The sequence below is a fragment of the Paenibacillus lutimineralis genome, assembly GCF_003991425.1.
GTDB classification, from domain to species: domain Bacteria; phylum Bacillota; class Bacilli; order Paenibacillales; family Paenibacillaceae; genus Fontibacillus; species Fontibacillus lutimineralis.
The window spans coordinates 6,218,872-6,449,557 of sequence record NZ_CP034346.1; the positions used below are offsets into that span (position 1 = coordinate 6,218,872).

Annotated in this window: 205 protein-coding genes, 6 pseudogenes and 2 riboswitches (2 of these 213 running past the window's edge); of the genes and pseudogenes, 51 read left to right on the forward strand and 160 right to left on the reverse strand. The window is 45.7% G+C overall.

Annotated elements, in window-relative coordinates; genetic code table 11:
- The 4 genes from EI981_RS27635 to EI981_RS27650 form a co-directional block, all read right to left on the reverse strand.
- A protein-coding gene (locus EI981_RS27635; protein ID WP_127003764.1) for a carbohydrate ABC transporter permease crosses the window boundary here: on the reverse strand, positions 1-372 show its beginning. It extends 507 nt beyond the left edge of the window; only the first 372 of its 879 coding nucleotides appear in the window; the start codon lies at positions 370-372; its stop codon lies off the left edge, out of view.
- Positions 372-1,316, reverse strand: coding sequence for an ABC transporter permease (locus EI981_RS27640; protein WP_418789027.1), 945 nt, complete (start codon positions 1,314-1,316; stop codon positions 372-374). The genes EI981_RS27635 and EI981_RS27640 overlap by 1 nt, the downstream gene beginning before the upstream one ends.
- A gap of 24 nt (positions 1,317-1,340) precedes the next feature.
- Positions 1,341-3,317: a ligand-binding sensor domain-containing protein gene (locus tag EI981_RS27645; protein WP_127003766.1), complete on the reverse strand. Its 1,977-nt coding sequence runs from the start codon at positions 3,315-3,317 to the stop codon at positions 1,341-1,343.
- A 623-nt stretch (positions 3,318-3,940) separates the two neighbouring features.
- Complete coding sequence (locus EI981_RS27650) at positions 3,941-4,618, reverse strand: O-methyltransferase (protein WP_127005076.1); 678 nt, start codon at positions 4,616-4,618, stop codon at positions 3,941-3,943.
- Between the two features lie 119 nt (positions 4,619-4,737).
- Between EI981_RS27650 and EI981_RS27655 the strand changes: the two genes are divergently transcribed.
- A complete protein-coding gene (locus EI981_RS27655) occupies positions 4,738-5,625 on the forward strand; it encodes a LysR family transcriptional regulator (RefSeq protein WP_127003768.1) in 888 nt (295 codons plus the stop codon).
- 99 nt (positions 5,626-5,724) lie between these two features.
- On the opposite strand, the gene EI981_RS27660 is transcribed toward EI981_RS27655, so the two are convergent.
- On the reverse strand, positions 5,725-7,197 hold the full coding sequence (locus EI981_RS27660; RefSeq protein ID WP_127003770.1) for a protein adenylyltransferase SelO: 1,473 nt from the start codon (positions 7,195-7,197) through the stop codon (positions 5,725-5,727).
- Positions 7,198-7,448: 251 nt separating this feature from the next.
- Here EI981_RS27660 and EI981_RS27665 point away from each other — a divergent pair, with 251 nt between their 5' ends.
- The 3 genes from EI981_RS27665 to EI981_RS27675 are packed head-to-tail and all read left to right on the forward strand — an operon-like array spanning position 7,449 to position 9,900.
- Positions 7,449-8,240, forward strand: a complete 792-nt coding sequence (locus tag EI981_RS27665) for a MerR family transcriptional regulator (RefSeq protein WP_127003772.1) — start codon at positions 7,449-7,451, stop codon at positions 8,238-8,240.
- Positions 8,237-8,896 (forward strand): GNAT family N-acetyltransferase, encoded by a 660-nt coding sequence (locus EI981_RS27670; RefSeq protein WP_127003774.1) that lies wholly within the window; start codon positions 8,237-8,239, stop codon positions 8,894-8,896. Before EI981_RS27665 ends, EI981_RS27670 begins: the two co-directional genes overlap by 4 nt.
- The gene (locus EI981_RS27675; RefSeq protein WP_127003776.1) at positions 8,893-9,900 is read left to right on the forward strand and encodes an alpha/beta hydrolase family protein; all 1,008 of its coding nucleotides are present in this window, start codon (positions 8,893-8,895) and stop codon (positions 9,898-9,900) included. Before EI981_RS27670 ends, EI981_RS27675 begins: the two co-directional genes overlap by 4 nt.
- A 272-nt stretch (positions 9,901-10,172) precedes the next feature.
- Here EI981_RS27675 and EI981_RS27680 read toward each other — a convergent pair whose 3' ends face one another.
- From EI981_RS27680 to EI981_RS27695, 4 genes are all read right to left on the reverse strand, one after another.
- Positions 10,173-10,892 (reverse strand): ABC transporter permease, encoded by a 720-nt coding sequence (locus EI981_RS27680; protein WP_227011612.1) that lies wholly within the window; start codon positions 10,890-10,892, stop codon positions 10,173-10,175.
- A complete protein-coding gene (locus EI981_RS27685; protein ID WP_127003781.1) occupies positions 10,876-11,799 on the reverse strand; it encodes an ABC transporter ATP-binding protein in 924 nt (307 codons plus the stop codon). The genes EI981_RS27680 and EI981_RS27685 overlap by 17 nt, the downstream gene beginning before the upstream one ends.
- 85 nt (positions 11,800-11,884) lie before the next feature.
- Entirely contained in the window at positions 11,885-12,826 is a 942-nt protein-coding gene (locus tag EI981_RS27690; protein ID WP_127003783.1) for a sensor histidine kinase, read from the reverse strand.
- Position 12,827: 1 nt separating this feature from the next.
- Positions 12,828-13,544 (reverse strand): response regulator transcription factor, encoded by a 717-nt coding sequence (locus tag EI981_RS27695; RefSeq protein WP_127003785.1) that lies wholly within the window; start codon positions 13,542-13,544, stop codon positions 12,828-12,830.
- A gap of 168 nt (positions 13,545-13,712) precedes the next feature.
- On the opposite strand from EI981_RS27695, the gene EI981_RS27700 reads away from it, so the two are divergent.
- Positions 13,713-14,720, forward strand: a complete 1,008-nt coding sequence (locus EI981_RS27700; protein ID WP_127003787.1) for a phosphotransferase — start codon at positions 13,713-13,715, stop codon at positions 14,718-14,720.
- Between the two features lie 92 nt (positions 14,721-14,812).
- Here EI981_RS27700 and EI981_RS27705 read toward each other — a convergent pair whose 3' ends face one another.
- Positions 14,813-16,042 carry a CynX/NimT family MFS transporter gene (locus EI981_RS27705; RefSeq protein WP_127003789.1) on the reverse strand — a complete coding sequence of 410 codons (1,230 nt, stop codon included), beginning with the start codon at positions 16,040-16,042 and terminating at the stop codon, positions 14,813-14,815.
- A gap of 196 nt (positions 16,043-16,238) precedes the next feature.
- On the opposite strand from EI981_RS27705, the gene EI981_RS27710 reads away from it, so the two are divergent.
- Positions 16,239-16,802, forward strand: a complete 564-nt coding sequence (locus EI981_RS27710) for a helix-turn-helix domain-containing protein (protein WP_127003791.1) — start codon at positions 16,239-16,241, stop codon at positions 16,800-16,802.
- Positions 16,803-16,905: 103 nt separating this feature from the next.
- Here EI981_RS27710 and EI981_RS27715 read toward each other — a convergent pair whose 3' ends face one another.
- Genes EI981_RS27715 through EI981_RS27735 form a run of 5 tightly spaced genes read right to left on the reverse strand, consistent with a single transcriptional unit; the run spans position 16,906 to position 26,276 of the window.
- On the reverse strand, positions 16,906-20,712 hold the full coding sequence (locus EI981_RS27715; RefSeq protein ID WP_227011613.1) for a discoidin domain-containing protein: 3,807 nt from the start codon (positions 20,710-20,712) through the stop codon (positions 16,906-16,908).
- 54 nt (positions 20,713-20,766) lie between these two features.
- Entirely contained in the window at positions 20,767-22,722 is a 1,956-nt protein-coding gene (locus EI981_RS27720; RefSeq protein WP_127003795.1) for an alginate lyase family protein, read from the reverse strand.
- Between the two features lie 57 nt (positions 22,723-22,779).
- Positions 22,780-24,378, reverse strand: a complete 1,599-nt coding sequence (locus tag EI981_RS27725) for a type 2 periplasmic-binding domain-containing protein (RefSeq protein WP_127003797.1) — start codon at positions 24,376-24,378, stop codon at positions 22,780-22,782.
- Between the two features lie 29 nt (positions 24,379-24,407).
- Complete coding sequence (locus EI981_RS27730) at positions 24,408-25,280, reverse strand: carbohydrate ABC transporter permease (RefSeq protein WP_127003799.1); 873 nt, start codon at positions 25,278-25,280, stop codon at positions 24,408-24,410.
- A 9-nt stretch (positions 25,281-25,289) separates the two neighbouring features.
- Positions 25,290-26,276: an ABC transporter permease gene (locus EI981_RS27735; RefSeq protein ID WP_227011946.1), complete on the reverse strand. Its 987-nt coding sequence runs from the start codon at positions 26,274-26,276 to the stop codon at positions 25,290-25,292.
- A 320-nt stretch (positions 26,277-26,596) separates the two neighbouring features.
- Between EI981_RS27735 and EI981_RS27740 the strand changes: the two genes are divergently transcribed.
- Both EI981_RS27740 and EI981_RS27745 read left to right on the forward strand, forming a co-directional pair.
- A complete protein-coding gene (locus tag EI981_RS27740; protein ID WP_127003801.1) occupies positions 26,597-28,855 on the forward strand; it encodes a helix-turn-helix transcriptional regulator in 2,259 nt (752 codons plus the stop codon).
- Positions 28,856-28,989: 134 nt separating this feature from the next.
- Positions 28,990-30,111 carry a glycoside hydrolase family 88 protein gene (locus tag EI981_RS27745; protein WP_127003804.1) on the forward strand — a complete coding sequence of 374 codons (1,122 nt, stop codon included), beginning with the start codon at positions 28,990-28,992 and terminating at the stop codon, positions 30,109-30,111.
- Between the two features lie 69 nt (positions 30,112-30,180).
- On the opposite strand, the gene EI981_RS27750 is transcribed toward EI981_RS27745, so the two are convergent.
- The 8 genes from EI981_RS27750 to pdxR all read right to left on the reverse strand — a co-directional run bounded on the left by EI981_RS27750 (position 30,181) and on the right by pdxR (position 40,958).
- Complete coding sequence (locus EI981_RS27750; RefSeq protein ID WP_127003806.1) at positions 30,181-31,980, reverse strand: glycoside hydrolase family 2 protein; 1,800 nt, start codon at positions 31,978-31,980, stop codon at positions 30,181-30,183.
- Between the two features lie 246 nt (positions 31,981-32,226).
- A complete protein-coding gene (locus tag EI981_RS27755; protein ID WP_127003808.1) occupies positions 32,227-33,237 on the reverse strand; it encodes an acyltransferase family protein in 1,011 nt (336 codons plus the stop codon).
- The gene (locus EI981_RS27760) at positions 33,234-34,040 is read right to left on the reverse strand and encodes a carbohydrate ABC transporter permease (RefSeq protein WP_127003810.1); all 807 of its coding nucleotides are present in this window, start codon (positions 34,038-34,040) and stop codon (positions 33,234-33,236) included. Before EI981_RS27760 ends, EI981_RS27755 begins: the two co-directional genes overlap by 4 nt.
- 3 nt (positions 34,041-34,043) lie before the next feature.
- Entirely contained in the window at positions 34,044-34,931 is an 888-nt protein-coding gene (locus EI981_RS27765; protein ID WP_127003812.1) for a carbohydrate ABC transporter permease, read from the reverse strand.
- An 18-nt stretch (positions 34,932-34,949) separates the two neighbouring features.
- Positions 34,950-36,236 (reverse strand): ABC transporter substrate-binding protein, encoded by a 1,287-nt coding sequence (locus EI981_RS27770; protein WP_127003814.1) that lies wholly within the window; start codon positions 36,234-36,236, stop codon positions 34,950-34,952.
- 210 nt (positions 36,237-36,446) lie between these two features.
- A complete protein-coding gene (locus EI981_RS27775) occupies positions 36,447-37,379 on the reverse strand; it encodes an ArsR/SmtB family transcription factor (RefSeq protein ID WP_127003816.1) in 933 nt (310 codons plus the stop codon).
- A gap of 216 nt (positions 37,380-37,595) precedes the next feature.
- Positions 37,596-39,302 (reverse strand): endo-1,4-beta-xylanase, encoded by a 1,707-nt coding sequence (locus EI981_RS30345; protein ID WP_127003818.1) that lies wholly within the window; start codon positions 39,300-39,302, stop codon positions 37,596-37,598.
- A gap of 225 nt (positions 39,303-39,527) precedes the next feature.
- Positions 39,528-40,958: a MocR-like pyridoxine biosynthesis transcription factor PdxR gene (gene pdxR, locus EI981_RS27785; protein ID WP_127003820.1), complete on the reverse strand. Its 1,431-nt coding sequence runs from the start codon at positions 40,956-40,958 to the stop codon at positions 39,528-39,530.
- Positions 40,959-41,065: 107 nt separating this feature from the next.
- Here pdxR and EI981_RS27790 point away from each other — a divergent pair, with 107 nt between their 5' ends.
- Positions 41,066-41,629 (forward strand): GNAT family N-acetyltransferase, encoded by a 564-nt coding sequence (locus tag EI981_RS27790; protein ID WP_418789028.1) that lies wholly within the window; start codon positions 41,066-41,068, stop codon positions 41,627-41,629.
- Here EI981_RS27790 and EI981_RS27795 read toward each other — a convergent pair.
- The 18 genes from EI981_RS27795 to EI981_RS27880 form a co-directional block, all read right to left on the reverse strand.
- Positions 41,613-42,386, reverse strand: a complete 774-nt coding sequence (locus EI981_RS27795) for an SMI1/KNR4 family protein (RefSeq protein ID WP_227011614.1) — start codon at positions 42,384-42,386, stop codon at positions 41,613-41,615. The genes EI981_RS27790 and EI981_RS27795 overlap by 17 nt on opposite strands.
- Positions 42,387-42,521: 135 nt before the next feature.
- Positions 42,522-44,021 (reverse strand): malate:quinone oxidoreductase, encoded by a 1,500-nt coding sequence (locus EI981_RS27800; protein ID WP_127003824.1) that lies wholly within the window; start codon positions 44,019-44,021, stop codon positions 42,522-42,524.
- Between the two features lie 306 nt (positions 44,022-44,327).
- The gene (pstA, locus tag EI981_RS27805) at positions 44,328-45,209 is read right to left on the reverse strand and encodes a phosphate ABC transporter permease PstA (protein ID WP_127003826.1); all 882 of its coding nucleotides are present in this window, start codon (positions 45,207-45,209) and stop codon (positions 44,328-44,330) included.
- Positions 45,210-45,212: 3 nt separating this feature from the next.
- Complete coding sequence (gene pstC / locus EI981_RS27810) at positions 45,213-46,160, reverse strand: phosphate ABC transporter permease subunit PstC (protein WP_227011615.1); 948 nt, start codon at positions 46,158-46,160, stop codon at positions 45,213-45,215.
- A 68-nt stretch (positions 46,161-46,228) separates the two neighbouring features.
- On the reverse strand, positions 46,229-47,089 hold the full coding sequence (locus EI981_RS27815) for a phosphate ABC transporter substrate-binding protein (RefSeq protein ID WP_127003830.1): 861 nt from the start codon (positions 47,087-47,089) through the stop codon (positions 46,229-46,231).
- A 32-nt stretch (positions 47,090-47,121) separates the two neighbouring features.
- On the reverse strand, positions 47,122-48,546 hold the full coding sequence (locus EI981_RS27820; RefSeq protein ID WP_127003832.1) for a hypothetical protein: 1,425 nt from the start codon (positions 48,544-48,546) through the stop codon (positions 47,122-47,124).
- 291 nt (positions 48,547-48,837) lie between these two features.
- The gene (locus tag EI981_RS27825) at positions 48,838-49,377 is read right to left on the reverse strand and encodes a GNAT family N-acetyltransferase (protein ID WP_127003834.1); all 540 of its coding nucleotides are present in this window, start codon (positions 49,375-49,377) and stop codon (positions 48,838-48,840) included.
- Position 49,378: 1 nt separating this feature from the next.
- Positions 49,379-50,581, reverse strand: coding sequence for a Gfo/Idh/MocA family protein (locus tag EI981_RS27830; protein WP_127003836.1), 1,203 nt, complete (start codon positions 50,579-50,581; stop codon positions 49,379-49,381).
- On the reverse strand, positions 50,578-51,435 hold the full coding sequence (locus EI981_RS27835) for a metallophosphoesterase family protein (RefSeq protein WP_127003838.1): 858 nt from the start codon (positions 51,433-51,435) through the stop codon (positions 50,578-50,580). The genes EI981_RS27830 and EI981_RS27835 overlap by 4 nt, the downstream gene beginning before the upstream one ends.
- Before the next feature lie 14 nt (positions 51,436-51,449).
- On the reverse strand, positions 51,450-52,229 hold the full coding sequence (locus EI981_RS27840) for a carbohydrate ABC transporter permease (protein WP_227011947.1): 780 nt from the start codon (positions 52,227-52,229) through the stop codon (positions 51,450-51,452).
- A gap of 149 nt (positions 52,230-52,378) precedes the next feature.
- Positions 52,379-53,269, reverse strand: a complete 891-nt coding sequence (locus EI981_RS27845) for a carbohydrate ABC transporter permease (RefSeq protein WP_127003842.1) — start codon at positions 53,267-53,269, stop codon at positions 52,379-52,381.
- 86 nt (positions 53,270-53,355) lie between these two features.
- Complete coding sequence (locus EI981_RS27850; RefSeq protein ID WP_127003844.1) at positions 53,356-54,729, reverse strand: ABC transporter substrate-binding protein; 1,374 nt, start codon at positions 54,727-54,729, stop codon at positions 53,356-53,358.
- A gap of 47 nt (positions 54,730-54,776) precedes the next feature.
- A complete protein-coding gene (locus EI981_RS27855) occupies positions 54,777-55,640 on the reverse strand; it encodes a YncE family protein (protein WP_127003846.1) in 864 nt (287 codons plus the stop codon).
- A gap of 136 nt (positions 55,641-55,776) precedes the next feature.
- The gene (locus tag EI981_RS27860; RefSeq protein ID WP_127003848.1) at positions 55,777-56,619 is read right to left on the reverse strand and encodes a helix-turn-helix domain-containing protein; all 843 of its coding nucleotides are present in this window, start codon (positions 56,617-56,619) and stop codon (positions 55,777-55,779) included.
- A 194-nt stretch (positions 56,620-56,813) separates the two neighbouring features.
- Complete coding sequence (trpB, locus tag EI981_RS27865) at positions 56,814-57,977, reverse strand: tryptophan synthase subunit beta (protein WP_127005084.1); 1,164 nt, start codon at positions 57,975-57,977, stop codon at positions 56,814-56,816.
- Between the two features lie 65 nt (positions 57,978-58,042).
- Positions 58,043-58,762 carry a DNA/RNA nuclease SfsA gene (gene sfsA / locus EI981_RS27870; protein WP_127003850.1) on the reverse strand — a complete coding sequence of 240 codons (720 nt, stop codon included), beginning with the start codon at positions 58,760-58,762 and terminating at the stop codon, positions 58,043-58,045.
- A gap of 46 nt (positions 58,763-58,808) precedes the next feature.
- On the reverse strand, positions 58,809-59,726 hold the full coding sequence (hprK, locus tag EI981_RS27875; protein WP_127003852.1) for an HPr(Ser) kinase/phosphatase: 918 nt from the start codon (positions 59,724-59,726) through the stop codon (positions 58,809-58,811).
- Positions 59,727-59,939: 213 nt separating this feature from the next.
- A complete protein-coding gene (locus EI981_RS27880; RefSeq protein ID WP_127003854.1) occupies positions 59,940-60,440 on the reverse strand; it encodes a CarD family transcriptional regulator in 501 nt (166 codons plus the stop codon).
- 131 nt (positions 60,441-60,571) lie between these two features.
- Between EI981_RS27880 and EI981_RS27885 the strand changes: the two genes are divergently transcribed.
- From EI981_RS27885 to EI981_RS27895, 3 genes are all read left to right on the forward strand, one after another.
- Complete coding sequence (locus EI981_RS27885; RefSeq protein ID WP_127003856.1) at positions 60,572-61,069, forward strand: MarR family winged helix-turn-helix transcriptional regulator; 498 nt, start codon at positions 60,572-60,574, stop codon at positions 61,067-61,069.
- Positions 61,047-61,358: an ArsR/SmtB family transcription factor gene (locus EI981_RS27890; protein ID WP_127005087.1), complete on the forward strand. Its 312-nt coding sequence runs from the start codon at positions 61,047-61,049 to the stop codon at positions 61,356-61,358. Before EI981_RS27885 ends, EI981_RS27890 begins: the two co-directional genes overlap by 23 nt.
- A 75-nt stretch (positions 61,359-61,433) precedes the next feature.
- Positions 61,434-62,597 (forward strand): MFS transporter, encoded by a 1,164-nt coding sequence (locus tag EI981_RS27895; protein ID WP_127003858.1) that lies wholly within the window; start codon positions 61,434-61,436, stop codon positions 62,595-62,597.
- A gap of 75 nt (positions 62,598-62,672) precedes the next feature.
- Here the strand turns inward: EI981_RS27895 and EI981_RS27900 are convergent, their stop codons facing one another.
- Together EI981_RS27900 and EI981_RS27905 are read right to left on the reverse strand one after the other, a co-directional pair.
- Positions 62,673-64,721, reverse strand: coding sequence for a methyl-accepting chemotaxis protein (locus EI981_RS27900; RefSeq protein ID WP_127005089.1), 2,049 nt, complete (start codon positions 64,719-64,721; stop codon positions 62,673-62,675).
- Positions 64,722-65,254: 533 nt separating this feature from the next.
- Positions 65,255-66,646, reverse strand: coding sequence for an MATE family efflux transporter (locus tag EI981_RS27905; RefSeq protein WP_127003860.1), 1,392 nt, complete (start codon positions 66,644-66,646; stop codon positions 65,255-65,257).
- A 215-nt stretch (positions 66,647-66,861) separates the two neighbouring features.
- Here EI981_RS27905 and EI981_RS27910 point away from each other — a divergent pair, with 215 nt between their 5' ends.
- Positions 66,862-67,440, forward strand: a complete 579-nt coding sequence (locus EI981_RS27910) for a DUF4062 domain-containing protein (protein ID WP_127003862.1) — start codon at positions 66,862-66,864, stop codon at positions 67,438-67,440.
- Positions 67,441-67,560: 120 nt separating this feature from the next.
- On the opposite strand, the gene EI981_RS27915 is transcribed toward EI981_RS27910, so the two are convergent.
- The 8 genes from EI981_RS27915 to EI981_RS27945 all read right to left on the reverse strand — a co-directional run bounded on the left by EI981_RS27915 (position 67,561) and on the right by EI981_RS27945 (position 72,958).
- Positions 67,561-68,925 (reverse strand): FAD-binding oxidoreductase, encoded by a 1,365-nt coding sequence (locus tag EI981_RS27915; RefSeq protein ID WP_127003864.1) that lies wholly within the window; start codon positions 68,923-68,925, stop codon positions 67,561-67,563.
- A gap of 165 nt (positions 68,926-69,090) precedes the next feature.
- Positions 69,091-69,555, reverse strand: a complete 465-nt coding sequence (locus tag EI981_RS27920) for an SMI1/KNR4 family protein (protein WP_127003866.1) — start codon at positions 69,553-69,555, stop codon at positions 69,091-69,093.
- A 45-nt stretch (positions 69,556-69,600) separates the two neighbouring features.
- Positions 69,601-69,999 (reverse strand): hypothetical protein, encoded by a 399-nt coding sequence (locus EI981_RS27925; RefSeq protein ID WP_227011616.1) that lies wholly within the window; start codon positions 69,997-69,999, stop codon positions 69,601-69,603.
- 6 nt (positions 70,000-70,005) lie between these two features.
- The gene (locus EI981_RS29845) at positions 70,006-70,173 is read right to left on the reverse strand and encodes a hypothetical protein (protein WP_227011617.1); all 168 of its coding nucleotides are present in this window, start codon (positions 70,171-70,173) and stop codon (positions 70,006-70,008) included.
- A 46-nt stretch (positions 70,174-70,219) separates the two neighbouring features.
- Positions 70,220-70,582 (reverse strand): hypothetical protein, encoded by a 363-nt coding sequence (locus EI981_RS27930; protein ID WP_127003868.1) that lies wholly within the window; start codon positions 70,580-70,582, stop codon positions 70,220-70,222.
- A gap of 122 nt (positions 70,583-70,704) precedes the next feature.
- A complete protein-coding gene (locus EI981_RS27935; RefSeq protein WP_335926282.1) occupies positions 70,705-71,637 on the reverse strand; it encodes a methyl-accepting chemotaxis protein in 933 nt (310 codons plus the stop codon).
- Positions 71,638-71,969: 332 nt separating this feature from the next.
- The gene (locus tag EI981_RS27940) at positions 71,970-72,434 is read right to left on the reverse strand and encodes a phage tail protein (RefSeq protein ID WP_127003870.1); all 465 of its coding nucleotides are present in this window, start codon (positions 72,432-72,434) and stop codon (positions 71,970-71,972) included.
- Positions 72,435-72,478: 44 nt separating this feature from the next.
- A complete protein-coding gene (locus EI981_RS27945; protein WP_127003872.1) occupies positions 72,479-72,958 on the reverse strand; it encodes a GyrI-like domain-containing protein in 480 nt (159 codons plus the stop codon).
- A 108-nt stretch (positions 72,959-73,066) separates the two neighbouring features.
- Between EI981_RS27945 and EI981_RS27950 the strand changes: the two genes are divergently transcribed.
- Positions 73,067-74,032, forward strand: coding sequence for a helix-turn-helix transcriptional regulator (locus tag EI981_RS27950; RefSeq protein WP_127003874.1), 966 nt, complete (start codon positions 73,067-73,069; stop codon positions 74,030-74,032).
- A gap of 70 nt (positions 74,033-74,102) precedes the next feature.
- Here EI981_RS27950 and EI981_RS27955 read toward each other — a convergent pair whose 3' ends face one another.
- The 3 genes from EI981_RS27955 to EI981_RS27965 all read right to left on the reverse strand — a co-directional run bounded on the left by EI981_RS27955 (position 74,103) and on the right by EI981_RS27965 (position 79,431).
- Positions 74,103-77,039 carry a glycosyl hydrolase 115 family protein gene (locus tag EI981_RS27955; protein WP_127003876.1) on the reverse strand — a complete coding sequence of 979 codons (2,937 nt, stop codon included), beginning with the start codon at positions 77,037-77,039 and terminating at the stop codon, positions 74,103-74,105.
- A 287-nt stretch (positions 77,040-77,326) separates the two neighbouring features.
- Positions 77,327-77,863 carry a hypothetical protein gene (locus EI981_RS27960; protein ID WP_127003878.1) on the reverse strand — a complete coding sequence of 179 codons (537 nt, stop codon included), beginning with the start codon at positions 77,861-77,863 and terminating at the stop codon, positions 77,327-77,329.
- A 191-nt stretch (positions 77,864-78,054) separates the two neighbouring features.
- On the reverse strand, positions 78,055-79,431 hold the full coding sequence (locus tag EI981_RS27965) for an FAD-dependent oxidoreductase (protein ID WP_127003880.1): 1,377 nt from the start codon (positions 79,429-79,431) through the stop codon (positions 78,055-78,057).
- A gap of 157 nt (positions 79,432-79,588) precedes the next feature.
- On the opposite strand from EI981_RS27965, the gene EI981_RS27970 reads away from it, so the two are divergent.
- A complete protein-coding gene (locus EI981_RS27970) occupies positions 79,589-80,110 on the forward strand; it encodes a cupin domain-containing protein (RefSeq protein WP_127003882.1) in 522 nt (173 codons plus the stop codon).
- 106 nt (positions 80,111-80,216) lie between these two features.
- Here EI981_RS27970 and EI981_RS27975 read toward each other — a convergent pair whose 3' ends face one another.
- The gene (locus EI981_RS27975) at positions 80,217-81,089 is read right to left on the reverse strand and encodes an AraC family transcriptional regulator (RefSeq protein ID WP_127003884.1); all 873 of its coding nucleotides are present in this window, start codon (positions 81,087-81,089) and stop codon (positions 80,217-80,219) included.
- A gap of 238 nt (positions 81,090-81,327) precedes the next feature.
- Here EI981_RS27975 and EI981_RS27980 point away from each other — a divergent pair.
- Both EI981_RS27980 and EI981_RS27985 read left to right on the forward strand, forming a co-directional pair.
- Positions 81,328-82,205: pseudogene (locus EI981_RS27980) on the forward strand (aminoglycoside phosphotransferase family protein).
- A gap of 233 nt (positions 82,206-82,438) precedes the next feature.
- Positions 82,439-83,485, forward strand: coding sequence for a bifunctional transcriptional activator/DNA repair enzyme AdaA (locus EI981_RS27985; RefSeq protein WP_127003886.1), 1,047 nt, complete (start codon positions 82,439-82,441; stop codon positions 83,483-83,485).
- A 28-nt stretch (positions 83,486-83,513) separates the two neighbouring features.
- On the opposite strand, the gene EI981_RS27990 is transcribed toward EI981_RS27985, so the two are convergent.
- The 12 genes from EI981_RS27990 to EI981_RS28045 form a co-directional block, all read right to left on the reverse strand.
- A complete protein-coding gene (locus EI981_RS27990; RefSeq protein ID WP_127003888.1) occupies positions 83,514-86,105 on the reverse strand; it encodes an ABC transporter permease in 2,592 nt (863 codons plus the stop codon).
- A complete protein-coding gene (locus EI981_RS27995; RefSeq protein ID WP_127003890.1) occupies positions 86,102-86,785 on the reverse strand; it encodes an ABC transporter ATP-binding protein in 684 nt (227 codons plus the stop codon). The genes EI981_RS27990 and EI981_RS27995 overlap by 4 nt, the downstream gene beginning before the upstream one ends.
- Positions 86,786-86,809: 24 nt before the next feature.
- The gene (locus tag EI981_RS28000) at positions 86,810-87,748 is read right to left on the reverse strand and encodes a VanZ family protein (protein WP_127003892.1); all 939 of its coding nucleotides are present in this window, start codon (positions 87,746-87,748) and stop codon (positions 86,810-86,812) included.
- A 93-nt stretch (positions 87,749-87,841) separates the two neighbouring features.
- On the reverse strand, positions 87,842-88,843 hold the full coding sequence (locus EI981_RS28005; RefSeq protein ID WP_127003894.1) for a sensor histidine kinase: 1,002 nt from the start codon (positions 88,841-88,843) through the stop codon (positions 87,842-87,844).
- Complete coding sequence (locus EI981_RS28010; RefSeq protein ID WP_127003896.1) at positions 88,844-89,527, reverse strand: response regulator transcription factor; 684 nt, start codon at positions 89,525-89,527, stop codon at positions 88,844-88,846.
- Positions 89,528-89,620: 93 nt separating this feature from the next.
- The gene (locus EI981_RS28015; RefSeq protein WP_127003898.1) at positions 89,621-90,700 is read right to left on the reverse strand and encodes an ankyrin repeat domain-containing protein; all 1,080 of its coding nucleotides are present in this window, start codon (positions 90,698-90,700) and stop codon (positions 89,621-89,623) included.
- 61 nt (positions 90,701-90,761) lie between these two features.
- On the reverse strand, positions 90,762-91,499 hold the full coding sequence (locus tag EI981_RS28020; RefSeq protein ID WP_127003900.1) for a hypothetical protein: 738 nt from the start codon (positions 91,497-91,499) through the stop codon (positions 90,762-90,764).
- 9 nt (positions 91,500-91,508) lie between these two features.
- Positions 91,509-91,952: an SMI1/KNR4 family protein gene (locus EI981_RS28025; protein ID WP_127003902.1), complete on the reverse strand. Its 444-nt coding sequence runs from the start codon at positions 91,950-91,952 to the stop codon at positions 91,509-91,511.
- A 210-nt stretch (positions 91,953-92,162) separates the two neighbouring features.
- Complete coding sequence (locus EI981_RS28030) at positions 92,163-93,077, reverse strand: dihydrodipicolinate synthase family protein (protein ID WP_127003904.1); 915 nt, start codon at positions 93,075-93,077, stop codon at positions 92,163-92,165.
- 28 nt (positions 93,078-93,105) lie between these two features.
- Positions 93,106-93,945 carry a carbohydrate ABC transporter permease gene (locus tag EI981_RS28035; protein WP_127003906.1) on the reverse strand — a complete coding sequence of 280 codons (840 nt, stop codon included), beginning with the start codon at positions 93,943-93,945 and terminating at the stop codon, positions 93,106-93,108.
- Positions 93,946-94,055: 110 nt separating this feature from the next.
- Positions 94,056-95,033 (reverse strand): carbohydrate ABC transporter permease, encoded by a 978-nt coding sequence (locus tag EI981_RS28040; protein ID WP_127003908.1) that lies wholly within the window; start codon positions 95,031-95,033, stop codon positions 94,056-94,058.
- A gap of 53 nt (positions 95,034-95,086) precedes the next feature.
- Entirely contained in the window at positions 95,087-96,460 is a 1,374-nt protein-coding gene (locus tag EI981_RS28045) for an ABC transporter substrate-binding protein (RefSeq protein WP_127003910.1), read from the reverse strand.
- Positions 96,461-96,699: 239 nt separating this feature from the next.
- Here EI981_RS28045 and EI981_RS28050 point away from each other — a divergent pair, with 239 nt between their 5' ends.
- Positions 96,700-98,538: a sensor histidine kinase gene (locus tag EI981_RS28050; protein ID WP_127003912.1), complete on the forward strand. Its 1,839-nt coding sequence runs from the start codon at positions 96,700-96,702 to the stop codon at positions 98,536-98,538.
- The gene (locus tag EI981_RS28055) at positions 98,519-100,114 is read left to right on the forward strand and encodes a response regulator transcription factor (RefSeq protein WP_127003914.1); all 1,596 of its coding nucleotides are present in this window, start codon (positions 98,519-98,521) and stop codon (positions 100,112-100,114) included. Before EI981_RS28050 ends, EI981_RS28055 begins: the two co-directional genes overlap by 20 nt.
- Positions 100,115-100,267: 153 nt before the next feature.
- On the opposite strand, the gene EI981_RS29155 is transcribed toward EI981_RS28055, so the two are convergent.
- Together EI981_RS29155 and EI981_RS29160 are read right to left on the reverse strand one after the other, a co-directional pair.
- On the reverse strand, positions 100,268-100,777 hold the full coding sequence (locus tag EI981_RS29155; RefSeq protein WP_162616294.1) for a hypothetical protein: 510 nt from the start codon (positions 100,775-100,777) through the stop codon (positions 100,268-100,270).
- Between the two features lie 11 nt (positions 100,778-100,788).
- Complete coding sequence (locus EI981_RS29160; protein WP_162616295.1) at positions 100,789-101,181, reverse strand: hypothetical protein; 393 nt, start codon at positions 101,179-101,181, stop codon at positions 100,789-100,791.
- A 91-nt stretch (positions 101,182-101,272) separates the two neighbouring features.
- Between EI981_RS29160 and EI981_RS29165 the strand changes: the two genes are divergently transcribed.
- Positions 101,273-102,652 (forward strand): LamG domain-containing protein, encoded by a 1,380-nt coding sequence (locus EI981_RS29165; RefSeq protein ID WP_162616296.1) that lies wholly within the window; start codon positions 101,273-101,275, stop codon positions 102,650-102,652.
- 249 nt (positions 102,653-102,901) lie between these two features.
- Here EI981_RS29165 and EI981_RS28065 read toward each other — a convergent pair whose 3' ends face one another.
- The 7 genes from EI981_RS28065 to EI981_RS28095 all read right to left on the reverse strand — a co-directional run bounded on the left by EI981_RS28065 (position 102,902) and on the right by EI981_RS28095 (position 108,877).
- On the reverse strand, positions 102,902-103,288 hold the full coding sequence (locus EI981_RS28065; protein WP_127003918.1) for a hypothetical protein: 387 nt from the start codon (positions 103,286-103,288) through the stop codon (positions 102,902-102,904).
- A 66-nt stretch (positions 103,289-103,354) separates the two neighbouring features.
- The gene (locus EI981_RS28070; RefSeq protein ID WP_127005093.1) at positions 103,355-104,560 is read right to left on the reverse strand and encodes a hypothetical protein; all 1,206 of its coding nucleotides are present in this window, start codon (positions 104,558-104,560) and stop codon (positions 103,355-103,357) included.
- 28 nt (positions 104,561-104,588) lie between these two features.
- Positions 104,589-105,611, reverse strand: coding sequence for a hypothetical protein (locus tag EI981_RS28075; protein WP_127003920.1), 1,023 nt, complete (start codon positions 105,609-105,611; stop codon positions 104,589-104,591).
- A 42-nt stretch (positions 105,612-105,653) separates the two neighbouring features.
- Positions 105,654-106,268 (reverse strand): hypothetical protein, encoded by a 615-nt coding sequence (locus EI981_RS28080; protein ID WP_127003922.1) that lies wholly within the window; start codon positions 106,266-106,268, stop codon positions 105,654-105,656.
- 12 nt (positions 106,269-106,280) lie between these two features.
- On the reverse strand, positions 106,281-106,877 hold the full coding sequence (locus tag EI981_RS28085) for a DUF4303 domain-containing protein (protein ID WP_227011618.1): 597 nt from the start codon (positions 106,875-106,877) through the stop codon (positions 106,281-106,283).
- Positions 106,878-107,142: 265 nt separating this feature from the next.
- A complete protein-coding gene (locus EI981_RS28090) occupies positions 107,143-107,916 on the reverse strand; it encodes an ABC transporter permease (RefSeq protein ID WP_127003924.1) in 774 nt (257 codons plus the stop codon).
- Positions 107,888-108,877 (reverse strand): ABC transporter ATP-binding protein, encoded by a 990-nt coding sequence (locus tag EI981_RS28095; protein WP_127003926.1) that lies wholly within the window; start codon positions 108,875-108,877, stop codon positions 107,888-107,890. Before EI981_RS28095 ends, EI981_RS28090 begins: the two co-directional genes overlap by 29 nt.
- 316 nt (positions 108,878-109,193) lie before the next feature.
- Here EI981_RS28095 and EI981_RS28100 point away from each other — a divergent pair, with 316 nt between their 5' ends.
- From EI981_RS28100 to EI981_RS28110, 3 genes are all read left to right on the forward strand, one after another.
- Positions 109,194-109,751, forward strand: coding sequence for a MarR family winged helix-turn-helix transcriptional regulator (locus tag EI981_RS28100; protein WP_127003928.1), 558 nt, complete (start codon positions 109,194-109,196; stop codon positions 109,749-109,751).
- 282 nt (positions 109,752-110,033) lie between these two features.
- Positions 110,034-110,378 (forward strand): hypothetical protein, encoded by a 345-nt coding sequence (locus EI981_RS28105; RefSeq protein ID WP_227011619.1) that lies wholly within the window; start codon positions 110,034-110,036, stop codon positions 110,376-110,378.
- 38 nt (positions 110,379-110,416) lie between these two features.
- On the forward strand, positions 110,417-111,292 hold the full coding sequence (locus EI981_RS28110; RefSeq protein WP_127003930.1) for an SDR family oxidoreductase: 876 nt from the start codon (positions 110,417-110,419) through the stop codon (positions 111,290-111,292).
- Between the two features lie 103 nt (positions 111,293-111,395).
- Here the strand turns inward: EI981_RS28110 and EI981_RS28115 are convergent, their stop codons facing one another.
- The gene (locus tag EI981_RS28115) at positions 111,396-111,959 is read right to left on the reverse strand and encodes a TetR/AcrR family transcriptional regulator (RefSeq protein WP_127003932.1); all 564 of its coding nucleotides are present in this window, start codon (positions 111,957-111,959) and stop codon (positions 111,396-111,398) included.
- Positions 111,960-112,129: 170 nt separating this feature from the next.
- On the opposite strand from EI981_RS28115, the gene EI981_RS28120 reads away from it, so the two are divergent.
- Positions 112,130-113,584, forward strand: coding sequence for a DHA2 family efflux MFS transporter permease subunit (locus EI981_RS28120; RefSeq protein WP_127003934.1), 1,455 nt, complete (start codon positions 112,130-112,132; stop codon positions 113,582-113,584).
- 214 nt (positions 113,585-113,798) lie between these two features.
- On the opposite strand, the gene EI981_RS28125 is transcribed toward EI981_RS28120, so the two are convergent.
- The 10 genes from EI981_RS28125 to EI981_RS28170 form a co-directional block, all read right to left on the reverse strand.
- Positions 113,799-115,208 (reverse strand): ABC transporter substrate-binding protein, encoded by a 1,410-nt coding sequence (locus EI981_RS28125; RefSeq protein WP_127003936.1) that lies wholly within the window; start codon positions 115,206-115,208, stop codon positions 113,799-113,801.
- A 220-nt stretch (positions 115,209-115,428) separates the two neighbouring features.
- Positions 115,429-116,184, reverse strand: coding sequence for a hypothetical protein (locus EI981_RS28130; protein WP_127003938.1), 756 nt, complete (start codon positions 116,182-116,184; stop codon positions 115,429-115,431).
- Positions 116,181-117,620 (reverse strand): sensor histidine kinase, encoded by a 1,440-nt coding sequence (locus tag EI981_RS28135; RefSeq protein ID WP_127003940.1) that lies wholly within the window; start codon positions 117,618-117,620, stop codon positions 116,181-116,183. The genes EI981_RS28130 and EI981_RS28135 overlap by 4 nt, the downstream gene beginning before the upstream one ends.
- 4 nt (positions 117,621-117,624) lie before the next feature.
- Entirely contained in the window at positions 117,625-118,281 is a 657-nt protein-coding gene (locus tag EI981_RS28140; protein ID WP_127003942.1) for a response regulator transcription factor, read from the reverse strand.
- Between the two features lie 249 nt (positions 118,282-118,530).
- Entirely contained in the window at positions 118,531-120,033 is a 1,503-nt protein-coding gene (locus EI981_RS28145) for a stalk domain-containing protein (RefSeq protein WP_127003944.1), read from the reverse strand.
- 239 nt (positions 120,034-120,272) lie between these two features.
- Positions 120,273-121,085: a stalk domain-containing protein gene (locus EI981_RS28150; RefSeq protein ID WP_127003946.1), complete on the reverse strand. Its 813-nt coding sequence runs from the start codon at positions 121,083-121,085 to the stop codon at positions 120,273-120,275.
- Between the two features lie 357 nt (positions 121,086-121,442).
- Positions 121,443-121,883: an SRPBCC family protein gene (locus EI981_RS28155; protein ID WP_127003948.1), complete on the reverse strand. Its 441-nt coding sequence runs from the start codon at positions 121,881-121,883 to the stop codon at positions 121,443-121,445.
- On the reverse strand, positions 121,880-122,329 hold the full coding sequence (locus tag EI981_RS28160) for an SRPBCC family protein (protein ID WP_127003950.1): 450 nt from the start codon (positions 122,327-122,329) through the stop codon (positions 121,880-121,882). The genes EI981_RS28155 and EI981_RS28160 overlap by 4 nt, the downstream gene beginning before the upstream one ends.
- Complete coding sequence (locus EI981_RS28165) at positions 122,329-122,835, reverse strand: MerR family transcriptional regulator (RefSeq protein WP_127003952.1); 507 nt, start codon at positions 122,833-122,835, stop codon at positions 122,329-122,331. The genes EI981_RS28160 and EI981_RS28165 overlap by 1 nt, the downstream gene beginning before the upstream one ends.
- A gap of 403 nt (positions 122,836-123,238) precedes the next feature.
- Positions 123,239-125,110, reverse strand: a complete 1,872-nt coding sequence (locus tag EI981_RS28170) for a leucine-rich repeat domain-containing protein (RefSeq protein WP_127003954.1) — start codon at positions 125,108-125,110, stop codon at positions 123,239-123,241.
- 197 nt (positions 125,111-125,307) lie between these two features.
- Between EI981_RS28170 and EI981_RS28175 the strand changes: the two genes are divergently transcribed.
- On the forward strand, positions 125,308-126,753 hold the full coding sequence (locus EI981_RS28175; RefSeq protein WP_127003956.1) for an alpha/beta hydrolase family protein: 1,446 nt from the start codon (positions 125,308-125,310) through the stop codon (positions 126,751-126,753).
- Positions 126,754-126,760: 7 nt separating this feature from the next.
- On the opposite strand, the gene EI981_RS28180 is transcribed toward EI981_RS28175, so the two are convergent.
- From EI981_RS28180 to EI981_RS28225, 10 genes are all read right to left on the reverse strand, one after another.
- Positions 126,761-127,636, reverse strand: coding sequence for a HAMP domain-containing sensor histidine kinase (locus EI981_RS28180; RefSeq protein WP_335926284.1), 876 nt, complete (start codon positions 127,634-127,636; stop codon positions 126,761-126,763).
- A gap of 220 nt (positions 127,637-127,856) precedes the next feature.
- Positions 127,857-128,546: a response regulator transcription factor gene (locus EI981_RS28185; protein ID WP_127003958.1), complete on the reverse strand. Its 690-nt coding sequence runs from the start codon at positions 128,544-128,546 to the stop codon at positions 127,857-127,859.
- Positions 128,547-128,836: 290 nt separating this feature from the next.
- Positions 128,837-129,280, reverse strand: a complete 444-nt coding sequence (locus EI981_RS28190; protein ID WP_127003960.1) for a cell wall hydrolase — start codon at positions 129,278-129,280, stop codon at positions 128,837-128,839.
- Between the two features lie 136 nt (positions 129,281-129,416).
- Complete coding sequence (locus EI981_RS28195) at positions 129,417-130,601, reverse strand: pectinacetylesterase family protein (protein WP_227011620.1); 1,185 nt, start codon at positions 130,599-130,601, stop codon at positions 129,417-129,419.
- Between the two features lie 66 nt (positions 130,602-130,667).
- Complete coding sequence (locus EI981_RS28200) at positions 130,668-131,165, reverse strand: YfbM family protein (protein ID WP_127003964.1); 498 nt, start codon at positions 131,163-131,165, stop codon at positions 130,668-130,670.
- Positions 131,166-131,384: 219 nt separating this feature from the next.
- Positions 131,385-131,747 (reverse strand): hypothetical protein, encoded by a 363-nt coding sequence (locus EI981_RS28205; protein ID WP_127003966.1) that lies wholly within the window; start codon positions 131,745-131,747, stop codon positions 131,385-131,387.
- Positions 131,748-132,065: 318 nt separating this feature from the next.
- Positions 132,066-135,557 (reverse strand): LPXTG cell wall anchor domain-containing protein, encoded by a 3,492-nt coding sequence (locus tag EI981_RS28210; protein ID WP_127003967.1) that lies wholly within the window; start codon positions 135,555-135,557, stop codon positions 132,066-132,068.
- Between the two features lie 280 nt (positions 135,558-135,837).
- Positions 135,838-136,638, reverse strand: coding sequence for a transglutaminase-like domain-containing protein (locus EI981_RS28215; RefSeq protein ID WP_127003969.1), 801 nt, complete (start codon positions 136,636-136,638; stop codon positions 135,838-135,840).
- A gap of 14 nt (positions 136,639-136,652) precedes the next feature.
- Positions 136,653-136,740: riboswitch (cyclic di-GMP riboswitch) on the reverse strand.
- A gap of 59 nt (positions 136,741-136,799) precedes the next feature.
- Positions 136,800-136,886, reverse strand: a riboswitch (cyclic di-GMP riboswitch).
- Between the two features lie 189 nt (positions 136,887-137,075).
- Positions 137,076-137,663: a DUF4291 domain-containing protein gene (locus tag EI981_RS28220; protein ID WP_127003971.1), complete on the reverse strand. Its 588-nt coding sequence runs from the start codon at positions 137,661-137,663 to the stop codon at positions 137,076-137,078.
- A gap of 431 nt (positions 137,664-138,094) precedes the next feature.
- Positions 138,095-138,436, reverse strand: coding sequence for a helix-turn-helix domain-containing protein (locus EI981_RS28225; RefSeq protein WP_127003973.1), 342 nt, complete (start codon positions 138,434-138,436; stop codon positions 138,095-138,097).
- A 192-nt stretch (positions 138,437-138,628) separates the two neighbouring features.
- Between EI981_RS28225 and EI981_RS29850 the strand changes: the two genes are divergently transcribed.
- Entirely contained in the window at positions 138,629-138,838 is a 210-nt protein-coding gene (locus tag EI981_RS29850) for a hypothetical protein (RefSeq protein ID WP_227011621.1), read from the forward strand.
- Positions 138,839-139,233: 395 nt separating this feature from the next.
- On the opposite strand, the gene EI981_RS28230 is transcribed toward EI981_RS29850, so the two are convergent.
- The 8 genes and pseudogenes from EI981_RS28230 to EI981_RS28265 all read right to left on the reverse strand — a co-directional run.
- A complete protein-coding gene (locus EI981_RS28230; RefSeq protein ID WP_127003975.1) occupies positions 139,234-139,722 on the reverse strand; it encodes an AraC family transcriptional regulator in 489 nt (162 codons plus the stop codon).
- Positions 139,723-139,765: 43 nt separating this feature from the next.
- On the reverse strand, positions 139,766-140,008 hold the full coding sequence (locus tag EI981_RS30310; protein WP_227011622.1) for a helix-turn-helix domain-containing protein: 243 nt from the start codon (positions 140,006-140,008) through the stop codon (positions 139,766-139,768).
- A 437-nt stretch (positions 140,009-140,445) separates the two neighbouring features.
- Entirely contained in the window at positions 140,446-142,149 is a 1,704-nt protein-coding gene (locus EI981_RS28240) for a S41 family peptidase (RefSeq protein WP_162616297.1), read from the reverse strand.
- A 91-nt stretch (positions 142,150-142,240) separates the two neighbouring features.
- The gene (locus EI981_RS28245; RefSeq protein ID WP_127003979.1) at positions 142,241-143,611 is read right to left on the reverse strand and encodes a sensor histidine kinase; all 1,371 of its coding nucleotides are present in this window, start codon (positions 143,609-143,611) and stop codon (positions 142,241-142,243) included.
- Positions 143,608-144,285, reverse strand: a complete 678-nt coding sequence (locus tag EI981_RS28250; protein ID WP_127003981.1) for a response regulator transcription factor — start codon at positions 144,283-144,285, stop codon at positions 143,608-143,610. Before EI981_RS28250 ends, EI981_RS28245 begins: the two co-directional genes overlap by 4 nt.
- Before the next feature lie 567 nt (positions 144,286-144,852).
- Positions 144,853-145,272: a RidA family protein gene (locus EI981_RS28255; RefSeq protein WP_127003983.1), complete on the reverse strand. Its 420-nt coding sequence runs from the start codon at positions 145,270-145,272 to the stop codon at positions 144,853-144,855.
- 85 nt (positions 145,273-145,357) lie between these two features.
- Entirely contained in the window at positions 145,358-146,329 is a 972-nt protein-coding gene (locus EI981_RS28260; RefSeq protein ID WP_127003985.1) for a helix-turn-helix transcriptional regulator, read from the reverse strand.
- Between the two features lie 262 nt (positions 146,330-146,591).
- Positions 146,592-146,816, reverse strand: a pseudogene (locus EI981_RS28265) (phage tail protein); the annotation flags it as partial.
- Positions 146,817-146,924: 108 nt separating this feature from the next.
- Between EI981_RS28265 and EI981_RS28270 the strand changes: the two are divergent.
- Genes EI981_RS28270 through EI981_RS28285 form a run of 4 tightly spaced genes read left to right on the forward strand, consistent with a single transcriptional unit; the run spans position 146,925 to position 148,937 of the window.
- Entirely contained in the window at positions 146,925-147,371 is a 447-nt protein-coding gene (locus EI981_RS28270) for a hypothetical protein (RefSeq protein ID WP_076326715.1), read from the forward strand.
- 1 nt (position 147,372) lies between these two features.
- Entirely contained in the window at positions 147,373-147,594 is a 222-nt protein-coding gene (locus EI981_RS28275) for a helix-turn-helix transcriptional regulator (RefSeq protein WP_076326716.1), read from the forward strand.
- Positions 147,595-147,612: 18 nt separating this feature from the next.
- Positions 147,613-148,311: a DUF4386 domain-containing protein gene (locus EI981_RS28280; RefSeq protein WP_127003987.1), complete on the forward strand. Its 699-nt coding sequence runs from the start codon at positions 147,613-147,615 to the stop codon at positions 148,309-148,311.
- A gap of 5 nt (positions 148,312-148,316) precedes the next feature.
- On the forward strand, positions 148,317-148,937 hold the full coding sequence (locus EI981_RS28285) for a class I SAM-dependent methyltransferase (RefSeq protein ID WP_127003989.1): 621 nt from the start codon (positions 148,317-148,319) through the stop codon (positions 148,935-148,937).
- Positions 148,938-148,941: 4 nt separating this feature from the next.
- Here EI981_RS28285 and EI981_RS29855 read toward each other — a convergent pair whose 3' ends face one another.
- The 4 genes from EI981_RS29855 to EI981_RS28295 all read right to left on the reverse strand — a co-directional run bounded on the left by EI981_RS29855 (position 148,942) and on the right by EI981_RS28295 (position 152,298).
- The gene (locus tag EI981_RS29855) at positions 148,942-149,133 is read right to left on the reverse strand and encodes a hypothetical protein (RefSeq protein WP_227011623.1); all 192 of its coding nucleotides are present in this window, start codon (positions 149,131-149,133) and stop codon (positions 148,942-148,944) included.
- A 75-nt stretch (positions 149,134-149,208) separates the two neighbouring features.
- Positions 149,209-150,951: an S-layer homology domain-containing protein gene (locus EI981_RS28290; RefSeq protein ID WP_127003991.1), complete on the reverse strand. Its 1,743-nt coding sequence runs from the start codon at positions 150,949-150,951 to the stop codon at positions 149,209-149,211.
- A gap of 542 nt (positions 150,952-151,493) precedes the next feature.
- The gene (locus tag EI981_RS30350; protein WP_472794388.1) at positions 151,494-151,625 is read right to left on the reverse strand and encodes a DUF4085 family protein; all 132 of its coding nucleotides are present in this window, start codon (positions 151,623-151,625) and stop codon (positions 151,494-151,496) included.
- Positions 151,626-151,662: 37 nt separating this feature from the next.
- Positions 151,663-152,298: a DUF4085 family protein gene (locus EI981_RS28295; RefSeq protein ID WP_237172639.1), complete on the reverse strand. Its 636-nt coding sequence runs from the start codon at positions 152,296-152,298 to the stop codon at positions 151,663-151,665.
- Positions 152,299-152,903: 605 nt separating this feature from the next.
- On the opposite strand from EI981_RS28295, the gene EI981_RS28300 reads away from it, so the two are divergent.
- Together EI981_RS28300 and EI981_RS28305 are read left to right on the forward strand one after the other, a co-directional pair.
- Positions 152,904-154,682, forward strand: coding sequence for an RNA polymerase sigma factor (locus EI981_RS28300; RefSeq protein WP_162616298.1), 1,779 nt, complete (start codon positions 152,904-152,906; stop codon positions 154,680-154,682).
- Positions 154,679-155,812 carry an extracellular solute-binding protein gene (locus EI981_RS28305; protein ID WP_162616299.1) on the forward strand — a complete coding sequence of 378 codons (1,134 nt, stop codon included), beginning with the start codon at positions 154,679-154,681 and terminating at the stop codon, positions 155,810-155,812. Before EI981_RS28300 ends, EI981_RS28305 begins: the two co-directional genes overlap by 4 nt.
- 401 nt (positions 155,813-156,213) lie before the next feature.
- Here EI981_RS28305 and EI981_RS28315 read toward each other — a convergent pair whose 3' ends face one another.
- Both EI981_RS28315 and EI981_RS28320 read right to left on the reverse strand, forming a co-directional pair.
- The gene (locus EI981_RS28315) at positions 156,214-157,062 is read right to left on the reverse strand and encodes an AraC family transcriptional regulator (RefSeq protein WP_127003997.1); all 849 of its coding nucleotides are present in this window, start codon (positions 157,060-157,062) and stop codon (positions 156,214-156,216) included.
- 576 nt (positions 157,063-157,638) lie between these two features.
- The gene (locus EI981_RS28320) at positions 157,639-158,721 is read right to left on the reverse strand and encodes a chitinase (protein WP_227011624.1); all 1,083 of its coding nucleotides are present in this window, start codon (positions 158,719-158,721) and stop codon (positions 157,639-157,641) included.
- Positions 158,722-158,952: 231 nt separating this feature from the next.
- Between EI981_RS28320 and EI981_RS28325 the strand changes: the two genes are divergently transcribed.
- On the forward strand, positions 158,953-159,549 hold the full coding sequence (locus EI981_RS28325; protein WP_227011625.1) for an NTF2 fold immunity protein: 597 nt from the start codon (positions 158,953-158,955) through the stop codon (positions 159,547-159,549).
- A 641-nt stretch (positions 159,550-160,190) separates the two neighbouring features.
- Here the strand turns inward: EI981_RS28325 and EI981_RS28330 are convergent.
- The 12 genes and pseudogenes from EI981_RS28330 to EI981_RS28385 all read right to left on the reverse strand — a co-directional run bounded on the left by EI981_RS28330 (position 160,191) and on the right by EI981_RS28385 (position 171,720).
- Positions 160,191-160,690, reverse strand: a pseudogene (locus tag EI981_RS28330) (GNAT family N-acetyltransferase).
- Positions 160,639-160,845, reverse strand: a complete 207-nt coding sequence (locus EI981_RS28335; protein ID WP_227011626.1) for a GrpB family protein — start codon at positions 160,843-160,845, stop codon at positions 160,639-160,641. The pseudogene EI981_RS28330 and the gene EI981_RS28335 overlap by 52 nt, the downstream one beginning before the upstream one ends.
- Before the next feature lie 328 nt (positions 160,846-161,173).
- Positions 161,174-162,505 carry an alpha/beta hydrolase gene (locus EI981_RS28340; protein ID WP_127004003.1) on the reverse strand — a complete coding sequence of 444 codons (1,332 nt, stop codon included), beginning with the start codon at positions 162,503-162,505 and terminating at the stop codon, positions 161,174-161,176.
- Positions 162,502-163,848: an alpha/beta hydrolase gene (locus EI981_RS28345; protein ID WP_127004005.1), complete on the reverse strand. Its 1,347-nt coding sequence runs from the start codon at positions 163,846-163,848 to the stop codon at positions 162,502-162,504. Before EI981_RS28345 ends, EI981_RS28340 begins: the two co-directional genes overlap by 4 nt.
- Before the next feature lie 26 nt (positions 163,849-163,874).
- Entirely contained in the window at positions 163,875-164,789 is a 915-nt protein-coding gene (locus tag EI981_RS28350) for a LacI family DNA-binding transcriptional regulator (RefSeq protein ID WP_127004007.1), read from the reverse strand.
- Between the two features lie 93 nt (positions 164,790-164,882).
- Positions 164,883-165,717 (reverse strand): annotated as a pseudogene (locus tag EI981_RS28355) (sugar ABC transporter permease).
- Complete coding sequence (locus tag EI981_RS28360; protein ID WP_127004009.1) at positions 165,718-167,034, reverse strand: carbohydrate ABC transporter permease; 1,317 nt, start codon at positions 167,032-167,034, stop codon at positions 165,718-165,720.
- Between the two features lie 37 nt (positions 167,035-167,071).
- Positions 167,072-168,358: a sugar ABC transporter substrate-binding protein gene (locus tag EI981_RS28365; protein WP_127004011.1), complete on the reverse strand. Its 1,287-nt coding sequence runs from the start codon at positions 168,356-168,358 to the stop codon at positions 167,072-167,074.
- 359 nt (positions 168,359-168,717) lie between these two features.
- Entirely contained in the window at positions 168,718-169,803 is a 1,086-nt protein-coding gene (locus tag EI981_RS28370; RefSeq protein WP_127004012.1) for an LLM class flavin-dependent oxidoreductase, read from the reverse strand.
- Positions 169,804-169,856: 53 nt separating this feature from the next.
- A complete protein-coding gene (locus EI981_RS28375; RefSeq protein ID WP_127004014.1) occupies positions 169,857-170,627 on the reverse strand; it encodes a DODA-type extradiol aromatic ring-opening family dioxygenase in 771 nt (256 codons plus the stop codon).
- Positions 170,624-171,295: an alpha/beta hydrolase gene (locus tag EI981_RS28380; RefSeq protein WP_127005099.1), complete on the reverse strand. Its 672-nt coding sequence runs from the start codon at positions 171,293-171,295 to the stop codon at positions 170,624-170,626. Before EI981_RS28380 ends, EI981_RS28375 begins: the two co-directional genes overlap by 4 nt.
- 20 nt (positions 171,296-171,315) lie before the next feature.
- Positions 171,316-171,720: a DoxX family protein gene (locus EI981_RS28385; RefSeq protein WP_127004016.1), complete on the reverse strand. Its 405-nt coding sequence runs from the start codon at positions 171,718-171,720 to the stop codon at positions 171,316-171,318.
- 148 nt (positions 171,721-171,868) lie between these two features.
- On the opposite strand from EI981_RS28385, the gene EI981_RS28390 reads away from it, so the two are divergent.
- Positions 171,869-172,420, forward strand: coding sequence for a helix-turn-helix domain-containing protein (locus EI981_RS28390; protein ID WP_127004018.1), 552 nt, complete (start codon positions 171,869-171,871; stop codon positions 172,418-172,420).
- A gap of 230 nt (positions 172,421-172,650) precedes the next feature.
- On the opposite strand, the gene EI981_RS28395 is transcribed toward EI981_RS28390, so the two are convergent.
- Together EI981_RS28395 and EI981_RS28400 are read right to left on the reverse strand one after the other, a co-directional pair.
- Positions 172,651-173,520, reverse strand: a complete 870-nt coding sequence (locus tag EI981_RS28395; protein ID WP_127004020.1) for a deoxyribonuclease IV — start codon at positions 173,518-173,520, stop codon at positions 172,651-172,653.
- A gap of 270 nt (positions 173,521-173,790) precedes the next feature.
- A complete protein-coding gene (locus EI981_RS28400; RefSeq protein WP_127004022.1) occupies positions 173,791-174,672 on the reverse strand; it encodes a LysR family transcriptional regulator in 882 nt (293 codons plus the stop codon).
- A gap of 100 nt (positions 174,673-174,772) precedes the next feature.
- Between EI981_RS28400 and EI981_RS28405 the strand changes: the two genes are divergently transcribed.
- Positions 174,773-175,657 (forward strand): DMT family transporter, encoded by an 885-nt coding sequence (locus EI981_RS28405; protein ID WP_127004024.1) that lies wholly within the window; start codon positions 174,773-174,775, stop codon positions 175,655-175,657.
- Between the two features lie 255 nt (positions 175,658-175,912).
- Here EI981_RS28405 and EI981_RS28410 read toward each other — a convergent pair whose 3' ends face one another.
- Positions 175,913-176,794 (reverse strand): phosphotransferase family protein, encoded by an 882-nt coding sequence (locus EI981_RS28410; protein ID WP_127004026.1) that lies wholly within the window; start codon positions 176,792-176,794, stop codon positions 175,913-175,915.
- 861 nt (positions 176,795-177,655) lie between these two features.
- On the opposite strand from EI981_RS28410, the gene EI981_RS28415 reads away from it, so the two are divergent.
- Positions 177,656-178,036, forward strand: a complete 381-nt coding sequence (locus tag EI981_RS28415; protein WP_127004028.1) for a hypothetical protein — start codon at positions 177,656-177,658, stop codon at positions 178,034-178,036.
- A 777-nt stretch (positions 178,037-178,813) separates the two neighbouring features.
- Here EI981_RS28415 and EI981_RS28425 read toward each other — a convergent pair.
- Positions 178,814-179,743: a helix-turn-helix transcriptional regulator gene (locus EI981_RS28425; RefSeq protein ID WP_127004030.1), complete on the reverse strand. Its 930-nt coding sequence runs from the start codon at positions 179,741-179,743 to the stop codon at positions 178,814-178,816.
- Positions 179,744-179,840: 97 nt separating this feature from the next.
- Here EI981_RS28425 and EI981_RS28430 point away from each other — a divergent pair, with 97 nt between their 5' ends.
- Both EI981_RS28430 and EI981_RS28435 read left to right on the forward strand, forming a co-directional pair.
- Complete coding sequence (locus EI981_RS28430; protein WP_127004032.1) at positions 179,841-180,275, forward strand: pyridoxamine 5'-phosphate oxidase family protein; 435 nt, start codon at positions 179,841-179,843, stop codon at positions 180,273-180,275.
- Positions 180,276-180,629: 354 nt separating this feature from the next.
- Complete coding sequence (locus EI981_RS28435) at positions 180,630-181,433, forward strand: AAC(3) family N-acetyltransferase (RefSeq protein WP_127004034.1); 804 nt, start codon at positions 180,630-180,632, stop codon at positions 181,431-181,433.
- A 264-nt stretch (positions 181,434-181,697) separates the two neighbouring features.
- On the opposite strand, the gene EI981_RS28440 is transcribed toward EI981_RS28435, so the two are convergent.
- From EI981_RS28440 to EI981_RS28455, 4 genes are all read right to left on the reverse strand, one after another.
- A complete protein-coding gene (locus EI981_RS28440) occupies positions 181,698-184,019 on the reverse strand; it encodes an ABC transporter permease (protein ID WP_127004036.1) in 2,322 nt (773 codons plus the stop codon).
- Between the two features lies 1 nt (position 184,020).
- Entirely contained in the window at positions 184,021-184,782 is a 762-nt protein-coding gene (locus tag EI981_RS28445; RefSeq protein WP_127004038.1) for an ABC transporter ATP-binding protein, read from the reverse strand.
- A gap of 145 nt (positions 184,783-184,927) precedes the next feature.
- Positions 184,928-186,187, reverse strand: coding sequence for a HAMP domain-containing sensor histidine kinase (locus EI981_RS28450; RefSeq protein WP_127004040.1), 1,260 nt, complete (start codon positions 186,185-186,187; stop codon positions 184,928-184,930).
- Positions 186,184-186,870, reverse strand: coding sequence for a response regulator transcription factor (locus EI981_RS28455; protein ID WP_127004042.1), 687 nt, complete (start codon positions 186,868-186,870; stop codon positions 186,184-186,186). Before EI981_RS28455 ends, EI981_RS28450 begins: the two co-directional genes overlap by 4 nt.
- 793 nt (positions 186,871-187,663) lie before the next feature.
- On the opposite strand from EI981_RS28455, the gene EI981_RS28460 reads away from it, so the two are divergent.
- Positions 187,664-188,035, forward strand: a complete 372-nt coding sequence (locus EI981_RS28460) for a DUF4190 domain-containing protein (RefSeq protein WP_127004044.1) — start codon at positions 187,664-187,666, stop codon at positions 188,033-188,035.
- A 675-nt stretch (positions 188,036-188,710) separates the two neighbouring features.
- On the opposite strand, the pseudogene EI981_RS29860 reads toward EI981_RS28460, so the two are convergent.
- Positions 188,711-189,002 (reverse strand): annotated as a pseudogene (locus EI981_RS29860) (spore photoproduct lyase family protein); the annotation flags it as partial.
- A 415-nt stretch (positions 189,003-189,417) separates the two neighbouring features.
- Between EI981_RS29860 and EI981_RS28470 the strand changes: the two are divergent.
- On the forward strand, positions 189,418-189,864 hold the full coding sequence (locus EI981_RS28470) for a V4R domain-containing protein (RefSeq protein WP_127004046.1): 447 nt from the start codon (positions 189,418-189,420) through the stop codon (positions 189,862-189,864).
- Between the two features lie 148 nt (positions 189,865-190,012).
- Here the strand turns inward: EI981_RS28470 and EI981_RS29170 are convergent, their stop codons facing one another.
- Both EI981_RS29170 and EI981_RS28475 read right to left on the reverse strand, forming a co-directional pair.
- Positions 190,013-190,174 carry a hypothetical protein gene (locus tag EI981_RS29170; protein WP_162616300.1) on the reverse strand — a complete coding sequence of 54 codons (162 nt, stop codon included), beginning with the start codon at positions 190,172-190,174 and terminating at the stop codon, positions 190,013-190,015.
- 113 nt (positions 190,175-190,287) lie between these two features.
- The gene (locus tag EI981_RS28475) at positions 190,288-191,166 is read right to left on the reverse strand and encodes an AraC family transcriptional regulator (protein ID WP_227011627.1); all 879 of its coding nucleotides are present in this window, start codon (positions 191,164-191,166) and stop codon (positions 190,288-190,290) included.
- 243 nt (positions 191,167-191,409) lie between these two features.
- Between EI981_RS28475 and EI981_RS28480 the strand changes: the two genes are divergently transcribed.
- Positions 191,410-191,796: an RNA polymerase sigma factor gene (locus EI981_RS28480; RefSeq protein WP_227011949.1), complete on the forward strand. Its 387-nt coding sequence runs from the start codon at positions 191,410-191,412 to the stop codon at positions 191,794-191,796.
- A 49-nt stretch (positions 191,797-191,845) separates the two neighbouring features.
- On the opposite strand, the gene EI981_RS28485 is transcribed toward EI981_RS28480, so the two are convergent.
- Positions 191,846-192,826: a BtrH N-terminal domain-containing protein gene (locus EI981_RS28485; RefSeq protein ID WP_127004050.1), complete on the reverse strand. Its 981-nt coding sequence runs from the start codon at positions 192,824-192,826 to the stop codon at positions 191,846-191,848.
- Positions 192,810-193,382, reverse strand: coding sequence for a PadR family transcriptional regulator (locus EI981_RS28490; RefSeq protein ID WP_127004052.1), 573 nt, complete (start codon positions 193,380-193,382; stop codon positions 192,810-192,812). Before EI981_RS28490 ends, EI981_RS28485 begins: the two co-directional genes overlap by 17 nt.
- A gap of 189 nt (positions 193,383-193,571) precedes the next feature.
- Between EI981_RS28490 and EI981_RS28495 the strand changes: the two genes are divergently transcribed.
- The gene (locus EI981_RS28495; RefSeq protein ID WP_127004054.1) at positions 193,572-193,688 is read left to right on the forward strand and encodes a hypothetical protein; all 117 of its coding nucleotides are present in this window, start codon (positions 193,572-193,574) and stop codon (positions 193,686-193,688) included.
- A gap of 612 nt (positions 193,689-194,300) precedes the next feature.
- Positions 194,301-197,870, forward strand: coding sequence for an S-layer homology domain-containing protein (locus EI981_RS28500; protein WP_162616301.1), 3,570 nt, complete (start codon positions 194,301-194,303; stop codon positions 197,868-197,870).
- 101 nt (positions 197,871-197,971) lie between these two features.
- Here the strand turns inward: EI981_RS28500 and EI981_RS29175 are convergent, their stop codons facing one another.
- From EI981_RS29175 to EI981_RS28510, 3 genes are all read right to left on the reverse strand, one after another.
- Positions 197,972-198,145, reverse strand: coding sequence for a hypothetical protein (locus EI981_RS29175; protein ID WP_162616302.1), 174 nt, complete (start codon positions 198,143-198,145; stop codon positions 197,972-197,974).
- Positions 198,146-198,281: 136 nt separating this feature from the next.
- The gene (locus EI981_RS28505) at positions 198,282-199,118 is read right to left on the reverse strand and encodes a prenyltransferase/squalene oxidase repeat-containing protein (protein WP_127004058.1); all 837 of its coding nucleotides are present in this window, start codon (positions 199,116-199,118) and stop codon (positions 198,282-198,284) included.
- Between the two features lie 705 nt (positions 199,119-199,823).
- Positions 199,824-202,958 carry a hybrid sensor histidine kinase/response regulator gene (locus EI981_RS28510; protein ID WP_193556414.1) on the reverse strand — a complete coding sequence of 1,045 codons (3,135 nt, stop codon included), beginning with the start codon at positions 202,956-202,958 and terminating at the stop codon, positions 199,824-199,826.
- A 982-nt stretch (positions 202,959-203,940) separates the two neighbouring features.
- On the opposite strand from EI981_RS28510, the gene EI981_RS28515 reads away from it, so the two are divergent.
- Entirely contained in the window at positions 203,941-205,389 is a 1,449-nt protein-coding gene (locus tag EI981_RS28515) for a serine hydrolase domain-containing protein (protein ID WP_127004062.1), read from the forward strand.
- 1,001 nt (positions 205,390-206,390) lie between these two features.
- Here EI981_RS28515 and EI981_RS28520 read toward each other — a convergent pair.
- From EI981_RS28520 to rlmH, 4 genes and pseudogenes are all read right to left on the reverse strand, one after another.
- A pseudogene (locus EI981_RS28520) lies at positions 206,391-206,588 on the reverse strand (tetratricopeptide repeat protein); the annotation flags it as partial.
- Entirely contained in the window at positions 206,589-206,951 is a 363-nt protein-coding gene (locus tag EI981_RS28525; protein WP_127004064.1) for a nucleotide excision repair endonuclease, read from the reverse strand.
- Between the two features lie 156 nt (positions 206,952-207,107).
- Positions 207,108-207,344, reverse strand: coding sequence for a DUF6953 family protein (locus tag EI981_RS28530; RefSeq protein WP_127004066.1), 237 nt, complete (start codon positions 207,342-207,344; stop codon positions 207,108-207,110).
- A 220-nt stretch (positions 207,345-207,564) separates the two neighbouring features.
- Positions 207,565-208,044 carry a 23S rRNA (pseudouridine(1915)-N(3))-methyltransferase RlmH gene (rlmH, locus tag EI981_RS28540; RefSeq protein ID WP_127004067.1) on the reverse strand — a complete coding sequence of 160 codons (480 nt, stop codon included), beginning with the start codon at positions 208,042-208,044 and terminating at the stop codon, positions 207,565-207,567.
- A gap of 617 nt (positions 208,045-208,661) precedes the next feature.
- Here rlmH and EI981_RS28545 point away from each other — a divergent pair.
- Entirely contained in the window at positions 208,662-209,288 is a 627-nt protein-coding gene (locus EI981_RS28545; protein ID WP_127004069.1) for a sterol desaturase family protein, read from the forward strand.
- Between the two features lie 116 nt (positions 209,289-209,404).
- On the opposite strand, the gene EI981_RS28550 is transcribed toward EI981_RS28545, so the two are convergent.
- From EI981_RS28550 to EI981_RS28560, 3 genes are all read right to left on the reverse strand, one after another.
- On the reverse strand, positions 209,405-209,686 hold the full coding sequence (locus EI981_RS28550; protein ID WP_127004071.1) for a small, acid-soluble spore protein, alpha/beta type: 282 nt from the start codon (positions 209,684-209,686) through the stop codon (positions 209,405-209,407).
- 286 nt (positions 209,687-209,972) lie between these two features.
- A complete protein-coding gene (locus EI981_RS28555; RefSeq protein WP_127004073.1) occupies positions 209,973-211,502 on the reverse strand; it encodes a sigma-70 family RNA polymerase sigma factor in 1,530 nt (509 codons plus the stop codon).
- A gap of 62 nt (positions 211,503-211,564) precedes the next feature.
- Positions 211,565-212,686, reverse strand: a complete 1,122-nt coding sequence (locus EI981_RS28560; protein WP_127004075.1) for a nucleotidyltransferase domain-containing protein — start codon at positions 212,684-212,686, stop codon at positions 211,565-211,567.
- 103 nt (positions 212,687-212,789) lie between these two features.
- On the opposite strand from EI981_RS28560, the gene EI981_RS28565 reads away from it, so the two are divergent.
- The 4 genes from EI981_RS28565 to EI981_RS28580 all read left to right on the forward strand — a co-directional run bounded on the left by EI981_RS28565 (position 212,790) and on the right by EI981_RS28580 (position 216,247).
- Entirely contained in the window at positions 212,790-213,500 is a 711-nt protein-coding gene (locus EI981_RS28565; protein WP_227011629.1) for a response regulator transcription factor, read from the forward strand.
- A 109-nt stretch (positions 213,501-213,609) separates the two neighbouring features.
- Complete coding sequence (locus EI981_RS28570) at positions 213,610-214,533, forward strand: ABC transporter ATP-binding protein (RefSeq protein WP_127004077.1); 924 nt, start codon at positions 213,610-213,612, stop codon at positions 214,531-214,533.
- Entirely contained in the window at positions 214,526-215,323 is a 798-nt protein-coding gene (locus tag EI981_RS28575; protein WP_127004079.1) for an ABC transporter permease, read from the forward strand. The genes EI981_RS28570 and EI981_RS28575 overlap by 8 nt, the downstream gene beginning before the upstream one ends.
- A 21-nt stretch (positions 215,324-215,344) precedes the next feature.
- Positions 215,345-216,247, forward strand: a complete 903-nt coding sequence (locus tag EI981_RS28580; RefSeq protein WP_127004081.1) for a sensor histidine kinase — start codon at positions 215,345-215,347, stop codon at positions 216,245-216,247.
- On the opposite strand, the gene EI981_RS28585 is transcribed toward EI981_RS28580, so the two are convergent.
- The 6 genes from EI981_RS28585 to EI981_RS28605 all read right to left on the reverse strand — a co-directional run bounded on the left by EI981_RS28585 (position 216,244) and on the right by EI981_RS28605 (position 220,629).
- A complete protein-coding gene (locus tag EI981_RS28585; protein ID WP_127004083.1) occupies positions 216,244-217,842 on the reverse strand; it encodes an ABC transporter permease in 1,599 nt (532 codons plus the stop codon). The two genes, EI981_RS28580 and EI981_RS28585, sit on opposite strands and share 4 nt — an antisense overlap.
- Positions 217,835-218,548, reverse strand: a complete 714-nt coding sequence (locus tag EI981_RS28590; RefSeq protein ID WP_127004085.1) for an ABC transporter ATP-binding protein — start codon at positions 218,546-218,548, stop codon at positions 217,835-217,837. Before EI981_RS28590 ends, EI981_RS28585 begins: the two co-directional genes overlap by 8 nt.
- A 137-nt stretch (positions 218,549-218,685) precedes the next feature.
- Positions 218,686-219,342, reverse strand: a complete 657-nt coding sequence (locus tag EI981_RS28595; RefSeq protein ID WP_127004087.1) for a GAP family protein — start codon at positions 219,340-219,342, stop codon at positions 218,686-218,688.
- Positions 219,332-220,111, reverse strand: coding sequence for a MerR family transcriptional regulator (locus tag EI981_RS28600; protein ID WP_127004089.1), 780 nt, complete (start codon positions 220,109-220,111; stop codon positions 219,332-219,334). Before EI981_RS28600 ends, EI981_RS28595 begins: the two co-directional genes overlap by 11 nt.
- A gap of 19 nt (positions 220,112-220,130) precedes the next feature.
- Positions 220,131-220,280 (reverse strand): hypothetical protein, encoded by a 150-nt coding sequence (locus EI981_RS29325; protein ID WP_193556415.1) that lies wholly within the window; start codon positions 220,278-220,280, stop codon positions 220,131-220,133.
- A 181-nt stretch (positions 220,281-220,461) separates the two neighbouring features.
- On the reverse strand, positions 220,462-220,629 hold the full coding sequence (locus EI981_RS28605) for a CxxH/CxxC protein (RefSeq protein WP_127004091.1): 168 nt from the start codon (positions 220,627-220,629) through the stop codon (positions 220,462-220,464).
- 256 nt (positions 220,630-220,885) lie between these two features.
- Here EI981_RS28605 and EI981_RS28610 point away from each other — a divergent pair, with 256 nt between their 5' ends.
- Positions 220,886-221,602 carry a DUF4386 domain-containing protein gene (locus EI981_RS28610; protein ID WP_227011630.1) on the forward strand — a complete coding sequence of 239 codons (717 nt, stop codon included), beginning with the start codon at positions 220,886-220,888 and terminating at the stop codon, positions 221,600-221,602.
- Here the strand turns inward: EI981_RS28610 and EI981_RS28615 are convergent.
- On the reverse strand, positions 221,571-222,155 hold the full coding sequence (locus EI981_RS28615) for a Crp/Fnr family transcriptional regulator (RefSeq protein WP_127004093.1): 585 nt from the start codon (positions 222,153-222,155) through the stop codon (positions 221,571-221,573). The two genes, EI981_RS28610 and EI981_RS28615, sit on opposite strands and share 32 nt — an antisense overlap.
- Before the next feature lie 154 nt (positions 222,156-222,309).
- Here EI981_RS28615 and EI981_RS29180 point away from each other — a divergent pair, with 154 nt between their 5' ends.
- Positions 222,310-222,486 (forward strand): hypothetical protein, encoded by a 177-nt coding sequence (locus tag EI981_RS29180; RefSeq protein WP_162616303.1) that lies wholly within the window; start codon positions 222,310-222,312, stop codon positions 222,484-222,486.
- Between the two features lie 87 nt (positions 222,487-222,573).
- On the opposite strand, the gene EI981_RS28620 is transcribed toward EI981_RS29180, so the two are convergent.
- From EI981_RS28620 to EI981_RS28650, 7 genes are all read right to left on the reverse strand, one after another.
- Positions 222,574-224,319, reverse strand: a complete 1,746-nt coding sequence (locus tag EI981_RS28620; RefSeq protein WP_162616304.1) for a family 10 glycosylhydrolase — start codon at positions 224,317-224,319, stop codon at positions 222,574-222,576.
- Between the two features lie 25 nt (positions 224,320-224,344).
- Positions 224,345-225,994 (reverse strand): extracellular solute-binding protein, encoded by a 1,650-nt coding sequence (locus tag EI981_RS28625; protein WP_127004097.1) that lies wholly within the window; start codon positions 225,992-225,994, stop codon positions 224,345-224,347.
- A 33-nt stretch (positions 225,995-226,027) separates the two neighbouring features.
- Positions 226,028-226,918 (reverse strand): carbohydrate ABC transporter permease, encoded by an 891-nt coding sequence (locus tag EI981_RS28630; RefSeq protein WP_127004099.1) that lies wholly within the window; start codon positions 226,916-226,918, stop codon positions 226,028-226,030.
- A 29-nt stretch (positions 226,919-226,947) separates the two neighbouring features.
- The gene (locus tag EI981_RS28635; RefSeq protein ID WP_127004101.1) at positions 226,948-227,886 is read right to left on the reverse strand and encodes an ABC transporter permease; all 939 of its coding nucleotides are present in this window, start codon (positions 227,884-227,886) and stop codon (positions 226,948-226,950) included.
- A 28-nt stretch (positions 227,887-227,914) separates the two neighbouring features.
- Positions 227,915-229,213 carry a 6-phospho-beta-glucosidase gene (locus EI981_RS28640; protein ID WP_127004103.1) on the reverse strand — a complete coding sequence of 433 codons (1,299 nt, stop codon included), beginning with the start codon at positions 229,211-229,213 and terminating at the stop codon, positions 227,915-227,917.
- Between the two features lie 66 nt (positions 229,214-229,279).
- Positions 229,280-230,248, reverse strand: coding sequence for an N-acetylglucosamine kinase (locus tag EI981_RS28645; RefSeq protein WP_127004105.1), 969 nt, complete (start codon positions 230,246-230,248; stop codon positions 229,280-229,282).
- A gap of 26 nt (positions 230,249-230,274) precedes the next feature.
- Positions 230,275-230,686 carry the end of a LacI family DNA-binding transcriptional regulator gene (locus EI981_RS28650; protein WP_127004108.1) on the reverse strand. Its footprint extends 578 nt past the window's final position, so the window shows 412 of its 990 coding nt (coding positions 579-990); its start codon lies beyond the right edge, outside the window — the gene reads right to left on this strand; the stop codon is at positions 230,275-230,277.

The following is a 230,686-nucleotide window of genomic DNA, read 5'->3' on the forward strand; positions in this document are numbered from 1 at the left end:
CCCGCCGCTGAACAGCATCGTGAACAAGACGAGAAACAGGATGACCCTCCGTCCCTTAAGACGAGTCTTCGAGAGCGGATAGGCCATTAATACGGTTAGAGCCAGATTAGTAATCGTCCCGATGATTGTAATCGATATAGTCATCCAGAGTGCCTGCATGAAATGCGAGTTGGAGAAAATCATAGAATAAGAGTCCCAGGTGAACTTCTCCGGCCACAGAATCAGCCCCCCGCGCATCACCTGCTCCATCGGAGATAACGATACGGCTAATACATAGAGAAAGGGAAATAATGTCGCTGTGCCGCACAGTATCAACAGGAATCCATTGATGCCCCTGAATATCATATCCCCCGATAAACGATGCTGCCGCATTAGTACACCCCCTCCTCTCCGAAGCGCTTGGCTAGGCGATTGGCCGCCATGACCATAATTAGGCCGACCACCGATTTGAACAGTCCAACGGCTGTCGTGTAGCTGTAATTACCGCCTACAAGACCTTCGCGATACACATATGTCTCGAAGACGTCGCCGACCTCATAGGTGGTTGCGCTCAGCATCAGGAAGATCTGCTCAAATCCGTTATCAAGGATATGACCCAGCCTCAGGATCAGCATGATGAGAATCGTGCTGCGGATGGCGGGCAGGGTAATATGCCAGATCTGTCTCCAGCGGTTCGCACCGTCCACGACCGCCGCCTCATAGAGCTGAGGGTCGACACCAGACAGGGCGGCGAGGAATATAATCGTCCCCCAGCCCGCTTCCTTCCAGATACTCTGCGAGACGATCAAGGTGCGGAACCATTCATTTGATGTTAGGAAATTGACCGGCTCTCCTCCGACCTTGACGATGAACTCATTAACGATGCCTCCCTGAGTCCCCAAGAGCAGATAAGTAATTCCCGCCACGACAACCCAGGATATGAAGTGGGGCATATAGATAATGGACTGAATCGTGTTCTTAAAAGCCCTTTTACGGACCTCATTCAGCATAAGCGCGAGAATAATCGGCATCGGGAAGAAGAAGATAAGATTCAGCATGCTCAGCACAATCGAGTTACGGAAGATGCGCCAGAACCCGTCATACTGCAAAAGCGCTGCAAAATGCCGCAGACCGACCCATTCGCTCTTCCAGATCCCGCCGAACGGATTATAATCCTGGAAAGAGATAATGATCCCCCACATCGGGAAATATCGAAATAAAATGAAGAATAACGCACCGGGAATTAACATCATGTACAATTCCCAGTCCTTCCACGAGCTCCTGCGCCGGACTCCCCGGACTAGCTCAGGCCTTGACAGCAACGGTGGCTGGTTCATAGAGTGAGCTCCCTTCTTCGTTGTTTAGTTGTCTGGATTTAGACTAAACGGATTTTCCGGCAGAATAAGCCGGTACAACTCCTTATTTTGGGCGTAATACAGTCGTCCATGATGATCAAGCGCCATGTTGCCAACGATCGCATCGCTAAGCTGCATATATTCAAGCGTAACCGGATCCACCACAATCAAGCGTCTGGCGAGCGTCGTATATAAGTAACCATCGGCTCCCCATCTGAGATAAATCGGCCGATACTTGCTGTACTTATACTCGCTCGGGAAGAAGACTCTACTCTTAACAATTCGGGTCGTCATCGGGTCCATCGCGAATAGTGTCCCGTCGATGGCTCCCCAGATCAGACCGTCAGGTCCCGCGCTCAGTTCTCCGATCATGCAAGGCGGCCTATCCATATCTGGAATTTCAGGCACGAACTCCGCCAGCTTCATCCGCTTGGCCACATCCCAGATGAACATCCGGGCAGGACCCTCAGCAGGTGCAGCGCCAAGACCACCCCATATACTAGTTCCCCCGTAGATCAAGCCGTCCTTGTAGGCCACGCCTTGGATGCTATGCTCTGGCACGATATCCGGGTAGACCTCCCATTGGCCAGCGGCAGGATCATACATCGCCAGTGCTCCGCCGCGCAGCCCATAATCCGGCACCGTGCCGGCAATTACTCGACCGCCCCCTCTTGTCATGGCAAATGGTCGATCCTGCGCATGGCCAAGCTCCCCGATCCATCCCGGATTATGCTCCGATGTGGTGCCGAAATCGATTGGACGCATCGGGTCAAAGCGGAACATATGGGCATGTGTATACGTGCCGAAATACGCGACGCCGCCCAAGAAGGTCATTCCTTCCGATTGGGGGAACAGCTCGAAGTTGTGCTGGATTTCATCGATATCCGGATCGAACAGGCTAAATCCCCGTTGATACCCCCCAATGTACAGCTTGCCGTCATCGCCGGTCTCCAGACAGTGGATAAGGATTGGCTGCGGCTCAATGTCCAGACTGCGAATGATCACCTGACCATCCAGCAAGCGAATAAGGGCCATCTGAGCATTTACTGTCACTAAAGCGAGTGTGGACTCTTCAGTTCCAGCCTGTTGCCCGTCAGATCTAGATATCTCCGTCCCGCTTTCGGCTCCAGGCTCACCGTCCACAGAAACCCATTCAAGCGCCTTGACTCTGCCCTCCGGCAATGTACAAATCTCTGTCTCGCTCCAGCTCTCCCCAGCGATGTCCCAATAGCACAACTTCCTGCCCTGCTTGAAGTAGACTCGCCCCGGGTGCCTAACTCGTGAATTAATCAGCATGTTGTCATAAGGGAAGGCGCCAACCTGAACTAGCGTATCAAGCCGGAATACGCGGACCTCCGTATAATTACAAGAGACGAAAAAATATCCGTCTATCACCCAAAGGCGGTCTACGAAGCCCTGTGAACCACTAACTCCCACTAGGTCCAGCTCCTCCAGCTCACCGGTCGTCCGATCGATCCGTACCACATGCTTGGCAGCCCCGATCCCAGCGTAGATCGATTGTTCATCGGCTGTAAGCCCGCGTACGTAATCCTGCCCTTCCTTCACAATTCCGTAGTCGTGGAACTCGCCCGTCTCGATGTTATACTCAAACACTTTAGCTCCCGGATACGTCCCGCCGAATACTCTGCCATGGGTGCTATATAGCTGCCATACCCAGCGATCCGATGGATTCGTACCGATTGGCATCAATCCATCAGATGAATAACGATACAGCACACCGTCATTGATTCCGCCTAGATAGATATCGCCGTTCTCTGTCGCGCACATTCCCCAGCAGCAATCTGTATTAGGAATAGACTCGCGGAACAGCAGTTCGCCAGACAACAGATCGAACTCCTGCAGAACCGCCGGTACGCCATTGCTCGCGAAACAAACTGTATAGCGTTCACCATCAAAGCGGATAGCCGCTGTTTGCCCAAAGCGGGACTGGATCATCGTCCCCAGATTCTGTACCTCCACCATGCCTGCTATGTAAATCTCCTCCCTCTCCTTTTCTTTATCGTGCTACGACATGCTACGGGGCGTGGCTGTGAGCCCATAGCAATGCGTCTGTATATCTGGATTGTAAGGGGGGTAAGAGCGATAAAGAAATAATCAGATCAAATGATTACCTTAACTCAACTTTCGCAGCATGAAATTGGCAAATAAATATTGGAATAATTAGGGAAATACACAAGCCATTCATGGAGCTGACACTTTAGCCAATTTGAAAGTTTCTTTCTGCTTGTTGAGCGAGTTTATGAATCAAATTAAGCAGTTGCTGCATAGCAACTGGAAAATCCAACGTACCGACTTTATCGCAAAGAAAATAAAAAAACCGCCAAAAGGGCGGGAGTATTCGTGCTATTTCAATACATTCATTTCTTGAAAAGCAGGCTTTAATTCGCTTGGAAGTTTTTTAGGTCCGCTTGATGGTTCATCATAATGGAAGACACCGCCTCTGTTTGGCAATGGGAGCTCGACACTCTCGATTTACCAAACGAAGCGATATTTTTCTATTTTTCAAACCAGGTATCTGATTTCTGATTTCTCAGAAGCCTTATAGTTATAATAATTCAAGCCGATTTTCGCTCTGCAAAGTTTCCTTAATAACGCACAATCCCCATCATGAAGCCGTCATAACCTTTACTGCCTACCGTTTGAATCGCTGTAGCTGTAATTCGAGGCTCTTCCGCCAACAGATCATAGAACTGTCTGACGCCCTGCACACGATCATCCTCGCTCTGTTCATTGATAATCTCACCATCGCGGATGACATTGTCACCAATAATGACCGTTCCCGGATGGGAGAAATGAAGCGCCCATTGTAAATATTTTGAATTATTCGGTTTATCGGCATCAATAAATATGAAATCAAAGGCTTCCACCCCCTCATCGGCCATCTGGGCCAATTGCTGCAGTGCCTCCCCCACCCTCAATTCAACCATATGGCTTAATTGAGCAAAAGAGAGATTGGCTTCCGCCACTTGAGCATGAAAAGGATCAAGCTCGAGCGTCACGATCTTACCGTCAGATGGCAGTGCTCTGGCCATCCAAATAGTACTGTATGCCCCGAGTGTACCAATCTCCAAAATCCGCTTCGCGCCTTTCATTTGTACGAATAGGTTCAATAATTTACCTTGAGTTGGAGTAACGTCATACAAAGGCAGCTGAGCCAATCGATTCGCGGCTAGTGTTCTCTCCAGAATTGGGTCATGGGGAATTAAATGCTCCGTAATATATTGGTCAACTTCCTCCCATACCTTCGCTTGATGCACGTTCATCACTCTCCATTTCAAAGATTTAACTTCTCACCTCATTGTACGCAAACTATAATCATAAATATAATATATGTTTATCTATAACCTATATACTTAATATATGAGTTGGAAAGGAGAGTCTGATGAATCTACATGCCCTGCGTTTATTTCATACAGTCGCATCAACCGGAAGCGTAACCCAAGCTTCGAAATTGCTGAACATAAGCCAGCCCTCCATCACAGCTCAGATCAAGAAGTTTGAAAAGGAGTTGCAGCTTCCCCTGTTGAAGCCCCAAGGAAGAGGGATCGCACTAACCGATGTCGGTGAGGAGCTTGCGTTGCTTGCTGGGAGGCTCTTCGCTGTAGAACAGCAAATAGAACAATTCGCGGAGCAATACCGTAACGGTACGAATGGAAGCATCCGGATTGCCGCAACCTATTTACCTGCCCACTTCCTGATCCCCGCCTGGCTCGCCAAGTTCAAGCAGCAGTATGAACAAGTAGAGATCATGATTACGACAACGAATTCCAGCGATGCCCTGAAGCAATTGTTAAATGTTGAGGCGGACATCGCAATTTATGGCGGAATAGACGAGGAGTATCCAGACACGATCCAGAAGGAGGAGCTGTTCCAGGATGAGCTATGGTTTGTCGTCGCACCGAATCACTGCTATGCGAATCAACGGGTGACGCTGTCCGAAATAATCAAGGAACCCTTTGTCATGCGTGAGGAGGGAAGCTCAACCAGGGAAAGATTACTGTCTCTGTGCCGAACATATAACGTTCCAGCTCCTACGATTTCTTTGCAGTTCAACGGATTGCATGAGGCAATTACAGCGGTTATCGCCGGATATGGCGCGAACTTCGTATCATCGCTAGTCGTAAGGGATTATGTGGAACGCGGGGAACTGTCACGGGTATATGTCGAGGGGATCCAACTGAAGAATACAATCGCTATTTGCACGCGTAAGCATGAGCCTTTATCGGCAGTGGCAGTGAATTTTATAGAAGTCATCCGGCAGGCTCCTTGATAGAGGTTGAACACACACTATTAAATAATAAACCGCTGCAAAATGGTGATCATGATCGTATCAAGATTCACCGTTCTGCAGCGGCCAAGTCAGTATAAATTAGGTACCGCAGTAAGTGCGGTACGGCTTAGTTGTCTCAGGCAAAGTGCTATATTCCACCTGCTCATCCGAGTAGGCATAAGGGTTGGACAGAACAGCCAACAGACGCTCCATAGTACTCAAATCTCCCTGCTCCGCAGCATCTAGGGCTGCTTCGACCCGGTGATTGCGGGGAATTATGGCGGGGTTGCTAGCGCGCATTAATTGATACGCAGACATTTCCGATTCCGGCTGACGCGTGATCCGCTCCTTCCAGAGACGATGCCACTCCGCAAATTCAGGTGATCTGAACATTTCTGCACACTCAAGTTCATTCAGGGTTAGCGCCCGGAATGTATTCGTATAATCTTCGCCATACTCCTTCATGAGTTCAAGCAGCCGGTTAACCAATAGTTCGTCATCCTCTTCCTCGTCTGCCAATCCCAGCTTCGCTCTCATTCCCCGAAGCCAATCTTCATGATAAAAGTCCATGTAGAGGGACATTCTGTCCTGGGCCAATTCAATCGCCAGCTCCTGGTCATCATGAAGAAGCGGCAGCAAAGTCTCCGCAAATCTCGCCAGATTCCATCCACCGATATATGGCTGATTGCCATATGCATAGCGGCCCATCGAGTCTATGGAACTAAATACTGTTTCAGGATCATACCTGTCCATAAATGCACACGGGCCGTAATCGATTGTCTCCCCGCTGATCGTCATATTATCGGTGTTCATTACGCCGTGAATGAAGCCAACGAGCTGCCATTTGGCAATTAGTGCAGCTTGCCGCTTACTGACCTCCTCAAGTAGCATGAGATAGCGCGCCCTATCTTCTGGCGCATTCGCCGTTATGTAGGGATAATGGCGTTCAATCGTATAGTCGGCTAGCGCCCTCAAATCCTGAACCGTACCGTAATTAGCCGCATACTGAAATGTTCCAACACGAATATGACTAGCGGCTACGCGTGTGAGAATAGCACCAGGATACTCCTTCTCTCGGGTTACAGGTTGTCCTGTTGCCACTATGGCCAGACTACGGGTAGTCGGGATACCTAGCGCATGCATAGCTTCGCTAATGATATATTCACGCAGCATCGGGCCAAGCGCAGCCCGGCCATCCCCGCCTCGAGAGTAAGGTGTTCTACCTGGGCCCTTGAGCTGGATATCCAACCTCTCCCCTTGTGGTGAGATCTGTTCACCTAACAGTATGGCCCGGCCATCTCCCAGCATAGTGAAGTATCCAAATTGATGCCCTGCATATGCTTGAGCAATAGGTAGAGCTCCCTCAGGAATCCGGTTCCCGGCAAGTACCGCTATACCTTCATCGCCCTGCATCGCCGTGGCGTCCAGCCCCAGAGAGGACGCTAACGGATGATTGAATACAATTAACTTCGGTGAGCGAACCGGGGTTGGATCAATCCGGGTATAGAATGATGCCGACAATCCTGTATAGCTGTTATCGAAATTCCATCCCGTTTTTTTAAACTTTGTCATGGTCTCTCCTTTGCCTACTAATGTTTTATTTACAGCTCATCAGCGAATTTAATCATCTCTAACTAATAACTTAATGTTTACTCCTTTGGATATATTATACCGTTTTCAGCGGGGTAGAGAGAACCTGTCCGTATGATGCACATATCTCTTTCCTACTTGATTCAGCGCCTATGTGGAGAAATCTCTTGACCTTAGGTCTGACCTAAGGTGTATGGTTGAGATATTCCATCCCATCCATAGGAGTAACGCTTATGAATAATGAAATTACAATTAGCGAGTTAGCCCGGCTAATGAATGTATCTGTCCATCAACTTCGTTATTTCGAAGAGAAGGATGTCCTGACACCTGCGTACACGGACCACAATCAATATCGTATGTACGGTATGGATCAGGTCTACCAACTAGCTCATATTTTACTGCTCCGCAAATTAGGAGTCCCTGTACAGTCTATTAAGGAATGCATGACTTCTTATTCTGCCGATCAGCACAAACAGCTTCTTCATCAATCATTGCAGGAAATAAATACGGAGTTGCTGCGCCTTCAAGGACTTCAGAGGTTCATTACCAAGGTTCTGCAGGAGCAGCAGGAATTTATCCTGTCGTCTGACGAGTACCGGATAAAATGGCGGGATACCGCTTATTTATCCCATTGGCTCGAAATAGATGCACAGACGAAGCTTACAGCCAGATCGCTCGCTGAACGAGCTTCACAGCTACCTAATTTGTTCGAATCGGATATCTATTATATAGAGAATGAGGCGAATATCCTCACCCTATACACCGAGACACAAACGCAAGGGCCGGGCGTGCTCACCTTACCGGAAGGTAACTATCTATCTGCGCAGAGGTTGATTCACGAAGATGATGAGCTGGAGCAGGTGGTCGAGCAATTTTTCGTCTATGCTGCAGCACAGTCTTATGTTATTGCAGGACCTGTCATTATTATTGAAAAGTCTTATTTATCCTTATTCCCCCCTAACGGTCTGCACTATGAACTGCAAGCCTTACTTGAGCCGCATCCGGAAGGGAGCCAGCCAACATGACAACTCTCATATCGATCGAACCTATGCAGGCCAAATACAATGAACAGGTCAGCCGATTACTAGTCTATGGATTCGGTGATAAATTCCGGACTCTAATGAAAATGGGGAATGACGAGTTGGCACTCTTTTTCGAACACTTATTGGAGCATTTCCCTTCTGAACCAGCAAGTCAAAGACTGGTCGCCCTGCAAGATGGGAAGGTTATCGGAACTCTCAGCTTCAAACGCAAGCCGGATCATGATATGAAGCAAGGGCAAAAACAGAGAACCCTATCATGCAAATGCTTCAATAAGGTTAGTAAATGGAACCTGATAAAATTACTAATCGGACTATACTTATTGGACCATAGACCACAGGTCGGAGAATGCTATATCACAGACATCGCTGTTCATCCGGATCATCGCAGCCAAGGGGTTGGAAGACTGCTATTACAGCGGGTACAGGATTTTGTACAGACAGAACCAAGTCTCTATGTTCTAAGCTTGTACGTCTCCGGGAAAAATCCAAGAGCCAAGCATCTGTACGAGCAGCTATCCTTTAGAACCCATTCTCAGGGAACTAGTATAATGCGGCAGTTGGTCATCAAGGAACCGAGGTGGGATTACATGCAGATGGAATTAGATCAAGAAAGAAGGAGAGTTCCAGAGCAGATATGAAGAAAAAAATATTAATTCCCTTACTTGTCATCTTAGGTTTACTAGTTGGTGTAGGACTTATTATCTTGAAGCAAAACAGTTTCAACATGGTAGAGAAGTCTATTGAGATCCCAACTCCGGAAGGAAATTTGACAGGAACATTTGTACTTCCCAAGAACTACGAGGGAAAGCTGGGCCTGGTCTTGTTCATCCACGGTGACGGAGCGATTAATGCTTCTCATGATGACGGGTATAAGCCGCTGTGGGAGCGGCTAGCCTCGCTTGGCTACGCCTCCTTATCTCTTAACAAAAGAGGCATTAATGGATCCGAAGGCAACTGGCTCGATCAGAGCATGGATGACCGTGTAGAGGAAGCTAGGCGGGCCATTGCATGGGCCAAACAGCAACCCATGATTGATGAGAATCAGATCGGGGTATGGGGAGCAAGCCAGGCGGGATGGGTCATCCCCAAACTCGCAGGCAAGGAGCCTCTGGCATTCAGTCTTATGTTATCCCCCGCTATCAACTGGTTAAGCCAAGGAAAATATTATACACAAAAGCATTTGCAAAAGCTTGGTTACTCCGAAGCAGAAATACAAGACGAAGAAGCTTATAATAAACAAGTAAACCAGCTTCTAGAAAATCATGCTCCTTATGAGCAATATCTGGAGATTGCCCGTAAAGAAAGTTTAATAACAAAAGAACACTGGACGTTTGTCAGTAAGAACTTCCTCTCGGACGCAACTGAGGATCTCCGTAATTTCAAATCACCAGTTCTCCTACTTCTTGGTGAAGAGGATATCCACGTCAATTGGAAGGAAACGGAGACAGTCTATCGCAACATCGTTAATCCGGAGCTGCTGACCGTCGCCGTATTCCCTGACACCGAGCATTCCATGCTAAGCACAAAAACCGCTGATTCGGAGCTCCGGGCCGTGCTTATCAGCCTGTTTGCTCCAAGACAAATTACCGTAAAAGGCTATATGGATCAAATCGAGCTATTTCTACGAGGGCTTCCTAAGTAAGCGAAGCTAAAATAATTTCTAAATGGCGGGTCTAGCTGTAATACAACCAGAATCATCTATTTATTTGTCTTACAGCTACCGCCTCTTCCTCCTGAACAGTAACCCGATTCCAACCAGGGCTCCTATTCCAGCACTCCCACAGAGGTTGATGAGCATTTCGGGCTTTCCGAATCCCCAATATAGCAGTACATTCAAAGCAAATGAAACAGCACAAAGTAGCAATATCCATTTCAATACTTGATTTACCATCCCGATCTCTCCTCTCATCTCCTCTAATTCAGCACGTCAACATGCTCAATGTTCCGAATCGACATGTATGCGATGGCTGCGCCAAGAAGCGCCATACCAATCGGAACCGCAATGATGGAGTATAAGGTGAATCCGTCGACGTTCTGGCAGACGATTGCGACGACAATGAGCGACGATACGATAGTAGCAGGGCCAGAATGCTTGCGCATACCGAAGTACAGTGGGATCAAGCTCAAGAAGCTGGTCGCCAGCGCGCCCATGGTGACCTTCAATAGCTCTTTGGCTGCAAGAGACCATGTGATCGGCTCTGGAATAATAGATGCGTACAGATTCACTATATAGAAGCCTATACCAACAATTAGATTGCCTACAATAACTGCGACGAACGTAAATAGCATTACAACAAGCAGCTTAGCCGCTATAAGCTTTTTACGATTGATTGGGTACATGAATAACACCGTGATCGATTTGTTACGGAACTCGTCAATGACAATCCGCGAAATAAGAACCGACGCGAACACAATATATGTCGCACGAACAAGCGTATCGATGACATAGAACGCCATATTATAGTCCGTAAAAGGCATCCCCTGAGGCACCTCATCAAGCATCCCATCTTCAACAAGGCTAACTAAGCATATAAAACCTATCATTATAATGTTGGCGATCATTGCCGCCCGAATATAAGACCCTATGCGAAATTTACGCATTTCTAGCTTCATAAGCTTAAGCAACGATGCCACCCCCATTCAGAATAGATAGGAAGTAATCCTCAAGTGACCCTTTCTTCTTATGGACCGATTCGATAGTCACATCATGCATCACCAGAGTCTTCATTATCTCGCTTTGCGGAATGTTGCTGTCATAAATGCGGATTTGACCTTCGTCGGTAACGCGAACATTGGATATTTGCAAATAGTGTTCAAGCACATAAGCCGCTTTGTTGCTTTCGCCTGTAGTAATTTCGATGTATTCCGTAGTTTGCTTGGCGATATGTTCCATCGAAACCTCCTGAAGCAGCTTGCCGTTATTCATAACAGCAACCGTATCGGCAATCAACTCAATTTCCCCAAGAATGTGGCTGGAAATAAGCATCGTGATCCCATATTCCTTGCCCAGCATTTTGAACAGCTCGCGAAGTTCTTTAATACCTAATGGGTCGAGACCGTTAATCGGCTCATCCAGTATAAGCAATTCTGGCTTCGTGACGATCGCCCGCGCGATACCAAGCCGCTGCTTCATGCCTAGTGAGAAGTCCTTAACTGATTTATTGTCGATCCCCTTCAAATTCACCAGTTCGAGCGCCTCGTCGATCGACTTTTTGTTATGGTAGCCCATATATTCACAATGCAGATCTAAATTGTCGCGGGCCGTCAGCTTGTCATAAAAAACCGGAGTCTCGATAATTGTGCCCATCCTCCCCAGCTGCCGGTACGACTTATCTGTCAGCCGCTCGCCGAAAACTTCAATCTCACCTGCCGTCGGCTTCACTAGGTTGGTGATCATCTTCATAACTGTTGTCTTGCCCGCCCCGTTCGGGCCAAGCATGCCATATATTTCGCCTTGCTTAATGTTCAAATTAACGTTCGAAACAACTTCCTTACCCTTATAGGCTCGAGTCAGTTGCTTGGTTCTTACGATATGCGTCATTGTCGTTCCATACCTCCTTCGTTCTTTACAACTTAATTGTAAGCATCGAATTTGGCTTTTTTCTTACCCGATTCTTACAAGTTTCTTAAGCTGCAAAAGCAATTCGTTTCAGTCTAACGGTAAACACCGTCTTTTCATAAGGTTTGCTATGGATATGGATCGTTCCTTCTTGTGCTTCGACCAGCCTTTTCGTAATTGTCAGTCCGAGACCGCTACCCTGATAAGATTTGTTGCGTGAGTCCTCCAGCGTATACATCCGTTCGAACACCCGATCCTGATGCAGCTCGTCAATCCCTTTGCCCCGATCCCATACATCCACGTATACAAACTCATCATCGCCCCGCAATGTTAATCCGACGGCCATTCCCTCCCCGCCGTGCCCAATTGCATTGGAGATTAGATTGTTAAGGACACGGTCCAGGGCTTCCTCGTTACCCCACGCTAGCAGCGGTTTATCCGGGATCTCGATGGCGACTTCGAAGCCTTTGACCGTCAGCGTATCGTAGAAGTTCAGCATGTTTTTCCCGCAAATATCGTTCATATGGATCCGGGAGAGCGGGATCAGCTTGTCCCCCGACTCAAGTCTCGCCAAATCAAAAAACTGGCGAATCAGATCCAGCACCTCGTTTGCCTTAGCATGAACTTTCGACAGCAGAACTTTTCTTTCTTCCAAGTCCATGTTCGGGTCCAGATTGATCGTCTCAATATAACCAAGCACGACGGTAAGCGGCGTTTTTAAATCGTGCGAAATGTTCGAGATCATTTTCCGCATCGATTGCTCCATCTTCAGGAACTCCGCCACCGTCTGTTGGTTGTGCTCCAGTAAATGATTGATTTCAATCAAGACAGGGATCAATGCGCGGTCGTCTGTAAAAATGAGCAGCTTCTCGCTTGTTCTGCCTGCGATAATTTCTTGCAACCGATTGTGGATCTGCACCAGATTGGCGCTTCTCGCTCGATAAGCTCGATACTGGATCGCAACCACTACCATCAAAATAACGACGAGCAATGCTAACACGATCACCATATCATTGTCCTTCCCACTTGTAACCGATGCCCCACAGTGTCTTGATATAATGGGGCTCAGACGGCTGGTCTTCGATCTTCTCACGCAAGCGGCGAATGTGAACGTTAATCACATTCTCGTCGCCGTAATATTCGTCGTTCCATATAAATCCGTACAGTTGGGCCTTCGTGAACACACGATTCGGGTTCGTAGCGAACAGCTTCAGGATTTCGAATTCTTTGGCCGTCAGCTTCAGATCATTGCCATGCTTCGAAGCCGAATAATTGTCCAGGTCAATGTGAAGCTCGCCGAAAATCAGCACTTTAGACGCGGAAGAAGCCTGATCTGCAGCAGCCAATCTGGGATTGGAATATGTCGTAGCCCGGCGAATTGACGCTTTGATCCGGGCAGAAATTTCAATAAGAGAAAATGGCTTCGCTATGTAATCATCGGCACCGAATCCGAGCCCGATCGCCTTATCGACGTCGCTGTCCTTCGCTGACATAATAAGGATCGGCACCGAGCTATTTTCCCGGATCAGCTTAATCACCTCGATACCATCTAACTTCGGCATCATAATATCAACTACAACGATATCGAAAACGCTTTGCCGAAACAGAGTAATTCCGTCCAGACCGTTAAACGCCGCCGAAACGTCGTACCCTTCTTTGGTCAAGTAATTTCTCAGCATTTCAATGATTTCAATATCGTCCTCAATCAACAATATGTTATACGGCATATCGTTCTCCCCCCAATACAGAAAATTATAGCCTGGGGTCGATGGAATGCATAGACTTTGTTGAGAATGAAAAGGACTCTTAGACGTTAGGCCATACATTATTCCCTCTCACTGAATAACTTAGCTTATAGCTCTCCACATTTCACTCGAAAGAAGCGAGGTTACCCCATGGCAAATTCCTATCCCAAAACCCGAATACGTAGAGTTGTCCACCGCTTCGGCCTGGTTCCATTGAGCTCAAACACGGTCGCTTCCTTTTACCGAAAAAATGCCGTCATCCGAGTACAGACGAAAAGCGAAGCCTATGCTGTTAAACCTTTTTTTCGGAGTTTATCACTCCACTCGAGTACAGTCGATCAAATGAAAACAACTGCAAACTATATACAACTCTTGATGGACAACGGATTCAGTTGCATGCCTAAATGGCTTACGTGCACTTCCGGAAAGTTGTGGACTCTACACAAAGGAAGACCCTACTACGTAACCCCATGGATAAAGGGGAGAAAATTAGAAAACCAAGAGGATTACGAAAAACTTGGCCAGGCTCTTGCCTCCTTGCATATAACATCCAGCCATTTCCTTTCTAAAAAAGCCCCTTTTTATGATCATATCGAATTATGGAAAAGCCATGACCGTCTCTTTCGAAGACAAATGATGAAAGCATACCAAACCGATATAAAGATCCGTAGGTGGTATAAAAAGTTCGGGAAATCCTGTAACCGATTTTCAGATCGATCCTGGGCCGAGTTAAAAAGGCCAGAGATTGTAAACCTTTTGAGGAAGGAAAGAATTCGTCCCGTATTGATACACAACGATATTACTTCGTATAACGTCATAATTTCAGACGACGGCCAGTTGTTCATCATCGATTGGGACCGTATTAAGGTAGGCTCCATGTATATTGACATAGCAGCTGCCCTCACGAATACGACTCAATTTAACCCCGTTTTTATATATTCGTTCTTAAAAGGGTACGAAGAGCTCCATCCTTTAAACCAGACTGAACGTAAATGGATTGCCTCCTTGTATCGATTACCTCGTGAAGCTTGGCATGCCACTCGATTCCCTAATCGCCCTAGAAGCCGCAACGAGCGCAACATGTTAGAAATTATGGAACAAACCTGGCTTCTACGGTTAAAGGCAATGGATTTTTTAGAGGAGTGGACACATCATTAGGGGAAGGAATAATGCAGCGCCCCTTCTGCTTAATCAAAAGCAGAAGGGGCTTTTCTGTGTGTTCAATGTTATATTAACGTTCCTAGGTTCGTCTATTTACCGGTGCTTACATAACGATCTCTACCCGCACCAAGACCAAAAATAAAGAGCAGAACGGATGCGCCGACCAGTATCCATAAGGGGAGCGTCCAACCTCCGGTAATATCATGCAAATAACCGAACATTGTCGGACCGATTGCGGCAAGCAAATATCCGACAGATTGAGCCATCCCGGACAGTTCTGCTGCTTGATGGGCATTCTCCGTTCGCAAGCCGAAGAACATCATCGACAGTCCAAAAGAGAAGCCGCCCCCGATGCCAAGTATGATCATCCATAAAACAATCAAGCCGGAGCTGCCATATAGCAGGCCAAGTGTTCCGGACAGCAGCAGTCCGAACGTAAATGTAACTAACAAGCGCTGATTGCGCATACGCCCGGCGATAACCGGAACTATGAATGTAAATGGAAGCAACGCAAGCTGCATCACGGAGAGTAGCAGGCCGGATTGATTTGCAGATATACCTTGCTGCTTCAATATCTCAGGTAACCAGGCAATGATGACATAGAATACCATCGATTGTAGTCCCATGAACATCGTCACTTGCCATGCCAGCGCAGAACGCCATAAATTCACATGCTTCCCCGACGCCTGGCTCTGCGTAGCGACCGCTCCTGTAGTGCGGCGTTTCAGGTGAGGCAGCCAGCACAAAATAGAGATAAAGCTTAAAATGCCCCATACCCCTAGGGCTCCCTGCCAGCCTAATCCCAATCCGGTTGCCAGCGGAATACTAATTCCGGAAGCGGCGGCTCCGAACAAGTTCATAGAAATGGAATACAAACCTGTCATCAGACCCATTCGTTGAGGGAACTCCCTCTTAATCAGACTAGGCAGCAATACGTTGCAGACGGCTATAGACAAGCCCAGAATAGCGGTACCGAGATAAAGGGTAGTCATTCCCGACAATGAGCGTAACATAATGCCGATCGTCAGGAAAATAACAGAAACCAGTACCATTGGTTCAATCCCTAGCTTACGCCCTAAACGGGGTACGAAAGGCGAAAAAATGGCAAAGGCGAGCAAAGGCAATGTAGTAATCATTCCGGCCAAGGTGTTTGAAATATGCATATGATCACGAATAAGTCCTATTAACGGACCCACCGAAGTTAAGGGAGCTCGCAAATTGGCAGCTATAAACAGAATTCCAATAATGACTGCCCATGCAGCAGTCTTGGGTTCCGATTGAATATGCTGCATACGGCTATTTTGATTTGACTTACTCATGATGTATCTTCTCCAATCTATGTTACAAAAAGTAAATTATAATATATAAAATATATTCATTTGCACATTATAATATATAAATCTGAAATTTGTCCAGCTAAAAAAGTATAGTATAATTTACTTTAATACCTTAATTTAACGCTATGATATACTAATCCTTGATGTAATTGTCATTAAAAAGAGAGGGTAAAATGCCATGGAAGCCGATGATCCAAAACAAGTTGTATTACAGGTTGGAGCCGTGTTAAAGAAGCTTCGCAAAGAGCGGAATATGAGTCTTGGTGATTTAGCGGAGCTGTCAGGCGTCAGCAAGCTGACGCTCGGAAATATTGAACGAGGAGAGACGAATCCAACGCTAGGTATGCTATGGAAAATTTCAAAAAGCTTGTCCATTCCTCTCATGGCGTTGTTCTCAACCGGAAACAGTGTGAGCCTGTCGCGGGCTGGGGAAGGATTAAGAATCGCCGGGGATGATAAAACTTGGGTCGTGGAACCGATTTTCCAAAATGCAAGTGATGAAATTGAGATGTGCCGGGCTTATTTGCAGCCCAACAGCACCTACTACCCGGAACAACATCATTTTAATACAACTGAGATTGTCACCGTGATGTCGGGAGGAATTACAATCACCGTTAATGATGAACCCTATCACTTGAACCCATATGATTCAATAAGTTTTCGTGCCGACAAAAAGCATTCCTACACCAATCAATCCGATGATGTTGTGGTTCTCCATATTATTCTTAAATACGGAATATAAATCTATCGATAGCGTAAAAAAACACCTTCAAAAGAATCATCCACTCGTCTAGAGCTTGGATCGATTCTATTTGAAGGTGTTGGAACCCGGAATTTCTTTAACTCTATTCTTGAGGCTGAAGCTGGTAGATACGAATTTCGGCATAGGAGTTCCATTGATTCACACTGTTCCCATGCCCGGTGATGCGGATATACTGGGCTTCATGTTGTCTTACATACGTCTTCTCGATATCCAAGCTTTCCCCACTGCTCTGGCCGGAATAGGCCCTATACCAGGTCTGCCCATCCAGCGAGGTTTCGATATCATATTTGAAGCTACGCTCATTTCCGCGAATAAACGCAATTCCAACACTATTGACTGTCTTCGCTTCGCCAAGATCAAGCATAATCCACTGATCGCCTTCTGCCCCCCAATAAGTATTCAGATCACCGTCAAGCGCTTTATCCTCAGTATTTCCTTGATCATCCTGTGAGGCGCTTGCAGAGACACCTGTTATAGAGAGCTCATTCAACCGCTCCTCTTCTCCGTTCAGAGGCATTAACTTGTAATTGAAGAAATAAATACTCTTGATTTCCGGATTTTGCAGTGAAGATACGATCAGCTTCGTTATACCCGGAACCTCATCAGCAGAGATAATCTGAACATTATTCAGTGTCTGATCATGCGTAAATTCCAGAACCGGTACGTCCGTATGATCAAGCGGCAGTTGAATATCATAACTGAATTTCTGCCCATTGAAATCGGCTAACGGTACCCCGTCTATGCTGACGCTTTGAATAACAGGAATGATGAGTTCACCGTCTGAAATGCTCCAGTTATCTAGCGGAATGCTGTTAACGGTCAGGTCTGTATCCTCTATGGAACCAACGATGGGTACCATCGTTACCGTCAGTCTCATTTCCTTGACTTGATCCAGCTTCATAAACAGTTTGCGAATCCCGATATTCTGGTTCTGCTTAGAAGGGTTAGGAGATTGCGGCAGCGGTTTTGCATCCATCACATCAAACCGCACAGCAATAGGCTCGCCTGCTTCGTTGCGGGCATCACCATCCAGTCCAACCCAGAGCTTCTCTCCGCCCTTGCTGAAGATCGCTGACTTGCCATCAGCACTGACTTGAATGTCAGCTTCTGTATGCATGAACCAATATGCTGTTGAAGGATTCGAGAATGATACTTCATCTTGGATCGTAGCCCTCGTCCGGTTTGAGGCGAGCATCACACCCCGCTTCGCTTGAGTCACATACCTGTCATATGCCTCTGTCAAATTAGCAATTGCAAATCCGCCAGACGGCTTGCTCTCCACCTTCTCGATCTTGGAGAATGCCTTAATGTTCTGCTGTGCGCCTCCATCAGGGTTGATCACCAATGTGTTATGCCCCTCTGGATTCAAGCGGTAGTACGTTAAGCGTTCCTTGTCATAATTTGAATAGCCCGGCAGATTATAATCGTCCTTGCCTAGATCAATCGCCCATTGCTGCCCCAAGGACTCAAATACGAAGCTGCCCAGGTCGTAGTGCCCGTGGCTGACTACGTTATTGCCTGCTTTGAAGCCTAAGAAACTTGAATTGGGATCTTCCCATTTGCTTCTGAATGTGGCTACTTCTGTTCCGCTAAAATATTGATCCAAATCTAGCGTTTGTCCAGGGATATAAAGAGCAGGGTCATACCATAGCATCTCAAATTCAGAACCAGCATTCCTGAATTTGATCTTGTTATCCAGATGAACAGAGGCTAACAATCGATCCCCGTATTTCTTCGCGATCCACAGCTCTTCAGCGGACATTACCTTGTTGCTCGACGCATCGCCATAGTTCAGTGCGCCTACTGCTCCACTCAAGTAGGTTGGAAAATATGCGGTCTTGTTCAACCCTGGAGTCTGGTCATAACCATAGCTTGTCCCTAATGAAGTCTCCAGAGAAGAAATAAACCGAACAATATACTCTAAAGTGTATTTCCAGTAGCTCGGCCCCTCCGCCCATGCTCCGTCAGGTGTAAATTCCAATAGAATAAAGTCTTCCAGCGCGTTGAAGGCGGTATCCAATATCTTGCCACCAAATTGCTGCATCGTTACCTTCTCTTTGGATGGCAGGAGGATTTCCTTATCCAGGTCGCCGATGGCCATTAGAGTAAGAATTGAGGCTCCATTACATACCGCATTCCAGTTATTCGTTCTTGGATACGTATGAATCCACCATATATTTTTATTATAAGCCTCCAATGTTTTAACAAGGCCCTTCTGAATCATCGCATCCTCAAGAATCAGTCTCTGCTCTGGAGTCCATTCGTCATACAGCCAGTCATAAGCAATAGCCAGGCCTTCCATGAACTCTGCCGTATTCAGAAATTCATTCTCTTCATTCCAGTTTGGGAACTGCGACACCGTGTAGACTTCATCCCAGATCCGCTGCTTATATTGCTCCTTCTTCACCGCATCATCGCTAAGATGATAGAGCATCCCCAGATTAATCACGAGCGGTCCTACCTGCCGTGAGCCAATCATTCGACGGCCATCCGGAAGATCATCCGTAGGCAAGGCCATATTCAGATGCTTCTCGCCCTGCTTCTGAATATCCTGATACCACTTGTTGATCGTAGCCTCTCCAGACTGAACCAGCGACTTCACCCGGGCAAAGTCGGAAGAAGTAGCCAGGACTCTTGGGTGAGACGCATTGTTGCTCAGCAACTGAGCGATGGCTTCCTCTCCGGTTGGTCTATCGTAGACGATCTCTTTGATAGCTTCCTCAATAAAGAACTTCTCATTATTCTGAGGCTTGATGCTCTCATCCACCTTATCTAGCGCATCGTCAAACGGTTTAGCCTGATCGCCGATAACGATAAGCCCTCTGCCTTTATAATCTGTGTACACTTGTTTATGAAGAAGAGCTCCTGCCAGATCTAAGGGAACCAGCACATCGTCGGAAGTAAACTGAATATGCGGATGGGAGTTGGCTATTTCCTCACTGATCTCTACATCCACCCCGAAAAATTGACCTGCAAAACGAAGCGGTACCAGAACTTCTCCCTCAACCTTCCGCGGTACATTCTGTACGCTAATCGCATTCATGTTCTTTACATTATCCTTCAGCACATTGGGGCTGTTCACAACCATAGCCAAAGCCCCCGCCAAGCGATTTGTAACGGAAATACCTAGGTCATTATCAAAATCCATTAACGATTCCGGTACATTCAGTTCCTGCAGTTCTTCCATCGTCTTCAGCTCAGTACCGCCATATACCCTCATATTATCCAGCAATGTTGTGAAGTTCTTATTACCGGTGACATCTGTCGTGAGATCCGCTGGCAAGCTTCGTTTGGCCCGAACGCGTACGTAATTAATCCCCGCTGCGTTGCTGGTGTTCTTCAAGGTGATCGAATCTATCTTTTTAACTCCGTCTACATAGACAGATACGGTCTGCATAGCAGACTGATAGTTGATCGCAAAGGAAAGCCGGTGCCACTCGCCCGTATTCAACGGTATTTTGTTGCCTTCCACTTTTAAGATGCCATCAGGCCCTATGCTTCCGAGCGTAATGCCTTTATTACCGCTGTCTTTTATTTCGAAAAATCGGCTTCCATTGGAATCTAGCAGCTTAATATCAAAATCAAGAATGAGTTCGCCTGTTAAGTCTTCCGTGCCAAAGCGCTTGGCGAGGCCTACATCAGGTTGATCCGCTACAGATTCGTTGATCCGAAGCGATACGCTAGTCCCATTAGGGGCCGTATATTCATCATTTAACGCACCGCTTGATTTCTTGACGTCGGTGATGCCTGTCATTTCAAACCCGCTCGGCGGAGCACCTGTCTGGGTGTAATCCTCAAAATCCTGACATAAGTACACCTGGATTGAAGAGGCTGCATGGGCTGGGAATACACCCAAGATTCCACTCAGCCCTAAGACAATACTTAACAAAAGACTTGTACATCGAAAAATCTTTCTTTGCGAACTCATCCTCATTTACCCTCCCTATACTGGTTTACTAATGGTCATATCGTTGTCCGTAATCTCAATATGATAACGTCTGCCATAGTTGAACGCATAGCAGCCATTACCCACTGGCTCAATATTTACAGCCGGTACATGATCGCCCTGATAAGGGACCAATACAGTCAACAAGGCAACCGTACCGTTGTAAGTTCCCTGGAAGCAAACTCTAGTAGCTTCCCTGGCGATATCATTCACATCGGACAATCTTCCCGGTAGAAGCCCCACTTCCTCTTGGGGATACGTGTATATAGCAAGATTCGCTATCTCACTCGTAGCGATGGCACCCTCCGGCGCTGCCTCTACTTCTGTATAATCCAGATGAAAGTAGCGCTGAACCTTGTTATGCTCTAACCCTGTGACACGATCAATAATCACAATGAACTGATTATCTACCAAGGCCATATGACGATGATGCACAATCGGCTCATAATTCATATGGTAAGCGCTTGCGATTTGGTAGAAGCCCCGATCTTCCACATTGTAAACCGCTCCAACCTTCTGGGGACCAAATTGAAATGAGCTTATATATTCAAAATGATCTCTCCCATCTATCAGCAGAGTAGAGTGGTAACTGGCGCTTTTGAATTGCTTACGATCCTCATCCTCCCGATAACAAAAAATGCCCGGATCGCAAATCATATCTTTTCCCAGTGCAGTGAAATCAAAGCTCATAAGATCGATATGGGCATGGGCATTTTGAATCGGGCTTCTGCATGTGAACAGAAAGCTCATCGACTTGGAATCCCAGCCGCTGCGAATAATTGCCTGATGGAGCGTCCGGTTCCAAAAGGTTGTCGCTTTATCACACTCATAATGCTTGTCTTGGAGCGACTGCAAATCCTCGTATAACTGCTGTACATCTAATGCACGCCAAGCATGCTTGCTAGCCTCGTGCAGAACCTCCTGAGTATCGATCAAATTAGTGGCCAGCCCTAGCCATGTTAAATCATCCAAGGCCATGTAGCCATAAACCGCCCCCATCGCGGCCAGATTATTGGCATGCGAATCGCCTACGGGCACACATTTTCCTGTAGGACGCAAGGAATAAATAGAGTAGTCGAGGTTCTTGCGGAACAGCCTCATATACTGATCTGAGAACTGAAAATGGAAACGCTTGGCCAGCACAACTGCGAGCCCGAACCAGAACATACAGCCGTTATGATATGAAGGACAGCCTTCAATCTGGCCGCCGTCCTCTGTCAGTTGAGCAATACAGCATCGCTCGATTCCCTCAATGGCAAAGGCCCTCCATTCCTCCGCTTCGCGCAGCTCCGGGAAATATAATGCGGTTGTCAGTATACCGAGACATTCCATCAGAAAATGGTTATGATCCGCCTTGGGCCAAAGCAGCGGCGACACCTTGCGCAGGATCTTGGTCTGCATGTAGATAGCCCCTAAATACTGCTCTAATACAGCCTCAGTAAACAACTCTGTATGTCCCAGATGTTCCAGTACTAGTGGCCAAGTCTTATAGCTTCGGATGCCCAGCTCTAATGCCCGCAAAGGATGGCATTCCTCAAAATAACGGAGTGGGTAGTCAATCAGCTCATCATGAATCTCAACCGTCCCGATCCAATCCAGCATCTCTTCAATGACTTTGCGCCCGTATTTCTCATCCTTTGTTAGGGAATACGCCTCTAATAAATCCTGCCAATGCGTCATGCGATTGAGCTGCCAGAGAAATTCATGGTCATTATGTCTAATCTCCAGCCAGTCAGGGGGATTGCCTATGAATTCCCGCACTCCTCCCGTACCTGGAAGTTTAAGAAATCCCCAATAAGCCTCCTCGGCGTTGGTGATCGTCTCTCGTACAAGCTCCGGCATGTGCTCAAAAATGTACGCACTTTTGGTTGTCATCGGCTCTAATCGGGATCGCAGATTGCTTAGCAACTGCCGAGTAGATATCGGCTCTTTCAACAAAGCTTGTATATTCATCTTTGTTTCTCCTTAAATAGGCTGTAGAATATGTCTCTACAGCCTACCCGCGCTTGTCTATTTTTCTTTCATCTCTTCGACATACCGATCATATGCGGTCTGATTGATTTCTACGAGACGACGTGCATCCAGCTTCTCAAGCTCTTTAACGAAGGCCGTATGATCCACTGGCTTCGCGCCCAGAATCCACTGCTGGGTTGTCTCGGCAATATAAGTATCGATCTTAGGAGAAATTTTCTGAATTTCCTTTTGCTCTTCCGAAGTAAACTTCAGAACAGGGAACTTATCCATGAATACTTGCTGTTCTTTATAAGCATTGATGCCTTCCTTGGCCAGAGGCAATGTCCACTGCTCTTCGTAGAAGTAATCTTGCTGGAAGCCGAAGCTAGATTGAGCTCCTGTCTCACGAATCACATCAACTGGCGCTTTATCGGACTTCATTACTTTATCGGTGAAGATCGGTTTGCCGTCAACCATTGTAAACGTATCGCCCTCAATACCGAAGTTGGCCATTCGTCTGCCTTCTTCTGTGAACCAGAAGTCAAAGTATTTAATCGTAGCTACCGGATCAGGATTGCTGTAGGAGATTCCCCAACCGAAGTTTCTAGCGCGATCCCGCTTAGAAGGCTCCTTCACCTTGCCGTCCACGTCCGCCGGTGGAAGCATCGGATTAAATTGGAATCCGTCGATCTTACCCTCCAGTTGTTCGTTGTAATTACCTGTTGAAGCAAAGAAGTCATGGGTCAAACCACCAACGTTGTCAGCAAGCAGAATGTCTCTCGCCTTGCCTCCGCGAGTGAAGATCTCCTTATCAATGAGTCCTTCCTTATACCATTGCGCCAAGTTCTCCATGGCAACGCCATATTCATTCTCCAGAGGCCCGTATATCACTTTGCCATCAAATACCCGATAGCCAGGATATCCGTTCCAGAGTGCCATAAGGCCTTCAATACCGAGGGAAGTATTTCTGTGGAAGAACCCGACCTCGTCCTTTTTGTTATTGCCATTCGGGTCATCATTCACGAATGCGGTTAGCACATCATGCAGTTCATCAACATTCTTCGGCTCTTCCAACCCTAACTTGTCTAACCAGTCTTTACGGATGAACCAACCCTTCTCTGCCTCTCCATCCTGGACAAATGGAATGAACCAGATCTTACCGTCTATATCCGAAGCCGCGCTCCTTACGTCTGGATTTTCTTCTAAAAATTTCTTCAGATGAGGAGCATGTCCGTCAATCAAATCATTCAGTGGCAGGAAGGCTCCTTCCGGACCAAACTTCAAAAAATCGCTAGATAGCGCTTGCATAATATCAGGAAGCTGATTCGATGCCATGACGACACTGAATGTTTCTGTGAAATCAGACACCGTATTCGGCAATGTGCCCTCCAATGTAACATTCGTCATCTCTGCTGCCTTAACAAAGATCGGCCAATCATTTTTTAATACACCGGATTCCTTCGTTCCCAGATGAACCTTTAGTTTGAGCGGCTTCTCCGAGGCCAAGTATGGATTCTGATTACTATCCTGTGCCGCCTCTGCTACTGGTGCAGTTTCTTCTTGTTCTTTCGGCGATGAGGATGATGAGCACCCTACCAGAGCCCCTGCCAATAATGTTGTTGCCGCTAAAACACACAAAATCTTCTTCAATTTCATGATTTTCACCCCAATTTAGAATATAATATCTATCCTTTTACTGCGCCTACTAACATACCTTTTATAAAAAACTTCTGGATATAAGGATACACAAGTACAATAGGTAGAATTGAAACTATAATCGTAGCGAAAGTCACCGTTTCCGCAGAGATCGTCGAAGAAAAGTCCAACGCCGCGGTAAACTCCGATTGCAGATCATTTTCTACGATCATCTTCTTCAGTAACACCTGAAGTGGAATTTTATTCGTGTCCGTTAGCAGAATCATCGACCAGAAATATCCGTTCCACCTCTCAATGGCGTAGAATAATCCCACGGTCGCGAGTCCAGGCTTCACCAGCGGCAAATAAACTCTGAGCAGCACATGCAGATCATTCCCGCCGTCCACCTTCACCGATTCCTCTAGTTCGTCCGGCAATCCTTCAAAGCTTGTACGAAGCAGAATTACCTTAAATGCGTTACAGGCAAAAGCGATAATAATACCTGTCCGCGTATTGATTAGCCCGAGATCTCTTAAAGTCAGATAGAAAGGAATCATCCCCGCATCAAACCAGAGCGTCAACGTAACTAATATCGTAAAAAATTTTCTTCCTCTCAAACGCTTCTTGGACAAGGCGTAGGCGCCACATATCGTAAAGATCATCGATACCGCGGTTCCTGCCAAAGTGTAGAATATCGTGTTGCCATAAGCTAACCAGATGTCCGGATTGCCCAAAACCTCCTTATACGCATCAAAGGTAAATCCCTTAGGAAATAGAAGCACCTTGCCGGTAATCACGTTATACGGCTTACTTACTGAGGCGGATAACACATATAAAAAGGGATACAGCGCCGCCATGGCCATAAGAGCTAACAGGAAATTGTTGATAATCTTAAATATCTTCTCTCCTCTGGACTCAATCATACTTATCACCTACCATAAACCTGCGTCAGTTACTTTTTTACTAAGCTTATTCGCTGAAACGACCAAAATTAGAGCTACGATGGAGTTGAACAATCCTACAGCTGTCGCGAAGTCATATCTTCCATCAATGAGTCCGGAACGATAGACATAGGTACTAATGACATCCGCTGTCTCATAAGTTGCCGGCTGATAGAGGAGAATGATCGTCTCATATCCGACACTCAGCAGGCTCCCGATCTTCATAATGAACATCACTACAATCGTGGGTAGGATCCCCGGTAGTGTAACATGCATAATCTGTTTGAATTTATTGGCTCCGTCCATCTTTGCCGCTTCATAGAGCTGCGTATCTATACCCGCGATAGCTGCGATAAAGACGATAGAAGCAAATCCAGTTTCTTTCCACAGATTCATCGTAGTATAGATGCCCCGGAAATAATTTGGATCAGTCAAGAAGTAAATCTTCTCCATACCCAGCTTTTCTAGGAGGAGGTTAATCAAGCCGTTGTCCGGCGCAAGGAAGGTTGTTACGATCCCGGCAATGACAACTGCGGATATAAAGTGCGGTAAATATGTAAGCGTTTGCACCACTTTCTTAAATCGTTCTCTAGTAACCTCGCTAATCATAATAGCTAGAATAATCTGGGCCGGAAAGCAAATCAAAAGTCCATACAAACTTATAATGACCGTATTCTTAAATACTCTTAGGAAGTACTCGCTGCCAATAAACTCTCTAATGTGCTCAAATCCAACCCATTCGCTGCCTCCTATTCCTCTAAATAAGCTGAAGTCTTTGAAGGCAATCTGGATTCCCCACATCGGAAGATACTTAAAGACTAAGAACCATACTAGAAATGGAATAAGCAGATAGTATAGTATGCGGTCCCTAATGATATCTCTCTTGAGTTCCTGAAAGTACGTTCTCAAATCTCCCTTGGGTCTCATTCTTTTATTCAATGGGGCTGATGATTTAATCGGCGCAGCAGAATTTCTCATATTCAAGTATCACCTCCTGTGATGGTGCTCTGCCATACCTGAATCCTATAAGAGATCCGTCCAAAGGTATATCTTGAATATTTGTTATCATGTCTGTTTTATTGTTTCACGACTAAAATTGAGGAATCCCACCAATTTTGAAGCAGAACAAAAAATGAGTATGATCCGATATAAATCATAAATAAAGCGCTTTCTAAATAAGGTTTACGGCAAGTCAAGAAATGAATATGGCGCCCATTTGTTAATTTTTTCAATAGGAATTTACCCAAGGAATGAGATAGACTCGATTCATAATGATGATTTGAAGAGGAGTTTGAATCATGGTCAAGAAGAGATTCTTATATCGGATGCTAACCTTATTTATCGTAATTGTCCTTCTCTATTCAGTAATTACTTCATCCATCATTTTTTATAAAAGCTACCAAATGGTCGATGCGCAGAACAATCATAGCAACAAGCTGTATATCGAGCAAAATAGCAATTATGCCGACTTTAAGCTGCGTACTGCAATGGAATTTGTATATAAAATCTCTACGCTGCAAGGCTTGATTGATTATCGTTATAGTACAGATACCAATTATCAATATATTGCCAAGCTCTACAATGAACTGAATGATCAAATGCAGGGCTTCGGCCAGCTAGGCTTCACCTTTGGCATTACCAAGCTTACCGATGATCTCGTGATTACGGCTGGAGGAACGTATAACATCAGGAATTATTTGAATGAGCTCGGGATCGATGCAGAAGCGCTCGATAGACTTCAGCAGATGGAAGGCCCATTTCTTGCTTCGAATACCTATGTCGTTCCTGAATCATTGTCTAGGAAACCTGGCAATATCGTAATGATTCATCAAATGGTGAACTCAAATTTGGAACCGCTTTATTTCTTTATTGTGATCGACAGAGTCTCCCTCTTGCCTGGCATTGCCGATAATCCGAATGGGAATTTCTATCTGCATACCAATGAGACGATTAGTTCTTATATTTATGACAAGGCATTGGATACCGACATCTCGGCTCGGATCAATACGTTTTACAATCAGGAAAGTCAGGAAAATATGAATCATCTGAGAGTGGGATCAACGATCAATTACATCCATTCCTCCAAAGTGATTCCGAGTCTGAATTATGTGTACTCCAGTAAGGTGACTTCGTTTGGCACGATTTTCGCCCAAATATGGAAGGCAGCGCTATTCCCTAGTGTACTCCTTCTGCTGCTAGGTATCGTAATGGCTTATATGGCTACGAGATCCAGCTACAAGCCGATTCGTCAGCTGCTTCATTTTCTGGATGAGCAAAAGGGGAAAGCTTCGCCGGCTTCCAAGGAACAATCCAAACAAATTCACGAGCTTGATTATATTAAATCCAGTATTGAGCAGATGTATTCCATCAATCATGCCTTGCAGGATCAGCTGGATTATTCCATTGTGCACTTACGGGAAGATTTCTTCCGCAAGGTCATTTACGGCATTGCTAACGATGAGTTTATTCAAGAGAATCTCTCTACACTGCAATTGGAGCGGTTTGGGGAGGATTTGAATATCGTTCTGTTGGAATGCGAAGGGATTGGAGCGCTGGATAAGACAGTACCAGCCCCAAATCTGACCTTGATTTTTAATACTCTGATTCGAAATATGAAGTGTAAATACGGGGATTTCTTTACTTTGCCATTAGACAAGACGAAATACTGTATTATATTTGCTCACATTTCACCAGAGTGCTTGAAGCAAATCGCTGATACAGTTGTCCATACGGTAGAGAGTGAATTATCCCTCGATATTACAGCATGTATATCCAGTACATATCAGCTAGGTGAGTTAACTTCTGCATTGCAGGAACTGCTTCGGATGAGCAATTATCAATATGCGACACACAAAGTATTAACGCCGCAGTACGTTCAAGATCTTGAAGAAGTGGTCTGTTATTACCCGATTGAGACCGAAACTTGCCTGATTAATTACGTCAATTCCAATGAATTGGGCAGAGCATACGATCTGCTCAGAAATCTGCTGGATCAGAACCTGAACCAATCTACACTAAGTTCTGTAACTTTGTCGAATCTGAAGCATTCCATCTTAACTACCTTCAAGCGGTGCTTAAATACTAGCGGTACAACGTTAAATCAATTTGTTAGGGAATATCCGGACCTATTGAATGAATTTATGGAAGCTCCTGTCTCCAGATTTACGGAGAATACGTTCGCGCTGTTTGAACTAGTCTTTAATTATTGCAATAAGGATAAATTCTGCTTAGAGAGCTCTACCGCTTCACAAATCTTTATCTATATCCATAAGAACTTTGATAAGGATTTATCCCTAACAAACATTGCCAATGAATTCAATCTGTCAGAGAGTTATGTCAGCAAACTATTAAAAAATTCACTAGACATTAACTTTAAGCAATATGTGAATACATTAAAGGTGAAAAGAGCGAAGGAGCTTCTGAATCAGGGGAATTATAAAGTACATGAAGTCGCGACCATTGTCGGCTGCAACAATACCAATACATTCATACGAATCTTCAAGCAGTATATTGGCGTATCCCCAGGGGAATATGTCAAAAACCTGAGTCATCTCTAAGCTGATCGGGATCACGATTTCTTGATGTCATATTGAAATTCGCGACAATAACAAATAGTAAGGATATCTCCCTCATACTGCGGACTTTACAATATAAGTACGTTACAACCTTAGAATGAGAGGAGATACCTCAAATGAACGTTCACCCGGATTGGTTAGATCATGCTTATAATGAATCCTTGAAGAAGGTCACCAAACTAAGCCATAAAATCGGCGTAAGCTTCCCCCATGTATGCTTGAATGGCAGATACAACTGTGAAGATGTATCCTTTTGGACCTCTGGATTCTGGGGTGGCCTGTTATGGCTCACCTATCGCGAGACCAAAGATGAAGCCTTGAAGAAAATGGCTATAAACATTGAGCAAGAGCTCAACGTCCCGTTGTTTGACTTCTACGATATTCATCATGATGTCGGATTTATGTACCTGCCGACAGCTGTTGTTAACTATCAATGGACAGGAAATGAAGAATCCCGACGAACCGGTCTTATTGCAACCAGCCACTTGGCTGGCCGATTCAATCTGAAAGGGCAATTCATCCGGGCCTGGACAGACCGCGTCGATCCGAATAGTACGGGCTGGGCGATTATCGATTGTCTCATGAATTTGCCACTGCTATTCTGGGCCTCGAAGGAGGATCATGATCCTCGATTCAGACATATCGCAGTTGCCCATGCAGACACCGTACTGAAGCATTTTGTACGGGATGACTGGACTGTTCCCCATATCGTAAGCTTCGATCCCGAGACAGGTGAGAAGATCGAGAACTTAGGTGGACAGGGCCTCGGGCCAGACTCGGTGTGGTCAAGAGGGCAGGCTTGGGCTATCTATGGTCTTGCGATTGCTGCTCGTGAGACAGGTAAAGCCGAATATCTTACGGCTGCTAAGAATATCGCGAACTATTTCTTATCGCATCTGCCTGAAGATCGGGTTCCTTATTGGGACTTCAAAACTGCGGAGGCAGATCAGCATGTTCGCGACTCCTCAGCCGCCGCATGCACAGCAAGTGGTCTGCTGGAGCTAAGTATGCTGCTCGAGGATCAGACAGAGAAATCCTATTACTATGAGAGTGCTCTAGCAATACTTAAAGGACTGTATGAGAACTATTCCGACTTCAGTGACCAGCAAGATGCGATCCTTACCAAAGGAACTGTATCGTATCCAGTCAATAAACATGTGAATGTGCCTATTATCTACGGGGATTATTATTTCGTGGAAGCATTAGCCAAGGTACTTGGACATCCCGGATTGTTCTGACGGCAAAAAGAAGCAGGCGAATTGGTTTCGCCTGCTTCTTATTTTTGATGCGGATTTATAATACCTCAATCAGCTCTCACAAGCACTTTTGCGTCTAGTCAGATTAATCTCTTTAATGACCGCCATATCGATCTTCGGTTTGCGATCCTCGGTCAATAGACCGTTCACTTCCTGTTGAACGTCTGACACTTGCGTATAGCAGTAGCCGCATACATAGTCGAGATCCTTGATGGCTTCTGTAATCGAACGGAACCGCTGAATGAATGCCTCATCGGAATCCACTTGATTGCCATAGCCCCATCCTTCCTCGCTCTTAAAAGCAATCCCGCCAAATTCGCTGATCAGAATCGGCTGGCCTTGATACTCATAGCCCTGTGCCATTGCATATTTCCAATTGGAGAAAGCTATTTTATTGTTAACGACGGCGTCCTTATCCGCATATCGGCGGCTTAAAGCATCGCCCGATTCTTCATAATCATGCAAGGTAATAATATCAGAAATCGTATGCTCCCATCCGTCATTCACTACAACCGGCCGATGCGGATCCATCGACTTCGTTAAATAGTAGATCGCCTCAGTAAACTTCTGCTGCTTGATATCCGTAAATACGTTGGCAATTCCCCAGGATTCATTGAACGGTACCCAGGTTACGATGCAAGGGTGATTGTAGTGTTGCTGCACAATATCAAGCCATTCGCGCGTGAAGCGCTCCACTGCTTCATCATTAAATTCATAAGTCGCAGCAGCCTCCGACCAGACAAGCAGGCCTTTCACATCGCACCAATACAGGAACCGGTCATCCTCGATCTTCTGGTGCTTGCGGACGCCATTATAGCCCATCGCCATAATTTTATCGATGTCGTCGAGAAGTGCCGCCTCCGATGGCGGAGTCAGATGGCTATCCTGCCAATAGCCTTGGTCCAGAATCAGGCGCTGATAGATCGGATGATTATTGAGCAGCACCTTGCCATCTTCGATCGATATTTTGCGTAGTCCAAAGTAAGAATGCACACGATCCAGGGTCTCTCCGTCTTCCTGAAGCACAAATTCTACTTCGTACAGCTTCGGGTTATCCGGACTCCAGCGTTCAACCTGCCACTCCAGCTTATCACTCTGGAGATTCACCGTAGCAGCCAGACTCTCACGATCCACGGCAAGAGTCCCTTGCTTAATCACCTCATCGTCCATCGTAACAATCGTCGTCAACTGCAGTTGACGTGCTAACAGCTCATTCCCGTAGGTAATGCCGCCGAGTTTATACTCGAAACTCACGGAATTATCATCATAGTTAGGTGTTATCTTTACATGATTCAGATAAGTAGGGCTTAAATATTCCAGCCATACCGACTGCCAGATGCCTGTCGTCTGTACATACCAGCAGCCGAAGTTATCCTTCCTCCAGCGCTGCTTCCCGCGTGGCTGTGTACAGCTATCGCTGTCCTCCGCCTTGACCACGATCAAATTGTCATTACCCGCATGCAAATAAGGAGTGATATCGAAGGAAAATGCAGAATACCCACCTTCATGTCTGCCTGCAAACTGGCCGTTAACCCACACTTTGGCGACATAATCGACCGCTTGAAAGCGCAGCTCTACTCGCCGGGACAATTGCTTCTCGTCCGCTTCAATCTTCCTTTGATACCATACGTACGGGTGAAAAGACTCCTCTGCGATCCCACTGGCCTTTGTCTCGTACACAAATGGTACCTGAATCGTGTGCGTAGGTGTGAACCCCTGTTGCCAGCCTTGCGCCTCTCCCTCATTTGCATCGTCAAATGCGAAATCCCATGCTCCGTTCAAATCCTGCCAATCCTTACGTACGAATTGAGGACGCGGATATTCCTTGCGATAGTGATCTTTCAATGCCATTATGTTCACCTATCCTTATGTGTTTTTTAGATGAAATTCAAAAAGTCCGCTTTTGATCACGAAGTAACAATGAGAGCTTAATCGGCGTCGAATCTTGAATTCACCCGGGCCTTCCGGTACTCACATACAAACTACGTACGCTCCGTTCCTCATGCCCTAGCTTCATCCAACTGAAGCGTTTTGAAAAAACGCACATCGGAAGCATAAGCTTCGGTGCTGAAAAACGGCCTTTTTGAATTCTTAATCTTATTGAATGCTTATAGATGCTGATCTCTTCTTCGTGATAATCCAGATCGCGAATCCGGATACCAGCAGTAGCGCAACCGTCATGAGCAGACTTGCAAATAAACCGAGCATGATCGCATCCTGGGTGCTGCTCAGTGCAAAAATCAGGATATTGCTCATAATTAAGAACCATAGTACATTACGCCCCATCGCCGCGAAGGGTAGGGATAATACAGCATATCGCTCCATCCATCTAGCGACCGAGTAATAACCGTATAACAGCAGCGCCGGTCCTACAATCCACCACACCGAAGGAGGAAACCGCTCCGGCAGAGCACTCGCGGCGAGCCATTTCCATACGAACATCGCAGTAGCTACGCCGGCAGCGGCCAGCACCTTCCAATTCCAGACGACGCGATACTTAGCAAATAGCTTTCCGACCAGGTAATACGGGAAATATTGCAATATTGGAAAAGAGGCAAAGTCCCTCGTTCCCAGCAGCGGTGCCCATTGCGACATATGAATAGTCCCATAAGGCAGCCACGTTGTGGCAAGCAGCAGGACCACGACAGCCAGCGCAATCCATCTTCGCTCCGCCAGCCAGCGGAGAGGTACAAATAACAGCATACCCGCAAGTGTTAAATAGCTGAAGGAAATGAGAAATTCCGACCAGCCCGGTATATCTTGCAGCAGCAATATCGGTTTAATCGTCGCCACGCCTATCTCCCGTCCATCAACAAACAATCGGTAAGCCAATCCGGAAATGTAAAAAGCGATTAATGTCTTCAGCGCTGCCAATGCCATACGCGGTGCGGCCTGCTTGAACGGCTTGCTGTAATAGGCGAGCTCGGATACATAGCCGAAGCTGAATACAAATCCTGAGAACGTCCACAAATTAATGGCCTCGATCCAGTATTGGCCGTTCGGATATACCAGCGGATCACTGAAAAACTGCAGGCTATGGCAGTAAACCATGCCAAGCACCAGTAATCCTTTGAAAATATCGATGGCATTCTCGCGCTGTCCACTCATCCTTTAATCCCTGACAAGCTGATGCCCTTAATAATCTGCCGTTCAAAGATCAGGAATACGACGACGATCGGCAGCGAAGCGACTGTATTGATGACCATCGGCTTAACATAGTCCTCTGTGAACTGATCCATCAGAGTCGGTATTCCCATCGGCAGGGTGAACAGGTTATCATCCGTTACCGATAAGAATGGCCAGAGGAAGTTATTCCATGAACCGATAAAGGTCAGAATCGCCATAGAAGCCAGCGCCGGCCGGGTCAACGGCAGCATAATGCGCCGGAAAATCGTAAACGTGCCGCCTCCATCCATTTGCACGCTCTCTAACAAATCATTAGGCACCCCATCAAAGAAGCTTTTTAATACAATGATCGCAATCGGAGAGGCCAACGCCGGAAGAATAAGTCCGAAATAAGAGTTCAGAATGCCCATTTCCTTCGCCAATTGGTAGAGCGGAATCAGAATCGCTTCGCCAGGGATAAGCAGCCCGGACAGTACGAATAGGAAGATGAACGTCTTATAACGAAATGGAATCTTCGATAATACGAAGCCAGCCATAGCGGCAATGATGACCGTGAACAGGGTGACCAGCGCCGCCACGAACAGACTATTCCAGGACCAGAGCAGCAGCTTCGTCTCCGTGATGACCTCGTTGTATACCGCTAATGAATAGGGCGGTGTGAACCAATCGACTACCGAAGTGATCTTCATGCCTTCTTTTTTGATAGAGACGACGAGCATCCATACCAGCGGAATCAGGAAAAAGGCGGCGAAGGCGAGCGAGATGATGCGATATATCCATTTCATGGGTTAGTTCGCCTCCTTCCGATTGTTCATCCAATACTGCACTGCCGACAACGCCAGTAGAATGAAGAACAGCACATACGACATCGCCGCTGCGTAACCCAGGTCATTATGCCGGAACCCCGTCTGCCAGATGTATTGAATGACAGGTCTGGTCTTATCCAACGGCCCTCCACCGGTCATGATGTAAATCTGCATGAACACCTTAAAGGAAGCGATAATCTGCAGCATGATAATCGTGCGTGTAATCGGTCCAAGCAGCGGTAAGGTAATCCGCCAGAGAACCTGATTGTCATTCGCTCCGTCAAGCCGGGCAGCCTCGTAGATGTCATCTGAAATATCCTGCAGCGCAGACAGATATAAGATGAAGTTGAACCCGACCGTCCACCAGAGCGTCAGCACCGATATCGCCACCCAGGACAAATTCAGCTCTGTCAGCCAGAATATCTCCTTCCCTTCAGGCAGGATGTGCAGCAAATGGAGGACGGAGTTCAGAAATCCGGTATAGGGCTGAAAAATAAATAGTCCCAGGTAAGAAGCAACTGCTACGGACAATACACTCGGCAGGAAAAAGGCGCTTCGATACAGCCGCTGCAGCCTGGAATTGCGATTGGCAATCAAGGCCAGAATAATCGCCAGCACAACCATCGTTGGTGTCGTAAATATCACGAACTGGAAGGCGTGCCATACCGAAGCCCAGAAGTCCTGATCATGCCATAGCTTCTCGTAGTTGCCGAAGCCGAGATACTCCATCTTCCTGATCAGCGTCCATTTGTAGAAGCTCATTCCTACGCCCTTGATCATCGGCCAGATCGTAAACAGAAAGTAAACGATGAGGAAGGGGAGCAAGAATAGAAGTGCCTGTAAGTCCGCCTTCATTTTGCTCATTTTCATTGCGTTTACCCCTCTGCTCTATTTATCAAGTACTTTCTGGATCTCTGTCTGCATCTGAGCAATGGCATCCTCTGCCGACATTTTGTTGGCCCAAATTTCATTCAAATATTTGAACATGGCCATATCGCGAATCTGCCAGTTCTTTGTGGATGGCTTGTTGAATTTAACGGTATCGGCTACAGCCGCGTAATCACTACGGTAAGGCATTTCCTTGTATTCAGGTTTGTCGAGAACCGATGGCTTCGATGGAATATGTCCCGCTTTGGCCCAAATCTGGCCATTATCCGCGATCCAGTTGGCAAAAGTAATCGCCGCCTCTCGCTTCGCTTGATCCTCTTTCTTCGGAACCGGCAGAATGATCGTATGCGAATCGCCCCATGTTGCCGGTTGGTCAAATAGCTGCGGGATTGGCATCGCCCCGAAGTCTAGCCCATCTGTCCCCTCCCAGGTGCCTGTGGCCCACACGCCAGTCATCATAATTGCTGCAGTACCGCTCTGGAAGTTTTTATAGAAGTCAGGGTCGTTCTCTTTAATATATTTTTGGAGATAGAGGTCTTGGATGTATTTAGCGGCCTGAACCGCCTTAGCCTCATCTACTTGAGCTTTGCTTAGATCGTCAGAGATGACATCATTGCCGCCAAGCTGTGCGTATAAAGCCCACCATAGCCGGAATGGATCATCATTGTTAGGTGAAAGTGCAAAAGGAGTAATATTGTTCGGTAGTTTCTCTTTTAACGTCTGAAGGAAGGATACAAAACCGTCGGCCCCAGGCTCTATCGTTGGCTTGCCGTCCGAACCAAGCAGTCCTGCCTCAGTTAACAGTTTCTTGTTGTAGTACATGATGAAGGGGTGAGTATCGATTGGCACGGCATAATGAACGCCATCTACTACGGTTGCGGAGAGAAGATTCTGGTTGAAAGAGTTCCAATCTACACCGGCGGAAGCAGCAATATCATCAAGCCCACTTACAACGCCTTGGTCGATTAGATCGGGGAGTCTGGAAGTATGGGAAATACCTATATCAGGACCGTTGCCATTGCCCACCGCTGTGATGAGCTTGGTGTAGTATTCGCCCCATTCCAGCTTCGTATTTTTGATCTGTATATCTGGATGCTCTTTATTGAACAAATCAATCATGGCCTGCATATTGTCGCCGTCACCGCCAGAGAACAATGTCCAGAAAGACAATGTAACCTTCTTACCATTTGAAGTCGAGCCTCCGTCCTGCTTGCTTCCACCACAGGCACTGAGAATCAGGGTACTCATGAATACCAGTAATACCAAAGTCACTAACGATTTCTTCATAGTCTTCCTCCCCTTTTAAATAGAAATTTGTCGATAAAAGATACAAAATATTTGTTTTGATACAAATATCATGTATTTTTATTTGATTATAGGGCCGGTTTATTTCATTGTCAACGCTTTCATCTAATTTTATTGTAATTAATCCATATAAAAAAGCATTAGCTACAATAATTTGGTAACTAATGCTTGTCTCTATAAAATCTATTTATTTCAGTAGCATGTGTAATGCACTTTCATAATGATATCTTGCTCGTAATCACCAAAATGACGACCGAACAAATTGACTCCGCCTTTATGTACCGCATCCGCCTTCACGCCAATGCGCAGCTTCACACTAGGTTTCTGCTCGAGCCTTAAGTCTGATAGTATGACATCCGACACCTTCTTCATATCCAGCGTCGTACGCTCGGCGTCAACCCGCCATGTCTTCAACAGACCGTATTGCGTCGTCGTCTGCTTGCTCCACCAAGCCGGACTAAGCCTGCCTCTTCGATCCCCAAAATCCCCAGGGCTGGTCCACATTCCGATCTCTACATCATTGACCCATACCGATATATTCGATGGCCAGTCATTATCGAAATTAGGCGCCTCTGAACATAGCTCCATAGAGAATTCAATGGCTTCAATTCGTGCATTCTGCGGGATTTCAAGCGGCATCAAGTATTCCACATAGCCTTTGCGGAACCAAATAATGCCCGCGCCCACATGATTCGGATGATAGAAGCTCGCCGGTTCGTCTTCCTTAATGATCATTGCCTCAGCGTTTGCCATCCCGCAAGTAGGATATACCTCACAGTCGCTATACTGGCCGATCGGCATCTCGATCTCATACACCTGCTGCCCATCATCCCGCCCGCGAACGACGGTATTCAGCATGATATGAACATCGTCGTAAGTACGCGAACACACTTTCATTGCCCCACGGACAGCGGGAAGTAGCTCCGAATGAATCAATTCCGCAGCCTCGAGAATCCGGACATTGTTAGCTACTGTAGAAACCGGTAGAGATAATTCCTCAGCAATCGCAATCACATTCATACTTTTGGAAGAGAGTAAACGCAATATATCAACCCTTGCTCTCGTAGATAATGCATGAGCAACCTGGACAAGCTTATCCGGCTCATCAATTCCAACTTCAAACAACGCCGTCACCTACCATTCTAATTTATATATAGGCATTTTCTATTATAGACGATATTTTTGGAATAAATCAATATTTGTGGAATTAATCCTTCAGTATGGGTTGATACTGCTTCGGATCATGCCATTATATGAGAACAATAATTATTGTCCATGTTTCCCATTGTTCAGCAAGTATAAAGACCGGAATGGGCAGCCCCACTCCGGTCTTTATTAATATTATGGTTCAATTCCCCATACAAGCGTTCCAGACTGATAGATGGTTACTTTATTCCAGTCGGTAAAGGACGTCTTCGTAGGGTCATACGAGTAATCATTGGATTGGTTGAAGTTGGACCAGTCGGCTTTGGCGATCCGTGTCTGGATATCGCCCGATGTTGCGCCTGGCGCAATCGAGCCCGCACCGGAACCGAACGAAATCTCCAAGTACGTATCCGCATTGGTACCCGTCGTACTTCCAAAGGCCGCGCTGACATTCGAGTTGCCCACCGCTGCCCAGTCGATATACGAATTCAGTGCCTGATTGCCATCCTTCGTAAAGTAGTAGCGGATTTTCAAATTACTGAGACTGACGGCTGAAGTGCCGTTATTCTTGATAACAAAGTTCGGAGCAAGCGTATTGGAGGAAGCGTTCGTATTCTGTGCCTTGTATTGGACAACGAGATTGCCTCCGCCATTCCCCCCGCCGCCGCTAGGTATCGCACTCACTTGTGAGGAGCTGCCACTCGTTCCGGCTGCATTCGTGGCCGTGACGACGTAGTAATACGTCGTTCCGTTCGTTAGCCCCGTCTTCGTATAACTTGTCGTCGTGAGGTTGGTTGCCACGTCCGTATACGGGCCTCCGCTGGTCGTTGCCTGCTTCACCGTGTAGCTCGTCGCACCGCTTGAGGCCGCCCAGCTTAGGGCTACTTGGGCATCACCGGCTGTTGCCGTAAGCCCGGTCGGCGCAGCTGGTACGACTGGCGTGCTTCCGCCCCCCAGATATTGCTTCAGCCATTGCATGGCCGGACGTTCGGCGCCAGAAGAGGTCACTAAATGCGTATCGGACGCCCATGTTTGTCCCTGGATGTATCCCCACAAGGTAATACCCTTCACGTTCGGGTTCTCCCAGAGTACCGGGAACTTCGTCTGATAACGGGACAACTGCGTGGCGTCATCGCCAGTCATGTCCAATTCCGATACATAGATCGGCAAGCCCGTAGCGGATAGCGAGTTGAGGACACTGTTCATGGTGCTTACTGATACGTTATCCATATTGAAATAATGGCATTGAATGCCGATGCCGTCGACCAATCCCCTGTCCTTCAGAAGATTAATAATGGTCAGATATTGCGACGCTGCGTTCGGATCACTAATGATACCATAATCGTTAATCAACAACTTCGAATTTGGAAATGCCTCTCTTGCTTGCTGGAACGACCAAATGACCCAATCCCAACCGGTGGTACCATCTCCGCCAATGGCGTTGCGATAACTAGGTTTGGCGTGCAGCGGCTCGTTAACGACGTCAACATATTCCGCTGTCGAGTAGCGCTGTCCAGCGAGCTTAATCCATTCCGTCACTTCCGCCTTCTGATCGGCTGCGGATAGACTGCCGATCCAGCCCGGTTCCTGGCTGCCCCAGACAAGCGTATGGAACTTGAAAGGAATTTTGTTGGTCTGCGCATAATTATAGATCAAGTCCGCATTAGACCAATTCATAGTATTACGCGTGGATTCGACGGAACCCCATTTCGTCGCGTTCTCCGGAGTGACCTGATTCCAGTAAGTGGTGAAATTTGAGGGAGCGCTGCTTCCGATCACATTGCCCAAGAACTTGCTGCCTGAAGCAAGGCTTGCATCTGCTTTCTCCGCAATGGCAGACAAGAGTAGTCCACTCAACATCATGATCGCAACGAACAAAGAAATCCATTTCGATTTCAACATAACCATTACCTCCTCCATCATGATCTTTGATTCAATCCGGCCTAGCTTGCTTGAACCTTCGCCACAGGGTCCCAATCACCTCCAAATCATTAAATCGCTTACATTTAAAATTATAAATTACAATTTCATCCACAAAAAGTTGAAATACATACGGTTTTTGCTTTAAAAATCTTCGATCCTTGTGAGGGGCGTGTCCCTGTTTTTCTCTGGAATGGATTGTGGCCGTCAAATAAAAGGTTTGCCCTCCACGAGGAAGTAGGGCTCCCATATCTGCCGCAGCAGAGCTACTCCCTCATCAATCCTCTCCCATACAACACCACCGAAGCCAATCAGAAATCTCCTCTTTGGATAATAGACCGATTTGTCCCCATAAAATGCTGTCGCCGAAGCAACCACGATACCATGAGAACGTGCTAATTCAACCAATTCTTGCTCAGAGGCTGAAGCCTGAATCGATAGGATCAGGTGGAATCCGGCATGGGGGCTAATGACCTCACCGTATCCCTGGAAGTGAGTCTGCAGTGCTTCGGCTAACTGATGGCTTTTTTTGCGATAGAGATTTCTCATTCTACGAACATGCTTCTCGAAATACCCCTGCTCCATAAATTTCTCAAGTGTGCGTTGATAAATTCGGGAAGAGGATTGTTCGAACCATAATCTCCTGCGCAGATGATGATAAGCATCCAGTAATGAATCTGGAAGCACCATATAATGTGTACAAATATCAGGTGCGAGAATTTGCGAGAAACCTCCGATATAAACCACGTTCGCTCCTGGAGCAAGACCTTGCAGTGCAGGCACTGGCTGGCCTAAATAACGAAGCTCTCCCCCGTAGTCGTCCTCAATGATGTATCCTCCATGTGCCTCAGCCCACCTCAGCAGTTCCATTCTTTCGTTAATCGGCATCACTCTTCCACCAGGGTACTGATGTGACGGAGAGACGGCAACAATACGGGCTGACGTCTGCAACAAGCGAGATATGTCGATGCCCTGATCCGCTTCCGTAACATAGGAGATCTCATAGCCCTCAGCTTGAAAGGTATAGGGAAGCAGCGGATAACAAGGATCCTCCATAGCCATCACTGGGGAGATATCCTTAAGCAGGATTGCTAGATAATGAAGAAGCAGATGCTGCTCCGCGCCGATCACGATCTGCTCCTTACGACAGACTACACCGCGAATACGATAAAGATAGGCCGCCAGTTCCTCTCGCAATCCGGCCTCCCCTTGATAATCACCATAGAATAAGAGCTCGTTGTATTCATCCCGCAGGGTGTCCGTCAACAGACGCTTCCAATGATTGATCGGGAAGCCTGTAAAGTCATTTTTGCAAAGGTGGAAATCATAGAGATAAGCGTCCTCTATTACACGTTCCCTCTCAAAATGGACAGACTTACTCTGATGATCAGACAGCGTAAATTGCCCGTATGAAACGGGAAGGGCAGCAACAAAGAACCCTTTTCGTGGAAGGCTCTCTATGAATCCCTCCGCGGCTAGTTGCTGATATGCCGCTTCTACCGGGGTCGTACTGACCGATAATTGCCGGGCTTGCTCCCGAATCGAGGGCAGACGATCGTTAGCGCCTAACTTTCCCTCGACAATGTCTTTCTTGATAGATTCATAGATTGAAGCATAGATGTTTTGCATGTTCTGCATGTTTTCCCTCTCATCTGTCACCTGAAAATAATTAAATCTGTATATTTTCAAGTATACAGATCAGTGATAGATTAGGGTACAACGAAGATGAAGGAGATATGAATGGTATGGAAAATGTACGATTTCTCGAAGGAAAAGAGGTATACCTACGTCCGATTGAAGCAGCCGATACGGACTGGTATTTTAGCACGTTGTACGATCCCGAGACTAGAAGACTCACCGGAACACAAATGCACCATACCCGGGAGCAAATTGCCAGCTACATTGAAGCCAAGTCACAGGACAGATCTTCTGTGCTGCTGATCATTGCTACCCGCAGTGACGATACCCCTATCGGAGACATTGCGATTCAGGATATTGATACGATGAATCGTAATGCGAACATTCGGATTGCGCTCACTAATGGCAGTCAAAACAGAGGATACGGTACGGAGGCTCTTCGACTCATGCTGGATTACGGCTTCGGGGTCCTCAATCTTCACCGGATTGAACTGAATGTATTCTCGTACAATCATCGTGCGACGAGAGTATATGAGAAAGTAGGCTTCAAGCAAGAAGGGATTCAGCGAGAAGCCTTGTTCTACAATCATCAGTATCATGATTCCATTCTGATGAGTATTCTGGAGGATGAGTATCGGGCTCTATCGGGGAACTCTAATCTGCGGAAATAAACTCCCCAAAACCAATTTGGCGCAGCTCATAATCTGCACCGATTTTTTTCAAATCAGCCTCTATTTTCATAGCACATGATTCAATTCCTTTAAAAACCTGTAAAGGCAAGGCGCCCAAATAGACTTTCGCTTGTGAATAATCACAGGAGAAGGTCTTTTTAATGAATAACAGCGTCTTTATCTTATCGTTGCCTTCGCCTGTAATGGATACTTTATAATAGTTGTACTCTTCAGTCTCGTCGGTCTCCCACTCCCCAGAGCTGCGCGGCAGTAAGACGCTGTGAAGGAACTCTTCCAGGTTGTCATAGGCAATGTCGAAATCCCAAGAGCCTGTCCCATGCTCTGCAGTATATATAGCGGTATCCCCTCTGGATAGGTCGATGCAATAAGGGTCTCCTTCATCCGAAGCAATGACTAGATAGCTGTGCGGCCATTCCAGGATAACCTCATTCTTCACGGGATTATAGCTGTATCCCAATTGACCCTGCACGATGTCTCTGGCACCGTAAATATCAAGATTGATATATTCATCCGTGCTCCAACCAAGCGATTCGGAGACATAATGCTGCAAGAAATATAGGTATTCATCAGGCAAGCGCCATTTCTCAGTCACAGCACGTATATCATGTTCTTCTGCTTCAGTAATCAGACGCATCGGATACTTGGCATAAAATTCCGGATCTTGTCCACGTGTCGCCTCCAGCACCTCTTGCATCTTCTCTATAACAGCATCAATCCTTTGATGTCTATTCTTCAAAGCGGTCCACCTCTCTTATCCGCAGATTCATTTGCATTTTCTCGTAGATATCATACCATGGTTCACTTTTAAACCTAACAAAACGGCCTTCGTCCATAGAATTCAGGAGAAGGCCGTCTATCTTTTACATATTATTTATTGAACAGCCTGCGGTTCATGATTCAAACCCAGCGTCCGCGCTGTAGAAGTATGGATCGATTGAATCAGTTCGGGCTTGCTTAAAAGCCGCATGCCATAGGATGGAATCATTTCTTTGATCTTCGGCTCCCACTCTTTGATATGCTGCGGAAAGCACCTATTGATCACTTCGAGCATGACAGGAACAGCAGTAGAAGCACCTGGCGAAGCGCCAAGCAATGCCGCAATTGATCCGTCAGCAGCACTAATGACCTCCGTACCAAATTGCAGTGTTCCTTTGCCACTTTCCGTATCCTTAATAATCTGTACGCGCTGTCCGGCCACCACCAGATCCCAATCCTCAGATTTGGCATTCGGTACAAATTCCCGTAAAGTTTGCACGCGCTTTTCCTTCGATTGCATCAATTCCTTGATCAGATAAGTCACCAATGACATGTTCTTCGCACCTGAAGCCAACATCGTTATGAGGTTATGCGGTTTAACCGAGGTAATCAGATCGAACATAGAACCAAACTTCAAGAACTTAGGAGAGAAGCCGGCGAACGGACCAAATAATAAGGATTCCTTGCCCTCGATTAATCTGGAGTCCAGATGCGGAACAGACATCGGTGGGGCCCCAACCTGAGCTTGGCCGTATACCTTAGCATAATGCTGTGCAACAACGTCCGGATTCTTACACACCATGAACAATCCGCTGATCGGGAATCCGCCGATTCCTTTGCTTTCAGGAATACCGGATTTCTGTAGCAAATGGAGGCTTCCACCCCCACCGCCGATGAAGACAAATTTAGCCGTATGGCGTGTAACCGTACCGTTCTCGATATCCCGCACCTTCAATTCCCATCTGCCATCACTAGCCCGCTTCACATCATGGACATGCTGATTGAACTTCATATCAACGCCCTTACTCTTCAAATGATCAAACAATATGCGTGTTAAAGCGCCAAAATTGACATCCGTGCCTGAGTTGATCCTTGTAGCTGCGATCGGACCACTTACCGTCCGGTCCTTCATCATCAGCGGAATCCATTCCATCAGCTTCGCTGGATCATCCGAATACTCCATCCCTTGGAATAGCGGGTTGCTGGATAATGCTTCGAATCTCTTCTTCAGAAAGGCTACATCCTTAGCCCCTTGTACAAAGCTCATATGAGGCACAGGCATAATAAAGTCTCGCGGATTGCGTATCAGTTTGCTGTTTACAAGATAAGACCAAAACTGCTTAGAAACCTGGTACTCTTCATTAACCTTGATCGCTTTACTAATATCAATGGATCCATCCGGTTTTTCTACGGTGTAGTTAAGCTCACACAGTGCGGAATGCCCGGTTCCTGCATTATTCCATTCGTTGGAGCTTTCCTCTCCAGAGCTACTGCGCCTCTCAAACACTGTAATTTTCCAGTCCGGTGCCAGTTCTTTCAGTAGTGACCCTAAAGTCGCACTCATGATTCCGGCGCCGATTAAGATAACGTCTGTTTTGCTTTGTCCGTTAGCCATTTTGCCGTCCGTCCTTACATTCTAATATTTGACGAAAAGATATAAGCGCTATTATGCAGACTTTCACAACAAGCCGGGGTGAACTTCGCCGCACACCTCTTCAGGATCAATAAACATTTAATTATAGAGATCACTATAATTAAAATTAAAGATTTATTTATTTGTATTATATGATATTTATTTTCCATTTAATAGACACTTGCCTACAAATTTAAGTAATAGACAGTATCAAAATATTCTTTCAGTATGATAAAAAAGCTTACCTCAATTGCAATAATTGAAGTAAGCTTCCTAAATCTCATGCACCTATTTCCGCAGCTTCCGATTATTAATCCAGAGCGGCACGCGGAATACCATATTGATTAAAAGAACGACGAATACAAGTACCGCAGCTGCTTTGTCGGCAATCTGTCTGGCATCTTCCACGATTGCTTCGGACTGAACGTACCACAAATGAACGGCCAGTGTCTCGCCAGGAGAGAAGAGGTTAAAGTCCCACATCTCACCCGAAGTACTGAGTCCCGCCGTTAAAATAATGACGGCCGATTCCCCGAAAGCTCGGCCCGCGACAAGACAAATACCCGTGATAATCGCCTGCATGGCTGTAGGAATGACGACAGTACGGATCATGTGGAACTGGGTCGTCCCAAGTCCATAAGCCGCGTGCCGCAGTTCGTTCGGAACTGCCCGAACAGCCTCTTCTGTCACCCGAGCCAGCATCGGCAGGTTAAGAAACGCCAAGCTCACTGCTCCACCAAGGATCGTAAGCCCAATTCCGAAATATTCGGCGAAAATCGCCAGGCCGAGCAAGCCGAATACGATCGATGGTACGGAGGATAACGACTCAACACAAATACGAAGGATTTCTGTAAATCGATTGTTCGGCGCATATTCCGCCATATAAATCCCTGCTCCTACACCGATCGGAACTGAGATCAGCAGCGAGAGGAACAGGATATAGAAAGAGTTGAACAGCATCGGTCCGATGCCGCCGCCGGCATCGATCTCCTCAGGCAGCTTAATTAGAAAATCCCAAGAGATTTGCGGCAGCCCTTTGCTCAGGATGGTGAACAGCAGCCAGAACACAAGCAGCAGAATCACTGCTCCCAAAGCGTAAAAACAGCCCGTGGCGATCCGATCCCATAGCAAGGAGCGAGAAGTTTTCCGCGATAGCTTAAACCCGGTCATCGCCTAAGCCCCTCCCTTTCGCCCGATAATACGGATGATTAGAATCAACACGAACGAAATGAGCAGCAACAGGAACGCCATTAAGTGCAAACTATAATTCCATGTTGAGTCAAAATCGACGTTGGAGATCTGCATGACGATATTGCTCGTCAGTACCGATGTTGGAGCGAACAGGGATTTTGCCAGCTGCGGCGTATTCCCGATGACCATGACCACGGCCATCGTCTCCCCGATCGCCCGGGTCATCCCTAAAATAATCGCGGCCACGATGCCGCGGCCAGCTGCAGGCAGAACCACCTTAAAGGTGGTTTGCAGCCTGGTGGCACCGAGCGCATAAGAAGCGTCACGATACTTTCTCGGTACAGCAGAGATCGCATCCTCGCTAATACGGCTGATCGTCGGAAGAATCATGACGGTGAGCACCAATGCGGCGGCCAACAGACCATCCCCCAGCCCTTCCCCGCTTAGCTCCCGCAGCAGTGGGAGCAGTACGGTCAGTCCAAGATAGCCGTAGACAATGGACGGAATGCCGACTAATAAATCAAGCAGTGGGCTCACGAACTTCTTCAGCCATGCAGGTGCAATCTCCGCGATCAGGATAGCCATTCCTAAGGATAATGGAACGGCAATGATTAAGGTCAAGACCGTTAAAGACAATGTGTTGACGATAAATAGCGCAGCTCCGAAACGGCCCTCTTCCGGCGTCCAATCGAACGAGAAGAAGAACTCGGCCAGCGTTACCTCTTGAAAGGTTAACATCGCCGTCTTCCCGATAAAGAAAATGACCATCGCCAATACCAGACAGAGCGCTAAAATACTGAACAGGAAATAGTATTTAAAAAGCCAGTTTACCACCCGGGCCCGAGCACTTCTCGACGTAAGATTCCAGCGGTGACGCGGATGTAATTCTGCCCCGGCTTCCCGGGCAGCTTTATGAGCAGAAATGTTCAACCTGGTTCCTCCCATATATAAGACCAGTCCCGTAAATCAGGGACTGGTCGATTGTAGCTATCGCTGATTTATTTCATTGCCGAGATCGGAATGAACTTCAATTTTTTCAGGGAACCTTCCTGGAACTTTTTGCTTTGTACATATTCGATGAAAGCTTTCGTCTCGCCAGTTGGCTGCCCCTTGGTCATATAGTAACCGTAAGACCAAATCTTGTATTTGCCGCTAATTACGTTCTCAACGGTAGCTTCCACTCCGTTATGCTTCACAGCCTTGATGTCATCGCCGCTGATATAAGTCAAATCGATGTAACCAATCGAGTTCGGCGTGGTGGCCACAGCTGTCTTCATGTCGCCGCTGGAGCCCACTTCCTTGTAATTCTTCTCCTTCTTGACGATGTCTCCGCCTCCAAGCGCTTTGGCTTGGTAATTAACGCGAGTACCGGAACCGAAGGAACGGGTAATGACTACGATATCCTTATCGTCACCGCCAACATCTTTCCAGTTCGTGATTTTTCCAGAATAGATCCCTTTCAACTGTTCCGTTGTAAGGTTATCTACCTTGACGCTTTTGTTCACGATCGTTGCGAAAGGAATTACCGCAACTTTATTGGCTACTTGGCCTTCGAACTTTTTGAAGCCTGGTACGTCCTCGCTGGCATCCCAGTCGCAGGCGCCGATATCAGCAATGCCCTTCTTAACCGCTTGTGGTCCGGTAACCGAGCCTTTACCTGAAGCAGCGATTTTCACTTTAGGATGCAGCTTCTGGAACTCCTTAGCAGCTTGCAGCGTCAAAGGCAGCAGTGCTGTCGAACCGTTTACCGTAATTTTACCCTTCAGTTCATCCTTTGCTCCTGCAGAGCCTGTGAGCGTGGCAGACAAGAGGAACGCCGAGGCGATCGCCGCCAAGGATAGTTTTTTCAACCATTTCATATTGAGTAACCCCTTCCGGATTATAGATTATATTATTTCGTCAGTTCTGAGACTTTGCCGTTTTGCACCAGCACTACTTTGCTATCTGCAATGAACGCAATGGTCCCATTCGATGCAATGGTCCAGTCGGAGACTGATTCGTTTGTGCTGAACAGCTCTGTTTTAGCACCCGAAGCAGATACTTCGAACCATTTGCTAGTGCCATCCGCCGTCTCCGCGAGAACGATCAATTTGCCGGAGATTGATTCACTGGAGATCACATTAACGTCAGCGACTAAATTGCGAATTTGGGAACCATCGGCTGGAATGATCTTCAGGGTGTCGTTCTCTACCTTGCCTTCCGGATCGGCGCTGATGTAAGCAACACTGCCGTCCGACAACAGGGACAGGTAGATTTTATTATCTAATTGCTGGGTCAACTGTACAGGCTTTGCCTCTGTATTGCCAAGCACGAGTGAGAACACTTGCGAACCCGCTTGGGAGTAATCGATCGTCAGTGATTCTTCTGTGCCTTCTTTATCCGTTTCGGCTTTACCGGTCACGTTAACGAAGTAGACGAGCTTCTTCCCGTCCGCTGACACTTGCACTTCAGATTTATTCTCTACTTTATCAGCCAGCACTTGCGTGATCTTGCCAGTATCCAGACTTATGTATGCAATCTTCTCTTGTTTGTCGCCTTGGATAAAATAGATTTTCTTGCCATCCGCAGACCAGACCAAATCGGTCTTGACCGACGTGTCCGTGCCGAGTGGTTTGATTCTGCCGCTTGCCGTATTCATCAGGAACACCGCCCCATGCTCATCGGTAAATGCAGCCAAGGAACCGTCAGGAGATACAGCGGCACCAATAGCGTTGCTATTGTCGGAGAACGTCTCCACTTGCCCACTCTTCCCCAGCTTGATCAACTGTAAAGCTTCTACATCTTCTTGGCTGACGATGACGTTGCCAGCAGCATCGAACAGCGGTGTAGCAAACTGGCCGCTCAAGCGTGCCACACTACGTAGTTCGCCCGTCTCCAGCACTTCTCCCCCCAAAGCATGGACCAGTGTGATTGGCTCTACAAATAATGAACCTCCCATGGTTTGCGGAGCGATCGTAAATTGGGCAGTTGCTCCATCCAGACTGTAGCCCTTGGAACCGGCTTTGATGCTCATTTCGTGCAATCCCTGACTGTCCGTCAGAATGAGACTTTCACCGCTTTGTTTGATGGTAACCCCTAGTCCACCAGCCAAGTCGCGAAGCGAATATAGCATCGTCTTACCTACGACCGTTGTCTTGAGCGAAATTTTGTCGCCGTCGATCGTTACGCCTCCACTAACTACCTTAAGTTGGTTAGCCCCGGAATTAGCAGCTGCCGGCTTTTGGCCCGCTTCAGCAGCAGCCGCAGTAGCGACCACCATAGACGAGGTCACGAGCGCAGAAGCAAGAATTGTTCCCAGAATCCTTCTCATCTTCATCCAATTCACCCTTTTATATTGGCATATGTAACTAAGTAGATTGTCATATATATTTGTTAAAATGATTTCAGAAGATTGTAAAGTTTTGTAAAACAAAAGGGAAAATTTCGTCAGATTGTAAACCCCTGATTTACAGTTAACAAAAAGACGACGTAGGGACTGGGTCCCTCGCCGTCTTTACATTTTTACATGCTAGCTTTCACTAGAATTTTCACTATATTTTATTTGAATTGTATAGGATTCACTTCCAGCGCGCTCCTTGAGGCTCAAACAAGATTGGCGATTTAGGTATCAAAGATCTCGACGGCTCACGGTTGGCAATTGGTTAGATATAATAGCCCAGCGATCCCGGTGATCCCTGTCCAAGAGCACAGGAAGAAAGCCTAGCTTATAATATACCCGGATCGCCGCGAGCCGGAAGTCGTCCGTCTCGAGCACAGCCTGTCGCTTCCCCTCTTCTCTCATTCGATGCAGCGCAGCCAACACGATTGTATAGCCTAGCCCTTGACCCGAATAACCCGGTAACGCACCCACCATATGTAGATACCCACATCTAGGATCACTATCTTCTTTCTCCCAAGCAACGGCAGTGGCAACGATCATGTCTTGATGACATAGGAACAGAATCTTCTCTGGCTGAAAAGGAGGCTGAAACCCGATTTTATCGCCGAAGGCAATCTCGCGTGCGAACGAAATTCGAATAACATTCTCCCACTCCGTTACATCGGATGGCTGGAAGGACCTCAGGCTATACCCTTCCGGTATTTTTAGCTGTGGTAAATCGGTCAAAGAGTCCCTTCTCATAACGAGTTTGGAGTTCCCGTTTCTCATCTCACAACCTCGCCTTCGCCTTGAAATCCGGAAAATCCACCATATTTCCACCTAATCGAACGGACTCCATAGATAAAAAGAAGACCGCACTCCACGTAACTGCGTCGTATACATCCACCAATGGGGGACGGTTCTCCTGTATCGAGGAGATAAATTCTTCAAGTACAAGGAAATCTCCTCCCCCGTGCTTCGTACCCGCAGCAAAATGCCCCCACTGTTTCCATTTCGGATGATCATACTCTGGTTGATAATGAGATATTGGTTCCCACATCTCGGATCCATCTACCTCATTTAACGGGGATCGATTCTTCAGCCATAAGAGATCCTCTTCAAACTGGTGTCGTGCCGACAAATAGGCTCCCTTCGTTCCTTGCAACATATAGTGCATCTTATTATGCGGTCGTACGGACGTCCAATCGACACGCAGCGTAATCAGCACGCCGTTCTCAGTCATCAGTGCCGCCACAGCGGAATCCCCTTGGCTCCAGAAGCCCTCACGGGCTGCCGGGTGGTCATTGCCATATTGCTCGCCAAAATAGTTCTGCAGCGATCTGGATTTAGAGACATGAGTAGAAATACTCTTCAGACGATCCCCGCCCGTCTTATTAAGCCTAATCCACTGTGCAGCAGGCCCAATAGAATGCGTCGGGTAGTTGATTCCATTATAATTCTGGTGAAGCTGACCGCGCCAAGTCAGTGATCCATCCGGGTAATGAATCAAATGGCGCAGATCATGGATATATCCCCCTTCAACATGAGTGATTTCACCGAACAATCCTTGCTCTGCCATATGATTTACCATCAAATTAGACCTAGAGAAACAGTAATTCTCCGACATCATATATTTCAGCCCCGTACGCTCTACGGTTTCAATGAGTTCCCATGCTTCCTCAAGGGATTGGACAGCGATAACCTCACTCAATACATGCTTACCCGCATTCAAAGCCTCCACCGAATGACGCGCATGTAAATGCATGGGACTTATCACAAATACCGCATCGATAGAGGGATCCTGCAGCATGCGAGAATAATCATGGTATGTGCGGATTCCAGGAAATATCTCTTTCCACTGGTCAAGAACCAGCTCATTCAGATCGCAAGTAGCCGTGAGATCAATCCGATCCGACATGGCATTCAAAGCATTCAAAAAACTGGCCCCCCGATTGCCCCCTACGATCGCCAATCTGACACGCTTACGGGTCATGGGCTAACCTCTTCTTTACTCAGATCTTGGAGATGAAACTTCAAATTATTAGAAACCTCATCTCCTTCCGCATTGGGGTGAGGATCGTAATCATACATTCTCCCGGAGAAAACCTCGGCCAATTCCCGATAAGGCGCGGCAGAGAGCTGAACTTTTTCAATACTGATGGATGCACCCTGCAGATTCACGGATGTAGCAACGGGCAAATCGGGTACGGCTGCGACCTGTACAAACTGCCAGCGACCACGTTGAACCATCGACTGAACATGGTTATGACCATTGAAGAATATTCCTGGCCCTTGATGTTCATTTAAGATCTGCAATAAATCCAGTGCCGGATCAAGACACATCATAGTCTCCGTCGATCTAGCAGTTGTGTTGTATATCGGGTGATGAGAAAATACAAGCAGCAGCTTATGGCCGTATTTATTCATCTGCTCGCGAAGCCAATCCAACTGCTCGTAGTCAATCATTCCTCCCCAATTCTCCGGTGTCTCACGAGCGGTATCCAATAATATCAAAACTGCCTCCTCTTCTTCTATAGCCAAATATCGAGGCTGCCCGGTTAATGCCTGAATATCATCCTTGGAAGAAGAATGCGTGTCATGATTACCCAATACATACAGGAATCGGCCATCCGGCAACGAGCTTGCAACATGATTCATAATAAATGTAAATTCAGAGGTTGTTCCCGCATGTGTCAAATCACCGATGGATATATGATAGTCACCTTCAAGGGTGAGGAATTCTTCGAGATACTGACTGAAGAACCTGTCCCTTGCCTCCTCCATCTCTTGATTGGCATTGACCAACTGCTCTGGATAATGCAAATCACCCATAATCATTAGCTTCATCGAAAGATCCTCCTTTATCCTTTAATCCCCGAATGCATGAAACTGCTGATAAACTGCCGCTGGAACAGCAGAAATCCAATCAACATCGGCATGATCACAATCAATGTTGCCGCGCTGACATCAGCCCATTGCGTCCCCGATTCAGTCGATTTGGCGAACATGGCCAACCCCACGGTTAGCAGACGATTCTCTGGGGAATCTGTCACAATCAGTGGCCAGAGAAAATCATTCCAATGAAAACTGATAGAGACGATAGCAAATGAGAGGTAGACCGGCTTGGCTAATGGCATGTAAATACGAAGCAGGATTCTTAGCGCCGAAGCACCTTCTACACGTGCCGCTTCATCCAGTTCATGAGGGAGCTGCTTGAAGGCCTGCCGCAACAAGAACACCCCAAATGCCGAAGCAAAATAAGGGAGCATGATGCCGAGCTTGGTATCAAGTAGACCTAGTTCATTGATAATCTGATAATTCGAGAAAATAAGAACATCTGGTGGAACCATGATCTGAACTAAGAAGAGCATGAATACAACTCGGCGTCCAAAAAAGGGAACTCGAGCAAAAGCATATGCAGCCAGCGTCAACGTAAAAATCTGCACCAAAAATATTGCAGCAGTCACGAGAAATGTATTCCATGTATACTGTCCAAACGGTGCACCTTCCCACACCCGTATGAAGTTATCCAACGTAAAGCCCCAGGACCAGGCTGACCCAATGGATGCTTCCCTCGGAAGGAAGGCATTACGAATCACCCAAACAAGCGGGATTAGCCAAACAACGGCGAGTGCCAGCATAATTACGTACCAGAGTGCCTGTCCTGCCCGTTGGCCAAGTATCGACTGAAGCCATCCGTCCCGCGTCGTTCTCTTATGCTCCAGACGCTGATGTACCGATAAAGATAGTCCGGAAGAATCCTTCATGGTTGTACGTCCCCTTCCACCTTCTACTGATAATGAATCTTGCGTTCCCATCCGGCAAATTGGAGGCAGGATATAATAAGTAATAGAATGATCATCAAGACGGTCATAGCCGCCGCCATACCCTGATCATTGAATTTAAAAGTCGTCTCATAAATGTAATACAATAACAAACTGCTGGCGTGATCCGGCCCTCCCTTTGTCATCATCCACAGATGATCGACCCATTTAAAAGCGTTAGTGATTGCTATGACAGTGACGAACAATGTGGTCGGCATCGTCAATGGAAGGGTAATCCGCCACTGTTGCTCCCATGCTCCGATTCCATCTACTGACGCTGTCTCATATAGGTCCTTCGGTATCTGCTGCATCCCAGCTAGATAAAAAATCATAAAATACCCAGCCTCTTTCCAGACCGTCATTACGATTAAGGAGCCAAGTACTGTGTTCGGGTTACCTAGTAGATGCACCTCATTGCCAATAATCCAGGAGGCAAATTGAGCAAATAGACCGAACTGGGGCATATAGAGAAACAGCCAAATGCTCGCCGCGGCGATCATTGGAATCATATTCGGGTAGAAAAAAGCAATTCGAATCAGACCTTTGCCCCGAATCGCCTTATCTGCGAATAATGCCATGACAAAAGCTAGCGCTATAGAGACTGGGACCGTGCCAATGGCAAACCAGATGTTATTCCGAAACACCTCGATAAAAATAGGATCCTGCATCAGCGCTTTATAGTTATCGAATCCTACAAATACAGGATTTCGAACAGCTAGATTTTTCTCATAAAAACTGAGCCAGACCGACTTAAACATCGGGTAGTATGTAAACATACAAAGAAATAAAAGGGATGGCATAACAAGCCCCCACCCGAATCCATTCCGCCTAAGCTTCTCGCTCCAACGGGTGCTCATACCACAGTTCTCCTCCTCGCAGCTTCGTAAAGAGAAATTCCGGCGGGTTGTTCTCAAGCTGCATCCCGCCGGAAACACTCAAATGGTCATTTATTAAAGGGCGCGAGGGCGCGATCCGCCTCTTCCTGCGCCGCTTTTAATGCGCCAGCCGCATCTATTTTACCCGCCAGCGCGGATTGGATCTGGTTCGTGAGCGCCGAAGATACTTTGCCGTGATTATGGGTGGATAGTTCACGGAAGGCATATTGCAATTGATCCCGGGCTACGAGCGCTTGGGGAAAACCCTCTGTATAGGTCTTCATCGCTTCTGTATCGTAAGCCGACTTGCGTACTCCAACATAACCGGATGATGAACTGAATAACGCAGCTTGCTCTGGAGCAGTCAGGTATTTAACAAATTCCCAAGCCGCCGCCTGCTTCTCCGGACTCGTATCCTTGAAAATGTATAGATTGCCCCCGCCTGTGGGTGATCCAAACTGCTTGTTCGCCGGAGAGAAAGCAACACCGAAATCGAACTTGGCGTTACTCTTCACATTAGTCAGATTTCCGCTGGTATGCATCATCATCGCGGTCTTGCCTTCTATGAAATCGGTCGGCGTGGCTCCCCAATCAATTACGCCTTCTGGCATTGCCTTATACTTATGAGAAAGGTCGAGCCAAAATTGAAGAGCCTCAACATTCTCCGGTGTATTAAAGTTAGCCTTCTTACCATCCTCCCCCATAATGCTCTGCTTCGGATCACTTGCATTCTGACGGGCAAACATCTGGAACATCCAGTAGGAGTCATCATTCCCCGGTATCTCCAACCCGGTATGTCCATCACGATTCAACTTCTGTGCAACATCCACCAGCTCATCCCAATTGGCTGGCGGTTGGTTTGGATCAAGACCAGCGTCCTTGAACATATCCTTGTTATAGTAAAGAATAATCGTACTTCTCTGGAATGGTACACTGTAGGTATGGCCGCCCGCTTGCGTATCCTCTACAAAGGCGGGATAGAAATCATCCCGATTGAAATCCGCATCCTTGGCTATGAAATCATCCAGTGGAATAATCGCCTCCATATCCAGCATGCTATACAGTTCAGTAGACATCATTACAGCTACATCCGGTGGCTGCTTAGCCTGAACCCCTGCCTGAATCTTAACTGTATTATCACCGTAATTACCGGTGTAAACTGGTTTAACCTTAATATTGGGGTTCTTCTCCATAAATGAATCTGCCATACTATCGATAACCTTGGTTAGCGGTCCACCAACATTGACCGGATAGTAGAATGAAATCTCAACGGGTTCTTTTGCCGCCTGATCAGGTGCAGCACTGACAGGTGTTGTAGCGTTCCCCACACCAGAATTCACCTTGGAAGCCGATGTCTGATTGCGGTTTTCTTGCCCACAGCCAGCAAAGACAAATGTAATCGCGAGTACAATTAGAACTAATCTACTATCAAGCTTCAGCATGAGTTTTCTCCCCTCATTTTTATAAAGCAGTCCCTTACATGTCGACATTAAGGCGCGTAATGCCTGAAATTAATACTAATGCGATTGGACCCAACATCGAGTATATGCAGGATTGAACCATTCGCCTGAGGAAGTACGGCGATCCCCTGTGCCTCGCTATTGCTTCCCAAATTCCTATCAAATGCTAGGGTAACAGCCCCAGTGTCAGGGTCGATTCGATATACAGACTTTGTTTGATTATCGGAAGAGGCATACAAATAACCATCATACATTTCGGCACCTTGAATACGGTCAATAGGCTGGCTGAGCGGGACGGTCTTCAGCAGGGTCATATCGCTGAGCCGGAACACATTCAGTACCGGTGCATGATTCCACTGAGCCGTATATACCTGGTCACGAGCAGCATCAACAGCTACCCAAGGTACTCCGCCGGGATGAAGATTTAATGGGAGCTCATATGAGATTCCCGTATACTTTAGTGTTGCCGCATCGAAGAGAGCGATATAGGGATGCTGATACTTCTTACTATCTTCAATCGGAGCATAGATTAGGCCGTTATAATAGGAAATATCACCGATATGGTCCCCACCCTGCAGTGCAATCGCCGCTGGGATAGCTGCTACGTTCCTAGCCTGCACTGTTTTCCCGTCCAACGCCGTCTTAAGAAGTCCGAGCTGGGAATTGAATATCCATGAGCTTCCATCCGATGTGACCCCTTGTCCACGCTCAAATGCATCCGTAAGCAGGAAGGTCTGTTTGGATACCTCATGCCAAAACTCGTTGACGCCCTCAACACGTTGTGCGTTCAGCTCAACTCCGTTCACTGCTGGGGCTGCCCATACCGCAGTTGTTAAAGAGCCCATCATTATGGCTGCTGCACAGATCAGACTAGACACTCTTTTCAGTTTCATGGTTTTCCTCCTCCTGATTAAACCTTAATTTAGCTCAGTTACTGCCTCTTGTTTTTCTCACCGAGCTTTAATTTGATTGTAGCTTCAGGAGAATGCCCTCTCTTGAACAAAATGATTGTTTTGTTGAACAAAACAATCATTTTGTAATAATCCTATTCCCGGTTACTTCTTGGGTATACTGTTTGGGAGTCATTCCGGTCAGACGCTTGAACATTCTCGTGAAGTGTCCTTGATCGGCGAACCCCGCCCGATCAGCAATCTCCCTTAACCCGTACTCCCCTTGGCAAATCAGCGATTTAGAGTGTTCAATTCGTAAGCGTATTAAATAATGATGCGGTGTATGACCCGTCTGTTGCTTAAATAGCCGGGTATAGTGAGATAAGCTTAGATTGGCTCGATCCGCCAGCTCCTGAATCGAAAGTTCCTCTTCCAAATGGTCCTTCATATATTCAACCGTTTGATAAATATCCTGATTCAATGTAATCCTAGAGGCCACCGGTCCCCTGCTTACTTTAGAATAGTGGCTCAATAGATGTACTGCTAACATATTGGAGAGAGAGTCAATATATATCTTCCCTTGCTTGCCTTCATTCTTAAGCTCTTCTAGCATCCACAGACCAAGCTGCAGCAATTTGGGATCTTTAACATAAAACTTGCGCTCAAGCTGAATGTATCCTTCCGTTAGAAAGCCGGACTCACGTGCAACACGTTCCAAGAATGAAGGAGGGATTTCGATTTGCAAAAAATAAAGAGAGGCTTTTCCCCATGAACTCAACATAGGTTCACCCGCAGGAATAATATGAATCGTATAGTAATTCTCATAATAAGCGGAGCAATGTACGCCAAGCAGATGCTTCGTTCCGGGTGACTTACTGATCGCCTGTTCGGGGGAAGGCCATCTCCCTACTTGAATATTCTCCCATCCGAGAGTCTGACTCGTAAGTACGCTCATTAGATAAGCACTTTCATTTGTCCTCATCCCATCACCCCTTTTTCCATTAAGTTAACAATCCACTATTCGTATGATATTAACTGTAAGTAAAAGGGACCTACGAATTGTAAAGCTAGCGATCTGTTAGTAGATTCATTTAGGCTCAAGCCTATTTTTAAAAAAACGAAGGCACCCAGACTGTTGGGTGCCTTCGGTGAAGCCTATTATGATAATATCTTGGATTATTTCTGAAGCATTTGGAACACTTGCTCAACATCCTTATCGCCGCGACCAGACAAATTTACAATAAGAATCTGATCTTTACTCATCGTAGGCGCTAGCTTCTTCGCGTGGGCGACCGCATGAGCACTCTCAAGAGCAGGAATAATCCCCTCCGTACGGGACAATACCTGGAATGCTTCGAGCACTTCTTCGTTAGATACGATCACATATTCCCCCCGCTCAGAGACTTTCAAATGGCTATGTTCCGGCCCAATGCCTGGGTAATCGAGACCCGCTGCAATCGAATAGGTCTTCTGCGGCTGGCCCTCCTCATCGAGAAGTACTAGACATTTGAAGCCGTGAATCACGCTCGGAACGCCCTGCGTCAAGGTTGGTGCTTGATCCGGCTCAACCCCAATCAGACGAACGTCTGGCTCATCGATATAATGGGCGAAGGCACCGATCGCATTGCTGCCGCCTCCGACACAAGCGATCACCGCATCAGGCAAGCGACCTTCCTTCTCCAGGATTTGCCGTCTTGATTCTTCGCTTATTATGGATTGGAAGTGCTTGACCATCGTCGGAAATGGATGAGGCCCGACAGCAGAACCTAACAGATAGAATGTATTCTGATAGTTCATCACTAGATCATTAAGCGCTTCATCTACTGCATCCTTCAACCGACCTTGTCCCTTATTAACCGGAACGACGGTAGCTCCCAGCAGTTCCATCCGGAATACGTTCAGTGCTTGCCGACGTGTATCTTCAGCCCCCATATAGATGACACATTCCATATCGAACATAGCGCAGGCCGTCGCCGTCGCTACCCCGTGCTGTCCAGCGCCAGTCTCAGCAATAATCCGCTTCGCGCCCATTCTTTTGGCTAGTAGAATCTGGCCGATGGCGTTGTTGATTTTATGTGCTCCTGTATGATTTAAATCTTCCCGCTTCAGATAAATCTTAGCTCCGCCCCAGGCATCGGACAATCGTTGTGCGTAAGTCAATGGACTCTCCCGACCCACATATTCACGCAAATAATAACGAAGCTCTTCATTAAACTCGGGATCATCCTTAAACTTGTAGAACTGTTCACTTAAATAGTCCATGACCTCTTGCAATTCCGGCGGTACGAAGCTGCCTCCGAACTCTCCAAAGTACCCTTCTTGCTGCAGCTGTTGGCCCATCATTTAACACCTCCATAATAGATACAATCGAAAATTTTTCTTACTATCGTACCATAATTTGCTGCTTATGGGCGGTTTATTTTCCGAGCCTCCATACCTTCAATTTGAACCGGAAGCGGTGCATCAATGATGCAAGCATCTTCCTCAACCAACGCGTCGTAGGCCAGGATCTGTACGCCTTGAAGCGACGCCTGCCGTAAGGCATCTGCAAAGGTCGGATCCATCTCCCGATGCGGGGTAAGAGAGCAGCAGCCTTTCATTTGCACAATAAATAGAATGGCGCAGGTATCCCCCTCTTGAGCTGCCCTAATCAATTCCAGTACATGCTTGGTTCCCCTGGAGGTTGGCGCATCGGGAAACATGGCTACCCCATTCTCCTCAAGGGTCACTCCTTTTATCTCAATAAATCCCTTTTCGTCATCCTTTTCAAAATAAAGATCAAACCGGGAATCTCCATAAGTAACTTCCCTTTGTATATGGTTCACTGCGCCAAACTCCGACAGTTTCCCTGCCTTAAGCGCCTCAAACGCCATTCGATTAGGAGCCAGGGAATCAATATTGACCCAGCCGCCCCCTTTAGCTACCGAGATTAGTGAGAAGCGCGTCTTCCGATTAGGTCGATCGTTAAATTCCAACAGAACCTCTACGCCGGGTTGAAGCAGGTTTGTTAGGCGTCCCGTATTCTTGATATGCACCTGCTCCTTGATCCCGTTCACGTACACTTCGGCCATAAACCGGTTCAGCTTCTTCTCGAAGCTGCCATGTACCATATTCGTATATTTCATATCTTGTCCCTTCTAAGGTCATCTTCTATAACGAGAATGACTGTACTTAGGACCGCATCTCGTCCTCAATCCGCTTCATGAACTCTTCCGCGGCACTGTAGCCAAGCTGCTTCAGATACCAATTATTTGCCGCTGCCTCGATCAGACCAGCTACGTCGCGACCCGGCTGCAGCTGAATCTCGATATGCGGTATCTGAACACCCAGATAATCAATGAACTGGGGCACGACCTCCAGCTCATTGTTCAGGGAATCCCCCTTCCACGGGGTTAATTCGATATCAAGCACTATCCGCGTCTCGTCCTGAAAGGCTCTTCGCCCATATTGGCGTACGACATTAATCAGTCCGACGCTGCGCAGAGCAAGAAATTCACGAGTAGTCTCGTTATGCGATCCAAGTAGCGTTGCTGGACCGAGCCTCTTAAGCACCACGATATCGTCCGCTACAAATCGATGTCCCCTCCGGATGAGCGTATGGGCTGTCTCACTTTTGCCAATGCCGGATTTACCCCTGAGCAGGATACCTATGCCGGAGACATTTATACATACCCCATGAATCGATACCTCCGGTGCCAGTGCCTTCACAAGATAACCATCCAGCTTGGCAATAAAATCCGTTGTTGTCTCTGATGTCCTCAGCAAAGGGATGCCTTCCTGCTCGCAGAACAGAGTTAGAAAAGGGATCTCCTGCTGGCCCGACGTCACAATAAAGCAAGGCGGGTGATATTTGACGATGTTCCCAATATGCAGCTTGCGTTCCTCTACCGTACGCGTCAATAAATAGGTAATCTCCTTACGACCAAGTATTTGAACCCGCTTCATAGGGAAAAAGTCAAAATACCCGACAAACTCCAGCCCCGGTCTATGTGTACGAGGTCGAGTAATCTCGCGATCCATGTAGCCGGCTCCAGTTAGCACCTCTAATTTGAATACCTCCGCCAGTCTCTGAACGGTGATCGTCTTCATTGTCTCTCCTCCTTCGAACTATCTATCCTAGTTGGATTGATTTTAACAGAATTCTGTTAAGAGTTCCTCTCTGTCTTCTAAAAGTTATAAGACAGTTCATCCTATAGAGGTGTTCGAAAAGCTCACCAAAAAAAATCACTAACCCTAAAACAGGATTAGTGATTGTTGGTTCGGTATTTTAATAGCGAACGGGAATCTCTATTTATTCAATCATTAAGCACTCTGCGCAATTAAGCCGCTTACTTTATCCAATACAGCCTCATACGTAGTTCCCAAAGCGATTGCAATTTCTTTGAACAATATATTTCGAGTTGAAGTTAACATGGTCTGATCTTGATTGCTCAGCTTTTTGTTATTTCTTTCGGCCTTCTGCTTTTGACGCATTAGCGTATTTATAATTTTAGCGATTTCTTCCCTGTTGCCAGAACGGATGACTTTAGAATACGTATGATTGCGTTCCGTATTTCTCTCGATCCATTCCGTACCCGGAGATCTAAAGGATTGTATGACCTCCGTGGCCTCCTCCCGTCCAATAAGGTTACGCATGAGCAAGTTGTGGTTGTCTACCGGAGTGCTGATCTTTAGTTTATCGTCGCTCAACGGATGTAAATCATAATACAGCTTCAGTTTGCCGGCAATTTCCTTCTCACTTATATTATCAATTCTGCATATGCCGTGTACTGAATATATAACCAAATGACCCACTTTAAACATGCTGTCGTCCTCCTCGCCATTTGTCAACTAGGTTGACATACATCTTTATTATACACCATCGTCAACCTAGTTGACAATGAACGGGCGGCTTTTGTATATTGAATGAGCATATGTCGAAAGGAATGATTTTTATGAATTCAGAATTGCATAACCTAGATTTATTAGACCTGATCAGTGAGCTTTATATCCGTCTCCGTAGCTTGAACAATCAATTGTGGCATCAAAGCCATGACATCCATATATCCAACTCAGAATGGTTCATTATGGCGAGAATCTACAAGAAGCAGGTAACTATATCCTATGTCGCGAGGCAAATGGAAATTTCTCGTCAGGCTACACATAAGTTTATTAAAAATCTGGAATCCAAAGGCTTGGTCGAAATCAACAAGGCACAGCATAACAACAAAGATAAATGCATCCAGCTTACAAAGCTTGGTGAAGAATGCTTCGAACAGAACAAAGCCATTAGGGAAACGCTTGAAGCTAAGATTATTGCCTCCATCGGATCCGAGCAAGCGGATCAGCTTGTACATATTTTGAAGATGGATTGGGGATTGGATGATGCTTCATCTTTACAAATCTATAAAAGTAGATATAATGATGGACATGGAACCTTTATTAATTTATAAAGCTTTATCTAACGAGACGCGTTGTCAAATCATGCAATGGCTAAAGAATCCAGCAGAGTTTTTCGATGAAGAGCTCTATTTGAGACAGGGGCTTAATTTCCGCATTGGTGTATGTGTTGGAGATATTCAGGTAAAATCGGGACTGGCCCAGTCTGTGATATCAAGCTATCTAGCCACCATGCAGCAAGCTGGTCTATTGGAATCTGAGCGAATTGGAAAATGGACATATTATCGACGGAACGAAAAGACTATCCAGCAATTCGCCGAATACGTTCAAAGTAAACTATAGCCGGAAGGAGGCTTTTTTTTCTCTTTTATATCTATAATTCTATATATGTGTATTTAAATGGAGGCAAGTTATTCAATGAAAAAGATTCATTCTTCACTAATCATCTTTCTAGCTCTAGGTGTATTTGGCATTATCACTACGGAAATGGGCATTATCGGTGTCCTCCCCCAAGTCACTCAAAAATTTAACATATCCCCCTCAGAGGCCGGGTATCTTGTAAGCATATTTGCCTTAATTGTTGCCATTTCAGGCCCCTTCTTGACCTTACTTGCCTCTGGCATTAATCGCAAAATCATATTATTAACCGCTGTATTTATGTTCGCCGTCTCTAACATTGTCTATGCTTACACAACTAAATTCGAAGTCATGCTAGCTTTCCGGATTGTCCCTGCTATCTTTCATCCCGTCTTTTTTTCAATTGCTCTTGTGACTGCAGCCAGCCTTGTACCTTCCGAGAAGAGCGGCCAAGCAGTCACCAAAGTTTTTGCCGGCATCACCGTCGGATTCGCTTTTGGCGTACCGCTGACTTCTTATCTGGCCGAGAAGATCTCGCTGGAAGCTGCCTTTCTATTTGGTGCTATAATAAGCATCATTGCCTTTATAGGGATACTCGTCTGGCTTCCTTCCATGCCTGTTCAGGAGAAAATGTCTTTTGGCAAGCAGCTTGGCATCTTGCGCAAACCTCAATTGTGGTTAACGATTCTGACCGTTGTCGTTATCTTTGCCGCTATGTTTTCCGTATACAGCTACTTTGCCGAATATCTTGGACAAGTCAGTCATATGAACGGATCATGGATTAGCATGATGTTGATGGCATTTGGTATCACGATGATTGCCGGAAACTTTTTATTTGGGAGCCTTCTGCAGAAAAGCTTAAAAAAAACTTCGCTTCTATTTCCTCTGATATATACGGTTATTTATTTGGTCATTTATTATCTTGGGTCTTACTTCATACCCATGGTGGCTTTCGTATTTATATGGGGCGCCGTGCATTCCGGGGGACTTATTATCAGCCAAGCCTTGTTGATGACGGAGGCAAAAGAAGCCCCCGAATTTGGCAACAGCTTGTTTGTCTCCTTCTCCAATGTAGGTATTACAGTAGGAACATCGATCGGAGGCTGGTTTATTTCCCGTCTCGGCACACATCAGCTCATCTGGTGCGGCATAATGTTCGCGCTGCTCGCTTTCCTGTTGATTGTCGTAAAAATAGCGATATCCAATGGGGATAAAAAAAGATGACTCCTGTTCAATACAGGGAATCATCTTTTGAGGGACCACTTTATCTATAACTAGATAAATGGCCCTCTTTTTATTTTATAACTTGAACTCTTTCACGAGGCTCTGCAAATCATCCGCCATTTTAGCCAAGGATACAGAGAACGAGTTAACTTCCTCCATCGACGCCAATTGTTCTTCCGCTGCGGCTGAAATGTCCTTCGTGCCATCCGCCGAATTTTTCGCCACTTCAGAGATTTGACTAACAATCTCAACGGCTTGTCCTGTACTGGATTGTATCTGCTGGGAATAAGCAGTAACCTCTTGGATTTGCGCCGCTACTTCATTAATGGATTGTTGAATGAGCTCGAACGATTTACCAGCATTATCGACAATTTCAATGCCCAGACCCACTTCTTTGGTTCCCTTGCCCATCGCTTCGACGGCAAGTTGGGTCTCGCTTTGAATCGAGGAGATCAGCAGCCCAATCTGTCCTGCCGAGTGAGCGGAGTGCTCCGCCAATTTGCGGATTTCATCTGCAACTACGGCAAAGCCACGGCCATGCTCCCCTGCTCGAGCAGCCTCAATGGCAGCGTTGAGCGACAATAGATTTGTCTGAGTAGCCATATCGGAGATGACCTTGGCCATATCTTCGATTTCGGCTGATCTTGCTCCCAGATTCGATATAATTTCGGCAATTTGCGTTACTGTATCTTTGATCGAATGCATCTGTGTAATAACCGTCTGAATTTCCTCGTTCCCTTCCCCAGCGGTTCGGGATGTCTGTACTGCCGAATCTGTCACTTGCTGTGCATTCGCGGCAACTTGCTGCACGTCTTCAGCGACCTCTTTGATCGAATTGACACTCGTTTCGGCATCTTGAAGCTGCTGATCTGTACCTTCAGCCATTTGTTCAATGGTTAGAGCAATCTGTTGGGTCGCCTTGCTCGTTTGTTCGGCATTTGCGGACAGCTCTTCAGCCGAAGTTGCCACTTCTTCCGCCGTAAACTGGACTTTCGAAATAAAGCCTCGTAAGTTTTCCACCATCGTATTCACGGAGTGGGCTAATTCACTGACCTCATCACGGCCACGGGTCTTTAATTCAGACACCGTTAAATCTCCTGAGGATACGCGTCCGGTAACAGAGGCAACCTCCATAATCGGCCTGGATATTTGTCGGCTTACGAAATAAGCAATGGCACTCACGACAACCACAACAAGTAATATTACGATGGTCATCTCTTTCTTAACGGTATCGACCTGCTCCGTTATAGCTTTCTGTGGGAGGTGAAGAAACAATCCATACCCCGTCTGTGCCATCGGAGCATGAACTACGATAAACGTTTTACCTCCGTCTTTGTATGTAGTAGAACCCGAACTTGTCCCCTGGGATTGCAAAATATTCCCTAATTCCTGCGGAACTCCCGATTCGCCAATCGTCTTCCCGATTAACTCCTCGTTAGGATGGAGTTGAATAATCCCCTTCGGGTCTACAACGATAGGATAGCCCGCTCCGTCATTGATATATAAATCTTGCGTGTATTTCTCCATAAAAGCTTCAAAGTTAACTAGTCCAGTAACAACCCCTAATACCTTATCGTTCTCACCTTTTACTGGTGTAGCTACGATAATAGATCGCTTTCCAGTTGATTTGGCGACTACGACTTCACTGTAGGAGTCTTTACCCTCCAACCCGCTCTTAATATACCACCTCTCATTTAGGTCAACTCCGATATTACTTTCGAATGTATCTGAAGCTACAACCCCATGATCATTGGTAAATGTATTCCCGTCGAACACCTTGGTGCTTTCCGTAAAGTTTTTAAGAAATTTAGATTTCGACACGGAATCCGTAGACTTAATATCCGTTGTAGAAGCCAAAATTCTCACTTCAGCCATCCGTTCCCCAATATACTGATCCACGGTGTCGGCTGTATTGGCGACGAGCTTCTCATAGCTCTCCCGTTGCTTATTAATAAGTGCAGAAGAAGACTCGTTAAAAATATAGGTTGATGTCGTGACTAGCGGAATAAGTGCAACAACTAAAAATAAGAGTATGATTTTGTTGCGCAGCTTACCGATAAATAAATCCGCAGTCTTGCCAACAACCCCTTTCTTTGATTTTTGAATAGATTCAGAACTCTTCATCATTCACCCCTCCGTAATAAGTACCAAATTACCTTGCTGAATAAAATGTGGACTGCCGAAAATGAATTCAACAGTCCATGAACCACTTCTTTCCTGGTCGTTGCATCGCATTGGAGGGCCATGATTGGTCCGTTCAATTTGAACTTCTTTTCAAGGAATGTGACTGGAACTCTTTGTCATCGTAGAGCGTATACCTTTCCTACGAGGAATCTCTTTCTTTAACGTTTTCAGTCACGCTCAATCAAAAAAATCCGGCTGGCGCAGTCCCCCGGAAATCCCCTACCATTAACTTGAGGAAATAATTACCTTCATGATATGCATTTATACACTATTAATCGGATGCTTTTCAACATTTTTTTATATTATTCGACATCCTTTTTCAGAAAATTTTTCAAGTAGCGGAAATCCATACCTGACTTCTGTCAAAAAAGGCGAAGGCCCCTTATACCAAAGGGTACCTTCGCCCAGTTCCTAAAGCCCGCTGCTCTTGTGAGCAGAATTCTAACTCTCTCTTACTCCTCCTTCGGGAGAGGTTATGCTTGTGTTTCGATGCTGACGTCCGAGACGGAAAGTGGCTTGACGAGGGCCTTTTTCTCCCAGGCCCGGCTTTTCCAGCGAAGCAGCATGATGATCCCGCGCAACCATTCGTCCACCGCAAATGCGATCCAAATGCCAAGCAGCCCAAACCCAAAATGAACGCCTAGCACATAAGCGAGTGGAACCGAAACTCCCCACATCGAGAGCACGCCCATCATAACGGGAAAACGTGCATCGCCAGCGGCGCGGAGTGAATTGATTACGACCGTATTGAAGGTCCGACCCGGCTCAAGCACGATGGATAGTAAGAAAATAGTCGCTCCCACAGCAATGATGTCAGGGTCATTTGTGAACATGCCGATCATCTGATAGCGGAATAGCGATGCTATACTGACGATCACTAATGTTAATATGAAACTGATTCTCACACTTTTGATCAATCTATGGTAAGCTGCCTTCTTCTCCCCTGCGCCAACCATTTGTCCGACAATAATCTCCGTACCTGATCCAATCGCCATTGCAAGCGCCATAAAATAGTTCGACACGTTCATAACATAAACATGCGTATTCAACGCCGTAACTCCAATCATATTGACAAAGCTGATGATCATCAGGTACTGCGATTGCCAGGAGAGATGCTCTCCCGCAGCAGGCAAGCCAATGCTCATGATCTGCTTCACGTACGAACGGTTCCAGGTCACATAATCCTTATGCCGAATCGGTGCAGGAATGCGGCGGTATAAAATCACGATAAGAACGAGGATACCGAGCAAACGGCTAATAACCGTCGATACAGCCGCTCCCGTAACGCCCCATTCTGGAAATCCGAAGTTACCGAATATAAGCAAATAATTGCCTGTCATATGGATGATGTTGACACCCAATGTAACATACATAACGCTCTTCGTATGTCCCGTGGAGCGGATAACCGACGAAATCGCATAAGACAGCGCCTCAATCCAAATGAAGCCGCCGATAATCCTTAAATAATGGCTGGCAATGCCAATTTGTTCAGGATTCAAATTCAGTAGATGCAATAGTGGTTCACCGAAGCTTACTAGTACAAGGCTGACGAGAATCCCGAAGATCAGGTTAATCGTAATGGCTAACGCCGAGATTCGGCTCGCCTCCTGCTCTCGTCTGGCCCCGATATACTGGGACACCGCGACACTCGTTCCGATTCCGACAAAGCCGAACATCAGAATACAGAAGAAAATAATTTCGTTAGCTAACCCAACCGCCCCTGTGGCCGTATCGGACACGCGGCTTAACATAAATACGTCCACCGTACCCAGCAGCATCCGAAGCACGGAATCGATGAAAATGGGCCAGGTTACGGCGAAGAGACTAAGTTTTTTCCATGATGGAATTTGATCAGTAGTTGTCACGTTTCTGCATGCTCCTATTAGGTCAATTCTCTACATCTACCCTAGTTTAATGCGTGTTAGCAAAAACGTCTATAACATAAAAAAATCACTCCCCCCTCAATAAATAGCTGCCCCCTTCTAAATCTGTTATCCTCTAAATTCGCTGGTAAATTATTGACAAATAAAATAAGCGAATGGTAAGTTTAATAATAATTTCATTTAACAAAAGGTGGCCTATGAGAAAAAAATTACAAGTTTATATATCGTCTACTTTTCCCGATTTAATTGAAGAAAGACACACTGCTGTGGAATCCGTGCTTAAGGCGGGTCATATCCCTGCTGGGATCGAGCAATTCTTTAAGTTGCGTCAGCTAGGAATGATGAAGAAATGGATCGATGAATCCGACATATTTATTCTAATTCTCGGCGGACTCTACGGGAACATGCTTCATGACGTATCTAAGAGCCATGTCCATTGGGAATATGATTATGCCGGCGAAGTTGGCAAGCCTAGATTTGCCTTTGTCCTTACAGACGAGGCCTTAAGAGAAAAGCCATACGATTTTGTAGTATTGGAAGACTATCCGCAATACCTGGAATTCAAGAAGTCCGTTCAAGAAACAGTACCTTTCTATCATGTTGAAGACATGCGCCACATTCAGATGGTTCTTCGTGATCAATTACCTGAGTATGGAAAGAGAGACGATCTGAATGGCTGGTATTCCGGCAAGGATCTCCCGGACGTACAGAAGTTATTAGAGGAGAATGCTAAATTAAAGGTGGAGTTAGAGGAAATGAAGCGAGCAAATCCGTAATACGAGACATTCTAATGCATGGTATCGTCCCGCAAATAATACACAAAGCCCCCTTGTACAAGGGGGCTTCAGTTTTTCTCAGGGAATGGCTGTGGCCATCTGTACCATGAATACTTGCTGCTAATCTACAGGTATACTCTGGGCAAAACGAAATACATTATGAGGATCGTACTTCCGCTTCACCCGCTTCAATCTTGGAAAGTTCACCCCATAATACGCCTTTGGCCAGTTCTTGATCCGCAAGTCAGGAAAATTCACATAATCCCCTACAACGAAGGGACGTAAAGCTCTGCGGAACCTTTTCACCCATTGAATATTCCGCTGCTGCTCGCCATTGTTCCTCCAACGTGCTGAGAGTTCATAGATCGTCTCTGCCTTCCTGTGAGGATAGGCCGTAGCCGTCGGAGATACACGGCTCACTGCACTTCCCGTACCACCTAAGCTTTGACACCACACGGTAGAATGCTTATTGGGCGCGTGAGATAGAAAATCACGGATGATCTTTACCCCTTCACGAGGTAACGGTCTAAACCCGAAAGCCCCGGATATTTTAAACTTGGGCTCCAGATTCAGATCCCCCTCCGCAAAAAACTTGGTTGCTTCGATAAAAGGCACGGTTCGCACCATCGCTTTCACCGGAGTTCCAGTCCGCAGCAAAGGTCTGATCCATCGCCGCAGCTCCGCTGCACTGCCCAGCAATTGTCCAGTCGACACGATCGTTCCCACCTGCTTGGCAGCCACTTCAATGGTTGAGGTTAAGCGGTTCGTGACGGAAGGCGCCCAGCGCTGCCATGTGGGGAATACCTTCTCCAGGTCGCGCCATTTCCAGGTAATACTGTAGATGGAGACCATCTTTATAGGCCGGACCCGGAATGTATACGCCGTAGAAATGCCATAGTTTCCTCCACCGCCGCCCCGTGATGCCCAGAGCAGGTCGGTGTGCTTCTTCTTGTTGGCGATGATCGTCTTCGCCCCATACCGTCCTGATGCTACGACCATCTTCACTTGTTTGAGGTTATCGCAGGTAAGTCCATATTTACGAGAAAGTAGTCCAATTCCGCCTCCCAGAGTTAGCCCGCCAACCCCAACGTCAGGCGCAGTTCCGGCCGGGAGGGTCACACGCTTATCCCACAGCTTCCGGTATACGCGTGCAAGCGGGTTGCCTGTCTGTACATAGGCCAGCCTCCTCCTACGGTCCACTCTCACCTGATTCATCTCACTGACATCGATAATAATCCCGCCATTAACCGACGAGAATCCTTCATAGCTATGACGCCCGCTGCGCGCTCGCAGCCGTACACCCCGCTCACGCGCCCATTTGACGGCGTTGATTACATCCTGCGTTCGTCTGCAAAACACAATAACCCGTGGAAACTTGGAAAAGCGCCTGTTATACTCCATTCTAGCCATATTGTACGAAGAGCTGCCCGGCAACACGATTCTACCAGTCAGTCGAGTGCCTGTCTTCTTCCGGTTCTGGGCCATTAACTATCCACCATCCTCGTTCAAGGAGTAAGCTACTGCCATCTGCTTATTCCTATGTCGGGACAACTGACCTGGTAACGGCTCCCGCCTTGTAGAGACAAGGTACAAAAAAAGACCGCCAACAGTAGATTCACTATTGGGGGTCTCTGAGCCGGAAACACTTCACTAGCCTCCACTTCGCTCGTCAATCAACCGTTCAAGAAACTCGGCAAAGGTTGAAGCGTACTTATCGATCAAGTCATTCATAAGATCGTAACACATAATTGGAAATTCACCCTGTTCATTACTGGAAGACGTATCAAAAAAATAAAGCTCATCGCTATCTGGAACAAACAAATCTAGTCTATCGGGGAAACGGCTCACCCACCACTCCTCGGCTAAATTTAATCTGTGTATATAAAGAAGATCGGTATGGTCATATTCTCTATGTTCTGGAGGACAAATCGCTAGGATATTCCCGCCATTCAACCCGGCATTACCGTAATGAATCAGCCACCAGCGATAAGATGGCGGTAGACGGAATCCTAATTCCTCTTCTACCTCCACGATCCAGCTTTCTTCCACCCCTCGACCGGGATACCACTTTAACGCAGATGTCGTCTTCAGTTTGTCTGCCAAACGCTCATACATCGGTTTCATCCCCTCTACGTCACTTATAATAAGGGTTTTCGTATCTCAGCAAAATTCATATTTTTCAAATCGTTTTTGGAGAGTTTCTTCGTACGGTATCCACTCCCAATCGCTCCATATAGACATGCTTACGAGTTCCGACAGTTTGTCTACGGCTTGTTCCGGACTCGTAATGCCGATAAAGTCATCAAATTCCTCATTATGGATATCCAACACTTCTCGAAGGTAGTCATCATGAAGACGCTCTTCTTGGAGTCCATATTCATCCCTCGTCCATGGCCCACAAAAGATTCTTTCAGCTTGGACGTCTCCGCCCTTGAACATCGACAACTCGAATATTTCCTCATTCATATATCCGGCGGTCATCACGAGCTCCTCAATCAGCCGGGACAATGTTATGCCAATCTTCTTCACCGTGCCCCATACCAAATAATCGTGGAGCACGCTGATCTAGTTCTCGTTGCTTTTGCTAACGTACATGGTAACCTTGAACTCTTGAGCCTCATTTTTGGGCTTACCTAATACTTCGGGGTGCTCTTCACTTAGCTTTCTTAATGCTTCGATCGTCTTCTCAAGGTCTTTCGATTTGATATGCAAATTTGCGAATGATCTTCCCACAGGATAACCTCCTCCAAATCGTTCTCTTACTTTACGATAAATCCTGCTACAACGAAAAACCATTGTCACCCTTTTTAGCTGCATATTTCAGCGTGTATGTTCCTTCTTCTCCAAAGGGCATTGTAGCTATTTTAATACGGGTATAATCTAGCCTGCTCTCTCTTAAAATTCTTTTTATCAAAGCGATACTCCGTTCTTCATCTGTAACGACACAAAATAGGTTAAGCGCATACTGATTGGGGTCGGAAATGCATTTCCCCATATCAAAGCCATCTACATAGCCTAAATTAGCTTCGCCTAGAGTTATCTCCAGGTACTCCATTACTTTATCTCTTAACCAGCAATCACGTTGATTCCCTTTTGGACTTTTCATGGGATACTGTACTACTAACCAGAATTGTTCGTTCAATTCATTCACCTCCATTTATTTAAGTATTGGCTGAGCTTTCTTACTAAAACTGATTCATGTCTATATCCGATAGTTAAAAAGACCGCTATCCTGTTTTCACTGGAATATGCGGTCATTTATGTTTAAATATTTTCAGCAACGTTTTGTGCTTGCTCATCTAGCTTCTGGGCGAAGGCAACGATGCTGTTGAAGTCCTCCATGGTCACACGTATCTGCTTCTGACTCTCTACGATAGAAGACTCAGCGCGATTGATACCTTCTGAAATCTCGGATATCTCCTGTGTTATGCCGCCAATGGTTCCCTGTACCTTGATTATAGATTCTGACACCTCACCTGACAGCTTACGTACCTCCTTAGCGACTACATCAAACCCCCTGCCATAAGGACCCGCATGGGCTGCCTCAATAGCTGCATTTAAAGAAAGCAAGTTGGTTTGGGAGGCAATATTACGGATGGTCTCCACAATCCCCTGAATCAATTTGGCCTGCTCCTGTAGACCCTTAAGGGTAAGGATATTATCTTCTGAAATCTCTGCAATCCGGTCCACACCCAACAGCAGCTCCCGACTCCGGTTAATTCCTACTTCTGCTCGCTGATTCAGGACTTGGGAAGTAGACTCCAACTCCTTAACAACTGTGGTCAGGCTAAATTGGCGTTCAGTAATATTCGTTGCTATTTTTAAAATGCCGATGATTTCAGACTCCTGTTCGTTATATACCGGCATATAGGTTGCCTCCAGCCACACTATTTCACCACGGACATTTTTCCGTTCAATCTTATCCTGGAAGCTTTGCCCAGAGAGTAGGTCATTCCAGAATTGTTCATAAGCTGATGAGTTAGCAAAAGAGTCAAAACAGAAGTCACGATGCTGCATTTTCAATATATCCTCGATGGAATATCCCACCACATTAGCAAATACCTCGTTAACATAGGTCACTTTTCGGTCGATGTCAAAACGGATCACGGCAAGATTCCGCTCCATCGCTCTGACGATCAATTCGTTCGTTATCGGCTGTTTATCCCTAGCATAGTTAAATTTTTGGGTTACATCCACTTTTAGGTCTACCTCCACTGTTAAATAGAGCATCATATGTATACATAATAATCCCAATATATTAGTATACCAACTGTATCTTTACAATACCTCTACATACTGCTGAGCTATTTCTAGCAATTAAGCAGAAGCAAGTTTTAAGGGACGGTCACTTATATACGATCCTAAACGTACCGCCATAGAAAAAATCAAGGACACCCAATTAGGAGTCCTTGATCGTCTACAAATCGCTATTATCGCCGACCTCGAAAGTTACGACGCAAACCCTTAACCCATTTGTCTGGAATCTCCCAAGGTATGAAGTGTCCGCCATGTTCATGAGCGGGTGCCCGTTAATACTCTCCTTTAATTACAAAGAACGAGCCCCGGATGGTTCCGGCAAGTTTGGACTTCTGCCTAGCAAACTTAAACTTCGCTTCTAACTCTTTGGGAACCTCCATCCCCTCAGAAAGCTTAAAACCAACGGCCCGTTTCTTAGGGTCATCAATCGTATACATCACATTAAGCCCCAGACCATCCTCATAAAAGACGTAGGTAAATTGGATATTTTCAACTTGAAAACGCGACGTCTCTAAAGGTTTGGCTGCAAACTCAATATCACGTTCTTCTTTCAAAATTCGGTTCACATAATCCAGGTTCTCCTGGCTTTCACTAGCGGGTACAACCGTAAATTCATGCTTGTATTTATTCATGAAATAACGGGCTTCATTAGCACGTAATCCAGCAAGCGCGTCTGCTACAGGAGAAGATTCTAAACCAACCGTAGACACCTCTTTGAAATCAACGAGATACGACATTTCCATCCCTCCTAAAAGTTCATGCGAGCGTTACATCTATGTCTCTATTTATTAACAACGGGAATCCACATTTCTCCAAATACTACACCGTCTCGCTGCCCCATCTGAACCGTTGTATTTGGCCCACCCACATAGGCAAAATCCTTGGCTTCTGGTAGTACCTGACCAAAGGCAATGCCAGCAAGCTTATTACTGAGCTCATCAGCCGTCGTCCCTTCCCCTTTTACAACCAGGTATTCCCCCTTTGGGAATTGAATAACCCTGGTTGCCTCTGGCAATGATTCCTCTGTCATGACACCAGCATAGTGCATCATCTTGTTATTCACCGCTTCGTTCACAGCAAAAATGTAATCATTTGTGGCGATGGCTTTTAAAGTGGCAAGCCTTCCATCTTGTTCGACAGCCGACCAAAAGTCTGCCTTTTCCTTGTTTATGCCGACAAAGTCTGTGTAATCGCTCTTCAGCTCTGTCCCAATTCCTAATACGATAAAGCTTTCTTTTTCCTCCAACGTATATTGTGCCATATTCTAAACCATCCTCCTTTTAATTGAATCAAATGATTTGTCTTTTCACTTGATGGGTTTATAATAGCCTTAAATCATGTCAAAAAGTGACACTGTTTAGGGGGCCTTATGAGAAAAGTTGAACGGATTAATATCATCATGCGGTATATTAATAATCGTGCCCACTTTACAATTTCTGAAATCATGCAAGAATTTAACATCTCTCGTTCGACAGCTATTCGAGATATCAGAGAAATTGAAGCCTTGGGTATGCCACTTGTCGCTGAAGTTGGGAGGGATGGAGGGTATTTTGTCATGAACAACTCTGTCCTTCCCACGGTACGCTTTACTGATAATGAGATTAAAGCCCTTTTTATCGCCTTTATGGCTACAAGAAATCAACAACTCCCTTATCTAAAGAGTCGTCAGTCTTTAACTGAAAAATTACTCGGCCTCATCTCAGAAAACCAGCAAGACGACCTTGTTTTTTTAAATCAGATATTGCTGTTTGAAGGAACCAACCCCCATAATCCAGATCTACTTGATCTGTCAGACCTACCCCATCCCATGACCGAAAGACTCTTTCAAGTTCTTCTTATGGATAGCTATTTATTGGTGACCATCCAGGAAGAGAAGGTAATACAGTCTTATCCCATTTATCTCTTGCACCTTTATCACGAGAAAAGCCAATGGCTCATTGAAGGCTTTGACTTAAAGGAAGAGAAGAGGCGGATTTTTCCTGTCGATAATCTCATCCATGTTGAACCATACCCTACGAAAAAAAGAGAAAGTAAGAAAAAGATTTTAGAAAAACTAAATAAGCAGGAAGAAGTAATCAACCTGATCCTTGAACTTGGTCCAAAGGCGATTGCCCAGTTCAAGAAATACCATCCTTTGAAGGTTTCCATTTCTTATACGAATCCTTATCAAACTACAGCCATTCTAAAAACGTTTATCCATGTTGATCATTCAGAAGAATTAAACGAAATAACAAATTGGTTACTCTTTCTAGGTGGGGATATCAAAGTCAGGGAAGTGCCAGAAGAAGTCTTACAAGCTCTACAAGAGAGATTTAAGATTTTGGGGTTGGAATGACCGCAGCAGTATGCTGCTATGTATACATTCAAAAAAAGAGGGAAGCATTCACTTCCCCATCTCGTTCTTTCTAATGTCTAGTAGCGTTTTTACCTGTATAGTATGTTTCAGTAGGTCCTAAATAGCTGTCCGCAGGTTGCTTGCCTGTTGGATAGATCACTAATTTCTCCAATACAAAACCCGGACTTACTGCATAAATCCTTAGTTTATTTATTCCTTTCCGGCAATGGATTCCCGTGCCGTGTCTACGAATGTGATTAAGCACTCCCTGTGCCCAATGACCGTCATCCACCTGATATCCTTCAGGAAGTGTATTGATGACGTCAATAGCTTCCTCATTTACTTGGATCCCACAGAATAGCAAACCTTCTTTGGTAACTGGATTAGACGGCTGCATATAGAGCTCCACCTCATACCATCCGCCTTCCTGCACTGTAAAAAGATACTCCAGGTAAGGTGCGTCTTTGCCTGCAGTAAAATATTTCGTGGTTGGATAAGCCTTTACAGCAGATAGTGTTTTGCCGTATCCTTCAATCACTTCAAATCTCCTAACATCCCCATTCGGCTGGATGGCTTCCTGGTTTATCGCATAATGTTCAGCTTCTATGGAAATATATCCATTCGTCTCGGTAAAGATCATATGAGGTAGTTCACTAAAGTCATCTTTGGATACATTTACGACTATAGTGCAGCTGCCTAATGGCATTTCTATTAAAATATGGCCTTCTGTCTCGTCGTTCATCGCGCCACGGTTAACCTTCACATGAATGATTTCCGTTGTTTGTTCTTTCCCGTCTAAACTGCCGCTCGTCTTAGAACAGGTTAGCCACGGCTGATGACATGTAATCTTATACTCAGCCGTTAGATCGCTAATACTCGAAATCGTAAATGAAGCTTCCGCAACATCCGGCTGCAAAAAATCATTCATATATAATTTGTGGATATGCCATGAGCTTCCTTCACTACGCTGGGTCGTTCCATCCACAGTAACTGCCAATCTCGGTTTATTCGCAGGCATCACATTCATGAGGATCGGATTTCGAGCTTCATCTTCATTCCATTTCGTGAATCCGATATGCTCAGAGAGCCCCATACCGTACCACCTGCCATGATCTATTGCATGATACTGATCCACAAGCTCCCTATCGTTTTTCATGCATTCTTGAATCTGTTCAGCAAGCTTATTGGCTTCCATCTCCCCTAGCTTTGCTTTGTAATGATTTTTACCGGTTAACAACCACATTTTCTGCAAATTGAGGTTCCCGACGGTTGGATAATAGATTAGTGCGAAAAAAGATGGCAAGTTCCCCTCATCCACGGTCTTATATAGTTCATTAGCCATATCCAATAGGTGTTCTATTTGATTTAATAAATGATCTGTTTCCTTGTAATTTACCGGATGGTATACATCTGAATTCATATGTTCAGATCTGCGGATATGTGCAATCTTGGTATAGCCTGTCAGGAGCTCAAAGATCTTCTCCATATCATCCTCATGAAACACGCCAGCGAACTGCTGCTGAATCCACTGTTCAGTATATAGACCCGTCTTATTAAGCGCATCAGTCCCCCATTTTTCAAAATCATACGCTAAATCAAGGAAATAAGATAACGGGAACTCTTGTGTACTAATATCGCCTACATTGACGATCCAAAGATCACGGATTCCGAAGTCATAAGCCATCGTCATCTGCTCCCAAATTTTCGGGAGGTATGAACTGTTAATCCATTCAAAAGAGATCGGCCCGCCATGATAATCAAAATGATAATACATCCCATAACCGCCTGGATGGTTATGCATTTCTTGGGTTGGCAAGGTCCGGAGATTCCCATGGTTATCATCACAGAGCATTAGTATGATGTCCTCAAGCTCCTCGGAATGGATTAATCCTGGTGTATGCTCATCTCCATAAAAGAAAGGTTCCACCTCTTTATATAAGGCCAACATTCTTGGTACTTCCGACAGGTCTGGATTGACATTTTCCTGGATCAACCGGTTCTGTGTATGTATTACTTCTCGCAGCAATTGAATATTATCGGCAAGTGTAGCGCCTTTGCCCATAATTGCCGTATCCGCCTCACCACGCATACCGACTGTAATCACACTCTCGAATTTGCCGCTCCGCTTCAGACCGTCTTCCCAGAATTTTGTAATCCCTTCGCGGTTCCCAATGAAATTCCAGGCATCGCCATAAATTGAATCCTTACCACGGAGATATTTATATTCCTCTCCATAACGCAAACAAGGCTCGTGGTGGGAAGCCCCTATGACTACTCCATATTCATCTGCCCGTTCTGCATTGGCCAAGCCAGGTCCATCATCATAGAAACGAGCTGACCACATCGCAGGCCAGAGATAATTCCCTTTCAATCTTAGCAGCAGCTCAAAAACATGATCATACATTTCTGCGTTAAACCCGCCAAAATTCCGCATGGTCCAATTGCCAAAGGCCGGCCACTCATCATTGATAAAAAAGCCGCGAAAACGAACGGATGGTTCCTTAGAGATATATTTTAAATCCTCACTCAAAGAGAACGATTCTTTTCGCTCCGGCCTCACATTCGCCCAATCCACCAACGGAGAAACCCCAAGTTGCTCTGATAGATGAAAAAGACCGTAGATCGTGCCGCGTTTATCACTTCCTGCGATAATCAACGCCTTTTCAACGCCCTCAAAGGGACAATCAATAACTTGGAATAAAAATACTTCTCTCTTCCCTTTGATGTCTGACAAATCGATCAGCCTTTTCTCCTCAAGCTCGAGCAGTATTGGGCTGTGGCCCACGGTTCCATACAGAACAGCACATTTTCCAAGCTGATTTCTATCTGTTGTTGCTTGTGGGGCATAACCAAAGACCAACTCTACGTCATACATCACCTTTTTAGCAATTTTATTCACACCGCTGAAAGCCTCTTCTTCCAGATAAAATAAGGCGCCTGACATTGTTGAACTATAATTTGTAGCGCTTACATTTCTAAGCATCTCTTGAGTAATGGTAAATTCCATAATAACTCCCTTTCTGCTGTTGTTGTTTTCTCATACAGCTGATGCTCTCTGCATTTTATTACAGCCAGTATACATAGATTGGTGATGGAAAGATATGCACTCTCCAAGCATGAATCTACCATAATCTTTCATGGTCACTTACTGTGGTACGGTTCAACTTAGAGCTGCCACTGTATGTCATTCTAGATAAAAGAGGAGCCTGATCTGCAACAGATCAGGCTCCTCTTTACTAAAAATACTTCTTACGAACCGCAAATACCTAATGGGTAATGGACATCCTCCTGCAGTTACGATGATTCTTCTTCAGCGACAGCTTCGGCTGGAGTCATCAAGCCTTGAACGGCGCCGAGAAACGGGCGTATGGACCTGATCATCCCGTATCCTAACTTCACCACCGGGATAAATCGTTGGATCATGCCGAACATCCTCAAGCCTCCGCCCAACGCACCGCCCATGCCGCCCATGCCCCCGAGCATCGAGCCTAATATCGGCAGAAAAGCCGATACCTGAGCATCCGGCTTGCGAGGGCGAGAACGGACCGAAGACTTGCGAGATCGAGAACGGACTGCTGGCTTGCGTGAACCACTCCGCCGGTTGCCGGAGCGACTACCCGAGGCGTGGGAGCCCGCTCTGGCCCGCTTAGGCCTAGGGTTTTGCTTCCCAGATGAGGTGCTCGGCTGAGTTCCGGCGCTGGCCAACGTCAAGCCGCTGCTGTTAACGTCGGTAATGTAGCCAATGCAGGTTCTGCCGCTGTGCAAGGTAATGCATACCGGCCGATCCTGCAGCTGTCTAGCCCGTGCGAGCACCTCTTTGGATTGTGCCATGGAAGTTCACCTCGCTCAATGGTTATGGTTCATTGTACGCCAGGGGCGGAGTGCCTGCTTGTGCGAATGCAGCATGAGCACATGCCCTCTTCGCTTGAAGCCCACTATTCCAAAGTAAAAAAATGGCTTATCGGTGCCATACGGTCAATCGGACCATTTAAAATGTCACCCTAGACTTTGTTAAGAATATATTATGCTTTGATTTGAGAGAACAAATCATTCAAAGCCTCACTCATGGTTGGATGAGTAAAGATATGGTCTCTTAGGAATGTATAGGGTTGTTCCATCTGAATCGCCATGCTCACCATATTGATGACTTCGCTGGATTCGGCACAGAACAAGGTTGCTCCAAGAATCTTATTTGTATCGGCATCTACAATTGCTTTCAAGAATCCGTCTGTTTCCTGGATGAGGCGAGCACGAGGGATCGTAGCAGCAGGGAGTTTCGCCACTTTAATATTATACTTTTTCTGACGTGCTTCTTCCTCACTGAGTCCGACACGGGATAACGGTGGATCAATGAATACGCTGTAAGGGACATTATTTCGATCTTCGGTACGACGGGTACCATTTCCAAAAAGATCATCCTTCACGATTCGATAATCATCGAGCGAAATATAAGTAAACTGTGGCCCGCCCTTCACATCGCCTAGTGCCCAAATATGGGAGACGGAAGTTCTTAGATGCACATCGACTTGGATAGCGCCACGTTCATCTAGCTTGACACCTGCTGCTTCCAGATTAAGACCATTCACATTAGGTTTTCTGCCCGTTGCCAGTAACACAGCATCTACATGCAGTTCTATAGCATTGCCCGATACCTCATAGGATAGAATTATTCCTTCTTGTGCATCCTGGAGTCCAATGACTTTAGCATTCAGTATAAGGTCAATACCCTTCTTTGAGAGCACGTCATACACGGCATCCGCTACATCTCGATCTTCACGGGTAATGAACTTGGATCCCCCCTCTAAAATGGTTACTTCAGAGCCAAATTGACGATAGATGGACGCAAACTCCAAACCAATATAGCCGCCACCGATAATCACCAGCTTCTTCGGCAGTTTTTTCAGGTCCATGATGGACGTGCTTGTGTAAACATGCTGACTCTCACGGGCGCCTGGAATATTAGGGATGATCGTCTCAGCGCCTGTATTAATGAAGATTTGAGGTGCAGATAAGACAGTTGTCTCTTTATCTGAGGTGACCTGCACTTCATGATCAGATACAAATGATGCTGTCCCTTCGAATACTTGAATATTTTCATGTTGAGCTAGATTGTTATAGTTTTTCTGACGCAGGAAGGCAGTGAGTTCATCCTTTTCCTGAATGGCTTGATCATAAAGAGCGAGCCGCACCTTCGGATCTTGAACCTCTTTAACTTGTTCTTGTTTTGCTCGGTGAGCTAAGAATTTCGTTGGTATACAGGCGATATTGATACAAGTTCCTCCATACATCTTATTGGATCGCTCGATAACCGCCACCTTCCAATTGTGGTTAGAGAGCTCCACAGCCAGTGTTTTTCCGCCTTTCCCAAATCCAATAATGATTGCATCAAATGTTGTCATCTACAATTCCTCCCTGCGTTTGATAACGAGACATATAAATGGAAATCTTAAGATTCCGTTGCATCGTAATTGAGTTTTTAAAAATAATACGATTATAATTAAACTAATGACCATCACTTTTGGTATGGTACACAACATAACTGGGAGGTATACATCCATGGATAAACACAATGCAGAGTATTACATATCCAAACTGGGGCTCGAACCCCATCCGGAAGGGGGATATTACAAAAGAACGTTTGAATCTGGGGAAAAAACTTCAGATCAAGAACTGTCTGTTTCCTTTGAGGGAACAAGATTGTTGTATACAAGCATCTACTTCTTATTAGGCTCAAATAATATCTCTCATTTCCATCGTTTGAAATCCGATGAGTTATGGTATTATCACGCGGGGAGTCCATTAACGGTACATGTCATTGATGAGAATGGAGAATATAAAGAGTTTAAATTAGGAATAAACTTGGATGAGGGAGAAGTCCCACAAGTGCTAGTCCCAAAAAATACTATCTTTGGTTCATCCGTTACGGATCAAGATACCTTCTCTTTAGTAGGGTGCATGGTTTCGCCTGGTTTTGAGTTCCGAGATTTTGAGTTATTTACACAGGACGAGCTCTTGGCTAAATACCCTCAACATAAGGATGCCATCATGAAGTTGGCCTATGAAGTGATCCCAGGTTAATTACCAGTAACGGCAAGTCACGCGAATGCAAGAAGAGAGAACTCCTGGCCAAATAGGAGTTCTCTCTTCTTGCCGAATGACTGATCAAATTCAATTAGCCTAGCACTTATTTTTTTATGACAGGTATCCAAATTTCGCTTCTGAAATTTGGAGAGGATACTTCCTTACTCTCATTCCATAATATTTCCGGCCCTCTTGCCAACTCGTAACTCGCAGAAGGAAACCATTCTGAATAAATACGTCCCCATACGTTCTGTAAAGTATCCGGGAATGGGCCGACCGCTTCAAACACAGCCCAGGTTGCTTCGGGAACCTCTAGATTCGTCAGATGCTCGGGACACTCCTTGCTTGTAGCGACGCCAACATAGTGATCAAGCGATCCCTTCTCCTCCATACGCTCCTCGGAAAAATTCACCGATGCTTGAATCAATCCCCTTGGTTCAGTATCCGAGAGTGCTTTGAGTTGAACGATATCCTCCGGCGTTAAGCTTCTCCACATGGACTCGATTTCCGAATTCACACCATTAAACTGAATGGGTACCCTCTTCATGATGCCCACAATTCGGAATGGTCCCTTTTCTACAATACGATAATGCATTGCATTTCCTCCCTGTACGGTTAATTGAAAGGTCATACGTGGATAGGCCTTTAATGAAGGTCCATTGGACTTTGCCATAGAGGGCGGCATCCCATGCAGAGCCTGAAAAGCTCTTGAAAAGGCATCTGCTGAGTTGTATCCGTACTTCATCGCCACATCAATAATTCTTACATCGTTAGTTTGAAGCTCAAATGCAGCAAGTGTCAGACGTCTCCGACGGATGTACTCCGATAGCGTAATTCCTGCAAGATATGAAAACATCCTTGAAAAGTGATATTCGGAACAATAAGCCCGCCTCGCAGCCTCCTTCAAATCCAACTCCTCCGCAAGATTTTCTTCGATATATTCCATTGCCTGATTTAGATTCTTAAGCCAATCCACTTGAATAACCTCCCTTCATGTACAGAGTAACAAAGTACGATCATAAGCATCCGTCATTTCTTGTACGATTTTAGCAGGGTCGCCGAGGGAACTCGCCGTCACTTATGATACGTTTCTCCGAACTGTTTGTAACGGCAAGTTTTTTATAAGTGTTTTATCCTTTGATATGGCCAAGGTGAATTGTTATGATTTATGTACGATTACGATCCATCAACTATTAAGGAAAGAAGCGAAAGAAATGATTGAAATTACAACTGAAATGGTACGTCAATTAATCAATAGCCAATTTCCTGAGTGGAAGGACTTAGAGATTGTACCCGTAGAAAAAAGTGGACACGATAACCGCACCTATCGGCTGGGAAGCGAGATGACGGTTCGTCTACCGAGCCATGAACATTATGCCTCGGCAGTTGAGAAAGAACTGACCTGGCTCCCTATTTTCAAGCCTCTCCTGTCCTTGCCCATTCCGGCTCCCATTGCACAAGGTGAACCGACGAACGAATATCCCCTTCCCTGGTCTGTCAACCGATGGATCGAAGGCGATACCGTCACGCATGCCAACATACTCGATATAAACAGATTTGCCGAAGACCTCGCGGGCTTTCTGATAGAATTAGAAGCGATCGATGCGAGCCACGGCATACCGGCAGGCACACAAAACTTTCATCGTGGAGGCACTTGGCGGTTTATGATCAAGATGCAAGGTCCGTCATTGATAAGCTATCCGGCCAATATGATCAGAAGCTCTTAATGGAAATATGGGAGCTTGCCCTTGCAACGAGATATCAATCGTCACCACTATGGCTCCATGGTGACGTGGCAGTAGGCAATCTGCTTGTGCAAAATGGACGTCTGTGCGGCGTCATTGATTTCGGAACTATGGGCGTTGGTGATCCCTCAAGCGATCTGGTGATGGCATGGAATTTTTTTGATGATGTAAGCCGCGACGTATTCTTAAGCCGCATGGACTTTGACCAGGATACGGTTAGTCGCGCACGCGGCTGGGCTTTGTGGAAGGCTCTCATCACCTACGCTTGGAATGAACCAAGCTCAGAAGCCTCAAATTGGGGAAAGCATGTGATCGATGTTATTATTCGAGACTACAAATCGTTATAACCTCGATCACGATAACATAATGCTCCGTGCCCCACAGCTGCTATTGCTGCAGCATACATGCATCAAAACAGGGGACATGGCGTATGAATAAACGCCTGTCCCCTTTTACAATATTATTACCTATCCATTAGTCTATCGCCACGATTCTATAAAATAAATGCCTGATTTTCGGCTACGGCTGTCGTAAACGCAGGGTATAATAAATTCATTCTAAAAGCGTAGGGGCTACAATTATGATCCATAACGAGGAACGAAAAATCGAATATTATAAGGCGCTTGTCGAGAAAAGATCTGAATATGAAGGCGTCTTCTACGTTGGTGTCAAATCCACAGGTGTGTTTTGCCGGCCGACTTGCCCTGCTAGGAAGCCAAAATACGAAAACTGTGAGTTTTATGAGACTGCTCAGCAAGCACTTCTGGCATCCTTTCGCCCTTGTCAGCGCTGCCGCCCCTTGTCGCATCCGAATCAAGTCTCGGATATCGTCCGGCTACTCGTCGAAGCGGTTGAGCAAAACCCGGAGAAGCGATGGAAGGGGCGCGATTTCAAGGCTCTATCCATCGATGAATCCACTGCCCGCCGTCAGTTCAAGAAGCGCTTTGGCATGACGTTCGTCGAATACGCTCGGGCACGTCGAATGGGACTCGCTTTGAAGAGCATCCGATCGGGGGAGAAGATTATCGATACGCAATTAGCTTCAGGGTACGATTCCAGTAGCGGATTTAGAGATGCCTTTTCCCGTATCATGGGCGCACCTCCTACACTTCTTGATGACAGCCATATTCTCAAGGCAGCGTGGCTGGACACGCGGCTCGGCCCTATGATTGCCATATCGGATGAAAACGAATTGTATTTGTTAGAGTTCGTGGACCGTCGAGGACTAGAACGCGAGGTTGAACGACTAAGAAAAAGATTGAAAGCAGCGATAATTCCCGGCCAGACAAAACCCATTCAATGGATTGAACAAGAACTAACTCAATATTTCGAGGGTACGTTAACTGAGTTCAGGACCCCTCTTCATCTTATAGGGTCACCTTTTCAGCAGAGCGTATGGGAGCAATTAAGGCAGATTCCACCTGGGGGAACTCGTTCTTACGCCGACATTGCGATGGCGCTTGGCAAGCCTACCGCATATCGCGCAGTAGCTCAAGCGAACGGCGCTAATCAGCTGGCGATTGTCATTCCCTGTCACCGCGTGATCAATACCAATGGCGAGCTCGGCGGATATGGTGGTGGAATCGCACGTAAAGAATGGCTGCTAAATCATGAGAAACGGCCCTGACTTCAACCAAGTCAGGGCCGTTGGCCTATCATATATTCTCTTCCTTCAATGCATCAATAATATTTTCCTTCCTTACTTTCGCGCCGGAATATAACATGGCGGAACCGACAATGACAAATACGGCGACAATGACAGACAGAATGCTCATCCAAGGGAGGGTGAACCCGTAGCTGAATTTGTTCGAAAATGCTCTATAGATCAGATACATCACGACGAAACTAATGGGCAGCCCGAACAACAGCGATTTGAACCCATAAAAAATACTTTCATAGTTCATCATTTTCGCAAAGCCTTTTGGCGTCATGCCTACGGATTTCAGCATCGCGAATTCTCTTTTTCGAAGAGACACTCCTGTCGAGATCGTATTGAAAATGTTCGCAATTGAAATCGCAGAAATTAATACGATAAAACCGTAAGAAAAGACGGACATCAATAGAATCTGTTGTTCTTCGCTTTTTCTGGATTGATATACATTGAAGACATTCAGATTGGTCTCATACATCTCATCGATTTCCTGCTGCGTCCTCACCGGTTCAGAGCTTTTCAAATGGAGGTACGTCGAAACGTTAATTAGATTCTCGTCGTCTGCCAGTCGATTCATGACGCGCTCCGACACGATGATATTTAACCCACCAACGCCAGTCGGGTTCATTCCCATAGGAGCCTGATCCGTCAACGCAGCAACGATCACTTTGTTTGCCTTCGTTTCTTCCCCATTCTCTTTATAGAAGTTCGTTAGCTCGATACTTTGACCGACATTCGTATAGATGGCCTTCGTCTGGACGTATTTTTCCGTATCCATATCTTTGTAGTGAATCCTATCCATCACGATCGCGGCAGGATGATCCGGATCCGTAAGTTGTTCGTAATCCGCGCCGACCGCTCTGGCATAGGCTTGCAGACTCGAATCGTTCAAGGCATGAATCTTAATATCGTAAGGGTATTTGCCGTCTTGCAGTAAGCTCTTATCCTTCTTCACCTTCGCTTGCAATTCATCGGCGATGATCGCTGCATCGACCCAAGCGTTCTCATACATCTCATGAATCACGTTATATTCCGTGACGTTATCCAGGGATACAATTGATTGTAACAACCGATCGTCTATTCTTTTTCCATTGCCGTAAGACACTTCAATATCGTAATTAACGCCTTCCCGCGACAGTTCCAATGATTGTGTCATGCCGGCCGTAAAAAACGATACCGTCAAAAACAAGACGATGCTGATGACGAGCGAAAATACGATGGCATGATATCTCCGTTTGTTCCTTTTTAAGTTTTTCAGCCCGATTTCCGCTTCGATCCCGAAGAGCTTGCGAATGAACTTCGACGTTTTCACGGCTTTGGCCGTAAGCTTTACGTCGGTGGTTTGGCGAATCGCGTCTATCGCGGATACCTTGGATGCCTTGATTGCCGGCAGATACGTCGAAATGAAAATCGTCAGCATCGACACAACACAGGCGATCAAGAGCGATAACGGCGTGACGATGAGCCTCAGTTTTTCACTGGTCCATAATGCCTGTTCAATCATCGCGTTCATGAACCCAAAGGTGATCCCTATCCCGCCAAGACCGCATAGGATGCCAATGGGAATACTGATCCAGCCAATGACAAGACCTTCAAAAAACACTGAATTTCGCTTCTGCCTTCTCGTAGCCCCCACGCTCGCCAGCATCCCTAAATGGCGGGAACGTTCCGAGACGGATATCGCAAAAGCATTATAGATCAGCGAAACCGAGCCGATCATAATGACCGCCATAATGATCGCCGATAAGGAGAACATCATGCTCGACGAGCCACTGCTTTTGGACAAGCCGTAATAACGAAGCAAACTGTTATTATATTGGACGGACTCCATATGGTTTTTCTCAGCCAATTCCTCTGCATGAGCGAACAAGAACGGATTGACACGCTGCAACACCACCGACGCATCGACTCGATCGTTTACCCCAATGATTTTATCATCAACATAGCTAATGATCGTATAACCCGGGGCCCAAGCCGATTCCAATACGGGACGCTTGATGAAGCCTACCACCGTATAATCTCTTGCCTTGATATGCTTCAACGTTTCAGTCAATGAACCGTCTTCCCTACGCAGCGGTTCGGTCTGATCCAGGGGATGATCGCCCCCCTGTTCGAATCGTTCGCCAATCCGAAGGGTTAGACGGTCGCCGATTTCGTACTTCACTTTGGCGTTTGTGGCAACGGGCTCAGAAATCACGACTTCTTTGTCCGTATGCGGGAGACGCCCCTTGCTTAGTTCTATCTGAAATTGCGCGAAACCCTGCGCATTATATTCCTTAATGAACAAGTACGGCTTATTGGGATTTTGTCCCCCTTCTAACGGGGCATAGCCAAGGTCTCTTGTGATCGCAACGGTTTTGGTTGCGTCATCGCCCTGTATTGTAGAAAGCTGTTCTTTGGTTACATCTTGATATTGGACATGCCACTCTCCTGTATCCGCGATGGATTGCCTAATCATTAAATCCGAAAAGGAAAAAACAAGCGTAGCGACAGCGGTCACCATGGCAACCGAAATGATGACGCCGATAATGGTTACAAGCGTTCGTCTCTTGTTCTGCTTCAGATGCCGGACGGTTAGCGAATTGACAATGTTCATCGCCTTATCACCTCGTCTTTGGCAATCCTCCCGTCTTCAATCGAAATGATCCTGTCGGCTTGCAAGGCGATCTGTTCATCGTGCGTGATAACGATCAGCGTCTGATGATAGGTCTTATTCAGCATTTTTAATAAGTCGATGATCTCACTGCTATTCTTGCTGTCCAGATTCCCGGTCGGTTCGTCGGCCAGCATGATCGCAGGATTGCCGATGAGCGCTCTGCCAATCGAGACCCGTTGCTGCTGTCCGCCGGATAGCTGATTCGGCAGGTGGTTTAATCGATGCTGCAAATTCAACGTATTCACAAGACCATCCAACTGCTTTTGATCTACCTTTTGTTTATCTAGCAGGAGCGGCAGCGTAATATTCTCTTCTACCGTCAGGACGGGAATCAGATTGAAAAACTGGTAGATCAGGCCGATTTGCCTGCGCCTGAAGATGGCCAACTGCGTCTCGTTCAAGGCATACATGTCCGTATCCTGAACATAAACTTTACCGCCAGTCGGCCGATCCACGCCGCCCAGCATATGAAGGAGCGTCGATTTCCCCGATCCAGACGGGCCAATAATCGCGACGAATTCGCCCTTTTGGACCGAGAAGGAGACATTGTCAAGTGCTTTCACCGCCGATTCGCCTGTGCCGTATTCTTTAGACAGATGCTCAATTTTTAAAACTTCCATGGCTATACCTCCTTTCCACGATGCTCAATTCCATTTATATACCATCTCTCGAAATCCAACATCCCATAGCGTTTCATTTCCCTCCAGGGTGATCATAAGCTCATTGGCCTGCGGGAGAAAAATTTCGGATATATCCGGTTCATGGCGCCCGGCTTCTGCAGATACGGACAGGAACTCATGCCCATCGACGGTAACCCTGATGCTGCCATGGGAATCCTTTTGATCGGGAATTCCGTAATTCAAAAAAAGATACAACTCCTTCTTATTGTCTAACGTATACGTGTACGTTTCCTTGTCTTTACCTTCGATGCTATACACATTATATTTGGGTTCCACGTCTTGACCGCCAATCTTAAGACTGGACTGTTTGGTTCCCGTTGATGGATTCCCAGTACTATCCTTCAATTCGTTGATCGCTACAAAGGGGCCCATTTCTTTGGTGAACACTTGGTCAAGCACCCCGAAGATCCCCCACAGCCCGAGCATCAAGACAATGCCGAAAATGCCCGTAGCAGCGATATTTCTCCAGTTATTCTTTGTACGAAAGCCAAATTTGTACGCCCCGAATCCGATGGCTGCGCCAGATGAGTTCTGTATGACGTCGTTCATGTCGAAGCTGCCGAGTAAAGTTAGTGCCTGAATAGTCTCCAGCAGGAGAATGGACAGGATGAACAATGTTATAAAGCGAACAAAGCTGGTTCGATATAACAAAGGAATCAATATGCCAAAAGGAATGAAGGCTGCGATGTTCCCGAAACCCACAAAATCCATCAACGTAGGATGTAGAAGATCGGATAGGCTTGGCACCCTAAAAAAATCGTTCGGTAAAAACATAAAGGTGTACCCGTTGATTTGATCTACCTTATCTACTCTGCCGAAAGCGAGAAACAAAAAATAGAGAATAAAAAGAGTGTAGAATATAGTGATACCAAAAATAATCTTACGTTGTTGCTTCAAATGCATTGTCTTACCTCCATCGTTCATCTGTTGAATATCATTTTATCTGTCTAAAATGACTTTCCAGTGACGATGGAGGTGACAATTCAGTCACTTAAGCTAAATCACGTGCTTATAAAATTTAATCCGAAACTGCGTACCCTTCTCGCTGTCGCTTGTCACATCGATCACGCCGTTCTGGCTGGCAATGATGCTGTAAGCCATCGCAAGCCCTATACCGATGCTCCCTTCGCTAGCGTTCTTTCCTTTGTAAAAACGTTTAAAAATATAAGGCAAATCTTCTCTCGGAATGCCTTTTCCGTTATCAGCAATGACGATCTCTGTAAATAACGCATTTTCGGAAAATGTGATGTCGATCGTTCCGCCTTCAGGTGTATGCTCCACACTGTTCTTCAAAATATTGATGACCGCTTCAGCAGTCCAATTAAAATCTCCGACAAAAGAGACGTCGTCATCGCCCGCGATGGAGACCGTCTGTCCCTTAATATCCATCGGAATCATAACCGGCTCTAATGCCTTTTGGATCAGGTTTCTCAGGGGGATTTGATCTTTTCTGAATTGGATGGTCTTCGCGTCCATTTTCGATAGCTTTAATAAAGAAGAAACAAGCCAGTCGATGCGTTCAAGCTGGATGCGAATATGATGGGTGAACTCCGTTCTTTTGGCCGGAGGCAGGTCAGGGGCGCTTAACAAATCCGCCATCACCGTCATGGAGGTGAGCGGTGTTTTGAGTTGATGCGAAATATCGGATATGGCATCCGTTAGTTGAATTTTGTCCCGCTGCAATAGCGACCGGTGTTCCGATAGCATAAGCGTTACTTTGTAAATATCATTCTTTAAAATGCTTAGCTCGCCTTCTTGGTTATCGCGAACATCAAGGGAATCATTGCCGTTGCTTATTTCACGTAAATATCTGGAGAGCTTCGCTAACTCACGATATCTCCATCTCGTGAATAACAGACTCGTGCCTATAAGCAGCATGGAAACAATGAACACGAATATCGCCGCGACGGACGAAAAGAAAGCAGCAACCACGGTCGCCGTTATGCCGATCGAGCTCATGACGAGTAATAACATTTGAAATTCCCGATTACGCAGCATCTAATCACCGACCTTATAGCCTAAACCGCGTACCGTTTTGATCAAAGTCGGATGCCCAGGATCATCCTCCAACTTCTCCCTCAGCCTTTTGATATACACCGTTAACGTATTGTCGTTCACGAATTCACCGGCCACGTCCCAGATTTGCTCTAAAAGCTGATTCCTTGTGAGGACCTGTCCAACGTGATTGCCGAAGATCAGCAACAAGCGATATTCTAAGGCGGTCAGCGGAATTTCGGCGCCGTTTTTATGCACTTTGCCTTCCAGTGTATTGATTCGAACATTGTCGATATCGATGATTGCTCTAGCTTGGGACGGCTTCTGGTATCTCCGCAAGACGGACTTGATCCGGGAGAGAAGCTCACGAACTCGAAAAGGTTTGGTAATGTAATCGTCGGCTCCCATATCGAGTCCCATCACGACATTGACCTCATCGTCGATCACCGTTAAGAAGATGACCGGAATGTCTCGCCGCTCTTTCACTATCTTGCACAATTCATAACCGCTCCCGTCCGGAAGCTGTAAATCGAACAGGCATAAAGCGAACTGATCGATGTCCTCGGCGAGCACCTTTTTGGCTGAGGCGACATCATGGCATAGAACGGCCCTATAACCATCTTGCTGCAGTGAATATTCCAGACCTGACGCGATCGTCTTATCATCTTCGACTAATAAAATTTTCATATGCAGATCATCCTTATGTTAGAGTAAATTCACTCCTCATCTTAGTGTCGACATTATAGCAGATTTTCTTAACAAGTTTCACCACACGGCATTTTACAACTCTCCCTCAAGAAACTTTATGAGGTACATTTCGGGCTGCGCGAGGAACTCTGAAAAGCTGCATAAATCCGCATAAGTCTGATGTTCCACGTCATAACAACCTATCAGACCTTTTTTCTTCGAATTCCAAACTAGCTGCAGATCGGAGTAATTGTCGATATCGGCGGATAGACGCAGTAGCTTTTGCCGGCCGACTTTCATCTCAATCGTATCGGTCAATGTGAAAAAGTCGATATAACCAATTTTATATTCATTTTGCGCCAACTCAAGGCGGAGCTTGTCTCCAGTAAGAAAACCGACCAGTTCATCAGTTAATTTGTATTTTTTCAGCTCATACTTTTTGTTTTCCACATTATGAAAGTCAACCGGCTCCAGCGATCTCAAATAGTCAGCCAAGACTGTGTTCTTACTGCTGACTGCAATAGTATACGGTCTCTCGCCGTCCTTTTCCGCTAACGTAACGTCCGCGCCGTGTTCAATCAAAAATTTGACCATGGCCAAATTACCCATACGCGCTGCCACGGTTAACGGAGTCGCTTGGTAAGGATAGACCATATCCGGTTTATTGTAATTGATGTCCCCCCCATGATCGAGCAAATACGTGAGTGCCTTATAGTCATGGTTCGATACGGCTTGACGCAATACAGCGCCGCCATGCAGCTTAATATCTAATCCCAGCTCATGAATAAGCGGGATATTCTTCTTGTTGCCATAGTAGGCCTGTGAATATGCGCCTGACCCAACTTGATTGAGCTTGTCCATCTTGGCTCCTTGCGCTACAATGTAGCGAACGATGTCCTCCTTGCAATAGCGAACAGCTCGTAAAAAAGCCGGATTAAGATTGGCATTCAGGTTGACGCCGTACTCTACCAGCAGCTTTACTACATCCATTCTCTCCGATACAAGCGCCAGATCCAATGGACTTAACGTGGTATATTTGCTAAGTACGATGCCATCCTCAATGTCCCAGCCTGCTGCAATTGCCGCGTGTAAAGCCGGAATATTTCCTTTGTAAATATGCATTGCGATTTCTGGTAGCTCCCCGAACCTCCCAATATCTTTCAGAACGATCATCCAATACCACTCCTACCTGAATTCATTTTCGCACTTGAGGAATACCGAAATATCTATTATATTATGAAATCGTTTCGCACCCTTTTGACAAGAGCCATTGCTCTATAACGGCAAACGCCTGTTGTGCATACTGTTCATAGAAATCGGCCACCTCTTGCTGATAAGCATAATTCAATCGTACATAGCCACCCAGTTGCTGATAAAACAGGAAGCAAGCATATGGGGTCTCAATGGACAAATCCGGTGGAAAATCCGCTTGGCACATTCCGGCTAGCTCGGGCAGCGAAAGCTGATCCTGCCCTGGTGGCAAACGCAAAAAGAGATGGCTCCGAGTGCCCGTCCACGGTTCATAATAGACGGCTTCCTCTTGGCTGCTTCCATATACCTGACAGTATATTTCGTCTAGCACCAAGGCGTACATCCCTTCGTCTCCCTGCTCCCGTGCCTGCAGCGAAATGGCCTTTATGTACTCCGCATGCCGAGGCAGCCAGAGCAGCCCAGCTATCTGGGGATGCACTGCCAGAAAATCGCCATCCACCGTTGTGCCTATAGCGATACACTCGCTGATCTGTTGCTCAGTAATGGGGCTGTCTTCGTCACACTCCCATAACCCGTACTCGGCAAAAGGTTTTAGTACCTCCACATCAGGCAATTGGACATTGATCCACCCTCTGTAAGTCCCTTCACCGAATCGCTGCAGAAACCGAAGGTAGCCTGGTGGATAAATAGCGGCGTCTTCCTTCTCAAGCATTTGGTTCTGGCCCTCGGACAGCGGCTTTTGCCGAGATACGATGTACATAAATATCCCCTACCATTCATAAAAATTTTCCTCGATCATTTCCTCGAATGAATCCGCTAATAACTTGATCTCCCCGGAATCGTGATAACAGATGACAACCTTTCCTGCCTGATTAATGATAATCGGATCACCGGACCCGTCCATGGAGATAACATAACCAGTTCGTAATACCTCTGCAAAAGAAAATTCATTGAATTGCTCTCGGAAATCTAGTGTCAAATCGACTACCGTTTCATTTCCGAGACTAGAGCCATTAGAGAATGCATGTATCGCAAGACCTGCATATGCTCCCCCAAACGTCTTGATAAAGTGTATGTAATCCTCATGAAAGTTTACATTCAGCTGTTGCTGGGCCTTAACAATTTCCTCTTGGCTCGCCGGAATACCTACTAGTGTTCTATTATCTTCCCGAAGGAGAAAAGTCTTTAATCTCTCCATTAACGCATCTTTCATAGGGTAATCGTCCTCCCTGCCATGAATTCGAATCAGCTGCCGTTCAAGCCCTCGCCGTCGTATTCGGACGTTTTTCCGCTTCACGTAATCTTCATCCATCTTACACTTTTATCCACAGCTCGAACACATCTTTTCTACCTATATTATTGATCCGAATAAAACAATCCCGCTTCGTAAAGAAGCGGGATTATTCTTCGTCTTGCCAAGCCATTACCCTTGATAAGCGGATGCCTTCAAAACAACAGTCTTTTCATAAAACGTCCGAATCACTGCTGTCTCTACATCCGTCAGCTGCTTTAGCGGCTGCCTTGCTCTGGGCGACCGGATAATGCCCTGTGCATAGCATATATACTTCTCGTAAGGGATCACATCGAATTGCGCCATATGCGCAATCACCTCGTTACCCTCGGCCTGGAGTGCCGGAAGCTTCGACCAGCCGCCCCTCTCGGCCTCTTGAAACATCCGGATGAACAGCGGAGCCATCATATTGTACGTGCTGCCGATAGCGCCGTCAGCTCCAGTGAGAGCGCCGGCCGCATACACCTCGTCATGCCCGTTGAAGATTAAAAAGCGGTCTCCGCAGCGGGCACGAATTTGTTGCATCTCGAACAGATTGAGCGAGGTGAATTTGACGCCGATGCATTGGGAATGCCGCGCCATCTCCTCGTAGAAATCCATCGACAGCTGGACTCCTGTTGCTCCTGGATAGTGATAGATAAGCATCGGCAGCGGGACGGCGGCCATAATTGCGTTATAGTGCTCCTTGATCTGTTCTACCGTCGTTTTGTAATAAAACGGCACCACCGCCGACATAGCATCGACGCCCTGCCGCTCAGCATGACGCGCCAGCGCGATCGAAGCTTCCGTACCGATTGATCCGATGTGGGCGATTATCGTTGACTTCCCTTCCGCCGCGCGGACGACCGTCTCCAACACCTCCTGCCTCTCCTTTGTACTCAGGATGAAGCCCTCACCAGTGCTTCCACCCACATAAAACCCTTTAATCCCCTGGGCCTGCAAATGCCAGACCAGACGGGCCAGAGACTCGCGGTCGATACTGCCGTCCTCGTGCATCGGCGTAATCAGCGCAGTATACACTCCTTTGAAATCATGCGGTTTTGTCATCTCTATCGGCTCCTTTTTTGTAAGGCTGTCAACCTTTTACGCTCCCTGCTGTCATTCCCTCGATCAAATACTTCTGAATAAATGCGAAAATCACGATAATCGGCAAAATCACGATAACCCCATTTGCGAGCAATCCGCCCCAGTTGGTCGAGCCCATGCTTTCCATCAATTCGGCAATGCCGACCTGAACGGTTTTCGCATCAATGGAACTGGTTAAAATAAGCGAGTACTGATAGTCATTCCAGCCGAGAATGAATGCATAAAGCGTGATCGACACCAGTCCCGGCAGGCTAAGCGGAATGATGACCGTAAACAACGTCCGCCACTTACCCGCGCCGTCAATCGCCGCAGCTTCCTCCAGCTCGGTCGGTATTGTGCGGAAAAACCCACTCATAATCCACACCCCGACTGGTATCGTTAGTGTCCCGTAAATCATCACCAAAATCGCTTTCGTATTCAGCAGCGAGAACGCCGCTGCCATTTTGTACCACGGAATCATGATCAGCGGTCCTTGAATCATCTGAGCCAGCACGATCAGCACGACGACCAGGCCGACGCCCGGTACCTTGTAACGGGCCAGACCATAGCCGCTAATACAGGCAACGGCTCCCGTAATCAGCGCGGTAATGCCGCACACGATAATCGAATTGAGCAGCAGACGGGGCAGCTGCAAACCCGCATCACCAAGCGCCCAGCGGTAATGTTCCCAGGTTAAATTGTCCACGATCCAGGTCGGTACCGTTGAGAACATTTCTGTATCCGGCTTCAGCGTCGTGACGATCAGCCAGGCGAACGGCAGCAACGTGAATATCATCAATAGCGCCAGCCAGACATAATTCGCCGTTTTTTGAGTAAAGGACTCCTTCATAAGTCGCACCTCGAATCATACAACGTTGTTAGTGGCCCTGCATTGTGCGAGCCAGACCAAGACTCGTTCGAACATCGCGTCAAACGCGAATGCTATCATTACTTGAACGTCTATTCCTGGTTTCGGCCGAACAGGCGCGAATAAATGACGACCAGAATCAATACCATCCCCATCGACAGCGTCGCGATTGCCGAACCTTTGCCAAGGTCGAAATAGACGAATGAATTCGTATATAAGTACGTCGGCAAAATACTGGTTGCATACCCCGGGCCACCGTTCGTCAGAGCCCATATCATTTCGAATTTGGTCCAGGAGGAGACAATGCTGACAAGCCCTGTCACGTACATGATCGGCTTCAGCATCGGCAGCGTTATCCGTGTAAACCGCTGCCACGCGGAGGCTCCATCCATATGAGCCGCTTCGATCATCTCCCTAGAGATACCCGTGAGCCCGGACAACATCATCAGCGTAATATAGGGGAATCCCTTCCACGCTGACGTGAGCAGCAGTGCGGGCCAGACCAGTTGTTCGTCTCCAAGCCAGACGATATTCTCTGAAATAAGGTGAACCATTTTCAAATAATGGTTAAATAACCCGTAATGACCGTCGTAAATCCACTTCCAGACGATGCCGATAATGACGACGGGCGATACCCATGGAACCATCATCAATCCGCGCCATAGCCCTCTAAACCGTATCTTGCTGAACAAAATAATTGCGGCTGGGATCGCAATCGCGAATTGCAGCGCAGTGGACCCGAGCACCCAGATGAGGCTATTCCAAAAAATGCGCCAAAAGGCTACGTCGTTCATGAGCAGTTCCTTGTAATTGCCGAAGCCGTTGAACGACATGCCCCGTCCGGAGATAAGCGAGTAATCGTACAGGCTCAGCCGGATCGTTTCCGCAAGCGGATAAAATTGAAACACAACAATGTAAAGGACGACGGGCGCCAGCAAAAAATACCCGAAGCCGAATTCCCGAAAAAACGCCGAAACGCGTCCCCGCTGCCGGTTGAGCAGCGGATCCTGTTTATCTAGCCTCAGTATGTCGGACATTTCTTCCGCTTCCTTTCCTTCTTTCGGTCTCATATCATCAGGTGGAGCCGCTACGGTTCGCCATGCAACTCCACGGGAGTCCCGGCCTATTCAAGTTTGGCCTTGATTTTGTCAATTCCGTCCTTCATGGCGGCATATGCCTCTTCAACCGTCACTTTGTCGTTCAATAGCTTGGCCATCTGTTCCTGAACGATCACTTCCATCTCGCTTTGCCCCGGAATTTTGTCCATCGGAACACCGGATTCAGCGAGCAGTTTACTGAAATCGTTCAGCATTGTCTTGTGGCCCTCGATCGCTTTCGGATATATTTTTTCAGACTTCTTGATTATTTCGTCTAGGCTCGTGCTTTTGATCGCCGTTACGTTGACGACGGATGCCGCCGTGCTGTTGAATTCCTGGGATGACCATTCCTGCATCAGTCTCCAAGCGACCTCCTTGTTTTTGTTGTCCTTGAACATCGCGATGCCGACATTCGATACCGGCGCTTTGGCCGCCGTGCCAGAAGGTCCCTTCGGATACGCAATCGTTCGGGAGACGTTGACGATATCCGGGTTGATGCTGTATACGTTGGCCGTAAAGAACGTTCCAGCCGCAATCATTCCGACCTCGCCATTGCTGTAAGCGCGGAACATTTCCGGGTAGCCCCAAGTCAGATGCGCTTTCGGCTGATAAGGCTCCAGATTTTTAAAATGCTGAAGCGTCTCCAGGAATTTGCTTTTGCTCTCATCTGAAGTATCACTCAGTAGCAGATCATTGCTATATGCGGCTGTGAACGGTACGCGGAAAGCGAATCGGGCTGTTCCAAGCGGATAGCCGAAACCGTACTTGCCATCCTTCGTCATCGCTTTGGCAGCATTCTCAACGTCCTCCCACGTTTGCAAGTCCTCCAGTTTCATGCCCGCTTCGTTCAGCATTTGCTCATTGACGATCAACGTGAAGGAGTTAGCCAGATTCGGCACAGCGTACAGCTTACCGTCCTCCTGGGCATATTCCATCGTACCCGGCAGAAAATCATCCTTCTTCAGTTGCTCGCCCTCTTGCTCGAAGTAGGGCGTCAGGTCTTCCAGGCCGTTCAGCCGAACTAAATTGGTGACGTCCTGCGTCTGCGTGAGATCCGGGACGTCGCCAGAATTCAGCATGACGGACAGCTTTTTCTCCATATCCGCCCACGACAAATACATATACTCGATATTGACGTTCGGGTATTTCTCTTTCATTCTCGCCTTGAACTGTTCAGCCAGTTCTTTCTCCGCCTCCGAAGTGCCCGGATAGACGAACCGGATGTCAGCCTTGACCGTGCTCCAATCGATGGCCTCTCCGCTAACAGCCGTCGATGGCGGCTCGCTTCCACTTCCGTTCTCTCCCGCGGTATTCCCGCCAGATGCTCCGCATCCGCTCACCAGCAGTGACAGCGCAACGATAACCGTACCGAGCCCGAATCTTTTTTTCCCCCTACGCATGTCTTCATCATCCTCCCGTTTCGACTTGTCTTGCTTGTGCACAATCCCATCTTACCCGCGGATCCGAAGCTCAACAATGCGGCAATTTCAAGTTTTGGTGGATTCCGTCAAGGAACTGGTTGCCATCGCCCTTCCCCGTATTGAATGCAGAGAAAGGGTTTGCTAATGTAACAATATAAAACGCTTTCAAATCCCATTTTCTATGCGGCTCAATCAACGCCGCCTGCTGGAGGCATTCTATGTTCGTATTTAGACAGCTGCAGACCAAACTGTTCGTATCCTTTGTACTGCTCGTCCTTATTCCGCTGTTAACGCTTGGCTTCTTCTCGTTTCGCACCGCTACTTCCTCTCTGGAGAAGGAGACGGAGCAAAACCAAGCTCAGACGGTACGCCTGATCGGCAACAACATCAAGCTGATGCTGGACGATGCCGGCGACATCACCTCTTACATTATGAACAACGTCAGCTTACAAAGCCTGCTCAGCCGGGACTTTAACGGACCGGTTAACGTTGAGCAGGCTGCTGCACTCGCTTATCTCGACAATATCAAAACCGCCAAAAAATATGTCAGTTTCCTTGTCATCTACGGGCAAAACGGGTTTTTATACCGCGATTTCAGTGAATTTTTCCGGCAGGTCATCCCATATACCGACTTCATCGAGATGCCGCTTTACACCGCCGTTGCTTCCCGGGACGGAGAGGCGTTCTGGACGTATTCCAGCACCTCCCTCTTTACGTACGGTCACAGCTACAATGAAATAATGATCGGACGGCGGATCGTCGATTTATATGACCCGGACAACAAGCTTGGCTTGCTGTTTATGGGTGTAAACCGTGACGCAATCGGCAATATCATTCAGGACATCGAGATTGTGCGCTCGTCCAACATCTTTATTTTTGATGACAACTACAATCTCGTATCGAGCAAGAGCCAGAACATCGAGTTGAAAAAAACACTGACGGACGACCTGGGGCTAAAGCGGCAGCTTTCACTTAAGACACATTCGGAGATCTACAATATCAACGGGAAGCGTTATTCCGTCGCCAGCACGGTCGTGGAACCTTATAATTGGAACATCGTGAGCCTCACGCCGCTGGAAATCATCCAAAGTGAACACCGCATCATGCTAAATGTGACCCTGGCGCTGTCGTTATCGCTGCTCGCCCTAGTCGGACTCTGCTCGGTATTCCTGTCCCGCAGCATTACAAGGCCGATCAAGAAGTTGCTTCGCTCCATGAACAACTTCAAGCGGGGCGACTTCAACCAGAAAGTCGAGGTCACCTCGCGCGACGAGATCGGCCTGCTTACCCAAAAGTACAATGATATGGTCATCGAAACGAACAGTCTCATCCAGAAAGTATACATCAGTCAGACAAAACAAAAGATGATCGAGCTTAAGACGCTTCAGACCCAGATTGAACCGCATTTTCTGTACAATACGCTGGACTATATTTTTCTCAATTCCAAGATGAACGGAGACGATAATACGGCCCAGGTGACGCAATCGCTGGCCGAGCTGTTCCGACTTTCCCTGAACAAGGGCAAGGATTACTATATGATCCGCCAGGAGCTAAGCCAGGTTAAGGCCTATATCCATATACAGCATGCCCGCTTCCCGAACCGGTTTGTTCCCCGTTACGAGATCGACCCGGACATATTGCCCTATTATACGATGAAGCTGCTGCTGCAGCCGCTGGCGGAAAACGCCATCCTGCACGCCTTCAATATGAAACGGGAACGGCCCGGAACGCTGTTGATCAGAGGAAGAAAGCTTGACGGGCAGAGAGTGGAATTCGTCGTCGAAGACGACGGCTGCGGAATGAGTCCAGAGCTGGCAAACTCGCTGCTGTCCGGTGACGACGGAACAAACCAGGCGACGGATGCGATCAGCGGCAAAGCTGGCGGCACCGGCTACGGCATTCGCAACGTCAACGAAAGGCTGACGATGATGTTCGGGCCTGAATACGCTCTGCGTATCGAGAGCGAACCTGGAGACGGCACACGTGTTCTGCTGGTCATTCCGCTCATATCTGACGATAACCAATGGAGGTTACTCTATGAAAATCATGGTCATTGACGACGAGCCCATCGTGCCCCAAGCTCTACGGGCCCTCATTCCATGGGAGGAGCACGGTTTTACATGGCTGCCGCCCGTGGACAACGGAGAAGAAGCGCTGGAACTAATTAAGCGAGACAAGCCCGATCTGCTGCTGCTGGATTGCCGGATGCCGGGTAAAACCGGCTTGGAATTGCTGGAGGAAATCCATGCGTGGGAGCTGCCTGTCAAATCGGTCATATTAAGCGGACACGATGAGTTCACCTACGCACAGCAGGCGATCAAGCTGGGCGCCATTGATTATTTACTTAAGCCGCCGGATCTCGAACAGCTACTGAATGTTGTCGTGTCGGTCAAGCAGCAATGGGAAGAGGAGCAGAAGCTAAAAAGTCAGCTCAAGGACCATCTGCCGCTGATCCGCTTCCGCTTCCTTACCTCCCTACTAGAAGGAGCTAGCTTCAACGACGATCTATTTGCGGAGAAAACCGAGTTTCTGCACATTCCCTTACGGATCGGCCCCGTTTATCTGGCGGTCATCGAGCTGGAGGAAGATCCGGACTTTCCGAAAGACTACTCTTACGAGGATCAGCAGCTGATGAACTTCGCCGTGATGAATATTGCCAAGGAGACGCTGGCAGCATGGCCTGACAAATTTTTGATGTGCCCCGGCCACAACCGGTTCGTTCTGCTGGCCAATGTCACGCTGGCCGACAAGGCGCGGTTTCGCGACGATCTGCACCGACTGGCGTACAATCTGCGCGGGGCGCTCCGCTATATGGTCATGATCGGGGTATCCGTACATGGGATGAGCCTCAATAACGAGGGCAAAGGCCTCTATCAATCGGCCCGGACGGCGCTGGAGTACAAATACTATACCGGTCCGAACGAGATCGTGTTTGTCGAGGATCTGGAATGGGAAAATGCTATCTCCCCGAATCAGAAGCTCCCGGCTTCCACTCCGGTTGACGAAGCGCTTCAGCTTGCGCTCAAAATCGGTAATCCTGAGCAGCTTGCATGTTGGCTGGACGACTTTGTCCGGCATTTGAAGAGCAGCGACTACCCCGTGCAGGTGACCAAATCCATCGCCCTCCAGCACATGGTGGCAACTGCCGACTCGTTAGCGGCCATACACCCGAAGCTGGCGCTCGACGAGCTGCTTCCCGCCGGGCAGATTACCCGTTTCTTCGAGACGTCGACGCTGGAGCAGCTCTCTGAAGAGATGCGCCGTTATCTGGACGCACTTCTACGGCGGACCCTCGATTTGCGTAAAGTCGGCAAAAATGCGATCGTGGAAAAGACTAAGCGATTCATCGAGGAGCATTTCCAGGAGAATGTCACGCTGGAGACAGCAGCACAGGAAGTCTACTTATCTCCCGTCTACCTCAGCTTTCTGTTCAAGCAGGTCGAAGGCGTCAACCTGTCCGACTACTTGACCGAAATACGGATTGCCGAAGCGAAGCGTCTCCTTGCGGAAACCTCCCTGAAAACCTATGAGGTGGCGCTCCGCTCCGGCTATCAGGACGAGAAATATTTCAGCCGTCTGTTCAAAAAAAGAACAGGCCTGACTCCGACCGAATACCGCAACCGCGAAACTTGATCGCATTACCGCTCGATACGTTAAAATAATCTACCAAATCTAGACTCTGTCCAATAGGTCGGAAAGAGTCGATTTGGTATGATCTTTTATGTAAACGCTTTATATTCTATATCCAAGGAGCTGATGATTCCCTTGAAACAAGCCTTTTCTTGTTTAATGCTCGTTTGCCTTATGGCCGCTTTGGCGCTTCCTGCTGCCGCTTCTGGTTATCGCGTCGATCCGAAACGGATCTATGCCAATGACGGCACCAACGATTTCTGGTGGTCCCATACGCGCTGTGCCACCCTGCCGGGCCAGGGCCAAGATAGCGCTCCGGTGATTTTGTGCACGGCGTCCAAGGATTTGAACGACAACCACTCCGACGTATTTTTCGACATCGCCTACACGATCAGCAGCGATCTTGGGGACAGCTGGACGCCCTACACCGTTATTCCGCAATACAATTGGAGGATGCTTCCAAACGGTTACATGGGCATGCTGATCGATCCCGTCCCTGTCTATCACGCCGCATCCGGCAAAATTCTGCTGCTTGGTATGGCTCAGTCGTACGACGCCAATTACGCCAAAAAGCAAACCTATCCCGCTTATGCCGTCTACGATCCGACAACAGGAGCCTGGAGCGCAGATTGGCAGCTCTTCGATTGGCCACAAGTCTTCGGTCATGCGGGAAGCTCCTACCCGTACATAGACGAGCGGACCGGCAAGGTGCTGTGGCCGATCCACTCGATCTCCGGCTCAGGCGCGCTGCAAGTCGTGACCGCCTCCTTCGACGGGACCTCGCTGACATACGAGAGCATAAGCGGCACAGTTTCGAACACCGGATCACACGGTAATCGCTCAGGTATCGAGGCTTCGCTGACCGAGTTCGGCGGTGAATACTTCCTAACGAGCAGGGATGACACGAACAACCGCTTGGCTAAGAGTGCGAACGGAATCGTCTGGCAGCCTGCCGTCGATCTGCAGTGGGAGGATGGCACCCCCGTCTCCGGCAGCATGAATACGCAGATGCATTGGATTACACGTCCGGACGGCTTGTATCTCGTATATACCCGGCAGGACGCCGTCAATTCGGATGTGTTTCGTTATCGGTCGCCTCTTTGGATGGCGGAGGTGAATCCAGTGACGCTCAAGCTGAAGAAGGAAACAGAGCGCAACGTGATGCCGAACACGACTGACCGCGCGCAGCTTGGAAACTTCGGCACGCTGAACGTCACGCCGGAGCTGAGCATCGTTACGAGCAATGAATGGAAGTCGCTTCAGCCTAACAGCACCATCGTGTCGCGTATATGGTGGAACCAGTCCTTGCTCGGGAGCTGGCCGCTGAACGAAACGGCCGGAACAACGGCCACCGATACATCGGGTGCAGGGCATGACGGCTCGATCACAGGTGCCGTCCCCGGAGCGGAAGGACGCTTCGGCGCGGCGCTGAGCTTTGCCAAAGCCGGCGATCACATCAACCTCGGCCATCCTGCGGACGGCTCGTTTGACTTCGGCGCGACGCAGGACTTTAGCGTCTCAGCATGGGTCAAGACAAGCCATACCGGTTCGATCCAATATATCGTGAACAAAGGCGATACGAACGGCTCCTTCTGGCTCCGTTTCGAAGCGGACGGAGCGCTCCGGTTCCTGCTCGATTACGGCAGCACGTTCGACTATGTAAAGTCTCCCGCTTCCTTTGCGGACGGCAAGTGGCATCATGTCGTCGGCGCGGCGGACCGCGATGCCGGACTGCGGCTTTACGTTGACGGAGCGCTCGTCGCGCAATCGTCCACCATGTTGGGAGGAAGCATATCCAGCGCCCTACCGCTGACGATCGGTACCGATTCAGCTTTGACGCTGAAGGGACTGATTGCCGAGGTAAAGCTATACAATTACGTCCTGGATGAATTTGAGGTACTCGGTCTTGGTGGTGTTGTCGGCAGCTGGAGCTTTGATGAGCCGACTGCGGGAAGCGGCATTGTTACGGCCAACGACGTAAGCGATTACGAATACGGGATGCTGCTGAACGGCGCGGCGCGCAGTCCCGCGGGCAAATCGGGAGGAGCCGTCCAACTCTCGGGAAGCAGACAATTCGTCAAGCTGGGCGATCCGGATTCCGGTGCCTACGACTTCGGCACTGACCGGGATTTCAGTCTAACCGCATGGTTTAAAACTGACGTTTCCGGAACATCGGGATATATCGTAAATAAAGGAGATACGAACGCATCCTATGCCCTACGGATCGAAAGCAACGGTACGATTCGTTTCTGGCTCGACTACGGCAGCACCGCCGATGCCGTGCAATCGGCCCAGGCGTATGCAGACGGCAAGTGGCATCATATCGCCGCTGTAGCCGACCGGGACACGGGACTGAAGCTGTACGTAGACGGAATATTGGTCGGAGAAAATACATCGCTTCTCGGAGGCGACATATCGAACAAGTTGTCACTGACAGTCGGTCATAACTCGCCCTCCACGCCGAACGGACTTATCGACGAGGTTCAGCTGTACCGCTATGCGTTGACGGAAGAAGAAGCTGTAGAGATCGCACAGCGCTAGCCCTCTTTTTGTAAAGCGATAGAGGAACTTTTTACTGAACGAAGTTGCAGTGAGTCCTAAAGAGGATGACTATTCATAGCTATAAGCTTTCCTGATCCCCCAGTCTAACTGGGGTTTTTTGTGAAATACTCGTTCGTTGATCAATTGCACCAGAAAACCTACAAACGAAGGATCATATACGATCCCCCTGATCCATTAACGCATTTTTCATATGTAACCTCCTTCCCCAATGACTCCATGATAAGGTACTTATTTATCAATAATTTCCCAGTCTAGTTCGGCAGTTGTGCCTTCTATTAATTGCAGGAGTGCAGATTCAATAAGCTCAAGGCTAATGATATACTTCTGGGGAAATTCACAGGCTTGGCCGCCTACTGTAATCTCAACAAGCTCGTCTTCTTCCTCCAGTGGGCCGAGAAGATTGTAAATCGCAGCGTCGGTCTCCACAGTAACGATGAACTCGTGACTGCCGCCGCCGATCATGATCATGTTCTCCATGTACCGAACCGTGACCTGGCTGCGTGTAAAGCCATCCATACGCCGAATGATTTCCAGGCACGTGTCAAGCGATGCATGAGAATGCTCGATCGTGTCTGCTACAGCTCCTTTCCGCTGTTCCTCATAAACGGTGATCACCGGTCAACACTCCTTTCCAATTTGTAATTTGGCTGTTTCCAGTACCCGTTCATGAACACATTTTAATCAGTAATCGCGAGCTGCATCGAACCAGCGCCCGGCCATCTCCTCCGTTATAGGCTGGCCAATCAGGTGATCGGACTGGCTGAGTTGCCATACTGCTTCGCCAAGGTCTTCTCTTTCAGTGGTTTCGATGCCTTTGAGGGTATTGAAACGTACGGTGAAAGCGGTAATGGCTGCCTCGGCATCGGCGAAGCTGCGGGCCTGGGCCAAGGATGCCTGTGCAACTTTGTAAGCTTCGTTAGCCAGTTTGGCCAGACGTTTAGGCCAGGACGCAAACGGGCGGCCAAATTCGGTCGTCCACCACTCAGGCTTTCGCAATTGGCTCACCGAAGCATGCCCGGCCCATGGACGTGTTTTGGCGCGTGTTTTCATTTGCTGCCTTAAGCGCTTGCCCGTGGTCTCTTCCACATTGTAGGCGATAAATCTGTTGAGCAACGGCCATGTGTCCAAGGGGGGCAAGTCCTGCAAATCAGGCATGAAGCGCAGCTCCAGATTCGTTAACCGGGCATAGCGAGCCAACAAGTCCATGTCACAGAAGTTCCCCCACAAACTCAGTGAGTCAAGGTTGGGGAACCGATCTAGACAGTCCAGCGAGATGGGCTGTCCCAGCGGCGTATTTTCCAGCGTCAGGCTAGTCACCTGGTGCAATTCACCCAGATCGGGCAGCTTGAAAGGAGGATCATTCTTGCGTCGGCTGGTGCGCGGCGCTAGTGTCAGAGAAGACGGCATATCGCCAGTAGCCGAGAAGCGTGATAGATCGCCGGACACGTGCAGGCGGAAAGGCCTCTTCGGAAGCATCAAGCTCAGGCACCCTCCGGACTGGCCCAGCTCGATATGAAAGCTATGTAAAATGGACTGACTGGCGTCTACCACCGTATCGGCAGATAGGACTGGAGCCCACGTCATCTCTTCAATGGGACGTGTCTGCGCCCAATCCAAGAATCCCGCATCACTGCCTGAATAGTGCAGAAATCGCGGCCAGGGCGAGCCCGCCGGCGTGGCAAAGGCATCGAAAACGGTCCAATCAATCCTTGCGTCTGGCGCGACATGAAGGTCCGCCTTTTTCCCTAATTGCGAAGGTCCGATAGATAGGCTCCCCACACCGGGCCGAATGACAAGAGTGTGGCTGCGAGGACCCGTCAGGTCAATGGGATAACAACCGTTTTCTCTAACGGAATCAGAAGGGTGAGCTTGGTTATGAATTGGCATTTCCGTCATCCTTTCTTCTACCCTTGGTTTAGATGCTCCATTTTTGAAAACCCAACTTGAATAAGGAGTCTTGTATTTCTTGATCTACTTTGCTTTTGGTGGTTGTGATTTCCAATTCGGACAATGCACTCGGAAGCTTTTGCCGGATGAAGGTATCAAAATCGATGGCCGTTTTAAAAATGCGGAGCTTGCGCAGCGACGGCAACCGCTCCATCCCCGACAAACGAGCCAAACCTTTACAATTAGAAATGGTTATCTCCTCCAGCGCCTCCATCCCACGATCAAAGCCGATTCCCTGCAGTCTAGCTTGGTCCTCTATCTTAAGGCTCGTCAACGCTCGGAATTTCGTAATATTGCTCAGGTCATGAAAACCCCGGATTCTACAAATCTCCAAGTCGGCGATTTCATTCTCTTCGATTTCCTGAATATGCTCTCGCCCTCCAAGCAAAATGCGAAGATGCTTCAACTTCTTCAATCGGTTTATAAAATGTAACGGTAATTTACTAATGGAATGTAGCGCTAGGTAATTCAAATCTTCCAGATAGCCTATCTCATCCAGGTTTTTCACCTTGCCCCCAACATGCAAATGTTCCAGATGAGAGAACTCTTTGAAATATTGCAGGTTGAGAATCTTTTTATCCGAGATAATGACTAAATCTCTTAAAGAGCGCAGTGAGTCTATTCCCAAAATATCTGAATTCTCCAGCTCATGTATGCCCAGATTCAGACTGTGCAAATGTTCCAGCCTGGCCAATGTATCTGTGTTATGTGCCTGGACGAGACTATTAAGATGCAGCATTTTGACATTGGGAATCCTCAGGAGCACACGACCATCAAACGAGAGGGAGTAATGCCCGTAGAAACGTACTCCGAAGTTCTCATCCAAACGCGCGCAAAGCTCATCTACTTCCTCCAAAATGGAGGCATAAAAATCCGGGTGAGAGAACTGGACAATCACTTGGTTACCGTCGCGCAAATCCTGCTTGATCTGTACCCGGTCCAGCGCAACAGGATTATTGATCAGAATCTTTCTTTTCCATTTCTTGCGCATTCGTAACCTCCTATTTGCCCTCGAGCAGAAGTCTGCAATACCCTACTTATTATTCGTGACAAGCTTATATTTCTTAAAAATCCAAGAGTCCATCATATCATTCATCGCAGCTTTGCTTATGCGAACAGGTGGTTTTTGCTCTTGCAATGCATCTTCCGCATGTGCAAAAAAACGAAGCGGTGTTGTGATTTTTTTAATATTGTTTGCTACTTCGTTAAAAAACGTATACGTTAATGGCTGATGTTCCCGAATATCCTCGTAAATATAATACTTCCCTTTTTCGTCCTCCAAATCAATTTGAAAACCTTTCGGTAAGGAAAACATGATATATGGCAATTCATCTTCTGCCCATTGTCGGAGATATGGAAACCTGATACTTTCGTTTCTTACAAAGAATCCAGAACTTTCTTTATCAGCAGTAACAGAAATAGAATATACAAAAAAAGGGTGGTAATCGGGCTTTTCTTGCGTTATGAAATATTGGTAGAACTTTTCATAAGTCTCATACACTTGTGTTTGGTCATGTTTTGTCTGAGCATAATTAGTAAGACTAAATTGTGCTTGTTTCTGCTCGAAAAGTTTTAAAACATCCTTAAATTCCTCTGGTGATATAAAGAATTTAAGTTTATAGAATCCGCTGTGTTTTAATCTATCCATTTATTCCACCGCCTAATAAGTCAGAGTGTATTCATCTATCGTGGCACTCTTACTCCGCCGCTTCCGCCAACCATGCTTCATAGCCGGAGACTCTGCCCGATTCAAACGCAGAGCGATTTCGGTATTGATTTCATCCGGCGGCATGACCTCGACAAGAACGCATATCGACTCCCGTGGTTGATTCAAGGCAAACACGCCTTCATCATCGAGCATTTTCATCGCCAGCTCCAAGGCCTTCAGCCTCAACTCAAACTCACGATTCCTTTCGTCAGCCTCAAGCTCCGCAATGGAAGGGCGCTCCATAAACAATTGTTTAACGTCATCGAAGTTCTCATCCCTGAAACAACAATAGGGCGAATCGGCATAGGACCATTTGATGAGTTCCTCAATCGTTGATTCCGGCGTGTCGCTTTCGTCTCCTTGCCTGGCCGCTTCCCTCTCCAAGGCCTCCCATGACCAAGCGGAAATGCTTGGCGCATGTCCCTCTTCAGTAGTAAATAGGGTGCAGTAATAGAAACGCTCGCCATTTTCAAAAAGAGTACGAAAAGACATTCTGGCTGCACCAGCGATCTCTGCCGCCAGCTCCTCAATTTCTTGCGTCGATTTCATAACCATTGCCCCCTTTCCGTTTTTAAATTTCGGATTCATCACTATGGGTCATAGTTGCGAAAATGACTCGTATGTATCTTATTTCCATTATAGTGAACGTTTGTCCTGAATCCACCTACTTTTTACCTGAATTCTGGAAATGTGCTCGATTCACTTCCTCATGTGAAAAGAGGGTGTCTCTCCGTCATCTTAGGACTTCGGGACACCCTCTTTTGAACTATTCCACATCTTCTGCATTCTCTCCGTCACTCATAATGACAGTACACTAGTATTGCCCTAGAAGACCTTTTTTCATGGCTATTTTCTCGCAGCGATGAAAAACAACGAGTCCAAGAATCAAATATACTAGCGAATTTAATAATAAAACCCCGTAATCTGACAAAGGTAATTGGGTCAACGTCAGATCCTCTATCATCACGGTTCTTACCATATTCACACCTTGAACGAATGGGGCGAATGCTAGAAACGGAGCTGCAGTTAAAGGAACAAATACAAGCCCCATCAAAACAAATTGAAAAATCTGTAAAAATGCTTGAATTTGCTTTACGATAATAGCTAAACCAGCAATCATAAAGCTGATACCTATCATACTTACTATAGTAACTAGAATAATCGGGATTGTTGTCATAGGATTAAGGCTCAGCCACTGGCCGGAGGTTAGCATTGCACCAAAAAGCAAGATGACCATAATAACAAACTGTAAGCCAAATTGGGCGATGATCCTCGTGAGCATTATTTTCCACACGCCCCTTGGGGACATATATATCTGTTCTAATGTGCCACGCGTCGCTTCTGTTACTACCGAATAACCAATAAAGTTCATCGTCATCATCGTTAAGCTCCAGAACATTACACTTACAATGGAATATTGAACATTCATCTCAAAACTGGCAGGATCTCCTATGAACATAATTCCAAAAAATGCAGCCAGAAATATAATATAAAAAGTAACCACTAACGCAATAGTGTTCGGTAGATAACGTTTCATCTCAATATATTCCTTACGAAAATTAGCATTGAACAAGTGGAGCCATTTCACTAGTCATCCCTCCCTTTACTATCTGAATAAACACTTGTTCAAAATCGATCGTTATACGATCAATACTCTCCACCATAGTTCCTTCCTCTTTCAGAAGATCGAACAATTCGTAGATGTCCTGGCCATGCTCTAAATTCACTTCCACGATGGTTTCATGAGAGCTTGCTTTATAGGTACTTAAAGGAAATCTACTTGTTAGTTTATTCTCCTGTTCTACGCTTAACTTCTCACCCAACTTAATTGAATATGCCCTTGTCTCAAATAACTTCAATAAATTCTCCACCCTGTCGTCAATCACGACTTCACCTTTATTAATGATAATGGCTCGGTCACACAGCTCCTGTACAACGGGCATATCATGGGAACTAATAATAATCGTGCGTTTTTCTTCCTTAACTATCGTTTTTAAAATGTTACGCAATTCATAACTAACCTCAACATCCAAACCTAGAGTTGGCTCATCCAGCAAGATGACATCCGTATTAGCCAGGAGTGCTACAGCGATGGCCAGCTTTTGTTGCATCCCCCGCGATAATCCATTGACAAGCTCATTCTCCTTTTCTTTAAGGTTGAATTGCTCTAATAATTTATCCGCTTGATCGGCGATTTGCTTCCGAGAGTAGCCCCGGTTACCTGCGAAATATTCTAAGTTTTCTCGGACGGTGAGACGCCAATATAAATTTCGGTTCCCCTCCAATACAGCACTAATATGCTCAAGTGCCTTAAGTCTCTTCTTACCAATATCTAAGCCATTAATATGTATAGAACCAGCATCCGCATCTAACAAGCCACAGAGCATCTTTATCGTTGATGTTTTCCCAGCGCCATTGGGCCCTAATAAACCGAGGACCTCTCCTCGATTCACATGAAAAGATACATCACGAACGGCATGCACCTTCTCTTTCGTTTTTCTTTTCCCATACACCTTGCTAATGCCCCGTACTTCAATAATTTTCTCCACTTCATTACCATCCTCTCCCGTAGGATACAAATAGCGATTCCATTGATTTAATTTATTCTATTGCAGTATCTCGATTTAATTAACTGGCTCCGGATGGATACTCTCTCCGTCTGAGGAATGAGATTTGTGTACAATCCAATTAATATCTATTCACGCCTTTACTAAAAATTTGTACTATTTGTGGTACGGTTCACCGTAACATTTGCATGGCGAAATTCTAAAGGGGCTGTCCAGAAAGTCCGACCCGCATCATTCACCGCACTTTCATAAAAGAAATAGAGTTGACAAATATATAGTTAGGCACCATACTATATTCATGGCCAATCCATTTCATGAATCAGCTGACATGCAACTTATCCCTACACTTGCACAGACGAAGCGTCAGGTTGACCGTTACGGACTCGACGTTGACGCGCAAGCTGTGCTCGTTGCCGCAAGATTGATGACCGCAGGCGCCAAGCTAGGACATGCCGCGGACATCCACTTCGCCCGATTCGGATTATCGACAGGACGATATCGACTGCTAGCAGACCTCGAAGATAATGAAGGTGAAGAGCTGCCCTCGCAGCTTGCGGAGAATCTCGGCGTAACACGCGCCACTGTTACAGGATTAATTGACATTCTAGAGCGAGATGGGCTTGTATCTCGACGATCCAGCTCCCTTGACGGCCGTCAGAAATCCGTCCTCTTAACAGAGCTCGGTGCGAAGAAGCTGCGCGACATGGCTTCGGAGCACTATGCCAGACTCGAAGCGATGGTCGGCTCGCTGAGCATTGAGGAGCGCACTTTGTTCCTCGATTTGTTGGGACGTGTAACCCAAGGCATCTCGGCGCTGACAGACGAATCCTTGGCATCAACAAAATCCAAACCATAAACGCGCATCGCAGAAAAGGAGAACGGGCTAGTGCGGCTAGCCCATTTATTCCACCTTATAGTTAGGTGCCTAATCATTTGTTGTTGGGTCTTTTTTTCACCTTATAGTTAGGTAGCTAATTATATATCTCTACGATGCGTCTTAAGAAAGGTGTTGCGTATGTACAACAGAAATACCCCGACCCCGTCAGGGGAAATTTATGGTGCTCAGTCCAGCAGGTCGAGGAAGCAATCCTTCGTCCTATGGCGCGAATTGATTCCTGCGTATCTGGCCCCTGCCATCATGGCTGGGATTGGAGGGATCATCACCGCTGACAAAGTGCTCCAGATCCGGGCACTCACAACAATTGGAGGATCATCGTTGCTAATTGCATTCTGCATGGGTCTCTGGCTTCGCACCCGCCGTCCCCATAATCAATGGTTCGTGCGTGCACCGCGCCTGTTCGTTACCTTGGCGTTTGCCCTCGGCGGCGCTCTGTTCGGACTGCTGGCGGCTTGGGGAATTACAACCTTGCTGCCCAACAGCCCCTACCTCTGGCTCGGCCAGATCGGGTTTGATCTCCCGATATCCAGCGCGATCGCTTGTACGACGATGTCGTGGCGGTGGCGAGGTACCCTCTCGAAATAAAATAATTCATTCACACATTGAAAAGGAGCGAATATCATATGATCGCAATTTTAGGAGCAACAGGAACGATTGGGAACGCACTTGTAAGACGGCTTTCAGCCCTTGGACTGCCCGTCCGGGCATTAAGCCGGGAGCCCGGCAAGCTTCGAGAACGACTCTCGGACCTGGATTTGACCAGCATCGAGATCCATACGGCAGATGCGAACGACTCGGCATTTATGCTTAGCGCCTTGCAGGGTGCCAAGCAGCTATTCCTCGCGTTGTCCAACAGCCCGAACCAAGTTGCTCTCGAGACTTCTATCATCCGAACCGCCGTCCAAGCAGGCATCGAGCATATCGTCAAAATCTCAAGTCCCGTCTATGACCCTCGCTCGCCTGTCGCGGTTGCCGGTTGGCATGGCGAAATCGAGCTTGCACTAGCGGAGTCCGGTATGAGCTATACCATCCTGCGGCCTTATGCATTCATGCAGAATCTGCTGCGGCTAACACCGACGATTTCTGCCCAAGATATGTTCTTCGGCTGCATAGGCGACGCACCCTGCAACTTCATCGACTGCCGCGATATCGCTGATGTCGCGGCCGCAGCCCTGACGAATCCCGAAGTGGCTGGCCGTATCTATACGTTGACCGGCGCTCGGACGTTCACCTATCCTGAGATTGCTGAACAATTGTCGTCTCTGCTCGGGCGCCCGATTCGATTCATCCATTTATCACCTGAACAACTGCGCTCTGATCTAATCGAACACGGGCATATGCCATCTTGGCTTGCGGACCATGTCGTGGAAATTCAAACGATGTCGACCGTGATCAGAGAGCAGCCGACGGATACCGTTGAACGTATATTAGGTCGAGCGCCGCGGACGCTGGAAGCTTTTCTTCAGGAACATGCCGTCCATTTTCAACCAAGACGATAACACGCCCATACACAAGAACCCCTTAACTAGGTTAGGGGGTTCTACGCTTTATCTTATCTTTTGGACCGAGGAACGCTTTACGGTAATCTAAAGTTTCCTTAATTTACATGGTATGTTCACTCCCTTTTTTATACATCAAAGAGATTTGATTCGCGATGTATTCAGAGCTAAATTGAGTGCCATCCTTAATCCACCACATAATAATCCCGAGGAGTGACGATGCAATAATATCAACCGAGACGACTTCCCTTGTGTATTGAATCTTTCTCGCGTTTCTTCGCTTTTCTATCGTATTTTTTAATAGGTTAAACATACTGTTTTTGAATCCTTTGTTCTCAAATAGTACAGCAAAAATTTTCCGATATTCATAGAAATAATTTAAAAATGTAACCAACGTTTCCTGCTCATTGTTACTTTTTCCTTGTAATAACGGATCAATCTTCATCGATAGGTCATCAAAAATCTCATGTACGATCTGACGTAATAAGTCGTTAATATCCTCATAATGCAAATAAAACGTTGCACGATTTAGTTCTGCACGTTGCGCAATTTTTTGAACGGTTAATTGAGAAATATCGAGATTTTCAGTTATCAAGGAAAAAACGGCATTCTTCAGCATCTTTTTCGATCGAATGGCACGCGGATCTTCTTTTTTATATATAGACATTTTATCCCTCTATTATCGATTATTTTCTGACTTCATTAACAGATCAATATTTTCTGTTGATTAGTCAACATTTTCAAAGAGATTGTAAATAGGCATTTTTCTCAAATGTTGATATGCTCTATTTTATTGACACACTGTCGAAAAAGCAACGAAAAGAGGGCTTACTCTATATGCAAGAAGACAACAAGAAAATAAACAAAGGGATATTACTCAGCATTCTAATCGTTGGCTGTTTCTTATCAACATTGAATCAAACGATATTAAATATCGCATTAAGTAATTTAATGGATGTATTTCATGTATCGGCCACAACCGTACAATGGATTTCAACGGGGTTCATGCTAGTTAACGGGGTATTGATTCCGGTTACAGCCTATTTAATGAAACGCTTTACAACGCGCCAATTATTCATAAGTTCCATGCTATTTTTATTAATCGGTTCGTTTATTTGTGCAGCAGCACCAAGCTTTAGTGTGCTATTAGCAGGGCGTATGATTCAAGCTGCTGGTGCAGGGATTATTATGCCACTTATGATGAGTGTCGTTCTTGCCATATTCCCAATTGAAAAACGCGGGAGTGCAATGGGCTTACTGGGACTGGCGATGATCTTCGCTCCTGCCATTGGCCCTACACTTGCCGGATTTGTCATCCAATATTACTCTTGGCGCTGGTTATTTATCGGCCTAATCCCGCTTATCGCCATCGTCATTTTGTTGGCACTGAAGTATTTAGTGAATGTATCTGAGACGTCTAAGGCGAAGCTCGATATACTAAGTGTTGTTTTATCAACCATCGGATTTGGATTTATTTTATATGGGTTCAGTAGTGCAGGTAGTAAAGGCTGGGGCGATGTAATCGTGGTCCTTTCATTAGTGATTGGTATCGTTGTAATAGCCATCTTCTGTATTCGACAAATAAAGTCCGATGACCCCATGTTGGATCTATCTGTCTTTAAAAATAAAATCTTTACGTTAACGTCACTTATAAACGTGTTAATCACAATGATGATGTACGCAGATATGATTTTATTGCCTATCTATCTACAAAAGGGTCGTGGATTCACAGCATTTGATGCAGGGCTTCTTTTATTACCAGGTGCACTCGTGAATGCTTTTATGTCACCGGTCACGGGTAGATTATATGATCGCTTTGGTGCGAAGCCGCTGTTTATCATTGGTTTACTGTTTATTATCCCATCGATGTGGGCGGTAACCGATTTATCTGAATCGACTACGTATATGTATTTAATGGTTCGTACGATTGGCCTTCGAATTGGATTAAGCTTCATTACAATGCCACTCAATACGGCCGGATTAAATGCGCTGCCCAAACAGCTCGGTATGCATGGCTCCGCAGTGAATAATACCGTTCGCCAAATTGCCGGGGCGATTGGTACTGCTGTCGTGATTACGATTTATACCGTGCAGGCAACAAGCCATGCAGCTACAGTGATGCAGACCAATCCTTCTACTACTGCTGATCACCTTAAATCCCTCGCTTCCATTCTAGGTGCAAGTGATGCCTATTATTTCATGATGATTTTAGCTATTGCGGCGCTTGCCATCACCTTATTTATGCCTATGAAAAGGAAGGCAAAGGTTGAAGAAGAACGCCTACGTAGTTAGTAGTGAATGAATATGCCCTTGCAGAAATATAAAGAAACAGCTAGTTGGTTGGTGGACTCCAGTCCACCAACCCGTTGTCTTCAGAAAATAACGATCCGACAATCAAAGACAACGATCAGCAATTACTTGTCGATCTGGCCGCAGCTCATGGAATCTATAAGGCCGCTATACCAATTATCCCAATAACGCGTGCCTGTCATGTTCATACCACTCCCTATTCATTCAGAACAGTCGTCACTCTATTCTGAATCAGCTTCGCTACTTCTTCGGGTGATTTCTGTCCAGTGAAGTAGGCTTTGGATTCTTCCAATAGAATCTCATCGATTTTGGAGGGTTTGAACTGAATTGGATATTTCGCACCGGTAAGAAACTTCTCCAGATCGTCGATATCCTTTTGAGTAATTTCGAACTCTTTTCCTTTCATAGGCCCGACAGGTTGATCAGACATCACTTTCCCCTTTTTCAATACATCTTGAGCGACCTTCTTATATGTAGCTTTATTTAATGAAAAACCGGTGCGGCGTTCTTGATCTTGCATCTCATCAGACAACATGAATTTTACGAAGTCCCAAGCTTCGTCTTTTACAGCAGACCTCTCGTTGATGCCAAGCGTTTTGTATGTTCTGAAAAATCCGCCTGCCTGCTGCCCGCTTGCATTTGGTTTGGGGTACAGCTTTGACTTGTAAGGTTCTTCCATAAATTCACTCATCCTTAAATCACGAATATAAGATTCGGGTGAGACAATAACAGCATTTCTAAAAATTCCTCCTATAAAATCTTCTCTCATCATTTTCTCATCAAACATGAACTTTACTTCCTTGAGTAATTCAATAAAGGCAGCAGAGTCGAAATAAGCCTTCCCGCTCTCCAGATCTACGAACGTCGCATACTGACCATTAACCAGGTCTGTTATCATATATTCAGGCCCGCTATGACCTAATGCGAAATAATTGCTGCCTGCTTTCTTGACGATTTCCTTGGCTATATCGGTAAACTGTCCCCAATTCCAATTACTGTCATCGATCTTCACCCCGCTTTTCTCAATTGCGGTTTCATTCCCCATAAGACCATAAACGAAAAATCCCATCGGCATCCCGTAAATTCCGCCGTTTACCTTGATCCCGTCCAGAACGTTACTGAAGTATTGCTCTTTCATAAAACTAGGGTCCTTATCGATCATATCTCCTATATTGGCCAGCAACTTTTTTTTGACATAATCCCCTGATGGCAATTGATCCATCTGAATCAGATCAGGCCCTTTACCGGATAACATGGCCACGTTTGTTGTTTTTTCAAACTTTTCCGAAGCAGCCTCGTCGTTTTCATTACTTGTTTCGATATATTGAAGATCAATTGTAATATTAGGATGCTTGGCTTCATATCTTTTCTTAGCTTCTACAAAGAAATCGTCAGAAAAATAAGTCGAAAATACAATTGTTTTCTTCTCCGAGCTGTTCTTCGTTCCAGACGTTTCTGTTGTACCTGTTCCGTTCTTCACCTGCTCGCTGTTTGCCTGCCCTTCGTTTGATGTCTGCGCTCCCCCCGCATTGCTGCCAGCAGGGGCGCTGCAAGCAGAAACCATAACCATGATAAACGTGAACAGGATTGACATAGCTTTTCTCATTGTTTTTCTTCCTCCCCATAATCTCTCTCCGCGATCATCCCGCAGCGTTGCTTCATCAGTATAGTGCGGAGATATATGAGGAGTTAGATAGACTTGTATTGAAGTTGTAAAAAAAAGAACCATCAGGGGTGAATTATTCCTGATGATCCTTTGTTCGAGCGGCTACAAAACCGCAGGTGTGATCTTGCAGCACTAGTTCGGTTAGACAGGTAGATCTTGCTTAGAGCCTAGAATAGTAACTGAGCAGCGCCATGACGTCCTTACTGAACCCGACAACTTCATTTCGTCTCAAATTGACATTGACAGCGTATTTTAACTTATCGCCGTCCTTGCTCATGTAATACAATTCCACAACACTACCCCAGCGGATCACGCCCTCATTCAGCGACAGATCGGATAACGGATAGCTCCCTTTATCCTGAATAAACTTTGTTGCGAGAGCGATAGCCTTTTCTTTGTCTTCCTCACTAATGCTGGAAAAATTCCGTATCGTCCCTGCCCTGACAACTTTAATGACATCGCCGTCCCTCGCATTCAGCACGATATCATAGACTTCATCGGGGTCGGTCAATTTGGTCAGAGTCGTATAATACAAGCCGCCAGAATACGGAGAAAACTCAGTTTGATCGTTCAGCTTTAGCTCTGGAATCACTGCTGGTCTCGCTTTTGAAACGATGCCATATTCCGCCTCACTTAGCAGAACTTCAAACTTGTTCTGATCAATAACCACCAACTCGAATTGAAACTCGTCCATCGTCAAGTTCTCATCGAAGTACTCATTTACCGCATTTAGACTGAGTGTCTTCACTGCATCCTGGGACAGAACGCCCTCATATTCCGCCTCATTGGTCTCGTTCACTCTAATTATTTGTTTTACCATGACTGTCTCTTTCGGTATCGTATCGAAAACACCTTGGCAACCCGTCCCCAGAATCATGAACGACGCGAATATGATAATCAAAATAAGCTTGTTCATTCCTTTATCCCGCCTCTCGGATGGGTAAGTGCGAATACGACTTCTACCTTCGTGCCCTGGTCTTCATTGCTGGTTATCCGGATGACGGCATTGTGGACGCTCGCTACATTTTGACATATCGCAAGACCGAGACCTGCCCCTTTACCGTTTCTTGTCCTGGACTTATCCACCATGTAAAAAGGTTCAAAAATTTTATCCTGATGTTCCTTAGCGATCCCAATGCCCTGATCCATCACTTCAAGCATGCAATGCCCGCCGTGCCATGTGATACGCAGCGTAATGGTCTGCTGTTCATCCGAAGCTTTGAGCGCATTGTCCACCAGATTGAAGATCAGAACTTTGATCAAATCCTTCTCCAATATCAGCTCGCCCGGTTCGCACTCAGTGACGATAGTCACCTGCTTTTCTTTGGCCATCATGTCTAGCGCAGGCTTGATTTCAGCTATAACCGCTCCCAAATCGTGCAGCTCCATCTCGAAGTTATCCCCTTGTAACATAATCAAGTTCATCAGCTTCAATGACAACAACTCTAATCGCTTGCCTTCTGAATAAATCACATTCAGACCGTCCAGAAACGTTTCCTCATCGTATTTGGTTGTCCTCATAAAATTCGCATAGGCGATAATTGAAGTCAGCGGTGTTTTTAATTCATGCGTAAAATTATTGATAAACCGCTGTTTTTCTTGATTGTTCTGCTCAAGTTCAGTGATTGTATCCTCTACAACAGCGGCCATATTGTTAAAATTGTGGGCCAGCACGCCGATCTCGTCCTTTGATTTTAACTGGACTCGTTCAGAGAAATTCCCCTGTGCAATGACCTGAGCTGTTCGACCCAGCTGATCAATCGATCTCGTCAGTCCTCGGCTTACAAAAAACATGATCAGCATATAGAGGAAACAGGCTGCCACATCCACTTGCACAAAGAACTGATATTGATCCACACGGTCCTGATATAAAGAGGTGACATCTACCATATAGGTAAATAGATAGCTTGTATGATTAATATCCACAATGTTCGAGGTGAACAGGATCGTTCGCCCATCGATATCCCGCAAAATATAATTTATCTCCTCCGCGCCCAGCTTATCCAGTTCCTTACGCTGTGCCGGCATCTGGAAATCGATATTACTGAAGACCGCCCGATTCGCCTTGTCCCTGATATCCAAATAAACACGCTGCTCGTTATTTGTGCCAACAAATTCATTGGCGATTCTCGTTAATACTGTTTTCTCGTAATCAATAGAATCATAGATTCGAAGAATCGGCACAATCGCGTTGACACTGGATTGAATACTCATATTCTGGCTTAACGCACTATTGATCTCCTGCTCAAGCATTCTATTGTGGCTGCGCTCGATAACCATAATAGAGGCTGCGTTAAAAATAATGACGAAGACCAGAATCGAGAAGACATAAATTTTTTGCCAAAATTTCATCCCCTCAATCCTCCAGCCGATAGCCGAGTTTATAAATGGTCTTGATGTGATCCTGCAGCTCTAGTTTTTTGCGCAGTGATTTAATATGCATATCGACCGTTCTCGTTTCGCCGTAATAGTCGCCACCCCATACTTTATCGATGAACTGCTCCCTTGATAAGGCGATGTTCTTGTTTTTTATCAAAACGACAAGCAAATCATATTCCTTTGGCGTTAGCTCGATAACTTCTCCTTGCTTAGTTACTTCCCGTTTGTCCAGATCAACGAGAAGGGTTTGGAATCCCATCACCCGTTCTTCATTGCCATATCTTCGCAATACCGTTTCTATACGAGCCAGCAGCTCAATCGCTTCGAAAGGCTTGACCATATAATCGTCGGCCCCCAATCTCAGCCCGTCCACTTTATCATAAACCGAGTTTTTTGCCGTCAAAAAAATAACTGGAATACGGTAGGGCCTAATTCGTTCCATCAGCGCAAAACCGTCCAGTTTCGGAATCATGACATCCAGCAAAATAAGGTCGAACTTCTCCCGCTTTAGCAGCTCCAGCGCCGCCAAGCCGTCATAGACCTCAGTCGTCTCGTAGCTTACGATGTTGAGATTCATTTTGATGATTTTGGAAATATGAATATCATCTTCAACTATCAAAATCTTTTTGTTCATCCCCTGAATCTCCTAACACGAATGATGGATATAAATGTCTTAAAGGTTAGATACTCCATCTATAATAGCACCTTGTGGGAAATAATCTATCCGCTTAACTTCTCAAGTAAAGGGGACTGTGCTGAATCCTGCACAAAATTTCGCCCTACTTATGATAAGGTTCCCCGCGCTGTCTGAAACGGCAAGTTTTTAAGAAAGGACGCAACCCATGTGTCCTTGGATGCGTCCTCATATTGATATTAAATTCCGTTATGCGGTCCTATTCTCGAATATGATGACCATTTTTTTGCTGCCTAAATATTCAACAGAAGTATTAAGCTGCTCCGACACAAAGCGTACAGGAACGAAAGTGCTGTTATTTTTCAGTAGCAAAGGAGCGTCGAACATCACGGTTTGCTGGTTTACCTTAACCTGCTTATTCCCCACATGCCAACGAATCGTTGTACCGTCTTTTTGAATCGTAACCTCTTTCGTATTCTGGTTCCAATTTACATTTGCCCCAAGTTTCTCGGAAACGAAACGAATAGGCACGTAGGTACGGCCTGTCTGAATGAATGGCGCTGCTGTTATATTGTAGATACTGTCGCCCAAATAGGCTGTCTTGCTGCCGATAACCAAGCGTTGAGTCTTACGCTGAGACATAACACCATAAGGATCTGCATTCAATTTTTTAAATATTTTATAGGTTGGGGTTCCTTGGCTTAAGTCCAAGTAGTTAGCGTTCAACTGCAGTCCGTATCGTTCCGCCCCCGTATCCCAATGAAAATCAAAGCTATTATTTTGAATCGGCTCCAAATCCCACACTCGGTTGTTGTTCAAATTTAGGATTCTTAGGGCTTTCAAATTTCTTAACGGTTCCAAATTCCACACTCGGTTGTTATCCAAGTATAGGGTATCCAGCTTGCTCAAATGGTTTAACGGTTCTAAATCTTTAATCTTGTTGGAGGATAGATCCAATGTAGACAATTTAGTTAATTTCGCTATAGGGTCAAGACTCTCGATGTTATTGTTATTAGCAGAGAGACCTTCGAGATTATTAAATCCTTCGAGCATCTTAAGATCAGTAACCCGGTCGCCATCAATCCCCAGATACGTCAGACTTTTGGAAAGCATCCGTAGCGGCGAGAAATCCTTAATCTTATTGTTAGATACATTGAGATATGTCAGCTTTTTTATGTTGCCGAGAGGAGCTATGTCTTCTATCGCATTGTCGACCATTTTCAAATACGTTAATTCTGCGGCACTAGAGAGAGCTTGAACATTCGAAATTTGATTGTGGTCGGCTTCCAACTCAATTAGACGAGGCAATTGTTTCACTACATCCAAGGATGAGACCTGATTCCAACTTATTTCTAGATATTTCAGCTCCTTCAGAGTAGACAATTCCTCAATCGATGAAATTTTATTTGCTTTGAGGCTGAGAGTATGGATCTTTGAGAGTTTCTTTAGCGGTGTAAGATCAGTAATCTCATTAATGTCTAAATCGAGATCCGTGATATTGACGGCATACTCCAATCCCTGCAGATCTTTAATTCCTTTACCTGATAAAGATACAACAGTGAGAGATTCTAAATCCTCCTTGGTAAGTGGTTCATCTTCTTTTTTAACTATCCATGAACGAATCGCTTTTTCGAGATTTCCATCCTTAATAATCGGTTCTTGGCTAGACGCTTCCATCGAAGCTTGTCCTGGAAGGACCAAACTTAGGACAAAAATAAAAGTAAATAATCGTACAGTAATACGTTTCTTCATGATAACCATTCTCCCTGATGACTGTATTATGTTTATATAAACTCTAGCCTTTTGATAAGAACAGACATAATGTATGTCCGTTCCGCTATCGACAGATTAGTATAACACTTAAAGTTCAGTAAACGGGTAGGAAAATGTTGGATACCGTGAAGGTAGCTTATATATCGAAGCAGAGAACATCCGCGCCCTCAACGCGCTTTTATCAGGCTGCTGTTCGCCCTCGCTCCATAAAAACTTGCTCACTTCTTCTCAATAAACTTTCCCTGTTGAAGATTAAAAATCTTCATCGTGGTCTTTGAGTCTCCCTCTTGCTTGTTGTCCTCTAAGGATGCGTCCATTTCAGTCTGCCAATAGATAAGTTCCCCATTATCATCATTGAACTGGTAGCTACCCATGGCAACATGATATTTACCTTGAAATACAGAGCGGTCTTTAAGAGTACCTTTCCAAGCTTCTGTCCATACTCCAGAATCGTTCATATACATTAGATGAGATTCCCTAACATCGCTATCTGTTCCGCCTGTGCGCGTGACTATATTAAATAAAGGATTCATTCCATCAGCACGAAAATTCTCAATGTTCCAAGACTCGACATGCCACGGTTGCTCAAAGATTAATTTATATGAACCGTTGGACTGTTTGTCAAAGATAAAGAAATCACCAAGATGTACCCCTCCATCAATTCGCACAAGTACTTCTGGTTCGGCATCCCCATCTACATTCATTTCTTCAAAGGATAAATCATCAAAATAATAGTCCCTCTTTTCATTGCCTTGCTTTCGTATCCAATCTTCAACCATATTCTTTGTAATTCCTGTTTGAATGTTTGCCAAATGAGTCTCCTTATCCCATGTTACGTGACCACCCATTGCTTCCGCCAAATCTCGTACTGGGGCAATAACCTTTCCACTTTCAATTGTAGTTTCTTCAGTACTCAACGCCTTACCATTAACGAACAGACCAACCGAATTGCTAGCCATAGCAGTTCCGACAAAGATTGTACACGCTCCCAAAATTGGAAGTAACACTCGCAAACCTCTTTTTACTTTCATTGCCCTCTTCTCCTTCTTGAATGATTATATTATTCAGACGCCCTACGTTAATCTAAAGTTTCTTTAATTACATATATGTGAAGAATTTTGCTTGGGATGGAATGGCTACATTGTCATTCTCGCAAACATAAAAGATACTGGATTCCAATGAGAGAATAGATAGCTATTTGGGCCTGATTAAGCCTCTTCCAATAGACTTCGCAAATAGCGAGAACGAAGAAGCAAGAAGTACATGAACCACGCTACTAAAACAAAAATCGCCGTTCGATTCCAGGCAGGTATCGTGAACGGCGAAATTTTAGAGTCATCACATAAGTATCAGTCTTTTCGGGTAAATACAGATATTTCTTGGCAAAGCTAGTCGGCCAATTCAGTCAGCACCTTGCCAAGTCGGTCAAGCAGCTGTTCATTAGCTTCTATGCAGATGGACTTAGCTTGTTCAAACTCCTCTTTTTTCTTGAAAAGTTGACGGAAGGTGACCCTGGTGCGGCCATCGAAGCCCTCAAAGGTAGCCGTTACCCGAAATTCATGAACGTTTAGATGATCAATCACGACCCGCTCCGTCGGCACGAGCTCAACAAAGACATTATGGTTAGGATAATCCACTCCATCCGGTCCGTGCATGGTGAACTTCCACGTACCTCCCGGCCTCATATCGCACTCATGGAACGTATTCCTGAAGCCTTGCGGTCCCCACCACTTTGCTAACAAATCAGGGGTCGTCCATGCTCGAAACACAAGCTCCCGCGGGACATCGTACTCGCGCGAAACAATAAGTTCATTTTCACCTATCGTCATGCTCCTACCTCCCCTTCTACTACCTTGCCTAGTGTGTCCAACATGATGTTTGTACCGTGTTCTCGCATTTCTGGTGTATCATGTCCGTCAAAGAATGCACCCTGCTCTGTAAAAATCAACTTCGTACCGTCCTCTACCTTGATAAGCTCGACCGTTGTGATCGAGACGGAGATGCGTACGCCGCCCGAATCCAGTGTGTACGTATAGACAATACGCTGCTCTGGAATGAGCTCCTGATAGATGGCATCGAAGGTAAAGATTGGCCCTTCCGGCGGCCCGCCGCTGCTGTACTCGCGTCCGCCAACCTGGAAATCGAAGATCTCTGGCTTCGAGAACCACTTGGCTTTAGCCATCGGGTCGGCCCATGCGTGATACACTCGCTCCGGTGGAGCGGCATAAATCCGTTCTACGACGAAGGTTCCATGCTTGACGAATCGTTCGTTCATTAATTTTTTTCCTCCTTATGTTTCGGAATTCCGTTCTCTTCGGAAAGAAAGTCTCCCAACAGGTCCAAATGTCGCTCCCAACTCGTTTGCCGCTCAATAACCGGTTTTTCAAATCTCATCTTCATCGCCTGCAGAAGGCTCGTGAAATCTTCAACGGTTAATTCCGCCTTGCCCTGCATAAGTTTGGATACATATCTTAGCTGCTCCAATAGTTTCTGCTGCCGTTTAATCTGTTCTATGATTTGGTCTATCTGCAGTCCTACGATCTCAAGTGGACTGATCTTCCCACCATTTAGGGCCGATTTAATCTCCTCGAGAGATAATCCCAGCTCCTTAAGTGATAATATCTGGTGCAAACGTGACAAGTCCAATTCATTGTACAGCCTGTGGCCGGATTCCGTTTGTCCCGACGGAGAGAACAATCCGATTTGATCATAAAACCGCAAGGTTCGTACGGTAAGCCCCGTCAGCTTGGCCAGATCTCCAACCTTCCAATGTCTCTTCATGAACCATCTCCACTCTTTGGCGCTAGCTATGTACCGGTAGATTTATTGTAGAACATTACGTTACGTAAGGTGCAAGTGAATTTTTGACACTCTGCCAAATTTGGCATGGCTCTAACATATTATCTCACATACCCTACAATGTTACCGAACGTTCCTTACAACTTGAATTATCGCCGTTACTTGTGATACGGTTCCCCGCGCTGTCTGAAGCGGCAAATTTTTAAGAAAGGACGCAACCCAAGTTCCTTGGATGCGTCCTAATATTGATATTGAATTCTGTTATGCCGTCTTATTCCCCACACTCCAACGAATCGTTTTACCGTCTTTTATATTGTAGATACTGTCGCCCAAATAGGCTGTCTTGCTGCCGATCATCAAATGTTGAGTCTTAAGTCCAATTACCTCAATAAATCAAAATCCCCTTGTTAAGAACAGACTTGTTTTGCACTTGATTACCTAAAATATATAATTTCTGCAAATGGGGCAGATTCACTAAAGGTTCTACATCTGAAATGGCGTTATTCTCTAAATGGAGCACCTCGATATGTTGCCAATTTTTCATAAAACTTAACGATTGGAGTGAGCTATCCTGAACCGTGAATGAACGCAGGGCTGCAAAATCGGCAAAATAAGGCATCACCTTATCCATTTCATGCAACCAGTCTCCATTACCTATTCGAATAGATGCTTGATTCAAGGTTAGATGTTCTAGCGTGCTATTCGCAAATGGATGCTGACTATTAATTTGGAACCTACATTCATTACAATTTATCGTTTTTACATGCTGCAGATTGAATAATGCACTCGTCTCATCGAAAAAAGCCGTCTCATTTAGATTTAATACTTGTAGACTTGGCAGACGATTTAAAGAACTAATACCTATAAAGTTTCCATACTCCATCACTGTAAGTTGTTCTAATTGCGGGTATTTCACTAACTTTGCCCCATCTAAATCATTAGATATCCCTTCATAAACAGTTAAAGATTTTAACGCAGGCGCCTCTAACTTTGGTATGAAAGAATCTATTAATTCCGCTTTCTTTAAATTTGGTAATGCGATCGATGGTACAGTACCGTGATAACCAGTCATCGATAACTCGGTCAGTGAAGTCAAACTGTTCACAGCATCAATATTATCTAATTTTGAAAGGTAAGACACTCGCAGATTCGTCAACGATGTCTTATTTCTAAGGCGTTCTAAACTCGTAATGCCAACACCCTCAAGATCAAACGACTGCAAGCTAGGCATGTTTTGTACAAAATCAAGCGTTTTTAGATTTTTCACCATTTTAAACTTCAATTCTTGTAATTGACTTAGTGAGTATAACGGTTTGAAATCGGTCGCTTCACTATAATTTACTGTTAATGACTCTAAACTCGTTAAAGAAGACAACCACTTCAAATCATTGATATACGTTATTGATAAGGATCTTAATGGTAGTTGATTCAAAAGATGAAAGTCAGTAACGGACTCATCGACATATGTTATTTCAAGCGATTGTAAATTGGGAAACTCTAATAGTAAAGCCATTTCCGCATTACTTCGAATTTGCGTGGAGAGTTCTACTATTTTCGTCTTATCGCCAAAATACTGTGCAAACGAACCAAATGATTCATTAAAGCCGGCCGAATAGCTTTTTAATCCTTGCATATGTTGAAAACGAACTTCCCGACTTTGTGAAATTTCATATTCGTTCATCAGTTTTAAGGCCGTCAGTCCGGTGAAGGCTTCAAAGTCTTTTTGTTCAATTCTTTGTGTATTTAATAGTTTATCCGTGATCACATAGCTGGATATTTCAGCCTGCTCGTTCGTAAATGGATCATCAAGGCTATAATCAAAATGCCACTGATCTTCAGAATAGTGGGTAGACAAATAACGGATACTTGCGATTTCTTCTTTAGTAGGCATCGCTTCACCTTTATTAAAAATATCTCTTAAAAAGTACTGGAGAACTTCGCTTTCAGGCATTGTTCGAACAGATATTTCTTTATGACTATCGTGTTCCGCTTGATTGCTGTACAAAAGAAAGTATCCAAACAATACACCAATGATTACGATCGGCGCAATCAGAAGCGCTTTTAAATTGAGATTTGGACGAGCTGTTGTATTAGCAGGAGTTGTTCCATAATAATTATTAATCGTCTGGTCAACATAATAGACGTTATTCTCCTTCAACATTAATTCAGTTCCACAATAAGGGCATTTTAAGGTATGTCCTTCTTTGTATTCAATTCTCCCATTACAATTCGGACAATTTAGTTTAATGAATTCCACTGACCCCCTCCTCCTATCTATCATATGTATTTTTTAAATTAGCTTAGTTGTCCAAAATACAAATGTCAACATCTTCTAAATCAAATTGTTTCCCCACGACATTCATAAAAAATTTATAATATTCCCCCTTTCATCTTTATAACTTTTTTGTAAGCTGGAACAAGTTCGTACTTAGAGTTAAAGAGAGGAAGATCGGCATGAGATTTTGGGAAATAGGCTTGATCGTGGTTAATTTTGGCCTGTTGTACTGGGTGGTAATCACGAACAAGAAGGGTGGCCGGGGATTGTTTATCCCTTTAGGGATCGCCTTCAGTTTGGTAATTGTGCAGATTGTCGTGGAAGGTGGACGGTGGGAGATGGTTCCGGCCTACTTGACGCCACTCTTATTGACGGCTTATTTCTCCATTGGCAAGCGGAAGAAGGGCGGCAGAAGCAGGATTGCGATTACGGTTCAAGCGGTGCTATTGACCGTATATTTGTTGGTCTCGGTTGCGCCGCCTGCGGTGCTGCCGGTATTCTCGTTTGATGAACCAACGGGACCCTATGCGGTCGGAACGACGGTTTATCATTGGGTTGACAATGAGCGGCGAGAAGCATATTCGGATAACCCTGCCGATCGGCGCGAGCTGATGGCGCAAATTTGGTATCCGGCTGCCGAAGGCGGCGGGAAAGAGAGGAGCCCTTATCTCTGGAACGCGTCTAAGATGACGAAAGCCATATCAAGCAAAATGATGAGCCTTCCGGCTTTTGCACTAAGCCATCTAGGGTTGATCAAAACGCATGCCTTGGCAGAGGCCACGCTTTCGGATTCGGCGAGCCCGTACCCGGTTCTGATTTTTTCCCATGGGATGAACGGGTATCGCAATCAGAATATGTACCAGCTAGAGGAGCTTGCCAGCCACGGCTACATCGTAATAGCTATCGATTATGCCTATGAAGCTGCCGCCTCCGTTTACCCTGACGGAAGGGTCGCCGTGAGTGAAACCGACCCCAACTTGACTTCCAATGCCCAGTATGGAATGCACATCCCGCTTTGGACCAGCGACGCTACGTTTGTGCTCAATCAAGTGGAGAAGCTTAATCAGAACGATGCTGCAGGTCGATTTTCCGGCAAAATCGATCTTGATCGAATCGGCATGCTTGGACATTCATTCGGTGGAGCCGTTACGGTGCAAATGTTAAAGAATGATTCACGTGTGAAGGCTGCCCTTAGTATGGATGGAGGGTTCTATGGTCCGCCGGTTTCAGACAAAGGATTCGGAAAGCCGTTCTTCATGATGTATGCAGACGAGACGTACAGCAAAATAATGACTTCTTACGATGATGTCGCCGAACAGTTTGGCGGGGTAAGCCGCAAAGTGTTCGAAGCCCCAAGGAAAGAATATATCCAAAAATCGGGCTATGCTCTGGCAGGCGGAGGGTTATCGATCCTTATTCCGGGTTCAAAGCATGCAAGCTACACCGATCTCGCGTTATTCTCTCCGCTGCTCGGCCTCAGCGGCGCAGACCCGCGGCGCGACCACCGCATCGTGAACGAATTCAGTGTTGCCTTCTTCGATCGGTATTTAAAAGGGAAGGAAGATTCTGCGCTGCAAGATCTGGCCGCCAAGTACCCGGAAGTGAATTTCAAGGTGAACAACTAAAATTTTTTCATGCGGGACTCGATACCGGAAGTTCAATGACGAATGCATAATGTCCGGAGGAATGAACCAGACGTAAGGCGCCGTTGTGCCGTTCGACGATATTCTTGGCAATGGATAGTCCTAATCCTGAACCGGCCTGGATCGCATGGCCCGTTCGCGAGTGATCGGCTTTATAAAACCGCTCAAATAACAGCTCCTCCTGTTCTTTCGATATCGAAGTACCTTCATTCTCGACCTTGATGGCAACAAAAGAAGAGCGTGCTTCCAATGATATGCGAACAACTCCTGGCTTCACGGAGAACTTCAAAGCATTCATCAGAAGGTTGTCGATGGCTCTCCTTATTTTTCCCGGATCCATAGGTATCGGCATCGACTTGAACGCCAAATGCGTCTCCACAGTGACCCCAAGTTCTTTGGCGAAGGGTTGAAATTCGGCTACGATCTGCGTGAGCAGTTCCCGTATGTCGAACTGACCCACGACAAACTTGGCGTCACTGGTTGAGAGACGCGTGTATTCAAATAAGTCATCAATGAGGTTCTTCAATTGCATGGTTTTATTATAGGTAATGTCGACGAAACGTTCCTGCTCCTGCTCATTGCGATAGACTCTGTTTTTCAGCAATTCCAGATATCCAATAATGTTGGTAAGGGGAGTCCGTAAATCGTGGGATACACCTGTAATCAAGTCCATTTTGGACTTTTCGATTTGCCGTTCCTTTGCGATTTGGCGTTCCAGTTTTTCGGCCATAGCGTTAATGTTCTCCGCAACCCTGCCTAGTTCGTCTTTCCTTAAGAGCGGAACGCGATGGCGCAGATTTCCTCCGGCGATAAAATCAAGTCCTTCCGCCAGACTAAGCAAGTATTTCACGATATGCCGGGTCATAAGGGAAAAGCACAAAAAAAAGAGGACGATAAACGAAACGATAGATAATACACCGTATAGCAGGACTGATAAATAGGGGAAGTGACTAGCGGCAAGAAGTCTACTTAACAAAGATTCGTTGAGTATTGACGATACGTTCATCGCAATGATTAAGCTTAGAATAAACGACCAGAACATTCGCACACGAATGCTTCGTTTTCCGGAAATCAGAGAAAAGAGTTTATTTTTCAATTTTGTATCCCACCCCCCAGACTGTCTTGACGTACCTGGGTTCCCGTGGATTCGCCTCAATTTTTTCCCGGAGGTTTCGGATATGCACGACAACTGTATTATCCGAGATGCTGGAAGACTCCTTCCAAACCCGTTCGTAAATTTTATCCACGCCGAACACATGTCCGCGATGGCTTGCCATCAGTTCGAGTATGGAAAATTCAAGAGGTGTCAGGGATATTTCCTTTCCTTTTACGGTTACCTGGTGCATCGCCCTGTCTATGACTAAATCTCCGATGGCAATGACGTCTTCATCTGGCTCTTTGACGGAGTAGCTTTGCCGACGTAGTTGCGCTTTGACCCGGGCCGTCAATTCCAGGAGACTGAACGGCTTGGTCATATAATCATCCGCTCCGGTAGTCAACCCGGTTATAATATCAATGTCTTCTTCTTTGGCAGACAGCATGATAATGGGGATCTTCGAGATTTCTCGGATTTTCAGGCACGCCCTGATTCCATCCATATGGGCCATCATCACATCCAGAATAATCAGTTGCACGGATAATGTCTTAACAACCTCCAGTGCCTGCAAACCATTCTCCGCTTCCAGCACATGATATCCTTCATTACTCAAGAAGATACGTATAAAGTCCCTAATTTCGGAGTCGTCATCCACAACCAATATGGTGATCTTGTTCATTCGCAACCTCCTGATTATCTGCTTAAAATTAGTCTTAGCTTTCAGCATAAGAAAAACATATGAAGATATCGTTGAGGAAAATCTAAAGAATTTCTGAAGTTACGCGGATTCTCCTTATGATTCCGTCGATCACGTTTGCGGATGACGATCCGGGACGGTTCCCTAAACATTATTCCACTAAACCCAAAGAAGCCGCGATTTACGCGGCACTTAATAAGATAAAGTTTGTCAACCACATTTGGCTATGACAAGCCATGTTAAGAGGTCCTGAGCTCTTTTCGTTTATACAATTAGAACGTGTTATATACATTTTCACATTCTTCCACGGTCGGTTGATAAAAACAGTGCTTCTTCCATCGTCCTACGAGCGGCTGATTATACCAAGTTGGCGGACATGGTCCGGGGTTCTCGAACGTTCCTGGACGGAAATACCATAGGGAAAATTCGGCTGGCCAATTCCGCTCCCCATTCACAGCCCGTTGCGCCAGACGGCGTTCCCTATCTCTTGCGTTTTGATAGAACATGCCATGTTGCAATGCTTCGAACGCATGCGGCTGGTTGATCATTTGGGGAATTGTCCGGATCTCTTTAAAATCGGAGCAATTCGCTCTTATTCGGTTAATGCCAACATTCCCAACAAGGAGCATGCCCATTTCGCCTTCGGTCTCAGCTTCAGCTCGAAGCAACCGTGCCAACATATTAATATCCTGGTTCCTGGCTTTTACGACTCCCATTCGCTCACCTCTTTAGGTTTCTAGACTCATCATATTGGAGGTGAAGCGGAAGTGTTACTCAGGAAAGTAAAGAGCGATCATAAATAACCGTTCCACCACACTACTGTCCACGTATTCAATTTTATTCATGCCAGGGTCAGCCCTCTTTCTCTACAAAATGCCGCCCCACGGAGTAATATTCATCCTTATTCACGGCATCGTCTAGCCACTTCATTAGCTTCACCCCGTCTTGTTCGGCTTTGTAGAAATGATTTAATGGGGAGAGTGTATGAGGTGTCCTGCCCGTCTTCTCATTAAGACCGTAATCAGTGATGTAATAATAGTAGCCTGACAATACTTCAGTTAGCTCTCCAGCAGATTGCAGCATGCGGGCTGACCAGGAATGTATATATTCGCCATCGTCCGAAACATCACCATTCAGATCCTTTTCAAAGTCGTACAGCAGCTCATCATAGAGCGTATTAGACTGTAATAGTATCGCATTGTCCGGGAGCAGCTTGCGGTTCGCCGCGAATACGGACGAAATTAAATCGCCGTGGACTTCATAACCAAAGGTTGCTGCAAAGTTAGCCTTCCATTCGTTATCGATAATATCCGGCCAGCAGTCGGCATTTAAGTAGGAGCTGTCCGAATATTGATAAATGCGGGCATTCGGGTAGTGTTTCGCAATCTCAGGCGCCCAGAAAGCAGCTCCGAATCCTCCGGCGCTTTCTCCCGCAATGAGGATCTTCTCCGGCGCAACGAAATGGTTTGTCATCCATTCCAATGCTGCGCGCGTATTGGCTTGACCGTTGTAACGTATTGTGAACGGCTTGCCTTTGGCGTCCGTATATTCCTTGGATGCATTCCCGATATGCAGATCACCAGTAGAATAAGGGATATATACAATGTTCCAATCCTTGAACGGATTGTCAGGGTTATTATTTTTCAACAGACCGCCAAGCGTACCTACTTTAAAGAATGGAATGTTCGGAAAGTAATATTTGATCTCACCGTTCTTCATTACATTACTCAGACTGATTGGCTGCGCGGCAGTCACCTCGTCCCAGGCTACACCGCCTCCAGAAAAATAAATGATCACTTTATCTTCAGCAGCTGCTCCCTTATTGGCAAGTAAATAGTATTCCGAACCATCGGCAGAAATTACTTGTGCATCCTGGTCAAACTTTATTTTATTCCAGACATAGCGCTCCGCATCAGCCCATTTATCCGGTTCAGCAGGCTTTTCAAGTATGAAGAAATAAACACAACCCACCAAAACACCCAAAATAAGTACAATTCCGCCTATCGCAGTCAGGAGAATCTTGTTGATTCTTTTCACTATTACCGCCTTCTATCCTATCTATATTTTTCAGATAAAGATTTCTTCCAATGGTTTCGCCCATCTTCAGTAAATACTAACCAATATATCATGGCCTTGGTCACGGCTGCGTTCATAAAAGGAAATCAAGTTTTGCAGTTCCAGGGTTAACTCCTCGAAACGCTCATCTGTCTCTTCGTCGACCCAAGTGTTCGGATAAATCTGTTGTTCCCTGAATGCTGAGAGGTTGAAGTGTTCTTGTAACGCAATCCTATCTACGGCTTGCAGTGATGCTAGAATGCGCGGCAACTCGTCCGAGCCAATGACTGCTATGAAGTCTTCTGTGTCCAGAACATGGACGCCTACAATCGCCTCGCTCAAAGGATCATCTTCAATCGGATGGGATGCAGATACACCCGTTAGAAGAAAATGCAGCCCGTCCCAACATTTATCCATCTCATAAACCGGACAGAGTCGATCCTCCATCAATTGCTCAATCTTGGTGATGATGGATGAATTGTCCAGTTGTACCACTTCATTCGCCAAAGCATCATTCAAGCTTAAGTAACAGGCCATTATTCCCATAAGTCCTCTCCTATCCAACTTCGTAGTTTCTTTTTCATTCGTCGTACCACAATAAATCCCTGCAAGGAACGCGCTGAGCACATTGTTAAGGTTTAATATGCGGGCAGCAGTATGGCTCTCGCTTGGGTGAATACTCCGAGAAGGACATCCGGTTAGTCGGCCATCCAAGCCTCCTGCTGTCCTTTTCTCCTTTTTTTCTTCATCCGATCCTCCTGCCCGTCAAACCTGCTTCGGAATCCTCTGCCGCAGCTGCTGCTCGACGCGGTCAAGCGCCTGTTTTTCTTCCGATGATATGCTGTTGCATGATAGACGGCGGTAAGCCAATTGGCCCTTGTTGTTCCTCCGCTCCACATACTGGATTACTTCATCGCATGCCTCCTCAAGTGAGAGCATTGTTGTTCCGTCAAGAAACCGGGCCAAGACAAGTACGTCATCCTCGTCAAGCGAAATAGTAAGAAAAGGAACATATACCTCTTCAAAACCTGGTGACAGATCTTCTTCAGACACGGTATAGATGCTCGATGAGAGATTGGGTACCGGTTCAAGTTTCTGGTCCTTTTTGTTTCGCTTTCTCCAAAACATACACATCACTCCTCGCCACCGTTGTACATAAAGAATGAAACGAAGCGTTTTTCAACCTTTTGTGTTTACTACGGTACTATAGTGCCTACCGTTTCAATATCTACCATAAACTCGGATTCGTATATTCTGTAAACATCAAGCGGACTCTTCTCGGAGAAACACTACAGGTCGTACGGATTCAGCGCTTTATCCCCTGTCTGGAATAATTGATGGGCTACATCTTGCAAGATCACCACTTGTCGATTTCACCTTCTCCCTAACATGAAAAGGGCTCCCCCTGCCTGTTTCCAGGACAAGGGGAGCCGAAGCACCAACAAATTATTGTTTCAAAGTTATCCGTTTGCGGCCTAACCATACACCTAGAGCGATCAGTCCGAGTCCCGCCAAATAGAACGGATAACGGCTTGCTTCACCCGTTTTCGGAAGCGTCGATACTGAAATCTCCGATGTCGGAGTTTTCGATCCCGGCGTTTGTAATGCCGGCTTCTCCGGTTCCGACTTCTCCGGTTCCGATTTCTGTAGTTCCGGTTCGCCTCTTGGGATGTCTTCATCCGCCAATTCTACTTCGCCAGGCGGCGTCCCAGGATTGGATGGAGTTATCGGAGGCTGTCCCTCTGTCGGATGATTCGGTGTTCCTGGATCCGATGGATTGCTCGGATTGCCGGGACTTCCCGGATTCGATGGATTGCCTGGATTTCCAGGATTCCCTGGGTCGGTTGGTTCTGAAGGCTCGCCAGGTTTAACAGGCTCTTCCTTATAGTTCGTTACGGTTATTTTCTTCACATTGCCTTCGCTCGTAATACTGGAGTCGATCGTTACGCTCCACGTCGCCTGCTCGATCTTATATCCTTCTGGAGCTGCCAGCTCCTCTAAAATATAGTCGTCATACAGCAGCTTCGTAAACAGGATTTTGCCGTCCGCATCCGTTGTTTTTACGATCGGCGTCCGTTTGCCCGCTTTATCGTAAAGCGCGAACTTCGCTCCGGCCAGCAGCTTCGTCTTATCATCACGGTCAACCTTTGTCACTTCCAGGCTGCCCGTTACGCCGCCTCCCGACCCTGAACCAGAGGAAGTACGGACAATAATCTCTTCCGTCGTTTCCCTTAGTTCAGTCTTCAGCTGATCTCCTTGAAGCGCAACTTTATTCTGTACTGCTTCTTTATCTTCAGCAGTAATGAATGATTGATATTCCAAAATATAAGCCGTGGAGATGTCTTTCATGAACTTTAATTCAAACATCTCTTGATCTCCGTCAAGCCTTATAACGGTTAACGTGTAGTCCTCGCCTTTTGTCAACTCTTCAGCTTTGACAGTTTTACCGTCTGCATTGACTTTGGTTGCATACAGATGAAATGAATCCTCGATCAAAACTTGGTTCACACTTGGATAATCGATAATTGTGGCGTTGGAAATATGCGACTGGCCTTCATTGATTCGAATCGACCAATCGATTTTGTTTCCGTTTTGGGCACCGCTTTTCTTCACATATTCGCCGCCGTGTGGAACCGCTACGCTGCCGTTCCATGTGGCCGCTTTATCACTGCCGTTCCACAGCTCAGCGGTATTATGAATATCCTTGACGATCAGCGCGCCTTGCAGCGATGTTCTGAACTCGATCCAGTATGCGGATGAGATTGGGCTGGTAAAATGAATGGACAATTGGTTTCCGTTCGCTTCAGACGGTTCCGTCAACTTATATTGAGAAGCTGGAACCTCATTGCCCTTTGCAACACCATTCCGTTCCCCTGTCAGTTTCATCTCGTATACCTTAACCGAATTTGGTACAAGCTTCTGATCATGTTTCAGAACATCCGTTACGATCGCTTTGTCAAACGAGTCGAGATTGTAGTTCATCTTGATGTTCCAGGTAATCTCTTTACCAATAGGGTCGTAGCTGCCGTCTTTGCCACCGTTGTTTTTCATATAGTCGTCGGCGCCGAAGCTTGCATCCCGATCTTTCAGCTCTTTTTTCTTGCCTTCCTCGATCCACGTCATGGAGGCTCTGTTCATAAAGTCCAGATTGCGTTCCTTCAGCCAGTCGATGTTAAACTTCGTTTCATACAAGATCGTATACGTGGTGTCAACGGGCTTTAAGAACTGGATTATAAATCCGTTACGTTTATTATTATCGTACTTGACCTCATAATTAGTCTCAGGAACGACTTCCCCGTCCGCTTCTATGATCACTGAATCCGGAACGAATTCGAGGCCGCCTTGCGGGAACGTATCCGTAATGGCTACATTCTCCATGCTGTACTTGCTGCCGTCCGGCTTTTTATCGCCGTTGATCATAATAACCCACTTCGCCGTTTTGCTGGCAAAATCGACTGTCCAGACTCCTTTGACCAGACCGCGGCTTCCTTGGGTCGGGGTTACTACTTCTTTAAAGGATTCACCCGATACGACCTTGTTTTTTACCTGCTGCCCATCAGCAATCGTCCGATCGACCGGCTTCGTTTGGTAAACGACCGTATACGGAGAATCGATATCTTTCTTGAATTCGAGTTTGAATCCGTTCGTACCTATTGTAGCGGTGTATTCATCCGTTGAAAGCAAATCTTTGACATCGGTCGAGTCCCCTTTGTACACCTTCAGCGAATCGTCAACCAATATATGGATCTCACTGAATTCATCCGTGATGACCGCTTGGTCTCTCGGAATCTTCTTCTCGCTGAAATTGTATTTCACAGTCCAAGCGATGATTCCTGTGTCCATATCCTGGTTATACCATTTTTCCAAAAATTCACCGCGGTTCACCGTTACCGTAGCGGTCGAATGGGTATCTTCCATCCCGTCGCCAGACAGCGCAGCAGTGTTCTCAAATTGCAACTGCTCGTTAGTAAGCTTCGTCGAAAAGCGAATCTCGTAGGCTTTGCTGATTGTCTCATCCTGGAACGCAAGCACCAGTTTGGCGGCGCCGTCCGTTTCAACCGTATACTTGCCGGCCTCTACCTTATCGCCAAGGACCGTTGATCCGTGGCCGTTAACCTGCAAGTGGTAAACCTCTACAGAATCGGCGATGAGTTCCAATCCTTCAGGCATTACGTCCGTGATGACCGCATGCTTGATTTTATCCAGCGACTTGTTGACCTGAACCGTCCAATCAATCCGGTCCTTGCCAATTGCTGTCCCTTGCTTATCGATCAGCTTTCCACCCTGGGGTTTCAGATTCACGATAATGGTCTGGACTCCGCTTTTTATCTGAATGGCAATAATGATTTCTGTACTTCCCTCAATGATTTCCTTTGTAAACTCGGTGCGAATTTCCAGCTTGCCGCTTACATTGGAATGGCTCTCAACATAATCGTTGAAAGTCATGACAACTTTCCCGTTCTGATCGACCGTAAATCTGCCAACTTCGCCTTGATCGGCTACGAGCGGTGCGTCAATGTCCGTAAAAATCTCAAACTGAGACGGCAGCTCGAAGGTAAATATATCCCCGCTCTTATAGCCGTGTCCGTTCGAAAGCTCCCATTCGTAGCTTAGATTGACAGCTGCACCAATGTCCAGGTTGCCGTCCGGATTATAAGTCGCATCAATCACGGTACCATTCATGTCGGTTAACACAACTTTTGTTAAAATACTCTCTGTATCGGCGACAGGCGCCGACGAGTCATAGATGTCATCCGTCTTTCCATACTCTGATTCCTGCACACTTTCCTGCACGGTTTCTTGTACAGTTTCCTGTACGGCTTCTTGCACTGTTTCCTGCACGCTTGCCGATGCATTGGCCGTCCAGGTGGATACGCCAAACAGCGATTGAATCAGAAGCAGCAGGGCCACAATGATTCCACTTATTTTTTTCTTCATGATCTCTCCTCAGTCTCTACATCACCCTCATAATGTTCGGTTCCGATCTTGCTTACCGTGCGCAAATCGGGCCATATATTCCATTGAATTGTATGCCGATAAGGGACCTGCCAGTCCATCACCTCCACTTATTTCTATTGGCGCACGATTCATTGTGCTTGTTTTTTCCTTCAGAACCAAAGGGCTTCTTGCATTATACCGACCAGATCTTTACAATTTCTAGACAAACTCAAACAAGCCTTGGACCTTTCGTCCAAAGCTTGGGTTAATCGTATACTGATTAGTAATATTTAGCTGCCGAATAGAGAGAGGCGTCTTTAATCATTTTAAATTCGGCCCCTCTGACTTTCCAGCTTGCATCGACGGTTGTGTCAATGGTTACCCACTTCCCGTTCAAATAAACTTCATTCCAGGCGTGGTAAACATCGACGTATTGCGATGTTCCCATAACCAGCTTGGCCGGAATGTCGATGCTCCGCAGCATGGAAGCGAATAGGGAGGCATAGTCGTAGCATATCCCCTTCTGCCCTGCAATCGTACGGTTGATATCGGGAAGGTAGTCCGTCAACTTGCTGGATGCAATAGCTTTGTCATATTGGATCGTCCCGATAATATATTCGTAAACAGCCTGTACCTTCTCTTCGTCGGATTGGGTAGACCGAGTTAGCTTCTTCGCAAGCTGAACAGCCTTGTCCCTTTCGTTCCAATCGATATTCTGTACAGAGTTCAAAAACACTTTGCTGTCATTCGTCAGTTGAAGCGTAACTGGCGCTTCCTGAACGATCTGATATTTGGTGCCGCTGACTTGTTCCAGCACGATGACCGTGTAATCACCGTTACCCATCTGAAGTGGAAATGCTTCCTGCTGTTTGTTCGGCGAAAGCACATATGTATAATTATCTTGACCTTTCGTGATCATGAGCTTCGTCTTGACATCGGCTTTTACGTCATATCGAATGACAACCGCACCACGGTCCAGTTGCTCCAAGCCCAGCCAATCCTCAGATTGTGCAGCTTGTACAGCCGGGGCCCACATCAGTAACGCAAAAAGTCCTACAATAACGAAGACTACGTTACGCATGTTATAAAACTCCCTTCGGTGGCCAGGCTGCCATTGACATTTCGTCAAGAAGGCCCTGTAGCTTTGCGTCCTTGTCTTTCGACAAGTTTGCCATTATCGTATTAGAGTTTCACAGATTTTAATGAATGCTTGTCCAATAAAAAACAAAAAAAGCATATTCGTTCGGTAGCTGGCTGCCATTGACATTTCGTCAAGAAGACCCTATAGCTTTGCGTCCTTGTCTTTCGACAAGTTTGCCATTATCGTGAGTAGCTTTCTATTAAGTAAATCTATCATATCAAACAACTCTATTTCCATCAAGAGGAAATTGGCCCTCCCTCATGAGCGTAAACGTTCTCGGCATAAGTAACCGATTCTTCATTATCACAAATGATCACTCTTCTCCCATCTCGTAAGTCATTGCCTAATATCCCGCCAAGCTGAAATTTAGTTTGCTGTCACATATCCAGCCTTTTTCTAATTTCGTTGTCTTTAATAGGGTAAATTCTTTCTACTGGTAGATTCTTGGAATTTAGTTTCCCCTGCTTTCGCTGTATATTCCATTTCTTCACAAGCGGTGTCAAATCCTCAATGCGGTAAATTCCATCGGCGAGAAATTCTTTTAAGGTGATTCCTTTTAGACCGATTTGAATGGCTGCACGATTTATGGAATTGCCGTTCACATTTCTATCGGGATCCCACTGGCAATAAACTGTTGTTTCCTCAAATGCCTTTTCCCATTGAGTTGAACCTTTGTATATCATTGAGTCTGGTGAGGTTAGCACCGCTTTCCTCAACAATTCATTAAATTTTTCCATATGTACATCCAGAGCCAAAATACATTCCTGATTTTTCTTTGTCCCCCAATTAGACCGATACATCATCCACAAAAAGGATGGTTTTATCCATGTCATGCGATTAATATTGAAGCTTTCGCCGAAAGTCTGTAAGGCAACTGCTTCTTTTGCTATTACTGGATTATACGCCTGATAAACCCGAATACATTGTCTATCATATTGTGCAAATACCTCTTTTATATATTCCATGTTGTCTCCCTAAATTCCGATTTGTCGCACTGCGTCATTAAATGTAGCAAGCGGCCTGTCTTCCTTCTAAACTATACCCTCTTATATAGGGTCCCTTTAACTACTAACAAGACATATTCTCATGCAAAACTAAGATTTAGAAGTACGCATTAGGCGTTCCCTTGATTATAGCTCTAAATCACAGAGTTCTCACCCGCAACACACAGCACTCCACCTGCATTGAAGTATCAACAATGTTCGGTACTCCCAAAGTAATTATGACCGAATAAGGAGATTGGGAACAAGTGGAACGTATGGCAATACGAATTTTACCCCAATTACCAAATTTTCGCTATCACTTATGATACCGTTCAGCTTAACGGTTCTATCAGAGAAAAATACAAAAAAAGAGCTGCCGCAGCAGCTCCTTTGACAATCAAGACAGTATAAATTTAATTCAACTGCTCATCCAGCATAGCGTCGATTACTTTCAATACCCTTTTCTGCTCATTAACACTCTTGCCTCGAAGCCTATCCACGATTTCTGAGAGTATAGACTCGCTTCCCTCTCCGCTCACAGGTTGGATATAACTAAAGAACTCTACCATCGAGAGGTCGAGCGCGTTTGTAATTTTAGATAGTACCACGACAGAACATACTTTTTCTGAACGCTCCAGCTTACCAATATAAGTCTCGTGTATCTCAGCTTTACTTGCAAGCTCCTCTTGGCTAAGTCCACGTTGTTTTCGGAAGTGCCGAATGCCTTCCCCAACCATCTTCATCAAGTCACTCACAACAATCACCCTAAGCAAACCATAGACTAGACATTTGCCCACTCCAAGATACTATAGAATTTATTTTCCTAAAATATATTCCATAGGGTTCTATTTTGATATAATAAAATTGCCTATTCAAGTACACACGATAAAGCCTATTTATACAGGCACTTCGGAACATCACCAATATTCAATTTCAAAAAGAAAGGAATGAGTCCCATTAGAGTACAATGCATATTCCCCGACAATTCAAAAACGGATATCTATATTTCGGAAATTGGAGAATTTATTCGTCTTACGAAGTTAGTCAACGGAATTACATTGGAAGAAATCAATTACAGCGTAGTCAATACAGAGCTAATTGTAGAAAAAGAAACCTTTTATATTTCCGTGTTATTGAAGCATAGACAGCTACAGTAAGCTCAACTATCGAATAAAAGTAAAGCATGAAAACCTCCCCGATGTTGGGAAGATTAGGGAAGCCCCGTAAAAGTGGCCTAATCCGAGAAAAATTCACCCCTACTTTGATACGGCTCTCCTCACTGTCTGAATCGGTACATTTTAGTGCGTTTTTCGAATTCGAGGCTTGGTCAAAGAAAATAGCCGTTATATAACGGCTATTTGTAAAGTTCTCAGTATATCAGTAATTCCACCATTTTAATATTTCTTTTATTAATGGAAAATCAGCTGCCTCATCCGTCGTAAACTCCTTGCTATTTTTCCTGCTATTATTATTTTCTTCGCAGATGTTCTGTTTATGTGTATTTATTCACATTATATCAACTAACATTAAAGGCTACCTAAATATTGCATTTTTACTCAATCGGAACATAAATATCTGTCTTGCTCTTGGCTTTGAAGTCTTTTGGTGGCTCAGTAACGTATAATTCAAAGGGGAATGAATCTCTCGGTGTGTATTCGCCTTTATTAAGTAACCAATCAGAATAAGCATATTTCCAAGCTTCTTCATACTCACCCAGCGTTAAATCATAATGTAATACTGCGTATTTTCCGCCAAAAGTCATCGTACCGATTTGTCCTTCTTCTTCAATTGCAGTATCTGATGGAACCGTCATTGCTAAACTAGTTCGTAAATTTTCTGAATCAGTTACGAAAGGATTGTCATGGTATATAGTCATTACCTTTGTGACATTATCTTTGATTAGATCATATTTTTTTGCGAACTTGAAAAGTTCATTGAACATCTTACGACTATTTTTTCTATACTCAACATAATTTCCCTTGAAGCGTACATAGATGACTTTCATTTCAATATTTTCTACTGTAATCGTTGGTTTTTCCATTAATATCATCTCCCTTAACTTAAGTATAGGGAAGAACTATTTGCTATTTCTTGTCGTTTCTTGCTTTCCTGTATTCTAAAGGAGACATTCCTATATACTTCTTAAAAGCTTTGTTGAAGGTACTCGCATCATTGTAGCCATATTGGAGAGCAATATCTGTGATGCTCAAATCATTGCGGACTGTGAGGAATATCCCTGATCGCTCCACTTTTATTCTAGTAACAAACTGTTTCGCCGTCTCGTCACTGTATTTTCTAAATAAACGATGGAAATGATATTTAGACATATTTACATGATTTGCTAAATCATCAGTGAAATTTTTTCACTCAGATGGCTTTCAATATAATCTTCGGTCTTGTTCACCAATCGAATATATTCATCCATGTCTTCACGCCAATCAAGTCTTTTATTCATTATAACAAACACTATGGGATTACTGGAGACCCAGTGACTTCTTCTTCAACTATCTGCCTGTTAGTGGATCAAGAAAAACTGAAATAATAACATTTCGGTTCAACTTTTTTATAAACGGTGTAATTTTTTCAAGACTATCTCTAATATATAATAAGTTTAAATTTCCGCTTTACTATCACTTATGATACGGTTCACTGTAAGATCTATAGAGCGAAATGAAGGACGCCTTGATTGAGCGTCCTTCATTGTCGGGACAGGGGTTTGAAGCGGTATCTCTAACGGGCAAGGCCAACCAAACCGGTCGTCTAATTATTTCTTCATCGCTTCGATCGCATACTGCAACTCGACGTCTTGCCCGTCCATCATGCTTGCTTTGAACGTTTCTTCATTTAGGGGGATTTTGATATCGGGAACCGCGCCCCCCACTGCGGTTTGGTCGGCGTCCCCCTGGACCTTCTTGTTCTGATTGAGCGACCTTCCATCAGGGAACTGGATGACGTAGCCTTCCGGCATCTTGATCTCGATCGGGCTGCTCATAAGTCCGAACGAACCGGCCGTTGAGGTGAACCCTACGATTTTGACATTGGGTACGCCTTTTAGAACAAGAGGCATCCCTTCTCCAGAGCTTCCGGTACTGCTGTTGATCAAGATGGCCACCGTCCCGTCGAAATTAGGCTTTGCAGGCTTGACCTTGACGACTTCATTCCGGTTCAGTTCAAACTTTCCTGTGTATCTGTTGTAATAACTGACATATTCGTAGTGTTTCATCTCCTTGACGAAGAAACCGGCCAGATTGGCGGCAAGCTGATCTTCCCCGCCGGGATTGTTCCGCAGATCGATGATCAAGCCTTTGGCATGCCTGTCCTGGAACATTTTCAATAGGTCCGCCAGGCTTTTTTCGGGTGAGGTGACGTTTGAGTTGGGGAGAAAATGCTTAATTTTCACATATCCATAGCCGTTGGCAAGAATTTCTCCTTCAATGGGGGAAGCATCCAGATCGGCTTGGGTGAGTTTGATTTTCGTCTTCTTCAACGTCTCGAATTGATCGTCATAAGCCATCAGCTTCGTACGAGTAGGCTCGGACTCCCCCCAATTGCGAAATTCGACCAGTATTTCCTTGCCAATGGGCGCACGCACCATATATCGCCCCTGATTGAACCTCTTCACCTCATCCGTAGCCATGTTGTTCTCGCTCCACGTCGTCTGGTCGAACGCTTCCTTCCCCGTTTTTCCGTCCCATGCGACGATTTCCGCACCTAGCTTTATCCCACTCTTGGCCGCTGGGCTGTTCTCCAAAACCAGACTTACGAAAACTTTGCCGTTATCCAATTGAATGGTGCTTAGTCCAAAGCCGCCGCCAACTTCCTTTTTGAACACCGTATTTCCATCGTACACATTATCGTTTACGATTTTGATATGTCCATCCCGGAGAGAAGACAGATATTCTCTTAGCGTTTTATAATACAAATCGAAGTCTTTGTCTTTCTCGGCCTGTTTGAAGATTGGCTCGTACTTGCTTCGGCGCTCATTCCAGTCGATCTTCTTCCATTCCCCGAACGGATATTCCCGCGACAATCTTTCATTCATGGCCACGAACGCCTTAGAGTAGCTCATGCCGCTAAAATCGCTAACCGGGTTGTACCGTAATACTCCCGCGTTTGCTAACGCAAACACAATGGGGACAACTCCGCATACGCAGATTACGCTCCTAACGATCCTGAATGCTTTCTTCTTTGGAGCCGTCCAGACTTTAGGCTTAAATAGTCTCCTTATTGTGCATAAAAACACGATTAGCGTCAGCGACTCGATGATCAGAGCCAAAAGGGTCATATCCCCGGACAGGATACTTGCAATGGCTGCGAGCACACCCACACTGGGTAAAAAATCAAACCATCTGGAATATTTCTTGATAGGTACCGCGTAAACCGTCAATACGAATAAACTGATGATGCACATAACCAACTCATAAACCGTCAGCCATTTTACCGAATCGATCGTGCCAATAACGCTCATTTTCCGTCTCCTCCCATTCATTTTCTCCTAGCAGCCTTCGTCGATACATTGGGAAGAGTATGGGAGAAATATGAACGGAGCGTGAACCGGTTTACGCTTTGTCGGTCGGAATGGCGAGCAAATGAACGACGACTTTCGTGCCTTGTCCGACTTTGCTTTCCATATTAATATCACCCTGGTGAAGAGCGACAATTTTTTTGACGATAGCCAGTCCAAGGCCGTTGCCGCCGCTGCTGCGATTCCGGGACCGGTCCGTCATGTAAAAACGCTCAAAAACGCGGCCCAGTTGTTCAGGTGCAATACCGATCCCGGAATCGGATAAAATCACGGTATATCCGTCCATGCGAGTCCTTAATTGAAAATGGATAAGTCCGCCTTCCGGCGTAAACTTGATGCTGTTGCCCAGCAGGTTCGTCCATACTTGATTGAGCTGATCCTTATCGGCCGTTATTTCAGCAGCCTGAGGCAAATCCAGATCAATATCAATGTTTTTCTCTGACCATAGAGGTTCGCAGTTCACGACAACCTGCCTGATTTGTTCGTCAAGATTAAACGTAGCGTACTCCAAAGGATGGTGATTGGAATCGAGGGACGCAAGCTTGAGTAAATTATCGCTGAGCCTGGATAATCGGCCACTTTCGGCCAAGATGATATCAAGATACTGAATGCGCTCGTCTTCGGCAATTGCTTTTATGTCCTTCAGCGCTTTCGCAAAACCGGAAATGGACGTTAAAGGGGACTGAATCTCGTGCGACACATTCGAGACAAAGTCCTGACGCATCTGCTCCAATTGTTTAAGCCCAACCGCCATCTCGTTAAAGCTCTGAGCCAAAGTTCCTAGCTCGTCCTTGCGCTTCACTCCCAATTCCACGTCGAAATCGCCCTTTGCAAGTCGTCTAGTCGCGGCAGTAAGCTTCTTGATCGGTTTTACAACATAGATGGCAGCTATGAGAATGCAGGCGCTTCCTGTAACCAGAACAAATAAAAGGATGGTAAACATCAAGTGAATGAGGGTCGATTCGTTCCTGGATGAGGGCCGCAAAAATAAAGCTTGACGCTCACCGCCGATTTGGAAAGGCAGCCCGATGAACGTCTCCTTATCCTTGGGAGAAGATCGGTATATCTCGCCTTCCCTTACTTTCCGAATGGATTCCTGCGAAATTGCAAGATCATTCGTGTCGGAGCTGTACTTGAAGGATCTCATGGCTCCAGAGTCGGCGTATAGTTGAACGGAGTAGGAGGTCAGCTTCACCATGCTATTCATGAACTGATCCAAATTTGATGGCCCCGTCTGTTCGTAGACGCGAATAATCTCCTCGCCTGCGGCTATCAAATCGTTCTGCCCGATTCGGTCTATTTTTTCTTCGAATAGGGCGAGCCCCGCCAGAACGGAGACAATCAGGCCTATTCCCATGGCAGCCAAAAACGTTAGCACAACGCGGACGTATAAAGACCTTGTCATTTCTTCACCTCTAGCCGGTATCCGAGACTGCGGACAGTCTCGATACGGAAATGCTCGGCATCCCCGGCGAAACGCTCCCTAATTCTCTTAATATGGACATCAACGGTTCGGTCGTCGCCTTCGTAATCCATCCCCCATATTTGCGTGATTAGCTGTTCTCTGGTTAATATTTGTCCAGGGTGACAGGCCAATTTGAACAGAAGCTCAAACTCTTTTAACGGCAAAATGAGCTCTTCGCCTTCTCGAATCACTTTGAAGGCCCGTCGGTCCAACACGATTCCACCTAATTGAACGATCTGGGAGGAAACGATTCGATAACGCTTTAGCAGCGCTTTTACTCTCATCACAAGTTCCAAGGGATCGAAAGGCTTGGTCACATAATCATCCGTGCCGAGCTGGAAGCCTTTCACCTTTTGCCCCGATTCTCCTTTGGCTGTTACCATAAGCAGTGGAATTTCCGGATATAGGCGACGGATCTCCCTGCACAACTCCCATCCGTCCATATGCGGCATCATAATATCGAGAATAACGATATCGACAGTCGAATTCTCCATGATGGATAGCGCCTCGACACCGTCTGCCGCCTCGACAGTATCGAACCCTTCGTTCCGCAAATACAAGGCTATGAGCTTGCGAATATGGGCATCGTCGTCTGCGACAAGAATTCTGGTCATTTTCCTATTGGCCCCCTTAGAAAATTCACCTAAATTTAAGTGAGATGACGGGCTGTTGATGGAATTATAGCTCTTCCGCATTAGAGGCTGTTCCATTTTTGAAATCCCAACTTTACTATATATGCCTAGATTCAAACTGTACAAGTGTTCCAGCGTGGCCAATGCTTCGGTGTTATGCACCTGGGTGTACTATTGAGATGCAGCATTTTAACATGAGGAATTCGCAAGAGCGTATGGCCATCAAACGGAGTAGTGGCCGTAGAACTGCACTTATAGCCGCATTGCGCATTCTTCTTGCTCTCTTCAGGCCCACTTGATAGGCCTCTAGTAGTCTCGACTCCGGTGCCCAAGTTAGCGGACATTATATAAATAAGTTTCATGAGAAAATTATATAGGATGAATGGAAGAATAAGATACAGGGCAAGGAAGTAAACAAGTGAATCCATGTTCACGATCTGTAATGACGAAGAGGAGCAAAGAGAACAGGTCAAGATATTACCCGAATTGATATAGGTGTTTTCCGCCGACATTGATCCCGCGAAGCAGAGCCGTATAGACCATACAAACTTAGTCCTTATCTTCAATGACTGCAATACCGTCTATCTCAAGAAGACAAGATGGACGCGATGCAAATTCCGAAACGAATAGCACGGTGACCAATGGGGGATCATCTAATGAACCTGCCATCTCTTGGAATGCTTTGTAACCAACAAGCGGGTCGCTTCCGCTAACTAAATAGATATTGAGTTTGACCAGATCGGCAAAACTCGCATTTTCAGCATCTAAAATGGTTTTGATATTATGAAGCGCCTGTTTTGTCTGCAACTCCAAATCACCAACCCCAATCAGCTCACCTTTTGAATTAATAGCATTTTGCCCGCCAATATAAATTGTTTTTGCCCTTCCTGTTACGGTAATCGCTTGACTAAATGCTTCTGATCTGAATAAACCTTCGGGGTTTATATGCTGCATTGTAAAAGTTGACATTGGTTTGGTCTCCTCCCTCATGATTTAATTTGTGTTCTATATCTTAATAATAAACAACTTCACTGACAGTTACCGTCAGTGAAGTTTAATCGGTTCCGATATCGTAATGTTGTGCGATTGCCGATGCCATCTCCTGGACCCGTCGCTTTAGCGCCAGCGGCTCGCGAATGCGAATGGCTGTGCCAAACGTCATTAGATACATCGGAAGGTACTTGTTCATTGTTGGGACATCGAGCAGAAACCGCGCCTCCCGATCGGTACGTTCCGTCAAATAGTGTCGCATATGCCAGTGGCCGCAAACCGTGTTCAGCGTGTCGGGCTCTCCCTCGATGCGGATGACCGTCAGCGGCCCCTCCGCCTCCCGTTTCCGTTCGGACTGGTCTCGGAAATAGACCGACGTGGAGAAGCGCTCCGGCTTTTCGAACCACGCTTCGGTCGGCTCCAACCGCGCGATGCGATCCACGCGGAACGTCCGCACTGCCTGCGAACGATGACAGAACGCGACAGTGTACCATTCATTTCGGTCGTAAGCGAGTCCGTACGGATCGACATCACGCTCATCGGCCTGCTCCGCATTCGCTTTGCGATAAACGATACGCACCGTTCGCCCGTCATTAACCGCCTGCTCCAGGTCCCGCAACAACGGAACAACGAAAGGCGGACGCGCCGGAGAAATCACATCCAAGCCTCCCGTCCGGCGGGACAGATCATCACGCTGCTCTTCGTGCAGCCCGTTCTCCACCTTCTTCAACGCGCTTTCCAACTCCTCCGTATACGGATAGCCAGCGCCTTGCGCAAACTTATACGCGTCCACAAGCGCCTTCAGCTCTACAGAGTTGAAGAATAATGGTGTCTCTTGGAAGCTTTCTAGAATGCGAATGCCACCGTCATGGCCTGATTCCGCGACGACCGGCACGCCGCTGGCACATAATGCGTCGATATACCGGTACACGGTGCGGACACTAATCTCCAAACTGTCTGCAATCTGCGCAGCAGTGAGTTTCCTTCCGGATCGAAGCATCCAAATCATGGATAGCATGTTATCCCATTTTGCCACCGGGAACACCCTCTTTTACTTGAATAGACCCTATAATCTTGAATAGATTCGCCATAATCAAATCTTTGTTTTGCTGGATAATCATTTCTACAATCGTAAAAAAATTTATCCAGTTCAGTTAATTCAATATAATACAATTTTCTATTCTTAAAAACTATCAATTCCTTTTTCTTCACTAGTTGCTATGACAAATATATAACTATGAAGATTTGATTATATAACTGGTTTGCTTGCATCTTTTCATCAATCGGATTATCTAAATCTCCACTTGAAAACGCGATGTTTCCAAAGGCTTGGCCGCAAACGCAATATCGCGTTCTTTCAAAATGCGGTTCACATAATCAAGGCTCTCTTGACTTTCGCTGGCGGGTACAACCGTAAATTCATGCTTGTATTTGTTTATAAAGTAGCGAGCTTCATTAGCACGTAAACCAGCAAGCGCTTCTGCTGCAAGCGAAGACTCTAAACCAATCGTTGACACATTGATGGCGCAGAAATGTGTGTAAAGTAAACTTGACAAAGGATCTGGTTTTAATTACATTATGTATAGTTTAATTTACATTTTGGGAATGATTCCCTTAGTGAGGAGGTCAATATGTCCTATCAAGAAAAAAAAATTTTTGTTTCCATCATCAGCAGTTTACTCATCTTCACCCTCTACACTTTATACGCTGTAAACAAGGCCGAGGAAGGCAGCATCACTTCGGCCAGCGACTTCAGTTTTTGGGGTTCCTTCATTCTGGTGCTGCTCCCGGTGTCGATTGTAGCTAAGATTATTATTCATGTTGTGTTTGTCATCATCAATAAAATCGCCACGAATGAAGATGGGCCTTCTTTTGAAGATGAGTTGGATAAGATCATCGAGTTGAAGGCAGACCGGATTTCGCTTTATGTGTTTTTCTTCGGGTTTATATTATCCATGATTCCGCTCGTTACGGATCTTCCAACTTACTTAACGTTTCTTGTATTGATCTTCTTCGGTTTTCTATCCGATCTACTGGGACGTATCGCTCAATTCTACTTTTATAGAAAGGGAGTTTAACATGGGAAAGGATGCGATCAGCAATCATATACGGAATCTTCGCTTTCATCATAACGAGATGACCCAGCAGCAATTAGCTGATAAGGCCGGGGTCACCAGACAAACGATTGTTGCTATCGAAAAGGGGAATTATTCACCTTCATTGGAGCTGGCTTTTCGCATCGCGCGTGTCTTCGAAAAGTCCATCGAAGAGGTCTTTCAATATGATGATAAGGGCAGGTAAGGATGAGGAGGCTCATGGATGGGGAGGAAGAATACAAATTCAGGCAGAAGGTCTGCAGTAATTACCGGGGTGTTATTATTAGCCGGGTTGGTTACAGGTATATTTAGTGTTGTTCCAGTTATAGATGGAGCAGACTACCTTGTTCAGGCTTCTACAAATGGAAATCAGGTACTGATAGGAGCGTTTTCCCAGTTGTTAATGGTTGTTGCATATGTGGGTATTCCTATTGCGATGTATCCGATTCTAAGTAAGCATAATAAAGGTTTAGCTCTTGGATCTGCTGCTTTCGGCATCATTGCGGGTGTGTTCATTATTATTGGTGTAATCATTCTTCTGTTGCTATTGACATTAAGCCACGAATTTGCAAAATCTGGAACTCTAGATGACTCGTATTTTCAGACCTTGGGTGGATTGTTACGGGAAGGACGTGATTTGGTGAATCATGTGGCCACGACACTGACATCTGTTTTGGCGATGTTCTTATTTAACTGCATATTTTACCAAGCAAAATTCGTCCCACGCTGGTTGTCCGTTTCGGGTCTTATTGGATCTATATTGTCCATATTGGCGAGCTTATTATTTATGATTCGCTTCATCGGTCTCGATGCAGCTTACATGACGTTGAACGTTCCAATAGCCTCTCAACAATTGGTCTTGGCTATATGGCTAATCCTTAACGGATTCAACCGGGCGGATGCTCTAGAAAAGAAGGTGTAACGGAAATGAATACATCAGAACGTTTCTGGGACAAAACAGCAAGTCAATATGATCAAATCGAGATGAAGGATGAACAGACTTACATCAATATAATAAAAAGAACGAAAACGCATCTCAAAATAAGCAGCATTGTTTTGGATTTCGGCTGTGGCACTGGGTTGATAGCAAATAAAATTGCCGAATATGTGAAAGGGATTCATGCGATTGATATATCTTCGAATATGATCGCAATTGCAGAAAAAAAGGCAAAAGAGCGAAACATCGCAAATATAAACTATGCCCATGCGACCATTTTTGATGAAAGGTATAAGAGAGGCTCATTTGATGCCATCTTGGCCTTCCACGTTCTGCATTTGCTGGAAGATGAACATATCGTTCTGCAACGAATGAATGAACTGTTGAAACCGGGAGGATTATTGATTTCTGCAATACCATGCATGGGAGAAAAGAAATTTCTAAGCAGCTTGTTATTCATTGCAGGTAGAATTGGTCTAACGCCGAATATAAGGTCATTTAAAATACGAAATTTAATCGATACAATTGAGAAAGGGAGTTTTTCAATTGTCGAATCGGATTGCTTGAAGAAAAGCTCTCAGGAATATTTCATTGTTGCTAGGAAGATTTGATATGTTACGAAAGAGCCGTTTCACCAAATGTTTCGCCGTCACTTATGGTATGGTTCTCCGTATCATCTATAAGGCGAAAAATAAGGACACCCTTCTCCAGCACCGATATCCAGGTAATTACCATTTCCCCCATGTCCATGAACTGAATACCATGAATATGACCGCCCATCAAATAGGTATATTTGCGTACGAGCATGAACTTGATTGACTGGTCGTATTAACTTTTGAACACAAAAAGACCGCAGGTTGTATCTGCGGTCTGATTCACTATTCAGTTCGTAAAAGTTTCGTTGGCCAAATCCGTACGTTCGAAAATCAACCCCACAACTTGACTATACAAATCTCCCTTAGATCCAACAATGTAGAGACAATAAGTCTTGCTGGGAAGCAAGTTCTCGTAGATGTGAATATCGGCTCTCTGTGAGGCGGTTTCGATTTCGATTATCCCCTGTTGGATCGCGTTAACTCCTGCTCCATCCTTGCCGGATTGTACCTGTTCAACACTTGGGAAAACAGAGGGAAACTCGGTAAGCACGTAATATAGCCTATTATATTCACCCGTGTAAACACCTGCATGGATCGTGTCGCTAATGTCTCCCTGCGTTCTTATTGTCTCAAATTCATCAAAAGTAATCGTAGGACCATTTTGCTGCTCAGCCAACGTCTGAAAAGATACTTTAGAGATGGTAGATGTCTTATTGTTGGCAAATTCATAAGCATACAATATGTATGAGGTGCCAGGTAACAATCCCTGCAGATTCAAATCCCCCTTAGTTCCATCCAAATCAACCGAACCATGGACAACAGCATTCGTCCCTAATTTAATCTCATCCAAGTTTGGAGCCCCCATATCGGACAGCAGCACGGAGTAATACACGGAGCCAGTGACCGATCCCGTGATTGGAAAGGAGGCTGATGTTTGTGTGATCTCCGCGTTCGAAACATGGATGGTCAGTGTTACATCAGGTGTCGGCGTTGATGGTACCGATGGTGTAGATGGCGATGGTGAGAACGTTGATGGAGTAGATGCAGGTACTTGCGGTGCCACCGGAGGCTCCGTTAATTTAACCGGTATTGGTTTATTACTATCATTCTTAATTTCATTACCAAAAGATGTCTTCAAACCGCTTACTACGATAATCGGTGTTTTGGATGAATCCAATTTATACCCTTGGTGCAGCTTAATAATGATTGTCTTTTTATCCTCAGACAACTCATAGCTATCCAGCTTCGGATCCAGAGGCACACCGTTCACCAGAATCTTGGACAGATCAATGGAACTCGGATCAATTCCAGCCGTCATCGTCAACTCTAGCTTGTTCCCCGCTGCAAAGTTCGTACCAGACACCTCAAGTGGTTGAGCAGCTTCAAACGTTTTTGCGCTTTCAAAAGAACTGGTAGCTAGTAACTCTCGGCTCGCTCCTGCTGTACCGCCGAATGTGCCGTCCGGAGCATTCTGTAACAGCCCTAACTGGAGTGACATCTGAACATAGCCTTGTGCCCAATCAGAGACTGTCTGATCTCCACTCCCTGGAGTTGACTGTGCTTGTCCATCTCTACCTAATCCTCGAATGAGAAATGCCGCTAATTGCTCTTTTGTTACTTGACCTGCAGGGTTAAATTGCCCGCCGCCTACACCGTCGGTTATTCCCGCTGCCCTTACAGCTTCAATATAAGGTAACGCATAACCATTCGCTAAATCATCTGATCTCACATCAGAGAAAGATGACTGTTGTTGATTGGGATTCACTGGCAAATTAAAAATAAGTGCCGCTACCTTCGCAAATTGCGCTCGATTCATTTCTTCTTGTAGCCCAAAATTCGTTGACGATACTCCGTTAATGATACCTGCTTGAATCAAAGCATCGATCTTCGCCCTCTTCGCCCCATCCAAGCCCTGTAGATCGATGAAATCAGCCGAAGTGTTTGCTGCAAAGACACTGCCTCCCATGGATACGGTAGAGGTCAAACCAATCGTCAGTGCCGTGAACCAAATGAATAACTTTTTGTTCATCTTCGATCTTCCTTCCTAATCAAAATTTCCTTACTCCATTCAACAAAAATGGACATTTAATGCCCACGAATAACTATTTTCTGACACCATACCCTATATTTTAATTTTAAAATAATTGCTATTTGTATCCTAGTGACTGGTGTCATGAATTTTGTCATATGACAATTAAAAAAATTGTTAACTTCATATAGCAACACAAAAGCCAGCCCTATCCGCGTTTGCGTTCGGCTGGCTTTTGTATTTTTTAGACCACCAAAAATTTAGAAGCTCAAAAAGAAAAAATACAATGCGAATGCCCCTGACCGGATATCAAAAATCGATTACGAGCTCGGAGAGACGAATGCCGAAGATGCAATCGTTACGGACTTCGACTAACATAAGTAACCGAATGGTCTAACCAGCCTGTTACATTCTGTGTACGAGTAAGGGAATTTCGCCCTGTTGCTTTAATATAGACCGTAAACGCTGTACCGGGCATCATAGGCTATTTTGATCATTCCGCCAGATCTCCAGTTTAACTGTAGTCTAGATCCATGCTTTCCTTATTCTTGTTCTACAACAATGTCTGCGCAGCGAATAATGAGTTCAGGCATCCCTTCCCCCGAAAACAGGATATGGACTTCATAGCCGCAATCCGTACGATACAGCTCATTATAAATCCAGTAGCTGCCCAATATGTGCTCGTCTTGTCTGATGATTTCGTCGACTGCATCAAATAGTAACCTTATTACTGTTCGTAAATCCGCCTTGCGTGTCTAGTCTCATGACAATCTGCTTGCCAGACGTAAGCTCCGTCACTCTGCAATCGTGAAAACGGAATCGGCTGCGGATATGTTCGGGAATGTTCTCCGCTTGTTGTGCCTGCCCATATTCATCCATGACCAGCATCATGCGCTTTTTATTTTCTTTGCTCAGTTGCTTCAGCTCGCGCAATACCTCTCTCGTACAGTAACCCAGCGCAAATACCCGCATATCCGCAATGCGTGAGGACAGCTCGTCCGGAAGTTTATGAAATGCTTCCTTATATCCCCATTCTTGAATCTCGCTGAATTCTTCCTTACATTTCACTTCGTCAAAAGGAGGCCGGGCATCGTAAGCGGCAATTAATTGTTGTATTCGATCCCTTTCTTCAGAAGACATGTGATAGACCATTGTATCCTCTTCACTGATCTCATTCCCGTCCAAAGACCATTTATCAAGAGCCACCAGTTGTACGCCATCCTGCTCCAGCATAAACCGGGGATCGACGTCGTAAATCCTGCGCCTCTGACTAACAAATTCCTCTTCCTTCCTTTTGTAGAGCCGCAAATAAAGTGCTTCGTCACGTACATAGGCGCTCTTGTGCACCCTCATGCCCCTGAAGGGGTGCGTTAATACCAGCTATCCCTTGAAGGGATTCTCATATTCCACTCATTTACTTGTTTGTGTGCCTTGTTTTCATTCTAAATCGCATGATATCATGGGTAAAATTCATATTTTTAACAGTGGAGATGAGTAAATTCTTCTGACAATAGCTCGTTTCGAAGTACTCTTCAAAGTGATCGATCTGGGCAGCTTTACAAAAGCGCGTCTGAACAGCTAACATGACACAATTCGCCATAATCCATGCGATTGCCTCGTTAGAGTCGGAATGGTGCGCCAAGCTTTTGATCCACGACTGGAAAAAGGATTGATTGTGACCGAGATCGAGCAGAAGACATTATTTCATATGCGAGAAATCATAAAAAGAATGAAAATAGATTTTTAGATAAAATAAAAATTTCGAGAACTTTTAATTTTTTTAAATAGCTGTTAAGAGAACGGCTCCCTGTGGCATCTCATCTAGTGGAAGGCTGATATTTATTGAGCATGTAGGTCGACCGGATGACGTTATGCAGTGCCACACCACCGGGCTGGGAACTCTGCGGAACGACTTACGGTATAGAAGTGTCGCGGTCAGGAGGGGAAGCGTTATGGGTCGTTCGGAGTTAGTTGGGGTACCGAGTGCAATACGGGAGGATCAGGAAAACAAACGTGACAAGGAATTGGCTGAGCGGGCGAAAATGGGCGATACCGAGGCGTTCGGCGAGCTGATTCAGACGCACCGAGACCGGGCGAAGCGATGGGCGGAACGGATGACGCAAGATTCGCATATGGCTGACGATATCGTGCAGGATGCGCTTGTCCGCGCATTTTTGCATGTGGGAACTCTCGCGGATACAAGCCGTTTCCTGCCGTGGTTTCACAGGATCGTGCAAAATCAGGCAAATATGCGGCTGCGTCGGGGAGGCCCCTACAAGCGGGAGCAGCCTATCGGCGGGTGGCAGGAGAACGAATACGGCGGAGTGGACCGCATCCAATGGGATAACCTTGACAGCCTGCTTCGCCACCTAACCCGGATGAGCGCAATGTCGGCGGCACAGAAGACGGACCCCGCAGAGCAATTGCTGCGTAAGGAGCTGTTCGAGACGATCCATGTGTTACTGCGCTCTCTGAATCGCAGGGAAAGAGGTATCTTCGAGTCTTATTTTTTCCGGCAACTGTCCCCCGACGAGATCGCACAGATGTACCATACGACTACCGGCTCCGTACATACGTATCTGCACCGTTCCCGGCGTAAGCTCCGTCAGGCTCATGTCCGGGTTATGCTCGGCCTTCCTCCAGAGAAGGGAGGAGTGGATATGAATCAAGCGCATATTGTGAAGCTGGCGGAGTGGCCTCAGACTTCCTCGACGCTAACGACGTTCGTAGACCGGATCGGGCATATGCTGGCATCGATTGGTGATCAGCGGGGTACGCAGGAGCTGATGGGCGAGTCCGGATTTGCTTTCCGGATGAAAATCTCCAATAAAACGACATTTGCGGACGGGATTTATGTTTTCGACTGGCGGCAGACACTGAAGACGATTATGAAAGAGTTGGGGTATGAGATCAGCATCCTCTGCGGACAGCTATCGGAAAAGCCTGTGCCGCTGCTTGCCGCTTCGGAGCGTTTTCCAGTTGTGCTCCCGATCGAGGAAGCGATTCTGCCGTTTATTCGCAGGTATATTAACATGGGTAAACCAGTGCTGTATTTCGACACGATGGCGTCTTCGCCTCATGTTCACGAATGGTCACTCATCTACGGCTATGACGATGCTAAGCGGGAGGTTTACGTTACCGACCTAATGCTGCCGGAAGGGAAAACGCTTAATTATGATGATTTGGCAGAAAATCCGTTACGGTTTCTGGCAGGAATCGACGGGAAAACAGAAAAATCCGTCTCAGGTAAACGATCTGCCGAGGATCGTGCGATTGAAGCGATACGGTTCGCGATCCACTATGGGCGAAAAGGGTGCAACTACTGGCCGATGACGGATTATTTGTCATATACATCAGGGTTAAGGGCTTATGATCGGTGGATCAAGTACATGACGGACTCCGGCATCCTGCCGAACAGATATGGCATGGGGCAGCTGGCAGCGGTGTATTCGGAAGCCAAGAAATATGCGGCGCTGTACCTTAAATCAGTCCCGCTCAAGGGTGAGGCAATGCGCCTTGTGCTGTTGGCATCGGAGGCGTATGTACAAACTTCGGAGGAATTGGAGCGTGTAAGCACGCTTGTGCCGTTTATCCGCAGCTCATCCCTGCTCACAACGGAAGTCCGGACGGAATGTGCTTCACTGCTGCTGCAGGCCAAAGAGTTCGAAGCAGCCGCAATCGGTTATTTGGAGAATGCCATGAGCTTAATATTCGGGAGGGAACAAAGATGAGCCACATTCAATTAAAATTATTGACCCAGCTTGAGCATATCGGAGAAATCATGGATTCGAAGGCGTCGTTCGAAGCCGCCAATCCCGGCGTCGAAATCGTCCTTATTCAATCGGCTGACAATTATGAGTCGTTGCAGGCATTCCGGTCGGAAGAGCCGGATTTAATGGATAGCGGGGGCTGGTCGCTGTTCAACCAGAAGGGTCTCTTTATAGATCTGCTTCCGTTTGTGAGAGCGACACCGGGGCTGGAAGAGGATTTGAATCCCGGCATTATGAGGGTGGCAACGAAGGATGGGACGCTTCCAGGCCTTCCTGACGGCGTATCTATTCCGTTGATTCTGTACAAAAAAGCGATGCTGGACGCGTCCGGACTGCCGTACCCGACTGATGACTGGACATGGGCCGAGATGATAGAGATGGCCCGTAAGCTGACGATCCGAGACAAGAATGGTGTGGCGACTCAATTTGGTTTTGCGACAGGACCGGATATCGAGCTTTATGAGCCATTTATAATGCGCAACGGTGGAAGTTATTTATCTCCAGACGGGTCGACTGCCCACGGATATATCGACAGCGATGCGACGGTCGAAGCATTCCAACTCGTAATTGACATGTACCGTGAATTTCATGCGTGCCGCAAGCCTGAGGAACCGTCCAAAGCAGGCGAGCTGCATCAAGGCTTTGCGTTGATCAGTGCGTTTACGTGGTTTGCCGGTGCGGTTGAAGTTGAGGGTATCGGGGAAGAGTTCGACGTAGTCGGATTGCCGCAGATGCCCGGAGGCGTGCAGGCGAATATGGTCTATATGGGGGCGACCGGGATCACGACGAAGTGCGAGCATCCTGAACTGGCCTGGGCGTTTCTCAAGCACCATGTGTTCGAGCGACCGGAGCGTTTCAGCCGTCCCTGGACGCTGCCGATTACCCGATCGGTTGCAGAACAGTGCGGGATGACCTCCCGTCGACTCTGGTCCCGATATATACAAGAAATGGATGTCGTCCTCCCAAACGGATACTATTTGAACGAAAAGTGGAATTCGTCGAGACAGCTGATTAACGAGGATATCGTAAAAATGATCGTCGATGGCGCCGACGTGCGCCAGACGCTGAAGTCATGGACGCGGTTTGCGTAATCATTCTATAGCGTATGGATAAAAGCCTCGCCCCAGTATCGTGGAATGCGATCGATTGCTGGCGGCGGGGCTTTTTGGCATCGACTGCAGCCTATTCCCTTCATAAGGAGTGGTTCTACATAGAACTTCTCTTTTATTCAACTATCGTGTCCCGTTAGCGTAATACCTACATTTCCGTTCGAGCAAATGCCCATAAAAAAAGAAAAAGGACGCCCACAACCTTGAGGGCGTTCTCCTTTGATTCCGGCGTTCTGACAAAGTATGTTCAGCATAAACACCTCGTTCGGCACATCGAATTGCTATAGTTCAAAGCCGTGTGGTCTCGCTTGTTCGAAACCGAATTTTAGGTAGTACGACGGATGCCCGATGAGAAACACATGCGTGCCGCATGAAGTAACAAGTTATTTTTTCTTCACTGGAATCCAAATCTCCCCAGTAACATACTCTGCCGTTCCATAATACATCTCGAAACTTGGGCCTTCAACCTGTTCGTATTCCGATGTCGGAAACCATTCGGAATAAATCCGTCCCCATAACTTAATTAAATCACATTGTGGTTCCGGGAAAATCGCCCACGTTAGTGCCGGGACAGAAAGTCTTGTAAATCTCTCCGGAATTTCAAGCCCTTTTGGCAAAAAATAACTCACCATGTATTTAAAAGATGTTCCAGTATGATCATATAAGGCAGCGTGCAAGATGGTGTTACTAAAGCGTCCCAGTAATCCATTCATCCCTTCAACACTGCCATCTACATCACATTGTTGACGGAATTGAGCAACTTCAGCATATACTTTTTGGGGATCGGAATTGACCAGGCCATAAGCTCCAAACATCTCAAAAGGCCCTTTTGATTCGATGCGATAATTCATTTCGATATCTCCTTTAATTGAAATATGAAAGGACATTCGAGGATAGGCTTTTAGAGAAACGCCTTTATCGCGCGCAGATATCGGCATGATCCCATGAAGATTCTTAAACGCCCGTGCAAACGCTTCTGGCGAATCATATCCATATTTCATAGCTACATCAATAACCTTTGCATCTGTTGTTTGTAGATCAAATGCTGCCAATGTCAACCGTCGACGCCGAATGTACTCAGATAACGATACTCCAGTAATAAACGGAAACATTCGTTGAAAATGGTAAGTAGAGCAACAGGCTCTCTGCGCTATTTCATCATATACGATATTGTCCGCTAGGTTTGTTTCGATATATTCCATGGCGCTATTCATCCTGTCCAACCAATCCATCGTTTTCCCTCCTTTCTAGATAAATTTTATGATAGATACAAAATGAATACCTTGCATTTTCTGCACGAAAAAATCAGCATGTCGAAGATAATATAATTCTCCCTCTATTGGTATGTTCATCGCAGAAAAAAATTATTATTTCGCTATGATTGCTCTATAAAACATCAATTGGCTACATCACCTGAAGTCGATCTCAACAAATCCAACGATGGTTATATTTTTTTCCATAATTTCTTCAGCTATCAAATCAACGGCATTCGTATAACGATATACATCAAAATATTGTTCCTCGTGTCTGGAACTGATTGTTTTCACCTCATCTTCTTGTCATAACCAAGGTTGAACCAATGAAACAAAAGGACTTGCTTCACTCCATAATAAACAAGATCAACGTAAACGTTGGAGACAATCCCGACCAGAGAAGCGTCAATGACACTGAACTGTACTTTGACGCTTCAATTAACGGCGACTTTGTGCTTACTTATGATACGGTTCACCTTATCAATCTAAAGGCGAAAATAGGGCACCTAAAAAAAGGTACCCTGATTTCATTCTCTTCAAATATATCCATAGGTTTTAAAATGGACTCATGCCAACCGTATTTAATTTTTCTCCTTCAATGGAAATCCCCATTTGTGTCGTAATTTTACGATAATAACCAACGCGGCTATTGATACGACGGTCAGTTTCGGCTAGGTTACCTTCAAGGATACCGTTAATGATCATAATGGTAATACCAAAGCCCGCCTGTGTTAATCCTTTAGAAATCTCCGATTCAGAAGGCGTCCAGTTGCCAACCACCACATCATGAGCGGAAGGCTTGGGAGGCTGTGGTGTCATCCAGAACAGGATCGCCGTCATAAAGCCTAACTTGCCATCGTTCACAATAAGCTCAGGCTGCTGAAGCAGCTTGTCCTTGGAGCCGTAAATAATTCCACTAATCAATCCGTAATTGTAGTTCCAGCTCAACTGTATCGGTCCACGTCCATGATAGGATTTACCCGCAACTGGCGGAAAATAGTCATGTGCTTCAACATAATTGACAGTTGTGGTGTTAATGTAGGATATTTCCTCATTCCAATACAAACCCCAGACATGCGGACTTCTTGCGAATCTTGAAATAACTATACCCGTTTCGTGCGAAATATTGGCGAGAAAGGCTGCCAGCTCGCGCTTTCGCTTCAATTCAGACCCTTCTTTTATAAAGGAACCAAAATCAACCGTTTTCGATATAATAGGAACCGTCCTATTCGAGGAGGTGCTAAAGTTGGCATTTTGGTAGATGAGCGTTTCTGTCTTTGTTTTTTTATCGAATCGGAATACGCGACTGTTCTTAGTATCGTCCTGTCTATATTCCAGCTTATATTTGATATTAGCTACATCTGTAATGGCAGCAATCAAGTTGTTATATGAATAATAGTCGGTTTGATCTATATTGTAATTTGGTAGGTTAGCAGAAATCTTGTGCCATTCCTTCGTGCCAATACGGCAAGGGAATAATTGTTCATATTCATCTTGTGGCAGTGCACTTTGTACGGCAGCAACGGCATTGTCCGGTGAAAATTGCGGATCTATTCCCCCCCACAAGGATGTGACTTGGGAATCGGTAAGAACACGGCTTTCGCCAACAATTAAATCATCTAAAGCTCCCGATTTCACTTCTCTTTTCCCTCCAATTCTAAAAACACAACTATAATTACAATTATAGTGAGCGCTAAGATTGCCTTCTATATGAGTAATCAACTATTTTGATAGGCAAATCCCTTATCTTCAGATCGAACTATTATATTCTCGCTTAAGCATTGTTCATACATGGATTGCATCCCCTCCCTACACCTTGTAGGTGATAGAGTCGGCTTCAAAATTATAATATAATTGTAATATAGACTAATGATTGTAGGTAAAACCATAAAAGTCCCATTGAAGCACGGTATAGCAAGCTACTTAGATTTAATAATGACAAGGGAAACCCAATTACGTTTCTTTGAGGGTGAATTCAAAATGAGCTTTATGGATGCTTTGGAGAAATTAATAGCGGAGCAGGAGCGAGAACGTGACCGGCTTCGAGCCAATCAAATCACCGTACGGGTCGACTATAAGAAAAAGAGCAAACACAACGTTTATCAAAAGGAAAAAGTCATCGAATATGGCTTTGTAGAACGCGATTTGGATGATGAGAATTTATATGGGAGGTTTGAACTCTATTTCGCCGATCGCGACACTCTTCTCCGGAAAAATCGGTTTGGAAATGAAATTGCTTTTGGTGAGCTTACAGATGAACATGCAGTTGCAACGGCAATCTTCACTTACTTAGCAGAGTATTATTCTCATTTTTTAGAGGAAACTCCCTTCGCTATCAGCTATAACCCTATTGCAGAAGCTTGGATTATCGAAGGAACTCTTCCTCCGGGATGTTTTGGCGGGGTCATTTACATTGCTCTTGCAGAAGAAAATGGAGAGCTTCTTATGATGTTTGGAACGAGATAAATCACAAAAGAAATGAACAGATTTCAATATTCTCCCCCTCTAAACCACCTTTGCAACAATCTTTCCCTCAGGTGGCCCCACTCGCCCTTGTCTCAAAGGGGCTATCCCATTTTCGGATTTACGAACTGAGAGCGTCCCTTCACTACCCCATCATGATGTCCACCTATACTTCCAGTGATATTCTTATCCCCCTCATTTTATCGAGATTGATTAGCCGAGGCCGCTAATTGGAACCTCTCTGTACTGAATCCCTGCTACCCCGGATTTCCCATGATGAACAGCTGTCTTCATCATATCAAACCTCCTTACGATTGTGTGCCTTGTTTTCATTCTAAATCGCATGAAAATGGATGTCGTCCTCCCGAACGGATACTATTTGAACGAAAATTAGAATTCGTCGAGACAGCTGATTAACGAGGATATCGTGAAATGCGATCGATTGCTGGCGGAATTTCTACACCATTCTCCGCATTTTCCTGCAATAAAATTTCGCCGTTATTTATGATACGGCTCACCCCGATTGATCTTCACCGCTCATACCCAGCGCATTAGTTGGGTGGTAGGGACCATACGCCCGAAGCTAAAGAACTGCTGAACCCGGCGTGGACCTCCCTTATTGAAGTTTGGACATCCCATAACAACTAGCTGTTCTCAATCCAAAACCTCTTGATGACATTTCCGTTCTCTTCAATATATTCTTGATCCGGTATTCCGCCATGATGAATAATTGTTTTTGCGGAAGCAATATTGTCTTCATCGCACACCACAAGCACCTTTTGAATGCCAAGCTCTGCGGCTTTTTCGAGCGCCAATGCTAACATTTGAATCGCATATCCAATGCCGTACCCGATGTGCCCTACGCAATTCAGAGCTTATCCGTCAACCGATGCCGGATATTTACGGCTCCATGCACTTGGCGATTCTCCGATACTAGCCAATACGTGGAGTCGGGCACCCAGCCTTCTGGAAGGTCCCTTCCATTTTCATTCTCAGAAAGAAATCGAAGCATTCCCGAAAAATCCAACGGATCTTTGCTGATCACCCAAGGAACCATATCCTCCCCGCTCTCCTGCTCTTCGAAACTAAATATCACACGCCCAGCGCACCATACAAAGTCTTCTTCAAAATGCGATTTACAAATTCAGTCTTGTTCCGGATGTAGCTGTCTATATCAAACCTATAGGTCTCGGCGAGCTGCTCTTTCAAATTTCCGTATTCCATCCGGGCCGAAGCATTCGCGCGCAAATATTCCGAAAAGCAATATGCTCCAAAAATCCTTTTCCGTCCTTTGGGCACACATAAAGATGATATTTCATACAACCATCCGGAAAAGTTTTTTTAAAAGCTTCGTGGCCTTCTATTCCAAAATTCCCTTCGTGTTTTCATCATTGTTACCCCTTTCCGCCGCAGGTTCACATCCCCGCATAACCTTCCTTCTAAATTACACTCAATTAACCGGAATTACGGCAGCCCAGTTTCTCGTTCTTATCGTCTAATATAATCATCCGTCGTGCCTTTTGAAAAGATCCAAACAAAAAAAGAGCCCGCTATAGGCTCTTTTTTTTGAATCATTTTTGCTTATGAATTCTCCGAACTAAACTAGATTTCGGCAATCCGCACCCGCTTAATACCATTGCTTCACATCAATTTCAAGCGTTCCGTCCGCCGTCGCTTCGTACCGATGCTCGATGATGACTCCGTTCCGGTCCGCACCGACGCGGCCATCGGTTCTTGTGACTTGAAAAACAAACTCTGTATGCAGGGGCAGATGTTGCTGATTGACATATGCCCTTTGGACCGGATCATGTTTCAGAGGAAAATAAGCATAGATCGGGATGTCATCAGGCGTATCCGCCGGGACATGGACAATGATATCAAGCATCACCCGTTCCGGAATTTCTGGAACCACCCGGATGGTTTTACCGGCACGAAGCCCTTCGTATTGAGCGGTTACCAGCGTCTCCCCTTCTTTTTTCGGAACCAGGATTCCGTCCTCCCTTACCTCCAAAACCGATTCGTCCTGCACCTCATAGTTTGCACGCAGCAAAGTCCTGCGCAGACCGTGGTCCGACTCCAAAACCGGATTCACCCGGCATGCCGGCCCCTTGATCCCAACCTCGCTACTGCCATCCAGGGATAAAAAGCACTCCTCGCCTTTGCCTCCAAAAAAGTGGATTAACGGGGAAGCCAGACGCGCGGCCCAGTCCTTTTCCACATGTCCCGCTCTAGGTTCATATAGGTAAAGCAGTTCCCGATCCGGTTCATATCCGGCATCCGCCAGTTTCTCCGCGACTTCGCGCACATGCTTTTCCATCACCAAAATCCCTTCGGTGCTGCCCAAATCGATCCAGATGCGGGAAAATGGTTTCAAGCCAGTAAACGTATGGTACTGCGGATATTCTTCCAATGTCACTGGGTCCACGTAATAAAAATATGGAGAAATAATGCCCAGCTTGCTGAAAATATCCGGCCGCCGCAGCCCCATATGATACGTGACCTGACCTCCGCGCGAGGACCCCATCAGCGCTGTATGTTCCGCCTCAGGCTTCGTGCGGAACACCACATCAATATAGGTTTTGACCTCTTCAATCACAAACTTCTCATATGTTTCACCAAGCGGCCGGATGTCGACTTTATCGTCCTGGTAACGAACGCCATCCAAATCATGTGTAAACTCGTTTGACCGCTCCGCTCCCATGTTGGAAATGCCGACGACGATGATTTCTTCGATATCTCCGCTTTGAATCAGCCGGTCGACAGTTTGATGCACCTGCCATGAATAACCGTTAAACGCTGGATGAAAAATGTTCTGCCCATCATGCATGTAGAGCACGGGGTACCGCTTGCCAAGATCCTGATGATACCCAGGGGGCAGGTAGACGAATATATCCCGCTCATTATCCAGGTAGGCGGAATAGAACTTTTCGATGGTTAAAATGCTCGACCGGTTGTTCATAAACACACCTCGTTTTCAAGCGGGCAATCGATCCAATGCTCAACTTCATAATTCAAAACAAGCCCGTCCGTTATCGTGAATTTACGGTAAGGAACCTCTTTTCCTTCCTTATCCGTTTCATGTTTGCCCAGCCCTCTTGAAATCCGGAACTCGAACGACATATCCGCGGGGACCTGGATCGTTCCGCCGTAAAGCCGGTCGTGAATCTTCGGCAGTTCGATGCCGGCATACAGCCTTTCGGTCGGAGGTGTGGATGCTGGCACTTTGACGTAAATGCTGACCGTCGCCGTTTCGGACATATGCGGAACCACTTCAAGATCAATAGACGCCCTTAATTCCTGTTTCAAATAAGTGACAGCAGCTTTCCCCGTTGTTTTGGGAAGGAGCTTCCCATCAGGGGTGACATCCAACAGTTCCGGGTTAATCACCTCATAATCAGCTCGCAAATCCGTCATCATAAAACCGCTGTCGTAATGGACGACCGCATTTAAGGTCCGCACGGGCCCTTGCAGTCCAACCGCCGCGGATCCACGCAATTCGGCACGGACGGGTTTTCCGATATCCCCGAAAAAGAAAATAAGCGGCGCATGCACCCTTGCTGCCCAATCCTTCTGTGAATGGCCGGAATTGACAGCGTAATAATACATCAAATCCTCACCCGGCCGAAAGCCGCTGGCGATCAAAACATCCGCGACCTGCCGCACATGTTTCTCCATAACAGTAAACCCTTCCGCGTCCCCGACATCCATCCATATTTTCAAATCCTTTTTCTCCTGATACACATGGCTCAGCCATCTTTCTTCCATCGTCTCCAGATCAATGCTTACAAAAAACGGACAAAGGGCTCCGATCATGCCGAACGTATCCGGACGGCGGAAACCGATATTGTACGATACCAGGCCGCCCGCTGACGATCCCATCAATGCAGTATGTTCTTTATCCGGCAGGGTCCGATAGGTCGCGTCGATATAAGGTTTGACTTCCTGGACAAGGAATTCCTCATACAATTCACCCTGGTTGACCGTATGGAAAATATCGTATCCGCCTGGGATCGTATGCATATATTCCGCAATTCTCGCATCTTCAATGTGACTGACGGCGACAACGATGATTTCCCGGATTTTGCCTTCCACAGTCAACCGGTCCACCGTCCGGTGAACATCCCAGGACTCGCCTTTATGGTCGGCGAAAAAAATATGCTGGCCGTCCTGCATATATAATACGGGATACCGTTTCTGCTCATTTTCGTTGTAACTTGGCGGTAAATAAACAAACATATCTCTTTTATTATTTAATATTTCCGAATGGAAATCCCGGAGTTCAATCAAACGCGACGTATCCACTTATACATTCTCCTCATCACTCTAATTCACGGCGTGACGTTGATGAAGAAAAACTTCTCCCCATTGACATACGCCGTGTTATGAATATAACTGTTCATCATATGAACAACTTCGGTGTAGTCATTTAAATCAAACAATATTTTCGGCATTGCATCCGGCAGCACTTCCGGACAATGGCATGTGCAGCAGGCGACGATCCGTTTATGCATTTTCCAGACCTCATTAGCAAGAAATTCATTCATCACGATCCCGGCCTTTTCCTTAACCCCGGATAAGAAGGTATCCAAGCCCTCACGGTCTTCATAAACGTAGATTTGGCTCTCGTCTAATCCGGAATAATGCTTCATCCGTTCCATCAAAGGGGCGTGATTATATGAATCCATGACAAGAAATTCAGGCGATTCGCCGAGCATTGTCTTGCATAATGCGAAGCTTTGTTCAAAGTCCGGCATAATTTTATGAAACAAAGTATCCTCAATATAGCTATCAATAATAAACACAGGAATCCCGAACCCGAACTGCTTCGATATCGAATAAAACTGTTCCTGGTCCACATTAATCAAAAATACGCCGTCCAAATTTCTTTCCATAATCACTTTGTAAGACAAGGCATCCGCGCCCATTTGCATAAAAATAACGTCATACCCGCATTTGCTGCACAGCTGTTCCAGCTTGAAGACCGTCTTGGCATATTTTAATGCCGAACCGGGACTTGGTTTCAGATCATTAAACAATAAAACTCCCATCAACCCGGTTTTGTTGATTTTTAACGACTGCGCCGATTTATTGGCCACATATTTCAGCTGTTGTGCTGTTTTCAAAACTTTGACGCGTGTTTCATCGGAAATGGATTGGGTTTTGACGTCATTCAAAATATAAGATACCGTTGCGATCGACACACCTGCCGCTTTTGCTATATCTTTAATGGTTGTTTTTTTCATCTTCTCCGACCTCTCACTGGATAACTTAAACGTTTAAGCATATTTAAACATATCGCTCTTTTAAAGTCAAATTCATCCAGATGAGAGGTGGGTCTAACCCTTTTCGGCGCCAGCGGTCATCCCGTGGATCAAATACTTTTGAAAAAACATGTACAAAACTGTTATCGGAAGTGCCACAAATACGGCACCCGCTGCAAACAGGGTAAAGCTCGAATTGGTTTCGTTCGCCACCATGCTGTAAAGCCCCTGCGCCAAGGTCATTTTTTCAGGCGATCTGAGGACAATTTGCGGCAAAATGAAATCCATAAACGGCGTAATAAAACTATTCAGAGCGACAAACGTAATGGACGGCAAGGACAAAGGTAAAATGATCCGGAAAAAACGAATCCTTCGTGCTTGCACCATCGATAAAAGCGGCCTCTTCCAGACTTTTTGGAATCGTGTCAAAATGTCCCTTCATCACCCATGTCCCCATGGAGATCGAACCGCCGGCGTAAATCAGGATCAATCCCAGATGGGTATCGAGCAATTTCGTTTGCAGCAGCAGCACAAATATCGCCATGATCGACAAGAAGCCGGGGAACATTTGCAGCACGAGCAAGGCCATCAAGGCCTGCTGCCGTCCTTTGAAACGAAATCTTGAGAAGGCATATGCCGTCACTGCGACCAGCAGCGTCGATAAAATCGCATTGATCGCGGCAATTTTCAGCGTATTCGCAAACCACAGCACAAAATCGGTATTGCGAATCAATTCCGCGTAATGAACCAAAGACGGATGTTTCGGAAACATGCTGCTGACAAGCAATGCATTCCCCGGGTTTAAAGAGGTGCCAACAACCCAAATGATCGGATACATTGTCGTGAAGAGCAGTATGATAAACACAATATAAATTCCGGTGACAGCCAAGTTGCTTTTTAATCTAGACATTTAGCTCCAGTCCTCTTCTTGATTTGACTTCATCTGCTTGTAATTCCACAAAGAGAAAACGGCGATCATAACGAACATGATGATGGAAACGGCGGAGGCCATATTGAATTGGCTCTGATTCAACGTCATTTTGAAAATCCATGAGATCAGAATATCCGTGCTTCCGGCATAAAAATAATCCGCGTTATTCGGGTTGCCGTCAGTCAGAAGATAAATCAGATTGAAATTGTTGAAGTTAAACGCAAACTGCATGATAAGTATCGGAGCGGTAGCCGACAGCACAAGCGGCAGTGTGATCTTCCGCAGCTTATGCCTGCTTGAAGCGCCGTCTACGTCCGCAGCTTCATACAAATCGCGTGGCATTGTGGTGAGTACGCCCGACATCAAGGCCATTAAAAATGGAGTCGAAAACCACAAGTTGACCAAAATGATCGTTATTTTAGCCATTGTCGGATCCGAAAGCCAAGGCACAGGCGAAAATCCCATTTTGACAATCAGATCGTTTACCGGACCAAACGTTCCATTCAGCAGAACCCGGAATACCAGAATCGAAATAAATTGCGGAACTGCCCATGGCAGGATAAACACCGTTCTCCAAAACTTTTTGAGTTTGACCCGCGGGTGGTTAAGCATCATCGCTAACATCAGGCCGGCTATAAAAACGGTTAAAGTAGAGGCCACCGCCCAGATCAAGTTCCAAATGGCAATACCCATAAATGTGGTCCGCCATGCCTTTTGCGTAAATAATTCAAAAAAGCTGGCGAATCCGGTCCAATCGACCAATGAACGGTCCGGAATATGGTCCGGGGCAGAATAGTTCGTAAATGCGATCAGCACGTTAAAAACGAGCGGAATCACTGTCACAAACAATACCAAAACGGCGGCTGGCAGAAGCAGCAAATAGGGAAGATTCCGAAACTTCGCATTTTTGATGGATGCCATAAACCCTGGAGCCTGCCCGCCTTCATCCCTTATGCTCCCGTTTTTATAGGCATCATAAATGTTCATGACATACATTCCGAGGAACAACAAAATGATGATCAGCGTAATGAGACCATGGATGAGCATAAAAATGGAATGGTCCCCTTGAACGACTTTTCCGTTGATAATCCGCGTTGGTACATCGCCTAATGTAAGGAGTCCAGTGATCCCTTTGTATGCGTAAGGATAATAGCTCCAGAAAAATAACTGAGAGCAAGTCATCCAGATTAGTCCTTTAACATATTGCTTGTTGTACAGCTGCCCCAATCCGATACATACCGCAGAAAATATGGCAGCCAAGATCCCGTGGCGACGCTCATGTCGGTTTAGATGCATTTCTGAAGACCGCCTTAATCAAATTTTTGAAATAAAATCAACGCTTCAAAGTCGCTGTCTTGATTTGTTCGACCGCTTTGTTTAGAGCCGCTGCCGGATCCGCCTTATCATTCCAGATCGAAGCGAGCGCCGTGCTCACCGGCATCCATACATTTCCCATTTCCGGGATCGACGGCATCGGCGTGGAGTGTTTGGCCTGTTCCAAAAATGCAAGCGCATCCGGATTGGCCGTAATGATCGGGTCATCCGCCAAATCGTTTCGCGGAGGCAGTTGAGTCGTCATTTCAAACCGCAGCTTCAAGTTGTCTTTGCGGGTTGCATAATCAGCAAACAGCTTCGCGGCAGCCGGGTATTTCGTATACGAATTGACATATAAAGCTCTGATCCCCGAGAAGCTTACCGGATGCTGCCCGTTCGGCAGCAGCGGAAGCGGCACGACGCCGTAATCAATGCTGTCCTTGGACAAACCCGAAATGAGCCAAGGCCCGTTAATGATAGCGGCCGTTTTTCCCTCCTGAAAGAAACCGGTAATGATGTTATCATTTAAGTCGTTGATGTTGATCGGAAGGATTGGTTTCAGCGACTGCAGGAACTTCGCCCCTTCGATCGCTCCCTCATTGTTTAAGCCGATATCGCTTGCGTCTTCTCCGTTTTTCCCGAATACGTATCCACCGTATCCGGCCAGAAACGAATAGGATTGATACAACTGCGAAACATCCCACATCAAGGCAAACTTCTTGTTGGCCGGGTCGTTGTAGTCTTTGGCAAACTTGATAATGTCCTCATAGGTTTCGGGCGCTTTAGCCATCAGCTTTTTGTTGTAGTACAGGGCGTACGTATCGATAGCCGTCGGGAAGCCATATAACACGCCCTGATACTTGACTCCGTCGATGGCGCTAGGCATAAACTCGCTTATCCTCTTCTCATCGAAAACATCATTCCCAAGCACCAATCCTGCAGCAACCGCATTTCCCAAATGATCATGCGGTGCAGAGAATACATCGGCCCCGAGTCCCGCCGGACCATCCGTCGTCAGTTTTTTCACGCTGTCTATGGCAGGAACCGCCTCCACCTTCACCTTAACACCGTACTCTTGCTCAAAGTTCTTTGAGATCGCTTTCAGATATTCCAGTTCAGGACCTTTGGACTCCCAAACTACCAGTTCGGCTCCCGGCTCTGGCTTCAACTCACCTTGGCTGACTTGCTGTTCTTCGCCGCTTTGCGGCTCGCTCACAGATGTTGTGGCTGAAGGGCCGCATCCGGTTAATAGGCTAAAGCTGACCAGACCTGCAATCATTGTACTTAACATCGCCTTTTTTGCCATATTCTCGCCTCCTTGTTATAACTTAATCGTTTAAGTACTGAAACGTTTAAGTTGGTTCGATACCATCATAACTTCACTATTCTCTTTATGTCAATCCCTTGACGAACGCCTCAGCTCCCAGCAGCGCGGTCGCATGGCGGCGGTCCGCAATGATTTGCTTCTTTTACAGTAACTTACCGGCAATGGCAAAGCCCTCGCCCGGGGCAGTCTAGCTTAATCTACTTGAAGCTGTTCGAGACTGAGAAGATAGATGCCCCCTCACGGCTCCCCCTATCACTCTAACAGCGAAATCAAAAGGCACCCATCAAGGGTGCCCCGAGATATCTAATTAGCTTCACCTTATTTAACATCCGCAATCCTTAATCCGTATGACTTATTTTGCTCGTTTCTTTCCGGATAATTGGAGCAATCTCCGATGCTAATAGCTCAATACTCTCAGCCACTTTGTGAAACGGTACGCCGCCGATATCCATCTGGACAATAAAACGCTTATGCCCGAAAAGCTCGTATTGGCGAAGGATCTTCTCGACAATTTGTTGCGGGCTGCCCACGAACAAAGCCGTATCCGGACCCGTCATATGGTCAAAATCAGCTCGTGTCATTCTAAAAGGCATTCCGCGTTGACAGTTAACATAAGACCAGTAATTGGAATAGTACGGATAAAATTCGTCCTTCGCTTGCTGGGTAGTCTTAGAGATGTACCCATGGCCCGTTACAGCTAACTTGAGCTCTTCAAAGGTATGTCCAGACGTTCTACCCGCATCGCGATATGCATCAACAAGCGGCATAAATCGAACGGGATCGCCGCCAAGCATCGCAATAGCCATCCCGACGCCTAACCTGCCTGCGCGAGCTGCGCTTTCCGGCGTTCCCCCGACGCCAACCCATAGAGGCAGCTCTTTCTGTATAGGTCGAGGAGCAATTTCGGCATTGCTTAGTGAAGCTCGGAATTGACCGCTCCAATTCACTTTTTCCTGTTCGTTTAGTTTTAATAACAATTGCAAATGTTCGGAGAACAACTTGTCGTAATCCTTGGTGTCATAGCCGAATAGAGGGTAAGACTCCACGAAGGCTCCCCGCCCGGCGATGATCTCCGCACGCCCGTCCGAGACTAGATCCAGCGTGGCAAAATCTTCGAATAGGCGAACGGGATCTACCGTACTAAGCACGGTGGTCGCGCTTGTTAGTTTAATTCGTTTGGTGACTTGGGCAATGGCCGCCAGAATAACCGGAGGAGCAGACACGGCGTAATCCAACCGATGGTGTTCACCAATCCCGAAAACATCCAACCCTGCCTCGTCGGCCAGTTTTGCTGCCTCAACGATTTCCTTGACTCTTTTATGTGCGGTAATCGTTTTTCCGGTATGAGGATCAGGGCCTATATCGGCAAGCGTATACAGACCGATTTCTATCCCTGAATATGGTTGTTTTTCTTTTTCCCCCATGTTACGCCTCCTGTCAAGCCTTGGCAGTCTGCTGTCCTCTCCAAGATCATTAGTTAGTTAAATTGCCAGCAGCTTAAGCTCAAGTTGCCTAATTCATAGCTACGGTGAAGCAATTTCGCTTGACGACCTCTGTCTCCAGCCCCCATCGCCAGCAACAAGGGAATGAAGTGTTCATTCGTCGGCACAGCCTCCCCAGCGCAAGGGGCCAATTCCCTATAATGAAACAGGGCATCGAGATCCCATGCTTCCAGCTTGCTTTGCAGCCAGTTATCGAACGATTCCGCCCATTCGTCAATCCCTTCCTCATACCACTTAACCTTTCGCAAATTATGAACGGTCCCGCCGCTGCCTATAATCAAGATATCCTGCTCCCGGAGCTCGGCCAGAGCTTTCCCGATTTGGTATTGCTGTTCATTGCTCAAATATCGGTTTACGGAAAGCGCAACGACCGGAATATCCACATTGGGGTAGAGCAGCTTGAGGATAGACCAAGCGCCGTGGTCCAGCCCTCTTTCTTCATTCAATACACTCTGTACACCATTCTTCGCAAACAACGCATGAATTTGTTCACTCAGGGAACGCTCCCCTTTAGCGGGATAAGTCATCTGGTATAGTTCGTCTTGGAAACCCCCGAAATCGTAAATCGTGCTATAAGCATCGACTGCGCTGACGGTCTGCGTCGATTGCTCCCAATGCGCCGAGAAGAGTACGATTGCTTTAGGTTTGGTCGTATTCGCCGCGAATTGACCCAGAAAATCCGTATATTTATTCCTGTCCAAAACAATCGAGGGTGCCCCATGCGCGAAAAAGTAAGAAGGCATCATATGATTTTCACTCCTTTATTAGAATCCATGCCGGAATCACGACTCAACCAGCTCACGAAATCGCTTTGATTGTCCTCGGAGACGGCATGATGGGTTGGATAAAGGTTAAAGGTTAAGCGAGACGTTAAATTTCTAAAATAATTAGCGGTTTCATGGCCGATTCGAACCGGGAATACGGGGTCGAACTCCCCATGTGATATAAACATAGATACATCTTCTACGCTATACAGCGTATATTCTGTCTTGACAAATGAAGGCACGTAACCGTTCAACGCCACGATTCCCTTCAACTGACTCCCCATCGTTAGTGCAAGCGTCATGGACAAGATCGCGCCTTGACTAAAGCCGAGCAAATAACGTTTGGTCTCATCAATCGGGTACTTCTTCGTCACATAATGAATAAAAGCTTCCAATTGCTGAACCGCCTGGTCGAACAAATCCCGGATCGGATTGCCTAAGCTTTTCAGCTCATAAAATTGAAACCCAGCTCCCAACGTAAGATTGCCGCGAATGCCGACAATAATAAAATCATCAGCCAACGGTTCAACTAGACCAAACATGTTTTTCTCATTTGAGCCTTTGCCATGTAGCGTGAAGATGGTCGGGTAACGTTTGTCCAGTTCCATGTTGGGGGGAAAATGAATGTCATAGTGATAAGTCGGGTCCATCATAACAGTTCTCCTTCGTGTTAGGCATCGCGTTTTCTCCTGAATAGGTAATCGAGCGATAATGGCGAACGTTCAGCAACAATCAAATACATGGAGATAATAATAAAGCTCAGGTCTAATTCATAACCGGCCATTTGACCGTTCCCCAGCAATCCGACGGAAGGCTTCGCCGTAAAGATCGCCCCAAGGAGCACCATTACGAACATAGCCGATACATATCGAGTGAAGATACCCATAATCAGCATAACTCCACCTACCAGTTCGATAATTGCTACTGCATAAGCGAATACTCCGGGTACGCCTATGGAATCAAACCAAGCTTCAACATTGCTTAGTCCCATATGCAGTTTATCAATTCCGTGGGCTAGAAATAATATTCCGAGCACAACGCGGGCTATAGTGGATACAATGATATTTTTTGTCATTTATACTCTCTCCCATTATTTTTTATTATCTATAAAGATAATTATTTTATATTGATAATATAATGTGATAAAGGTAGCATGTCAATAGAAATATTGCTATTATAGATTTATATTCTGTATTACAAATATTCTGAGGAGTGAATAATAAATGAACATCGGCTCCAATATAAGGGCCATTCGCAAACGAAAAAACCTGACCATCGCACAAATTTGCGAAGAAACCGGCTTGTCCCAAGGTTTCATGAGCCAGGTAGAGACGAATAAGACCTCCCCGTCTATCGCTACTTTGGAAGGAATTGCTAAAGCTTTGAGGGTTCCCTTGGCATACTTGCTGCTGCACCAAGAGGAACGTATGAGTGTTGTGCGCAAAGGCGAACGGAAGATCACAACAAGCGGGAGCGAAAAATTAAGAGTGGAGCATCTTAGCTCTACTAAGAACATGAAGATGAGGCTCGTTGAGTTGCCTCCCGGCGCTTCAACAGGAGATGCTCGGCATGCCCACGAGGGCGAAGAGATTCACGTTGTCGTAAAGGGGAAAATCTACGCCGAACAAGGAGAGGATGCGGCTGAATTCGTAGAGGGAGATTCATTCAGTTGGAATGCTTGCACGCCTCATCTCGTGCGAAATATAAGCGAGGAGACGGCTCTGGTTCTTATCTCTGTATATACAGAAAGCGATCAGTCACAGGATTTTATATAAATGTGAAATACTCCTTCCAAGCAAGACGGTACCCGCTCGGAAAAAGCACCTCCCTTATTAGGGTACGATTCAGCTTAACGAGTCTACCGGCGAAAAATGCCAAAGGAGCATGGCGGGCGCATAGTTACGAGCCTTTCAATATCCAATTCTGTTTCATATATCTACAAAGAAAGCCGCCGAAGTAATCGGCGGCATTGGATGCTTGCCTATGTCTGATTTCTTACAAATTCTCACTTTTCTATTGGTTCTGTTAATTCTCTTCTAAGTAAAGCAATTTCATGTTTATACGGAGGATTTTTGTATTTAATAGGTCCAATAGATGGGGTTTCAAGCAGTTTGGGGAGATTAGAAAGTTGAGGATGGTGAACAATATAGTCCAAGGCATGCAGGCCTATAAATCCATGTCCGATATTCTCGTGCCGATCTTTACGGGAGCCGCGTTCGTTCTTGGAATCATTAATGTGAAGCACTTTTAACCGAGTAAGGCCAATGATACGATCGAACTGATCAAGCACGCCGTCAAAGTCATGGACAATATCGTATCCGGCATCATGAACGTGGCAAGTGTCCAGGCAAATTGAAAGACTCTCATTGTAAGTTACTCCATCTATAATGTGAGCCAGTTCCTCAAAGCGAACACCACATTCCGTCCCTTTACCTGCCATTGTCTCTAACGAGATTTGAACCTTTTCATTCCGGGTAAGAACTTCATTAAGCCCCTCAATTATCTTATGAAGTCCCTTGCCTACTCCTTCTCCAACGTGTGATCCGGGATGCATCACAATCTGTTCCGAACCTAATGCTTCCGTCCTGTCCATTTCATCGCGCATAAAGGCAATGCTATGACTGAATACTTGATTGTTCATGGAATTTGCCAGATTGACCAGGAAAGGAGCGTGAACAACAATATTGCTAATTCCATGCTCTTTCATATGCGCATGCCCCTCTGAAATATTGTAATCAGAGATCGGCTTTCTTTTCGTATTTTGTGGAGCACCGGTGTATATCAGGATTGTATTCGCTCCATAAGAAGCAGCCTCTTTGCTGGCTTTAAGCAACATCTCCTTGCCTCCCATGGATACGTGACTTCCGATCAGCATGTATTGTCCCCCCGAACGTTAAACTGGATATTTTCAGCGTTTACGGGAAGATAAGATGTTATACATCAAGCAATAAACGACTGAAACGATGACATTCGACCCTAGTCCACAACTCTTTATCTGGCCCTTCTCCCTAAATATCGCCCTACTTATGATAAGGTTCACCTTATCATAAGTAGGGCGAAAAATCTTTAGGCACCCAAATGAGCAGTGGCTGGGTAATCGAAAGCCCCGACTCGCGTTGTGACGCGGGCCGGGGCTTGATTTGTTTTAAGTCAGGTCATACGGCGGCGGAAACAAGTCAAGCGTAGTCCGAATGAACAATTTGACCGCGTGGGATGCCTCATCGATAGATGGAACTGCAAGTCGGATATCGCGATACGCATTCGGTTCAAGCTCACGCTTCACGAGCCCTGTAGGGAGGGACTTCAGCGCAAGCTCGGACAGAATGGGGAAGCCGAGACCTTCCTCTGCCATGTTTAGAGCCATGCTGACGCTCTGAACGATGTACTTCGATTGCAGGTGAGCTCTCGCTCGTTCGAAGAGGTCTGTAATCGGCGGCTCATAGCCGGCTTTACACGTAATGAATGGCTCCGTCGAGAGCTGTTTGACGGGGACAATGGGTAGACTGCTCAGCGGGTGATCCTCTCGCAGTACGGCGAACATTTTCTCCCGATAAAGTGGAATCGTCTCCCAATCACCGTCCGGCGGAATGAGCAATGCAATGTCGATCACTCTTGTCTCCAGCCAGTTTCTCAGTTCGTCGATGCTTCCTTCATGCAGCTCGAATTCGATGCCCGGATGCTGCTTGGCAATAACACTAATAATACGTGGCAGGAAGTGAGCGGCGGCTACGGGAAAGGCTCCGACGCGGATTGTGCCAACTTGAAGTCCTTTCTCATCAGCGATGACTTGATCGACCTTGGCGAAGGTACCGAGAATCTCACGGAACTGCACGACGATTCGCTTACCGGCTTCAGTCAATTGCACACCGCGGCGATCGCGCAGCAGCAGAGGGATATCCAGCTCCGATTCTAACGACGAGATTGCTCGGCTGACCGCGGGCTGCGTCATATTGAGTTCAAGGCCGGCTTTTGTAAAGCTCCCAGTCTCTGCGATCTTCACGAACAGCTTGATCTGTGTATATGTCATAACGTGAATGATATGCCTCCTATGAAAAACATTCATTTTCATCATACCTCAATTTAGTGTATCATTCGGATGAAGCTTAACACAAGGAGAGATTTGTTATATGTCAGAGACATCGTTATCGCGTAAGCAAACGTTATTCTACTTGGCCTTCCTCATTCTTATGTGGGGAATTAACTGGCCTTTATCCAAGTATGCTCTCGAGTTTACGCCACCGCTTCTGTTTGCCGGACTTCGCACCCTCATCGGAGGAGTGCTGCTTATTATCATCGCGCTACCGCGCTGGAAGCAGCTTCGGTTTCGGGAAACGTGGCTGTATTATGTGCTGTCCGCATTCTTAAGCATCGTATTCTACTACGGCTTCCAAACAGTTGGCCTCCAATACATGCCGGCAGGCCTGTTCTCTGCGATCGTGTTCCTCCAGCCTGTGCTGCTCGGATTGTTCGCTTGGATGTGGCTTGGAGAGAGGATGTACGCGCGGAAAATGGTCGGCCTACTGCTCGGCTTCGGCGGAGTCGCCGCGATGAGCATCGGTGGATTGGAGGGAGGCATCTCCATCATCGGCATTCTGCTCGCCTTGGGATCCGCACTAAGCTGGGCGCTTGGCACAGTCTATATCAAACGGCAGGCGGCCAAGGTCGATTCACTGTGGATGACCGCTATGCAGATCGTGATTGGAGGCATCGTCATGACGGCTTACGGCTCTACTGTCGAGAGCTGGTCAGAGGTGCGCTGGACGGCAGCCTTCTTGTACGATACGCTGTTCATCTCCGTATTCGTCATTGCGCTCGGTTGGCTCGTATACTTCAAGCTAATTGGTTCAGGCGAGGCATCGAAGGTCGCCTCGTACACGTTCCTCATCCCGGTCGTCTCAATCATCTGCAGCATTTTGTTCCTGAATGAACATTTGACGATGAACCTCATCGTGGGCATGGTGCTTATCGTTGCCAGCATATTGCTTGTAAATATAAGGCCAAGACAGGTCTAAAGTGACTTAATCGTAAAATACCGCACGCTCAACGCAGCCAAAATCATCGTCGCGAAGATTTCAGTTCTGCCCTTAAAAGTACTCTAATTCGTTGCCTCTATCCACCACGGATAGTCCCTACACCTGGTGTTTTCATGCAAATTTCGCCCTACTTATGATACGGTTCTCCGCGCTATCTGTAACGGTAAGTTTTTAGGCCATCCCTTGTGGGGAATGGCCTATTCATTACATCTAATGAACATCAAACACCTGGACTCAATAACCTACTGTTTTCCTTAAAGTATGGATACTCTCCTGAAGAAACCTTTGGTTTTTTTCAATTCCTCTCTTTTTACACCAAACAACAGCACTGAACGCATCGTAAAAATCATAAAATGGCAGCACTGTGTCCAGAGCCAACATGGGTCGAATCGTCTGATATCCTTCTATGTAGGGTACCTTAGTTCTCGGATTGACTTCCCAAATGTATCGATTGACTTTTGTAAAATCTATTTCAGAGGATCCACCACGGGCACTTTCAAAATCAATAATGCCTGTAACCTTGTTACCATTCACCAAAATGTTACCTGGCCTAAAATCCATATGGACAATGCATGGCCCATCGGGATTTGGTAGAGCAAAGAAAACTCCGTCAAAATGATGGATACATCTTTCATACAGTTCTGGATCGAGGATCTCTTTGCACGGCTCTCTCCACTTTTCAAAATTACTTTTGATATGTAGTCTCCAGTTACTTTGGTCAAATAACTTAAACCCATCGGTTGCATGATAACCGAATCCTGGAGTCTTTACCTCATGGAGCATTGCATGATACACACCCATTTGAAAAGAAAGTTCCTCATCAATATCTTCTGTACAAGGCATACCTTCAATCGCCGAAAGGAGCAAAGCTCCAGTTGTATTTTCATCTCCATACCAAATGTCCAATACCTTAGGAACAGGAATTACTCCCTTCAATGTTTCAAGTACCTGAAATTCACGAAATAGTTTATCTTTGTTAAATGGAATTTTTACATAAACGTTTTCTCCGCTAAAAAGAGTAAGTTTGTATACATCTGAACTAAATGACTCTGGAACATCCTCTATACTCGAGACGTTCAACTTTAGCTTTTCTATAACGTCAAGAATGGAACTCATGTTGTACCTCCTGTTTTAGATAGCAAGTGATAATTCGATTCGTTTCTCCGAAAACCGAATCAAACCCAAAATCATGCATATATCATATTCTTGACCTAGTACCAAGCCCTTTTTTCAAGGGGTTATTTTCATTTTTAGGAGGAATGCAAGGATGAGGTTAATCAAGTCATAGCAGGACCTTGTCGTTCTACGTCGTTCTTCTCGTTGGCTAACGCTCACGACGATGAGGTAAAACAATGGCTGAAAGAGCAGGTAGAAAAATGCTGACGGCTCCGACCTCTTTCACGGCGGAGACGTAGCCAGCGCCGTCCGCTGGGTGAACGAACTAGGCGAGCCTTTCCATTGTCAGTTAAACTGGCCCCTTAGTCAAGGACACTTTTAAAGAGCTAGCCGCAATCGAACGTAAGCTGAAATGCTGGATATTCAGAAGCAAAGGTACTGGAATTTGACGAGACGCTACGACAGTGTCTGGTCGTCGCTGCCCCCCACCGACAAGGTGGACGGGGCTTTTTCTTTGTAACAAACACAAGTATCCCTCTCCCTTCACGATCGTAATCTAGAACAGCTCGAAACCTACACACATATACAAACTCATTCCCCGCAAGGAATTCCACAAAAAAAAACTTGCCCTTATTTATGGTACGGTTCAGCTTAACGGGGGCATCGGCGAAAAATTCGCCGCGACGCCTAACCGCTAACCTTCTTCTTAATAAGCATTCGGGTAGAGTTGGAATGAAGTATAGATTTTCGGGAAGCAGACAGGGTTTTCTGATTTGAATCTTTTACTTGTAGGTGGTCGATTCGAAGTCACAATTATTTTATAATCATTATGTAGAACAATTATATTAGGGTGAAAAATTTATGAAGAGTCAATTAAGAAATATTACCATTGATAGCCAGGCATTTGTTTATTGGTATTCGGGTGGGAAAAGTTTCACATTAAATATTTCTCCAAAGGAAAACAAAAATATCAAAATCACACTTATTTTCGAATCCAATCCACCAGATGAAGATCCTCTTACATTCTGGGCTTTTTACAATATTACAACACAAAAAAATGATTTAGAAACAACAATACACCTAGGCAAGCCAAAACATATAGCTGAGATTATTTCATATCTAATGAAACAAAGAAAAGAATTATTTACAGAAGGACAGCCTCATATTTTAAATAATGCATGGGATTTATTAATGGAAATGGGATATTCAAATTTTAATCCGGTTTGGGTTGGCGAATGGTAGTACATCGTCAGGAACGATGGATTTTTAGGGACGTCTGCATAAGTATCCCACGTTCCTTCAATATGTCTTGTTATCCTTACTAACACAGTCCATGTATCCCCATAAAATGTCTTATCCTTGATTTCGCCATAGTTTACAACTATATCACGCATCCATTCGCTTACTGGAAATTGGCTGGGATCTTTTTCCCATTTAATAAAGGCTTTTATAAACCTTCTGTTGTCCACGGCAATCCCCCCTGTTTAGAGAAAGGTATAAGTTGCTTAATCACTTACTTCGCCTTCAGGATTTTTTCATCGCCTATCAATCCAAAGTGGTTTTTCAATTTTTCTAAGCCACTCAGGTTTATAGACACTCTATCATTAACAAGGTCACTGTAAACCTCGAAAATAATCCCGGCGAAAGAAGCGTTAAAGACATTGAACTGTTCTTTGACGCTTCAATTAACGACGACTTTATGCTTACTTATGATACGGTTCACCGCGATGGCTAAAGGGCAAGTTTTTTTAAAATTTTTGATTGCATTCATAATATAAGTTGAATCAAAGTTCTTAGCAAACCTTGGCAAGGAAACCAAACCATTTGTCGAATTCAAAAAGAATTCCGGTTGTTGACGAAGACAAGGATACCTTGAAGCAGTGCTTTTTTCATTATCAAGTAAAGACGTGCCTAATTTGATTGTGGCTGCGCATATATAATGAAAAACATGCCTGATCCGGCATTTCTCCGGTGGTGAGCGGCGTTGCCATGAGAAGAGTGGTTTCTTTGTATTGTATTTCAAAAATATGCTTTTATTGAATCATTGAGCCGTCTCTTCATTTCATTGCGCACATGCTCAGGTTCAATGCATTGGCATTTATCTCCGAAGCTCATTAGGATTCCGTAACCATAATCATCTTCAATAAAATCAAAATATGCATAGAATTTGCCATTACCAAGGGGAGTAATGTTCTCTTCTCCGCAATAATCCAACATCCGGTCGAGGATAGAATGGTCAAGCTGCAATTTTATTTTTTGCATTTTCCTGGACATGGTATCTGTAAACTCTGAAAAAGCCGGGGGAATCACACGCATGGTAAAACGGTCTTCTGTTCTCTCCAGTTCAGATATGCGGGATAGCTTAAATACCCGAAATTGCTGCCGGTTCAAACAATACCCCTGCACGTACCAATGATTTTCTTTCAATAATAGACGATGAGGTTCCAGGGTCCGCATGACCTTGTCTCCTTTAGCGCTTAGATACATAAAAGACAGTATGCTGCAATGCTCCAAGGCTGTTCGAATCACTTCAACTTTGGTCTGCAGATCATTGCTGCCCAGCCAAGCGGATAAGTCAAAAGAGATTTGGTTGGCTTTCAGCGTAATTTCATGCTGTTTATCCTCCGGGATAAAGCTTTTTACTTTGGCCAGGGTAGCAGTGGTTTCCTCACCGGATAATGTATTGGATATAAAGCCAAGCCCCATCAGCATAGCGGTAATGTCCTTGACGGTAAAAAAACCTTTTTCTATCTTATACTCATTCATGATCCCAATTCCCCCACCTACACCGGAGCTGGTCACAATCGGGATACCTGCTTGATTAATTGTTTCAATGTCACGATAAATGGTTCTCAGAGAAACCTCGAACAGCTCAGCCAACTCTTTCCCGCTCATCTTTTCTCTTTGCAAGAGCAGCATAATGATGGCGATCATTCGTTCCAGCTTCATAATCATCCCCCTGAAATTTATGTGCTATGACTGACATAAAAGCTGTCAGCGATACATTGCTATACTAAGTTTATCAAATGCTAAGGAGGAAATATAAGTGGATTATAAGAACGAATTTTACCACACATTAGACAAGACCAACGAAATTGCTCTGGCAACTTCAGTAGCAGGCATACCCAATGTTAGGATTGTCAACTTCTGCTACGATGCTAGCAAGCCTGGAATCCTGTATTTTGCGACAGATAGGGAGAATCAGAAGGTGGCTGAGTTTGCGCAAAATAACAATGTTGCCTTCACAACCGTCCCCTCTGACGGTTCTTCCGTGCCGCATGCGCGCTCCAATCATGCAGTTGTACATAAGAGCCGGTATACCATAGAAGAGATCAAGGACCTGTTTCTCCAAAAAATTCCCGGATATGATGAGACGCTCGCAGCCATTGGCGACACATTGGATGTTTTTGAAATTCACATCAAGGATGTTTTTGTCATCGTGGATTATGAGACTGCCGGACCGGTTTCTTTTGAGGTATAGCACTACCAGAAATTCAGCATTCGACTTTTGTTATCGCAGTGTATACGGACTCAAGATAATACTCTGTTGCCTCGGAAACATCGGGACCACCAGCCTTTGATTGGATGATCTGATTATACCGAAAAAAAAGAAACAGCCTCCTCTAAAAAATAGGAAGCTGATTGCCGTTACTTATGGTACGGTTCTCCGTGCTGTCTGTAACGGCAAGTTTTTATGCTGTAGCTATTGTTGCAAACGAATCACCGTTATATAATGTAAGAAACATTTGAAGGGCACTGCTTCCCTAGCCACGCTAGTGACAACCCCGCTACTTATAGCGGGGTTGTTTTATTTTAAAGAAAGGCGGAGGTAAACATGACTGAACCAATAGAAACAAGAGCCATCTTCACGAAAGAAGATCTAATCCACACATTTAAAAACTGCGGATTAACAGAAGGTCAACACATCTTCGTACATACTTCGCTCAGCAAACTTGGTTTTGTTGTAGGCGGACCCGAAACCTTAATCAGGTCCCTTCTTGAAGTTGTCGGTGAAGAAGGGACCTTGATGATGCCGTCCCAGACATGGAAGAATCTTGATCCTTCAACGGGAGTCCACTGGGAAGCACCTATGGAATGGTGGCCGATAATTCGCGAAAACTGGCCTGCCTATGATAAAGAAATAACCCCTGCGATCGGTATGGGTGTCGTGGCTGAAATGTTCCGCAAGTGGCCGGGGGCCAAAAGGTCGGATCACCCAGCACGATCAATTGCCGCATTAGGCAAACATGCGGAATATCTAACTAAGAACCATGATTTATGCAACATTTTCGGCAAGAACTCCCCATTAGATAAATTATATCATCTAAATGGTTATGTACTCTTAATAGGCGTCGGCTATGATAAAAATACGTCGCTGCACCTGGCTGAAACTATAGCAACTTTCCCTGGCAAGAAGTTTGTCCATGAAAGTAGTGCAATTATGGAGGAGGGAACTCGAAAATGGGTGACTTACGAAACCCAGGCTGTCGACGACGGAGATTTTGTCCGTTTGGGGGACGAATATGATAAAGAAATGAATATCAAGATTCATAGAGTCGGAAACGCCGAAGTCCGATTTCTGGAGCAACGGCCGCTGGTAGATTGGGCTGCTGCATGGATGGAAAGAAACAGGGTGTAGATACTTTAACGACAACAAGTTGCAACCCCCCTATAACTTGTTCCCTGCCTCGCCTGAATTACTTGCTGCTACTTATGATACGGTTCACCGTATCACTCGTACAGCGAAATTAATGGGCGCCCGATCAGGCGCCCTAATTATTTTCATTTTTACTTTAATCGCTCAATTACGAAAGCCAGTTTTCAGAAATATCTTAAGCTGAAGGGCACCCAGTTAGGTGCCCTTTTTGGAATGAGGTTCCGTACGGTGATCTGTGAGAATGATCTATTCTGTAATCAAACTATAAGCTGTTATTCCCTTGATCCTACGCGACACTAACATCGATACGAGACAGGCAATTACAATAAGACCGATACAAAGCACAATGACAAGAGGAATATTCACAATGAATTGCACGTTGTATATCCCAGCGCCTGATAGCAGCAGTGTAAGTACAGGGTTGGTACACAGGCTGCCTAGCACCCCCCCGATCAATACACCCGCGATCACAACTGGAACAAAGCTCAGTGCAATTTGGGTCATAATCTGAAGAGTGGTGTACCCTGTAGCTTTTAATATCCCAAATTCCCTCTTGCGCTTGAGAATCATCGTTTTGATGACGAGGTATAGGATCAGAGCGACGACTAGCACGGTTATCGTAAGAATGATCACCATAACGGATAACACGGCTGAGATATAAACACTGCTTTGGCTAGCTAACATCTCATCTACATCCGTTATATCCTTTATCAAATTTCCATACGTTGCTTTGAAGTCTCGGATAAAGTCGGCATTATCTACATCCTTTAGATAAACATGTATGATTGTACCTTTATAGTCGGGGATTAGTTGCTGTACACCAGGTAAAGTTAAAGATGTAATCTTCCCCATATAGTTTAAAGACTGGTTTAGCCCGGTAATTAAGAAAAGACGGGATACATCGTCCATTTCCACCTTAACTGTATCGCCGATATTTTTATGAAACAGCTTTGCCATCGCCCCTGAAATTGCAATTTCGTTGTCGTATTGCGGATATCGACCTTTATAGACCGCATTATTATTGAGCTTACTGTAATCATCCGATATATTCATATACGAGCTTTGTCCATCAATTGTCGCTGTAATAACATCCAGTAAAGCAATCTTGGACACACCATCTATTTGTTCAATATCCGCGAGCAATTTGTCGCTATCGACGTCGTGATTAGACTGAATAACTACATTAGACGTCTCCGAACCAACTAGATGAATAAATGCAGTTTTATTTACTGCAACGTTGTAATATAGCACGATGGAGAAGATGGATGCAAAGGTGATTGCTGCAATGATAATGGCAATCATGATGTTCTGCTTATTATTCGTGATCATCGTTTTGCAAGCGAGCACGAAATGGAGTCCACCCTTGGCCTTCTCTAACGGGAAAAGATTCTTTTTAAAACTGTGAGTCATGATACCTCCCCTCAGCGCTGCAACGGGATGAAGTTTTCTGATGCGTGAGGAGGAGAGCAATGCCACCATCAGCACCAAAACAACAACAACCAGGATACTAACAAGATTAATCGCTATGTCGAAGCTCTGGGACCACAGCAGTCCGGCTAAAGAGGAAATAATTCCGCCGAACACGGGCATTACGATATAAGAGATTAAGACTCCTATGACACCAGCAGAAAGCGCGATCAGCATAAACTGTAATACCATGGATGCGATGATCTGCCAGCTGGTATAGCCAACCGCTTTAAGGACGCCGATATTCACCATGCCATCGTCGATACTGTTGGTCACACGGAACTTGATGACGATCAAGGACACAAGTACAATCACTGCCGCAAACGCAACCAGAATCATGGCGACAATATTGACCGTCATCGTGTTGACACTTTTCATCATCGCGATGTCAGCCCCCCAATGCGGATTCGAAAATTGTTTATTGTAGTCGTTAAGCAGCTCAGCCGATTGTGTACTGTCCGTAAGGCTCGCGGACATAAGGATGCCGTCCGCAGTCTTACCCAGCTTATCGGACAACTGATGATAGGCTGCATCTGGTAAAAGGAATTTCATCATGCCAGTATTGTTCGTACCCATCATGGTTGCCTCAAAAAATCCAGCGATTCGATAGCTGTAGTCCTTATCCTGGTAGTTGATTGTGAAATTGTCACCCAGCTGGTAGCCACCGCTTGTTTTAAAGCTGTAAGGAACATATATATCTTGGTTATTGATCGAATCCAGCTTTTCAATTAGCTTCATTGGTGAAAACTTTCGGCTTGCATCCACATTGAGTATCGCGGCGCCAAGAGACAAATCGCTATCACCATATCGGAACTTGGCCGTGTTCATTAGAATGATTTGTTTCGTTTCTGTTTCTCTCACGCCAGAATAGTTCCTAAGGAAATCTCCATAGTGTTGTTTATATTCAGAGCTGTTCATAATAATGCTCACATGCGCATCATGCAGTTCTTCAACCTTATCATCATAAAAGGTATTCATTTTGGAAATAACCGTCATTCCTACGTTGAGCAGTAGCGCGGCAACGAATATTAAAATAAACAGAGAGATCGCCGCACCTCTGCCTTTTTTGATGTTGGCCAAGGCAAGATTAACGATTTTCATCTTACCACCCCATTTCAGCAAGAAATGCGTTTAACTTTTCATACCGTTCACGGTTGTGATCCACATGGTAGGCACCTAGCTTTAGGTCTCCGTAAATAACGCCATCACGCAGATAGAGCACTCTGTTTCCCCGCAAAGCGGTTTTGATGTCATGTGTAACCATCACAATACTCTGTCCATTGTGGTTAACTTCGGTCATCACATCTAGCACGCTATCACTTGCAGCGGAGTTGAGTGCACCGGTTGGCTCGTCAGCGAAAACAATGTTCGGACTATTGATCAATGCGCGTACGATGCCTGCCCGCTGTGCTTCACCACCTGAAAGCTGGGAGGGGAATTTCCCCCATGAAGCTTCGTATAATCCAACTTGTGCAAGCAACTGTTTTGCTTTTGACACGATAGCGAGCTTGTTTTTACTCACCAACAAGCCACTTGCCAGCACATTATCTAATACACTCATGTTGTCCAATAAATAGATCTGTTGGAAAACAAACCCGCAATTATATCTTCTAAAAACCGCAAGCTGATCATTATTCAGCTTGGAGATGTTCTGCTTCTCAAAGTTGATTTCACCCAAGGTAGGTTTATCCATACCAGATAGCGCATAGAGCAGGGTGGATTTCCCCGAACCTGAGCTGCCCATAATAACCGTAAAGTCCCCCTCCATAAGACTGATATCTAGATTTTTCAGTACATGCTGCTGGATTCCACCGCTTGAAAAAGATTTACATAATTTTTCCGTTCTTAATATCACGTTTTGCATGAATTAGCCACCCTTTATTAACGTATTTGAAGTTTCATCTATTCGGCTCTAATACAAATAAGACTGTAAAGTAGATTACAGTCTTATCATACAAGGACAATTCTTATTTAATCTTTGTTCAATCCTTAACTGTTTCTTAATTCGCTTAGGCGAGCTTAATTTTAAGTGTAACGGTAAATCCGTCCTCACGGTTATAACATTCAATATCACCCTGCATTTTTTGCATGAGATACTTAGAAATGTACAGGCCTAGCCCTGAACCGCTTTGTCCCTCGGCGTTATTTCCTCTATAAAATTTGTTGAACAAGAGAGGTAATTCATCGCTAGTGATGCCGTTTCCATAGTCATTGATGTAAAGCTCTAAATGAGTATGGCTTACAAGTGAAGTAATCTTGACTGAGGTGCCCGCATATTTATATGCATTACTTATAATATTATCAAATACTTGCTGCAGACGCATGACATCCGTTAAGAGGATACAATCCGGTATTGGCTCACAGCTAATTTGATCATCGTAATTTACATTTGAAATCATACCGTTAAGGACACTGCTGTATGCCTCACTAACCGTAACCTTTAACTCTTTCAATTCTTCTAAAGTTGCATGGAACATATCGGTCACGAGTAGATGAATCTGCTCCGCCTTAGAATAGACTGTATTTAACTGCTTGATCACTTTTTCATCGGTAGCGCGCAGCATCATGAGTTCAGTCACCGCTTTAATGGAGGCAACAGGTGTTTTGATGTCATGGCTTAAGCTGGCAACGAGTTCCTTCTTGCTGCGGTTCGCAGCATATTCACTATTACGCGCCGCCGCCAATTCCTCTCGCATGATGTCAAAGCTTTCGGTAAAAGCGCCAAACGGATTATTTTTGTCCATTTCCAAAGGAATGTCCAAATTCCCCCTTGCCACATTTAGAGCGAAGTCCTGCAGCTTTTGGAATGGTTTAAACACGTTATGATTAATAAATAGTATATATAGTGTAAACAGCACCGTTAACGTGGTAAATGTCACGAAAATCACAATCACAAGTTGTTTCTTGATCTGTTGGATCATTTCTTTATAATCATTGAAAATAATAAGCTTGCCCGCAGGGTTACCATTTACCATTACGTCCGAGATCGTATCTCTGTTTTTGATCGCATCATTTATCGTAGTGGAGGGTGCGCCCGCCGTTTGGTAGAGCATGTTGCCACTGTTATCAAGAACAGTAAATTGTTGATTTAATAAGCTGTAATCCCCTTGTTCGATATGTCCCCAATGGCTTTCAACCGTCTTTAATACCTCATTCACAGCAACAATATCCACATCGGTATTTTCCTTTGTCACAAGTACTAGTACAGAAAAAGAAACACCTGCAATAAAAACAATAAGGATTAATAAGAACATCCATTTCATTCTCATGACTTGCTATCCTCTAAGACGTACCCCGTTCCCCATACGGTTTTGATATATTGCGGTTCGTTGGGATTAACTTCGATTTTCTCGCGTAAATGACGAATATGTACATTGAGCGTTCCATCTCCGGTAAAGGAATCACCCCACACATTGTGGAACAACTCTTCTTTGGTGACTACTTTATTTTTATTTTTCACCAAATAGCAGAGCAGTTTATATTCTAATGACTTGAGTTTGATATCCACACCGTCCACGCGGACACGGCAAAGCGCACAGTCAATCTTGACCTGCCCAAACTCCAGGATTTCAGGGGGACTGCTATTCCCGCCATATCTTTTGAGTACCGCCTTTACTTTGGCAAGCAATATGCTAAGTGTATAGGGCTTCTGTATGTAATCATCTCCGCCTATGTTGAGTGCAATGAGGACATCGTCATCACTCGAACGAGCACTAATAAACAGAATCGGAATCTGCGTCGTCTGCCGCAGCCTCTTGCATAGATCAAAGCCGGATGAATCACCGAGATTTATGTCCAGGAGGATGAGCGATGTTTCATTTTCCCGTAAAAACTGTTCGCACGCCTCTGCGCTAGTCACATAAGCCGATTTGACCTCGAACATATTAAAATACTCACTCGTTGTCTCCGCAAGGACCGTCTCGTCATCCACAATTAAACAATCATAGTTCATACAGGTTCTCCATTAAACGATAGAATTGTAATCGGTTTGTCACTCCCATAATATACCATGGAATTTAAGACTTCCGATATCATTAATTGCAGCGCATTTCACTACCGTATTTTTGTTGACCGCCTTCAACATTCCCTAGCTCTCCCCCAACAACATTTTTCGCTCTATTTGTGATACGGTTCACCGTAACATAAATAGAGCGAAAGCTTATAGGAGGTACCCGAAATGGGTACCTCCTATAGTCGTAACAATACTTTTGTCACGCGGATCAGCTCTGTTGCTTGTCTACTTACTAAATGGACGGCTTCACAATTTGCTATTAAATAATATCTATGACGTCATAAAGGCCCCCTTTTCGGAGTCCTCTACCTTCCCAACTTAAATTTCGTAAGTAAGATTCCCTTTTGAAACTTCCCCCAAATTTTGTGATGTTATTTCATACTTTATTTCAAAGGTTTTATCTGCTCTCTAAAAAGAAACAAGGAAATGCCAAACTTTCTTTTGGATTTAGCTCGCCAAAGTCAAAAATCAGAACATTCTTATCCGATTCCTTGTAAATAGCAAAATCCAAACAGGAGGAATTACGATGAGCAAGCTTAGACGAATAAGCGGATTTTTGAAGTGTACATGATCCTACTTAGCCAGATGAGCAACAAGACCAGAATTAGTTTGTAACGACCTTGTTAGGGTGAGTTAGAGGGGAGTTGTATACAGTTCGGCAAAATTTATTAATTTACGAGATAGATTTACAATAATTTACTGAGAGAAGTATAATAAAAATAATGAATCATGAATGGGGGGATATTCCTTGGATAACAATTACAAAGAATCTCGATACGAGTTTTCTCCGCTAACCCAATCTTACGTCCCGTCACAGGCGAAGACGAGTGGCAAAGCAATTACATCTTTAATACTAGGTATAATATCCTTAATTACTTTGCCATTAGGAGGAATCATAGTCCTTGGAATCGTTGGCTTCTTCAGTGGTATCGTTGCGATTGTGTTATCGTCTTTATCGTTTAAAGAAATCAAGCGAGTACAGGTGCGAGGACGCGGTATGGCAATTGCAGGATTGGTATGCGGAATTGTCGCGACGTCTGTCAATGTGCTTGCCTTTGTTATCTCGTTTGTGAATGGCTTCATGAATGCTATAAATAATGTCTAGACACAACAAGACCACTTTCCTAAAACTGGAAAGCGGTCAGACTGTTTAGAAAAGCTAATGAATCGTTTGTTACACCGGTCTTTTTAGCATGAACAGTCGTAAATTCACCTTAGGGGTCAAGTGTCCTGAAATGATCTAAGAGCAGATAAGTAACAGCTGAAGCATTAGGCATTTTCCTCTCTGGTGAGTTTCCAAATTAATGAATATACTTTAAGTGAAAGAGGTACATATTGGAGTCTACTTTCCACCTTTGCAGTAAGGTCATTTTCGACAACGTTATTTTCCGAAGTTTTAAAATAATCCATTCCGTAGATGGTTTTGAAATTATACTCAACATAATCATGCCACAAAGTAGATGAAATTGTCGTATTTCCCCATACAAAAGTCTCCTTAGAACCGCCCCTTGAGGGATTGACGCATAAATAACAACCTCCATCACTAATCTTCCACTACCCTTTTCACTTTCCAACACCAACATTTGTCGCCGTCACTTATGATAGGCTCTACATCTCATCTCAAAAGCGAAATTTCTTGCGCCGCGGCTGTCCAAAAATTTCGCCCTATTTGTGGTACGGTTCCCCGTAACATTTATAAGGCGAAATCAAAAGGCACCCCATCGGGTGCCTTTCCTCTAGAGTGCGTCTTTATTCATTCCTCTTACTACAACCTCAATTATTACGTGAAATATTCAATTTTTGCATTAGGAAAATAAGTGTGGATATACCTGCCTAGCGTATCTTTGATATCCTCCTGCTCTTGATCTGTGTACACGTATTTTCCAATCCCATACCGCCCCCATTTCCACTTCCTCTTGGTTTCATCAAGCTCCAGCTTCGTCATCGGGTAGTTCTTCTCAATGACATCTTGGCTGGTTTAGTAAAGCGAAGCGATGCTGAATCAGCTCGAAGGTCAAATCTTTAGTGGAAGAATGGGGAAGTGCGGATTCTAATTTCTCGAACATATCCTTATTACGATCAGTCTGCATCGCCTTTTGAAATTCTGGATCGCTTGCCATGTCGTTAGTCATTTTGAGTAGCGTTTGGTCATCACCTTTCTTCCACGTATCCACCAACTCGTCCACTTTATTTATTGATGACGTCAGAATTATAACTGTCTAGCATAGTATTGAGTTTCTTCTCCCGCAGCTCCTTAGAGAAGCCAGCAAGCACCCCCCTATTTGGGATTCACGAGGGTCAAGTTCTATTACTGGAATCTTGCGTTCAAGGGCTTTCTGAAGAAAATACAGATCAATTCCTTCTTCTATGTTGTCGCCAGCCTTTAATGCACTGCTTGTGACCAAAATCACAACGGTAAATTTATACTGTCCTAGAATCAAGATATCAAACATAATCTATTATCTATTACAACGGGAGGCTAGCATAATGGATCAATTTACATTTGCAGATATGAAGAAGATAAAGAGAGAAGTAATGGGTAACACCGTACCCTTGGAACTATTTAGAACGATTAGACTGATCGGCTTATATCAAGCATTACCTGCTAACGGTAAAGGCACGACAATGACAGTTGGAAGGAAAATTGGCACGGAATTGGGTGTTAACTCCGTTAGTGAACTATTCGAGTTATTCAAAGATATGAAAATAGGAATTCCAGAGATCATTAGAGAAGATGAGATGAGTATGACGGTTGCTGTACATGATTGCTTTTGTGCTGGACTTCCAGTCCTGGAAGGTAAAATGGTCTGCGATTTGGAAGGAGCTATTTTGGAAGGCGCTCTCACCAAAATTCGAGGTAAACGTGTCTCCGTCCGCGAAGTGAAATGCAATGTTAACGGCGATGAGTATTGTGAATATGAAGTGAGATTTTAAATTTCTAACAAGCACAAAAACATCAGAAGACCCCGCGAGGGGTCTTTCACTTTTTCCAGGAGGCCCGAACACCACCAAAAAGCTTGCCGCTACTTGTGATACGGTTCACCGTATCATCTATAGAGCGGAATCGAAGGAAACAGGTCGCCTAGACACCGCCGCTCGACGTTCCCGCAGCGCAAGACCCTGATGCACCTGATCGTGAAAATGATACGCTGGGCGACAGGAAGCCGATCGGCAGCATCGAGTTTACCTTCAACGAGGAGACAGAGAAGCACTTTTTAAGCTTAGCCTTTTCCGCTGACAACATTGCGAAAGGGGCTTTTCCTTTGGCTGGGAAAGCCCCTTTGCTGAAGCAAAATCTGAATATTAAGATTTAAGTACTGGAATTTGGCACCAACGACCTCGCCGCTTTTCGACAAACTATTTCTTTGGTTTTACTCTGAACCAGACTTCGCTCCAACATGTACTACCGCGACCATAATACAGTTCCAATTCATAGCCATCAATCTTCACATAATCGGCAGTCGGCAACCACTCGGTGTATACTCTTTTGATAAGACTTTGAATAGCATCACTTGTGCCTTCCATTGCATGGTTTTCAGTTCTGAAAACAGCCCATGTTGCGGCTGGAACCGTCACTTCTTTATATCCATCGGGTTGGCTTTTACCTGTTTTGTAGGCGAAAAGCATATAAGGAAAAGTGTTATTGCCTTCGACTGAACAATAATCGCAAATAGCATTGACCAAACACAAATCGTCGCTCGGTGCTTCTGTAATCATATTTGTTGATTTGGTAAGTTTGCCGATCCTGCCGTCACTTTGTGCATCTTGCCAAAACTTTGGAATGGAACGTAAATTTTCACCGTTATCGGAGTTCATGATACTTTCGATACCATAGATGGTGAATGTCTCTTTCGATTCAATTCTGTAATTCACAGGGACAACTCCTCTCACTGCTAGTAGGAAAGAGATTCGGGGATAGGCTGTGAGAACAACACCATTATCGCGCGCTGATGACGGCGTTGCCCCATTAATATTGTGAAAAGCGCGAGTAAAAGCCTCCGGAGAGTCATAACCATACTTCATCGCAAGGTCAACAATCTTAACGTTACTGTTCTGTAACTCGAAAGCAGCAAGAGTCATCTTCCTTCGTCTGATATACTCGGACAAGGAAATATCCGCTACGATTGAGAACACTCTCTGGAAACTGGAGTTGGAACAGCCAGCAATACTTGCGGCTTTGGTCATATCAATATCCGCACAGAGGTTATCCTCTATATAGTCGAGCGCTTTATTCATTCTTTAAAACCATGTCATCCCGTTTCTCTCCCCTCTGAAAACAGTAAATCATATATGAAGGTATAAATCCTTGTAGATCATAATCAAATAATGCAAGCTCATCTTTAGATCTGTGGTTTCGAGCGGAGGAATTTCGCCCTTCTTGTGATACGGTTCACCTCATGTTTGTGGTAAACACCTCAATTCGATGAGCAATTGATAATCGATGCACAGAACGGTGATTTTGAAGCTTTTCGCATAATTGTGCTTCGTTATTCAAACGCCCTGCTTTCGGTTGCATACAGCATTCTGGGGGACTTTCATGAATCCCAAGATGTTACACAAGAAGCTTTTGTGAAGTGTTACAATAGCCTTCATACATTGAAAGATCCAACTCGGCTTGGCAGTTGGCTTTACTCCATAGCATACCGAACAAGTCTGGACTTTGTAAAAAAGAAAAAACCATCGTTCATCTACCATTTTCACTTGAGAATAAACAACCATGGCAATCTACTGTTGGAATCTGGTCACGAATTATATTTGCTTGAATGCCACCACTTCAATTACATAACGGGCAGATTACGCTCGTTGACCCCAAGTATGGTAAGAAAAATGCACCCTCGTGAGGTGCTTAAGCTGACACTGGATTAAAGCATCCGTGCCGAAAGGAATGATTCCGTTCAATGTAAGTGTAAGGCTATCACAACAATAGCTCCATGGCTGCGCGTTCTTTATCCGCAATCTCGAGCAACAGCTTAGACGCATTCACGAGCTCTTGGTGCTCACCTGTTCTTCCTGCATGGTCGATTGAAGCAGAGACGCTAACCCACATTGGAGCGATCTCTGTAAACATACAGTGGGCTTGTTCGATCCTCGGGTCCTCCAGCCAATCAGCACATTCTCTCAAATAATCCCTATACAGATTCCGAAATAAAGCGCCGCCGGTTCCCGCCCGCTCCATTAGCGTCGCGGTAAGACATAAATCATGTTCGAAATTGTTACTGCGAGAAGGCCACTTCAAGATTTCATTGCTCATTTTAACAATGCCTTTATTGCCAATATTCCGAATGGGCGGGTTCAGATAGTCATGCGCATTCATGGTCAAGGATTCGCGTATAGCAGAAACAAGCGGAAGCAATGCGTCGTTTGGCTCGATCGTAAAGGAAAGATTCCGGGAGCTCATGGGTCCCTTTGCATTTCTGGCAGCGGCCAAGCTTGTCAAACGCGTCTTCACAAGTCCACCCTGTTGTCTGGTGTCCGCCATGTAGGCGTATTCGTCATCTATACCGTAAAGTACCGCATAGTGACCGGCGAAGTGTACTTTGTTCTTAAAATAATCCAAGTAATAGGCATCTAATTTAAGCCCAACCGGAATGCCGTGTTCGATGCTGCTTCGGACGTTCTGCCACGCCTTATTGACGGACGAGGTTTCTTGATATCTGACGTTCAAGCCGAGTCGTTCGGCGAGATAAGCGGTCAGTTTATCCGGTTTTACCCTTCCTCCGATGAAGGGGAAGTCCATTCCCTTCGAATCCCAGTATATGAATCCAAGCCCTTGCCCGAGTCCGAACAACATCGGCTCAGACAGGCGGACTCCCGCATATTGCATTAAATTGCCCATGGCGGTTGTTTCGCAATGTTCGCCTTGATAAGGAATGAAACCTTCAATAAATTTGACCATGTCTACTTGCCTCCTCCAATAATTCATGTATTAAACGGCTAACGAAAGCTTGCTCGCTCTCGATTAAGCTGAATGGATGCAAGAACAACGCCCTTACGTTCAGCGGCAAGCTAGCTCCGCCTTGTGATTCGTACTTCTGTCTTATTTTTATCGAGGCTTCTCCAAGAAAATCCAGTCGTTTCCGTAAAGCAATGACGGCCTCTTCCTTCCCGATATGGGGCAAAGCGGCCAAACCGAGATCGAAGCGGTTGTCACGTTCCCGTGTAGACGACAGACTATCAAGAATTTCATTTCTCAGCTTACGTATACCTACTTCGGTGAGGGCAAACCGGGTCGGCGTTGGCCCCTTGCCGGATTTCTCGTCGGATGTCTCCGGTGAGATCCATCCTTTATCGCTAAGTTTCTTCAATCCTGCATATATCGAAGTTGTACCGATATTCGCCCATTCTTTATAACCTCGCTGCTCGACTAACTTCATAATATCGTATCCGGAAGCTTGACGATGTTCCGCGATCATTTGCAGGAGCATGAATTCGACATTCGATAATGTATGCATAGAGAGACTCCTTATCTTGAGTATTTCATATGTGGAATATAACATGGGTGTAATAAAAATTCAATAACCGAATCTGCTAGAAAACTACAGCTTGAGAATATTCAAATCAGGAACTGACGAACTTCCGAATGTACGGGGCTTGAGGCGGCGCTTGAGCTCGCGGCATCGACCGATCATGCCGATCTTTTTTTGTACCCAGGTGATCAACACTACTTCGCAGAAAGCAGTTTGCCGTTTTATGACGCTGACGCGACGGCGTTGCTGTTGCAACGTGTACTTGAATTCCTCAGGCGGTTAAATGACTAAGAGCAAACTCCTGTATGCGGGAAGTCAGTTAAGCTAACGGAGAACGTTAGTTTAAGAAAAAAGCGGCGAATAAAGGCTTTATTTTATAGCCTTTATTCGCCGGTCTAATATCACTATCGTCTTAATCTGCTGATATAACTACAACTCAAGTACAATTTCTTTTCTTATGGTGTGTACCATCACTTGTGGTACGGTTCACCGTAACGGGTTTATCGGCGAAATGCAACACGTGCTTGCCGCGGTGTGACAGCTCCTAGAAATACTCCCCATCACAGCGATCGAATTACAAAATAATACAATTTGTAACATGACATAATTGATGACAATTCTCACTATGCGGCTAAGGGAAAATGTTCTATCATTTCTGCAGTAGGAAAGCTAATACGGGTAAAAGCTACATCAGTTTACAATACCCTCCGGGATATAGCGGTTGAACGAATATTCTAAAAGCAGTCACATGGATTTTTCACACCTTCAGCATCAAGACCAAGGCTTCAGATTGATCAGAAAATGCTATTTCGTTCAACGGATTAGTATAGAAAGGATGATAGACGAACGATGATGAAAAACAGAAGTCATCACAGGAGAATTTTGTTTCATTTCATACTAATCATGGTGCTGCTACTGAACGCATTCCCGGTTGTTGCCGCAAGTGAAGAGAGCGATTTTATTCCATGGCTTCCTAATAAACACTACACTTTTGATCGTCCAGTCGATTCAACGATAGACAACGAAGGAAATGTATACATTGTAGATCCAATAAACAATCGAATTGTTAAGGTAGATCGTAATGGAATGTACCTTAATGATTGGGGGGACTACGGCAGTGGAGAAGGCATGTTTAATTATCCTAGTGGGATCGCAATTGATAACAATGGCAATGTTTACGTAGCGGACCGCGGTAATAATCGGATTCAAAAATTTGATTCGAGTGGAAATTATCTCACCGCATGGGGAGCATCTGGAACCGGCAATGGACAGTTCCGCGCTCCGGTTAATTTAGCAATCGACTACAACGGCAATATTTATGTAGCGGATAGGGATAATTACAGAATTCAAGTATTGGATCCCAATGGGAACTTTCTCACCAAATGGGGAAGTGTGGGCACCGGTAATGGGCAGTTTAATTTGATTTACGGCATTGCGGTCGACCAGACCGGTAATGTATATACAACAGAGAGTGAAAACCATCGAGTACAAAAATTCACTTCGGGTGGTACCTATATAACGCAATGGGGAAGCCTGGGCACCGGTAATGGGCAGTTTAAATATCCCTTTTCAATCGATGCCGACAGTAGCGGCCATGTTTATGTAACGGATGCCCAAAATAATCGGATTCAGAAGTTTGATTCGAATGGCGTCTATATGGACCAATGGGGAAGCTTTGGCACCGGTAGCGGACAATTGAGTTTCCCCAATAGTGTAACAGTAGATCCCGATGGCAACATTTATGTAACAGAAGCTTCCAACAACCGATTGCAAACATTTGATCCGAATGGAGAGTCCCTCGCCGTCCTGACCAGCGCCAGCGCTATTGTCTGGTTTAACGATCCGAGTGGAATTGCATTCGATAGCAGCGGTAGTGTCTATGTAATCGAGAGGGGAAGCCATCAGATCCAAAAGTCCGATTCTAGTGGAGCCTATCTCGCAAGCTGGGGCGGCAGAGGAAATGCGAATGGTCAGTTTGATCACCCAACCGATGTAGCGATTAACAGCGCAAGCCATGTCTACGTAACGGATACCGGCAACCATCGCATTCAAAGGTTTGATCGGGATGGCAGTTTTCTTGGTCAATGGGGTGGACAAGGTTCCGGTGATGGTCAGTTCGTTGACCCTACAGGCATAGCGGTTAACTTGAATGGAGATGTCTATGTGGTGGATAGCGGCAACCACCGTATTCAAAGGTTCGACGCCGCTGGAAACTATATTAGTCAATGGGGAACTCAAGGTGGAGGTAATGGCCAGTTCGAGTCTCCATCCAGAATAGCGATCGATAGTAGCGATCATATCTATGTCACGGATAGCGGCAATCATCGCATTCAGAAATTTGATCGGGACGGCAGCTTTCTTGGTCAATGGGGAAGCCTTGGCCATGATAACGGTCAATTGGATCATCCTCAAGGCATTGTAATCGACAGCCAGGGTCAAGTCTACGTAGCTGATAGCAATAATGACCGGGTTCAGAGCTTCAACGTTGACGGAGCTTATGTTGACCAGTGGGGCAGCACAGGTAATGGAGAAGGTCAGTTTAACAATCCGACAGATATAGCCATTGATCCAAGCGGCAAAGTTTATGCTGTAGATACGGGCAACCAACGGATTCAGTGGAAAGTCGCAAAAGTGGATACGCCGACTTCTTATCCGTTCAGCGGGGCTAGCATTGCGAATAATAGCGTAGTGACGTTGAGTACAGCTACTGCAGGTGCAACGATTTATTATACGACTGACGGTTCTGTGCCAACGCGGAACAGTGCAAGCGGAACGGAAGTTACGATTGCCGGGGGGCCAGGCGAATCGGTGCATGTGCAGGCTTTTGCTGTAAGGACGGATATGGAAGACAGTCCGCTGTTGAGCGTGACTTACACATTAGCAGCACCAGTGATTACACCTCCGATTGGATTTTATGATAAAAATGTGGATAGTGCACAAAATCAAAATATAGAGTTTATGCTGAATTCGAACGGTTATCCGTTATCGGATATTCGGAATGACACGGTTTCGCTAATCAGAGGACAGGATTACGAGCTTGTAGGCAGCACGGTAATTGTGTTCTCACACTATTTGACGACATTGCCTATCGGGCAGACAGTGCTTACATTCGATTTTGGTTCCTTATCCTCACTGTCATTAACCATTCAAATTAGCGATTCAACACCTGTGCCCGGGGCGCCGCAATTACAACCAGCGGTTCCTGGCGATAGGCAAGCGAGTCTGACATGGAGACCCGTAGCAGGTGCTGCAAACTATCATATCTATCAAAGCTCGACGCCTTCTGTAAGTGGAACCAAGGTTGCGACGGTGGTCGGTTCTGTATATGACTATACAGCAACAGAGCTGACAAATGGGACAACCTATTACTTCACGATTCAAGGAGAAAATCATCAAGGAACAAGTCCTTTCTCCAATATCATAAGTGCGACTCCATTCACGTTGCCAGATGCGCCTACTAATGTCCTGGCGGTGGCCGGTGATAGCCAAGCTACGATTACCTTCAATGCCCCGGCGTTTGACGGAGGCAGTCCCATTACCGGGTATGAGGTGATCGCCAATCCTGGCGGATTGACCGCTGCTGCAACGGCAAGCCCCTTCACATTCCGGGGCTTAACCAACGGGATCTCTTACACATTCACTGTGAAAGCGATCAATGCTGGAGGCAGCGGCACAGAATCGGCACCTTCGAATGCGGTAATGCCGAGGTCTATGTCAACGCCGACGCCAACACCGACACCAACGCCTATGCCGTCGCCGATGCCAACTCCAACTCCAACTCCAACGCCGACGCCGACGCCGACGCCGATGCCGGAGACATCCAAGCCGGGAATTTTCAAATCAGATATAATCGATCTGGAGAAGTTGAATTACGAGATTAAAGAGAAGCTTCAATCGACAGCCTCTGTTCAGTCGTTTACGGATATTTCGAACAACTGGGCAATTACTTCAATCAATAAGCTAGTCAAGCTTGATGCGATACAAGGGTACCCCGATAGAAGCTTTAAACCGAATCAAGTAATTACAAGAGCGGAGTTTGTATCCATGCTGGCAAGATTGCTGGTCATTGACGTTAAGCATGCTGGCGAGACCAAGTTCCCTGATGTACAGCAGCACTGGGCCAAGGATGCGATAGAAGCGTTAGCGTATTATGGAATTGTGACAGGCGATGGAGACGGCCGCTTCAAACCGGATGAGGCAATTACAAGGGAAGACATGGTTGTCATGATTGTCAGGTTGTTGAACGAAGGAGCTCTTCCACAATCAGGCAGCGTGAATTTTATCGATTTGATGAGTGCGGGGAACTATGCGACGGAATCAATTGAAGCCGCACAGAGGGCAAGAATTGTGACCGGCTATGCGGACCAAACCTTTAAGCCTAAAGGTCTGACGACCCGCGCAGAGACGGCGACGATTCTGATCCGGTTACTGGCGCTGGATGCCACTTTGAAGGAATTGCTGGAGCATGAATAGACAGAAGTCGCAACGGAAGAGATAGTTGCACGCGTTTGCGGAAAAAATGACGTGCCAGTAATCCTACCCTCGTCAAGTAGACAGTAAAAAAGAAGATTCATTTATGAGGCGATCGCATTTCGGTACTCTACCGGGGAGCGTTCGCCTAGTTTTTTCTGGAAATGTTTATGGTTGTGAAAATCTCTATACAAGGCGTTCGCAAAATCTACTGCTGGCTTACGCCCTGCATTCGAACGTTTCTTACCGATGACGGAACGAATCCCAAATTCTCTCATTTGTCATCTTACCTTTTACGAAATTTGGCCCTACTTGTGATACGGAGAACCGTATCACAAGTAGGGCCAAATCAAAGGGCACTCGATCGGGTGCCCTGCTTTATGTATGCTACGGCTCCGCTCAAGAAAATAAATACTACACCTGTCCGAGATTTTTTATAATTTCACGATAACGCATCGTCGCCAGAGAACTAGGCAGGCCTTTTTTGCAGAAAGAAAGCTTGGCCAGCTTGGGAACAACACGTTCAACGACAATCTGTCCATCTACCAGTTTGGATTCCAATGCTTCTAAGGCCTCCAAGAAACGTCTGTCCTTCTTGGCACGGTCATAAAAGGATAACACATAGACATACACAAAAAGATTGTAGTTTCGAAATGGATATTCCACCTGCATAAACAATGTTCCCATCCCATAGTGACATGGACCAATCGGTTTTCGAATGTCCCAGTGCTCGAGCAAGAAATCTACAGCACTATCAAGGGCAGGTTCATTATTGAAATCGTTACTAAAGCGAAATGCGTTCAAAATAGTGAGAGTTGGGAACGGATTGGAATACTCTGTCTCTGGACCACGACCAAAGCTAAATTTATTGCATCGCCAGCCACCGTCAGGATATTGGGTATCCAAAAGGTGTTGGAAGGTTTTTTTCATTCTGGTATCCGACACATATCCCAAGTGGCAAAGCACCTCAGCCACATGTGCAGTATGGCAGGGGTAAATTCCACCTTGCGGATATACCTTGAAACGTCCGTCATCCTGCCAAGTGCTAAAGATCAGCTCTGCCGTTTCCTGAAGTATCGATTCCGTTGGCTTCATACCTAATTCTAATAGATACAATGCGCAGTCCAAAGTAGTAAAAGGCGAGCCCTTCATGAGGCGTTTATCGGGTGTAGTCCAGTAGTCTGAGCCATTATCATATCGGTGTGACAATATTACTTTAACATCTGAAGCATATTGCTTTTCTATAGCCATCGTCTCGCTCCCTTATAAAGTTCATAAGCCCCAATTCAAATGCCATATCGGCCGAATTGTTTTCACTACTTTCGAAGTCGTTTTCACCTCAGTCTTACATTTCTTGTAATCATGATCAATGAATTTTGTTATATCAGCACAATAAGGAGTACCTATGCCTATAATCTATTCAAATAGCAACGAAGAATGGGAGTGCAAGAATAGCTCAATGCACTGCCATTTTTTATGTTTCACTGATTTTGCATAAGATCGAGCCCGACTTGATTTTTCTTCAAAATATGGTTACAGCTACTGATAGCTTTTTAATCAAAGATCAAAAGAGACTTTGAGGCGAAAACGTTTTTTTACACTACAAGGTATCCATTCCTCAGACAAAGGAGAAATCTCCTGTTGTAAAATGAGAGCAATAAACAGTACCGATATTCTTATTAGATGCCACTAATAGGGCATCTTTTTTTTGCCTAATGCATCATATATTGAAGGATCTTCTTCTACATCTCTCTACTCAAAATTTCGCCCTACTTATGATACGGTTCAGCTTAACGGGTCTATCCGCGAAAAATACTAAAGGAGCTGTCGTGACAGCTCCTCTAGTTGCTTTAATATAGACCGTAAACGCTGTACCGGGCATCATAGGCTATTTTGATCATTCCGCCAGATCTCCAGTTTAACTGTAGTCGAAATCCTTGCTTCCTTATTCTTGTTCTACAACATCCCGCTATTCAACCTGTTATGTACATGAAAAGTTACCTTTGTCCCTGTACCTAACGTACTTGTGATATGAAGTCCTGTTCCGAAGTGCCGTTTTAATCGCTGATCCGTATTAATCAATCCGACGCCAGAACGACTATCTGCTTTTCTTTCTAATATTCGTTGCAATTGAGCCTCGTCTATTCCGTCCCCATCGTCTTCAACGGTTATCTCTGCATGCGTCTCATAGACAAGAATCCGAATTAGAATCGTTCCTCCACGATTGCGCTTCATTATGCCATGTCTTATCGCATTTTCAACGAGAGGCTGGATCGAAAGAAATGGAACTTCCAGCTCTCCGTATTCATCAATCTCCCAAGCAACCTCCAGCCTTTCTTCAAATCGAACCTTCTCAATATATAAATAAGAGCGTACTAAACTTAGCTCCTCTTCAATTGGAACAAGTCCATCCATATTTTGAAACGTAAATTTATTCCTCAAAAAATTGCTAAACTCATCGAGCAAATCACGCATCTTGTCTAGATTAATCTCACTTAAAGCTGCTACAGCATTCAACGCATTAAATATAAAATGAGGCTGGATTTGCGCTTGCAGCCATGCAGCTTCTAATCGCAGTTGTTCCCGAACGGATTGTTTAATCGTAGTTAACGCCTCGATCCGCGATCTTATTTCTATTGCTTCCACTGGCTTCGTCACATAATCGTTTGCCCCCGCTATAAAACCGCTCTGAATATCTTTCGGTTGGCTTCTTGCGGTAAGGAGCAATACAGGGAGCTCCGTAAGTGTAAACCGCTCACGAATCATCCGCGTCAACTCATAACCGGACATCTGCGGCATCATAATGTCGGAGATGACCAAATCCCAGTCCTTAGTATCTAGTAAAGCCAACGCTTCTTTACCACTGGTTGCCATCGTTAACTCGTATTCGTCTGGTGGCAGTATGGCTTCAAGCACTTGAAGATTGACTGGATCATCATCAACAATTAAGACGAGCGGACGATTTCGATTCATTTGGAATGAAGTTGTTGGTGTTGCCCCTTTCGCAGCTAGCGAAAGTTCCATTTGGTCCAAATCGACTGTGGAGGCTATTTCTTGTATCGCCATAGATTGTAATACGAACGGTTTCAATCGGTTCGAATCTTCTCTTTCTTCCTCCACTTCCTCATCCGCCAGATTCAACGAAAATGTAAATTTCGAGCCTTCCCCTAAAACAGAGGATACATCTAGCGTACCTCCATGAAGCTCAATCAGCTGCTTGCTTATGCTTAAACCTAACCCAAAGCCGCCTTCAATCATGGTCACACTCGTACTGCCTTGCTCATACGGACGGAATAAGCGCTTAAGCATGTGCTCATCCATTCCGATCCCCGTATCAGCAATCACAATATACGCTCTTCCGTCTTTGGCAAAAGCTTGAATCGAAATTGTCCCTTCATTCGTATATTTCACAGCATTATGAAGTAGATTGAACACGATTTGGATCACTCGATTCTCATCCGCAATTACTGGGGGAAAATCTTCCGAAATCTGATTTTCAATTTGGACAGACTTTACTTCTGAATTAAATTGCAGCATATCCATTACTCCGGTCACGATCGGCTGAATAAATATGACTTTTTTCTGTAGACGCGGATTGCCTTCCTGTAAGCTCATTACATCAATTAAGTCGTTTAATATCCATGTCAGCCGACGTCCTACAGATAAGACCGTTTCAAGCTCCTTGATGCTCCGTTCCTGCAATAAATGCTGCTCCCTTTGTAAAACAGATTGTGACATGTTAAGAATGCTATGCAGCGGATTTTTAAATTCATGCGAAGTGTTTGCCAGAAATTGATCCTTATGATCATTCATTCTTTGCAAGGTTGCAGCAAGCTCTTTGGTGTTCGCATGCATGATAAAGTAACCCTTAAACCATTCAGAGGCTAAACAACCCATCGCAATAATCATATCGAACGGATAGTAGACAAGACTCAAACCGCTATCCAACAAGATTAACGACCAAAGAGAATGGTTCATCAACGCAAAAAAGGAGAAAAGCAGTAAAAGATTGCTCTTTAAACCTTTGATTACTTTTTTAAACATTGTAATCAGCGTAATAACTCCAGCAGTACCAAGTAATAGATAATAAACCGGAAAGAGCATAATCACTTGAGTTGGATCTAAAAACAAAGTGATGCCAGCAGTCCCTAGATTCATTACTTTATAGACAGGGTACATCCTACGCCAATATGGAAGCTCGCGATGATTCGTACACTGGAGCAAAGCATAGGCTGCAATAACGAAAGCAATATTAGCCACCCTGAAATCCCAATTAATCCCAATGTAAAATAATTGATGGAACAACTTCTCATCCGTACTAAAGACACTCATGATCGTTACACATAATGCAAGCAAACTGAAATAAAGCAGCTTCTTTTCCTTATTTCCTAGCAAATACAAAATAAGCGCATAGACAGCATGCATAATAAATATAATCGCTGCCAAAAACTGCATAAAAGTGGAAGCTTTCATCTCTTTGGCAATGGCTTCTTCTGAACCAAATTTAACGGATCGGACAATGCCCCCGCTTCGACTATCCACATAATTTGCCGCCTGAATGACGAGTTCGATTACACCGTTGTCATCTGCTGTAAAGGTTGTAGAATAAGGTAGGTCCTTCGGAATATATTCATCCTTTGTTGTCGCTACCTGTCCGGATTTAGTAAGCAATCGACCGTTTACATATAATTCTGATGCAGTGCGTACGCTGGGTACACGAATACTATAATTAAGGTGCTTTGCCGGGTCTACAAAAAGACGCAAACGATAAGAGCCATACCCGTATGGAGATGGCTTGTCAGCATGCAAAGCTTCACTCCATCCTCCCGGTACCTGAATATGCCTTGGCGCATTATCGCCTAACAATTGTTGCCGACTACCATCTATCAACCATTGCGAGGGATAAAACTCCCATTCGCCATCAAGTAAGAGAATGCTGCCATCTTCTGCATTCCAATTACGCAAATCGGATTGCCCATTATAAATTGACGCCTGTTTGGGAACATGAAACGTTTCCATCCATAAAATACGCAAACCGGTTAAAACAACTAATATGAACACTAGCAATAATATAATATAGCTCTTTTTCATTTGATATTTGGATGAGTGAGTTTCCAAGAAGTATTTCTCCCCTAGTCATTTTCTTCTAAGACATTTAAATAAGCACTCTCCATAATTTACCACAGTTAATATGGCAGAGAAACGGACGATAGAGATATCTTTATGTCTATTATATAGAAATACCTACTTGGAATTTCGCGAGTTTGTTGTTCAAAGGTAATTTCTAGGTGCCGTCAAGCCGAGGGCCTCGAGCACGCAAGCGAGCCTCCCGAAAACCGTACTGCACACTCCCTTTTACTACTAATGAAGTTCCTTATCGAGTATATGTTGTGACTTCCTTGGTACAAAACCCCTCCGAGCATAGATATGAAGAGCGACAGCCTTGCAATCTCTCCTGCATCCCTCACTACTGCTGTTATGATAAGAATAACCACACACCTTGGGGGATTAAGCCAATTAATTCGCCCTATTTATGATATGGTTCACCATATCATCTATAAAGCGAACTTAACTCCTATCAAAAGAACTCGTCCATAAGGTAATAATCTCCCATATTATTATTGTTTTTCGGAAATCGCCTCAAAATGCTTGACTATCAACCTTGTTTACAGTTGGAATATCACTGAAAAAGGTCGACACCAACACAATTGGAGTCTTCTGAGCCATTAAAGTTTGACTAAATGCAGTGTTTCTATCTGACTGTAGCAGTAAATAAGTGCATCACAAAGAGATCGAGCTAACCTTTGATGAGAAGATTGAGGAATACTTCTAAACTATAGCCCCTTCCGCTAATGAAGCAGAGGGGGCTTTTTGTGTTCCTAGCAAAATAGTTCGTAGTAAGTAGAAGATTATGATAGCAATCTAATTTTTTATATCGTATGATTCTTCACATACAATAAGATTTTGCAATAATAAGCTTCATAATATATACCTTATTACACTTTAGGGGAATAAGGCGTACTGCGGATTTTTTATATTTTCCGTACGGGAGTTTTTTCGGAATGGAGAGACTATGAAAAAAATTATTGTCTTTATGATTTCATTACTTATACTGTTCACCGGATTCGCAACACCAAGTTATGCATTATCAGATTCGCAATCTGATTCAATACAAACATTGTTGGATGATGCAAGCCGTATATCAGGTGTACCGGGAATGTCAATCTCAATACTTGCGAACAATGAAGTGCTCTACTTTTCTTCCGGGTACGCAGATCGTGAAAAGGGACTGTCGGCAAGTGAAAATACTCTATATGAGCTGGCTTCGGTAAGTAAAGCTTTTACCGGCATGGGTATTCTGCTGTTGGAAGAACAAGGACTGCTGTCAATGTCAGACCCTATCCAGAAATATTTGCCTTGGTTTACGTTAAAGTATCAGGGGAAACACGTTGATATGCAAAGTATTACACTCAATAACTTTTTACACCATACTAGCGGCTTAACAAATGGCAGTCACAGTCAAAACATTCCACAAGGCAATACGCCGGATATGTTGCAAAAAACCGTAGAAATGCTCGTAGATTCTGAATTGTCATTCTATCCTGGTGAGCAGTATAATTACGGAACTGTTAATTATGACGTATTAGGTCTGGTTATTGAGATTGTGTCGGGACAAAGCTATGAAGACTTTATGAGGGAACAGGTATTTCAGCCGTTGGGTCTTCACCAGACGTATGTTTATAAAGAAGATGCTCAAGCCACCGGACAGTTGGCACAGGGCTACCGTTCTTCCTTTTTTATGACAACTCCATATAACGCGCCGGATTATTCCGGGAATAAACCCGCAGGCTACATCATTTCTTGTACAAAAGATATGGCGCGTTGGATGGGCATACAGATGGGTATTGTGCAGGACATACCCGAAATATTCCATACGGTTATCGAAAAATCACATCAGGGTGATATGTCTGTTCCGGCTGTCAATGAAATGTATTATGCGGCGGGCTGGTCGGTAAACGCCAACCAAACGATTATAGAGCACCCAGGGGGCAATCCCAATTTCGGAACCGAAGTAGCCATACTGCCAAATGAACGAACAGCCATCTGCTTGCTGACCAACGGCGCAAATATCAATAGAAGCATGGTACTAAAAGTTAAAGATATATTAGACGGCAATCTGACTCAGTCATATGGAATAAGCGGAACACAGCTTTTGGACATCATTTTGTCGTCTACCACAATTATTCTTTGCCTATTGGCTGTTCTGTTCTTTCTCTTAGGATCACGCAGAAGGAAAACGAATGAGCGGCAGCCAATGACAAAAAAGCGAATAATCGTAACAGCTATTTTGCTGATTGCTACGATTGTCCAGTGTATTATGTGCTGTGCATTAGATTGGTCAACGATACTTATTTGGCAAACATATAGTGTTCTTACAGCTTTGATTTCGTTGGCATTATTAACAGCAAGCATTACATGGTTTGTATACACTCACCGATATAATGCCTCGCTCCGAAAATAAGCATTTCATTCGTTTGCCTTATTGAAAAAACGGGAAGATTTCTTTTAATGATAGAACAATATCAGCAAAAAGGAAGTGCCAGGCACCCCCTAAAGAGTTTGCAAATTTGTTTTTAGATGCAAAAAAAAGCGCTCCTAATCATTTAGGACGCTCTTTTACTGGCAAATAATCAAATTCGATGAAAACATTCTAAAATAGTGATTTGATTACATCTAAGTTGTAACCTTCTCCTAATAACAATGGGTGAGGAAGGCATCCAGTTCACTCTGGAAAAGGATTGGGCCGACGGCCCTCCGGCTATTGAGGGTAGCCCCATCGAACTCGCGCTAGGCTGGGTATCAAAATTGGCCGATCCGTTCTACGTCTCACCCGACGCTCTTGCAGCCGCCAAAGCCAGCGGGAAAGCGTCACATGACAACGGTTCCCAAAACAATAGCGGTCAGGAGGGATCAGATAAGTGATCGATCTTACATCAGATTTAGAAATCGAAAGCCTGTACCAAAGCCATACGATCTCTCATACCTGCTCTTCCAAGATTACATTCAGCAATGTTTCGCAGGTTCGCATACTCAACTGGCTTAAGCAAAAGGGCTGCCAGAAGTCAGTTTTCACTTCTAGACAGCCCTTTCCCTATAATATCTAAATTAGTTTAGCTTTAGTTTCTGGTAATTTTGATATTAAGATAATTCATTATACCGTATATTCACCTATTGATGATCTTGAATTTTGTCGATAAAATCCCAAATCCAATATTCACTACCTTGGCCTCGACATCGTCGACGGGGAATTCATGGACTCTTCAACGAGTACAAGGCCATAGGGAGCGGCAGTACGTTCGCTATGACGGCTCCCCTCCGCTACTAACGATAAGGCTCTTCACAACCCCTATAACAGCGAAAAAAAGGTTACCCTGTTCACGCTCTTGCGAGTCAATAGGGCAACCTTCTGTTGTGATTTTTGACTTTGAGATACCCGTATCAGTGGCTCAGAGCCATTTCCCTTCCCTTATTCACTCGATCTTGAAGAAACCCAAAGATCATTTCTACATATGCAGCAGCGATCATGGGATTACTCGTTATATATTGGGGAACTTGGTCATTATTCCAGGTCTTCGCTCCCTTCTCTTCATAATATTCTCGCTGGACTTTCCAGATCGGCGCTTCACTGAAACGGTAAGGTTGCTTAGGATTGCTTGTCATTTATGCCTGCCTGAAAAATACTTTGTCTTCGTTATATTTGGCCTTGCCTTCATTAATGATATACGTTTCATAAATTTCTCTGTGGACGGGATCTTCAACGATACAAACTTCGATTTTCGTTACTTCGTCTCTATGCATTCTGATCGGGGATACGGTATCCTCAAAATGTTTTTTTATTCTCGGTCTAAGCTTTCTGGCTTTTCCGACGAACAACAATTCATCTTTATCGTTGTAAAACATGAAAATTCCACCTAACTCTCTAGTGATCAGGTGAAATTCCGTGAAGCCGTAAATGTTGCTTTCCTGTGGATCAACCTGTTTGGTAATGGTGACATTAGGTGTGGGAATGATGATATTGATCATGATAGTCTACTTCCTTTACTTGTATTAGATTGTATACTGTGCTCGTACTTCAAGCATACTACATGGTATCACATTATACCCAACTTCTTACGATGCTCCATGAGCGTATATGGCAAATCGGTAGATTTCATGGAGTTCGAAGCACCATCATACTCTTCAGGTCCAAGCCCATAAGAATCCGTCGCGGTCCCAAGCAATTCTGCCGCCGTGGAGTTTGCGGAAAGCCTTCTTCACCTCTTTAGACAGCGATGTATTTCCATTCTCATTCACGAATACGAATTGTTCTCCGAAATGGGTCTTCACATATTCAATCGCATCGGCCTGGTATAGCGTTCCCGTAAACCTGATTTCCTTGACCATCCATTCCGCCACTTCCTGTGCGGTTACTTCCATAGGATTATTCTCCTTTCTACTCGCTTATTGCCCCATTGCTGGGTGTGTGGTGAGAAAAACGCGGAAATGATGACAAAGCTGCGCACAAAATTCGCTGAGTGGTAGTAGGAAGCCAATAACAACGAAGACCTAACACATGCCTGCTGCACATTCGTTTGACATCAAAATCCACATACCTTCCAACATTCCTCAGACAACTTCACCAACATTATTTTTCGCCCTACTTGTGATACGGTTCCCCCCGATTGATCTTCACCGCGCGATAAATCTGCTCGGTGAGCACCAGCCGCATCAGCTGGTGCGGCAGCGTCATGCGCCCGAAGCTGAGCTTCTGCTGGGCGCGGCGCAGCACTTGATCGGAGAGCCCGTGGCTCCCTCCGATCACGAACGCGACATGGCTCGACCCGTAGGTGCCGAGCCGGTCGAGTTCAGCGGCCAGCTCCTCCGAGCTCCAGAGCTGGCCGCCAATAGCGAGCGCGACCACATGCGCGCTCTCTTTCACATTCGCGAGGATGCGTTCGCCCTCGCGCTCCTTCACGATCGACACCTCGGCTTCGCTCAAGGTGTCCGGGGCCTTCTCGTCCGCAACCTCAATCATCTGAAATTTGATGTAAGGGTTCAGACGCTTGGCGTACTCCTGGATGCCCTGCACCAAATACTTCTCTTTCAATTTGCCAACAGCAATAATTTGAATCAACATATAAATCCTCCGTCTCGATGATTAATCCTTATCATTTATCTATAGAGAACGCCCGCCGGCGTTGCAATTTTCTTCGTACCGCGCGAAGCTCCAGCTCTTCCCTCGTCATTCCGTCATATTTGCTCAGGATCCTAGCACGCGATGTTTCGCTGCATAATTGGGCTTTCGGTCGACCACCTCCGGTCCACAGCTAACAGCGACTACCGAATAGCTAATTTCTAACGAAACGTGGTATCACTATTTACGCCAAAAAAGACCGTTAAAAATTCTAACGAAACAGGGTATCGCTATTATGCTCAAAATGTAGCTTAAAGCCCGAAATCAGTCCAAATAACGATCGTCAGTTTCGTTAGATTTAATGAGTCCCCGTTTTTGCAGCAATAACGATATGGTGTTTCGTTAGAGATCATTGAGATCTAGTTACCCGCTCCATTTTATCAAAAAACTACAACGAAGTATCCCCATCGTGCAATAGACCGGCAATACGCTCGTACTTCCTGCATATCCATATATCAACATAGCAAAGTAGGGCTACGCTTAAGGTTAGATTCTTCACTCATAGCTTACAGCTGTCATGGTTGTACAGTTAGCCCACTATGTAATCTGGAGGTGTTTATGTGAAGCTCAAATATGTAAAGGAGTTCTTCCTCTTTCCTGACATCGCCATCATGTGCCTCATCTTCTTGATCAGCTTCAGCTTTCTGATTCCGAACTTGGCCTCTTTAGGCCCCTGGATTGCTCTAGTTACGGGTATGGCTGCTTATTCAGCAGCGGAGTATTTCATCCATCGCTTCCTGTTTCATATGAAGACGCCAAAGCATCCCTTTTTCCTGAAATTACTCAAGCGCTTACACTATGACCATCACGCTAGTCCGAACGATCTGCACTTATTGTTCCTGCCCTTATGGTACTCTCTGCCGAACATCGCCATTGCGGGAGCAGCGGCCTACCTCATCTCCTCGAGCCTTGTTATTACAATGTCCTTTATTGATGGGGTGATCCTGTTCTTACTGTTCTATGAATGGAAGCATTATATCGCCCATCGTCCAGTCACGCCTCTCTCCCCATGGGGTCGTTGGATGAAGAAGGTCCACTTATGGCATCATTTCAAGAACGAGAATTACTGGTACGGTGTCACGAACCCAGTGTTTGACTTTGCACTCGGAACCTTTGAAGACCAGAAAAACGTAGAACTGAGCCAAACCGCACGAAATCTCGAGCAGCGCGGTAATAAAAATACGTGATCTGTAACCATTCCCCTACTCTCCATACTCAATTATACAAACGACTGCCGCCGAACGAACTTAGCCCGCCAAACGCCAAGGTTTGCGGGCTACTTGCTCATCATTTATCCTTACTGCTATTTCTTATTATTCGCCAGTTTCTCCTGGGCCATGCGGATCATCTCGCGTACCATGGAGCCGCCGATCTTTCCGCCGATCTTACCAACCGACTCGGTCGTCAAATCGCTATTATCTCCCTCCGACAAGGGAATCCCTAGATCGTCAGCCACCTCATACTTCACATCATCCGGCCGATTGGGGTTTACGTCATAACCCTCTTTTCTCATCACTTCGGCTTTAAATGACTGCATCTCCTGTTCAACCCCGGGAACGGCATACCTTCTGCGTCTTCTAGACATATCCTTGAATCACTCTCCACATCTATTTTGGCCTAATATGCCCTGAATCAGCAGAAGATATCCCTTATAAGGTAGTTCAAAAAGTCCACTTTTGATCACGAAGTAAATCAAGAAGCTATTCGACATCGAATCTTGAATTCACCCGGGCCTTCCGGTGCTCACGTACAAACTACGTACGCTGTGCTCCTCATGCCCTAGCTTCATCCAACCTTCTCGGTGCTGAAAACCGAACTTTTTGAACACGAACTTTATGTTCTTTATCCCCTTCGATCGCCTGCCCAACTCACTATTCACTCGATTCTCCTGGTTCGAAGTAATGATATCCACCATACCATTCATCAACGCCCTTGAACTTCTCCCAATTCGCGGCGCCTGATAGGACCTGGTTCCCCAAATCAGTTAAGCGAATAACGCAATCCTTGAAGGACGGCTCAGCATGCTTATAATCAGGAAAAATACCCAGGCCCTGAACATGCAGCAGCGGGTAAGGATCCTCCGTCATTTTCCGCAATCGATACCAATATTCTAGGTCGCCCATACCAAGCACATGCAGCTGATCTCCTACATAACGAAATAACTCGTATGGATGGACAATTCCGGACGACACCGCTTCTAACGTAACCTGCTCAATAATCCCGATTCCATGATCCTCCGAAGGAATCCTAGCCAAATGGGCCTGAAATGCCGCCTGTATAAAAGGCAATGCTTCGGTATCCTCTTCGGCAATCCGGACATGCTTGCTCCATTCTTCTGAAGTGTACGCCTCCCATACTTTTCGTCCCAATTGGAGCTGGTCTGGCCCAACAGGCTGCCAGGTTCCAGACAATGTCTGAAGCTGCTTCGCGGATAGCTGTCCTAACCCCCGGAACAACTCGATGCCCGGATAGGCGCCGATACACAACAGATTCAACTTAGTATTTCCCAAGGATTGATGGGAGAACCAATGCAACAGATAACAGAGCATCGTTTGATCGAACAAGTCATGCTCGAACCATAGGACGATCTCGGGATAGTCAGCGAAGTTTTGGAGAACCTGTTCCTGCTCCCTACAGCCCTGAATATACTCCTCCTGAGGAATCCCCAGTGTTTTCTGCAAATATTGGGCACGCAGCTTGAGGTTGTCCCCATCCATCTCTCGGAACACAGGGCCATGCGGATATACCTCTCTCCATACCAGAATTTCTCCTTGAACTCCGCTTTCCTTCAGCGTTTCTGCAACAGAATCCCCGTTTACAATATGCAGCATCTTAGTGCCTCCTTCATAGAGATCGAGAAATACGGAGATGAAATCAGCAACATGAAGCGAATTTTTTAGCATGCGCCGCGCATCGAAGAGCCTTTTCTTCAGCGCAGATACAGACACACTTAAATAGTCAGAGATTTCTTGAACGGAATACCCTTGGAAATAGTATAGCTGGACAGCCATTCGCATATTGGGTGATAATTCAGCAACGGAAGCATGCAGCATTTTCTGCATCTCCCTTCGCTCTACTAAATCTGCTACGTTGAAATGCTGATCGGCAGCAAACTGCTCTACTTCCTGAATTGGTACGATGGGATGCTGTTTGCGACGCAACACTCGATAGCATTGGCGCTCCACAATCACCTTGAACCAGCCTGGAAAAGCCTCCTGCTCCCTGAGCTTAGGCAAATTCACGAACGCTTCCGCAAACGCTTCCTGAACTGCATCTTCTGCTAAATGCACATCACGTAATATCTCATAAGCAACGGTCTGTGCCATCCCTCTAAACCTCTGAACGATGTACTCCTGCGCTGCCTTTTCACCGTGCTTCGCTGCCTCAATCCATTCCTGCACCTCTTATGATGCCTCCTTATATCCGCCTTCTCCTATTCAAGTGCCAGCGACATCCAAAAAGGTTACATCTTATTCTCCTTAAGAAAGGCTGTAAACTGTTCTGCATTATCGAAACAATTGATTTCGACTCCATTTGCCCGAAGATACCTATCTAATGAGACGACCAAGGATTCCACCGCAGCCTGTAATTTCGATAAATCCCGCGAATCCAGAGCAGCAATCAATTCAGGGAACCCCAATTTTCTATATGTCTCTATATACGATGAATTGATGATCAAGTCAGAAGGCCAGTGGCCCGTTTCAGCAAAGAATAAAAAGGCTGCGGTCAAGTCCTGTACAGAAATAGCAGAGAAAAACGCCGTATCATAGTCATTCATTTCACAGGCCGTAATGATTTTATCCATAACTCCCTTTAACTCTTCGTAAAAACCTTTCATTCTGTCAGGGTAAGAAGGAGTCCCGTAATACTTTTCTTTTTGCTCCAACACCAAGTCCAGCGTACTTGCCGTAAGTTCCTCGGAAGCCTGTAATATGTCTGCGTTCACGCTGCTGTACATAATCGCATCTATATGTTGCTTCAAGAGAGCCGGTTTCAACGGCAGGCCTAGAACCTGCTCCATATTCTTGCCAAAGCCCCTTGTATAATAGGTCCTATTCAATAATGCCAGACTTTGCAATACTTTGGTTAAAACTTCATGAGCCTCTATTCTATAGAAGGTGATATCTTCGGAATCGACGGCTCGGCTCATCTTATACAAATGCAGATAAACCTTCCGAAGCTCCGATTCTGCTTTCTCTACCATATCCTGTGCCTTTTCCGGCCCCTGCATGGTAGAGGTTGTCTCGCGCAGCCTCATAAATCTGTCATGGTCCTCTTGTGAACGAACATATAAAAGCTTGCTATCCGCGATAATCGTCGTTTTATCCTCCTGGAAGGAAGCCATTCTCTCTGCTCTCTCCCAGCTTATAGGCCAGAAATCAAACCCTATGCCGTCAATGATGAACTGGATACTCGCCTGGTAACCCTGTGGACTAGCCGGGATAAAGAAAAAGTCCAGATCAGAACGTTTTGTAGCCGTTCCCTGAGCATATGACCCATAATAAGCGATAATTGCGATCTCGTCGGAATACTCCTTTTCAACATAATCTATAAGAGCCTGAGCAACATCAAACACATTCAACATTCGTATCCCCTCCCATGTATCCTTACGAGGTTATGATATCAAGGTTCTCAGAGACCTAATAGGTAAAGTTCAGTTATAATCTACTAGAATAGAGCCAAGACAAATGAACTCAGAAAGGAATCCGGTGTCTATCGTGAATATGATTCTGGTGATCGAAGATCAAGTAGATGTGAATCACTTGCTGGCCGAAGCGTTGACCGTTGCGGGCTATCGCGTTAAATCTGCATATACCGGCCTGGATGGAATCAAAGAAATTCAGACCAACTCCTATGACTTAATTTTGCTGGATATTATGCTTCCTTACAAAAGCGGGGACGAAATACTGAAAGAGATGCGTACCTTCTCAGATGCTCCGGTTATTATTATTTCTGCCAAGGATATGGTTGGTGTAAAAATAGATTTACTGCGGTTAGGTGCGGACGACTATATTACCAAGCCCTTTGATTTAGGAGAAGTGGTTGCTCGGGTCGAGTCCAACTTGCGACGCTCCCATAGGCAAATACAGGAGAACCCTGTCATTACATACAAAGATGTCATACTCGACGAACATACGAAGCGGGTTTGCGTGAGCGGTACCGAAATTGAACTGACCGCAACAGAATATATGATTCTGGAGCTGCTAATGGGGCATACAGGCAAGGTGTTCACGAAGGCCAATCTATACGAATCCATCTGGCAGGAGGAATATCTCGGCGACGATAACGCTGTCAAGACTCACATCAGCAACCTGCGCAGCAAGCTCAAGAAGGTTAGCCCTGACGAGCAATATATTGAAACAGTATGGGGGCTTGGCTATCGCCTCTATCAGGAATAAAGAGGTTATTCAAATTATCCCTTTCCTGACACTTTTCCACATAGCTCTTGACCTTTTCTAAACCTTTGCGCCTTATACTTTTGCGTATAGAAAGGACAGGTGAACAATTATGACTGAATATGTACTGAAAACCACGGACCTGACGAAGAGCTATCGCGAAGCCAATGTATTGAAGCAAATATCACTTAGTCTGGCCCCTGGTAGAATATATGGTCTAATCGGGCAAAACGGAGCCGGTAAAACGACGCTAATGCGGCTCATCACCGGACTAAGTTTTCCTTCAAGCGGAACGATTGAGCTATTCGGCCATCAAGGGGAGAAGAACCTGCAAATCGAACGCAAACGGATCGGCAGCATGATTGAATATCCTAGCTTGACACTAAGCATGACCGCCAAAGAAAATATCAGGCTTCACCGCATCATACGAGGAATTCCGAACAAGGAAATAGAGGACGAATTACTGCAGTTGGTCGGCCTTGCTGATACCGGGAGGAAGAAGGCCAAGAACTTCTCGCTGGGTATGAAGCAGCGCCTGGGAATTGCGATCGCTCTGCTTAGCAGTCCCGAACTTCTCATTCTAGACGAGCCAATTAATGGTCTTGATCCTGTAGGGGTCATAGAGATCCGAAATTTGCTTAAAAAGTTATGCGAAGAACGACATATGGCCATTTTGATCTCAAGTCATAACTTGCCGGAGCTATATCAGACCGCAACGGATTATATCATCGTCCATCAAGGCGAATTGAAGCAGGTCCTTACACTAGAGCAACTAGATGAGCGCTGTAAGCATCATTTTCTAATCCGTAGCAGTGAACCGGAAAGGCTGGTAAGTGTTCTGGAAATGCAGCTGCATACGACCAATTACAAGGTTATGCCTGATCAAAGCGTCAAGTTGTATGATTATCTCGATGATAAGGAGAAGGTATCGCGTGTTCTGTTCGAAAACGGAATTGTTATCAGCAATCTCTCCAACGAAGGCGATACACTGGAGAACTACTTTATCTCTGTGATAGGTGGTGAACAACATGCTTAATTTGATCCAGGCTGATATTTATAAATTGCGCAAATCCGCACCCATTAAAGTTTTATTTTCCATCACAACGATCAGTAGCATAATGGTGGCAATCATAGCCTATCTGATCCCGCAAGGTAAAATCGATGAAAACCTGACCGGACTTGGATTCATGTTCTCGGATATCAACGTAATCAGCATTCTTGGCGCCGTCATGGCGGCGATATTAATCTGCGGTGATTTTGACTCAAGAACATTTCATGATGCTGTGGCGAGCGGTTCCAGCAGGGCTTCGATCATCATAGGCAAGACAACCGTCTTCTGCTTCTCTATCCTGTGCATTCTGATTCCTTATATCGTTACAACAGGGGTTGTACTTGGGACGGGTTCCAAATTCAGCATGGGCTCCGTAGCCGTAGGTTTCCTGAATATGATGACTACAGAAGCCGGGAAGGCACTCACTGCAGCGGAGATATGGAAGCTAGCCGCGATCATCTTGACCTTGACCCTTGTCTATATTGCTCAGGTAAGTATCTGTATCCCACTTGCTTTTACACTTAAAAAGCCTGTTCTGGTCGTCGCCATTTATTACGGTTTTTCCATCCTGACTGCGCAGCTTACCAAGCTGAGTGACAGCTCCAAGCTGTTTGACCGTATTTTCTCCTGCACACCCTATGGAGGGAACTATACTTTTCTAACACTAACTTCGAGCACGGGAGAGATTGTCAAGGCCCTCGCAGTCAGCTTGATCTTTATCATCATCATGCTCGTTGTCACATTCAGCACATTCAGAAGGTCTGAGATTAAATAACGGAGAGGTTGATGAAACGTAGTGGCCATTGCAGTAGGATTTCTAACCATTTTAGTCATCGGACTTATTCTATATATCGTATTTATCCTGCAGCAATTGCGCAGCATCAACCGACAGCTCGGCAAACGCCTGAGCGAACAGACGCGGCAGCCGATCAGTCTAGAGCTCGTAAGCAAGGAACTGAATACTCTAGCGATTCAAATCAATAGATGCCTGAAGGCGGAGGAAACCCTCCGTCTTAAAGGCATTCACGAGGAGCGAAGATTCAAGGAAATGATCACCAATATATCCCATGACCTGCGCACCCCGCTTACAGCTATTAAGGGCTATCACCAACTGCTGACCTTGAGTGAGTTAACCCATGACCAGCAGAAGAAGCTGCAAATTGCGCAGAAGCATGCCAATGAGCTAGGATATTTGATTGAACATTTCTTTGAGTATTCCTGTCTGGTTCATGCCGAGCCAAAGCTTCAGAGCAGACGGGTCAACTTGACCAATCTGATAACAGAGTGCCTCGCCGCGTCAGTCCCAGCGCTTGAAGACAACAAGCTGACCGTTGAGTTCAAGGAAGCCCCGCCTACCTATATTCTTGGCGATCAGGAGATGATCACAAGGATTATTCAGAATCTGATCCGTAATGCGATACAGCATTCAACTGGAACTCTGCAGGTCAGCCTGCCTACTACGGACGAACAGGCCATCCTGTCATTTCGCAATCGTGTTAATCCAGCCACAAGCATTGATGTGAAGCGGCTGTTTGATCGCTTTTACACCGGAGATCAAGCACGAGGCAGCAGTACAGGACTTGGCTTGTCCATCGTTAAATTGCTGGCAGCACAAATGGAAGGCAGCACAGATGCATCGCTGCAGGATGGCTGCCTTGAGATACGAGTTCATTTACCATTGTACCGAAATGACCATTAAAGTGCCTGGAACAACCGCTCCCCTTGGGTCGCAATGTATTTATACATCATACCGCATACCGCCAACATCATGACTCCAATGCCCAACAAAATGAGATTACCGTTCACATGGGATAACAAAAATAATATAGCAACTGGAATCACTACGCTGATAAAGCCCAATAACATAGAAACGAGTACCGATGCACTCTGCTTAATCGCAGTAACTTCGCTTGTCCAGTCCAGTTTTGGAAACTTCAAATTAACTATAATCCCCAGCATCGCTGAATAACACGCATAGATCACAGGGATCACCAACAACAGCAGACTCTCCATCCATCCCATGCGCAATGATATCATAAGCATCAAGCAGCTCACTACCGAGATTGGTATGGTGACGGTAAGATTGACCGCGACCTTGCTAAGCAGAATATCTTTCTTTGATACGGGCGAGCTTTTGAGTATCCATAAATGGTTGCCTTCCAGAGAAATAGAACTTGCTGATGTGCAGCTTAATGTGACGAACAAAGAAACGACCAGTGGAGCCATTCGCCCCAAGTAGTCAGACATTTGTGGAATTTCTATCAATTGCCCAAGCTTCTCCGAGCCAATGAACAATAGGGCAATCGATGTCACGAGCAGAAAAATCATGATTATACTCGTATTCAGTACATATAAAGAAGAACTAAAATATCGCCGCAGTTCCTTGACATACAAGGCACGAAAAGGAGAAGAAGCTTTCAGTGATCTCATCACATATTTACTGCTTGTATGGGACGTCGTTAAGCCTGTGTGTATCGCTTTATATCTCGTGCCAAGTACAATAGAGAACAAGATGAACGCCAGCAACGAAATGGCCATAAATAATAGCAACGGGCCGATCTGATAGGAGCAAACGGCATCTACATACATGGCTGCAAGAGGATACAGCTTAAAGATCATATCTGCCAATTGCGTACTCATATCTGTAAGCATCTGCTCGTTTCCTTTGAGGCTGAACAATCCGGCCATAATTCCAATCGTTACGGCCATGGTTAGAACAATGGTGATCACTCGACTCGCTCTAAACCGGGAGGAGACCCAGCTGATCAGCGCACCAATTAGGGCTGCCGCAATAATAGGTAATAACGGAATAAACAAGAGTGTAATTAGAAATGACAGATAAAATACCACTTCTGGATTCACTTTTATTGCATATACCGCACCAGCCGGCAGCATCAGTATCAACATGAAAAATAAATTTAGCACATAGAGCTGAAGAACACGGCTCGCTACCACGTAGCTTGTTCGGATAGGTAACGACATGACCAAATCATAGTCTTTGTAGCTATATAATACCCCGCTAGCTTTATAAATCGTTGTAAAGAACCCGAGTATCGATGTTGCTGCCATCATGATAGCCAGCAGCAGATCCATACGCCCAATTTGTTCAAAGGTCTGCGCCATTAAGTAGCTGTACACAAAAGAATATCCTGCAATCATAACCACACCAATCAGAATACCGATACTGAGAAGAAGAAATTTGCGCCTTTCCTTACCATCGCAAGTATGCAATGCTTTATTCAAGCCAAATGTGGAGAGCAGCTGTATCTTTGTTAAACGCCATATATTAATCATTATCTATCAACTCCAGGAATACATCTTCGAGGCTATGATCCCCCTTCACATCCTCAGTCTTGCCATAAGTGATCAAACGACCCGCTTTAATAATAGCAATCTTATTACACAGCTTCTCTGCCACATCAAGCACATGGGTGGAGAAGAAGATGGCACTGCCGTTCCTGCACAGGTCTGCCATGATCGCCTTTAACGTATGGGCCGCCTGTGGGTCAAGTCCGACAAAAGGTTCGTCCAGGACCAACAGCTTCGGTTGATGAATCAGAGCAGAGATAATCGCCAGCTTCTGCTTCATACCATGAGAGTACGAGGAGATCAAATTCCCCAAACTGGCTGTAATTTGAAAGGCATCGCCATATTGCTTAATCAGCCGCTCTCGATCTGTCTTCGACACGCTATAGAGATCACCGATAAAATTCAAATACTGTATGCCAGTAAGATGATCGTATAGATCCGGGTTGTCCGGAATATAGGCAGTAACCCTCTTGCAGGCAACCGGGTCTTTCTTGATCGAGATACCGTCAATTTCAATATCCCCTTCTTCAAAGTCCAGTACACCAACGACTGAGCGGATCGTCGTCGTCTTTCCTGCCCCGTTATGTCCGATAAAACCGTAAATGTCACCTTTTTCAACCACCAGATTCAAGTCGTCTACGGCCTTCTTACCGCCTTTATAGCTCTTCGTAAAATGTCTTATTGTAAGCATCTTTCCTCACCCTTCCATGGATGTGTACAGCCTCATATCTTTTCTGTTCTAACAGAACAAATATAATACGTTTAATCTATGTTAAACGTTCAATTGTATCCATCCACTTTAGGATAATGTAGAGGGTTAGGCTCCATTTATAGATTGTCTACACTATTAAAAATTAAAATCAGTCCAACGATACACATAATCCACGAAAGGGCCGATCCTGTATTTGAAAGCTTGATTCGTAGCCGTTCCAATGGTCGTTGCATGGCCTTACCAAATAATGCATGTAGGATAAACAATACAAGTGGCGGCAGAATCATTATGAAATTATAGCCGCCTAGAATGACAAGCCACTGATACGCAGGTAAATTGGCGGTAGTCATAAGACCAATCGCTGCAAAATAAGGAAATGCCGCCCCCACTTCAACCACGGATGTCGTAAATCCGAGGGCAATCATAGCGGCTTTACTTCTGGACTTCGGTCTTGGCAGATCTGCCCTTTTCTTACCTGTAGGATAGAAGAAGCTGGCTATGAATAAAATGGTGCCAATGATCATCATCATCCAACTAATGGACCGATGCTCAAGAATCGAGGATAGCGTAGACAACAGCGTATCCAGGCCTAACATGAGCGCAAAGCCTACCGAGAAATAAAGAGCGGCAACCGTGCCTAAATAAATCATTAAGCGTGAACCTAATCGCTCCTTTTCAGAAAGCAGCAAATAAATCGTTACTCCCAGAGTTGCCGGACTAAGTGTATCTAATAGAGCTAGTCCGCCGATCATACCTAGTAGTTCAAGACTCACGATACTCCCCCTTCTCTCCTAGTATCCCTTGTACTTCAACCATATGAGCCTCATAAGCCTGCTCCATAAAATCAAGAATCTCCTGATCAATCGGATAAAGTCCAAGCAGCTCCGATTGCTGCGGGGATTTTCTCACTTCCCATAATTTATTAATGAATTCACCTTCATCTTCAAATTCTTCCACTTGCTTTTCCAGCATACGGCGTATAATATTTTGAACCTTAGGTGAATCAGGACCATCCTTCATATGCTGCTTCAACTGGCCCAGCAGGGCGATCCACTCCATTGTAGCTGGATCCTCTCCGTTCATTTTTGGAACTCTCGCTAATAGCTCCCTCTCCCTCTCGCTAAATATACTCTGCTTCAAAGTAGGCGATCTTTTCTTGTATTGCTGGGATAACTGAATTAGCTTCTGCACTGCCGCCTGTTCATCCCCCACTTCGACAACAATTCCATGGATTAGCTCCCGCAGAGAAGATTCCATACGCTTTAATCTCTGCTGCTCTTCTAGGATACAGGCCAATTGTTTATTTAGACTGTCCAGCCAATTCCAATTGGGGTCAGATAGCATTTCTTTAATCTCTTGCAGACTGTAGCCCATCCCTTTGAAGAAATGGATATATTGGAGCCTCTTCAGCTCCTCTTCTGTATAGAGACGATGTCCTCCCTCTGTTTTGGCAGGTGCAGTCAGCAATCCGATCTGATCATAGTACCGAAGAGTTCGGACGGAAATGTCTGTCTGTTTTGCAACTTCTTTAATATGAATCAAGACAAGGTACCTCCCCGTGTTATTCTTCTCTATCCTTAATTACAGCATATTTCAGCAAGTACCCCAGTCCAAGCCCAATAACGACCCCAGGCAATGCCTTATCCACTATAAAACCAAGCCCCGCGCCAATGATGACACATCCATAAATAATGGCATCATCTTCCTTCATAACTGCAGCCCCCTTCATAATTATTGGAAATTACATCATTGCTTCGATTATACAAAATGACGCAACGTCACTTTCAAGGGCTTTAGGTTTTTAATTTTACGGAATCCTTTCAAATTGACCTTTCAGCTAAAAAAACAAGCCCTCCCAAAAAGGGAGAGCTTATTGTTCTTCACTATCATTATCACACAACTAAGAACCGCGCCTCGTGCTGGCATTCTTCACACTTTACCGGCGGCTCCCAATCAATAAATTTCGTATGTTCCAAATCTACAACGTCCGGTGCTTCCTCGAACTCTTTAATGAACTTATCGATGGCTACTTCTACATGATCTTTGCATACTACATACATATACGTAAAGCATCCTCTCTGTTGCCGCAGCTACTAAGCATACGCTTCTAGAATTACAAACATCCTGTATCTGTTCTACCATACTCCAGCGCAAAAAGGAACCAATTTACGCATACTTTCCCGTGGAAAATATGTCCCCTCCTTCTATGGGTATCCTCCTGATGAGAATCAGCTACTCTCTTGACTTAAGTCAATGATCAGAATCCAGCTCCTATCTAAAATAAGAGCAGATATCTTCATACAGGAGGTTACTTATATGAGAAGTGTTAAAAAATTATCGGACCCACGGATGTCTGCGCTAACCGCCGGTACATCGTTAATTGTCATGGCATTCGCAGCATTCTTTGCCTATGGCTTCATTCATGGACGCCTTGTAGTGCAGAATAACCCCGCACTGACATTTCAGAACATCCTCACCTCGATCAACCTGTTCAAAGCCGAGCTCTTCGGATGGGTAATCATTCTAATCTGTGACGTTGTCGCTGCCTGGGCGCTTTATTTGGTCCTCGCCCCCGTCCACAAAGGTCTTTCCCTGCTCGCGGCCTGGCTTCGTCTTATCTATTCCGCCATACTCGGTATAGTTATCCTGAATTTAGTGTTTGTACTGCTGCTCATCACGAATAGTGCCTCTTTAGCTTCATTTAGTATCGAACAGCTTCAAGCCTTGATGATGCTATCTCTTAATGCATTTCAATCGATCTGGTCGATCGGTTTGATCATTTTTGGAGGACATCTTCTCGTTGTGGGCTATTTAACTCTCCGATCACGTAATATTCCAAGAATTATCGGCATCCTCTTGTTGCTCGGGGGAATAGGCTATATTTTCATTCACTTATGCAATATCTTTCTACCGGAGTATAGTAAATTGATCTCAACTCTTACCCTTATCTTCACTCTGCCAATGACTCTAGGGGAGCTGGGACTAGCCATCTGGCTGCTATTTAAAAATCCTGCTCGTGAATCCGTCTCTTGATTCGGCTTAATGACTCTGGAGTCATACCGAGATAACTGGCTAATTGATGCTGAGGTACACGTTCGGCTAAATCAGGCCTTCTCCGCATTAATGCCTTATACCGCTCTTCAGGTGTAGAGGAGATGAATGAAGACCACTCATCTTGAACCTCCCCCAGGTTCTCCTCTACCATTTTGCGGGTCATCGTCTCCAGTTGTGCATATTTGCTGAACATGTCCTGTTCCATATCCAGATTGCCAACAACCAGTACACAGTCCTCCAGACAAGCTAAAGTGTAAGGGGATGACCGATCCTGCCTATAGTAGTTGAAGATAGAAGCAGCTTGCTCTTCGGTATAGAAATTAGAGGTTGTCTCCTTCCCTGCCTCATCGATGGAAAATTGCCTGATGCACCCCTTTAAAACGAAATAACATTTCGTCGGAATGTCACCTTGCCGAATCAGTATCGTGCCCTTCTTATATTCCACGACACATATATCATCAATAATCGCTTGCTGTTCTTCTTCGCTAAGCGTTGTGAATTTAGCCAGATACTTCATTAGGATACTTCTCATTAGGATCCCTCTCAGGTTCAGAAATTGAAATTTACGACGAACTTCATCTCTATAGCTATAGACTATAACATGAAATGGATGTTCAGATTATATTGAGTTTACTCATATAAAATAGAACACACTTGTACGAATCTCTTCAGGGGGTAGACATAATTTGAATAACGACATTCTTGATGAAATGCACAAGCTTGACCATCACGATGAACAACGATATCGCCTGCTCATGAGGTATTTAAGGCTGTTGCAAAATGAAAGAAAACAGCACGGATTTCTTAAAAAACTTAGAAAACAATGGAAGGTATACAATAGTAAAAAAGGAATAGGAGAATAATGGTATTATCCTGCCTGCCATAGATACCAAGAAAAAACCTCTCTATCGGATTCAGCAAACAGCTGCTCTTCTAGAGAGGTTTATTCCTTATTGAGAGATACTCACATTCCCGATCACGGCCTTGTTTGTCTGGTTATCTCCAGGGTTACTGACTGCCAGGCCTATATACACCTGCTGATTCATAGAGATCGTAACCGTACCGATCTTCGTCCATTTCGTACCGTTGGAGGATACCGAACCCGTGAAATTATTACCGCTTCTACTTAGTTTAAGCCACCGGGGCACCGTTGCATTTGCTGTCTGGTCGCTCATCCCGCCGTGGGTCTCCTGTCTGTATTGGAAGGTAGCCCCATTCCCCGGTGTCATCATCATATCTACATGCTTCGCATCGCCAGCCAGCGACTCCCGGATCATAATCCCCGCTTTCGCCCATTCGTCCATAGCGCTCATCGATTTGATCTGAACGATCGTATCAACATTTCCGCTGATCGGCTGATATATATAGTTCAACTGATCGCTATTTCCCCATATATCGGTGGAGCGACTGCTGATCGTAAATTGCTTGTTCACGCTATTGTACCCGGCATCTCCCGGCATCAGACCAATATTTCTCGCACTCCAGCCTGCCGGCAGATTTGCCTGATAATCCTGCTCTACAGGGGGCGTCCAGTCGGGAGTAGGCCAGGTTGTTCGTTGATTAATCTTGGCCAGCTCGGATTCCGGCCATTTGTTGTACGCAAAGAAGGATAAGCGCTTTATGCCTGGATAATTATCACGGATTCCTTTATACACTTCCTGATACTCATCATCGCTCCAGTCATTATCCAACGTCGCTACGATTTCCACATTCTCGCCGCTAATGCGGTCAGCGGTATCCTTCAATATCCCGTATTGATCGCTATAAACCCAATCGCTATTGAAATCCCAGTCATCGAAATAAGCCATTGGAGCGATGAAGTCAATATACTGCTTGAACTTGGACACGTCCTGGCCGACCTCTACGAATTCCGGCGGCAGAATATACACCCCGAGCTGCATATCCGGCTTTGATGATAACGAGAGATCCTGGCGAATATCGCCTACGTACAGGCCGATCTGATCCGTTCTCCACTCATTCCACTGATCCCGCTGAGGTGAATTCACGGCAAAGTTAATATTAAGCGGGGAATACCCGAATTGCTGTTGGAACTTCTGCACCGTATAATCGCTTACGTCCATGTTGTAATCATCGAAGCGGATCCAGTCCAGCACTACGCCGTCCACATTATAATTTTCTACTACTTCCTGAATAATGGAACGCTCATACTGCTGTACTTCATGATGAAGAGGATTGACGAAATACTCACTCCCATTCGAGCCTGTAAAAGGTGTAGGAACTCCGTTAATGAGCGCCTTCATTTGCCAATTGCTATTTTTGATAAATGCCTCTTGGTCGTGGAATTGTGGAATCCAGGCATGAACCTTGATTCCCACGTTATGAGCAGCCGTGATAACCTCCTGAAGGGCATCGAATGTATGATATCCTGCGGCAATTGGAGCGATGCTACTATGATAGAACACCCGCCCTGAAGGAACCTCATCGTCTTCGTCCTGCTTGACATTCATGCTGATAACATCCACCCCGTACTGTTTAGCCATGCTCACGAAGTTCGTCACATCGGACTTTTTCTTGAACTGATTGACTGTTCGTACAATAACCTCTGTTTCAAATGGCGTATTCGCCGGTTCAGAAGCTTGAACAGAACCCACAGAAGCAATATGGCTACCAAGCAGCGCCAATATCATCGATACACTTATTATCACAGCTAACCTCGATTTCAGTGCAGACTTCATACTCTTTGCCTCCATTTCATAGAATTCATTGACTCATATTGATCTTCTTGACATTCTCCTGCCATCTCTCTGTTCTGAATTGCAGCAGCTTATCCAGGCCGGCTTTGTTTGAATCCTGCTTAGCTGTCGCCAGAACAGACAATACTTCATCGTCGGATTTAGCATGGACCATCTTGGCAAAGGATACGGTGAAAATATCACGGACATTTTGCGAGATAATACCTATGTCTGTATCTGGGATCGGATCTGTGTTCACGAATTCAGTAATGTCCTTGGAAGTCGCCCAGGTCACCGTAGACTGAGCCACCGTCTCCCATGATCTCTGGTTCTCGGAGAGCGCCGTCTCCAGACTCATCTTGGCCGTATCGATAAACGTCGTATTGCCTGCCCAGTTGAAATCCTCGAACTTCCGCATCTTCTCCGTACGCTCGTTGGTGTCCCCGGTCTTGTATCTCTCGTTCGGAATCGGCGCCCCATCGGCATCCTCTTCATCCCAGAACAATCCCTTTGGCCCAAAGAATAATACCTTCTGCCCCTCAGGGCCAGTAACCCAGTCATAATAAGCAAATATCGCTTCCGGGTCCTTCGCCTTCGTAGTAATCACGTTGACATTCCAGCCCAAGCTCTCGAAACCGCTTATAAATACTTTGTTCTTATCGAGCCCCGCTTTACGGAGGGGCCAGATGATCTCATAACCGCTGTCGGGATTTTTCCCGGTTAGAGCACGGTGCCCCTCTGCGCCATAGGTCGTAATATTGGATTCGATCATGACCGCGACCCGGCCCGTATTTACCTTCTCCTTCACGGCATCCTGGGTCTGCTGCAGCGCATCCTGCGTGATCAGACGCTCGCGGAACAGCTTATTGACATACAGCATCAGCTCCTCAAAGGCAGGATCTTCATAAATGGACACCAACTTGTCGCCTTCGGGATAACCCATCAGGGAGATGTTCTTACTGGTCGAATCCTCCTTGAATCCGCCGTACATGATCTCAAGCCCGGCTCCCTTCTCCCCAACCTCCAGAGGCACGACATTCGGGTATTTATCACGTACCTGTAATAAATATTGATACAGATCATCGAATGTCTCCAAGGCCGGTCTACCCAGCTCATTATAAATGTCCTTGTTCACCATCCAGCCGCCATTGCCGAACGTTCCCGAGGTGTACCAGTTCGGAATTTGATAGATTTTCCCGTCCTCCGAGCGCAGCAGATTAAGCGTTGATTCCTTGACGTATTTCTTGAAATTCGGGTACTTCTCATAGTAATCATCCAGCGCAACCAGTTTCCCGGCCTTGACTAGACGCTCCACCGTGGCGCCTCGATCTGTGAATATAACGTCCGGCAGATTATTGCTGACGATCATCGTGTTCAGTTTCTCTTCTGCAGCTCCGCCCGATTGTACAGGCTCTACGGTAACCTTGCGGTTCTCCTTGATCCATTGTGTTGCTTCATTCTCTCCCCAAGGTGCTGTGGTCAGCCAGTCATAATGCCCATAGAAGCTGAACGTAACCGGCTTAATGCCGCTGCCATCATCGACTGCCTCATTTGCCGGCCCACGGTTGTCCTGTGAAGACCCGCCAGCGTTATTCGCTCCGCCTCCATTGCTGCATGCCGTAAGGAACACAAGCACAGATACTAATAGAAGCGAAGCCCATCTCCATCGTTGGTTCATCTTTTCCCCTTCTTCCCTTAAAATATATTGAAATTATTCTTTTAACGACCCGATCAATACGCCCTTAACAAAATACTTCTGCAGGAACGGATAGGTCAGAATAATCGGGATCGTCGCAATCATCATGGTAGCCATCGTTAACGATTTGGTTGTAACCGTCCGATTGCGGTTGATATGGTCCAGTGCTATCGCATTCGATGATGAAATCTCTGTCATGATGTTGGAGTTCATAATTTGGCGGAGTAGGGTCTGAATCGGCAGCAGATGATCCTTGGTAATATAGATCGCCCCCGTGAACCAGTCATTCCAGTGGCCAACGGCTGTAAATAGCGATATGGTAGCCAACACCGGCCCCGAGACCGGAATGACGATCCGGAAGAAGATGCCGTAGTTGCTGCAGCCGTCTATTTTTGCTGATTCCTCCAGCCCATCAGGCAGCGCCGAGAAGAACGTACGTATCACGATCATGTTATAGATACTGATGATTCCCGGAATAATAAACACCCACAGCGTATCCAGCATCCCGAGAGAACGAATAAGCATATAAGTAGGAATCAGGCCACCGCTGAAGAACATCGTTACAATGAAATAGACCATGTAATATTTACGCATTAAGAGCGTCTTCTTGGACATCCCGTAGGCTAGCAGCGCTGTAAAAAATACAGACAGCAATGTTCCGGACAACGTTCTCAAAATCGTGATCCCGAAGGAATTCAGCAGTCGCTTATCCTGAAACACGATATAATAGTTCTCCAGCGTAAAGGCCCTTGGCCATAAGGTGACACCGCCAAGCGATGTATCGCTCCCCAGATTGAAAGAGATCACAAGCGAGTTCCAGAACGGATAGAGCATCACAACCGCAAGCAGCGTCAACAAAATGTAAATCGTCCGCTGCAGGATTTTATCCCCTAGACTTAGCCTCATTTTTCGTTCCCCCTTTATGATTGCAGTCTTTACCAGAGACTAACGTCTGCCCGGCGTGCAATCTTGTTAGCGATGACAAGCAGGCCTACGCTAATAACCGCCTTGAACAGCCCTACCGCTGTGGCATATGAGAATCTAGCATTCAATATCCCGACACGATACACATAAGTATCGATCACATCGGAATAATCACGCAGAATCGGATTGTTGGCCAGCAGTAGAATGTCTTCGAACCCAGCGCTTAAGATGTTGCCAATTGCCAGGATCATGAAGATGATAATGATCGGTGCTATGCTGGGCAGCGTAATTAAATAGATCTGCTTGAATCTGCTCGCACCATCGATCGAAGCCGCCTCATATAAGGTCGGGTCAACACCGGCGATAGCGGCTAGATAGACGATGCTTGCAAAGCCGACTTCTTTCCAGACGTTAACGCTTACAAGAATGGACCAGAAATATTCCGGGATCGCCAGGAAGTTGATCGGATGCTCAATCAGATTAAGCTTCTCCAGTAAAATATTCACCGTACCGTTATCCACCGATAAAAGGGAGAACACGAACCCCGACACAATGACCCATGACAGGAAATAAGGCAAGTAGCTGACCGTCTGAATAAATCTTTTGAAGGCCATATTCCCGACTTCATTCAGCATCAGGGCAAGAATGATTGGCGCCGGGAAAGATACGACCAGCTTCAATAAGCTAATGACAATCGTATTGCGCATCACGTTGAAAAACTCCGGTGCGTCGAAGAACATCCGGAAATTCATCAAGCCTACCCAACGGCTCCCCGAAATTCCCGCAAAGATATCGTATTGCTGAAAAGCCATAAGAACGCCGTACATCGGTATATAACTAAAGATGAATACAAGGATAACGCCAGGTATAACCATCGATTGCAAATCCCATTGCTTCCAGAACTGCTTCCAATAACTGTTCCGCTTATTCGGCCTAGAGGCTGCCTTCATCCGCTTTCCCCTCCCTTATTTGCAATATCTAATGAAATAGCGGCAGGTACTGCTTGTTCTGCTCCAACATTTCATCCAGCAGCTGTTCAGCGATACTGACAGTCGGCACCAATGGATGATGGGCCATCGCTTGCAGCGCTGTCTGTCGATCGCCACGTACGGCGGCATCAATCGTCAGGCTCTCATATTGCTTCACGGCCGCCAGCAGACCTCTGACAGAAGCAGGAATTTTCCGCAGCGGAATAGGTAGCGGACCTTGCTTGGTGACGATACAATTCACCTCGATTGAAGCGTCCTCGGGCAAGAAGTCGATCGTTTTGCCATTCCTCACGTTCAGCGTCTGGATATCCCGTGAATCATTATGAATCGAGCGCATCAACAGTACTGCGGCCTCCGAATAGTAGGCACCGCCGCGCTGCTCAAGCTGCTTCGGCTTCTCCTTCAGCTCCACATTACGGTATAACTGGAACAGTTCCTCCTCCACCTTCTTGACCACCTCGGCGCGCGAGCCTGTCGTCCGGGCCGCTTCCTGCTGTTCCCTCAACAGATCCTCCGTCATGTAATAGTAGCTCAGATAGTAGGATGGAATCGCTTTCAATGAATCGAGAAACCGATGGCTCCAGCCGTCAAAAGGAACATTGCTCGCTTTATAGCTCTGCGGGTAATCGATCAGCTCCTGCAGCTTGCTCTGGCCGTCAATAACAACATCCGAGACCCAATGCAAATGGTTGATACCTACGAATTCGGCATAGATCCGCTCGGCAGGAAGCTTGAAAAACCCCATCAGCCACTTCTGGAATCCGATTGGCGAATTGCACAATCCTACACTTCTTACAGATGAATATTTATGGACCGCTTCCGTGACCATCCCGGCCGGATTCGTGAAATTAAGCAGCCAGGCATCCGGTGCAAGCTCCTCGATATCTTTGCAAATGTCCAGGATCACCGGGATCGTTCTTAGTCCCTTCATCATCCCGCCTGGTCCGGTCGTCTCCTGACCAATTACGTTGTATTTCAAAGGAATAAGCTCATCGTGCTTTCGCGCCTCCAGCATACCTACGCGAATTTGCGTGCAGACAAAATCCGCTTCAGCAATTGCTTCTCTGCGATTGAGCGTCTCATACACCTTGATCGGGAGCCCGGATTTCTCAACCATCCGCTTGCTTAGCTCGGTGATGATCCGCAGCTTCTCTCTGCCTTCCTCAATATCGACCAGCCATACTTCGCCAACTGGCAGCTCCGCATGATGCTTGATCACCCCTTCGATCAACTCAGGAGTATAAGAAGAACCTCCACCAATCACAACTAACTTCAATGCTTCCTTCATGATAGACCCTTCCTTCGTTTGACTTTTAAATGAATTGAAGCTAAGTCTGACCACATATTTCCTTTTTCATGGGATATTGACCTGCGACAGGCGTTCCAGCAGTTCTGAATGGATATGTATACGGCTGCGCTCCATAGCTAGGATCACCGCTCCGACGACAGGTTCCTGATCCAGAATCGTCAGCGTACCTTTCGGCGCTGTCTGCTTCACCTTCTGCTCTATAGCAGATCTAATAATGCCTAAGCGGTCTCCCTTCGTAAGCAGGCTACCTGCGAGCACGAGCTGGAAGCTGTCTTCACTCATATTCAACTGATGGATAGTCGCCACTGCGGCGAGACCCAGCTCCTCCCCCTGCTTCTCAAGCAGCCTGATCGCCACTTCGTCTCCTTCTTCAGCCGCTTGGAACAACAGCTCGGCAGCGCCGATAGGTAGATGCCTTGAATGATCCAGAAAATCATCTCTAAGCTCAGCAACGCTGGAATAACCGAGTAAATCAATAATTTTTTCCGATAACGCGGTCGCTTTCTCCCTTCCTTCGTAGGAACGGATCACGGTGCGGAATACCTCAACGCTCAAGTCGTAACCACCTCCGAAGTCGCCGAACCGGTAACCAAACCCGCCGCATTGAAACGTGTCTCCAGTCCGATTCTTGCCTGAGCAGTTCACTCCCGAGCCGCAAATCAGCACTACCCCATGGCTTTCTTCCGTTCCTGCCCGCAGAGCAATCCAGGTATCGCAGGAGATTTCTGTGTGCGGCAGGCCTAGTCCAGCAATGATCGGCCGCAAGATGTGGAAATCACTTTCCCGGTCAGCCCCAGCCAGACCGAACCAGGCGAACTCGATTTGTTCTTCCGTCAACTTGGCAGCTCCCAGGGCCTCTGTCACAGCTTGCTTCAAGCTGAGCTCCGCCTCCCGTCGGTTCTTCTGATGATTGCCGTTCCCTCCTCTCCCCACTCCGATCACATAACCATGTTCATCTGTAATCACTGCGTAGGTTTTACTGCCGCCTCCATCTACTCCTAAATAGTATCTCACCAGTTCGTTTCACTCCTAAATGATCATTATGTCCGCTTCACATATGCCGTGGATTCACGTACTAGAAGCTGAGGAGCAAGCTTTGTTACCGTCGGTTCCGCCATCTCCCCGTTGATGTGCTTAAGCAGCAAATCCACGCCGATGCTGCCCAGTTGCGCCTCCGGCTGCCTTACTGTCGTCAGTCTTGGGAAAAATTCAGCCACGAATTGCTGATCGTCGAAGCCGACGACCGATATGTCGTGTGGCACCATAATTCCCTCCTCACGAAGCGCCTGTACAACCCCTAGGGCAATGAAGTCATCCCCGGCGAAAATAGCTGTCGGTAAAGTGTCATCGCGGATCCATTTGCGTGCAATCTCATAACCACTGCTAACTGTAAAGCCGCTGTATTCAATGGCAAAGGAGGATAATCCCGCATCAGCCAAGGCCTGGATATAA

Excerpts from the sequence above, each read along its gene's own strand:
- EI981_RS27640 (WP_418789027.1), bottom strand. The coding sequence starts at position 1,316 with ATGAACCAGCCACCGTTGCTGTCAAGGCCTGAGCTAGTCCGGGGAGTC.
- EI981_RS27645 (WP_127003766.1), bottom strand. The coding sequence starts at position 3,317 with ATGGTGGAGGTACAGAATCTGGGGACGATGATCCAGTCCCGCTTTGGG.
- EI981_RS27650 (WP_127005076.1), bottom strand. The coding sequence starts at position 4,618 with ATGAACGTGCATCAAGCGAAGGTATGGGAGGAAGTTGACCAATATATT.
- EI981_RS27655 (WP_127003768.1), top strand. The coding sequence starts at position 4,738 with ATGAATCTACATGCCCTGCGTTTATTTCATACAGTCGCATCAACCGGA.
- EI981_RS27660 (WP_127003770.1), bottom strand. The coding sequence starts at position 7,197 with ATGACAAAGTTTAAAAAAACGGGATGGAATTTCGATAACAGCTATACA.
- EI981_RS27665 (WP_127003772.1), top strand. The coding sequence starts at position 7,449 with ATGAATAATGAAATTACAATTAGCGAGTTAGCCCGGCTAATGAATGTA.
- EI981_RS27670 (WP_127003774.1), top strand. The coding sequence starts at position 8,237 with ATGACAACTCTCATATCGATCGAACCTATGCAGGCCAAATACAATGAA.
- EI981_RS27675 (WP_127003776.1), top strand. The coding sequence starts at position 8,893 with ATGAAGAAAAAAATATTAATTCCCTTACTTGTCATCTTAGGTTTACTA.
- EI981_RS27685 (WP_127003781.1), bottom strand. The coding sequence starts at position 11,799 with ATGACGCATATCGTAAGAACCAAGCAACTGACTCGAGCCTATAAGGGT.
- EI981_RS27690 (WP_127003783.1), bottom strand. The coding sequence starts at position 12,826 with ATGGTGATCGTGTTAGCATTGCTCGTCGTTATTTTGATGGTAGTGGTT.
- EI981_RS27695 (WP_127003785.1), bottom strand. The coding sequence starts at position 13,544 with ATGCCGTATAACATATTGTTGATTGAGGACGATATTGAAATCATTGAA.
- EI981_RS27700 (WP_127003787.1), top strand. The coding sequence starts at position 13,713 with ATGGCAAATTCCTATCCCAAAACCCGAATACGTAGAGTTGTCCACCGC.
- EI981_RS27705 (WP_127003789.1), bottom strand. The coding sequence starts at position 16,042 with ATGAGTAAGTCAAATCAAAATAGCCGTATGCAGCATATTCAATCGGAA.
- EI981_RS27710 (WP_127003791.1), top strand. The coding sequence starts at position 16,239 with ATGGAAGCCGATGATCCAAAACAAGTTGTATTACAGGTTGGAGCCGTG.
- EI981_RS27720 (WP_127003795.1), bottom strand. The coding sequence starts at position 22,722 with ATGAATATACAAGCTTTGTTGAAAGAGCCGATATCTACTCGGCAGTTG.
- EI981_RS27725 (WP_127003797.1), bottom strand. The coding sequence starts at position 24,378 with ATGAAATTGAAGAAGATTTTGTGTGTTTTAGCGGCAACAACATTATTG.
- EI981_RS27730 (WP_127003799.1), bottom strand. The coding sequence starts at position 25,280 with ATGATTGAGTCCAGAGGAGAGAAGATATTTAAGATTATCAACAATTTC.
- EI981_RS27735 (WP_227011946.1), bottom strand. The coding sequence starts at position 26,276 with ATGAGAAATTCTGCTGCGCCGATTAAATCATCAGCCCCATTGAATAAA.
- EI981_RS27740 (WP_127003801.1), top strand. The coding sequence starts at position 26,597 with ATGGTCAAGAAGAGATTCTTATATCGGATGCTAACCTTATTTATCGTA.
- EI981_RS27745 (WP_127003804.1), top strand. The coding sequence starts at position 28,990 with ATGAACGTTCACCCGGATTGGTTAGATCATGCTTATAATGAATCCTTG.
- EI981_RS27750 (WP_127003806.1), bottom strand. The coding sequence starts at position 31,980 with ATGGCATTGAAAGATCACTATCGCAAGGAATATCCGCGTCCTCAATTC.
- EI981_RS27755 (WP_127003808.1), bottom strand. The coding sequence starts at position 33,237 with ATGAGTGGACAGCGCGAGAATGCCATCGATATTTTCAAAGGATTACTG.
- EI981_RS27760 (WP_127003810.1), bottom strand. The coding sequence starts at position 34,040 with ATGAAATGGATATATCGCATCATCTCGCTCGCCTTCGCCGCCTTTTTC.
- EI981_RS27765 (WP_127003812.1), bottom strand. The coding sequence starts at position 34,931 with ATGAAAATGAGCAAAATGAAGGCGGACTTACAGGCACTTCTATTCTTG.
- EI981_RS27770 (WP_127003814.1), bottom strand. The coding sequence starts at position 36,236 with ATGAAGAAATCGTTAGTGACTTTGGTATTACTGGTATTCATGAGTACC.
- EI981_RS30345 (WP_127003818.1), bottom strand. The coding sequence starts at position 39,302 with ATGTTGAAATCGAAATGGATTTCTTTGTTCGTTGCGATCATGATGTTG.
- pdxR (WP_127003820.1), bottom strand. The coding sequence starts at position 40,958 with ATGCAGAACATGCAAAACATCTATGCTTCAATCTATGAATCTATCAAG.
- EI981_RS27790 (WP_418789028.1), top strand. The coding sequence starts at position 41,066 with ATGGAAAATGTACGATTTCTCGAAGGAAAAGAGGTATACCTACGTCCG.
- EI981_RS27800 (WP_127003824.1), bottom strand. The coding sequence starts at position 44,021 with ATGGCTAACGGACAAAGCAAAACAGACGTTATCTTAATCGGCGCCGGA.
- pstA (WP_127003826.1), bottom strand. The coding sequence starts at position 45,209 with ATGACCGGGTTTAAGCTATCGCGGAAAACTTCTCGCTCCTTGCTATGG.
- EI981_RS27815 (WP_127003830.1), bottom strand. The coding sequence starts at position 47,089 with ATGAAATGGTTGAAAAAACTATCCTTGGCGGCGATCGCCTCGGCGTTC.
- EI981_RS27820 (WP_127003832.1), bottom strand. The coding sequence starts at position 48,546 with ATGAAGATGAGAAGGATTCTGGGAACAATTCTTGCTTCTGCGCTCGTG.
- EI981_RS27825 (WP_127003834.1), bottom strand. The coding sequence starts at position 49,377 with ATGAGAAACGGGAACTCCAAACTCGTTATGAGAAGGGACTCTTTGACC.
- EI981_RS27830 (WP_127003836.1), bottom strand. The coding sequence starts at position 50,581 with ATGACCCGTAAGCGTGTCAGATTGGCGATCGTAGGGGGCAATCGGGGG.
- EI981_RS27835 (WP_127003838.1), bottom strand. The coding sequence starts at position 51,435 with ATGAAGCTAATGATTATGGGTGATTTGCATTATCCAGAGCAGTTGGTC.
- EI981_RS27840 (WP_227011947.1), bottom strand. The coding sequence starts at position 52,229 with ATGCTGGCACTCGCCGTTGTTTGGCTAATCCCGCTTGTTTGGGTGATT.
- EI981_RS27845 (WP_127003842.1), bottom strand. The coding sequence starts at position 53,269 with ATGAGCACCCGTTGGAGCGAGAAGCTTAGGCGGAATGGATTCGGGTGG.
- EI981_RS27850 (WP_127003844.1), bottom strand. The coding sequence starts at position 54,729 with ATGCTGAAGCTTGATAGTAGATTAGTTCTAATTGTACTCGCGATTACA.
- EI981_RS27855 (WP_127003846.1), bottom strand. The coding sequence starts at position 55,640 with ATGAAACTGAAAAGAGTGTCTAGTCTGATCTGTGCAGCAGCCATAATG.
- EI981_RS27860 (WP_127003848.1), bottom strand. The coding sequence starts at position 56,619 with ATGAGGACAAATGAAAGTGCTTATCTAATGAGCGTACTTACGAGTCAG.
- trpB (WP_127005084.1), bottom strand. The coding sequence starts at position 57,977 with ATGGGCCAACAGCTGCAGCAAGAAGGGTACTTTGGAGAGTTCGGAGGC.
- sfsA (WP_127003850.1), bottom strand. The coding sequence starts at position 58,762 with ATGAAATATACGAATATGGTACATGGCAGCTTCGAGAAGAAGCTGAAC.
- hprK (WP_127003852.1), bottom strand. The coding sequence starts at position 59,726 with ATGAAGACGATCACCGTTCAGAGACTGGCGGAGGTATTCAAATTAGAG.
- EI981_RS27880 (WP_127003854.1), bottom strand. The coding sequence starts at position 60,440 with ATGTTTAAAGTGGGTCATTTGGTTATATATTCAGTACACGGCATATGC.
- EI981_RS27885 (WP_127003856.1), top strand. The coding sequence starts at position 60,572 with ATGAATTCAGAATTGCATAACCTAGATTTATTAGACCTGATCAGTGAG.
- EI981_RS27890 (WP_127005087.1), top strand. The coding sequence starts at position 61,047 with ATGGAACCTTTATTAATTTATAAAGCTTTATCTAACGAGACGCGTTGT.
- EI981_RS27895 (WP_127003858.1), top strand. The coding sequence starts at position 61,434 with ATGAAAAAGATTCATTCTTCACTAATCATCTTTCTAGCTCTAGGTGTA.
- EI981_RS27900 (WP_127005089.1), bottom strand. The coding sequence starts at position 64,721 with ATGAAGAGTTCTGAATCTATTCAAAAATCAAAGAAAGGGGTTGTTGGC.
- EI981_RS27910 (WP_127003862.1), top strand. The coding sequence starts at position 66,862 with ATGAGAAAAAAATTACAAGTTTATATATCGTCTACTTTTCCCGATTTA.
- EI981_RS27915 (WP_127003864.1), bottom strand. The coding sequence starts at position 68,925 with ATGGCCCAGAACCGGAAGAAGACAGGCACTCGACTGACTGGTAGAATC.
- EI981_RS27920 (WP_127003866.1), bottom strand. The coding sequence starts at position 69,555 with ATGTATGAGCGTTTGGCAGACAAACTGAAGACGACATCTGCGTTAAAG.
- EI981_RS27940 (WP_127003870.1), bottom strand. The coding sequence starts at position 72,434 with ATGTCGTATCTCGTTGATTTCAAAGAGGTGTCTACGGTTGGTTTAGAA.
- EI981_RS27945 (WP_127003872.1), bottom strand. The coding sequence starts at position 72,958 with ATGGCACAATATACGTTGGAGGAAAAAGAAAGCTTTATCGTATTAGGA.
- EI981_RS27950 (WP_127003874.1), top strand. The coding sequence starts at position 73,067 with ATGAGAAAAGTTGAACGGATTAATATCATCATGCGGTATATTAATAAT.
- EI981_RS27955 (WP_127003876.1), bottom strand. The coding sequence starts at position 77,039 with ATGGAATTTACCATTACTCAAGAGATGCTTAGAAATGTAAGCGCTACA.
- EI981_RS27960 (WP_127003878.1), bottom strand. The coding sequence starts at position 77,863 with ATGGCACAATCCAAAGAGGTGCTCGCACGGGCTAGACAGCTGCAGGAT.
- EI981_RS27965 (WP_127003880.1), bottom strand. The coding sequence starts at position 79,431 with ATGACAACATTTGATGCAATCATTATTGGATTTGGGAAAGGCGGAAAA.
- EI981_RS27970 (WP_127003882.1), top strand. The coding sequence starts at position 79,589 with ATGGATAAACACAATGCAGAGTATTACATATCCAAACTGGGGCTCGAA.
- EI981_RS27985 (WP_127003886.1), top strand. The coding sequence starts at position 82,439 with ATGATCCATAACGAGGAACGAAAAATCGAATATTATAAGGCGCTTGTC.
- EI981_RS27990 (WP_127003888.1), bottom strand. The coding sequence starts at position 86,105 with ATGAACATTGTCAATTCGCTAACCGTCCGGCATCTGAAGCAGAACAAG.
- EI981_RS27995 (WP_127003890.1), bottom strand. The coding sequence starts at position 86,785 with ATGGAAGTTTTAAAAATTGAGCATCTGTCTAAAGAATACGGCACAGGC.
- EI981_RS28000 (WP_127003892.1), bottom strand. The coding sequence starts at position 87,748 with ATGCATTTGAAGCAACAACGTAAGATTATTTTTGGTATCACTATATTC.
- EI981_RS28005 (WP_127003894.1), bottom strand. The coding sequence starts at position 88,843 with ATGCTGCGTAATCGGGAATTTCAAATGTTATTACTCGTCATGAGCTCG.
- EI981_RS28010 (WP_127003896.1), bottom strand. The coding sequence starts at position 89,527 with ATGAAAATTTTATTAGTCGAAGATGATAAGACGATCGCGTCAGGTCTG.
- EI981_RS28015 (WP_127003898.1), bottom strand. The coding sequence starts at position 90,700 with ATGATCGTTCTGAAAGATATTGGGAGGTTCGGGGAGCTACCAGAAATC.
- EI981_RS28020 (WP_127003900.1), bottom strand. The coding sequence starts at position 91,499 with ATGTACATCGTATCTCGGCAAAAGCCGCTGTCCGAGGGCCAGAACCAA.
- EI981_RS28025 (WP_127003902.1), bottom strand. The coding sequence starts at position 91,952 with ATGAAAGATGCGTTAATGGAGAGATTAAAGACTTTTCTCCTTCGGGAA.
- EI981_RS28030 (WP_127003904.1), bottom strand. The coding sequence starts at position 93,077 with ATGACAAAACCGCATGATTTCAAAGGAGTGTATACTGCGCTGATTACG.
- EI981_RS28035 (WP_127003906.1), bottom strand. The coding sequence starts at position 93,945 with ATGAAGGAGTCCTTTACTCAAAAAACGGCGAATTATGTCTGGCTGGCG.
- EI981_RS28040 (WP_127003908.1), bottom strand. The coding sequence starts at position 95,033 with ATGAGACCGAAAGAAGGAAAGGAAGCGGAAGAAATGTCCGACATACTG.
- EI981_RS28045 (WP_127003910.1), bottom strand. The coding sequence starts at position 96,460 with ATGCGTAGGGGGAAAAAAAGATTCGGGCTCGGTACGGTTATCGTTGCG.
- EI981_RS28050 (WP_127003912.1), top strand. The coding sequence starts at position 96,700 with ATGTTCGTATTTAGACAGCTGCAGACCAAACTGTTCGTATCCTTTGTA.
- EI981_RS28055 (WP_127003914.1), top strand. The coding sequence starts at position 98,519 with ATGAAAATCATGGTCATTGACGACGAGCCCATCGTGCCCCAAGCTCTA.
- EI981_RS29155 (WP_162616294.1), bottom strand. The coding sequence starts at position 100,777 with ATGACCGAAGACTTGTGGCCAATCGAAGAGCTGCCAATCTGCGCTCCA.
- EI981_RS29165 (WP_162616296.1), top strand. The coding sequence starts at position 101,273 with ATGCCGAACACGACTGACCGCGCGCAGCTTGGAAACTTCGGCACGCTG.
- EI981_RS28070 (WP_127005093.1), bottom strand. The coding sequence starts at position 104,560 with ATGCCAATTCATAACCAAGCTCACCCTTCTGATTCCGTTAGAGAAAAC.
- EI981_RS28075 (WP_127003920.1), bottom strand. The coding sequence starts at position 105,611 with ATGCGCAAGAAATGGAAAAGAAAGATTCTGATCAATAATCCTGTTGCG.
- EI981_RS28080 (WP_127003922.1), bottom strand. The coding sequence starts at position 106,268 with ATGGATAGATTAAAACACAGCGGATTCTATAAACTTAAATTCTTTATA.
- EI981_RS28085 (WP_227011618.1), bottom strand. The coding sequence starts at position 106,877 with ATGAAATCGACGCAAGAAATTGAGGAGCTGGCGGCAGAGATCGCTGGT.
- EI981_RS28100 (WP_127003928.1), top strand. The coding sequence starts at position 109,194 with ATGGCCAATCCATTTCATGAATCAGCTGACATGCAACTTATCCCTACA.
- EI981_RS28105 (WP_227011619.1), top strand. The coding sequence starts at position 110,034 with ATGGCTGGGATTGGAGGGATCATCACCGCTGACAAAGTGCTCCAGATC.
- EI981_RS28110 (WP_127003930.1), top strand. The coding sequence starts at position 110,417 with ATGATCGCAATTTTAGGAGCAACAGGAACGATTGGGAACGCACTTGTA.
- EI981_RS28115 (WP_127003932.1), bottom strand. The coding sequence starts at position 111,959 with ATGTCTATATATAAAAAAGAAGATCCGCGTGCCATTCGATCGAAAAAG.
- EI981_RS28120 (WP_127003934.1), top strand. The coding sequence starts at position 112,130 with ATGCAAGAAGACAACAAGAAAATAAACAAAGGGATATTACTCAGCATT.
- EI981_RS28125 (WP_127003936.1), bottom strand. The coding sequence starts at position 115,208 with ATGAGAAAAGCTATGTCAATCCTGTTCACGTTTATCATGGTTATGGTT.
- EI981_RS28130 (WP_127003938.1), bottom strand. The coding sequence starts at position 116,184 with ATGAACAAGCTTATTTTGATTATCATATTCGCGTCGTTCATGATTCTG.
- EI981_RS28135 (WP_127003940.1), bottom strand. The coding sequence starts at position 117,620 with ATGAAATTTTGGCAAAAAATTTATGTCTTCTCGATTCTGGTCTTCGTC.
- EI981_RS28140 (WP_127003942.1), bottom strand. The coding sequence starts at position 118,281 with ATGAACAAAAAGATTTTGATAGTTGAAGATGATATTCATATTTCCAAA.
- EI981_RS28145 (WP_127003944.1), bottom strand. The coding sequence starts at position 120,033 with ATGAAGAAACGTATTACTGTACGATTATTTACTTTTATTTTTGTCCTA.
- EI981_RS28150 (WP_127003946.1), bottom strand. The coding sequence starts at position 121,085 with ATGAAAGTAAAAAGAGGTTTGCGAGTGTTACTTCCAATTTTGGGAGCG.
- EI981_RS28155 (WP_127003948.1), bottom strand. The coding sequence starts at position 121,883 with ATGACGATAGGTGAAAATGAACTTATTGTTTCGCGCGAGTACGATGTC.
- EI981_RS28160 (WP_127003950.1), bottom strand. The coding sequence starts at position 122,329 with ATGAACGAACGATTCGTCAAGCATGGAACCTTCGTCGTAGAACGGATT.
- EI981_RS28165 (WP_127003952.1), bottom strand. The coding sequence starts at position 122,835 with ATGAAGAGACATTGGAAGGTTGGAGATCTGGCCAAGCTGACGGGGCTT.
- EI981_RS28175 (WP_127003956.1), top strand. The coding sequence starts at position 125,308 with ATGAGATTTTGGGAAATAGGCTTGATCGTGGTTAATTTTGGCCTGTTG.
- EI981_RS28180 (WP_335926284.1), bottom strand. The coding sequence starts at position 127,636 with ATGACCCGGCATATCGTGAAATACTTGCTTAGTCTGGCGGAAGGACTT.
- EI981_RS28185 (WP_127003958.1), bottom strand. The coding sequence starts at position 128,546 with ATGAACAAGATCACCATATTGGTTGTGGATGACGACTCCGAAATTAGG.
- EI981_RS28190 (WP_127003960.1), bottom strand. The coding sequence starts at position 129,280 with ATGGGAGTCGTAAAAGCCAGGAACCAGGATATTAATATGTTGGCACGG.
- EI981_RS28200 (WP_127003964.1), bottom strand. The coding sequence starts at position 131,165 with ATGGGAATAATGGCCTGTTACTTAAGCTTGAATGATGCTTTGGCGAAT.
- EI981_RS28205 (WP_127003966.1), bottom strand. The coding sequence starts at position 131,747 with ATGTTTTGGAGAAAGCGAAACAAAAAGGACCAGAAACTTGAACCGGTA.
- EI981_RS28210 (WP_127003967.1), bottom strand. The coding sequence starts at position 135,557 with ATGAAGAAAAAAATAAGTGGAATCATTGTGGCCCTGCTGCTTCTGATT.
- EI981_RS28215 (WP_127003969.1), bottom strand. The coding sequence starts at position 136,638 with ATGCGTAACGTAGTCTTCGTTATTGTAGGACTTTTTGCGTTACTGATG.
- EI981_RS28220 (WP_127003971.1), bottom strand. The coding sequence starts at position 137,663 with ATGGAATATATAAAAGAGGTATTTGCACAATATGATAGACAATGTATT.
- EI981_RS29850 (WP_227011621.1), top strand. The coding sequence starts at position 138,629 with ATGAGTCCCATTAGAGTACAATGCATATTCCCCGACAATTCAAAAACG.
- EI981_RS28230 (WP_127003975.1), bottom strand. The coding sequence starts at position 139,722 with ATGGAAAAACCAACGATTACAGTAGAAAATATTGAAATGAAAGTCATC.
- EI981_RS30310 (WP_227011622.1), bottom strand. The coding sequence starts at position 140,008 with ATGTCTAAATATCATTTCCATCGTTTATTTAGAAAATACAGTGACGAG.
- EI981_RS28240 (WP_162616297.1), bottom strand. The coding sequence starts at position 142,149 with ATGAGCGTTATTGGCACGATCGATTCGGTAAAATGGCTGACGGTTTAT.
- EI981_RS28245 (WP_127003979.1), bottom strand. The coding sequence starts at position 143,611 with ATGACAAGGTCTTTATACGTCCGCGTTGTGCTAACGTTTTTGGCTGCC.
- EI981_RS28250 (WP_127003981.1), bottom strand. The coding sequence starts at position 144,285 with ATGACCAGAATTCTTGTCGCAGACGACGATGCCCATATTCGCAAGCTC.
- EI981_RS28255 (WP_127003983.1), bottom strand. The coding sequence starts at position 145,272 with ATGTCAACTTTTACAATGCAGCATATAAACCCCGAAGGTTTATTCAGA.
- EI981_RS28270 (WP_076326715.1), top strand. The coding sequence starts at position 146,925 with ATGTCCTATCAAGAAAAAAAAATTTTTGTTTCCATCATCAGCAGTTTA.
- EI981_RS28275 (WP_076326716.1), top strand. The coding sequence starts at position 147,373 with ATGGGAAAGGATGCGATCAGCAATCATATACGGAATCTTCGCTTTCAT.
- EI981_RS28280 (WP_127003987.1), top strand. The coding sequence starts at position 147,613 with ATGGGGAGGAAGAATACAAATTCAGGCAGAAGGTCTGCAGTAATTACC.
- EI981_RS28285 (WP_127003989.1), top strand. The coding sequence starts at position 148,317 with ATGAATACATCAGAACGTTTCTGGGACAAAACAGCAAGTCAATATGAT.
- EI981_RS29855 (WP_227011623.1), bottom strand. The coding sequence starts at position 149,133 with ATGCTCGTACGCAAATATACCTATTTGATGGGCGGTCATATTCATGGT.
- EI981_RS28290 (WP_127003991.1), bottom strand. The coding sequence starts at position 150,951 with ATGAACAAAAAGTTATTCATTTGGTTCACGGCACTGACGATTGGTTTG.
- EI981_RS28300 (WP_162616298.1), top strand. The coding sequence starts at position 152,904 with ATGGGTCGTTCGGAGTTAGTTGGGGTACCGAGTGCAATACGGGAGGAT.
- EI981_RS28305 (WP_162616299.1), top strand. The coding sequence starts at position 154,679 with ATGAGCCACATTCAATTAAAATTATTGACCCAGCTTGAGCATATCGGA.
- EI981_RS28315 (WP_127003997.1), bottom strand. The coding sequence starts at position 157,062 with ATGGATTGGTTGGACAGGATGAATAGCGCCATGGAATATATCGAAACA.
- EI981_RS28325 (WP_227011625.1), top strand. The coding sequence starts at position 158,953 with ATGATTGTAGGTAAAACCATAAAAGTCCCATTGAAGCACGGTATAGCA.
- EI981_RS28340 (WP_127004003.1), bottom strand. The coding sequence starts at position 162,505 with ATGAACAACCGGTCGAGCATTTTAACCATCGAAAAGTTCTATTCCGCC.
- EI981_RS28350 (WP_127004007.1), bottom strand. The coding sequence starts at position 164,789 with ATGAAAAAAACAACCATTAAAGATATAGCAAAAGCGGCAGGTGTGTCG.
- EI981_RS28360 (WP_127004009.1), bottom strand. The coding sequence starts at position 167,034 with ATGCATCTAAACCGACATGAGCGTCGCCACGGGATCTTGGCTGCCATA.
- EI981_RS28365 (WP_127004011.1), bottom strand. The coding sequence starts at position 168,358 with ATGGCAAAAAAGGCGATGTTAAGTACAATGATTGCAGGTCTGGTCAGC.
- EI981_RS28370 (WP_127004012.1), bottom strand. The coding sequence starts at position 169,803 with ATGGGGGAAAAAGAAAAACAACCATATTCAGGGATAGAAATCGGTCTG.
- EI981_RS28375 (WP_127004014.1), bottom strand. The coding sequence starts at position 170,627 with ATGATGCCTTCTTACTTTTTCGCGCATGGGGCACCCTCGATTGTTTTG.
- EI981_RS28380 (WP_127005099.1), bottom strand. The coding sequence starts at position 171,295 with ATGGACCCGACTTATCACTATGACATTCATTTTCCCCCCAACATGGAA.
- EI981_RS28385 (WP_127004016.1), bottom strand. The coding sequence starts at position 171,720 with ATGACAAAAAATATCATTGTATCCACTATAGCCCGCGTTGTGCTCGGA.
- EI981_RS28390 (WP_127004018.1), top strand. The coding sequence starts at position 171,869 with ATGAACATCGGCTCCAATATAAGGGCCATTCGCAAACGAAAAAACCTG.
- EI981_RS28395 (WP_127004020.1), bottom strand. The coding sequence starts at position 173,520 with ATGCTGATCGGAAGTCACGTATCCATGGGAGGCAAGGAGATGTTGCTT.
- EI981_RS28400 (WP_127004022.1), bottom strand. The coding sequence starts at position 174,672 with ATGACATATACACAGATCAAGCTGTTCGTGAAGATCGCAGAGACTGGG.
- EI981_RS28405 (WP_127004024.1), top strand. The coding sequence starts at position 174,773 with ATGTCAGAGACATCGTTATCGCGTAAGCAAACGTTATTCTACTTGGCC.
- EI981_RS28410 (WP_127004026.1), bottom strand. The coding sequence starts at position 176,794 with ATGAGTTCCATTCTTGACGTTATAGAAAAGCTAAAGTTGAACGTCTCG.
- EI981_RS28415 (WP_127004028.1), top strand. The coding sequence starts at position 177,656 with ATGAAGAGTCAATTAAGAAATATTACCATTGATAGCCAGGCATTTGTT.
- EI981_RS28425 (WP_127004030.1), bottom strand. The coding sequence starts at position 179,743 with ATGAAGCTGGAACGAATGATCGCCATCATTATGCTGCTCTTGCAAAGA.
- EI981_RS28435 (WP_127004034.1), top strand. The coding sequence starts at position 180,630 with ATGACTGAACCAATAGAAACAAGAGCCATCTTCACGAAAGAAGATCTA.
- EI981_RS28440 (WP_127004036.1), bottom strand. The coding sequence starts at position 184,019 with ATGAAAATCGTTAATCTTGCCTTGGCCAACATCAAAAAAGGCAGAGGT.
- EI981_RS28445 (WP_127004038.1), bottom strand. The coding sequence starts at position 184,782 with ATGCAAAACGTGATATTAAGAACGGAAAAATTATGTAAATCTTTTTCA.
- EI981_RS28450 (WP_127004040.1), bottom strand. The coding sequence starts at position 186,187 with ATGAGAATGAAATGGATGTTCTTATTAATCCTTATTGTTTTTATTGCA.
- EI981_RS28455 (WP_127004042.1), bottom strand. The coding sequence starts at position 186,870 with ATGAACTATGATTGTTTAATTGTGGATGACGAGACGGTCCTTGCGGAG.
- EI981_RS28460 (WP_127004044.1), top strand. The coding sequence starts at position 187,664 with ATGGGGGGATATTCCTTGGATAACAATTACAAAGAATCTCGATACGAG.
- EI981_RS28470 (WP_127004046.1), top strand. The coding sequence starts at position 189,418 with ATGGATCAATTTACATTTGCAGATATGAAGAAGATAAAGAGAGAAGTA.
- EI981_RS29170 (WP_162616300.1), bottom strand. The coding sequence starts at position 190,174 with ATGTTGTCAGCGGAAAAGGCTAAGCTTAAAAAGTGCTTCTCTGTCTCC.
- EI981_RS28475 (WP_227011627.1), bottom strand. The coding sequence starts at position 191,166 with ATGAATAAAGCGCTCGACTATATAGAGGATAACCTCTGTGCGGATATT.
- EI981_RS28485 (WP_127004050.1), bottom strand. The coding sequence starts at position 192,826 with ATGGTCAAATTTATTGAAGGTTTCATTCCTTATCAAGGCGAACATTGC.
- EI981_RS28490 (WP_127004052.1), bottom strand. The coding sequence starts at position 193,382 with ATGCATACATTATCGAATGTCGAATTCATGCTCCTGCAAATGATCGCG.
- EI981_RS28500 (WP_162616301.1), top strand. The coding sequence starts at position 194,301 with ATGGTGCTGCTACTGAACGCATTCCCGGTTGTTGCCGCAAGTGAAGAG.
- EI981_RS29175 (WP_162616302.1), bottom strand. The coding sequence starts at position 198,145 with ATGAGAGAATTTGGGATTCGTTCCGTCATCGGTAAGAAACGTTCGAAT.
- EI981_RS28505 (WP_127004058.1), bottom strand. The coding sequence starts at position 199,118 with ATGGCTATAGAAAAGCAATATGCTTCAGATGTTAAAGTAATATTGTCA.
- EI981_RS28510 (WP_193556414.1), bottom strand. The coding sequence starts at position 202,958 with ATGAAAAAGAGCTATATTATATTATTGCTAGTGTTCATATTAGTTGTT.
- EI981_RS28515 (WP_127004062.1), top strand. The coding sequence starts at position 203,941 with ATGAAAAAAATTATTGTCTTTATGATTTCATTACTTATACTGTTCACC.
- EI981_RS28525 (WP_127004064.1), bottom strand. The coding sequence starts at position 206,951 with ATGATCAATATCATCATTCCCACACCTAATGTCACCATTACCAAACAG.
- EI981_RS28530 (WP_127004066.1), bottom strand. The coding sequence starts at position 207,344 with ATGGAAGTAACCGCACAGGAAGTGGCGGAATGGATGGTCAAGGAAATC.
- rlmH (WP_127004067.1), bottom strand. The coding sequence starts at position 208,044 with ATGTTGATTCAAATTATTGCTGTTGGCAAATTGAAAGAGAAGTATTTG.
- EI981_RS28550 (WP_127004071.1), bottom strand. The coding sequence starts at position 209,686 with ATGTCTAGAAGACGCAGAAGGTATGCCGTTCCCGGGGTTGAACAGGAG.
- EI981_RS28560 (WP_127004075.1), bottom strand. The coding sequence starts at position 212,686 with ATGTTGAATGTGTTTGATGTTGCTCAGGCTCTTATAGATTATGTTGAA.
- EI981_RS28565 (WP_227011629.1), top strand. The coding sequence starts at position 212,790 with ATGAACTCAGAAAGGAATCCGGTGTCTATCGTGAATATGATTCTGGTG.
- EI981_RS28570 (WP_127004077.1), top strand. The coding sequence starts at position 213,610 with ATGACTGAATATGTACTGAAAACCACGGACCTGACGAAGAGCTATCGC.
- EI981_RS28575 (WP_127004079.1), top strand. The coding sequence starts at position 214,526 with ATGCTTAATTTGATCCAGGCTGATATTTATAAATTGCGCAAATCCGCA.
- EI981_RS28585 (WP_127004083.1), bottom strand. The coding sequence starts at position 217,842 with ATGATTAATATATGGCGTTTAACAAAGATACAGCTGCTCTCCACATTT.
- EI981_RS28590 (WP_127004085.1), bottom strand. The coding sequence starts at position 218,548 with ATGCTTACAATAAGACATTTTACGAAGAGCTATAAAGGCGGTAAGAAG.
- EI981_RS29325 (WP_193556415.1), bottom strand. The coding sequence starts at position 220,280 with ATGAAGGAAGATGATGCCATTATTTATGGATGTGTCATCATTGGCGCG.
- EI981_RS28605 (WP_127004091.1), bottom strand. The coding sequence starts at position 220,629 with ATGTATGTAGTATGCAAAGATCATGTAGAAGTAGCCATCGATAAGTTC.
- EI981_RS28610 (WP_227011630.1), top strand. The coding sequence starts at position 220,886 with ATGAGAAGTGTTAAAAAATTATCGGACCCACGGATGTCTGCGCTAACC.
- EI981_RS28615 (WP_127004093.1), bottom strand. The coding sequence starts at position 222,155 with ATGAGAAGTATCCTAATGAAGTATCTGGCTAAATTCACAACGCTTAGC.
- EI981_RS28620 (WP_162616304.1), bottom strand. The coding sequence starts at position 224,319 with ATGAAGTCTGCACTGAAATCGAGGTTAGCTGTGATAATAAGTGTATCG.
- EI981_RS28625 (WP_127004097.1), bottom strand. The coding sequence starts at position 225,994 with ATGAACCAACGATGGAGATGGGCTTCGCTTCTATTAGTATCTGTGCTT.
- EI981_RS28630 (WP_127004099.1), bottom strand. The coding sequence starts at position 226,918 with ATGAGGCTAAGTCTAGGGGATAAAATCCTGCAGCGGACGATTTACATT.
- EI981_RS28635 (WP_127004101.1), bottom strand. The coding sequence starts at position 227,886 with ATGAAGGCAGCCTCTAGGCCGAATAAGCGGAACAGTTATTGGAAGCAG.
- EI981_RS28640 (WP_127004103.1), bottom strand. The coding sequence starts at position 229,213 with ATGAAGGAAGCATTGAAGTTAGTTGTGATTGGTGGAGGTTCTTCTTAT.